Source organism: Empedobacter brevis NBRC 14943 = ATCC 43319, assembly GCF_000382425.1.
In the GTDB taxonomy this organism is placed as follows: Bacteria; Bacteroidota; Bacteroidia; order Flavobacteriales; family Weeksellaceae; genus Empedobacter; species Empedobacter brevis.
On the sequence record NZ_KB908292.1, the window covers coordinates 288358 to 460332 of the forward strand.

The following is a 171975-nucleotide window of genomic DNA, read 5'->3' on the forward strand; positions in this document are numbered from 1 at the left end:
TCGTATAATTCAATCCTAAAGTAGCTTTTGTTTTAGGACTTAATGATTCGATAATGTTCACTTGATCCGGTCCAAAAAATTCATTCGTCGGAATAGTTAATGCTTTTGGAAAATGATAACCTACAATCTTCGTTTCATTAATGTTTCCTGATAAACTCGCATTCAGTTTCCCTTTACCTAAACGGGTATCATATGAAATAACCAAATCTACACCTTTTGTCTCGGTATCTATCGCATTGGTAAAAATACGTGCAGTCGCGACATTGTATTTTTCTAATGCAGGATCTGTTATATCAGATGTCAAAACAATACGGTCATCAACTTTTATAAAATACCCATCCAATGTGATGAATAATTTTGAAGTCGGACGAAAAGTTAAACCAAGGCTAGCATTGATTGACTTTTCTTCTTTCAGCTTATCCAAGCCTATCTCTCTTGAAAGTTCAGATTCATTTCTGATAATTCCTTTTGTAACCAAAACCTGGTCGCCATTATCATTCAAGAATAAATCTGTGTAAGAATTGCTGAAGTATTTTTGCTGTAACGAAGGCGCTCTAAATCCTGTAGAAATAGCTCCACGAATAGAATATCCTTTAGCATATTCATACCTCATCGCCAATTTCCCATTAACTGTACTTCCAAAATCAGAGTAATTTTCGAAACGTCCCGCTAAATCTGCTGTAAAATGACCAAATTTTAATTCTCCGTCAATATATGCCGCAACGGAATGACGGTCTCCTTTTACAGCATTCAATGGAGAAAATCCTACAAAAGACTCTGATCCTGATCCGATATAAGACGCTTCATCTCCTGCTTCAATTTTATATTGTTCAAAACGATATTCACCACCAAAAGCTAAACTGATGTTTTCATTGATTCGTTTCGAAAAATCTAAATTAACTGTGTTTTGTAAAAATTGATGTTTACCTGCGTAAAAATCTGTTGGAGAATTTAATCCTAACGATTGATTGATCGAATTTTCTAAATCATATTTGAATGAATTCAATCCAAACGTATTGCTCAAATCAACTTTCCATCCATCATACGAATAGCGTAATCCAGTTGAATTTGAATAATCATTTACATTTGATTTTAAAACTGCTTGAAAACCATTTGGGTAAACTTTCAACGCATCTTCTGACAATTCACTTGGAAGTCTTCTAAATCCAAAACCATTTCCTTGACGCAGGGAAACTCCTCCGAATGAATAAAAATCCAGTTGATCATTAATAGCTGTTTCTGCGTTGATAAAAAATTGTTGATTTTTTATCGCTGCGTCTCCAATTTGAAACCTAAAATCTTTTCTGAAAAGCCCTAATGCAGAAATCTTAGCATCATCAGCTGCTCTTGCTGCATCCGGATTATCAGCAAAATCGTACGCAAAATTATCTCCGAAAATATCTAAATTATGATCTTTTGAACGATTCGTTTTCTTGCGCTCACTTACAACCGCTGAAAAAACAATCGAACCCGATTGTCCTAATTTTGTTCCGTAACTTCCGTTAAAATTATACGTTTCACCATCATTACGTGAAGTTTGACCATATGTTAGCGAAGCATCTCCTCCCGGTTTAGATTTCAACACAATATTTACCACTCCCGCAATTGCATCAGAACCATATTGCGCAGCCGCACCATCACGTAAAACTTCAATTTTATCAATTGCTGAAATCGGAATTGCTCCTAAATCTGTTCCAACAGAACCATTCCCAACCGTATTTTGATAATTCACCAACGAGGTTGTGTGACGACGTTTTCCATTAATTAAAACCAAAACCTGATCTGGTCCCATTCCGCGCAATGTCACAGGATCGATATGCTCAGTTCCATCGGCAGATGATTGACGAACCGAATTAAAAGAAGGAATAACCACGTTTAAAATATCATTCACACTCAATTGGGGTGAAGATGTTTTCAATTTTTCAACATCGATAATATCGACAGGAACTGATGAATTAACCACCGTTCTTTCTGATGTACGACCACCGATTAAAATAACTTCGTTAAGATTTGTTTCCTCTTTTTCAACCTCTTGAGCGAAAAGTGTCGATGCGCAAATAAATGCGAATGAAGCAAGTAAAAATTTGTTTCTTTTCATTTTTAATTTTCATAAAACTTTCAAGAAACCAACAGATAAAAGTGAAATACTTTTACTCATCTTTCCCTCTAATAGGTTGGATTTAGCACCTTAGATTATAAGTCATCTGGTTGCTAAGGTTTCATAGGGCCAATCCCTCCACCTTTCTTGATAAGTGATGCAAAGATAATGTTAAAAAATGAATCAGCAAATAATACTCTATTAATTTTATAGAGTTATTTTATAAGTAGAGAAATATCCAATTCCTGACTTTCTTCCAAATCCATCATTGCATTCACTCGCTTGAATGATTTGAAATTCGATAAATCTGACACTTTAATATTTTTCTGAATAATCTGACCTGATTGTAATAAAGCTTCTCTCATTGTTCCTTTTAATAGAAAAGTTCGTGGTGTGATCCATTGAGAACCGTCAAAAAAAACGATATTCGAATAAATACAATCGGTAATATAATTTGATTTTACCAAGACCAAATCATCTGTTTTTGATTCTTTTAAATATTCATCAAAAAACCAACGATCTAAATATTTGTATGAATAATCAATTTTATTTTCAATCTCAAAGAGCTTAATTGAATGAATAGGCTGAATATGATAAGGCTGAAATTCTATGGACTGAATTTCGCGATCATAGACAATTCTCACCTTATATTTTTCAGGGGTTATATCATTTGGAAACTTGATCATTTCATGCAATAAAATAGGTTCTATTTCATTAAAATGGTCATTTCTTGTCCGGTTAAATCTCGCTTGATGAAACTCTAAATTTCGAAGTTGTTTGTCAACACAACAAATCGATTCAATAAATTGGAACATATACTTTCTGAATTAATTCTTCGTATTCTGCTTTTGCTTTACTTTTTGCGGTAATTCCTCCTCCACTCTTAAAAAATAACTCTCCTTGTTTATTTTCAATAAAACGAATCATCACTGCACTGTCAAGATTTTCACCATCAAAAACACCGAAAACACCTGTGTAGAAATTCCGATTGTACTTTTCGGCTTCTAAAATAATTTCGACGGTTTTCTTTTTTGGCGCACCGCAAATAGAACCTGCAGGTAAAAGTTGATCGAAAATCGTTCCTAAATTTTTATAATACTCATCGTTTAACTCTCCTTTTATTTCGGAACTAACTTGCAGCAAGGTGTTGTCATTTGTTTTTACTTCGTCAATATATCGGTAATTTATCACCTCTACATTTTCGGAAACAAGACTCAAATCATTTCTGATTAAATCAACAATCGTCGCATGTTCAGCAGCTTCTTTTTCATCATCCAAAATCAGTTTTCTTGCATTTGGAATCGATGCATCAATTGTTCCTTTCATAGGATTTGAGAAAATTTTTTGATGTTTAATTTTCACGAAACGTTCAGGAGAAAAACAAACAAATTCATCTTTATATTTCAACTTGTATTTTGCTTGAGAAAATTTAAAAATCTCCTCCAAAGTCAAATCGGTTTCAATCTTAGTTGGAAGTGTTAAATTCGTTAAATACGAATTCCCAACTAAAATATTGTCATGAACATTGTTGAATTTTGGCAAATATTCATCGAAAGTTATTGGACATTTCTTCAGTTCAAAATCCCTCTCAATTGATTCTTTTTGAAGAAAATTAATCTCAAACTTTATTTCTTGGGTTAATTCTTTTAATGGAATAACCTCTCCGTTTTCCTTCAAAAAGTCAATCATAAAAAAAAAGGGAACTTTTTCAGCTCCCAATTCATTCATTTTTGTAAAAATCGAATGCTTTGCTAACATTCGATAAAATTAATATTATTCTTGATTTGTTCCAAGCAGATCAATTTCTGTTTTTTCATCATCCGTTAAAATCATCTCTTTTAACATAAAATAGACCATCATATATCCAATCGGATAAGTTGCAAGTGCTCCTACATAACATGCAATTGTACCAATTGAAGCGACTAAACTTACAACTAAAGCCATTAAAACCATCCACCAAAAATTCTTTTTTACGATTGCATAAGACGTTTTTATTGCTTCGACAGCACCCATATTTCCATAATGAATAAAATATGGCGCTAAGAAAATACAGGCTTGTAAAAAAAGTAAAAAAATTGTTGCTACAAACAGGTACATTATTCCAAAAAGTGATGAACCTAAAACAAATGCCGGGCTCACATTTTCAGGATCATTGAGCATAAGCGGTAAGAAGGAAAAGATGATATAAGGTGACATCACAGCTAATGAAACTCCGATAATGATAAGAGTAAAAAGAAAATAACTTCCTATATTTTTGAATCCTCCAAAAAAGTCTCCTACTTCTAACGTCGTTTTATTTTCAGCACGTTCTGCTCCTATCATAAATCCCATCAAAAGTGGATACATGACAAAAAGCAAACCTATAACAGTAAAAGAAGTAAAGACATATATAATTGCAGCAACTAAGGCATAGATCACAAAAGGCTGCCAATTATTTTGAAAAAGCTCCAAAGATTGATTAAAGTACTTACCTATATCAAACTTAAATTTATTGTTTTTGTAATACTCAATTTTGTTGTAATCTAATGTTTTCATCTTAACGTTGGTTTAATTGAAATTAATGTAAATTTGTCTGATTAGTAGAGTAAAATTAATAATTGTTACAACATGAATGCAAGCGATTTATTATCAATCATAAAAAACAGACGTTCTATATTTCCTCCTCAATACAACCAGGAAGAAATCACACGCGAAGAATTAAATCAAATTTTTGAAGCAGCCAATTGGGCTCCCTCACATAAAAAAACAGAACCTTGGCGTTTCATCGTTTTAGAAGGTCCTGTGAAAGATCGTTTTCGCGAGTATGTAAAACGTATTTATGTACAAGGAACTCCTCCTGATCAGTTAAGCGACCGAAAAATAAATGCTTTAATTGAGAAATGTGATAAATCGAATAAAATTGTTTTAATTAACTTTTTAGACACAGAAAAAAATCCTGAATGGGAAGAATTAGCTGCAACATCCATGGCTGTACAAAATATGTGGTTAATGGCAAGTACACTAAATATCGGGGCATATTGGTCTTCTCCAACAAATGTAATTGCAAATGTTGACGAGTTCACAACCATGGAAGAAGGTGAGAAATGTGTTGGTGTTTTCTATATGGGAAAATATGATGGTGAGACACCTGAAGCTGTCCGTCAGCCTATCGAAAATAAGGTGAAATTTTTAGCATATTAAATTAAAAAAGGTTGTCAAAATTGACAACCTTTTTTAATTTAATATGCTAATCTGATTATCTTTCATTGTTTTCATTGATTAAAACTCAGCATATTTCGGATTTATTATCTGACGAAAAAAGCAGAAATTTGATTTATAAAAACATGTTCAAATGGAAACGATTATGCATCTAAATTACAAACGTATTGCCAACGCAATTGAGTTTATTCAGGAGAATTTCCAAAAACAACCTCAACTACACGAAATTGCTGCACATGTCAATATGAGTCCGGCACATTTTCAACGCATGTTTACAGAATGGGCAGGAACAAGTCCGAAGAAATTTCTCCAGTACATTAGTATTGAACATGCTAAAGAAATGTTGAAAAATCCGGAGAATTCTATATTTGAGACAACCTATGAAACAGGTTTATCAAGCACCAGCCGCCTTCATGACCTATTCATCACGATAGAAGGAATGACGCCTGCAGAATACAAGAACGGCGGAGCTGATTTAAAGATCAATTATACTTATATTGAAAGTCCATTTGGAATGCTATTGATTGCCTCAACACAAAAAGGAATTTGTCATATGGCTTTTGAAGATAATTTTGATGAAGGCTATTTGCATTTAACAAAAAAATTTTCCAATGCTGATTTTGAATCTCGTTCAGATGTGATCCAAACAAATGCCCTAAAAATATTCGACCACAATCAAACTAATCTCAAGCATATCAAGCTACATCTAAAAGGAACGGATTTTCAATTAAAAGTATGGGAAAGTCTCTTGAAAATCCCTAACGGTAATGTATCGACATATGGAAAAGTTGCAGAACAAATCGGCAACTCTAAAGCATCCAGGGCAGTAGGAACCGCAATTGGTCAAAATCCAATCGCCTATTTAATACCATGCCACAGAGTCATTCAGTCTACAGGTAAAATAGGCAATTATATGTGGGGAAAAACAAGAAAAGCAATGATACTTGGCTGGGAAGCAAGTCATGATGAAAAATTGATTTAATTATACAGCTTATATTTAATTCATTAATTTTAATCGTATCAAAAAAAGAGCTATGATCAAACATACACAATTGAAGCCCGAAGAATTGAAACATAAGATTCGCCATCGAGAAATTCTTTTCGGAGGCAATCAAAAATTAAAAATCTATGGCCGGTTAAACTGTACTTCGGGTAAAAGAATGAAAATTGAAAACCGAGTCTTTTTCACTTCTGAGCAGGATGCTATTGCACATCATTTCCGTCCTTGCGGACATTGTATGAAAGTTGAATATTTAAAGTGGAAAAATGGACTTATTTAACCAAGAAACAGAATCAACTGAAAATCATCTTCCATATGATGGTACAGTGAATTACTACGGACAAGTTTTTACAAAAACGGAAGCTGATTATTATTACACACTGTTGATGGAAAACATCGAGTGGCGCAATGATGAAGCTGTTATTTTTGGGAAAAAGATTATAACAAAAAGAAAAGTAGCCTGGTACGGCGATAAAAAATTCGAATATTCTTATTCGAATATAACAAAGCATGCATTGGAGTGGACAAAAGAATTATTAGCATTAAAAACGATTGTTGAAGAAAAAACAGGAGAAACCTATAATTCCTGTTTATTAAATCTTTATCATTCCGGAGATGAAGGGATGGCATGGCACAGTGATGGAGAAACAGACTTAAAGAAAGATGGTGCAATTGCTTCCTTAACATTTGGTGCTGTACGCAAATTTTTGTTTAAACATAAAGAAACCAAAGCAAAAGTTGAGTTCATTTTAGATCACGGAAGTCTTTTGGTTATGAAAGATACAACCCAAACGTATTGGTTGCATCGCTTACCTCCAACTAAAAAAGTAAAAACTCCACGAATTAATCTCACTTTCCGAACCATCATCGATTAAATGTTTTCATTTCCCTTTTACTATTGTATGATTCAATCGTAAAAAACTGTATTTTTGATTGATAAAAAATGAAACCACATTTATGAAAGCAATTTTTAAACTAGTCGTCGCTATACTTTTACCTCTTTTCTTATGGAATTGTAAAACTACAGCTTATCCCGAATACAATGATCCAATTCCAGCTCATGACACATTTACGATTCAATCTAAAAGTGTAGATGAGTTACGTACAATTAATGTATGGATTCCTGAAGACTATAAAAACTCAACCGAAGGAGTTGATGTTCTTTACATGCCGGACGGAGGAACCAAAGAAGATTTTCCGCATATTGCCAATACTTTAGATGAATTAATTAAAGCTAAAAAAATAAAACCTATTTTACTGGTTGGAATCGAAAATACGCAAAGAAGAAGAGATTTGACAGGAAAAACGGACAATGAAGAAGATAAAAAAATTGCACCGACAGTTGGAGGGTCTTCCGAATTCAGAGCATTTATTAAAGATGAACTATTTAATGAGATTCAAAAACGCTACCGCATTACTGATAAAAAAGGAATTATTGGTGAATCATTAGCAGGTTTATTTATTGTTGAAACTTTTCTGAAGCAACCTGACATGTTTGATTACTATATTGCAATGGATCCGTCTTTATGGTGGAATAATCATAAAATGGTACAAAATGCTAAAAATGATTTACTAAACTTTACAGCATCCAATAAAAAAATATGGTTTGCCAGTTCAAAAGCAACAGATATCGTACCTTACAGTCAAGAACTATCAAGAACATTAAAAGAAACAAACAGCAAAAACATTCAGTGGCAATATTCAAATGAACCTAAAGAAGATCATAGCACAATCTATAGAGCAACAAAAGAGAAAGCCCTAATCTGGTCATTGAATTAAATAAAAAAACCTTCGAAATAATTTACTTCGAAGGTTTTTTTATGTTTCTCATTGTTCACTTAATTCTTTTAATTTAGACAAACCTTCTCCATACGATTTTTCCATTTGCGAATCCATTAATAATTTCATCAAATTCATTGGATAATCAAATTTACAATCCATGCTCCAAGTCACTTTTGTCGCATTCCCTTCTTTTGTTAATACCACATCAGAAGTCGCGTCACTTTCAAAAGGTTTTTTGAACAACATTTTTGTTGCAACTTTTTCATTCGGTTCTAAAGCGGTGATGATATGACAACCTTGTCCTACTTCATCATTTCCATCCCAACAATATTCATCTCCAACTTCGCCTTGATTTCCTGAATAAGTTAATTTCAGATTTGGATCTAATTTCATCCACGGATTCCATTCATTAAATTTCTTCGACGAACTAACTTGTTCATACACCTTTTCTATTGGCGCATTAATAACTATAGAGGTTTCGAAATGATATTGTTTACCCAAAGCAAACATTAATATTGTGAGTACTATAAGCAAGCCTACAATAAAAAGTAGAATTTTTTTAAGAATTTTCATATCGTGTATTTTGAAATAATTATTTGAATACTAATATATTAATTCTTATTCTCAAAGTAACGGAATTAAAAAAATAATTCTAAATTCTCCTAAAAAGGAATATTCTTTTTCATTGAAAACATATACCCTAAATGCATTGCTTCATGAATATTATTGTATAAGATTGCATCTTCAATAGATTCCAAACTCATTCCAAAACTTGTTTTATACGAACGATAATAGGATAGTTTTTCTGAACGATAATCTTTAAACAGTTGCATCGGTGTACTTTCAAGCATTTCTTTCAACTCTTGCACCTCATTTTCTGTTACCTCCGTATTTCCTAAAGTTCCTTTCTTATATTTTTGAATAAACTGAATATCCACCAGCATCCTATTATCCGTCAAATAATAATGAATCAGTTGTTGGGTTGCAAGAACATGAGCCGCATTCCAAAACAAATTATTCTTATACCCTACAGGGATATAAAGTAATTGCTTTAACGAATGTTGTTCAAGCTCATCAATGATCTGTTTTCTAATATTTGTCAGATAAATAATATGCTCTTCCATAGTGAGATTTAAAGGTTAAAGATACATTAAATTACTACTTTTTATCAAATAATAGACTAAAACAATTAAAATCACATTTATAGATTATTTAAAGTCTTTGATTCTTTGTAATTTTGTCTCATTAAAATCAAAAGATGGCTTACACAAGAGATCAGATATATCAAGTATTAGAAGAATTGGGTATTCGCAATTGGATGCGTAATGCTCAAGTAATGGGAAATGATATTATTTTAGATATTGTTTCTCCTTCTCCTGCAATGCATGAACGCAAGCGTTTGGAAATTGCTTTAAAAAATGCTTTTAAAGAAAATTTACCTGAAGCAAATCTTAAATTAAATATTTCGGTTGAAGTAGAAGAAAAAAATACAAACGAAATAAAAGGTTCTGAATTACCGGGCGTTAAAAATATTATCGCAGTAGCATCAGGAAAAGGTGGTGTTGGAAAATCTACCGTTTCATCAAATCTGGCAATAAGTTTAGCAAACATGGGCTTTAAAGTTGGTTTATTAGATGCCGATATTTATGGGCCTTCTATGCCAATTATGTTCGATTGTCAGGATGCACGTCCATATTCTGTTGAAGTAAACGGTAAAACAAAAATAAAACCCGTAGAAGCTTATGGAATCAAATTATTATCAATTGGATTCTTTGCAGATACAGATCAAGCAATTGTTTGGAGAGGGCCGATGGCAGCAAAAGCTTTGAATCAAATGATTCGTGATGCACATTGGGGAGAACTAGATTTCTTATTAATCGATTTACCTCCGGGAACAGGTGATATTCATTTATCTATTGTTCAGCAAGTTCCTATCACAGGTGCTGTTGTCGTTTCTACGCCTCAAAATATCGCTTTAGCAGATGCTCGTAAAGGAGTTGGAATGTTCCAAATGGAAGCAATCAATGTTCCTGTATTAGGAATTGTAGAAAATATGGCGTATTTTACACCGGAAGAATTGCCAACTAATAAATATTATATCTTTGGACAAAATGGTGCTAAAGATTTGGCTGAACAAATTGGTGTTCCTTTCTTAGGTGAAATTCCAATTGTTCAATCAATTCGAGAAGCTGCTGATGTTGGACGTCCGGCTGCAATGCAAGAAGACACTCTTGTAGCAGAGGTATATAAAAACATTGCACGCAACACTGTTCAAAGTTTAGTAGAACGTAATAACACATTGCCTCCAACAGAAGCTGTTCGTATTACGACAATGGCAGGGTGTTCGGCAAAAAATTAAAAAAGAAAAGATCATGACTCCAGAAGAAAAATATTCAGAAGTTGAAAAGGCCTTAACTGAAATTAGACCATTCTTAAATTCAGACGGAGGCGATATCGAATTAATATCTGTAGAAGATAATATTGTAAAAGTTCGCCTAACAGGTGCATGTATTGCATGTTCAGTTAACCAGATGACATTAAAGTCAGGGGTTGAAATGACAATTAAAAAATATGTACCTGAAATCGTTTCAGTTATTAATGTTTCAGATTTTGAAACTCCTACTGAAGCTGATCAAGTCTCTTCGGTTAAAGAAGAAAATTAGAATATCGTTTTATTCAAATAAATTAAAACGCCTTTATATCAATTTATAAAGGCGTTTTATTATTTTTGGCAAACAATTTGAATCTTAACCACAAAACGAAAAATCGAAAATGAAAAAATATATTTTATTTTTTACTTTTATTGTCCTTTCATTCGCTTTACCATTACATGCCCAAACCAATTATAAAGTCGGAGAAAATCTTAAATTTAGGGTTCATTATTCCGGGCTAAATGCCGGCTTTGCGAGTATAGATGTCCGCGAAGCTACATTGAATGGAAAAAGTCATTACCATATTGTAGGAAAAGGAAATTCAACCGGAGCCGTACGCGCTTTTTTTAAAGTAGATGATAATTATGAATCGTATATTGATAAAACCGATCTGAAACCGACCAAATTTGTCCGAAATATTGTTGAAGGAAGTTATAAACGTCATCAAATTTATTATTTTGACCATGCTAACAGAAAAGCAAAAGTTGAAAATAAAAGAGATGGAAAAATAACGACAGAGACAATTCCTTATGATGCACAGGATTTATTATCTGCTTTTTACAGTCTACGAAATGCTGATTCTTCTAAATTGAAAACAGGGGATTTCCTGAATGAAAATATTTTTTTGGGAGACGAGACTTTAAAATTTAGGTTGAAAGTTTTGGGGCGCGAAACCTTGAAAACAAAATTTGGTAAGATTTCGGCCATCAAAATTCGTCCTTATGTGCAATCAGGCCGCATTTTCAAAGAATCTGAGTCTGTTACCATGTGGATTTCTGACGATGCAAACCTGGTTCCGCTTAAAATAAAAGCGGGCTTATTGGTAGGATCTTTAAACGCTGATCTTAACGAATATAAAAATCTAAAATATCCACTAAATTTCACAAAGTAATTTCTTATAAATTCTATCAAAAATCCCTCACTTAATGAGGGATTTCTTCTTTTAAAATAACAATTCCTTTTGCATCATAATAGATACAAGAATAATCTTCTAGCGAAACGACCCATTTTTCTATTCCAGTATTAGCACAATGCATACAAAAAGTATAATAATCTGTTTCTCCTTGTTGATGAATTTTCAAGTAATTTTGAAATTGTTCTCTGTTCACTTCTTTCGAAATTGAGAGTTCTTCGTATTTCGGTAAAGAAGAAATTTTGTAATTATCTGTCCCCAAATAATTCGTATGGCTATCCGAAACCCAGGTTTCGAAAGATTTAACACCTAATTCATTTATTTTTTTAATAAAAATACAAAATAAAGTTCTCTATGTAGACAAACCCCGACATAAAGAGGAAAGTGTCAACATATTGAAGATTTTAACAGAGTAAATTTAAACAACAAAAGCCATAAATTAGCCTTAGATCGACAAAGATGCCGCTCTAAATCGTACCCCCTTATTATGCAGACAAAAGGGAGACAAAAAAAGAGTTAAAAAGGCTGTTTTTGACCAATAACTGACTACTATTGTCCACCCTGGAAGCCACTCATTTTTAAAGGTTGAATTTAATTTTACAACATAAAAATGAAGCGTATGAGAAGTACATTCAAAGTCCTTTTCTTTCTGAAAAGAGACAAACAAAAAAAAGACGGAAGTGTACCTGTTTATTGCAGGATTACCATTGATGGAAAAGAAGCCCGTTTCGGAATGAAAAAGGATATTGATCCTAAACTTTGGAAGGTGAAAGAAGGAAAGGCAACGGGAAAAAGTGCCGAATCATCTGAAATAAATGCACTGCTTGAAACAACAAAAGCCGCAATCCATAAAATTTATCGTGATGTTCAAGAGCGAGAAAATGCCGTTACAGCCGAAAAAGTAAAAAACATTTTTCTCGGAATCGACAGCAAACAATATATGTTGTTGAAAGCATTTGACGAACACGTTGAAGAAAATTTTAATCTGATAGGTAAAAGGATTGTAAAATCTACCTATACTAGATATTACTATCTACGAATCAGGTTATCGGAATTTCTTTTAGAAAAATACAACCTTTCTGACATTCCACTTCGGGAAATCAACTATCAGTTTATCCGTGATTTTGAAATGTATCTACTGACAGTTCGTGGAAATAAGCAAAGTACCATTGCCCAATATTTAATCAGTTTAAAGAAAATAGTCGAGTTGGCTTACAAAAATGAATGGATTTTCCGGAATCCGTTTATCAATTATAAAATAGAAGACGAAAAATCTGAAAGAGGCTATCTTACCCAAAGAGAAATCGAAATTTTGATGAATTGGAAATTGGATAAAAGACTGGAGAGAACAAGAGATGTTTTTATTTTCTGCTGCTTTACGGGTTTATCCTATATTGATGTATTCAAATTTACCAAAGAAAAAATTCAATTATCTATTGACGGGCAACAGTGGATTATGGGGAAACGAGAGAAAACCGATATGGATTATTTTATTCCAATGATGGAAATACCAAAGAAAATTCTGGATAAATATAAAAACCAAACTTTCAAAGACGGGAAACTACTTCCTGTAAAAACGAGTAGAACAGTGAATCCACATTTAAAAGAAATTGCGGAAATATGTGGAATTAAAAAGCATCTGACTTTTCACTTATCACGCCATACTTTTGCCACTTTAGCCATGTCAAAAGGCGTTTCATTGGAAAGCGTGAGTAAAATGTTGGGACATAAAGATATAAAAACTACCCAGATTTATGCAAAAATGACGACTGAAAAAGTTAGCAGAGATATGGCAATTTTCAAAGAAAGCATCAAAGAAACTGAAAGAAAATTTGCAATGAATTTTTGAAAAAAAAACCGAATATAAACATACAAACGGAAATGGTTTTTTATAGCTGTTTTCGTTTTTTGTATTCACTCATAAATAAAGAACCTACTAGTTATAATACCTATAAAAATAATACAGGGTACAAATTATCCACCTATAAAAAATACTGCAAGTCTCAACCACTGACCTGTGATAAGTAAGAGCTATTGGTATCTAATTTTTCAGCAAGTAATTATAGCAAAAGTCCTTTTTCGTTAAATTCATTGTTGTTTTCAAACTTTTCAAGTTTGCATCGTAGGTCTGTAAAAACCTCTTTGCTTTGTATGATGTTTTTTTATGTCTTCAGCATTTATACTTTTGACATATTCGAGCAAATCTCTTCCTGTCAATTGAAGTAGTTTATCATTAATCATTACCGCAACTCCACTTTTTCCGATGATTGAAATTTGATTGTTGAACCTTAAGATTGGGTGTAATTCTTAGTATATCTATTGCTGTTCCTCCAGAACCAGCTACGGAATTTTCAACATTAAAAACTAATTTGAATGAGCTTCGCATTAATTATATTACTTATGAATTGTATCATAATCCCAATTTTGGAGTATACTGTTGAAGGTTTAGCTTTGAATTGTGGTGTCTTCTCCCGACAGAATTTCTCTGATCTTTTTCAGGAAATTAACGGTATTCGTCCAACAGATTTTATAAAGTAAAGAAAAGCTGAATTAAAGGAAAAAGAAACTAAAAAGGAGGGATGTTAAAAATTATTTTTTAAGAGAACTCCTTCAATAATCAGGAGTTTACAGCTAGTTTTGTATTATTTTGGAATAATCTAAAAACAAATGGAAAATAGAAAATAAAGAACAATCCTTTTTCTTATGTTCTGATAAATACGATGCATCAAAACCATTTTTAATCATTAGATTTTCTAGCTGTTTAATAGTTTCAATATCCGAATTTGAAGAAAGTTTTTGATTTATTTTTCCGGATAGCATTATATGAGTTAAAGACGGATTTTCTATAAAAGCTAATTGTCCCTCAAAAGGCAATCTTAATTTTGTATAATTCCTCTCAGTAATTTTTTTTGTGTCTGTAACATATTCCGTAACTGATGAAGATGTTAATCTTTTGCATTCAATTGCAAAATATGGCTTGGTGTTTTTACCCCACGAATTTTTTTGTGCTTTATCTACGATATGAATATCAATAGGATCATTATGTAATTTATCATCTACCAAACCTCTGTACTCCTCAGAAACTTCCTTATTAACTGTAAAACGATCTGTTCCATCTTCAAACAAACAAAGCTCATTTTCAAGATAATCATCAACTAAACGGTTTCGTAAATAATCCTCTTTTTTTATTTTTCCAATTGTTTTTTCAGAAAGATCATAAACTATTTTATCTGTGATAATTTTTTCGTAACTACTAATTACACAAGTCAAAATATCTTTAATCTGTTTTTTAGTTAAGGATATTTTTTCTCGTCTTTTTTTAACAAAGTTTGAAGCATTTGAATTCATTCAGCAGACTTGTTTAATTCGTTTAACTCTGCTTCTTGGATAATCTCTTTAAATTCTGCTACATCATACCAAGCCATTGCTCTGTGCCAACATTTATATTCATTGGGTTTAATGATGTAAAAAGCATTATCTTCAAAACCTTTTATATCTTTTTGAATAAATAAGTTCTTTTCTATGTTATCTGTACTTACGATTTCAGAAACACTTAATGTATTTGCCAAACTTTTTAGTACGCTTTGTATATTTTTATTTTCTGAATAAATAATCGGATTATCTGGTTTTTCTTCTTTCATTATAAAATTCATTGCAATGAAATGATTTAAGGTATATACTTCAACTTGAATATATTCATCAACATAAATCTTTGAAAATTCATTAAGATAGATTTCTGCATATCTTTTCAAAAGCTCAATGTCATCATCTACCTTATGAGTAAATAAATCTTGTTTGCTTTCTTGAAACTGATATCTTGAGACATTTAAGACATAATCAATAAGATCTTTTTCATATTCTTTTATATCGTATAGTTCATAAATGATATTGTTTATTCTATCTAAAGCATTATTGTCGATTGGTGGCTCTGGATTTTTATGGTTGGCTGATTTTAATTCAAATTTAGTATCATCCTTTTTAATATTGTTTAGATAGAATTCCTTTATAGGAGTCAATAATGAATCGAATAACTGTGTTATTTTCGTTTTTATTTCTTCGTTTGCAATTACAATAGGAAAATTTAGATATTCATCATCAAATCTAATTGCAGGTCTTGTTCCAATTCCCCATGCGCCTGTAATATAAAATAAATAATAATTGTATAAATCACTAATTAATAGTGTATAAAGAAATTTCAGGAAGTTTTTATCATTGGAAGAAATAGAAAAAGTTCCTTTTCTAAAAACACTATCACTTTCTACGTATGAAATTACAGGTTTATTCCAATTTTTACTTTGTTCTTTTAATAAAATTTTTTCACCTAAAAATATATCTTTATTTCTTCCTCTTGATAGATAAACATCACTCTCTGAAAGTATTTTCGATTTACTAGTAAGAGTATAGTATTCATTAATATCATTATTCTCAATTATCGGAAGACCAATTAATCCTTCAAATTTTTTGCAATCTTTTCCTCTTTCAATACCTGCTCCTTTAAGGAGTTTACCTTTTTTTACAAAATCAAAAATTTTATCTTTATTATAATTAACTTTATTTATGAAATGAAAATCTAAAGTATTCCCGTATAAAGCTACTTTAAACATCCAATCATTTTCTATAAAATGTTTTTGAAGAATTTCTTTTTGATCAAATTTTTCAATGACAAGCATTCTGAAGTTTTTCAAAAAAGAATTTACTTTTAAACTATGGTGTTTTACAGTATTATTGAAATGTTCATTGTTATTCGATAACCGAAAGAATATTATAGACGTAGGACTTTCTTGGGTATCAAAAAGAGATTGTTTCACTGCTGATAAATCAAAAAACTTATCAATACAATATGTATTTAATACATCTTTTTTGAATTTTCTTGTAGTCTTTGAAACATTATAAAACATTGTACTTGTTAATATTAATGCACTTTTTGTATCAAAAGTCATAAAATCCTTAACTCGTAATAAGAAAGATTGTGCAATCTCGAAGTTTCCAACAGTTTTGTTATTTGTTGTTAGCCATTTAGTGTGTATTACATCATCTTTTTTACTCTTCCACGGCGGATTTCCAAGAATGAATTTCGGTTGTATATTTTTTATTGTTTCCTCAAAATCAGCAGATTCTAAATTATTTTCATTATTTAGTTTTCCAAAAAAGTTAGATTCAAAAAGGTTCTTACCTATTAACTTAGGAAATTGGTATATATTAATATCCGCAGGGTCTAAATAGTCTAACAATGCAATATAAATCGAAAAGCAAGTAACTTTCAAAGCCTGTGAGTTAATATCAATACCATAAAGGTTATTTTCTGCAAAACTTTTTATTTTTTCACTAAATAGAATTTTATCATCATTTCCATTTAATTCAATCTCTTTCTCGATGATTCTACGAAGAGATTGAACAAGAAATATCCCTGAACCTACTGCTACCTCAAAAATAGTACAGTCTTCGGGTTTATTGTTTTTTAGAAACTCATCAACAGTATCTTTTAATATATAGTCTACTAAAAATGAAGGCGTATAGACTGCGGAATCTAGTTTTCTTTTCTCCTCATCAATTAGAGACTCGTAAATTCCCGAAATAACTTCTACAGGAATAATTGAAAAGTCAAATATTTCAAAAAAGAAATTTTTAAATAATGAATCATCTCCATCCAATTCTCCGGCAAAAACTGCAGATAAATAATCGGCTTGGTTATTTGTTAGTACAAACTCTGTTTCTTTAAATAAAACTCCATTAAAACGTTTATTAAGTTTAATAAACAGTTGATTGAGATTTTCCGGATCTTTTATAAGCTGAATAAAGTTTTTACGTCTTTCATTCAAGTTCTCGACATCACCAGGAATTAATTCGTTATCTATATTGATTTTTCTATCAATCAGATAACGAATAAATATTAGTCTTAAAATCAAAGAATTTGCCTCATTTTCATTCAATGAAGAATCGCTAGTTAAATGATTTCTAACCTCTTTTATATTACTGAATAAACGTTCGTTTACTCTTTTTCTATGGGTTTTACCTTTCTGTTTTTCAATATATTCTTTCTGGAACCAATCCCAAGTATTTCCACTTTCTAATTCCCAAAGATTAAATAATCTTTTTATTTCATCCTCAGATAAATCTATTTTTTCAAGAGTGTTTTGCTTTTTGTCCTTAATATAATTTAGGGCATTAAAAACCTCAATACCTGTATCTTTGAGAATAAAAATAATTGAGGTGTTATCAAAAGACCATACCTTTTTATACAAATCACTTAACTCTCGATTATCTTTTGTAAGGTCGAAAAACAGAATTAAAGGTTGCGAATTAAAAATATAAACAGCATCAGGTAAAATTGATTCTATCTTTTGTTGGATATCCTTATGAAACTGTACATCATAATTGTTGTTGCTTTTATTTCTAAAAACAACACTTTGGTCGAGATCAAGACTCTTCAGTACTTTATTTAAGCTATAATTATCCACAATATTCCTCAATATGCAAATCTAAATATAAAAAATAATATTAAGACTATAATTTGTTCTCCATTGTCAAAACAAATAAACTGTTAAAATATTTTAACTGGGACTGACTGTTAATTAGCGTTCAATCACCAGCCTATAAAGAATAATGTAAGGTTCTATAGCTGACCTGTAAGAAATAATACAGGGTTCAATCACTGACCTATAAAAAATAGTGTAAGGTTCAACATTCAACCTGTAAAATATAATACAGGGTGCAAATCACTCACCTATAAAAATACTACAAGGTTCAACGCTTTAACCTGTAAAAAATAATGTAAGGTTTAGCATTTCAACCTGTAAAGAATACTGCAAGGTCCAGCCACTGACCTATAAAAAATAGTGTAAGGTTCAACATTCAACCTGTAAAATATAATACAGGGTTCAACATCCAACCTATAAAAAATAACATAGGGTTTAGTACCCCAGCTATAAAGAATAATGTAGAGTACGAATCACCCGCCTATAAAAAATACTACAACGTCCAATGCTCTAACCTATAAAAAATACTACAAGGTTCAGCCACTGACCTGTAAAAAATAAAGTAATGTTTAATACTTCAACCTGTAAAAAATAGCACAAGGTATTCTTTTTAGATTTTTAAAAACTTTAAATATTGATAATCATAAGTTTAACAAATAAAACACCCATTTTTTCAGAACTCTCAAAAAATCAGCCTTATTAATGAGCAAGATGTGTCTTTGTATATACAAATTTTAGCAAATTTCTATATCTAAAAGACCTCTTGCCTTTTTTGCAAAAAGGGGAAAAAACGACGGAACTTGTTTTTTAAAATTTCAATGAAAATAGGTTTAATTATCCAAAAAAATCCATTTTACTCTTTTTTAATCTTTTCCTATTCCAGACTAATCTAAAGTAGTCTTACTCCGTCCAAGTCGCGTGAATACTATTGTTTTCATGGTTTTGATGTGCCAATTTTGTAAAGGAAATATCCATGAAAAAATGAAAAATGGAAAAGAAGACGTGATTATTATAAGAGTTCAAAAATTAAGAAAGAAAAACTGGAAGCAACTCTGTTTAGAAAAAAATATTTCTCTGACCAATTTAATCATTGATTCTGTAGAAAACAGGATTCTGGATGATGAGAGAAGAAAAATAGTAACGTTCATTGAAAAGCAGGACAACATCTTTGTTAAAATTGAAACCAACATTAATCAGATTGCCAAAACGGTAAACGGTCAAAAGTTCATTTCGGACTGTCAATTACAAAAGTTCTCTGAGCAGCTTGCTGAAATTATAGCACTAAAAAAGCAACAGAATGACCTTTTTCTAAAAATCTATTCAATGCTTGGGAAATGATTGTAAAGATTATGGAATCCGCAGGACCTTCCTTCCCCGGAGTAAAATACAACGATAAAAAGGTAGGTAATGGAAAAGGCGAATTAATGCTGATGAAAAATTTTCCGTCGTTCATTAACGAATCAAGCAACCGGGAAGAAGTAAAATCCTATTTGGCTTGCATTTCCAAAAACGAGAAAGTAAAGAAACCGCAATTCCACGCCATGATTTCAACCAAGTTTCAAGAACATTCCAAAGAAGAGCTCAGCCAAATTGCTGAAAAGTTTATGGAAGAAATGGGCTACGGAAACCAGCCTTTTCTCATCGTTTTTCACAACGATACTGAAAGCAGCCATGTGCATATTGTTTCGACAAGGGTAGATAAACAAACCGGAAAAAAGATAAACGACAGCTATGAAAAGCTGAAAGCGCAAAGAGCTTTGGCAAATGTAATGGAAAAGATGTACGGAATAAACAATGTAGAAAATATCAATAAGCTTCTGAGTTACCGGACCGGCTCTTTAAAACAATTGGAACTTTTACTGGAAAGACATGGATTCCGGTTAGCTCAGAACAAAGAAGACCAAATTAAATGGGATATTCTGAAAAATGGTGTTTGTGAAAAAACAATTTACGGGAATCAGTTTGTTTTTGACAACAGAAAGAATGATGCCAGAACGAAACAAATAAGGGCTATTCTAAGCAAATACAAAGAGCTCTGCTCCAATAAGGTGTTTAAAGTGGAAGACAGAAGAAAACAAGATTCAATGCTTCCGAAAGAAAAACAGGATGAAGATTGGAAACCTAAAATCGAGTTTGAAAGTGAGCTTCAGAAAAAACTCAGAGAGGTTTTCGGGATTGATATTGTATTTCATCATAAAGACACGAAGAACCCTTTCGGTTATACAGTGGTTGACCATAAAACAAAAGCGGTTTACAAAGGAAGCGAGATCATGAAAATGAATGACTTGTTTGAGTTCACTTCCGAAACAATGGACAAACGGCTTTTTGAACGGTTGAAAGATTTTAACATTCCGGATAAAGAAATAAAAACAGTGCTTTTGAATTTTTTGAAAACAAAGCATCCGGAAAGTGATCTGTATGACTTTATGCTTTTTGAAAACAGAAAAAGAAAGGATAAGGAAACTTTTAATGCAATAAGAAATGATGTAAAAGAGCATCTTACGGCACAGAATCACCATGATGTTCACCTTATAAAATCGGAACACGGAAAATATTACACCATCCATTCCAAATTCCATTACATCGGAAAACTGGAACAATTGATTGGAGAAAAAGAGTATCAGAAATTTATACATCCAAATGAAAATCACTCAGGCAATCTAACCACCAAAGAACTAACAAAAGCAGTCAATCAAATGCTGTTCGAATGGACGAAAACTTCAACAACAGGAAAAGATCCTGCACAAGATGAATTCAAGAAAAGACGTAAAAACAAAAAAAAATCATAATATGATTATCACATTCGCCACACAAAAAGGAGGAGCAGGCAAAACCACGCTGGCTATTGCTTTTGCCAATTATATTTCGGCACTATCCGACAGAAAAATCAATGTTTTTGACTTTGACTATCAGAAGTCCTTCTATAATAAATGGAAAGAAGATGAACTTTCCGAATTGCCGAAACGCTATGAAGTCAAAGTAGCAGGAGATGGAGAGAACCCTTTTTCAGATTTAGAGCAGCTGATTGGTTTAAAGGAAAGCAGAGATATAAATGTCTTTGATTTAGCCGGAACACTTGATGAAAAATACAGCGACCTGTTGATTTACAGTGATGTGATTATCATTCCTTTCGAATATTCCGATGTATCGGTAAAGTCCACACTGGTTTTCAAAAATGTTCTCGGAATGCTGGAAAGCGAAGCAGAACGCATTTTCATCCGCTCTAAATACGATAAGGGATATAAATACCTCAATCAAAAGGAAATGGATGTTGAGATTTCGAAATACGGAATTCTGATTGAAAGCCCTGTCTTCAAAAGAAACTGCCTGCAAACCATTGATACCAGAAAATTAACCTATGAACAGAAATATGCTGTAAAGAATCCTTTTAATGAAATCATAGCACACATTAACGAAGCACTTCAAACCACTATTTAGAAAAGAATTGAGAACCTAAAAAAATCTAAAACAATGATCAAATATTCACTTCTACTTATAACAGCTTATGTTATTTATTATGCCGGAAACATTATCTACGATCTTTTTCTTAAAAAAGAAACTGCTGTAAACCGGGAAGAATCAGAAGTCTTTTCTTTTTCTGATTATGCTTTAGATAAAGAAGAACCGGAAGCTGTAGGAATTGAAGATGTCGAGAACCTCAATCTGCCGCAATCGTTCACTCAAAAAGAAATCATCCCGAAACTTTCCCCGGAGCATGAAGAAAGACTGAGTCTGGATGAATTAAGACAGCGTTTTGAGTCCGAACAGGATTTGGATGACGTTTTGGAAAACGAGCCTGAAAGAACAAAAGAAGAATCGAAAAACAAAGATAACGGATGGCATCAAATCCTTAACCTTTCAGAAACTATGGTTCAGCTGGTTTCCAATATCGACGGGCACAAGGTGTATCATTCAACAATGTAAATCAAATTCAACTCTTATTTAACCTAAATTTTAATTTTTTATTACGATGAAAAAGAATTTCAAAAAAAACGTGACAACAAAAAAGGCTCTAACCCTTGCTTTAGTACTGTTGGCAACGGTTCCGATGTTTGCCCAGGGCGGAGCAACCGCAATCTCCAATGCAGCAAGTGACATCAGGGACTATTGGGACCCCATTAAGCTGATTCTGAAAGCAGTTGGCGGATTGGTCGGATTTATCGGTGGCCTGCGGGTTTATAACAAATGGACCAACGGAGATCAGGATGTGAACAAGGAAATTCTTGGTTATGGAGGAGCCATGATCTTTTTGCTTGTAGTTCCGGAATTTGTCACTGCATTCTTTGCCTAATATGGGGTTTTATCTCTACAAGGGGCTGAAAAAGCCTCTTGTATTTTTCGGATTGAAAGGAAAGTACATTTTTTATGCTGTGGGTATTATCGCAGGTGGTGTCGTAAGCTCCCTTATCTTATCCAAATTCGGATTGTTAGGTTCTTTGCTTGGACTTGGTGTAACCGCAGGGTGTGTTTATCTCATTTTTAAAAGGCAGGACAAATACGGATTGTATGACAAAACCAAAAACTTCAATCAGATTTTAATTTTTCCCAAAAGGATAAGCAACAAAACACGATTAAAACGAAATGAAAACAAAAAAGCAAGCATTTGATATTCCTTTTATCGGCTACGATTATGGCAAAGATATGGGATGGGATTTTGATGTTCTTTTTGGACAATATGGAAATCCGGTTATCGGTATCAGTATCAAGAATAGTGTAGAACAGTACTCGGCAGACCCCGATAATTATCTCCATTTTCATACAGTTCTCAATCAGGTCGTAGCCATTATCGGAGAAGGACGAATTGTTCAAAAGCTCGACCTGTTTTCAAAAAAGAAATACACAGCTGAACCATTCAATCAATTTTTACAGCAAAAATATTCAGAACATTTTGATGGGCGACTTTTTAAAACAATTGAAACGGTACTTCTCTTCACAGATATTATAGATGACAAGCTGAAAAAGAAAAACAAACAGTACGACTTTTCTGATAAAAGTTACAAAGAACTTCGGGACAAATGCCAAAAAGTATTTATGCTTCTAAAGCAGAGCGATTGTGAGCCGGAATTCTTATTTGAAAAAGACTTTGAATACTATATTTCCGGGGCATTGTCAATGCAATTTACAAATACACCATCTTTTGATAATATTAAAAGTACAAATGAGTATTTGCGAATCGGAAACCGATACGTTAAAAATATTTCCTACGTTGATGTTGAAAATATTGATCTACCCTCTGAGATTGAACCTTATTCTATCTTGGGAGGTAACGGAGCAGCAGCAGAAACAGCAGTCGATAATTTTACGTTCATCAATGAGTTGGAAGATTACGAAACGATTATTTACAATCAGGTTATTACCATTCCACCACAGGCACAGCAGCAAAGGGAACTCGACAAAAAAAAGAAAAAGCATGAAGGAGCAGCCAATAATTCACCATCCAATGCCATTATCGCAGAAGAGATTGGGACGCTTTTACATCATATCGCCATTGATGGACAACTCGTTGTCAATGCTCATTTTTCTATTCTGTTTTCAGCAGAAACACTGGAAAAAATGGAAAATATCCAGTCAATGATTGAGAATAAGCTTTTCACCAAAGGTATCAAAGTTTCGCAAAATGCCTACAATCAATTGGAGCTTTTTCGTGCTGCAATTCCGGGCAATGCGACGGAACTTAGGGAATACGATTTATTTATGACAACAAGCGAAGCAGCCTTGTGTTTTTTTTTTAAAGAGTGTTACCCCGTGAATGAAGAATCGAACTTTTATTTAAGGTTTACAGACCGACAAGGTGTTCCTCTAAAAATAGACCCGGCAGATTTACCGATGAAAACAGGAAGAATCAACAACAGAAATAAGTTTGTTCTCGGTCCTTCAGGTAGTGGAAAATCTTTCCTGATGAATAATATCATCGAACAATATTTGACCTACAATTATGACGTGGTGATTGTTGATACCGGAGATTCTTATTCGGGAACCTGTAAATACAAAGGCGGAAGATATATTCAATATACAGAGGAAAAACCCATTACGATGAATCCATTTCTGATGGACAAGAAAGAATTCAATATTGAAAAAATCGAATTTTTAACCAATTTGATTTTTTTGATCTGGCAAGGTCCCGACGCATCTGTATCTGCTGCACAGAAATCCATCCTGGATAATGTATTGATGTCATATTATCACCAGTATTTCAACAAAGGAACGCAGTGGTATGAGAATAAGAGTTCGGAAGATCTGATTCTTTATTTGAATAAATACAACATTTATGAAGAAGATATTTATGAAGAATTTGAGAATGAAGTAAACAAGCAAAATAGCTATTACGATATTTTGGGAATCGCTTTTGATGCAGATGCACAAGAAATTAAAGAAGCCGGAAGAAAACTTTTGAAACGTTATCATCCCGATAAAAACCTTCATAATCCCGATTATGACAGCGAGAAATTTTATAAGGTTTTTGAAGCCTACGAAATACTGAATGATGAAAACCGAAGAAAAATCTACAATGAAACCCGGTTAGCTCTCATTACATCCGATGAAATTATTAAAAGACCTGAAACAGCTGAAGAGTGGAATGAATCATTCAGAAAAGCCATTATCAAAAAAATCAAGGAACTTGAAGAAAAATTAGAATCAAAAGAACTTTCTTTCAATGGATTCTATGATTATTGTGATAAATTCCTTCCACTTTATCTGAATAATAAAAAGCATACGATCACAGAAAAAGAATTTAATCTGAGAACTTTTTTGTTTGTACTGAAAGATTTTTACAAAGGAGGACGATACGGAACCACTTTGAATGAATCAGCCGATAATACACTGTTTGATGAATCGTTCATCGTGTTTGAAATCGATAATGTAAAGGATAATCCAAAATTGTTTCCGATTGTAACGCTGATCATTATGGATACATTTATCCAGAAAATGCGATTGAGAAAAGACCGCCGAAAAGCCCTTATCATTGAAGAAGCGTGGAAAGCGATAGCGAGTAAATTAATGGGTGGTTATATTCTTTACTTGTATAAAACGGTTCGAAAATTCTGGGGAGAGGCAGTTGTGGTCACACAAGAATTAGACGATATTATCGGAAATGCCGTGGTAAAAGACAGTATCATCAACAATTCCGATACCTTCATTTTACTTGACCAGACCAAATTCAAAGATAATTTTGACCGTATTGCGGCTTTACTTTCATTGAATAAAGTGGAGCAAAATAAGATTTTCACCATTAACAATCTGAACAATAAATCCGGACGAAGCCGATTTAAAGAATTTTATCTCAAGCGAGGTTCTAAAGGAGAAGTCTATGGAAACGAAGTTGCCCTTGAGCAGTACTTGACCTACACGACAGAAAAACCTGAAAAATCCGCAGTTGAATACTATGTGCAAAAATATGGCAACTATGATGAAGCCTTGGTTAGAATGGTAGATGATTTGAAAAGTTTCGGAGACAGCCTTGAAAACCTGGTGTCTTTAGTTAATCTGTACCAGAAGCCTTTAGACAAAAAAATTATTTCGTATTACAAGATGATGAAGAATACCTATAAAGGGGAAAATATTTTCAAAATCATTTCACAGGAATTGGAAGACCAAAATATCAGTTTTTCTGAATTAATTAATCAAAAAGAATATGAAAAAGTTTAGCATTTTATTTTTAGGAATTGGAAGTTTAGGCTTTGCTCAAAACACTTACATCGACCCGACTGTAACAGCGGCGATGATCCTATATTCGGAAAACCTGAAAGCCAAGCAGAATGATGTCGTAGAAGAAACCTCTAAATTGAAAGATGCCCAAACATGGGTAGGCACTCAAATGGTTGCAGCCAATGACATTCAGAATAAACTACTGAAAGGGTTGAAAGAAGTTTCGGGAACCTTACAGAACGGGATTCAGTTAAAGGAAATCAATTCCGAACTTAATAAATGTTACACGTATTCTTATGAGGTTGTTAAGTTAGCATCAAAGCATCCCCAGTATGCCATTTTTGGAACGAAAGCTTCACAAAAAACATATGAGCAGAGTATAAAAATCGTAACCGATGTATCAGATATTTTGGCTTCAGGAGAGCTTAATCTTGCTACGGCAGGAGATCGGTATAAAATACTTCATAACATTTCCGGAAATGTAAAAAACCTGAAGCTTTGGCTTCTGGCGATAAAATTAAGACTGGAAAAAGCCAATCGGTTGGGATTCTGGAATTCCATCAATCCGTTTGCAGGATACATCAATACCGATAAAGCTATTGTAGAGGATATCATGCACCGATACAAACGAAACTTTTAAAAATCATACGATGAAAGTGAAAATCAAACTTCACCGATTTATCAGAAGTAGCATTTTTCTGAGTTTACTGATTCCTGTACTATTTGTCGTGTTGACTTCTATGGGAGGTGGATCTACACCACCGTGGCAAAAAGAAAACGTTTCTTTTCCGATGATGAATATTCAAATCAATGCAGCGATGAAAGAACACGACAGGCAAAAGGAAATGAGGCAAAAACAAACCCTAAACGCAACTGTGGAAACAGCAAACCAATCAGAGTGGAAAGGTTTTAAAGAAAAGGTTACGAAAATTCAGGACCGATTGCGGATTGTTTCATTTGCTATTCAGGCAATACCTACCGGAATTGCGATAAATAGGGAAATAACGAAAATAAAGAATAACCAGACAGCAATCATGAACGAGATCGGCACAGCACCTTATTCCATCATTTCTGTATTGCCTTCCCAGGTGCAGTTTGTCGATGAGCTACAAATGGTAACACGCCTGATAACCGGAATTGTTTTGTCTTACGGAGCAATCAACCAAATGGAAAAATCAGAACGTAAAATTTTACTGGATTATGCACTAAGCGAAGTCAAAACATTAAGCAGGAATTCTACCCATATGCTTTTAAAAATAAGAGACATTAAAGCCAAGGTTTTACGCAATAAAAGGGCATTCCAATTTTACGTCAACCGTGATAAACAAGTAGTTGAAAACATTATGAAAAACATTAAATCTTTTTAGGCATGAAGAAAAAATTAACTATTGGGTTATTTGCACTCTTAGGAATCTCTCTCTATAGTCAGCAAATCGTGATCAATGACAAACTATTAACTCAAATAACAAAGGATCATGCGGTACGATTGACAAGTGAACAGCTATTTCTGAATTCCTACGAAAAACAAAATGAGCTGTATAATAACATCAAAAATAAAACAGCCCAGGTAATTGCTATTCAGGAGTACATCTACCAGCAGTTGAAAAATGTTAATTCAGCCCTTACACAGAGTAAAAAGCTGATCTATCTCTATGAGTATCTGGGGAAAATAGTAACGAACTCTAATAAAATGCGAAAATTATCGGCACAGCATCCGCAGCATGCCGTATTGGTTTCAAAATATTACGCAGCAATCGGTAGGCAGGTAACAAAGCTTCAGCAGGAAATATCACAGGATATTTTAAACGAAAACAAAGATTTTTTGATGGATGCGATGGACAGGGAAATGCTGATTGAAAAGATTTTTACGCGTGTCAGAAATATCAACGGAAATATTCTCTATATCATTTTGCGATTGGAAAATGCCAAGAAAATCCCTTACCTGTATCAGGTTCCTGTACTAAGAAACTATATCAATGTAGACAAAGCCATTGTAGGAAACATTATTCAAAAATATAAATACCTATTCAATTAATATTATGGAAAAGCTATTCAAAAAAATAAGTCTCTTACCGTTATTGCTCCTTACAGTTTCAATGTACGGACAGGTAAGTGTAAAACGATTAAATGACCCTGCTATTGTCGCCCAGCATAAGAGAATGACCTTTGAAAGATGGGGAGATTGGCGGCCTTATCCTAAGTATTTTTTAGGCATTCAGAGAAATGTTGCCTACGCTACAGTTTGGGGAATGTGGGCACCGAAGATTAACAGGGATTATAAAAAAGGAGATGATATAAGACCTTTAAAACCAACGGGAATACAAAACCAACGGTTTGCTGAGCTTAAATTCCAGGAAGAAGAAGCAAAGAAAATCAAGGCAGCATCCGACACTATTTATAAAAGAAGTGTTCAGGATTTTGCCCACTGGACTTCTACTACGGTTGACGCAGACCCCCTTTGGCTCTTGTATTACAAACGGATGTTAAAACCCATTACAGAGTTTCCCGATGCACCACAGAATTTTATCCAATGGCGGTTGAAAGGCCAAGTAATTTACGAAATACTTAAAACCACAGGCACTTTAAAAAGGCTTCAGGAAGAACTGGATTTAATAAAAGAAAAATACGAGATGTCCCGATCTATGGATATGCCCAGAGGAAAACGTTTCGTCATGTATCATGAAACCCTTATCAGGTGGCGAAAATTTGAACAGGAATTAAAAAGGTATAGCAATAAGACGACACTTCTTTTAGATTACAAAATGCTTTTAAAAAACCATTCTTCTACCACCATACCACAGGGATTTACACCTCAAACGGATAAAGAGATTATACATAACAAAATGCAACACTACAAACACCGATATTAGATGATAAATAAAAAACTCACGCTATTTTGCTGCATTCTGGCAATTTTATTACCGGTAATCGGCTTTGCTCAAACTGATGCTGATTATAACAATCTGCTTCAGTTTTTGAAGGGAGACGGAGCTTTCGAGAAATGGTTTATGGAGGTCTTTACAAAACTAGACAACAAAGTACAGGATGAAGCAGTAGGATCTGCACTTGTCGGAAGAGCCATTGGTGGTCTGGGAGCTTTAATGTATCTCGGATATATGGGCTGGCAAATGGCAGCCGGAGACCGTGAATGGGAAATAACGCCTATGCTGAAACCTATCCTGATAGGATTTACACTGGTGTATTGGAGTGGATTTGTCAATTTGATACAAGCTCCTTTTGAAGCTATTGCCGAGCCCGGAATTGCCATTTTCAGCGACATTGAATCCGAAGTGAATGATTTGCGTGTTCAACGATTTAAAAAACAACAGCAGTTGCTGGATGCCGTGATCAAACTAAAAGCAGAAGAAGATGCCAAGCAAGACGTTATTAACAATACGGGCAAAGATGCCGATGATTCGTGGTTTGATATCAGCGAAGGATTGGACAAATTAATTCAGCCCATTAAAGAATGGCAGATTAGAATGCAGTTTCAGATGCAGAAACTGGTAGCCGAACTCATTGAGTTTGTCTGCCTATCCATTCTTCGGGTTTGCGTGTATCTTATTTTCTTCATCCAAAAGATCTGGGCGTATATACTCATTATTCTTGGCCCTATTGCTGTTGGAATGTCTCTTGTTCCGGGATTTGAAAACTCGTTATACAGCTGGGTATCCAAGTTTATCAACATCAATCTGTACACTTTTGTTGCGTACACCATTATCAATATCGGACAGCAACTCATCGCTTCCGGTTATATGATGGAAATTGAGCGGTACGACACCCTGTTAACAAATGGAACGATCTCCAATTTAGATGCTTTGCTGGTGTATGTAAGTAATTCCGGAATGATTTATAACCAGCTTTTTACGTGCGTTGCCTATATCGTAACGGGAATAGGTGTCTTAATGACCCCGACCATAGCCGATACTATCGTAACAGCAGGCGGTGCCGGTGCAATGACCAAGATGAAAAGTGCAGCAGGAAAAATGGTAAGCGGTGCCAAAACAGCCGTATTGGCAGCTAAAACAGGAGGTGCTTCCACAGTTGTAGCAGCTAAGACAGCTTCAAAAGCTGCTGAGCTAAGTTCCGCTTTCGGAAGAGTTCAGAACGCAATGAAAAATGGAAAATAATAAAACGTAGTCCTAACAATTAATCCCTAAAAAATGCTTATCAGAAACATAGAACAACGAATTAAAATCAATAAAGTTGTTTCATTATCAGCCATTGTATTTGCTGTTTTTATCGTCATCAGTGGTTTTGTCTTTGCGTATAAAATGATCCAGGATTCCCGAAAATCCATTTATATTTTGGACAATGGCGTTCCGGTTTTAGCCAAACAAACCGATGTTTTACTAAACAGGCCAGTGGAATACAAAGCGCAGATTGAATTATTTCATCGTTTGTTTTTCACATTAGCTCCGGATGACGCCTATATTAAAGAAAATATTCAAAAATCATTGTATCTCATAGACGACAGTGGAAAAAAAGAATATACCAACTTACGGGAAAAAGGGTTTTACAATCAGATTGTTGCCTCGAGTTCAATGGTTAGCATCCATACCGATTCGATAGCAGTCAATATGGAACAACAGAAATTCTCTTTTTTTGGAAAACAAATGATAACAAGAAAATCGTCTGTCATTACCCGAAAATTGATTACTGAAGGATTTTTTGAAGACATTATCCGAAGTCCTCATAATCCGCATGGTGTACTTCTCAAAAGCTGGCGAATCCTTAATAACGAAGAAATCTCAAATCAAACCAAAAATTCGTATTAAAAATGAATGCTTTTTTCAAACAAACCGGAAGAAAATGGCTGGATTGGGCTGTTACAAATCCCAAAAAGTTTTTTACCTATTCCATGCTTTTTTTATCGGTCTCATTCGTCATCTCCATGATACAGGGAATTTTCTTTCCCTCTGAAGCCGCATTTAAAATAAAGCCCCCAATGCTGTATTCCAAAAGCAATACAAGTCAAAACACAATTGTAAAGAATGAAAAGGAAATGGAAAAAATAGTCAATGAGCTTAAAACCCTGAAAGTAAAAAGAGATCAGAATGCTTTACAAAGAGAAGACAGTCTGAGAATTGAATATTTGTTTAACCACTATCAAAAATTAAAAAATGCCGGTAGCACCGGAAGCAATTTATCTAAAAATCAAAAAGAATGAAAAAAATTGATTTCAAACAAAAAAAATACATTTTGCCTCTTCTGGCGCTGCCATTTTTGCTCCTTTTTGTGTATGTAGGTACTCAGTTTGCAAAAGAGGATACTTCAGAAAAAGATAAAACCAAGGAGCTTTCCATTTCTTTAGGCGAATCCAAAGATTCCATTATGACAAAAGATGATGCCTATGATGCGTTTTTTAAAAAAGACGACAACAGAACCATGCTGGAAGGGCTGAATAAAGAAGAGGACAGCTTGTTAAGCTATGAGGATCAGCTTTCATTAGACCAAAAAAGGAAGATCGATTCGTTAAAAGATGTCAGGGGAAGGCAACAAACTTATCAGGCAAAAGTAAATCCGTCATCGTATTATAATCCTAAAAATCAGCAAGACGACGATTACAAACGATCTTCGGATATTATCAGAATGCTCAATGATAAATCTTACGGAAAAACGGAAGATCATGACGTAGCAGAACAACCGAAAGCAAACAATCAGAATGACCCTGTCAACTATTTGAAACAACAAATGCTGGTCATGGATTCGTTGGAAAAAGCAAGAGATCCCGAGTATCAAAAAGAACTTTTAGTAGAACAGAAATTAAAAGCCAATAAAGAAAAAATGGATGCATTTCTTAATTCTACATTCAATGTCAGCAAATCCGGGATAAATAACGGATTCAATGCTTTCTACAAAGAAAAGGAAAACAGTTTTATAAAAGCTGTGATTGATGAAGACAACAAAGGTTTTTTGGGAAGCAGAATCCGATTTCGATTACTGGAAGACATTTTTGTGGGAAACCGGAAAATAGAAAAAGGCACTATATTATATGGGCTAATCTCCGGATTTTCAATGCAAAGGGTCAATCTTACGATTGTATCCGTATTTACTAGAGGAGAGATTTATCCTGTTAATCTTTCGATTTATGACATTGACGGTATGAAAGGATTGTATGTTCCTGAGAGTGTCTTTAGGGATATGCTTCGGGAAATGGGGAGTAATTCCGTTCAGGGAACCCAAATGGATATGGGCGGAGAAGGATTTTTTACCAGTCTTGGCGCTAAATTATTTACATCGACCTCAAAATCCATTGCCAATCTGATTAAAACGAACAAAGCCAAACTGAAATACAATTCGTATGTCTTTCTGATTGATGAAAAACAACTAAAAAATTCACAAAACCAACAAAATAAATAAGAAAATGAGAACGATGATCTATACGCTGTTTCTGTTTACAGCCAACTTTTTAACGGCACAAACGGCAACGAAAGAACAAGTTATTTCGGATTTACCGGAAATAGAAATTACCAAAGGAATCAACCTGCATATTATTTCACCTGAACCCATTCAATATGTGGATTTATCAACAGAAAAACTAACGGGAGATTTACCGGCTTCCACGATCGGTAGAATTAAAATTACAGATCATTCGGAAGAAGAAAAGGAAAAGACCAAACAATCAGCTCCTTTTTTTATTGGAGAAAATATCGGAATTATTACCGTAGTAGGTCAGTCTTTTATTGCGCAATACAAGGCGGTCTACAGAAATCCTAAAGATGTGAATACGGTTACCAATATTCATATTCAGCCCGAAGATATGCAACCTATTGAGTTTGATAAAATGACTTTTTCTCATCTGGAACTGAGAAAATTTGCATGGAACATTATTCAGAATAAATCAGATAAAAATCCGATTAGAGAAGAAAAAAATCTAAAATTAAATGTAAGACTCAACAATGTATACGTGATGAGTGATTATATCTTTTTGGATATGACTTTTCAGAATAACACCAATTTAAGCTATGATATGGAAGATTTAAAGTTTTCCATAGAAGATAAAAAAATCCACAAAGCAACAAACAATCAAAGCGTTGAAATGATGCCGATTTTTCGACTGAATCAGCAAAAACATTTTAGAAAGAATTTCCGAAATATTTATGTGTTCAAAAAATTCACTTATCCAAATTCTAAAGTGATGATGATCCGCCTGATTGAAGAACAGCTTTCAGGAAGAACCATTGAAATGAAAATCAACTATTCTGATATTCTTAAAGCAGATACATTTTAATAGACCGTGCTTACGTCAATTTTTAATCAAAGAAAATGCAAGAACAACAACATCAGATTAAAATTTACGGATTCCTGCAAAAAGTAGTGTATGCTGTTGTCGCATTGGATTGTGCATCGCTTTTTTATCTCAATGCTGATATTCCGGTTGTGTCCAATCTTTTAAAGAATTTTTCTAAACTGAGTTTTATTTCACCACCAATCAATGCCAAGTTTGCGACACTCATTTTGATTGGTTTAGTTTCAGTGGGTACAAAAGCAAAGAAAAAGAAAGACTTACATGTTGGGATTGAGATTGTGCTGCCAATGGTCTTAGGATTGGTCATGATTTTTTCATCACTGATTTGGCAGGGCGAAGCCGGAAATACCGAGCTTCCTAAACTATTTCCGGGGATGAATCTCTATCAGGTCATTTATACTGTTTTATCCTTTTTAGGAGCGGTTATTCTTCAGATGGGAGCAGATTCTATCTCGAAATACATGCGTCAGAAAATGGGAAAAGACCGTTGGAATGTAGAAGAAGAAAGTTTCGACCAAAATAAAGAGCTGATCGATACAGATACAAGCATCAATATTCCGTACCTGTTTCGGTACAATGGAAAAAATAATAAAGGTTGGATGAACATTAATCCGTTTCGCGGAACAATGGTCATTGGAACACCAGGTTCCGGTAAATCTTTTGGCATCATTAATCCGGCCATCCGTCAAATGATTGCGAAAGGCTTCTGTCTATGTATCTACGACTTTAAATTTCCTGACTTGGCACAGATTGCCTATTATCATTATTTATTGAAAAAAAGCAAAGATTCGGGTTATCATTACAGCTTTCATGTGGTTAATCTGAATGAAGTCGAAAAATCAAAAAGAGTCAATCCGTTCAAAAAAGACTATGTAAAAACCTTAGCAGAAGCGCAAGAAATGGCGGAAGCAATGGTTTCATCCCTTCAAAAAGGTGGTGCAAGCGCCGGAGGTGGTTCAGATCAGTTCTTTACACAATCTGCTATTAATTTTCTTTCGTCTTGTATTTATTTCTTTGCTACGCACGAAAATGGAAAATATTCGGATTTACCTCATATTCTTTCCTTTATGAACCGTAGTTATAAAGAAATTTTCGATACGCTTTTTCATCATGAAGAATTGTATTCGCTTCTTTCACCTTTCAAAACGGCTTATGATAACAAGGCATTTGATCAATTGGAAGGACAGATAGGAACGCTTAAAATTTTTCTTTCACGATTAGCAACCAAAGAAAGTTTCTGGGTGTTTTCAGGTGATGAAGTAGAATTAAAAATTACAGATAGAGATAATCCGTCCATTATTATTCTGGCTTCTGACCCGGGTACACAGGATATTAATTCCGCCTTGTATTCCGCCGTTTTAAACAGAACATTACGTTTGATAAACTCTAAGAAAAATTTACCCGGAGGAATTATCGCCGATGAGTTTCCAACGATTTACATTCATAAAATTGACAATGTAGTAGCTACGGCAAGAAGCAACAGAGTGGCTGTTTTGTTGGGACTTCAGGAAATACCACAACTTCGACAGTTTTACAAAAAAGAAGTTGCAGACACCATTTCTGCTATTGTCGGAAATATCATTTCCGGTTCAGCGAGGGATAAGAATACGTTGGACTGGTTGGAGAAACTTTTTGGGAAAATAAAGCAAAAAACATATTCCCAATCCATATCACAGCAGGGAACTACAACAAGCATTAATGAAAAAATGGATAATATGATTCCTGCCGGAAAAATTGCAGCCTTAAAAACCGGTGAAATGGTCGGAATGATTGCGCAGGGTGAAGAAGTTACACAAGAGTATAAAACATCAGCAATAAGTGGGAAAATCAATCTCAATATGAATGCGATTAAAAAAGAAGAAAACAGTTATCCTAAAATGCCCTCCTACTATTCTTTTGTGGATAAAGCAGGAAACAGTCGTAAAGAAGATGTTTTAATGACCAATTTCAGAAAAATAAATAAAGAAGTCGAACTAATTGTAAACGAACTTATAAGAGCGTAATGATGAAAAAATACATGTATAAATTAATGATTTTGGGAATTTTCTTTTCAACTTCATTGGTTTTCGGGCAGTTTAATACGCTTAAACCGATGATACCGAAAAAGTCGGAAACGAAGATTTCCGAAAAGCTGAAAAAGGATAAAAAAACTGAAATCCAAGAAGAAAATAAGGAAAAGAAATCGCTTAAAAAAATACTCGGAATTACCACCAAATCTGATCTAAGAAATGAAATCGATTCTTTGAAAACCTGGATAAAAGAATTTAATTCTTCCCATCATCAAAAAAGGAATGACCAAAATTTGAAGGATTCCTTGATTTGGCAATCACAACCGGAAAAAGTTAACATTCAAAAAAGAAAAACTACTGTCTCAAAATATGATTTTGTAGAAGAACCGGAAGATTATTTTCCTAAAATAGTCATGCCATTGAATCGAAAAATAGCAGTTACATCTCCTTATGGAATGAGAATACATCCGATTTCCGGGATATCGAAATTTCATAACGGAATTGATTTGGCAGCCCATTACGAAAATGTATATGCTGTAATGGACGGAATTATCACCGAAGCGAGCTGGGATAATAAAGGAGGTGGCAATTATATCAAAATCAATCATTTTAACCGATTTGAAACCGCTTATCTACATCTTTCTGAAATTTATTATCGTGTCGGAGAACGTGTAAATGCAGGATTCATCATTGCTAAGAGTGGCAATACCGGAAATTCTACGGGACCGCATCTGCATTTTGCAGTAAAAGAATTTGGACAACGAATTAACCCATCTCATTTTTTAAATGACCTAATCAAAGTAAACAATTTAATCGCAACTTATTATGCAAAATGAACATTTACCGACTGATGATCTGAAAAAATTCGGAATCATCAACGAAGACTTATCATTCTCTAAAAAATTGAATGAAAACGATATTCAAAAATTTCTGCAAGGCTATACGATCGTTGCGGACAATGACAAAAACAGAGCTACTTTTCAATTGGTAGAAAACAATACCAGACTGAAAGTTCACTTTTTGGAACGGGATAAAACGATTTCTGAGATTCTTGAAAACAGTAAAAATAAAACCCAATATACCGATACTTTTTCAAGATACAATGTAAACAATGATGGAAATTCAGCGCAACTCAGTTGGTCAAAAACGGCTTTTATCTATGATAAAGAAAGTGAAAAAACTGTCGAATTCGATTTAATTAGAAATAAGACTGAACTAACGGCAATCATTGCCGATACAAAAGATATAACGGAAATAAACCGCTATAAGAACGAATTGCAAAAACTGCAAAGTTTCTTGCAAGATAAGATAGATCAGTATCCGGAAATAGCAAAAGACATAATCAATGACATGAATATTGTTTCGAACGAAATCAATACCGTAAACAGTATTGCAGCTGACGAAAAGCAATTATCTAAAGCAGATAATACTGAAATTTATTTGAATGTGAACGATAAAGATTTATATGAAGATGCAAACAGAATGAGAGAAGAACAAGAAGAGGAAGAAGAAATACATAAACGCAAAGCAAGAGGAAGATAATTGTGGAAAGGGTCATTTTAAATGACATCTAAACCAAACTTTGACTGTTGCATTCATTTGCAGCAGTCTTTTTTTATACTATTTGTTCTTAGAGTAGTTTTTAGCCTCATTTGGTAGTTTTTAGTGTTCAACAAGTTGATTTTCTTTTGTTTATTGTTTTTAATCAGCAAATTAGCAGGATACATTTTGATAAATAATGAATGGGTAAAGATGGAAAATAAACTATCCTTGTTTGATAAGTACGTTACAATAAGAACAAAAGCTTACAAAGATTTTGTAAAAGCAATGGAAAACACATCTCCCAAACATTTTTTTCGAGATGACGAGAAACAATTTACAGAGAAAGAGAAAAAGTTTCTTCACATATATCGGAGTAGGGAGGGAGAACTTATAGAGGATTCAAATTTTAGTGTGAAAATACAAGTTGATCTGAAACAAGATTTACTGGCAGTTACACGCCATTTTAATAAAGCATCTGAAATGGTACACTTCATAGATGAACAACAATTAGGAAGTAAGAAGATGATGATTGTTCAAAACAATATAAAATTTACTGAAGCTACTTTTGACAATGAAGCATCAAAACAGAAATACCTGTCTGATCTGTGGGCAAAAGAATTTACAACACCAACGGAATTAAGTAAAGGATTGACCACTACACAAATTGACGAAAAACAAGCCTATCATTACCGAAAATATGAAGCAGAAGCTAAAAAATCAGGTTTTGAAATTACGTCGCTTATTTGGGAGGAAAGCATGATCAATCATTCACAACACCCAACAAATTTTTCCTTTCGCTATGACGAAGAAATGGAAGCCACTTCTTCAGGTTTTCAATTAGAAAATGTGATAGATTACGAGAGAGAAGATTTGCTGAAAAAAAATAAAGACCGGGAAATAATAGAAAAACTTCAAAAAGAAACAAGTGATAAACTTAAAAACAGATGTAGACCGTTCAGCTCCTCTGACAATGATTTCAAAGTTATGGAGCAATTTTCAAAAGTAAATATAGAATCTTTTAACAATTTTTTTGCAGATAGCTCATCTACTGTTGAACATAAAAAATACTCTAATCTAAAACAGGATTTAATTCGTAATAATTATCCTCCTGATAGAATTAAAGAAGTAGAAAATCTGGTAAAAGAAAGCACTTACACACAACAAGCTGAACCAAATAAAGTTCATGTTGACCATTTTATTAAAATACTAAATGATTTAAAAGAAGAAAATTCAAAGGGAATTGAAGTTGTTCACCAAAATCCTGTAAATGATGCTCTAAAACAAATTTCTGAAAAAATACAGGCTTTACACAGAGAACGTGATTATGAATTATTAGCGGACAATTTTTCTACAGCAAAACAAATAGAACACGAAATAAATGATTTAGAAGAACAAATAAAAAATAGTAACAATAAAAACCTCAATAGTATGACAACACAAGATTTTAACCAGGTACAGTATTTAAAAGACCAGATGAAGTACCTTGGTTTCGGAGAAGATGAGAAACTTCACAAAGACCTGGAAAATGGAATTAAATCGAAGAAACAACAATTTGACATCAAAACCACATCCGACAAAACCTTACCGGGAAACAAAGTTGATTTTACGTTGAATTACAGTAAAACGGAAAAAGGTGGCGTTTTTCTGAATTCTTACGATGCAAACTTAACCAATGAAAAAGGAGAATCCGTTGCCCAGAACTTTAGGATTTCAAGAGAGGATTCTTTCACGGCAAAAGAAGCGATCAACCTTTTAGAAGGACGAAGCGTTAAAATCGAATTCGACAATCCGAAAACCAATGAGAGAGAACCCGCTTTTGTCAAACTGAATTTTAACGAAGAAAAAAATCAATACGGCAACTACAACTTCCAGACGTTCTACAAAAATTATGGAGTAGATGCCGCAGAAATTGTAGAAAAATCCAACTTGATTTTCGATAAACCGGAATATAAAGCCGATACCGTTAAATCTTTGGAAAAAGGAAATGCAGTCAAAGTAAAATTTAATCACGCAGATCAAATAATGGAAGGGAAAGCCGTTTTGAATCCGCAATACAAAAACCTTTCGCTGTATGATAATTCCATGAACCGTATCAATACCAATAAACCTTTGGAAGGCCTCGATCAAGACAATAAACATGAAAAAAACAATGTGAAAGAACAAAGTATGAAACGCTAATTTTTAATCGACATTATCTCAAAACGGTAAGTCAGCGAATGATTTGCCGTTTTTTTTAAACTTAAACATTATGAAACCAATAATACCATTCTTTTATCTGTTTCTTCTTTTCATAAGCAGTTCCTGCCATAAAAAAGAAATTCAATCCGAAAAAGGCGGAATCGATATGATTTCCAATATCTATTTCGATGCATCTAAAGGCTTGGAGAAACTTCAAAGTTTTCATTTGTCTAAAATAAATTATTCAGGAGACACCATTATAGAGTTGGTTCCCGATTTTACCTTTCCTGAAATCAATCAAAGCTTACATTACATCAAAGATTCGATTTATTATTCTCTTGATCCGCAAAACAATGCCGTTATTCTCTCCGAAATGACCAAAACCCAAAATCCATTGTCCATTTGGAATAAAAAAGAAGGAGCCGTCTTTTCAATGGAAGAAATTCCGAATTACCAAAACAGAAGAAATTTATCAGACACCATTTTATTTAAGAAAAAATACAAACGTTTTGAAATCAATTCTCCGTGGAGTTATACCCGTTTTTATATTTATCAGACCGACACGATTCTACCGTATTCACTGTACAAGCACGCCGAAAATGATTATGGAGGACGACTGGAACGTATTGATTCCTACAATAAAAAAGAAGACATTTTTGTAACACTTCAACTCATTCCCAGAAAAAGCTGGGATGATACAGCAAAAGAATTATTTGAATTTAATCACTTTGTAAAAAACAGAAAAAATGAGTAATCAAGACACTTTACCTGTTTTTTCTGATGATATTTCCGAAATGATAGGAAGTAAAAACGAAATCATTGTATTTGAAAACAATAAGGATATGCTTTCCTTTTTAGAACTTCTAAAACTGAACAATCAAACCAATAACAGAACACTTATTACGCTTAATTCTGTGTTAAATTCTAAGAAATTTCTAAACAGATACCAGAATTTTGAAGGTAAAATATTTCTATGTTTAAGCAGAAATAAAGCCGCAGATGCGGCAACCGGAAAAATTCTGAAGGAGTTTAAGCATAAAGACATCAAAGATGTACGTACATTATATGACATTTGTGAAACGGGACATGAAAACCTAAGTGAATATTTAGAAAAGAAACTCAATCTTCAAAATAAAAATCCTATTTTAGTAGAACCTAAAAATCCAAAAGATGCAAATCGTATTAGATCCGAAGGAATTTCCAAAACTCAGCAAGTGGAATCCGGAACATCTCGACAAAACGCTGGACAATCTATCGAGAAAAGCAAATCCGAACAAAACGAAAATCACACAGGAAGACAAAATGTGGGCAGCAACCATGCTGGAAATGGACTTGCAGGCACAGAGCGGAGCGATTCGGGAAGAACCCGAGGAAGACCCAATGACAACACACAACAAAATGATGCTGGAAAAAATGCAACAAGAGAACATTCCCTGGGCGGAATCTTATCCGGGGGAATTATACCCGATAGATCAGGAAGAGGATTAAATTCATCGGTTCAAAATGAAGGGAATTTAGAAGTTCTCCTTTCAAAATACAAAGGTCAGAAGCTGACAAATGAACAAGTTGCAGAAGTCGTTTTTGCAGCTTGTTTTGTTTCTAATGACAATCAAATTCTTCTAAAAGAAAATCTTAACATTACCGAAGATTTAAAAGCCATCTGCAATCAGTACAAATCTGGTGGAACAGCAAAAGAAGGTCGGGGTATTCTTGATGAATATTACACCGATCAAAAAATAATTGATGCTGTTAAAAATCTTATTAAAGATAATTTCAAGGATAAAAAATCCATTTCGGTTCTGGAGCCAAGTGTTGGTACCGGAAACTTTATCAATCTTACAAAAGAGTTAAATAGTCCAACTTCGATAACAGGATTTGAAATAAACGAAACAACCGCTAAAATTACCAAAATACTTCATCCCGAAGCGGCTATTCATCTTCGTTCTTTTGAAACGGAATTTATTAATGAAAATGGCGGTAAAAAGGATTTTGCACAAGCGTACGATTTGGTGATCGGCAATCCGCCTTATGGGGAACACAGAGGTTATTACAAAGGATTGGGTGAAGAACCCAAAGTATCTAAATACGAGGACTATTTTGTTAAACGGAGTTTAGATGTTTTAAAAGACGGAGGAACTTTGGCAATGTTACTCCCATCGGGATGGCTGAATAGACAAAAAAGTTTGAAAAATGCTGAGATTTCTGAAGGTTTCCGATTGCCCAATGGCGCTTTTTCCGGAACACAAATCGGAACCGATATTATTATCCTCAAAAAGAATTCTTTAAAGCAAACACAGGATATTTCGAATTATTTTAAAGGAAATCCTGAAAGGATTTTAGGGAAGATCAAAGAAAAAAGCAACCGTTTCGGGCGAATGGAAGAATATGTTTCGGGAAATTTAGACGAAGCACTTCTAAAAATCGAACAGATTCGAAATAAAAAGCATACGACAGCAATACAAATGAGTTTGTTTGATATTCCTGAAGAAGATGAACCATTTCTAGTGCAGAAAGAAGAACTGAATCAAGTTCCCGATTTAGTTTCAAAAGATATTCAAGAAAATACAAAGAAAAATATCGAAAATGTGCTGTTACATCTAAACAACATCAAATTCAAAACACCGGCAATAAAATCTGAAATCAAAAAATATGAGAAATACCGAGATAATTCAGACGCTTTATCTTCAAAAGAATTAGAAAAAATTTCTACCGCTTCAGCAAAAATTTTAGAAAGATATTCGGGGAACGGAAATTCAGAATATAAAGTTCAGACACAACCGACTATTCAAAAAAAGATTCTCAAATATCAATTTAAAAAAGAAGATACGATCGTTCCTACTTCTTTGCAAAACAGTCCTGATATTTCTCCTGACGAATTAGAAGCTTTCCGGGATACCAATTACGAGGGAGTTTTGAATAAAAACGGTAAATTCCGTCAATATGCCAATTATATTGATGGGAAATGGATTCACGATTTTTATTACGCAGAAGGAAATATTTATAAAAAGTTAAAGCAATTAGAAATTGATTTTAAATCTTCTTTTTCGGAAGGATATTCTGAGGTGCAATATGCAAAACAAAAAGCATTATTGGAAAAAGTCCTTCCTAAAGCCAAAACGTTGGATGAGATTTCAATCAGTCCAAACCATGAATTTGTACATCAATTTGATTTAGGTACCATTGAAAAGGAAAGATGGAACAGTAATTCCCGAACAACGGAAACCGTAACAGAACAATATAATTTAGCAGAAAAGTTTAAAGATTTTGTAAGCAATTTACCGTCTGAAGCTTTTCAAGGTTCTTCGTCTTGGGAAGTTCGTCAATTTGTCGATAATGAAACAGTAACAGGAAGCGACAAAGAACGAAATGCTTTAGTGCGTGAAAGACGAAAAGAAGCTGCAAATGATTTGTTTGGAAAATTTATCCATGAAGAACTTTCTGATGATTTACGGGAACGATTTGTCAAAGATTTTAATCGAAATTACAATAATATCCACGTTCCGGATTATTCAAAGTTTCCGTTGTTTTCAAAAATTTACCAAAATTTCAAAGGAAAACCACTGCAATTAACCGAAGTTCAGAAAGGTGGAATCGGAAGAATGACCACGAAAGGCGTCGGACTTTTGGCGCACGAAGTTGGTTTTGGAAAAACACTTTCAGGTATTCTCTCGATGCATGAAGCAATGGAGAGAGGAAATGCACAAAAACCACTTATAGTCGTTCCTAATGACAGTATTTTAAAACAATGGGTTGATACTATTTTTGAAACCATCCCAAATGCGAAAGTGAATGTTTTAGGGAATCTTGGGAAAGATTATGATCTTTCAAAATTTGATAATAAGGACGGAGAAATTACGCTTGTCACGTATGAAGGATTTAATAATATCGGTTTCTCGCAGGAAATTACGGAAAGACTAGCTTCCCGATTTAGTTATATTTCTGCAAGTGAACTCAAAGGGATAACGAATTCCGAAAGAGATTTTCAGAAGGAACTGGAAAAAGATAAAGAAATTCAAGGCAAAATGAAGCGTGGAAAAGTCTACGATTGGGAAGACTTCGGTTTTGACCATTTGACTTTTGATGAAGTTCATAATGCGAATCATATTGTAGGTAAAGTGAGGATTGAAGACAGAAAATTTGCTTCTGATTTCAGAAGCCAGAACCAGCAAACCTCAAAATTAGGAATCAATACCTGGATGGCAGCTCAGTACATTCAGGAAAATTATGACGGTAGAAACGTTACGCTGCTTTCTGCTACGCCTTTTACCAACAAACCGTTGGAATATTATTCCATTCTTTCGCTGATTGCCAATAACCGTTTGGAAGAATCCGGCTATTTCAATGTCAACACGTTTTTTGAAACCTTTATGGAAGCGGATAACGATATGGAAATTGATGCCAAAGGCGATGTGAAGTTCAAGACCAATGTCCGCAGATTTAAAAATAATACGCTGTTTCAACAGCTGTTATCGGAATTTATCGATATTAAAGGAGAGGAAGATAATCCGGAATTGATGCGTCCTGCAAAAATTAATAAGGAATATAAAATTGAACAAAACGATCTAACGAAAGAACAATACAATTTACTCCATGATAATTTTGATTATGAACAGAAAGGTGCAATACTCACTCATATTCTTAATGCACGGTTAATTGCCATTTCACCGTATTTATCACCATATTATGATGGAGAAGAACCTTCCTTTAAAGAATTTACAGAAAATTCTTCAAAGCTAAAGCAAACAATGGATTTAATCCGACAGAATAAAAAAGACATTCCGGATTCGGGACAGATTATATATTCTGAATTGGCTGTCTCCGAATTTTCAAAGTTAAAGGAATACCTTGTACGTGAAGTTGGTTACAAACCCGAAGAAATTGGTATTATTACAGGAACAACAAGCAAACCAAACCGTTTAAAAATTCAGAATGATTTCAACTCCGGGAAAATAAAAGTAGTCATTGGGAGTGAGGCCATTCAGGAAGGAATGAACCTTCAGGAAAATACGACAGATATTTATATGCTTTCATTGCCGTATAATTTCACTTCTTTACGACAGGTGGAAGGTCGTGCATGGCGACAGGGAAATAAAAATGAACATGTACGAATTAATTTTATGCTGACCAATGATAGTATTGACGTGTTTATGCTTCAGAAGTTGCAATCCAAACAAGCCCGATATTTGGAAGCAATGAAAAACGGAGCGGATGTTTTAGATATTTCGGATATCAGCACACAGGAACTGAAAACGGCAATTATTACAGACCCGATCACTAGAGCGAACATCGAAATTGAGTTGATGAAAAAACGATTTGAAGATGAAAAGAATAAGTTTCTTGCCGATAGTGCTTTTGTCCTGAGAAAGTATGAAGCTTTCATCAAGGTACAGGAAGAAGTGACTAAAGCTCAGCATAGTTACAATAGAGTTTTAGGCCATTCTAAAGACGAAAATGGAGATTACTGGAAAAACCAGCTGCCGTACTATCAAAAAGGAATTGATTCAGCCAAAGAATTGGTTTTGGAAGCTATTGAAAATCTATCAAAAAAAGGGGTTAATGTAACAGAGATTGAACAGCAAACCAAAGCTACCGAACATAAAATAGAGGAACTTGACAAAAAAATAGAAAATCTTCCGGAAGTGAGAAAGGAATTAGTCGTGCAATACAAATTAGAGAAAGAAGAATCGCTGAAAATCGCTGAAATCCAGAATTATGTAAAAGAAAGAGAAACCGAAAATTCCGAGTTATTTATAACTAAAGAATCTTACAAAACTTTAAACAATAATCACCCGGTAGAAAAAGAGAATGATTTGGAAGAAGAAACAGAAATATATGTAGGAAGAAAAAGGTAAAAGCTTTACTAAAACTCATAAAATAACCAAAGGTAGACGTACGTCTACCTTTGGTGTTATTGTGAATGTTTAATTAATATATTGTGATACAATAATCAGAATACATCTGACTACCCAATTAAGGAAAGTCTCTATTAAATAAGTTTCTATCTGCTTCTAACCATATGCATGGTACTTTATTATAAAATAAGTTGCGCTAAAATAACATATCTCTATGAAATTTTTCTAAAACGGTCTCCCAAAATAAAAAATATTACAATTATAAGTATAATAATAATCCAACTGATGATAATAAATAATGAAGCCTTTTTTTTAGGTAGTGCTTCGAATTCGATTAAATAAATTTTCCATTTTTCTGAGAAATCAAATATAATAATGTTTAATAAAATTATTACTCCACAAGGAATAAATACAATGGGCTCTGTTAAACTTAAGGTAGGCCTAGTTTTGTTAATTATAGAGTAACTAAAAATAATACAATAATAGATTAGTATTTTTATAATGATAAGAGAAAGCTCTGCTTTAAATTTAGAAAAAATTTTGGGAGCAGATATTTTCTCCCAAAATAATAATAACGTATAAAAGATAAAAAAATAAATTCTTTCCATTTATTATAGTTTTTGAGCTCCCCAAGGAGCTATATAAAAATGAGTACGGTTATTTCCTGTGTTCATTATAGCATCTACTTCTTTTTGAAATTTCACGTTATCATTCATAGCATTTACTGCTCCTCCAGGATAAAAAGCTTCTAAGGTTCCATAAAGAAGTGATGCAGGAGTACCCCAACCAGTAAGCCCTAGAGCTCCCATTCCAATATTAGTACCAAGTTTACCGCCAGAAATTTCATTATTAGAAAATTTATTCACATCCATGATAGCCCCTACAGCGAATAATGATTTACCCATTACACTTCCTATTCCATTTAAAGTATTACTTTTTAAGTATGTCTTACCATTGCCATAAAATCTATTCCCTAAAAAATTTACAGGTGAGTTCGGTCTGGCTGTTCCTATATATAATTTTGAAGAAGTATTAGATAGACCTGAAGCGGCATAACCTAAAGTCCAATTAGATTGATCGAAAAAGCTACCACTCTGATAATTACCGGCCATTACTAAATGACCACTTGCAAAACCAAAGTCAGCTGTATTATTTTCTAATAATTGAGTTGTATTACCCATTGTTAGAGATGCTGTACCATTTTCATTAAGATTTAATGAACCTGTTTCTCCTGTAGCCTTGTTATCAACATTTATAGATGCAGAGGGGCCTAAATATGTTTCACCTTCTGCTAATTTTGTAGAAGCATTTTCTTTTGTTAATGAAGCATCATAAACATAATTCCCAAGTCTATCTTGTTTCCAATCTTCAGCAGCCATCCCATCAGGGTCAATAAAATAAACAGGATTATTTAACGCATAAGTATAAGGAGAGAAGCGTCTTGATTTTTCAGCTAACGGGTCAACATTAAACCAACGACCTATTGTTGGATCGTAGTTTCGTGCACCGTAATCATACAAATTAATATTAAAATCGTCTTGTAACTCTTTACCATTGTATTTGTACTTATAGTTAGCATTCGCAACATTTGTATTGTTGTATCCCTTATGTTTTAAGCCAAACGGATAGTAATTGTTTTCTTCTAATACTTTTAGAGTGCCATTACTTTCCTTTTGGTAGCTAAGACGAACATTCCCTAAATGATCAGTGTAATTGTACACATAATTAAAAGCTGTACCACCAGTTACATTTACATAACCTTCTGCTGTTGGAAAAAATTGTAAAACTGATTGATTTCCTTTTCCTGCTTCTTGAGAATACTGAAAACCATTCATATAATAAGTTGCTTCAGAATTTGATAGCAGATTCTTCTGTACATACTTTGCTAACTTTGTCCCGGTAGCATCATATGCATAGCTGATCTTATCTCCATTTCCCCAAAGAACTTCTGTAGGTAAATTTAAGGAATTATACGAAATCTTCGTAATTCCTTTGTTTAAATCTTGAATTAAATTTCCATTAGCATCGTAGGCATAGTCGTTACCCGAAGTATTTCCATCTATAAAACCTACATCTTTGTACCCGGGACTATCTGTTACAGCCAGCAATTTATTTGAGTTGGCTTGATAGGTATAATTCGTATCATCTATCCAAATCATATTGTTAGAGATATCTTGCTCACCCGAACGAGTTATTCCAATAATATTCCCATTCTTATCGTACCCCTTGATAATTTCATTATAAGCATTAACTATCTGATTAGCACCTTTGATATAAGTACCTTCTCTTAATCGATTGAGATTATCATATTGATAATTATAACTTCTGATAATATTGTCAGAGACTTTCCAAATAGCTTCATTAATATTCCCATTGTACAAAGGTTTGAATCTTTGAGGTTCCCATGTCAAACGAGTTACTTTATCATAATTTAAACGAAATGAAAACAAATCTTTATACGTTCCGGTTTCCGTTACATCAATATTATTGATATCTGTTAACCATCCACGGATATTATACTTATAATCCACTTTTTGTAAAGGTGTAGACGAATTGGTGTTTCCAACTTTTTTCGAAGTCAATTGATTAATCTCGTTGTAAGAGTTCTGAACAATATATTCCTTTGGATTATTGTTGACCTGATGGGTTTGATACTTCAACAATTCATTGGGATAATAATCAAATTCTTCTTTTACTGTCATCTCATTACCTTCGGATTCTGACAGTTTGTGTTTGGTCATCGTATTTTTAACCTTCCCTCTAAAATCTAAAACAGAAGCTGTTGTTTGGTAACCATCTAAATAATTCACCAAATGTGAAGCGACCGGACGAAGGTATTCTTCGTCGTAAAATGTATAGGCTTTGTTCCATGTTGTTTCACCCAAAACGTTGGTATAACTTGCAACAGCCAAACCTTTGGTTCTTGTATCATTAATTCCAATAACATTCTGTCCATCTATAATAGAAAAAGGAGTAACTCCTAAATTTTGATAATGATCGTAATACTGAACAGATTGAACGGTTAAACTTCCGTTAGGAAATTGATTGTTGGTATAAAAAAGACCTGTACCATTATTTCCCAACCCTACACTTGTTCTTTCTTCGTTATTAGGCGTTCTTTTATTATTCAGCGCTGTTTGCATTGAACCTCGTGTGGCTGAATTTTTAAAGAAACCTGAATACACCATTCGTCCAAATTTATCGTATTTGAAGAAAGTCCATCCTTTATTTGTTCCTGTTCGTTGATTGATATCTTGTTGTAGTGTTAAACGATCTTGAGTGTCATACACCATAAATTCTCTTCCTTTACCCGGAAGTTGTTTTTCAACCAACCTGTTCTTTTCATCATAGACATACTGATAACCTAGTTCATCCATCAACTTTTGCCAATCGGCTCTCAGTGGATTCGAACCGTAATATAAATCTAGAAGTTTAGGAGGCAGCACATAGGCTAAGTTTCCGTAAATATCGTATACGTAATAGGTATCGTGTCGGCCATCGCTTGTATCAATTCGTTTTAGGATCACCTGCCCTTCTTTATTTTTGAATTCAACAATAGGCTGTCTATTCTCATCAGTCGTCACCGTTTTATACAATGTCCCATTTGCATAATATACCGGAGAAATTCGCCTCGTTAATTCTATGTCATATACTTTTGTAGTGGCATTATAAGTTGTCTTTACCTCAAAAATAATGACTTCATCACTTGATTTATTGGCTTGATAACTAAATTTAATTTCATGTCCGCTTCCGGGAGCCCATGATTTTCCGGGAGCTGCTTGTGCCAATACACGATTCAATGGTGAATTTTCAAATGTTTTCTCAGAGAATGGAGTTGTATCACCTGTTAAAGTTGAATAAAATGTCGTTCCTGTTGAAATCGTATCTATCTGATTACTAGAGTTTGAAATAGGAAATGGCAAATATTCCCGTGCCTGTCTTCCGAATTCGTCGTATTCGATAGGGGTTACGATCGTTTTTCCTAATGGAGAAGCGCCTACTTGCAGCACTTGTTTTTCACGCCCTAATCCATCATAATAAACAACGGTTTCCTTTTTCTCTGTACAATCTGCTTTTAAACATTCTGTGGTTTTAATGTAATTTTCTCCTAACGACGGCATAAACTGCTCTTGGTAATCAGAAATACCGTTCCCATTTGCATCAATAAAGGCAATAAAAGTTGAACCTGAACTTGCTTTTACATTAAATCCAGGCTGCATAGAAACAGTTCTTTTATCACTTACTGAGGTATTGGCAGAAGTAGGAGTATTAAGTATCTTCTGAGCAAAACTAAACCCAAAAAGATGAATGAGAAAAATGATATAGATTTTTTTCATATTGTTTAGTTTTTGTAATTGTATTTAAATGTTTTGATCACTTCTTTTTTGTCGTTTCTGATTTCTTCTAAACGATTGGAAGCATCATATTTATAATATTCTGTTTGACCATTTGGAGTTGTGATACTCGTTACACCAACAAGTGGTTGGTAAACATATGTCGTGATCATTGCATGAGGGAATGCTGTACGTAAAGTATTAAAAGATTCTTTCGTCAGAGAACCATCATTACTTTTCGTTTCTAAATCACTGATATAAGCAGATACTTCACTATAAGCAGCTCCTTCAATTTTAGCGATAGGGTACTGCCCGTTATATCCCCAAATAATGGCTACTGAAATGCCATTCTGGAGAGCGTATTGAGTCAGATTCCCTTTGTTATCATAACTACTATAAATGACTTTACGATCATCCGTTTTATTTATGTCTATACCACTTCCTTTCTTTTGATGAACAACAGACTTTTGAATAATTCCGTTGAATTCTGCATATTGATTGTGGATTTCAGAAATATACGTGTTTCCAACTTTTTGTTTTGTAATGACCGGTTCTGAAATACGGTTTTGAAGAACCAATTGTGACATCTTATTACTGTCTGTATAACCACTTGTCAAATCCGGTGGATACTGATATTCTGTCGTGATGATTTCGCCTTTAGAGGTTGTAGTAACTTCACTAATAGGTTTAATTTGGTTATAATTGTAATTAAATGTTTTAATTTTTTCTATAAATTGTTTATTTTCAAAAAAATCTACTTCTTTGGTTTCTTTTAGTTTTATCCATGTACTTGGATAATAATAAGCATTCACATCGAAAGTAAATACTTCACTTCTTAAGGGACCTGCATAAGATGAACGAATACTTATATCCATTGCAGGATAAAGGTATTCAGGATAAGCACTATCATATTTTGAAGAAAATTGATTGAAATAATTATCAAATTCGTAAATATTAGTGATTGTCCTAACAATACTTCCTTTATCATCTTTGTATGTTTCATTTTTCAATAACCCTCCCATATAACCATTATAAGGGCCTTGGGAATAAGGTAATTGATACTGAGAATATCCTTTTCTATAAGGGATATAAAACTCTTTTTCAATTGTGTAATAAGAGCTATCTTTTAAATTAATTATTTTCTCTGTCACGTTAGGATAAACAATGGATTTATTTTCTAAAGCATATAAGTTAAAGTAGTTTTGACTTGATACGTTTAAATATTCACAAAAGTTATCAGGATCTGTATTATATGTAGGCTGTTTAGTTCTGGTATAATAATTCATATTCATATCTCGACCAAGAAAAAATCCGCTAGGTTCATCCGGTTGATCAAACTTTTTGTAGATGTACTGTTTTTTATAAGTTTCTGTATTTGCATCCTCTTTTAAAACCAATTCTTGTACACGAAGATTACCGGCTGTTCTATATACAAAGGGAATCTCCCTTTCTTTCTTAATAAAATAAGAGAGACCAATAGTAGCAGGAACATTGAAATTTAATGAAGGAGTACTTCCTAAACCACGTACAAATACATATGTAAATTTAAAAGAAAGGATATCTCCTTTTTCCAAATTAACGGAATTAGCAACAGTAGGATCCCGATAAATATCATGAGGACCTTTGTCATATAACTTTTTCCAAGGTTTATTATTTATAAAAACTTCTACATAATAATGGCTAACTGTAGGAAGAGATTGAGGTAAAGTAGTAGGATCATAATCTACTTTTTCCATTCCTTCATAAGAGAAAGTTAATTTAGGAGAAGTAAAATTGGAATCCTCTACTACAAAAGACTTAGTGACTGATTGTTGTACTTCAGATGCAGAAGCAAAAGTTCCAATATTTTTTTGTTCCTCATAATATTCTTTATACCCTTCATCATAAAAATCATCTAATTCATATTTTATCTGTTGAAATCCACCTGTCGGAAGTTGAATAGATTTCATAGAGCCGATAATAGCATCATTTAATCTCGGATTCTTATTGGCTCCTTCGTAAGAAGTTAAAATTCCTGATTTATCTACATATTTGTTAGAAGAAGGAAGAAAATCTCCTGCACTGCTATAATTCCCCCAATAATCTTCTTTTCCGGAGAAACGTGAAGGAAAGTCTGTTTTTAGTGATCTTTTATCAACACCATAATAATTAAATGAATAATTGGTATTCGTTAAACTTTCATTCACTTTAAACAAGAATAAGCGTTTATTCAAATTCTCTTGATTATTTTGAGGAATAATTTGAGAAGGGGTTGTAGAAGTTGTAAAATCTGATTCTAAATTATAGTTCTTATATAATTCATTGTTTTGATAAAATTTTATTGATTTTAAAACCTTTCCACCTATCACTTCTTGATTATTTGAAACATAATCAAATGTAATTTGACCATTTGGATAAATCACTTCCTTTATGACCTGATCTGTAACGTGTTGATGATTTCTACTAACAGAGAATGCTTTTCCATAATCAGGACATGGCATCATTCTATCTTTGTCTGTACCATCGGTTTTTAAGTCTAAACTTTTATCGTAAGAAGCCGTAAAGTTATAACTATCAGATTCATATTTAAACTGAATGATTTCATTGGTTGGTAGCTTTATAGAGTCTAGACGATATGAAAAGCCCACTTTTTCTGAATTGGTATAAGTGTTGTCCGTAGGAGTTGCGTGTAAATTACTATTGGTTATACTTCTATATTCAGAAAAAAAGTAGGTATTTCCTTGGTCATCTATTAGCGTAGTGATGTTTGAAATTTTTATATCATCTTTTGGAATCGTATGAAAATTTCCTTTACTATCTTGGATAAATCTCCCTGATTTTGAAGGAAGTGAATAAATAAAATAATCTTTATTTGCATCTAAAACAGGCAGTTTCCCTGGTAAATTATTTACACCAGTCAATCTTAGAGCCTTCATATAATCATTGTCTCCGGACGTCAGAGGCTTATCTTCATTTGGTTGAAATTCATAATATTTTTTATCCAATTTAAGTTCTTCAACCACATTATCAGACACTCCTCTCACATCTCTATTCAATGAAATATTTCCTACATTCAGGACCCAGCCTGTTCCAACTCGTCCACTTATGTTATTCACTCTGATACCTGTAGTAGAATAATCCAATGAGATAGGTAAATTCAATTTTTTTAAAGAAATACTTCCCAAGTCAACTTTGTAACCATAAGTTCCGGTGTAAGTACCGGGAGGTAAATCGATATTTTTAATCAAAGCTGCATTTTCAGGAGTTTTAGGATATATTTCAGGAATATATGAATAGCTTTTTTGCTGTGCTTGTGAATATGTTAAAAATAATAGAGCGAGCAAAACTATATTTTTCTTCATGTGTTACTTTTTGATAATTTTAATGGATTCGGTTTGGTTGTTGGTTTTGATTTTCAAGATGTAAACGCCGGCCGGATACTTTCCTAAAGAAACAGGCGTAGAACGGTATTTCACTTCTTTCGACTGTAAATGCTGCCCTGTTAAATTGTACACTTCAATAGTCGCTTTTTGAAAGTCTTTGTTGATCAATACATTCACAATATCCGGGGTTGGATTTGGATAGACTTCGATATCATCCCGTTTTGCTGCAACAGATTTATCGCCTAACTTCACCAAATAAAAATCCGATTGTCCTTTATTTCCTTTTGATTCCTGAGTAGAATTTCCAAATAGAATCAAGGAACCATCGCGTGTCGTAATGGCTTTTTCAAGGTAATTGAATCCTTTTTCACCAAACTGTTTTTTCCAGATTTCCGAACCATTTTGATCAAAAGATTTGGCCACGTAATAACTTTCAATTGAATGATCATTACCACTTGTTCGTTTATTGGCTGTAAGAATAAAAGAATGGTCAATTGATTTGATTTCTGTAATTGCGACATCCTCATTTATTTCCAACGCAGTCATTCTTTGAGTTTGAAAATTAAAATCGGTCTGAATAACTTTGGGTTTTAATTGATTCTTCTCTTTTTCCAAAATAGAAAACAAATACCCTTTTTCATTTTCCTGAAAAGAAATCAACTGATGATCAGAAGTCAAATCGAACGCATATTCCGAAACCAGCTCTCCTTTTTGATCAACCTGTACAATCCATGTTGCATTTGAAGTTTGATCAATCGATTTATTTCCACTTGCAGGTGAATTTGAATTGCCAACTAAAACAAAACCATCTTTTGTTTCCACAACCGATTTGATTTGATCGTCAAATGCCCCTCCAAATGTTTTTTCCCAAAGGAGTTCACCTTTCTCATTCAGTTTGATGATGTAATAATCGTTTCCACCAAAATTTTCACTTTTTTTCAAGGAAGAAGAAGTTGAATTAGAGTTCGCAGCAATTAAATACCCTTTATCTTCTGTTCTGATGATGTCAACCGGAATATCATTTCCATTTCCGCCAAAAGATTGTTGCCATTGTAACTGGCCTTTCGCATCAATTTTAATGATCCAAACATCTTCATTCCCTTGATTTTCACTTATTTTATCACCGGATTTCGAAGAAGTAGAAGCGCCTGCTAAAATATAACCTCCATCGGCTGTCGATTTCGCTGCGTAAAGAAAATCAGCTCCATTCCCACCAAAAGAATTCTGCCATTCCTGTTTGCCGTTCTCATTCATTTTCCAGATAAAATAATCCAGACTGCCCTGGTTTTTCTTTTGAATATCACCTGTCGCATCAGAAGCAGAACTTCCCAAAATCAAGAAGCCATAATCAGGTGTAGGAATTGCATTGTAAAGATATTCTGCAAATTCTCCCCCGATAGATTTTTCCCACAAAACTTCTTGTTGGGAAAAAGCAAGCATAGATGCCATCAAAGAAAAGATAGAAAGTAGTTTTTTTCTCATATTACTTTTGTTTAAGTTGCTGGATTTGGTGAGTTAATTCTTCAATTTTCTCATTCTGTTCAATTAAATGAAGCGTTAATTCTTCAATTTTTTGAAGAAGAAGATTATTCATTTCACCCACTTTTAATCCATTTTCTTGAATCTCTTTTGCCGATGGCAAATCAGGTAGATGATGATTTTTTACCGTAAACGCTTTTATTTCTTCTAAAGATTTGAACTGATAAGAAGGATTTAATAATGAATTTCCGGTATAATATTTTTGAAAAACATAATCCGCAGGAACAGCCAAATCTACTTTAACCTCCTGTGCATGGATATTTCCTTTAACAGCCAACTTAGCATCAGGATTTAAAGTTCCTATTCCTATGTTTCCATTCCCTAAAATAATCATTCGATTTGCAGCTGCTGTCAAAAAATTAATTGTTGTAACACCTCCTGAGCTAAATGTCGACTGAATATTTGCACCATTCTCATTGGCAAATAAAATGATTCGGTTATTCCTTCCTTCAGCATTATCAAATAATGTTAGCTTCGCTCCGGACCCAAGGGTATTCTTTATTTCACCATTCGTAGTAAGTCCTGAAACGACACCATTCGCATCTCCTAAAAGAACTTTTTGCCAAGCTCCCCATTCAGCATTAAGCGGTAAAGCATTTCTATAATACATTCCCTCTCGATTAAAATTAAGTTGATAATTTTCTCCTCCTGAGTTATCCCTACTTGTCCAGGGAGAAATAGTCAAATTTGCAGAATAATTTCCCGAGCCAGGAACCCCAATAGTAGCTCTTTTTTTAAATTCAACTTGTAAACCACTTGCTTTTGCATTAGGCAAATCATTCACATCACGAGTATCAAGCGCTTTTAATTTAGTAGCATCTTGTGCATAAACTATTCCTATTGGAAAAAGTAGGAATGGAAGTAGATTTTTTTTCATCTGTTTATTTTTGTTTAAGTAATTCTATTTCCTGTTTTAATTCTTCGATATTTTGTGCTTGTACTTTATTTTGCTCATTCAGCTCAATTAAATGAAGTGTTAATTCCTCAATTTTTTGAAGAAGAAGATTATTCATTTCACCTACTTTTAATCCATTTTCTTGAATTTCTTTTGCCGATGGCAAATCAGGTAGATGATGATTTTTTGCCGTAAACACTTTTATTTCTTCTAAAGATTTGAATTGATAAGAAGGATTTAATAATGAATTTCCGGTATAATATTTTTGAAAAACATAATCCGCAGGAACGGCTAAATCTACTTTAACCTCCTGTGCATGAATATTTCCTTTAACGGCTAACTTAGCATCAGGATTATTTGTTCCAATCCCCACATTTCCTTGAAAGGAAGAAATTTTTGACTCAGGATAAATTCTTATCGTTGTATTGTTATAAGCAAGTCCAAGGTATAAATAATTTAACCCATTAGCCGGTCCAAATCCGCCAAATCCGCCAAAATTCAATGTAGGATCAGCTTTAGATGCAAAACTATAAGACCTGGCCCATCCCCCTGCATTTGCAGATGTTGATAATATTTTAATACCAGAAGCCGGAGCATTCCAATCTAATAAAATTTGATTTTGTATATCCAAAGCTACCTGAGGAGTAGAAGTTTTTATTCCCACATTCTGATTAAATATTTGTTGAGCATGTACAGAATAAATTGATAGGGTACAAAATAAAGAAAGTAGTTTTTTTTTCATATTACTTATATTTCTATTGTTGTTTTAATTTTGATTTTTTTTGATAAAGAAGAGAACTCATCTTATAACCTGTTACCTGTTTACGGAATTTGACTTCTATAAAAATAATTGGCATTCTATCCTATGAAAGATTCTTTTAAAGATTTAGAACATAAACAAAAAAACATGGTTTACCTCCACAGATTTTGTTTTTAATATGCACAGTAGATAACTGAAAGTATTTTCAAGTGGAAAAGTTCTGTATAGTTTGATTTTAGTTACAGAAACGCTCTTAAAGTTGGAAGGTATAACCTGAATATATTCAGAAAATCTATTCTTATTGTTAAACAAAGTCAGAATATTCAGGAGTAGATGATTTATCATATTTTCTAGATCAGTAAAAAATGATTACAAATCTAAACAAAATGTTAAAAGAAAAATAAATAAAAAACACAACTTTTATCATGTCAAGCATTTATTTAAGAAACAACAGTGGTAAATTATACACCGCAACTCTTATTAATAATTACCGTAATTGTTTTCTAAGAGTTTAAAATAAAATTTTCATACAATCACAATAAACAAATTCCCTAACCTCAATTTTGAAGAGGTTAGGGAATTTTATCATTTGAAATTTTGATTAAACAGTCAAGGCTTGTTCTACTGATTGACTTTTCAGTTTATATGCCGTTTTAATCATATCAGCAGCTTTTTCTCCTACCATAATAGCAGGTGCATTTGTATTCCCGGAAGGAACATCTGGCATAATTGAGGCATCGGCAACCCTTAAACCTTCAATGCCATAAACCCGTAGCTCAGGATCGACAACCGCCGTCTTATCAATTCCCATTTTACAAGTTCCTGTCATATGATGATACGTACTGGATGCTTTTCGAATATAAGCAAGTACTTCTTCTTTTGTTTTATCTTTTCCCGGATATATTTCTTCTTTCATCCAATCTTTCAACGCATCAGTATATCCCAGTTTTCGACAAAGTTGTACTGCTTCGTATAAAGCATCTATATCAGCCTGTTCTGCCAAATAGTTCGGATCTATTAACGGAGAATCTTTTGGATCATTCGATTTTAATTTAATGAAGCCCTTCGATACTGGTCGAATAATTCCGGCACAAAATGTAAAAGCATTTTCAGGCCCCTCAAAACCAGGTGCGTAATAAGGTAGTGCCATAAATAAAGGCTGCATATCGGGTACAGTCAATTCAGGTCTGCTTTTCCAAAAAATCTGTGCTTCCAATAAATTTGCTTTTGGTGGAACGATTTCCTGTTTTGCTTCAAAAATAACACTGCACAACAAATGATCTTGTAAATTTTTTCCTACGCCCGGTAAATGATGAACAACATGGATTCCAACTTCTCTTAATTCTTCCTGATCCCCAATTCCGGAAAGCATTAAAATTTGTGCCGAACCAATAGTTCCGGCAGATAATACTACTTCGTGTCTGACTTTTGCCTGAACCAATTCTCCTCCTTTTTCAAACTCTACTCCTACACACGTTTTATCTTTTATAAGCAATTTAGAAACTGTTGCTTCTGTAAGAACAGTTAAATTCTCCTTACCTAAATATGGTGTTAAAAAAGCCGCTGCTGTTGAACAGCGAATACCATCTTTTGTAACAGATAAATCATTTAATCCTGCCCCCCAAATCGTTTTATTAAAATCATCCGTTGTTGGATACCCCAATTCTTTACATCCTTTAATAGCCGCAATTGAAATAGGATTAGGTTCTTTAATTTTAGTCACAGCCATAGGACCTTCTCCTCCATGCACTTCATCCGCTCCTAGCTCATACGTTTCCGATTTTTTGAAATAAGGTAATACACTTTCATAATCCCAACCATAACATCCTTTGTACGCCCAATGATCATAATCTTCTTTAGCTCCACGAATGTAAATCATTCCGTTGATTGCACTGGATCCTCCTAGGGTTTTACCACGAGGCCAATATTTAGTTGTGTTTCCTGCATTTTCCTGTGGTACAGTATGGTAAGCCCAATCACGTGTTGTATTCCAAATCAAAGGCCATTTGGCAGGCGACTGTATTTCATCTGCTAAATCAGAAGGTCCTGCTTCTAAAAGCAAAACATGAATATTCGGATTTTCAGCTAAGCGGGAAGCCACTACTGCTCCTGCAGAACCGGCTCCAATCACAATATAATCGTATGTATTATTCATTTTTATGTGGTTTTTTAATGTTATTATTTTTTGTAACTAATTACTTTCGGTAGTGTAACAGCTTTAAGTCCTTCAATTCCAAACTCAACGCCATAGCCAGACTGTTTTACCCCTCCAAAAGGAACAAACGGATGAATTGCACCATGCTGATTCTGCCAAACTGTACCTGCTTCCAATTGTAAAGCAATTTCTTCTAATTGATCCGAATCAGTTCCCCAAACAGAAGCTCCTAAACCAATTTCCAACGCATTTGCTTTTTCAATTGCTTCCTCTATCGTTTGATATGTAATGATTGGTAAAACCGGACCAAACTGTTCTTCGTCCACTATAGGATCTCCGTTCTTCACTCCTGTCACATAAGTAATCGGAATAAAATAACCTTCGGTTGGAACATCCGCTATCGGAATATAAAGGTTAGCATGAGGGTTATTCTGTACTGTCGCAATCAAATCATTTACTTTATCAAATTGCATTTTATTTTGGATCGGACCTAATAAACTTTCTTCATTTAATCCATCTCCCATTTTAAACTTTTTTGTTACCTCAGTTAAGACATGAACTGCAGCATCCAAATCGTCTTCATGCACATACAAACGTTTTAAAGCGGCACAAGTTTGCCCCATATTCAAGAAACTTCCCCAAAATAAGCCTTCAGCAATTTGATCAAAATCAGTATTTGGCAATACAATTCCCGCATCATTTCCTCCGCATTCCAATGTTAATCGAGCCATATTATGTGTTGAAGCTTCAATAATTCTTTTTCCTGTTGTAATAGAACCGGTAAACATAATTTTTCCAATCATCTTGTGAGATGTAAGATGAGCTCCTATTTTACCATCTCCTGTCACGCAGTTCAATACACCTTCCGGCAAGACAGTATTAATCAATCTAAACATTTCCAAAGATGCAATCGTGGTATATTCGGAAGGTTTGATTACTACTGTGTTTCCCATTTTTAAAGAGGGAATAATTTGCCAAATCGCAATCATCAATGGCCAATTCCATGGTGTTATTGCTGCAACTACTCCAATCGGAACTCTCTTTAAAATATCTTTTCTCGTCTCATCTTCAAAAATTAATTCATCTTCTAATTGAAGAGAAGCAGGCACCTGTGTCCATCCGATGCAGGCATCCATCTCAAAATTAGACCCTGGACCATTCAAAGGTTTTCCCTGCTCTTTTGTAATTAATTCTGCCAGGTACGCCTTATTTTCTGTTAAAACATCCGCTATTTTCAACATGTAATGATCTCTTTCTTCTTGTGATAAGAGCCTCCATTTAATTTGCGCTTTCTTTGCCGTATCAACTGCTTCCTCAACATCATCTATTGTCGACACGTAATAAGAACCTATTGTTTCGCCATTCGCGGGATTTTTTACTTCCGCTAATTGATTTGATGTTTTTTGTACACCATTAATTATATAAGAATATTTTTTCATCATGAGTTATTTTTATTAATTTCAATTATTCAAATTTTGAAATATTTAATTGAAATAAATTGACCTATCCTGTAAAATGATTGATTTATTCTACAATCTCATAAAACAAAACTCGCCAAATGGAAAAAATAGAACATAAAACAGTGTACAGCATACCCTATGGTGAAATATGCTTATATGAAACAAATGTTCCTTTTAAAGGACTTGATTTTAATTTTGACAGCCCTTCAATTTCCATGATGCTGCAAGGAGAAAAACATATAAAATGGAAGAATGAAAGTTTTGAATTTGGCACAAAAAAAATATTAATCCCAGAAAAGAAACAAACATTGACCGTAGATGTTGAAACAGCGTCTCGGGAAAGACCTTTAAAATGTGCTATTTTATCGATTGACGAAAATTTTGTGACCGAGTTTTATGACGAGTTGACTTCCATTCAAAACAAAGATTGGTTAGATGTGATTGGTGTAGACGAAAATGAAATCTTAAACTATTTTGTGTCTGAAGAAGATCTACTCATCAATAGTTTTTTTAATTTATTAAATGATCGTACTTCTTTAAAAGAAAAGGTCAATCGGTTGGATTATATTTTTCAATTAAAGATGAAAGAACTGACCTACCTCATCTTACAATCAAAGGCAAGAAAATTGCTAATTGACCAGTCTATTTCTCAAAACAATCCTCTTTTTGACGTCATTAATTACATTCATTCAAATTTTAAATCAAAGATTAAAATTGAAGAATTGGCAAAGTTAGCGTGTATGAGCGAATCGAAATTATTTTTAAAATTTAAAGAAAATTTTGGCTGCTCTCCCAATCATTTTATTATCCATAAAAGATTGGAATATGCGTATTCAATATTATCATCTAATCAACACAACCTTACAATTTCTGAAATCAGCTATAGATGCGGTTTTAATAATGTTGAACATTTTAACCGAAAATTTAAAGAAGTTTTTGCTGTAACCCCCGGAAAAATTAAACAATTGAACCATAATTAATTGAATAAAATCTGACAATATGAATAAACCGTCTAACAGTTTTCTTTTTAAATTCACAAAAAAATCAAGAAATTTTTCTAAATGAAACAATACATCAAAAAATTCATTTTTCCGTTCATCAAAGAAATGCTACCTGTTATTGCAGGAATATTAATTGCGCTATTTATTGACAATTGGAACGAAAACAGAAAAGACAATCAATATATCAACCAAGCATTTTTATCCATCCATAGCGAATTGGATGAAACCAAAAAAAATATCAATGAGATTATTCCTCTTCAAAAATTATTAATTGATTCTCTCGATTTTTATACTGACGACAAAAAAATTGACATTGCAGATATCTTACTAAAAAAATCGAAAGGAATTCATATTGCAACCATTAAAACAAACGCATGGAAGACGCTTTCTAATTCAAAAATAGAACTCATTGATTACAAAAAAGTAACAACTTTAACCGATATTGAAGAACAAAAAGATATTTTAAAAACAAAAAGTGACTATTTAGGGCAATTTGTATACTCAAATCTGAATGAAACAGATAAAAACAAGAAAGAGGTTTTAAAAATTATTTTATTGGATATTATTCAGACTGAAAAAACAACATTATCGTATATTGAATACTTTGAAAAAAAATAATTTAATTCCATCTTCTCAAAATATAATTATTTTTTGATTCAATTTTCACCTAACTTTAATCAATCATGTAAACACAAATAAATATGGATTTACATTCGGGTTTACCTTATTGGATTGTAAAAAATGAATTTTATGATGCATATAATCCACTTCGAAAAAATCATAAAATTGATGTCGCCATTATTGGTTCAGGTATTACCGGGGCTTTAGTTGCTCACGAATTATGTGAAGCCGGAATTCCATGTGCATTGATTGATAAACGTACCATTGCAACAGGAAGCTCTGCAGCCAGTACTGCTCAACTTCAATATGAAATTGATACACCTTTATCTGAATTGGTTAAACTTGTTCCTGAAGAACTTGCTATTGACGCCTACTTCAATTGCTTACAAGCCATCACAGATCTTGAAAATATTTTCAAAAAAACAAACATTGATGCAGATTTCAAACGAGTACCAACCATCTTGTTAGCAAGTAATAAAGCAGGTGTCGAATTGCTGGATAAAGAATATGCAATCAGAACCGAAGTGGGGTTACCGGTAACCTATCTGAATGCACAAGAATTGAAAGCCTATCAAAATATAGATGGAATTGCAGCATTACAAAATGATACTTCAGCCCAGATGGATGCCTACAAAGCGGCTATAAATTTATTAAAATATCATCAAGAAACACATCAACTTGAAATATACACGCATACCAAAGTCGAAAAAATTCAGGAAAATAAACATGGATGCGAATTACTAACAGAACATGGTTATACGGTTACATGCAAATATGTGATAGTTGCAACCGGCTTTGAAGCCGGACAGTTTCTTCCTGAAAAAGTAATGAATTTACTGTCTACCTATGCGATCATCTCAGCTCCGGTTGACAAGAAAATGGTTTGGCCTCATCGAAGTCTCATCTGGGAAACGGCAGAACCATATCTGTATATGCGCACAACCAATGACAACCGTCTTATCGTAGGCGGTGAAGACGAAGACTTTCAGAATCCTGAAAAAAGAGATGATTTACTTCGTCAAAAAATTCAAATTTTAGAAAAAAAATTCAAAAATCTGTATCCGGAAATTGAATTTAAAACCGAAATGGCATGGTGTGGAACATTCAGCTCTACAAATGATGGTTTACCTTATATCGGACCTTGGAAACAAGGAGACCGTACATTATTTGCATTAGGTTATGGCGGAAATGGAATTACCTTTTCTATGGTCGCCGCCCAAGTTTTGAAAAATATTATTTTAAATCAAAAAGATAATCGTTTAAAAACATTTGGTTTTGACCGTGCAAGAAGATAAAATATAACCTGAATCAATTTGCATAAAAAATCATCGAAAAAGGAAATTGCGTGGTATAAAAAGAAAATACTATATTTGTTCACAATCAAAAGATTTTTATCTTAATTTCCCTCTGTATCAAAAAAATGTCTACTTTTTTACAATTCAGGTTTTGGGAATTTTAATAAAGGTTTATCCTCATCCGATTACAGCTGTTTTTGTTGCCTAATAATTTAATAAAAAATTAGCAATCAATACACCTGATCTATCCAAATAATCGGATAGAATTTTGTAAATTTGTAACCAATACATTAGAAAATTTAATGGAATATAATACACTTCGTACGCAATTGATTATTCCTGAATATGGACGACATATTCAAGAAATGGTAAATCATTGTAAAACAATAACAGATGAAACAGAACGCAATGGGTTCGCAGAAATTATAATTGAAGTAATGGGCGAATTAAATCCTCACTTGCGCGATGTACCGGATTTTCAACACAAACTTTGGGATCAGCTTTTTATAATGGCAGAATTTGATTTGGATGTAAAATCCCCTTATCCTATTCCAACCCAAAAAGATACTGTAAATAGTAAGCCGAATAAAGTTGACTATCCGCAAAGCATTTACAAATACCGATATTATGGGAATAATATTCGAAAAATGATTGATGTTGCAGTAACATGGGAAGAGGGTGAGAAACGTGAAGGATTGTACTTTGCAATTGCAAATCACATGAAAAAATGTTACTTACTTTGGAACAAAGATACAGTTGATGATCAGGTCATCTTCAATCATTTGTATGAATTATCTGATGGAAAAATTGACTTAAGAAAAGTGGATGACCAATTGGTTTCTCCTGAACGTTTGAATAACAATAACACCCATTCAAGCAACAATCAAAACAATAGAAGTCACCAAAATAACAGAAATCATCAAAATAACAACAACCGAAACCAAAATAACCGAAACAACAACCAAAATTCGAATAATCGAACGAATCAAAATAATAACAACCGAAACCAAAACAACCGAAACAATAAAGGTTAAATCAAAACTATTTAATACAACTAAATGGCTACATTTCAAATAAAGGGAGGGAAACCTTTGAAAGGAGAAATTACTCCGCAAGGTGCAAAAAATGAAGTACTACAAATTTTATGTGCGGTTTTATTAACCAATGAACAAGTTCGTGTTAAAAATATTCCGGATATCCGTGACGTCAATCGTTTGATTGAGATTTTAGGAGATTTAGGCGTTAAAACACAAAAAAATGGAAAAGGAGATTTCACTTTCCAAGCCGACGAATTACGATTAGATTATTTAAAAGGAAAACAATTTCGCAAAGACGGTGCTGCCTTACGTGGATCAATCATGTTAATGGGACCTCTTTTAGCTCGTTTCGGGGAAGCTTTCATGCCAAAACCAGGAGGAGATAAAATTGGACGCCGTCGTCTGGATACACACTTCGAAGGATTTTTTGCCTTAGGAGCAAAATACCGTTTCAATCCTGATGAGGATTTCTACGGTGTAGAAGTGGACGAAAACGGATTACAAGGTTCTTACATGTTATTGGAAGAAGCTTCTGTAACCGGTACTGCCAATATCATTATGGCAGCTGTTTTAGCAAAAGGAACAACAACCATTTATAATGCAGCCTGCGAACCATATATTCAACAATTATGCAAAATGTTGAATCGTATGGGCGCTAAAATTTCCGGAATATCTTCTAACCTTTTAACCATAGAAGGTGTGGAAAAATTAGACGGAACAGAACATACTTGTTTACCGGATATGATCGAAATTGGATCATGGATCGGTTTAGCTGCAATGACAAAATCTGAATTGACCATCAAAAATGTTTCATGGGAAAACTTAGGTGTCATTCCGGATGTTTTTAGAAAATTGGGAATCAAATTAGAAAAAGTTAACGACGATATTTATATTCCTGCTCAGGAAAATTATGAGATTGAACGTTTTATTGACGGCTCAATTCTGACTATTTCTGATGCGCCTTGGCCGGGATTCACTCCTGATTTATTATCTATTATTTTAGTCATTGCCACACAAGCAAAAGGAAGTGTATTAATTCACCAAAAAATGTTTGAATCTCGTTTATTCTTCGTTGATAAACTAATTGAAATGGGCGCACAAATTATTTTATGCGACCCTCATCGTGCAACTGTAATTGGTCTTAACCACGAAACACCGTTAAAAGGAGCAGAACTGACTTCTCCGGATATTCGTGCCGGTATGTCTTTGTTAATTGCTGCCCTTTCTGCGAAAGGCAAAACTGTTATCCATAACATTGATCAAATTGATCGCGGATACGAAGACATCGATGTACGTTTGCGTGCAATAGGCGCTGATATTATAAGAGCTTAAACAAAACAACATGCAATCTATTATTGAATTTATCACCAATTTTGTTCAACGTCCGGATAAGGTATTAATGGACATCATCAATACATATGGCTATTGGATATATGCCATTTTATTCTTGATTATTTTTGCAGAAACAGGTTTAATCATCATGTCATTTCTGATGCCTTTTTTACCCGGAGATGCCTTAATTTTTTCGGTTGGAATGATTGCTGCAAGTGATGAACAAAACCATTTACATATCGAATACATTATTCCTTTGTTAATGGTTGCAGCGATTCTTGGTGATAATGTAAATTATTATGTTGGTCGCAAATTCGGCGGATGGATCTTAGGACGAAAAGATTCCTGGTTTCTCAAAAAGAAACACATCGAAAAAGCAACAGAATTCTTTGAAGAGCATGGAAAAAAAGCAATTATCATTGCTCGTTTTATGCCTGTTGTTCGTACCATTATTCCATTTATTTGTGGTGTTACCAATTTAAACTACAAAACGTTTATTACCTATAGTTTTATCGGTGCGGTGCTTTGGGTTGGTGCTATTTCATTATTGGGACATACATTAGGCCAATTTGATGTAGTAAAAAATAATTTAGAAAAATTCATTTTCGGAATAATTTTATTGGCCAACATGCCATTGATTATTCGAATAGTAAAAGCTCAATTTAATAAAAACAAAACAGAAGAATGAGACAATTTGGATTAATCGGAAGAAATATTTCTTATTCATTTTCGAAATCTTATTTTGCTGAAAAATTTAAAAACGAAAACATTGTGGACGCTGTCTACAATGTTTTTGATTTAAAGCATATTGATGAAATAGAAAATATATTCAAAACGAAAGATTTGGTAGGCTTTAATGTCACCATTCCATACAAACAAGAAATTATACCGTTTTTAGACGAATTATCTGATGAAGCAAAAGCAATTGGTGCAGTAAATACTGTATTGATTAAAGATGGAAAGAGGATCGGACACAATACAGATTGCTATGGCTTTCATCATTCATTAGAACCGCTTTTAACACCGGATCACAAAAAAGCATTGGTTCTTGGAAATGGAGGTGCTGCAAAAGCCGTTTATTATATTCTTGATTTGCTGAAAATTGAGTATAAAATTGTGTCGAGAACAAAAATGGAGCATCATTTGACCTACGATGAACTGAATGAAAAAATCTTGAATGAGCATCAAATTATTGTAAACTGCTCACCGGTTGGTACCTTTCCAAATATAGAAAACGCTCCACTACTTCCCTACCAATTTACCAACGAAAGACATTTATTGTACGACTTAATTTACAATCCACCTTTGACGAAATTTCTAGAAAATGGTCAAAATCATGGAGCCAAAATAAAAAACGGTCACGAAATGTTGGTTTTACAGGCTGAAAAAGCTTGGAAAATTTGGAACAATCTCACTAAATAGACTTGATATTGTCCTCAAATTTTATTAGATTTGAGAAACAAAACTTATTTTCTTATGAATACTGAAATGGATAACCTGCAAAATGCAGATGGAGAACAATTACCTAAATCTGCACCCACAAACGACTCTAACACGGAAACATACAAAACAGAAGAGTCATCGAATCAAGAAAAAATAAATGATATTTCTTTCAAAGATTACGAGACATTTAGTTTTGATGTATTGATAAATGAAGCAAAAAATCTTTTGAGCAAATATGATGTTCAGGATATTCGCGAACATTTTAATCAAATCCGTGAAGCATTCAAAACTAAATTAGAGGAAGACGAAGCTGCTAAAAAAGAAGCTTTTTTGAATGATGGTGGTGATGAATTAGATTTTAAATACGAAACTTCTTTTCGTGCTAAATTTAATGCTGTTTACAATGATTTCAAAAATCAACTGGCCATTTTTCATAAGGAAAACGAAAAAAAGGAATCTGATAACCTGAAAGAGCGCTCAGAAATTATTGACGAGCTAAAAGCGTTGTATCAAGAACCAAGTGATTCATCAGCCGCAATGTTCAAAAAATTCCGTGAATTGAAAACGCGTTGGCATAATGCGGGAAGAGTTCCAAGTAAAAATGCGGAAAATATTTTCAAAAATTACTTCTTTCATCTGGACAATTTCTACACTTATTTGGACATGAACAAAGAATTGCAAACACTTGATTATGCTCATAATCTAGAAGTTCGTTATTCAATCATCAAACGTGCAGAAGAATTAGTACAAGAAAATAATGTACAAAAAGCATTGAACGAATTACAATATCTTCACCGCTTGTGGAAAGAAGAAGCTGTTCCTGTACAAGAAGATTTACGTGAACCAACATGGTTAAAGTTTAAAGAATTAACCAATAAAATTCACGACCGTAAAGGAGAATTGAATGAAAAAATAAAACAAGAGCAAAAAGATAATTTAGAGAAGAAAAATCAAATAATAGCTCGTATCAAAGAAATAGCGTCTAATTCAACGAACAAATTACATAGCGACTGGCAAAAAGCAATCAAAGAAGTCAATACATTACGCGAACAATTTATCACGTTAGGACGTGTTCCGAAAGAAAAAAATTCTGCTACGTGGGAAGCTTTTAAGGAAGTTACAAGAGAATTCAATCATATTAAAAATGATTTCTATAAAGATTTAAAATCTGAACAACAGGTGAATCTTGAAAAGAAATTGGCATTACTTGAAATTGCAAAGCAACACACAGATAGTACTGATTGGAATAAATCGGTTCAAGTGATTAAAAAAATCCAAAATGATTGGAAAAAAATAGGCCATGTACCTAGAAAAAATTCTGATAAAATCTGGAAAGAATTTAAAGATACATGTAATCAATTCTTCGACCGTTATAAAAAACGACACGAACAAGCGAATGAAAAATTTGAACAGAATTTTGTAAACAAACAAGCTTTCTTAGAAAATTTCAAAAATCAGACAATTTCCGAAGACAAAGAAGAAGCGTTAAAGCAATTGGAAGAAATTCAAAACAGTTGGACCAATTTAGGAAAAGTACCGTCTGACAAAACATCAATTAACCAAGAATTTACAGATGTTTACCACAAAAAGCTAGATGCTTTGAATCTTTCTAAAAATGAGCTGAACGACTATAAGCTACAATCTTTTGTCAATAAAGTAAAATCCGGTAATAATGGAAATTTATTAGACGATGAAATTAGAAAAACACGTAAAGCAATTGAAGATTTAGAAAAAGAAATCAATCAATTGGATAATAACGTACATTTCTTTTCGAATGCGGATAAAAACAGTCCTTTGTTGAAAGATGTTTACAGACAAATTGACGAAAAACGTAAAAAATTAACTGAAGCAGAAATCAAATTGAAAACATTATTCAATATTGATTTTAATGCATAATTTTTAAACATGACACAACAATCTATCGATGAGCATTATATGGCTCGTTGTATACAAATTGCTGCAAACGGGTTAGGAACAACGTATCCTAATCCGTTTGTTGGTTCTGTAATTGTACATAACAACCAAATTATTGGAGAAGGGTTTACATCTGAATATGGTGGTCCACATGCTGAAGTGAACGCCATAAATGCTGTTAAAAATCCTGAACTATTAAAAGAAAGTACCTTGTATGTTACATTGGAACCTTGTTCACATCATGGGAAAACACCGCCTTGTGCTGACCTGATTATTAAAAACGAAATTCCAAAAGTAGTCATCGGAACTTTAGATCCTTTTGCAAAAGTAAATGGCCAAGGTTATTTGCGTTTATTAAAAAACGGCGTTGATGTTACCTTAGGTATTTTAGAAAAAGAATGCCTTGAACTGAATAAACGATTTATCACTTTTCACCAGAAAAAACGTCCGTATATTATCCTGAAATGGGCACAAACAGAAGACGGTTACATGGGGCGTGATGATGTACAGTTGTGGATTACAAACCAATACACAAAACAATTGGTGCATAAATGGCGAACGGAAGAACAAGCGATTTTAGTTGGAAAAAATACGTCTTTGATTGATAATCCTCAACTCAATTCGAGATTATGGACAGGGCATAATCCGGTGAGAATAGCCATTGATAAAAATTTAGCCATTCCAAGAAGTTTTCATTTGTTTGATCAATCACAACCGACCATCATATTCAATTCGCTTGAACATGTTGTCGAAGAAAATTTAAGTCTGATCCAATTAGACTTTACACAGAAAATACTTCCCCAGGTCATGCAATATTTATATGAAAATAGTATTCAATCCCTGATTGTGGAAGGCGGAAGTGATACGATTCAGCATTTTATCGATGTAAATTTATGGGATGAAGCAAGAATTTTGAGTTCGGATACAATTTGGAATGAAGGGATTTTAGCGCCTCGCCTGAGAGGAACCCGTATCGCAAAACATCGCTTTTTAAACGATGAATTAAACATCTTCGAAAATAGAATAGAACCTGAAGAACCTTAAATTTAAGGTTCTTTTTTATTTTATCATTTTCATATTTTTTCTAAATCTAAAAACCTTTTTCTTAAAACTACTATTTAAACTATCTTTGCGGTACTTTTCAATACAACATGACGGACAATTATCGTACAATCGAGAAACCTGTAGAAGATGTAATTTTCAAAGAATTGGGCAGCAAATTTATTAATTTTGCTTATCCGATTGAAACCGAAGAAGATATTAAAATCTACTTGGAACAATTACGCGAAATTTATCCGGATGCTAATCATCATTGTTATGCCTACGCGCTTGGAATTGATGGTAAAAATCATCGTGCAAATGACGATGGAGAACCAAGTGGATCTGCTGGTTTACCAATCTATAATCAAATTCTCTCAAGCGAAATAACAAATATTTTAATTGTTTCAGTGCGTTATTTTGGGGGGACTAAATTGGGGATTCCCGGTTTGGTAAAAGCCTATAAGTATGGTGCACAACTTGTATTAGAAGAAGCAAAAATTATTGAGAAGTTTGTTTCAAAACGCGTAAGAATGATTTTTAATTACGACCAACAAGGAATTGTTGAACGGAATGTAGATCGTATGAATGGTGAAATTAAAGACAAACATTTTACGGATAAATGCATGTTTACAATCTCGGTCCGCGAAAGTAAACTGGAGGAGTTTATACACATGTTTGATGAATATTACCAAATGGAAATTAAAATTATGGATAAATGCTAAATAGCTTAACTTCTTTACGTTTTTTCTTCGCTTTTTCCGTTTTCTTAAGTCATTTAACATTTGTAAAAACAGATTTAGCTTGGTACAATTGGTTGAAAAACAATGTTTTTTTTGAGGGGTATCTTGGAGTTGGATTCTTTTTTATTTTGAGTGGATTTGTTTTGGCCTTGAACTATGAACATAAAATTCTAGCACAACCAAACTTTGATAAAAAGAAATTTTATATTGCTCGAATTGCTCGAATTTACCCGTTGCATGTCCTTACATTCTGTATTATGATGCCTTTTATTTTGCTTCATGTCTGGCAAGGCTATTTTCATTGGGATATTGTTGCTTCAAATTTATTTTTACTTCAATCTTATGTTCCAATAAAAGATTTTTATTTTTCTATTAATAACGTTTCGTGGAGTATTTCTACCGAATTATTCTTCTATCTCATGTTTCCTTTTTATGTTATTTGGCTTTATAAATTTCCAAAACTGAACTATATTTTATTAGCAGCCATTCCAATTATCATTTTTGCAGAACCCTATTTCAGAACAAATCTGAAACTTGAAAAAGCTATTTTCTATATTAATCCATTCGTAAGAAGTTTAGATTTTATTTTAGGCATTATAACTTGTCAATTTTACAAAAAAATCAAAGATTCGAATATCAATTTTTCGAAAGGAACGTTCATGGAATTATCAGCGATTCTCCTCTTAATTCTATTTTTTTATTTTCACCATGACATCGCAAGAGCTTTTCGTTATGGAATTTATTATTGGGTACCAATGGTTGGAATCGTTTTAGTTTTCGCTTTACAAAAAGGATTTTTCTCTCGACTACTTCAACACAAAAGCCTTGTCTATTTAGGTGAAATCAGCTTTGCCTTTTATATGATTCATATGATTGTAATCAAATATGGCAATCAATATCTGCCTCCTATTAACGATTTTACTAAAATTGGAATCTATTTTATTGTTGCATTAATCCTAAGCGCTTTAACTTTTGAATATTTTGAAAAACCTGTCGCAAAATGGATAAAAGAGAAAAGTAAGTAGTATAGAGTTTTTTGGCTATAATCAATTTAAATAATTTATTATCAACGAGATTGTAACAATACTAATTACGACTACAATCAATATATCTAGATAGCTTATTTTTTTTGAACCAAAATTTGTAGTTCTTTTTCTTTTTTTTGAAAACACTATTTCTTTTTTCATTTTCATAAACAAAATAAGCCGCAATAATTATCGCGACTTATCCATCAAATAATTAATAGTACATTATATAGTTTAAATAGTGTAATCCACTTTTATTGGTACTTGTAACAGCTACCTGTCTTCTTTGCTGATTTTCCTGTCATTTTATCAGATAGTAGTAAGATAAACGGACATCTTACTTCGGCAGCTTGCTGTTTAAGTACTTTTTCAGCACGTTCGTCTTTTCCATTTCCTGTTCTAAAATTTATCATTCCGGTTTTAGACTTTAAATCATCTCCTTTTTTTAAGCCTGCTACTAAAGATTTATCTTCTAAAATAACAACCTTATGCCAATCCTTATCGTCTGTAATTTCAATCTTATCAGAGACATCTTCAATACGAGTGCTTTTTCCGTAAAATACTTTATTGACAGAATAACGACTAAGAGACTGTATCGCGTCTTCCCCATCGTATGTAAATTCTACTGTAAATTCTCCAACTCTTTTTATCTGTCCTTCAACAATTTCCCCAGAATGTTTGTAGATTTTATCTACCTGTCCAAAAGAAACAGAAGCCATAAGGCTTAAACCAAGAATAAAAATGTTTTTCATTGTTAATTTAATTTTTAATTATATAATTTAGTTTATTGTCAAAATACATGATGTATGATCTATAGTAATTGTAGCATTGAGTGAATTGGCTTCTAAAAGTCCATGATTTTGAGAAAGATCAGTTGTTGGTTTTTTCAATAATTCTACCAATTGATTTATTGATTCTTGGTACATTTTCTTCTTAGTAGAATTCTTAACCAAAGAAATATAATATGTTTTATAGTTTTTCTTAACCGGAGAAGCTAGTTGTATTTCTTCCGCAAAGTTTTGAAAGAAACTCGTTCTATTCTTAGAATTAATTACAGTAATTTTTTTTATGTTTTTTCCTTCAGTTTCAACGACCATATTAATTTCATAAGGAGCTATCTCTATATCGGAATAAGATACTTTTTGATTTCCAAAATTATCTTCAATGGAAGATGATTGTATTCCATAATATTCTTCCAATTCTACTACTCTATTTCCTATAAAAGATTTTAATGTTTTGTAATCTAATTTTTGAGCATAATTACAAATAGACAACAGCACTAATGATAAAGTAAAAAATGATTTCATGGGATGATTTAATTGATTAATAATCTGTATAAAAATTAAGATTAATTCTTAGGCAAATTTTATAATTCCATGTTAAAAAGCCTATTTTTGCAAGTATAGTTAAAGGGTAGTTTATCAATTACTACCTATGGGTAGTAATGTTAACAAATTGATAATCAATAAAAAAATGAGTTTATCCAAAAAATACTTATTCATTTTCTTTTTAATTCTATTTACACAAATAGGAGTTTGTAATGTTATAAATTCCGAAATGTTAAAGAATGAGATTGCCAAGAATAATGAAATTGGAAATTATAATCAATCGATTCTTAAACTTGATGAAATAATTCATCATCCCAAAGCAACGAATTATGATTTATACAATGCCTATTTATTAAAATATCTTACTTATAAAACTTTATTGAATTATCCCGAAGCAGAAATAAATTTGAATGTTGCTGAAAAATATGGCATAAAGGATAAACATCATAAAAATGAAATAGAAATAAGAATTTTAGTTGAAAGAGTTTTTATAGAATATGATTATTTACGATTTGAAAATGTAAATAAATTTATAAAAAATGTGAATCAAGAAAATCTAAAATATTTAGATGCTGAAACGCATTCTTTTTTTATTTCTGTCTTAGCTACGATTGAAATAATGAATAAAAATTATGACAAAGCCGAAACTACTCTTTTTGAAGCGGTAAAAATCCTGGAAAAGAAATCGCCGAAGCATTTACCAAATATATACCGAAAATTACTTCATTTTTATACCGATACAAAGGAGAGTGACAAAGCAATTAACGCTTTTGACAAAGGTATTTTTTATGCTAAAAAATACCAAATGAGACTCTATACGTTGAATATGTACGAATCGCTTACTTGGCATTATGCACAAAATGAAAACTGGGAAAAGGCATACAAAACCCGAATCATTGTAAATCAACTGGCTACGGATTATGACGCCGGAAATCAAAGTGGAAAAATTCAAAGTTTAGAAAGAGAAATTCTTAACAAACGAAACGATTTAGAACTTAGAAATCAAAAAAACATCAAATTCTTTTTAGGAACAACTTCTGTTATATTTATTATTTTACTGCTTGTTTTGTTTAAATTATACAAAACAAATCAAGAAAAAAGAAAACTTGTAGAAAATGAAAATAACCGAATTCGAGCTAAATTATCGGATTTGATGAATAAAGTAAATGATAAAGAAATAACGCTAAGTAATTATCAATTATCTGATAGACAATTAGAAATTATAGACCTGGTAAAAAAAGGACTTACAAACAAAGAAATTGCAACCCAACTTTATATATCAGAAAACACAGTCAAATATCATTTAAAAATTATTTACAATACATTAGGAATTGATAATCGAAATTCTTTATAAAAAATAAGCCGCTTTACAGCGGCTTATAATTAACTTTTCAATATTCTAAACGTTATGATATTTAAAACTCTGGTCATTTTTGATGGATTTAACCGATTCGTAAATCAATTCGATTACATTTTTCACATCAGATTGATGAACCATCTCCACTGTCGTATGCATATAACGCAAAGGTAATGATATTAAAGCAGAAGGAACCCCTCCATTACTATACGCAAAAGCATCTGTATCTGTTCCTGTAACACGAGAACTTGCCGCTCTTTGGAAAGGAATATTATTTTTTTCAGCCGTCTCTATAATCAGCTCACGGACATTATTCTGTACAGCGGGCGCATAATAAACAACCGGTCCATCTCCACATTTTTGTTCTCCTTCTTTTGATTTTGTAATCATAGGTGTGGTTGTATCATGCGTTACATCTGTAATAATTGCTACATTTGGTTTGATTGTTTGCGTAATCATTTCCGCTCCGCGCAACCCTACTTCTTCCTGTACAGCGTTCACAACATATAACCCAAAATCTAACTGATCTTTATTTTCTGCAAGTTTACGTGCCACTTCAGCAATCATAAACCCTCCCATTCTATTGTCAATTGCCCGGCAAACAAAATAGCGATCATTCAATGTAAAAAATTCATCAGGATATGTAATCACACAGCCTACATGGATTCCAAGCTCTAGGACTTCTTCTTTAGAGGTGCAGCCTGTATCAATCCAAATTTTATCCGGTGTTGGAGCTTCGTCTTTTCCAGCTTGACGCAAATGAATTGCAGGCCAGCCAAAAACGCCTTTTACAATTCCTTTTTTTGTATGAATATTTACAACTTTAGAAGGTGCTATCATATGATCTGAACCTCCATTTCTAATGACATAAATTAACCCATCTTCTGAAATATAATTTACAAACCACGAAATCTCATCTGCATGTGCTTCTATGACAACTTTATATTTTGCATCAGGATTAATCACGCCGTAAGCAGATCCATAATTATCTGTCTTTACTTCATCTACGTATGGTTTGATGTAATCCATCCAGACTTTTTGCCCTTCGCTTTCAAAACCTGTTGGCGAAGCTGTATTTAAATAGTTCGTCAAAAAATCCAACGATTGTTGATCAAACAAATTATTTGTACTCATTTTTAGTTTATTTATCTAACAAATGTACTAATTTTAGGAACAATTTTTGAGCATATTCGAACATGAAATATTACATCTATCATATCACTTTAATTCTCTCATTACTTGGTTTGTCAAATCTAAAAGCCCAAATCTTTGGTTTGGATTTAGGCGGTAAAAATCCTTCTCAAGAAATTAAAAATGATTCAATAGATATAGACGAACTATCTTTCAATCCGTTAGATACCATCCATCTAAATGAATCGAATTTTTATGCTGTTCACTTAAAATCTGATTTAGAAAAAAAATATTATTTATGGTTGAGAAAGCGAGTACGTGATGTTTGGCCTTATGTCCGAACTGCAGTAAGAGAGTACAACTATGTCTCGGATACCATTCAATATATGGATAAAAGACGTGACAAAAAACGTTTTATAAAATCTCGTCAAAAAGAATTAGCAGATCAGTTTGAAAATCAATTGAAAAATATGTCCAGCTCTCGTGGTCAAATTTTAACGAAATTGATTTATAAAGAAACTGATAAAACAACATACGATATTATTAAAGAACTTCGAGGCGGACTAAATGCTTTTCTTTATCAAGCTGCAAGTGGTGCATTTAATATAGACCTGAAACAAACTTTTGATCCAAAACGCACCCGAGAAGATTTGTATATTGCAGTTATTCTTCAGCGGGACTTTGCCGATGGAACATTAAAACCTATTGACGAAGATTAATCTATCTTTAATCCTACCTCTTATAATAATATCCTGTTTTTTTATTATATTTGATTTAATAAAGGGAAAAACGTGGGAAATAATATAAAAAGAATTGGTGTATTAACCTCCGGAGGTGATGCACCGGGAATGAATGCGGCCTTACGCGCCGTAGTTAGAGCTTGTAAGTACTACGATATACAATCAGTCGGAATTCGTCAAGGTTACGAAGGCTTGATCAATAATGATATGATAGAGCTTGGTCCTCGTTCAGTAAAAAACATTATAAATCAAGGCGGTACAATTCTTAAAACAGCTCGTTCTTCGGAATTCAGAACCCCTGAAGGACGTCAAAAAGCTTACAACCATCTAAAAGAAAATAAAATCGATGCATTAGTGGTTATCGGTGGTGACGGTTCGTTTACTGGAGCAAATATCTTCCATAAAGAATTTGGCGTTCCATTTATAGGAATTCCCGGAACCATTGACAACGATATTTTTGGAACAGATTTTACAATTGGGTATGACACAGCTTTAAATACTGTGGTTGAAGCAATTGATAAATTAAGAGACACTGCAACTTCTCACGACCGTGTATTCTTTGTAGAAGTAATGGGACGTGATGCCGGTTTTATTGCTTTAAATAGCGGTATCGCCTCAGGGGCTCAAGATATTTTAATTCCTGAACAGCGTGACAGCGTAGAAGAATTATGTTCTTCTTTAGAACGTTCGGAGAAATCTGGTAAAAAATCAAGTATTGTTGTCGTTGCCGAGGGCGAAAAATTAGGCGGTGTGTTCGAATTGGCAAAGCAAGTTCAACAACGTCATCCTGAATATGATATTCGTGTAACAGTTTTAGGTCATATTCAACGTGGAGGATCTCCATCTTGCCATGATCGTGTATTGGCTAGCCGTTTAGGTATTTCTGCTGTGGAAGGTTTATTAGAAGGAAAAACAAACTTAATGGCAGGAATTCGTTCAAACAAAGTCGTTTTTACACCTATAGACGAAGCTATTAAAAAACACAACGAAATCGATTCAGAATTAATAAAGGTTGCTAATATTTTAGCTATCTAAAACAAAAATTAAAATATAAAGGGAAATTATATATATTATGTCAAAAATTAAAATTGGAATCAATGGATTCGGAAGAATTGGTAGCCTTGTATTTGGGGTTGCTATTGAGAGAGAAGATATTGAAATCGTAGGTATTAACGATTTAGTAGAAGTCGATTATCTAGCTTATATGCTAAAATATGACTCTGTTCATGGAAAATTTAACGGAGAGATTAAAGTAGAAGATGGACACTTAATTGTCAATGGACAAAAAATTAGAGTTACCGCAGAAAAGGATCCTGCGAATTTGAAATGGGATGAAGTTGGAGCAGATATTATCATTGAAGCAACAGGTTTATTCTTAACAAAAGAAACTGCTGGTAAACACATTGAAGCAGGTGCTAAAAAAGTTGTTTTAACAGGACCTTCGAAAGATGATACTCCAATGTTTGTAATGGGAGTTAATCACGAATCTGTAACAGCTGAAGATACTATTGTTTCTAATGCATCTTGTACAACAAACTGTTTAGCTCCGTTGGCAAAAGTCATTCACGAAAAATTCGGAATTGTAGAAGCTTTAATGACAACAGTTCACGCAACGACTGCGACACAAAAAACTGTAGACGGACCTTCTAAGAAAGATTGGAGAGGTGGTAGAAGTGCAATGGTAAATATTATTCCTTCTTCAACAGGAGCTGCTAAAGCGGTTGGAAAAGTCATTCCTGAGTTGAATGGAAAATTAACAGGAATGTCTTTCCGTGTTCCAACAGTCGATGTTTCTGTTGTTGATTTAACAGTGAAGTTAGCTAAAGAAACTAACTATGATGAAATCAAAAAAGTAATGCGCGATGCTGCTGAAGGTGAATTGAAAGGAATTATGGGTTACACAGAAGATGCTGTTGTTTCACAAGATTTCGTAGGTGATACACGAACAAGTATCTTCGATGCTGAAGCTGGTATTATGTTAAACCCTACTTTTGTTAAATTAGTAGCTTGGTACGATAACGAAATTGGTTATTCAAATAAAGTTGTTGACTTAGTTCAACACATTGCAAAAATTTAAGCGTAATATAACTTCGTTTATTTTAAAAGTCTTTCCAAAATGGAAAGACTTTTATTTTTTAATACTTTTTTAATATTTTATGGACTAATATTTGATTTGGTCTTGAAAACACTTCAAGATGAGAAAAAACAGACAAATTATTGAGCCGAAAAAATCTACAATTGACAAAATACTAGCTTTTTCTAAATCGCTCTCACATGTTAAAAATCCAAAACTAAATTCAAAAATTAATTATCATTTGAATTAATTTAACTTTATCTCTTCTATTTATAAAATTCGTAGTAATGTTAATTTAATATTATTAATAAGTATAAAATTTAACATTTATTTATTTTTTTAAGAACTTTTTAAAAAATTTTTAGATTTTTTATGTTAAAATACTTGTAACAAATTTTTGTTTAACTATATTTGGGTAAACAAAAAACACAGCCTATAGATTAAATTCTACTTTATAATTAACAATTTACTATTATGAACTATGAAGATGACTCTTTATTAATCCAAGATTATTTAAGAGGTAATGAAAATGCTTTAGAAACATTGATAGAGAAATACAAAGGAAGAATCTATAGTTTTATATACTCTAAAGTCTTAGATAAAGATGTAACTGAAGATATTTTTCAGGATACTTTTATCAAGGTTATCCTTACACTGAAAGGTGGACGATATAACGAAGAAGGCAAATTTTTGCCTTGGGTTATGCGTATTGCTCACAATTTGACTATTGACTATTTTCGATCAAACAAAAGAATGCCTACTGTCAGTGAAACAGTTGGGTACAACGAAGATTTTAATATTTTTGATTTTATCGGAATTTGTGACGAATGTTCCGAGACTAAAATTATTAAATCACAAATTGAACATGATTTAAGGAATCTTGTGACACAATTGCCTGATGATCAACGAGAAGTTCTGGAGTTAAGAATTTTTAAAGAATTAAGTTTCAAAGAAATTGCAGAAGAAACAGATGTAAGTATAAACACTGCACTAGGAAGAATGCGTTATGCCATTATTAACCTTAGAAAAGTAATTGAAAATAATAACATTATTTTAACATTCGATTAAAAAATAAACTTATCTATTTAGCGTTTTCACAATAAATAAGTTTAAATGATAGAATTTTACTCTGAAAATTTACAACCACAACAATTTACAATTGATAAAATATTATATTTTTCAAAATCAGTTAGGTTTATTAAGTCAACACTATTACATGAGGATTTTATCATAAATATGAACTAAATTTGTTTTGAATTTTCAATAAAAAAGGTCTAAAATGTTAAACATTTTAGACCTTTTTGTATGATGTGATTCTTCTTATAAATTATTTTGATGTAAAAGTAGAAGCTATAAATAACTCATCCATTTGAGTCTGATCAATCGGAGCCGGAGCATCAATCATCACATCGCGTCCTGAATTATTTTTCGGAAATGCAATGTAATCACGAATTGTCTCAGAACCATCTAAAATTGATACAAAACGATCAAAACCGAATGCCAGTCCTCCATGAGGTGGGGCTCCATATTTGAATGCATTCATTAAGAAACCAAATTGTGCTTCTGCCTGTTCAGGTGTAAATCCTAATAATTCGAACATTCTTGCTTGAATATTTTTATCAAAAATACGAATAGAACCTCCTCCGATTTCATTTCCATTCAACACTAAATCATAAGCATTGGCACGAACTTCTCCGGGATTCGAATCAATCAAATCCATATCTTCAGGTTTTGGAGAGGTGAACGGATGATGCATCGCATGGTATCGCTCAGATTCGTCATCCCATTCTAATAATGGGAAATCTACAACCCATAATGGAGCAAAAATTTCAGGATTACGTAATCCTAAACGTTCTGCAATTTCCATACGTAAAGCAGACAATTGAGAACGAACCTTATTTGTATTACCAGACATCACTAACAATAAATCTCCAGCCTTAGCATTCATACGTTCTGCCCAAGCCGCTAAATCTTCCTGAGAATAAAATTTATCCACAGAAGATTTGTAAGTTCCATCTTCATTGCAACGCACCCAAACCAAACCAGTTGCACCGATTTGCGGACGTTGTACCCATTCAATTAATTTATCAATTTCCTTACGCGTATAAGAATTACATCCCTCTGCAGCAATTCCTACAATTAGTTCTTGCTCATCAAATATTTTGAAATCATGACCTTTTGCTAAATCAGTAATTTCGCCGAATTCCATTCCGAAACGGATATCCGGTTTATCATTTCCATAACGGCGCATTGCATCTGCAAATGTCATTCGAGGAAATTGTTCAAAATCTAATCCTTTGAATGTTTTTAATAAATGTTTTGCCAGACCTTCGAAAACATTCATGATATCCTCTTGTTCAACAAACGACATTTCACAGTCAATTTGTGTAAATTCTGGTTGACGATCCGCACGTAAATCTTCATCACGGAAACATTTTACAATTTGGAAATAACGATCTAATCCTCCTACCATTAACAATTGTTTGAATGTCTGAGGAGATTGTGGTAATGCATAGAATTCTCCCGGATTCATGCGAGATGGAACCACAAAATCACGTGCACCTTCTGGAGTAGATTTAATTAAAACAGGTGTTTCAACTTCTACAAATTCTTGTGCATCTAAATATTTACGAACCTCTTGCGCTACTTTAGAACGGAAGATTAATTTTTCTTTTACCGGGTTACGACGAATATCTAAATAACGATATTTCATACGAATATCTTCTCCCCCGTCCGTATTATCTTCGATAGTAAAAGGAGGTAAAGCTGATTCATTCAAGATAGTGATGTTTTCAGCTAAAATTTCGATATCTCCTGTCGGAATATTTGGGTTTTTTGAAGCTCTTTCAATCACAGTACCTGTAACTTGAATAACAAACTCGCGTCCTAAGTGACGAGCTGTTTCAAATAATTCTTTGGAAGAGCGTTCTTCGTCTAAGATAATTTGTGTGATTCCATAACGGTCACGTAAATCGATCCACATCATAAAACCTTTATCACGTAACGTTGATACCCAACCGCTTAACGTAACTTTTTCATTAATGTTGGCTTGTGTTAGTTCACCACAAGTATGAGTTCTAAACATTTGTCGTCAAATTTATAGGGCAAAGGTAAAGTTTTGGTGTGAAATAAAGAAGTTATCTCATTCTTTTGAGTAAATAAATTTTACTCAAAAAAGCGATTCAAATTTGAATCGCTTTTTTAGTATTATGAATTTTGATTTCTCAATTTACTATGTTTATACCCATATGTAAAATATATGGTTAAACCGATCGCAATCCAAACCAAGAAAATCATCCAGTTTTTAAGTCCTAATTGTGCCATCATATAAAAACAGCACAGCATACCTGCTAACGGAATAATAGAAGTTCGTTTAAAAAATGTTCTAATGACCATAAAAACATAGATCATTAAAAAGATAATCATCGGAATTTTGTGTTTAAAAACATCCCATCCTTTTTCCATTTTTTTATCTTCATAAACAGGTAATTTACTTAGAGTTGATTCATATTGTTCTGCTGTCAGTCCAGTCAAATAATCATCTAAATGTTCTACTTCATCTCCTGTCAAATTATTGATCGTTGCATAAGAATCTTTCAGCTCTTTTGGAGTTAACGAACCAACAAATTGTTCCACAGGCATTACTTGTGGTTTATTTGTAAAGAAAGTAATCGAATCATCTTTGAAAGTTGTTGCGCATAAAAATACAATTGCAGCCGTCACAATTGGCATGATAAATTTTGCATCAATAAAAGGTGTTTTAAAATTTCCTCGCTTGGCATTCGGGTCAGCATCCATTTTAAGAACAGCTGCACAAACCAATACAAAGGCGAACAAAGTTCCGATAGAACAAGCGTCTACAACCAGTTCCAAATCAGTAAATAAAATTGGCACACCTACTACAAATCCGGTAAACACTGTCGCAAAAGATGGGGTTTTAAATTTGGGATGTATTTTTGAGAATTTCTTAGGCAGCAAACCATCACGCGACATTGTCATCCAAATACGAGGTTGTCCAATCTGAAATACAATAAAAACACTGGCCATGGCAACTACAGCTGAAAAAGCAATAATTCCGGCAAGCCATTTCAAATCTTTTATTTTATCAAAAACATAAGCCAAAGGATCGCCCACATTCAATTCAGAATAATGCACCATTCCTGTAATAACCAAAGCAATTAAAACATACAAAATGGTACAAATAATGATTGATGCAAAAATACCACGTGGCAAATCTCGTTTTGGATCTTTACATTCTTCTGCTGTTGTACTAATCGCATCAAACCCTATGTAGGCATAAAATACAGAAGAAACACCAGCCAAAACCCCTCCTATTCCATTCGGAGCAAAAGGATCCCAGTTATCAGGATTCACATAAAAAGCTCCTACAATTATCACTAAAAATACAACCGCTAATTTCAAAACAACCATTGCATTACTTGCCTTCCTCGATTCGTTAATCCCACGATAAACCAAAGCTGTAATCAAGAATGTAATGATTAAAGCTGGGATATCCACAACCAAATTAAATCCCACATAAGGTGCATCTTTAAATGCCAAATACTTTGGAATCTCTTGTGCATAGGGTGAATTTGCAATACCTTCTAATGTCTTACCTTTTGCTAATTCATTCGACACAAATTCAAATCCTTCTTTTGCCGTAAAATAATCCATGGTCATCCATTCCGGAAGATGAATTCCAAGCCCGGAGAGCAGTGTCGTGAAATAATCGCTCCACGAAATAGCCAGTACTATATTTCCAATTGCATATTCCATAATCAATGCCCAACCAATAACCCAAGCAAACAATTCGCCGAAAGCAACATAGCTGTACGTGTAAGCACTACCGGAAACCGGCACTAATGAAGCAAATTCGGCATAAGCAAAAGCAGTAAATCCACATGCAATTGCGGTAAATATAAATAAGAAGATAACTGCTGGACCACCTTCAAAACTCGCTCGGCCAATGGTACTAAAAATACCTGCTCCAACAATTGCGGCAATACCAAAACCTGTTAAATCTCGAACACCTAGAGTTCTTTCCATTTTAGCCGAATTTTTGGCTGATTCTGCTAAAATAGATTCGACAGATTTTTTTCTGAATAATTGTGACATAATTTATTTAAAAACGGGCAAATATAAAAAAGTCAATTCCAAAATCGGATAGATTTCGCATAAATATTGGTTTTTTATGCAAATTTTCTTTTTTCTTTTGCGGGGTTAGATTAATTTTAAATTTAAATCAAAAAATTAACATGAAACAATTTTTATTTGCAATTGTGATAGCGGCAACGTTGGTAAGTTGCGATTCCACAAGATCAATCTCTCAGGAGAAGTACCAGAAAAGTCTTGTAAAATACTCAGACAAAATTTCTGAAGCTGAGTTGAAAAAGAATCTATATATCATTGCTGGAAATGAAATGGAAGGTAGAAACGCCGGAAGTGAAGGCGAAATAAAGGCTGGTAATTACATTGCCAATTATTACAAAGAATTAGGGATAAATGGTCCTAACAATAATTATTTCCAAATTATTCCTGCTCAAACATTCAATCGTGTAAAAGGGGAAATGCGCAACGTTATGGGATTTATCAAAGGTTCTGAAAAACCTGATGAAATAGTTGTCATTTCTGCTCATTATGACCACGAAGGCATTAAAAATGGAAAATTATATGCAGGTGCTGATGATGATGGTTCAGGGACTGTTGCTGTGATGGAAATTGGCCGTATTTTCCGTGAAGCCGAAAAAAAAGGAATTCATCCAAAACGCTCTGTTTTATTATTACATGTTTCGGGTGAGGAAAAAGGTTTATTAGGTTCTAAATATTATTCAGATCACCCAATTTTTCCATTAGTAAATACTGTTGCAAATGTAAATATAGATATGATTGGACGTGTTGATTACGAACATAACGAACAAACACGGGATTTTGTTTATGTAATTGGGTCTGAAATGTTATCTTCTGATTTACATAAAGCTGTATTAGCGGCCAACGAAGGTTTAGGAATTGATTTAGACATGCGTTATAACACACCAGATGATCCAAATCGTTTCTATTACCGCTCTGATCATTATAACTTTGCAAAACATAATATTCCTTCTGTTTTCTTTTTTAATGGTGTTCACGATGATTACCATCAACCGGGAGATACGCCAGATAAAATTGAATATGATTTGTTAACACGTAGAACAAAGTTGGCATTCAATACAATTTGGTTATTAGCAAATGCAGAAAGCAGACCTGTTGTAGATAAAAATTCTCCGATGCCTTCGACAAGATAGTTGAGAGAATATACATAAAAAATCCCTTCTGATTTTATTAAAGTTCCAAAAACAGAAATAATTAATACTTTTTACATTAAAGAATTAAAAAGCCTTAATTTATTTATAACTTATGGAACGATTCAATGATAATACATAACATAAAAATGAAATTTAAAATATTAAAATTCACCCTTATATCTATTTTATTTATTTGTACAACTATATTAATTCAAAGTTGTGCGTTATCTGCAATTTCAAGTGAACTAATGCATTTCAAAAAAGAAACTGCACAAAATGGATTAATTGTTGGTTCAATAACATTTCCCTCAGAAAAAGCGAGATATACTGGATACTTTATTAGAATAACTTCAATAGATTCTGATGAAAAAGTTGCTAAAAAAAATTCTACTGAAATTCATATAAGTCCTGATCAAATATTTAAAATGAAACACACAGGCCAATTAGACAATCAAAAAACTTATTTATTCGCAATTGAAAGACCAGAAGGAAATTATGAAATACCAAGTATACGTTTGTTTACAAATAGTGGAGTTCCATCACTACAACGAACTAATTACGTTGGTGGTTTTTCAATCCCATTCAATGTTAAAAAAGGAGAAATTACTTATGTAGGAAATATTGTATTTGATGAGTATGCTAATAAAGATATTATTCCAGTTAACTATAGAAATAATTTTCAAAAAGATATAAATGCTATAAAAATAATTCAACCTTATGTTGATTGGGACACAGCTATTAATGATACAAATAGAAATATTGATTACAATAATAAAAAAGTAAAAAAATAAAAAGGTTGGTTGAGAATCAAAAAAAATTAAAACTCCTTTCTTTTAACTATTCCGGCAATTCCGTAACTTTGAGGAACAAAAAATACAAACAATGAATAATGATATTCTAAACTTGGAGCCTAAAGCAATCTGGAAAAATTTTTCAGCATTGAACTCAGTTCCAAGGCCTTCGAAAAAAGAAGAAAAAGTACGTCAGTTTATCATCAAATTTGGTGAAGACTTAGGATTACCTGTCGAAACTGATGAAGTCGGAAATGTATTAATTAAAAAAGCCGCATTTCCGGGTATGGAAGACCGTAAAAAAGTTGTGATGCAATCGCATTTGGATATGGTTTGTCAAAAAAATAATGATGTAGAATTCGATTTTGATACTCAAGGAATTGAAATGTACATTGAAGATGATAAATTTGTAACTGCAAATGGAACAACCTTAGGTGCTGACAATGGAATCGGAGTTGCAACAATTATGTCTATTTTAGAATCGAAAGACATTCCTCATCCTGCTATTGAAGCTTTCTTTACAATTGATGAAGAAACTGGAATGACAGGTGCTTTGGGATTAAAAGCTGGTTTCTTATCTGGTAAAATTCTTTTGAATTTAGATACAGAAGAAGATGATGAATTGGACATTGGTTGTGCCGGTGGTGTTGATGTTACAGCTACAAAAGCTTATACTGCAGAAGCTACAAATGGAACTGCTTTTACATTAACATTAAAAGGCCTAAACGGAGGTCACTCTGGGGTACAAATTCATGAAGGTTTAGGGAATTCGAATAAATTAATCGCTCGTTTGTTAAACGCCGGAACTGAATTTGGGTTGAAAATCGCTCATATGGAAGGTGGAAGTTTGCGTAATGCAATTCCTCGCGAATCTTGGGCTAAAATTATAATTCCTACGGATAAAGTAGATGCTTTCAAAGCGGCTTATGAAACTTTACGTTCAGAAATTATTGAAGAATACGAAACGAAAGAACCTAAAATGGTGATTACTTTAGAGGCTGCCGAAGCAACTTCTGCAATATCAGCACAAGACTCTAAAGTTTTTGTTCAAACTATAATGGCTGCTTTTAATGGTGTTTATAGAATGAGTCCAGATGTTGAAGGTTTAGTAGAAACGTCTAATAATGTAGCGCGCGTAGAAGTTATCAACGGCAACGCTCGTGTTTTATGTTTGACACGTTCTTCTATAGAATCAGGTAAAGAGGCATTAGCACAGACGTTAAAATCTGGATTCGAGTTAGGTGGTTTTGAGGTTAAATTTTCTGGTTCATACCCTGGTTGGAAAGCAAATACACATTCAGAAATTTTAGAATTGATGAAAGGTATTTATGTTTCAAAATTCGGAGAAGAACCAAAAGTTGTAGCCTGTCATGCCGGATTAGAGTGTGGAATCATCGGAACAAATTATCCTGGTTTGGATATGATTTCTTTTGGACCTAATATTTCTGGTGCTCACTCTCCTGACGAAAGAGTTGAAATTGCTTCAGTTCAAAAGTTTTGGGATTATTTATTAGATATTTTAAAAGATATTCCAAATGACGGACCGGTTGATTATAGCTGTGCAAATTCTAAAAATATCTAATTTCTTTTTTGAAATATTTTCTAAGGACCACTGGAAGTGGTCCTTTTTATTTATTCAATACCACATCAGGGTTTCTCCACTTAAAATCTTTTGATAAAATTAAGTACCGTTTTTCTTTAATCATCAATCTATATTCATATTTATTCAAAAAAACACAATAAAAATTCATTAAATCCCTAAACATTAGGAGAACTTCAAAGAATCAATTATTTTAGCGTTTCGTAAAATTGAAGACAAACAAATAATGAAAAGAATTTTATTATCCACGCTTTTAGTGGTTATGCTTTTTCCTTTTAAAGTGAAAGCTGACGAAGGAATGTGGTTTTTGATGTTCATTGAACGTCTGAATCACCGTGATATGCAAAAACAGGGATTACAATTAACTTCAGAAGAAATTTATAGCATCAACAATAACTCTTTAAAAGATGCTATTGTACAATTTGGAGGTGGATGTACTGCCGAAATGGTTTCTGGTCAAGGGTTAGTTTTGACAAATCACCACTGTGGTTATGGTGCAATTGCCGAATTATCTGCTCCAGAACATGATTACTTGAAAGATGGTTTTTGGGCAAAAGATAAAGCAGCCGAATTAAAACCAAAAAGCTTAAAAGTACGTTTCTTCGTTCGTATGGACGATGTTTCAAAACGTATTTTAGGTGTTGTAAATGATAAAATGTCTGAGTTAGATCGTGAGAAAGCGATTAATCAAGAGATTGCTAAAATTGAAAAAGAAAACAGCGAAAATGGAAAATATGTTGTTTCTGTTCGCTCTTTCTTCCAAGGAAATGAGTATTATTACTTCGTTTACCAAGATTATGAAGACGTTCGCTTAGTAGGAACTCCTCCTAGCTCTATTGGTAAATACGGTGGAGATACAGATAACTGGGAATGGCCTCGTCATACAGGAGATTTCTCTATGTTCCGTGTATATGGTGACAAAGATGGAAATCCTGCGGCTTATTCTACAAACAACGTTCCATTACAACCAAAACATCATTTGCCTGTTTCATTGAAAGGTTACCAAATGGATGATTTTGCAATGATTTTAGGATATCCTGGACGTACAAATCGTTGGATGCCGGCACAAGGTGTCGCTCAAAATGTAGAATATGCTTATCCTGCATGGGTAGAAGCTTCTAAAGTAACGATGGATCAAATGAAAAAATATATGGAACAAAATCAAAAAGTAAACATTGATTATGCTTCTAAATATGCCGGAGTTGCAAACTATTGGAAAAATCGTGATGGAATGATTGAAGCGTTGAAACTTCACGGAACGGTTGCTAAAAAAACAAAAGAAGAAGAAAAATTCAATAAATGGGCCCAAAAGTCTAAAAACAAAACGGAATATGGGAATGTTGTAAAGAATTTGAATGACTATTATGCAAAAACAAATTTGGATGCCCGTCACAATAATTACATCAATATCTTATTGCGTTATTCAACTTTAGCAAGTGCGCCTTATTCTATTGGTAAAGCTTTAGAAAATTATGCTGCGGCAAATGATGCGAAACGTAATGAAATGCGTCCAAAAATTCAGAATGCCATCAATGCGTATTACGAAAAAATGTATTTGCCTTTAGAAAAAGACTTATTGGCGGCTCAATTGAATCTTTACGCTTCTAAAGCTAACGAGGCTGGTTTAGCACCTTATGTTGCTGATTTAGCGAAACAAAATAACAAGAACTTTACATCTTTTGTAAATGATGCAGTTGAAAGAAGTTTCTTTGCTGACCAAAAACAAGTTGAGAATTTTTTAATTTCTCCGGATGTAGAAGTATTAAAAAAAGATCCCTTGTATGTTTTATCTAATGCTTTAGTAGAAAGAGCTTCTAAGCAAACAGATGAACAAGCAAAATTAAGCGACGTGTACTCTAAAAACTTCCGTTTATTAGTAAAAGGTTTACGTGAATCTAAAATCGGAAATATTTTGTATCCAGATGCAAACTCTACATTGCGTTTAACTTACGGTTCAGTTCAGAATTTACCAAAAAGTACAAATCCAAAACGTCAACCGGATGTTGCTTCTAATTACTTTACAACGTTAGAAGGAACTGTTGCAAAACACATTGCCGGTGATGAAGAATTCGAGAATCCACAACGTTTATTAGATTTAGCAAAAACGAAAGATTACGGGCAATATGCTGATAAAGATGGTTATTTACACGTGAATTTCTTATCTAATAATGATATTACAGGAGGAAATTCAGGTTCTCCGGTTATGAATGGTAAAGGAGAATTAATCGGTATTGCATTTGACGGAAATATTGAAGCTATGGCTGGTGATGTTATCTTCGATCCTAAATTGCAACGTACGATATCTGTTGACATTCGTTATGTTCTATGGGTAGTTGATAAATTTGCCGGTGCAAAACATATCGTTGATGAAATGACGATTGTTCGCTAAAATAAAGCATTTGTAATAAAACATATAAAGCCTTATATATACTTAATTATCAGTGTATATAAGGCTTTTTTTTGCAAAATATTTGTAAAAGTTTATATTGCCACAACTTTTCTTAATTCAATAAACCTTCAAAATTAAATTACAATTCACCAAACTTAATTTGCCTGCCGTAGACTTCAAGATTTTTTTAGAGGATTAAACGTATTCTATCAGAAAATAAATACTCATTCTTTTAAACCCGTATCAGAAAAAATGAGATAAAATTTCTTATTTCGACAACCACAATTCTTCATACATTAAAACATACCGGTTTTTATTTTTCAAATCGTCCGGTTCCTGATAAGGAATTAGATTTAATTATATAAAATAGTTAAAATCAAATTTTTAAAAACAAAACCAATAGAAAAATATCCTTCAATCTGTGTAGTAATCACCTCTCAAAATATTCTTTAAAAAATATTTCTAATAAAAATCGAATTTTTATTTTTGCAAAAAATTACATTTATGAAATACTTTTTTACTATTTTAATTGCCATCAGTAGTTTATTAAGCGAAGAATTAAAAGCTTCCATACCTAATGACCTTGTACATATTCCGGATGCAGCTTTCAAAACTTTTTTATTAAATTATAAATATGAAGATGGAGATTATGTTAGAAATTTGGATAGAAATCAGGACGGAGAAATTCAAGAAAGTGAAGCTCTTTTACTAAAAAAGCTGACAGCATTAGGTTCTACAACTACCTTAAGTGCTATAAAATCATTTAGAGGAATAGAATATTTTAAAAACCTGAGTCATATAGAAATTCCAAATTGTCTTCAACTGGAAGATATTGATTTATCTCAAAACGAAGCATTAACACTTTTATATTTAGGAGGTAAATTTACCCACCTTGATTTAAGAAATAATTTAAAATTAAGAAGTTTGGATATTAACAATTCAAAATTAGAGCATATCCTATTTAACCCGAACAACATCATTAGAAGTGTCACTTTAACCTCTGATGTAATGGAAAATTTTAATTATCCTACACTGAAAAATCTTTCATCTTTACATTTAATTTTTATGGACGCCTTGAAAGAATTGGATATTAAAATTTATCCTGAATTAAAAAATCTTTCTTTAGGTTCGAAAACCCTTAAATCCTTAGATTTTAAGGATTTAAAAAAATTAAATTCTCTTTATTTAGATGATTTGACAATTGATTTAAGAACATTCACATTATTAGATTTCAAGTATTTAAATAGTTTTGGGTTAAGAAATATAGCAACGGTAGAACAAATTGATTTAAAAGACAATCACAGTACTCATTTTGAGTATATCTATTTAGATGCTTTGCCTCAATTAAAAAAAGTGTGTGTGGATGATGAAGTTGAAAAAGATTCATTCATAAAAGCACTGGAACCAAAAAATTCATGGAAAAATTTAACTTATTTAGTAGGAAAAAGTTGTGAGGAAAATTTATCTATAGCTCAAATTCATTCAATAAAAAAACTTCAAATTTCTCCTAATCCCGTAAAAACATCGTTTACAGTAAAAGGAATTGATGTAAAATATCTCGAATTAATCAATTATGCGGGGCAAATAATAAAAACGTGGAATCCACAATCCAATTATAGTACAGAAGATTTACCAAAAGGTTCTTATATCTTGATCATACATGGTTTTGATTCTACAAAATCAGCTAAACTTTTAATTGAATAACAATAACATTTTGAAGGTTTCCACAATTGGAAGCCTTTTTTTGTGGAAACAAATTATCTTTGATAAAAAATTTTAATAATGAAAATTATTCCGTTGTTAGAGGGTGTTTACCATGTGGATGAAAAAAAGGATTTTCATTTCAAAAGCCAAGAGCTACTAGATGGAAAACCTGATACCGGTTATTATCTCATCGTTCGTCCATTTTTGATTCAAGTTGGAGAGGAAAATATTCTAATCGATACAGGTTATGGAGGAGAAATAGATTGTGAGCCAATTATTTTGAGAGAATTAAGAAGACATGGTATTGCGCCTAATCAAATTACAAAAGTATTGATTTCTCATTTACACAAAGATCACATCAACGGAATAGGGAATTGGGTTGGCGAACAGTTTGTTTGTAATTTTCCTGAGGCTCAAATTTACATTCAGCAGCGTGAATATGATTATGCCATTGCGCAAACAAATAATTCTTACAATTATGAACGTTTAGAAAAATTAAAATCATTCAATAATATTATTTGGATGGATAATAAAAATTCAGGAGCTATTTCTGAACATATTCAATTTGATGTTACAGGAGGTCACGTTCCGTTTCAACAAGTCTTTTGGCTAAAAGAAAATAAGGAAATCATTTTTTATGGGGCTGATAATTTACCTCAGCTTAATTATCTCAAGTATCATGCAGCTTTCAAAAATGATATTGATGGTGTAAAAGCCATGGAAGATCGTTTACAATGGGAAAAACAAGCAAAAGCTGAACATTGGGAAATACTTTTCTATCATGGAAAAAGAACTGCCACAAAAGTATTCTAAAAAAAATATGTGATCATTTTTTAATAAAGAAGATAAATGCCGATTTCAATTGATTAATTCTAAATCATATAAAGTAATTGAATTTGTACACTTATATTTATAAAAAAAATAATGTCATCAACACGATATCCTCAACGCATTATTTGCTTAACAGAAGAAGGAACAGAAATTTTATATAAAATCAACGAGCAACATCGCTTGGTTGGAATCAGCGGTTTTACTTATCGTCCTCCACAAGCACGAAAAGAAAAACCTAAAGTTTCTACTTTTTTAGATGCGAAGTTTGAAGAAATTATCGAGTTGAAACCCGATTTAGTTGTTGGCTATTCAGATTTACAGGCAGATATTGCTGCTGAATTAATCAAAAGAGGAATCAATGTTTTTATTTTCAATCATCATACAGTAGAAGAAATTTTAAACATGGTTCTTCAATTTACTTCTTTAATTGGCTGTCAAGGTAAAGGGTTAAAATTAGTCGAATCGTATGAAAAAAGGATTGAAACAATAAAGCAACAAGCCTCACTTCTACCCCATCAGCCTACTGTTTTCTTCGAAGAATGGGACGAACCCATTATTTCTGGAAGTGCTTGGGTAAATGATTTGATTGAAATTGCAGGAGGAAAATTGGCCTTTCCTGAATTAAAAAATAAAACTTTAGCAAAAGATAGAATTTTATTGAATGAACAAGTTATTCAACGAAATCCCGAAATTATCATTGGTTCGTGGTGTGGTAAAATGTTCAAACCTGAAAAAGTAAAACAACGCGTTGGTTTCGAAAATGTAAAAGCTGTACAAAACAACCATTTATACGAAATAAAATCTGAATTGATTTTGCAACCCGGTCCGGCAGCGCTAACCGATGGATTAGATAAAATTGTGGAGATTATTGAACGCTATGAATAAACTACAAACTTGGAAAAATCAAAATGTACATTCAACAAATTTCACTTGATATAAACACGACTATTGATAAGAATAATCTTATTGATAAATTTGGATTGCTTATGTCTTTCTATCGTGGAAGTGGACAAACTCAAGGATATAGGGAATCACACTATCTTGACGGAAATAAAATCATTTGTTTCCCTTTTACATTAGAAAAAGACAGTCTTCATTCATATTATAATAATTATTACGTCAATCGTCAAATTCAAAAAATTGAAGAACTTTGTAATTCTAAAATTAATTTTAAAACAGTAGGAAAATCTTATGAAGGTTATAACGGAGGTTGCCAATGTAAACAATCAGAATTTTATATTTTAATTACAAATTATTCAACTATTCAATCTCCGATAACTTGTGGAAGCTGTAATAAATCTGTTCCGTTATACAAACTTCCTGCTTATTACGACTATGGATATTTACCAATTCTAAGTTGGGAAACGAATTACCAATCTTGTGATAATTTGCAGATGAATTGTGAAGTTGGAGAACGTTGGGCAACCAATCAAATGCAGAATATAAACTCGCAATTATCTAAACAAGGATTTAAAATTTGCAGAGAAATAGAAACTTTGACTAATACGCCAATCTATTATTTTATCTACAATTATAGGAAAAATAAAAATGATTTTACAGAGAAGTGTCCAACTTGTAACAAGAAATGGAAATTAAAAAATCAATTATTGAATTTTTATGATTACAAATGTGATCATTGTAAGATTATCTCAATTAAAACTTTAAATTCATAAAAAATCCCGCTAAACGTTTTTTTGTTATTCATTTTCTAAACGTTTCCTTTCATCAATAATAGATTTTAAATTATTGTATAAATTTTTCCCTTCAGTAGAATTTAATTTATTTAAAACAAATCGTTGTCCATTAAAAAGTACAGCCCCTTGATTATGACGATAAGTAGATGCATTAATAAAATATTCCTTCCCTTTTTCAATATCTAGCTCTAAATATCTTTTTTTTGATAATTCATCACTTGAAAAAATTAATTTTCCATTTTTTTTAATAGGAATACTAATCATCTGATTTTCTTTTATACGAATGGTTTTATCTCCCAAAATAATCTTATGTTCTGAAGAAAGTCTATTTTCCCCATCGAATGTTACCGCCTTTCCTTCTATAAATGTACAAAGAATATGAACAAGTGCATAATCAGCTGTTTCATCAAATGTGTTTTCAGATTCTTGATGAAATTTTTTCATTTTTGAAGTTGTATTGTAATAGATATTTGCCTTAAGTCTATAACAAGAACTTGAATAACTCGGTTCTTTTATTTCATCTATTAGAAGTATGTTTCCATTATTTTTTTTTACTTGTTGAATAGCATTATTCATAACTTCTCCTTTTGAACATTCAGTAGAAAAACCTGTGTCTCCTATTTTAATACGTCCTAATAAAACTGATTTTGAAGGTAAATCTTCTTTATTATAAATCACCAAGACCTCTTTATTTTCTAATTCATTTATATTTTGGTTCACTAATTTTGTACTAATAGATGAGCCACAACTAGAAAACAATAAAAATAATACACAATAAAATATATACCTCATCATTTTTTTTATCAAATATAAACAAAAAAATCCCGCTTTCAGCGGGATTTAAATTATTGAATAATATTGACTTCTCTGACCAATGTTACATCATATTTGGTTTTCACATCTTCTATAATTCGTTCAGACAACTCATAAATTTCACGTCCTGTTGCGTTTCCATAATTCACCAAAACCAATGCTTGTTTATCGTGAACACCGGCATCTCCAAAACGTTTTCCTTTCCAACCAGCATGTTCTATTAACCAACCAGCGGCTAATTTTACACCTGAATCAGTTTTAAAATGAGAAATTTCCGGATGAAGCTTTTCAATCTCAGCAAACTCTTCGTTCGAAATCACAGGATTTTTAAAGAAACTTCCCGAATTCCCGATTTGCGAAGGATCCGGTAATTTACTTTGACGTATTTTGATGACAGCTGCACTAATTTCTTGAATCGAAGGCTCAAAAATTTGTTCTTTTTCCAATTCAGCTTTTATTGCACCATAATCCACATGAAGCTGATGATTTTTCTTTGTCAACTTAAACGTAACTGCCACCAAGACAAATTGACCTCTCAATTCATTTTTGAAAACAGATTCGCGGTAACCAAACTGACATTCTTCATTTGTAAACGTACGCTCGTCCCCCGTTTCTAATTCTAATGTTTGAACTTCTTCAATATAATCTTTTACTTCAACGCCATACGCTCCGATATTTTGCATCGGCGCGGTTCCTACATTTCCAGGAATCAACGAAAGATTTTCTAATCCTCCAAAATCATTTTGCAACGTCCATTCAACGAAATTGTGCCAATTTTCGCTCCCTTGCGTTTTTACGTACACAAAATCTTCATCTTCGTTGATAATTTCGATTCCTTTCAAATTTAATTTTAACACAATTCCCGGAAAATCGTCTACAAAAAGCATATTGCTTCCTCCACCTATGAATAAAATTGGTAGATTTTTTTGACGACGAAAAACCAAAACTTTTCGTAAATCTTGAATAGTTGCAACATCTGCAAAATATTTTGCTTTCGCTTCTATTCCGAAAGTGTTGTATAATTTTAATGAATAATTCTCGATGATTTCCATCTTCGTATTTTCTTATGATCTAATTGTTCCAGGATATTGTTCTAAAGCTTCTTTTAATAATTCGACAGAACGAACTAAATCTTCTTCTTTCAGAACATATGCCAAACGTACTTCTTGTGTTCCTGAGTTTGGAGTTGAATAAAATCCTGCTCCCGGTGCTAACATAACAGTCTCTCCATTTGAAGAGAAAGATTCTAACAACCAAATTGCAAACTTTTCTGCATTGTCTACAGGCAACTGGATCATACAATAAAAAGCTCCTTTTGGATTAGGACATACTACTCCAGGAATTTGCTGTAAACCTTCTACTAATGTATCACGGCGTTTTAAGTATTCTGTACGGCAATCTTCAAAGTAAGTTCCTACATTCCTGTGTGCCAATGTTGCAATGTATTGAGAAATTTCAACTGGACTCAAACGTGCTTGCGCATATAGCATAGCAGCTTTTAAGAACTTTTCATTGCGTGTAATTAAAGCTCCAGAACGTGCTCCACATAAAGAAAAACGTTTCGATTCCGAATCAATTACAATTGCATTCTCTTTTAATTCCGGGAAACTTAATACAGATGTAAATTCTTCTTCTGTATACAAATACTCTGCATAAACTTCATCCGAAATTAAATAAATATCATGCTCCAGAACTAACTCTTTTAATTGGTTTAATTCTTCTTTTGAATACACATAACCTGTTGGGTTTCCAGGATTACAAATTAAAATTGCACGTGTTTTGTCTGTAATTCTTTTTGCAAACTCTTCCACAGATGGCAAAGCAAAATTATTTTCAATTGTAGAAGGTACCGGAACGATGTTGACATCATTTTCGCATGTAAATCCGTTATAGTTTGCATAAAAAGGTTCTGGAATAATAACTTCATCCCCTGGATTTGCTATAATTCCAAAAATAAACAACAATGCTTCAGACCCACCTAAAGTTGCGATAAAGTTCTCCGCAGTTAATTCAATTCCACGATTTGTAAAATAATCTGCCAGTGCCTGGCGATATTCTAAAGTACCTTCAGAATGTGTATAAGAAATAATATTTGAAGGAAAATTTTTCAACCCTTCTAAAACAGCTTCCGGCGATTCGATATCCGGCTGACCAATATTTAAATGGTAAACTTTAGTTCCTCTTTTTTTAGCTGCATCTGCGTATGGCACCAGCTTTCTGATTGGAGAAGCCGGCATATCTTGTGATTTTTGAGATAATATTAACATTTATTGTAATTTTTTAAAATTGATTTCAATTCTTTGGTATTGTTTTTGTATTTTTAAGGTGTAAATATAAAAAACGTTTAATCTCAAAAAAAACTTTATTATGAGTAAATTAAATAATGCAACTAAATTATTGGCAGGTTTAGCAATCGGAACAGCAATCGGAGCAGTAGTAGGTTTATTATATGCACCGGAGTCAGGAAAAGATACGCGTAAAAAATTAAAAAAGGAAGCTGACAAATACAAAAAAGAGTTAGATAAGTACGCAAATGATTTTTCTGATAAAGCGAAAAAAACGAAAAAAGAATTAGAAGCTAAATTAGAAGAAGTAAAAGCTAAATTAGCTGAGCAAAAAGATGAATTTGTTGCGAAAGCAAAAGAAGCTGGAAAAGATTTGAAATCTAAAGCAAACCAAACAAAAGAAGATTTAAAAGACGAATTTCAAGAAAACGTAGGAGTTTAATTCAGCTTTAACAATAATCCTTTAAAAAATTATCGTTAAATTTGTTTAAAACAATCTAAATCTTATGTTCAACGAACTGAAAACCTACATCAATAATAGAATCACATTAACCAAATATGATTTAATAGATTCCGTAAGCAATATGTTAGCAAGTGGAATTTATATTCTCATTCTTGCAGTGTTTGCATTATTTTTATTATTGTTAGGTAGTTTAGCATTAGGATTTATTTTAGGCAGTTATTTTAATGATACAGGATTAGGGTTTTTAACTGTTACTGGAATTTATTTTATCGTAATGATAATGTGCCTTTTGTTCAGAAAAAAATTAAAATTATTCTTAACAAATATTGCCATAGAAAATGCGATGGAAGCAATGTCTAACCAAGATGATGACGAAGATGAAGAATAAAGAAAAACCGGTGATTAAAAATTTAGAAGATTTACGTCTTGCGAAAAAAATGCTTCGCATTGAAATGAAAGCTTCTGAGCAAAAACACGACAATTCTTTAGTCAATAAAGCAGTTGGTCTTATTACAAATTTAAAGACGGACAGTAGCTTTACTTCATCAAAAGTTGAAAATGCTTTGCATTGGGCCGGAGATAAAGCTTCAAAAAAATATCCGATGAAAGGAATTACCAAAATTGTAATTTCCGGATTAATCATGATAGCCGTTCCTATTATTACAAGTAAAATTCAGGAATATATTGAAGAAAAACTTTAAAAAATATTTTCATAAAAAAGCCTTACATCATGTAAGGCTTTTTTTATGTGTTAATCTTAAGCTCGATTAATATTTCTCATGGAAATATTCGTTTAATATTTTAATTTTATCTTGTTTATCCTTTGCTTCCTGATGACGCAATTCTACACGACGAATTTTACCTGAAATTGTTTTTGGCAATGATTCTACAAACTGTACGATTCGAGGAATTTTATAACGCGCCAAATGTGCTTCCGTGTATCTAAAAATATCTTTTGCTAATCTTTCAGAAGCCTCGTATCCGGGAGCCAAAATAACGAAAGCTTTTATCGCATTACTTCGTAATTGATGAGGGCTAGCTACAACAGCTGCTTCCATTATTGCTTCATGCTCTAACAAAGCACTTTCAACTTCAAATGGCCCAACTCTAAAATCAGATGCTTTTATGACATCATCATCACGTCCGACAAACCAGATATAACCGTCTTCATCCTTATAAGCCTTGTCTCCAGTATAATATAAACCATGTTTAAAAACTTTTGACATCTTATCTTTCTGAATCAAATAAGTTTTGAAAATCCCATTGATTGTTTCTTCATCGTAAACAACACAGATATTTCCTTCTTCTCCTTCTTGTACAACTTTACCATTATCATCAGCAATGACAATATCATATAAAAAAGTCGATTTCCCCATCGAACCATATTTTATTTTCATATTTGGTAAATTAACTATCATAGCTGTCGATTCAGATTGACCATAACCATCACGAATAATAACTCCTGTTCCTTCTTTCCAGACATCAATAATTTCAGGATTAAGAGGCTCTCCGGCAGCAACACATTGTCGAAGCTTGAAATGATAATTTTTTAAATCTTCTAAAATCAATACACGTAATGCTGTTGGCGGTGCACAAAAAGTTGTTACACCTAAATCCTGGATTGTTTGTAATTGTTCTTTTGAATCAAATTTATCTGCATGATAACCCAAGATGGTTGCACCCATATTCCAGGGAGCAAAAAAACTACTCCAAAAAAACTTTGCCCAACCCGGTTGCGAAATATTATAATGCAAATCTCCCTGCTTCATTCCAACCCACGAAGAAGTGGTAAAACCACCAAGCGGATAAGTATAATGTGTATGCACAACAACTTTAGGCATCCCTGTAGTTCCGGAGGTAAAAAAATAAAACAAGTCATCATCTGGTTTTGTATCAGCAGCCTTTGCTTCTGACGACTCATTCCATAATTCATTGAGGTTTGTCCAACCTTCCCGTTCTCCTTCTGTAATTAATTTGATTTTAATCTTTCTATCAAACTTTGCTTCTGCTTCATCAATTTTTGACGCATTCTCCAGATCCGCCAAAACAACTTCTGGAAAAGAAGATTCGAATCGAAAGGCTAAATCACGCACTCCTAAAGTTGTTGCCGCCGGAATAATAACCAACCCTCCTTTGATCGCTGCTAAGTAACCAATCCAGGTAATTGGTAATAACGGAACTTGGGAAAACATTTTGTCTCCTTCTTTAATTCCTTTACCTCGTAAATAATTTAAAAATTGATTGTATTTATTCGATAAATCTTGAAATGTATAATCTTCTCGTTGATCATTATACTTCCAAATCAAACCCTTCTGCTCTCCTAGTTGAGCAACATTATAAGGTTCAAAAACATCTCTTACCCAATTAAATTTTTCCGGTTTAAAAATTTTAATTTCTTTTAATTGTGCATAATCTTCTTCTTCGATCGATGATCGAATAGAGTTAAACAATTCTTGTACTGTCATTTATTTGTGGTTTTGAATAAATATAGAAAAATTATTTATTCAAACATCCCTTTTAAGAATAAAAAAAGGATGGTTTTATTAAACCATCCTTTCTTATATCTAATTATTGAGAATACATTAATCTCTACCTCTTCTAGAGTTTCCCGTTCTGTTACGGTCTCCACCGCGGTATCCACCACGATCTCCTCCTCTACTATCACGGCTATCGCGGTCACGATCACCTCCACGGTAACCACCTCTGTCACGATCACGGTCTCCACCTCTGTAACCTCCGCTTCTTTCACGGTCATTATCACGACGGCTGTTGTAACCACGTCCACGAGAATCACCACCGCTACGACGGCGATCTCCTCCACGACGGTCTCCATCACCACGTCTTGGTTCCGGTTTAGAAATTTGAACATCTAAATCTACTCCATCACGTTGCGCATCTTTGAAAGATTCTAATACCAATGATTCGAATTGTGTATCCACTTCGAAGAAAGAGAAATTACGTAAAATTTCAATTTTTCCGATTTCGATGTTGCGGTTACGTGTTTGCTCGTTAATCAATCCAATTAAATTTGGAACACGTAAGTTGTGTTTTTGACCAATGTTAATAAAGAATCTTGAGAAATCACGACCACCACGACGATTAGAAGAACGATCTCCTCTATCACCGCGGTCACCTTCAGCAGTAATATCTTTTGTATTTTTGTAATATTCTAAGAAAGAATTAAACTCCACCGTTAAGAATCGTTTTAACAATGTATCACGATCAATATTTGCTAATTTTTCGTTAACCGTTTCCATGTATGGTTCGATTAATTCTTCATCAACTTCAATATTTTCGATTTTCTCGATTAAAGAAATTAAACGTTTCTCACAAATCTCAGCTCCTGTCGGAACATTTTTAGGTTCAATTTTAGATGCAATTAATTTTTCTAAATCTCTAATTTTACGAGCCTCACGACCACCAGAAATGATAATAGAAATTCCTTTGTTCCCTGCACGACCTGTACGACCAGAACGGTGAACATAAACTTCCGGATCATCTGGTAAGTTAAAGTTGATTACGTGTGTTAATTCGTTAACATCAATACCACGAGCAGCAACATCAGTCGCAACTAAGATTTGAATGTTTTGGTTACGGAATTTATCCATCACATGGTCACGTTGAGATTGAGATAAATCTCCGTGCAATGCATCTGCATTATAACCATCTTGCATTAATTTATCTGCTACATCTTTCGCTTCGCGACGAGTTCTACAGAAAACAATACCATAAATATTTGGGTAATAATCGGCTAAACGTTTTAAAGCTAAGTAACGATCAGAAGAACGTACTAAATAAACGTGGTGCTCGATATTTTTAGATGCAGTATTTACTTTACTTACAGCAATCTCTACCGGATTGTGCATATATTCTGAAGCGATACGACGAACCTCTGAAGGCATCGTTGCTGAGAATAATAATGTTTGTTTTTCTTCTGGAGTAGTTTCTAAAATTGAATCGATTTCGTCACGGAATCCCATGTTCAACATCTCATCAGCTTCATCTAAAACTGTCCAAGTAATGTCATTAATTTTTAATGCATTACGTTTTATTAAATCCATTGTACGACCTGGTGTTCCTACAACGATTTGCGGATTATCTTTTAATCCTCTAATTTGTTTTACAATGTCAGCTCCACCGTAAACTGCTTGTACACGCACTCCGCGCATATCTGCTGAAAAAGATTCTAATTCTTTTGCAATTTGTAAACATAACTCACGTGTCGGGCATAAGATAATTGCCTGAACCGATTTTGAATCTGTTGCTAAATTGTTTAAGATTGGAAGCCCGAATGCTGCTGTTTTTCCAGTACCTGTTTGCGCCAATGCAATAACATCTTGATCTGATGAAAGGATTTGAGGAATAGCTTTTTCTTGGATTGGAGATGGACTAACGAATCCCATCTTCTCAATTGCAGTTAGGATATCATCTTGAAGTCCTAATTCTTTGAATGTAATCATGTTAGATACGACACCGAGATAATGAAATTCATTTATGTTTCATATCACGGTTTTATTTTTAAATTATTTAACCAACAGATATGAAAGAATAAAATTAAATGGCTGAGCAGCCTAAAAAATCCCTAAATGAATATTCTTTAACATCCGTACCTTAACTCTAAAAGGCTGTGCAAATGTAAGGATTATTTTTGAAACACACAACACACTTTCATAATCCTTACAAAACACGCACAATTATTTATTTTACTGAATGTAAGCACATTACTAACAATCTGCTATATTTACTGCAACTGCCAGACCTCCTTCTGAAGTTTCTTTGTATTTATTATTCATATCTTTTGCCGTTTCCCACATGGTATTGACAACTTTATCCAATGGAACTTTTGCATTCAAAGGATCTGTGTCCAATGCTAATTCCGCAGCGTTAATTGCTTTAATTGCTCCCATTGTATTGCGCTCAATACATGGAATTTGAACTAACCCTCCAATTGGATCACACGTTAGCCCCAAATGATGTTCCATTGCAATTTCTGCAGCTATTGTTACCTGAGCAGGAGTTCCGCCCATTAATTCACATAAAGCTGCCGCAGCCATTGCAGATGATACGCCAATTTCTGCTTGACAACCTCCCATTGCAGCTGAAATAGTTGCTCCTTTCTTAAAGATAGAACCAATTACTCCGGCTGTCGTTAAGAATTGTTCAATTTCTTTTTGTCCAGCTTTATGATTTTCGATAACCAAATAGTACATCAAAACAGCTGGAATTACACCTGCGCTTCCATTTGTTGGAGCTGTTACAACTCTACCTAAAGAAGCATTGACTTCATTTACAGCCAGAGCAAAACAACTTACCCATTTTAAAATCTGTCGAAAATATACCTTGGTTTTTCGAATAGATGTTATCCATTCATTTGGATTAGAATATGGTGTTGTTCCTACCAAATTTTTATGCATATCATATGCACGTCGTTTTACATTTAACCCTCCTGGTAATATACCTTCTGTATGACAGCCAATGTACATACATTCTAACATGGTATTCCAAACACGCATTAATTCGTGGTGAATTTCATCTTCAGTTCGAAGTGTTTTTTCATTCTCGAACATAATTTCAGAAATCGACTTATTTTCTTTGTTACAAAATTCTAATAATTCTGTTGAGGTATTAAATAAGTGAGGAAATGCACATGTTACATCTGCATTTATAGTATCATCACCTTCTTTTGTAATGAATCCTCCTCCGATTGAATAAAATGTTGAAGTAAACTTTTCGTTACCATAGAAAGCTGTAAACATCATTCCGTTTGCATGAAAATCTAAAAATTCTCTGTTGAAAACGATATCTGTTTTAGGATTAAATTCAATTAAAAATTTATTTCCAAAATTTAATTTTTTCTCATTATTTATCGCATTGATAGTAGTTGAGATATCATCAATAGGAATATACTCAGGATCGGCACCACTTAATCCTAACATTACAGCATAATCTGTAGCGTGCCCTTTTCCTGTTAAAGATAAAGACCCGTATAAATCTACACGAACTTGCGTAATTTTATCAAAAATAGATGCAGCCTCTAATTCTTTCAGAAAAGCTTCTGCAGCACGCCATGGGCCTAAAGTATGAGAACTTGAAGGGCCAACGCCAATTTTGAGCATATCAAATACTGAAATACAATCCATTTTGCACTTTTAATTTACATTTTTCCACACAAGACAAATATAACCGTTAATTCACATATTCACTTTATTTTTGGATAATTTTTATCAATTCAAACAATTATAGAGCTTAAAACATTCATATTGAAAATTTTAATAAAAATAATTCAAAATAAAAAAGAGGCAACATAATCATGCAACCTCTTATTATATATATTATTATATTTTACTTACTTGAATTTATACCAATACGGATAAATAATTGCTAAACCGTAACCTATAAACACAAATAATGAGAACATCGTAAACAGCGTTCCATCAGCCATAAATTCAGGTTGTATCACTGCTGATGCAAATAATGAAACAACAACCATGTACACCCCTATTCTTTTGTATGCATTCACTAAGAAAATTCCTGCTAAAGCAATTATTCCTAAAACAATTGTAACAATTGGGTACCATTCTGGCATTTTCGGAGCATCTTCATTTAGCATCTGTCTGAACAAATAATCATTTGTCACCAATAACTGATATCCACGATAAAGAATACTTAAAACCAAGAAAACCATTATAAAGATCATTGACTTGAATAAGAAAGACTTTTTATTTCCTTCGTGTTTCAAATCTTTATTTTTTGTCTGATCAGTCATCAAGACTTTTGTGTCAAAAATATCATCACGTTCTTGATTGGTATCTAATTTTTGATCTGTCATAGCTTCATTTTAAAATAAAAAATCATAACCTTTTAAACTCAATTTTTCATATTTTTCTTCATCAAAACGATACAATTTAGATACTTTACGATGTTGTTTAGGATCTGTTGTATTACCTGTTTCAATAATCAAATTTGAATTAAAAATTTTCTTTCTAAAGTTACGTTTATCCAATTCTCTGTTCAACGCTTTTTCATATAAACTTTGTAATTGTGCAATGGTAAACTCATCTCCTAATAAGTTAAATCCTACCGGACGGCGCTTGACACGGCGTTTCACGCGCTCTTTTGCATATTTTACAATCTCATTATGATCAAAAGCTAAATCGGGAACACGATCGTAAGGATACCATTCCCCTCCTTGCGCTTTTACTTTTTCTTCTATTTGAGGTGTTAACTTCACCAATGCATAGTAGGCAACATTTACAACTCGTCCTAATGGATTACGGAAAACTTTTGTAAAAGCTTTCAACTGTTCTATATAAGTTTGGTGCTCATCGTACGCAATTTTTTCGATAAGCAATTCATGAATTGCCTGATCATTGCTTACGGTTGGTGCGATATATTTACCTGGTAAAACCAAAGCTCCTCTAAAAGGATCGTTTAGTTTTTTATAAACTAATATTTTAAGATCTTCTCCATCAAACCCGAAAAGTACGAGACTTGAACATAGAGCGACCTGAAAAAACTTTTCCTTTTCTTCGTCTGTCATTTTGTGGGATGATTTAAAAAGTTGAACTTTTCTTAATGAAAGATCGAGTGCATCAATCTATTTTTATCATTAAAAGATTCTTCTAACGAAATCATAGATTCTGTTCTCAAAACATCATCAATCTGATCAATTTTGTAGATAACTTCTTTCGCATCAGAAGTGTCTCTTGCGCGAATTTTACAGAAGATATTATATTTTCCGGAAACAACATGAACAACTGTTACATTAGGAATTTTATATAATTCGTCTATGACTTTTTGAGTTTTGTTTGTTTTTGTAAGCAATAAACCTACATAAGCTACAAATTGATAACCCATTTTATCATAATCTGTAATTAGTGTAGTTCCTTTGATGATTCCAGCCTCCTCTAATTTCTTGACACGTACGTGAATCGTACCAGCAGAAACATTCATTTTCTTCGCTATTTCTGTAAATGGCATTCTTGTATTGTCAATCAAATACATCAAAATTTTCTTATCAACATCATCAATTATGTAATTCATTTTCCTAATTTTTGATTATTATTATTGTTTTAATAAAAAATCGAATTAATTTTTAGCAAAATTATAAATAAAACAAACAAACTTCAAAATATTTTTTAATGATTTATTTAATCTTTTACTTTTGTTACAATAATAGTTCAAAAAAGAAAGAACTAATCACTTTTGTTTGTTTGCGCGAGTTTATTGTCTAACCACAATAAACTCATTTTTTTTTATTTAATTTTAACTAACCCGCGACGTTTCTGCTGAACTTTGGGAGGTGACGTTTTTTGATAAGTAACTTTTATAGAATCTTTAGTATTTTGACGAACTGAATCTATTTTTCTTTCTTCAGCTTTCTGTAATTTAGGAACTACTATTGAGTCAAATTTCTCCTGTCTTTCTTCTACAGTTTTCGTTTTGGATTTCTTTTTGTTATCATCCAACCCAAGGAAACCTCTGAATGTATCAAAATTCTTGTTGTACTGAATTCCTACTCCAAAACTTTGATTCAAGTTATTTTCCATTCCCGGCAATAAACCAAAAGTTGTTGGTTTGGTAAATGCTCTTAATAATAAACCGCCATTATTCAACTTAGAAATATCGTATGTGATGTCAAAATTTCCATCAAAATTCTCCTGAACATTTCGATTATTTGTTACAGCTATTCCATAGGAACCTCTTAAACTCAACCTATTGTTTACACGATAGGAAACTGATGTTCTAATTTTATCATTTGTATCAGACTGCGCGCTCCCTCCTACATACTCCATTTGTATGTCTACATTGTTCGCTATAGACGACAACATACCTGCAATAGTAGACAGACCGATATCAGCAGCTGTACTTGTCACTCCGGACTGAACCGCAGAAGCATCTCCAAATTTTCCTGTTAATAAGATATAACTAAATTGAAGCATCTGTTCTTCTGTATTGGAGCGGAATTTTGATTGCAACTGCGAATTAATATCAGATCCTGCATTTGGAATTGTTAAACCAAAATCAATAATTGGTTTTTTCAGCGTTTCAGAAATATTAATTGATAAGAGAGCATCATGAATCTGAGAACGTCCAACTCCTAAATAATCTCCCACATTCGAAACTGAGCGTTCGTATTCCGCAGTGATATTAAGTGTCGCATCAAGCGGATTTCCTGCAAACTGAACCGAAGATCCTTTCTTAATTTTAAAATCTTTCGGGATCAAAGGAAACTGTCTGAATTCATAAGTTCCACTTTCTATATTATATACACCTGTAATACTTAATCCTGCTTTATTCATTAAGAATCGAAGATTTTCTGCTGTACCGCGAGCAGTTGCTTTGTCATTTGTGGCTGCATCAAAAATTAGATTGACCATTGAATTAGGGTAGGCATTAATATTCACATCTATCGACATTCCTTTCGGCGTGCGATGTTCGTTATTCTTTTCTTTGTCTTCGATATGTTGATGAGGAACAAAACGAACCAAATTATTTTCAGATTCTATCGTTGTACTACCTGTATTAATGGTTAATTCAGAATTTCCCACAACAGTTGCATCACCGGCAATCTCTAGCTCCTCGACCGCACCAAACATGGTCACATTTCCTTTTGCAAATACCTTCCCATAAAAAAGCTCATTGTCTTTTATAGATGTATTCATCACCAATAAATTATCTGTATCAAAATCTAAATTGAGACCCCATTTACTTAAGCTTTTAAAAAGAATCGCCCCATCAACTTTTCCTTTTGTATTGTACGCTGTTTCTTTAAAGGCAACATCATTTAACATAATAATCCCCTGTCCGGCTCCTTGCTTCGAAACTAATAATTCATTTTCTCCTTCAAACAAATAGTCTGTTCCCAAGAAATTTACTTTCAGACCAAGATCTTTTGCAATCATGTTTCCATTAAGATTTGGTAAATCGACAGGTCCATCAATTTTTAAATCCCCTGATAATGTACCACGCATATTAGAGAAAACCGATTTCAAGAACCCTTCTAAGAAATCTACATGAAATTCGTCAAAATTAGCTAAAACATCAAGCTCAGGTCCGGTTGGTTTATTGATGATATTTCCTCTCGCCATCAACGATTCAATTTGTTCTTTTTGTAAACTAAGTCCAAAATTGAATGTTTTTTCGGCTACATCATAACCACCTTGTAAGGTTAGATTACCAAGTTCAAAATCATTCAAGCCTAAGCTATCAATTTTTGCTTCAAGCGTAGGTTCTAACTTTTCTTTTGTTCGTACAACATCTACTTTTCCATTTGCTACACCGACAATTTTTAAATTATTCAAAAATGTTTTAGGAATAATTTTTTGGAGATGTAAATCTTTAAAATCAGCATTAAAATTGTAATCAATGTTGTTGTTAAACAATCCACTCACTTTTAAATATTGTGCCTCCGATTCTAATGACAAATCCTCTACTTTTAACGATTTATTGATTCGATTAAAAAGAATACGATTTGAATTTGCATCATTCAAGTGATTAATTGTCCATTGTGTCGAATCGATTTGAATAGTCGAAGGCGAAAATCCGAAAATTAAATCGTTTTTATTTTGTACCGTATGGAAAAGATTTAAATTGAATAAGATTGGACTTTTTCTACCGATATTAAAATCCGTCTTCACAATCATCGTATCGTTTTTCGGAACCGAATTAACATTAATTGCATTGATCGTTACTCCACTCACTTTCAAACTATCAATTTTTGCATTTAAAGTTGGTAGTTCAGCAATTGTATTCAAGTTCACATTCGATTGAAACAATTGAATTCCTGCATATTTTATCCCAGGTGTATTTAAGGTCGCTTCCAGTTGGTTCTCTGTTCCGTCAATATAACCTTTAATATGTGTATCCGGTTCTATCACAATTGATGGATCAATATATTTCAGCAAGTTTTCCTGTACATAGACATCAAAAGAAAAAGCCTGGTTCGGAGAAACTTTTTTAAGACGGAAAGATGGTACCAAATCAACAAGAGAATTATTCATCACATCTGCAACTTCTGCAATATTAAATTTCCCATCAACAGTCGCACGCATATATTCAGGAACATCTAATGTCATGATTTTATGAGAGCCGTTAATTTCTGAATTCAAAATAACATGAGCCAATTCCAATGTATCTTTTTTAGAGCGGAAATAAAGATTTTTCACATCAATATTTCCGCTTAAATCATTTATATTCGTCAGCTTAAAATTCCCTGTAACATTCCCGCGAACAACTGCATTTAAGTTTTTTGTTAAACCGATAAAATCTAAATTAACCTGTCGGATATTCGAGGTAAAATCAAAATCGTAAGGTTTTCCGCTGAAGTTAATTTTTCCATTCAGCTGTGCATTTAAATTGGGGTCTTTGATATCAAATAAACCATTAAACTGATAATTTTTAACCAAACCATCAACTGTAATATTTTGATAACGTTTTCCCATCAAATCCATATAACGAAGTGTTCCGTCCACATCTAAATTGATATTTTTCAGATCTGTTCCTCGTCCATCAAATCTAAACTTACCGCTTACATAGCCCAAATCTTTCGCATTTGTTAATTGACGAAGATTTAAATTTTTGGCATCTAATGTTCCTTTATAAATTAATGATTTTACATCTTTATAATTTCTTATTTGTGCATTCAAATCTGCATCCCCCAATCCAGAAACAGCATATCCGTTTGCATTAATTTCATTCGGATTAAGCGAAATATCTCCTCGGTAATTCAAATTTCCAAAACGCGTCAATATATCCGGAATCTTTTTGGAAATAAATGTTGGAAGTAATTTTGTAATGCTTTGATAAGAAGTAGTAACTTTTGCATTTCTGGTCGAAAACCTCAGCGAAGATCCATGCAATACATCTTGAAGTTGTAAACGAGAGGCACCTACATAATTGTCACCACCTTTCAGCTCAAAATCAGAGAAAGTTAAATTATTCAACGTTCCGTCTACTTTTCCATACACATCAACCGATGAGTTCTTATCAAATTGTTCTGTAAAATATCGGATTTCTTTAAAATTTATTTTAGAACCCCGGTCAAAAAAAACATCCCAACGAACTTTATCTGCAAAATCAGACATATCAGAAGGCTCCTCATAGCTCAGCAATAAATTTCCGTTAAGTACAGAGGTATCTGTCCGTAAATTTAAATTTCCTATTCGGATTTCCTTTTTCGAATAATGAACTTTCCCTGTAAAATTCTGAACGTTATAAATTTCTTTATTTTTGACCGCTGTAAAACAAAAATTCTCCAGATCTGCCGTAATATCTGAATCGACTAAACGAAAGTTTTTGACTGTCATATTCAGTTGCTTCGAATCTAACCAAACGTTTCCAGAATTTCTATTGACAATTGAAACTTTTCCGTCTGCTAAAATAAAATTTCCATCAAGCTTAAAAATCTTTTTCGGGTCTTTTGGTTTATCCGAACTAAAACCATTTACAAATTTGATAAAGTTTGAAACAGAATCACCTTTATATGTTATTACACGAATTTCGGGCTGAATCAATTTTACTTCATTCAAATCAATATGATCTTTTTTGATTCCAGGTAGAAGAGTCCAAAGATTAATGGTTGTTTCCATGGTTTTTGACTTCATAAAATCATATTTATGGTCGTCTTTTATTTTCACGCCATGGAAATATATTCGCCCAAAAAAATCAATATCCACCGAATCTACAAAAATCTGCGTATTCAATGATTGATTTAATTTCTCTAAAGCAAAATGGGCTATTTTTGTCTGTACCGCAGGGATTTGTATGGCGATTGCTACTGTTAAAACTAAGGTTAGAACAAGTATAATCAACGACAATAAAAATCTTCCTATTCGTCTGACTATTTTCAATGGTTTAAATTTACGATATTTGCAGGGTAAAAATAAGTTATAAATTTTATTCTACAAGGAATTATGAGCGATAAAAACTACATTTTAGCCATAGAATCTTCTTGTGATGATACAGGCGCTGCGATAATTGATGGAAACAGAATTATTTCTAATGTTGTGGCAAGTCAAAAAATTCACGAAATATATGGTGGCGTAGTACCGGAATTAGCTTCGAGAGCACATCAACAAAATATTGTTCCCGTCGTAGATCAGGCCCTTAAACAGGCAGATATTACCAAAGAAGAACTTAAAGCAATTGCTTATACACGTGGTCCCGGATTAATGGGATCGCTTCTGGTTGGCGGAAGTTTTGCAAAATCGTTCAGCCAATCACTGAACATTCCATTGATTGAAGTCAATCACATGCAAGCCCATATTTTGGCCAACTTTATTGAAGATGCCAATGATGAAAAACCGACTTTCCCGTTTTTATGTTTGACAGTGAGTGGCGGGCATACGCAAATTGTCAAAATCAATAATTATTTTGACATGGAAATTTTAGGTGAAACGATTGATGATGCTGCCGGAGAAGCATTTGATAAAGCGGGTAAAATTTTAAATTTACCTTATCCTGCAGGACCTATTATTGATCAAAAATCAAAAGTAGGAAATCCTTTAAAATTCAAATTTGCCAAACCAAAAATTGAGGGTTTAAATTTTAGTTTCAGTGGTTTCAAAACGTCAATTTTATACTTTATCCAAAAAGAAGTAAAAGCAAATCCTGATTTTATCGAAGAAAACATTGACGATTTGTGTGCTTCAATCCAGCGTTCAATTGTTGATATTCTGATGGAAAAAGTAAAAAAAGCTTCTGACACAACGGGAATTAAACAAATTGCAATTGCCGGTGGTGTTTCTGCAAACTCTGAAATACGTCAACGTTTAAAAGATGGTGAAACTGAATTTGATTGGAAAACCTTCATTCCAAAGTTTGCTTACACTACTGACAACGCCGCCATGATCGCAATGGTTGGAAGTTTAAAATTTGATCAAGAAATATTTACAGAAAACACCGCTAAATCAGTAGCAAAATATCACATCTAATGAAATTATTTTTTGGAAAAATACACCAAGATATTGCTGTTTTAAACGAAGAAGAAAGCCACCATTTCGCAAAAGTTCTGCGAGGAAATGAAGGTGATCTGGTTCATGTAACAGATGGAAAAGGAAACTTAGCAAAAGTAGAAATTACATCTATTTCGAAAAAAGTTGTAGAAGGAAAAATCATTGAATTAAAAACGGATTTCGAAAAGAAAAACTATTATCTTCATGTTGCTATTGCACCTACCAAAACAATGGAAAGATTAGAGTTTTTCTTAGAAAAAGCGACAGAAATTGGCATTGATGAAATTACCTTTTTACAAACCTTTCATTCGGAACGAAAAAATATTAAAGTTGAACGAATCGAAAAAATCATTCAAGCTGCAACCAAACAATCGCTAAAAGCTTATTTACCTAAAGTAAATGATTTAACTAAATTCAATGATTTTATTAAATCAGATTTTGAGGGTTTCGTCAAATGCATCGCTCATTGCGAATCGGATATTGAACGTACACCATTGAGAACCGTTTTAGAAAATAATCCTCAGAAAATATTGCTTTTAATTGGTCCGGAAGGAGATTTTTCGAGAGAGGAAATTATTTCTGCTGAAGAACATAATTTTACCGGAATCAGTCTTGGTCACCAACGTTTCCGTACAGAAACTGCTGCTTTACAAGCTGTTTTTGCAGTAGATTGGGGTTTAAAATAATCATAGTTTACACGATAAAAAAACTTCAACCTTGTTTTTGGATTGAAGTTTTTTTTGTTTAATTACTTTGTTCTTTTATAAAATCATTGATGGTAACATTTAAACGTTTGTTACGAATATCTTTCTCAAAACGAATTGGTTCCACTGCTCTTTCATTGCAATCTTTCATTCCGCAATTTTCACAAGTAACTGCCACTTCTTTTACAGGAATTGAGGGGTCATTCATAAATTTTATTTTACGCTGAGCCGATTTATACAATACACCTATCGTTACACTGCGCAAATAATTCGGGTTAAACGGATCTTTCGTTGCAGAAGAGATAACATAATATTTCTGATTATTATTGAATGGATACAATGAAATCTGAGCTGAAATCTCGTGATAATCTCCCTGATGCTTTTCTAGTTCTTTCAACACATTCAACGAAACCCAGCGGCGGCAATAATGCTCATCTGTCTCATTTGCCTGAGGAGATTGTTGTTGATTCAGGTGCAATTCTTTTGTCAATTTAAAAGAATTTGACCCAACTTTCGTTGATAATCTTAAGAAAAATAAATCCCGAATATTGAAATGTTTTGGCAACAAATTTGTCATGCGCTGATAAACCGTTTCCGGTGATTCAGTATATTTTCCTAAAATTTCTTGAAACTTGGATAAATCATGCTGTTCCACTGCAAACAAATCCTGCATATCTTTCAGCAATTTATCTTCCGGTAACAACAATGCTCCCGCAAAATAGGAAGCATAAAAATTATTCAGCAACTGATCAAAGTTTTCAAAACTCGCCCATGAAAAAGTATATAAACGTTCCTTCAGTTCAAGGTAATTATATCCTAATTCTTTCGCCAGAATGAAACGTTTTTGATCATTATCAGAAATCGAGTTGATATAAAGTAGTTTTTTTTCTTTGATATAAATTGAACGTAACTTAGCCAAGTCCTTTGCTCCTAACTTACTGAAATCTTCATAAATGATTAAATAATTGTATTCTTCTTTTAAAATTTCTTCCATTGCTTCATTCGAAACAAAACCGTCTGAATCCACTAAATATTCTTTTAAAAAACTCTTCGCTGCCCCCTCTATTTCAGGAAAATAATTATCATTTGCCTCTTGAAAAGAACGCAATGAAGCCAAGAAAAAACTTTCGCGTGTAAGGTTATAATTATTACCAATTTCAATCAGAGTAGAAATGAAAGCATTAACTTTCATCGGAGCATTAGAAATAATTTCGATTAAATCTCTTTCTTCAATTCCAAATAATTCTAACGGAATTTCCTGCAATAGATTTGATTGTAAAATTTCTGCAATCGGTGCCAAATTTTTATCCAATTTCAACGAAACTATCTCATCGTAAGGAATTTCCAATGCTTCTGCAAGTGCTACAATTTTATCAGTTTTTGGGTATTTTTTACCTTTTTCGATTTCATTCAAGTATGATTTAGAAAGCCCTGTCAACTTAGATAACTTAAACAATGACAAGTCTTTAGAATTTCTAACCTGCTTCAATTTTAATCCAAAAATTAATTTAATGTATTCTTCTTGCATAATTTTTTCAAAAAATATTTGGTAAATGTAAACGAATTTTTATAATTTAGCGAACGTTCGCTGGAAGTAAAATTCCGCTCGAATAACCAAAACCAAAATTACAACAAAAACACAAAAAAATGGATACTATTACGAGTGAATTAAAATTATCGCAGAATAAACTGGATAGTTATCCGGATATCCTGACAAAAGAAGCAGTGAAATTTTTAACTGCCTTACACAAGAATTTCAATGAAAGACGTTTGGAACTTTTGGCAAACCGGCAAGAAAGACAAATCTTTTTTGATTTGGGAAATTTCCCAACCTTTTTGTCGGAAACAAAAGACATCAGAAATAGTGATTGGACAGCCGATTCTATTCCTGATGATTTGAAAGACAGACGTGTTGAAATTACAGGTCCGGTTGATCGAAAAATGGTAATAAACGCATTAAATTCTGGTGCTAAAACATTTATGGCCGATTTTGAAGATAGCAATTCTCCTACATGGAATAACAATCTTCAAGGACAACAAAATTTAAGAGATGCAGTAAACGGGACAATTTCATTTGAAAAAAATGGTAAAACATACAAATTAAATGAAGAAACTGCAGTCTTAATTGTAAGACCGAGAGGTTTACATTTGAATGAAAAACATATCATAATAGAAAAACAAGAAATATCAGGCTCACTATTTGACTTTGGTTTATATTTTTTCCATAATGCACACACGTTACTTTCCAAGCAAAGTGGGCCTTATTTCTATCTTCCTAAATTAGAACATCATTTAGAAGCCCGTTGGTGGAACGATGTTTTTGTGTTTGCACAAAACTATATAGGTTTACCGCAAGCAACAATTAAAGCGACTGTTTTAATCGAAACAATTACAGCTTCTTTTCAACTGGATGAAATTATTTATGAATTAAAAAACCACATTGCAGGTTTAAACTGCGGTCGTTGGGATTATATATTTTCTTACATCAAAAAATTTAAGAAACATCCGAATTTTATTGTTCCGGATCGTTCACAGGTAACAATGACTTCTCCTTTTATGGCGGCTTACTCTCAATTAGTCATTCAGCGTTGTCACAAAAGAAATATCCATGCAATTGGAGGGATGGCAGCTCAAATTCCGATTAAGAATAATGAGCAGGCGAATCAAGTTGCTTTCGATAAAGTAAAAAATGACAAATTGCGTGAAGTAAAAAACGGACACGATGGAACTTGGGTTGCACATCCTGCTTTGGTAAAAGTAGCAAAAGATATTTTTGATGAATTTATGCCTCAAGCAAATCAAATTGATAACAAACGCGAAGATGTTCTGACAACTGCCGAAGCCTTATTAGAACTTCCGAAAGGAACAGTGACCGAAAATGGAATCAGAGAAAATATTAATGTTGGAATTCTATACATCGAAAGTTGGTTATCCGGTAAAGGAGCTGCTGCATTATACAATTTGATGGAAGATGCTGCAACTGCAGAAATTTCGCGTACACAACTTTGGCAATGGTTGAATCAACGTATCATTTTAGAGGATGGAGCTGAATTCAATAGTGATAAATATAAAAAATTAAGAGCTGAAGAGGTTCAAAAAATAAAACAATTCGTTGGTGAGAAAAGCTATCAAAACGGAAGATTTGATGAAGCAGTCAAAATCTTTGACGAGTTAGTTTTAGCTCACAAATTTACAGAATTTTTAACATTAGAAGCCTATAAGTATATTGATTAACCCCTATAACACAGGAAACACACAACACACACATAAACAAAACACAAAAACACAATTATGAGCAATCAAGAAAGAATTCAGAAAATTCAACAGGATTGGGATACAAATCCTCGTTGGAAAGAAGTCATTCGTCCTTATTCAGCAGCAGATGTTATTCGACTGAGAGGTTCTTTGGACATCGATTACACTTTAGCAAAATTAGGTGCAGAGAAACTTTGGAAAGGATTAAATTCGAAACCTTTCATGGCCGGTTTAGGTGCTTTAAACGGTAACCAAGCCATCCAAGAGGTGCAAGCCGGATTAGATGCGATTTATCTTTCGGGATGGCAGGTTGCAGCAGATGCTAATCTATCAGCAGAAATGTATCCGGATCAATCGTTGTATCCTGCAAATTCTGTTCCGATGGTGGTTAAACGTATCAACAATGCATTACGCCGCCGTGATGAAATTCAGTCTGTAACAGAACAAGGAAATATCGAGTATATGGTTCCGATTGTGGCTGATGCTGAGGCTGGTTTCGGAGGAAATCTGAATGCCTATGAATTGATGAAACAAATGATTGAAGCAGGTGTAGCCGGTGTTCATTTTGAAGATCAATTGTCATCAGCAAAAAAATGCGGTCATCTTGGCGGTAAAGTTTTAGTTCCGACACAAGAAGCGATTAACAAATTGGTAGCAGCACGTTTGGCAGCAGATGTTTGTGGGACTCCTACGCTATTAGTTGCGCGTACAGATGCAGAAGCCGCAAATTTAATTACATCGGATATTGATGAAAGAGATTTGCGTTTTATTCTTCCCGGAAGTAGAACTTCTGAAGGATTTTACAATGTTAAAAATGGTTTGGAACAAGGAATTGATCGCGGATTAAGTTATGCACCTTATGCAGATTTAATTTGGATGGAAACCTCTAATCCTGATTTAGGAATGGCAAGAGAATTTGCACAAGCAATCCGAGAAAAATATCCAAATCAATTGCTGGCTTACAATTGTTCACCATCGTTTAATTGGGCAAAACATTTGACTGCTGCCCAAATGGAAACTTTCCGAGAAGATTTGGCTGAAATGGGATACAAATTCCAATTCATCACTTTAGCTGGTTTTCATGCGATGAACACTTCTATGTTCGAATTATCAAAGGCATACAAAGCCAAAGGAATGGCAGGTTATTCGGAATTACAAGAAAGAGAATTCACTTTACAAGAAGATGGTTTTGCAGCAGTAAAACACCAATCTTTCGTCGGAACTCAATATTTCGATTACGTACAAAATACCGTGCAACAAGGTGCTTCCTCTACTACAGCGATGGCTGAAAGTACGGAAGCTGCACAATTCTAATACATACTTTTCAATTAAAAAGGACGTACCGCAACTACGTCCTTTTTTATTTTAAAGTTTTCAGGAAAAAGCCCTTTTAGTTGAATATAAGGCTCTTATGGGGATAATCAAAGAAGTCAGGTAACGATTTGGTAACGGTGCTTGTTGCTTTGTATTTCAACGTGTTTCCGTTCGCTCATTGCAAATATACATTTTTTTTGTCCAAACTTTACCTACAACGCAATAGAAAAAACAGTTGAGTTAGACTGTTTCTTTGTTGCTGAAATATTCCTGTGCAATTGTTATTATTTCTGCACTAAAATATCTTTTGCCATTGCAAGCACCTATGATTGCTTTCTTAAAATCGTCTGCATCACTACCGATGACCAGATAACCGCTAACTCCGATTTTTAAAAGAGATATTACAGCTTCCTCGCTATCATCGTCACTATGGGCAATAAGATTTAAGTTTGGATATTTTGCTTTTAGTTCGTGGAGCTGTGTCAATACCTTGCTATCGAAAAAATCAAGGTCAACGATACAAACTTGGGGCAATTCTTCTAATGCTGATAATTGAGATAGTCCGTTCTCAATACTTTCCGAACGGAACAGTATATCAATTCCTGAAGCTACAAGGTTGTTGCAGATTATATCTATAATCGGGCTTTTATCATTGATAAACGCAATGCTGATTTGTTCGATAGTGTTTGCCATAACTATTTCTATTACTTAGTTATACAAACTTACACAAATATTTCAAGGGTGTCTATTTATTGCCTATGGCAATTTAATGGTTGGTTTGCGAAGTAGTCCTCTATAAATCTTTGTCCATATATTCTTCCAAAGAAGATTTCAATTGGTCTAAAAATGACGTTCGGGAGCCGGCTCGATATTTCATTCGATGAAAAGAATTGTGTAAATCCCCTAAGGTAATCTGAAACAGTCTTTCTAAAGCCAAACTGACTTTTCGTATTCCTATTTTACCGTAGGAAAGTGAGCCATTCGCATACAGCGCATAAATCAGCTCTATTAAGGCATTTTTGGTATCCGTCCAAAGGATACCGTCAGATGAGATACTGTTTGTAGAAAGAGAGCCTGCTATTTCATCATTGTTGATTTTTTGGAGTATGTAGGTATAGAGTAGCTCATTTGCTATTATCCGAGCCACTTTGTTATCATAGTAGGTTGAAAACAACGGGTCAATTTCAAAGACAAAACTATTTAGCCCATCGTGGAAATTGATGTTGCCCAATCTAAAGTAGGTTTCATCACGGTCGGTTCTTCCTGAACGATAATATCTGTAAAAATCTGAATTGTAGATATGCTCCCTGTATTCCTGTTTTAATTCCTGCAATTGTTCTGAAAAATAACTGGCATACATCTTTCCTCCGTCAACGGGACAAGCGGTCTGTATTCGAAATATCTTATTGTGGTAAATGAGTTTGGAGAGGATATATGGCTTAATGTTGCGAAAAAAATTGATTTCCTCCCATTGGTTTTTAAAGCCCTGTTTCGTAACATCCTCTCTTATAGACCATAAATATTCTTTCAGGTATATGGTCATTTGGTATGCTTCATCAATCTCATTGGGGGAAGTGAGCGAAATAGCTTTTTCTTTTCGCTGTATCTCCGAGATAATATGATTTAATGATGATGCCATTCAGATTAGTTTTTTTATTGCTTATTAAACAGAAATATCTAAAGGTCATTCATCGGAATAACCTTTAGATTTCTTTAATTTATATGATTTGTACAGAATATATTTCTTACTTCCCCTGCTCCACACGCTTTAGTGCTTCATTGTCTTTGGTGTCAAATTTGAAATTCTGAAAGTCTTTATCTGTCGGTATTTCCAATTCAAAGCTTTTCACTTCTGCAATCTCAATTTTTAGGTCTTTCCCTGTAAAATCCAAAACGTGTCCGCCTTGTGATTTGTCCGATGAAAGAAAATGAAAATGAAAACCTTTACTGTTGATACCGTTAAGATATTCGGGCAGATGATAACCGATTAATGTGCCTTGTGTATTTGAAAATTCAAAAAACTTTTGGGTGTTAAAAATTGAAGTAATAACGGGAAATGGCTCATCCTTTATAGGGGGAAACGCCCTTGTTTTTATATGGTCGAACTTTCCTGTTATTTTAATGGCATACATCGCATTTTTATTTTTCAGTTCTTTGCTTATCTGCTCCCAAAGGGCTTTTTCTCCAATGGGATTTTCAATAGTGATTACGGTATCGGCTTTAAAGAATGTGGTAAACAACATTGACGTTTTAAAGTTATCGTCCGGTTCAACGGTTTCGCCTGTGGCTTTGGTCTGATATACTTTCCCGTCCAACATCGTCAATTCGCCATCCAGCATATCGGGAGCTCCCAAACCGAAATCTCCTTTAAATTTCAGTTCTTTCAATGGCAAAGTCCCTTTGTACAGACCGCCTACAAAAGCATCTGCCACACCGTATTGATATAGTTTGTTGTATTGTTGCTTATGGTTCATTTCCAATTCTTTTTTATCTGTGATGATTACTTTGTTTTTCAGCATTTGGGGCATATAGATTTTTTGCGTGGCAGGATTATAAAAAATATCTGCTATGCTTTCTTCGGTCAGCAACATTTCAGCTTGCTGATTTTTTAAATCGTAAATCCACAATTTGCCATAACCTTTGGTGGGAAATGTTACCCAATCCGAAATCAATAAATGGGTATCATCTATCCATTCGATGCCATCAAAAAAGCCATTGGAAATATTAGGCAATTGCCGAAAATCTTCGTTGCCTGTTTTGATGTAAACCGAACCCTCGCCCAGCATTTTCCCATTGGTGCAAACCGCAATCTGGTTGGTGCTTTTATTGAACGAAATGCCGTTTACGGCAGAGATATTTCCAATGATTTCAAACGACTTTGTTCGGGTATTCACTTTGTAAATATTGCCCGAATAGGTGTCCGTAATACCGATAAATCCATTTTCCAAACGGCAAATATCATTCAGTACGGTAGCCTGTGGAATAACGAGTTCAAAAACTGTTTTTCGGGTACTGATGTCAAAGCCTACTACACGTTCCAAGTCTGCTACGTATAAGATGCCGTTTTCAATCGTCATCCCTTTGGGAGCGTGTAATACGCCTTTGGTCGGGGCAAACTTCAATTCTATCAGCTTACCGTCTGGAGAAATTTCGCTGATAAATCCGTCACTATCCCTGCTACTGAAATCCTGTCCCTGATTGGAAACAAAAAAACGCTTGCCGTCTGATGTTACGCTTTCAGGCGTTGCAAAGCCGTTGATAATTTGTTGCGAAAAGCTGCTTAATCCGATGCAGATAAAGACTACCGTTAATATATTCCTTACTTTCATTGCCTTAAAATTTGATGACTACTTTACCGAAAACCTTTCCCGATTTCAATTTTTGAAATGCTTCCTGTGTTTGCTCTATGCTATAAACACTATCAATGGCAGGTTTAAGGTTATTCTTTTCAATGGCATTTACCAAATCGCCCAATTCTTGTGCATTGCCTACGGAATAGCCTTGTAGGCGGATATAGTTCATAATGAGCGGGAACACATCAAAAGACAGTTTACTGCCCGACATAAAACCAACCAAGCCTATAAAACCGTGTTCCTTAACGGAAAGAATACTTTGCTCAATGGTTTCGTTTCCTGCCACATCGAGCGTAATATCTACGCCTGTGCCGTTGTTCAGCCGTTTTACTTCATTGCTCCACTGGGGAAAGTCTTTATAATTGATGACTTCATCAGCTCCCAAATCTTTTAGCTTTTGCTCTTTTTCCTTGCTTCCTGTGGTGGCGATGACTTTCAGTCCCGACATCTTCGCGATTTGCAGGGCAGATAAGGAAACACCACCGCTTCCCTGTACCAAAATGGTCTGCCCTGCTTTAATATCAGCTTGTGTTACGAGCATTGCCCAAGCGGTCAAACCTGCAACAGATAGCGATGTAGCTTCTTCATCGGTAAGGTTTTGAGGGGTACGTACCAATGTATTTTCGGGCTGTACGGTAAACTCTGCCAATGTTCCCGAAGTCTGTACACCTGTTCTCAAAGCATTGTGATAAGGCGTTGTTCTCCCTGCTTCCCAATGGGTAACGAAAGGAATAAGCACACGGTCGCCTTTTTTCCACCGTGTTACATTCTTCCCAACGCTTTCTACCACGCCCACACCCTCTGAAACAGGAATGAACGGAAGCGGAATATTTAAGCCATTGCTGTTTTCTACTGTAAGTAAGTCAAGGTATTGGAGCGAAACGGCGGTAGTTCTTACCAAAACCTCATTTTCGCCAACTTCGGGAGTTGGAACTTCGGTTAATTTCAGATTTTCTATGCCGTAGTTTTCTAATTGTATTGCTTGCATAATCTTTTGAATGGAATTTGAAATTAATAACGTTGTCCTCCGATAGTCAATCCACCGTCTACCAAAATACTTTCTCCTGTAACAAAGGAGGCAGACGGACTACTCAACCAGACCACCAATTCGGCAACTTCTTCAGGGTTTCCAAAACGACCCATTGGAGCGTGCCTTTTTGTTGGTTCTTTTAGTCTATCAGCTTCTTCTTTAGGAAAAGGATAAAAACGGTCAAACATCGGGGTTTGAATGTAGCCAGGCTGAATACTGTTAATTCTTATCCCTGATTGTGCAGCTTCAACAGCCAAAACCCGAACCAATCCGTCCACGGCGGCTTTACTTGCTGAGTACACTCCTGAACCTCCAAAAGCTCCTCTTGAAAGCCAAGATGAAGTGTTTACGATTGTTCCGCCAGTGCCTTGTTTTTTGAACTGTTCAATTTCGTATTTGCAGGATAGCCAAGTGCCTTTGACATTGATGCCTACAACATTATCAAATTCTTCTTCGGGTGTTTCATCAATCGGTGCAAAATGTCCCTCAACACCTGCATTGTTAAAAGCAATATCGAGCCTGCCAAAGATGCGAACAGTTTCAGTGATAAGATGTTTTACTTCCTCGCTTTTGGAAACATCAGTTTTTACGAAATGGATATCGGAACTTATTTTTTGCAATTCAGTAAGAGCAGTTTCACCAAGTTCCTGCCTGCGTCCCGCAATAACAACTTTTGCACCTTTTTGTAAAAACAGTTTTGCAGAAGCCAAGCCTATGCCCGTTGCACCACCTGTGATTAGGGCAACTTTTCCTTTTAAATTTTCCTGAACCATAATTCTTAATTTTTATTACGGTACAAAGTTCGCTCCGATGCTTTTTAAAAAGTTATGCAAATCAAACAAATGGTTATGAGATAAGTATAGACAATCAGAACTCTTGCACTGTTATAAAGAATTTAAAAAATCCAAATAAGGAGATACACTTTTCTCAATCCATTCCTCTGTGCTGTTCAGCTCAATTCCATAATAGGCAAAGAACGGTTTGTAATCGGCTTTTACATACTCAAAAGTCAGTTCAAAAGGTCGGGTCAGTTCAGCCATAGTATATTTGTATTTCCCCGTTGTGTTATACTCGTGTTCATCTATTCCAACAGACATCGCCAAAGCGATTTTCTTGCCCGAAACCTTATAACCGCTCTTGCTTCCATACGCCCACCCATAGGTAAGCACATCATCCAGCCATTTCTTTAAGAATGGCGGGCAATTGAACCAATAAAAAGGAAACTGAAATACAATTTTATCGTATTGCTCTATCAGTTTTTGTTCTGCCAATACATCAATTTGATCATCGGGATAAACCTTGTGCAATTGATGAACATCATATTTATCGGGATGCTTGCTTAATTCTTCAATCCACCTCTTATTAATTACCGAACGCTCTATATCGGGGTGAACAATGATTATCAATGTTTTCATATTGTAATGATTTTCAACTATCTGTTTTTTTAATAAAAGTCGGATGTATCCATATTTGCATACACCACATTTTTATACAATGTACCCAAATCATTATGATTGGGGCGGAAATACTCCTGTGTAAAGACCAATCCAATGATATTTTCTTTGGGATCTGCCCAGTAGTGTGTACTGAAAGCTCCACTCCAAGAAAAAGTACCGATACTTGGGGATTTAGAAAATTTGTTTTCTTCAGTAACCAATTCAAAACCTAATCCGAAACGGAAATCGGGGTCGCCTTTTAAAATTACTTGATTTGAAAGTTGGTTGGTAGTCATCAGTTCAACGGTTTTTGCACCTAAAATCCGTTTTCCATTGTAAGTGCCTTTGTTCAACAGCATCTGTAAGAATTTTGCATAGTCGGCAGTCGTAGAAGACAAACCTGCTCCACCAGACAAGTATATTCCGTCTTCCAGTGGATAATCAGGGCTACTATTTTCATAAATCGTATGATTAACTTTTGCAAAATCTTTATCCGTTTTCTCCGAGACGGAAACCAAACGGTCAGCCTTATCCTGTGGGATTTTAAACTGTGTATCGGTCATCTGTAACGGTTCAAATATGTAAGTTTGGAAAAATTTGTCTAATGGAACTCCGCTGACAACTTCTACCAAATACCCTAAAACGTCTGTATTCAGACCGTAAGTGAAAGCTGTATTAGGGTGGTGTCGCAATGGCTGTTTGGCAAGCAATTCCATTTTTTCTTTCAACGTACCTTTGCTTCCAATACCCGTTACCGCTCCTGCCTTGGCGTATATTGCCTGCATTCTTGTATCATCGGAAATTAGCGGATAATCAATACCCGAAGTATGGCGTAACAAATCTCTAATAGTAACTTCCCTTTGTGCAGGAACAGTTGTATAACTGCTGTCGGTAGGATTAAATTTGTCAAGCACCTGCGGATTTTTGAATTGAGGAATATATTTTGAAATCGGGTCGTCCAACAGGATTTTTCCTTTTTCGTAAAGCATCATAACCGCTATGCTCGTTATCGCTTTGGTCTGAGAAGCAATGCGAAAAATGTTATCGGTTTTTAAAGGTTGTTTTGTGCTAACATCGGCATAGCCAAAGGCTTTGTTATAAATCACTTCGCCGTCTTTGAGCAATAATACATTCACTCCCGAAACTTCTTTTGCGTTTACCAATCGGGCAGATAAATCATCAATACTCTTTTCAAGTTTAGTATTTTGTGCGAGGCTGTTTAACGCTATTACGCAAGCTATAGTTGATAAGATTTGTTTTAACATTTTTTATTTGATTTTAAAATTACACCACAAAATTACATAGGCTACATTCGATTTCGTGCCTTTGCAACTTATTGTATGGTACTAACAAAAATGTAAGTATTGATTTGGATGTTTCCTGGTGTATGTTTTAATTTGTTTATTTCATTTCCTCGTTCAATCGGTAGCTGTCTTCCATAAAATGGTATTTTACGATTTTACCGTTGCGGATTTTAAAAATATTGACAAATTGAGCATTAAATACTTTATTGTATTTTAGAATAACTGATGATAATTGACCGACTGCTACTGCATTTTCGCCATTTATGGCGATATACTCCACATCAAATTTTAAGGATTTGATGTTTTGATATAAAACTTTGAAATAATCCTCAACTTCTTTTTTGGTTTGTCGTTTTCCAGTCCACGGAAACTTTTCTTTATTTCCTGGCAAATCAAAATCTACCATATCGGCAAACAAATCTGCTAAACTTCCCTGTTTTTTACCCGATTGAATTTCGTAAAATTCATCAACAACTTTTTTGGTTTCGGCTTCAATTGTTTTATGCTCTATTTCTATTAAATTTTTGTTTTCACTTTTCAACAAATCCACAACTTCTTTATCCTGTCCTGCGTGGTCTGGGTCAACGTAGCAATACATTCTTTTAATACGGTTTCCCTCAAATTCAAAGACCGTGCAAAATTTTCCAAATGAAATCTCATTGTCGGGAAAAACCGCTCCTGTGTGGATTGCACCTATCTCTACGCCCTCCACTACAATAGTGTTATCGGTTACGATAAAGTTGAATTTGTCCAACTCAAAAGTCAAGTTATTGAACAGATTTCGCACCTGTTGTCCGAATTTCTTAACTCCCAATTTTCCCTCCGCAAAACCAAATTTCGGATAGAAAATTTTCACATCTTCCGTAAAAAGGTCAAAATAACTGTCGTCATTAAAATCTCCGCTATTGATTTTCTCGTAATAAGATTTTGCAACCCGAAGTTGCTCGTTTTGCTCTGAATTATTTGTCATAATTTTTTCTTTATTGTTGCTTATTTTTTGTGCAAAGACTTCTCCGCTTGTCATCAAGATCGCAAAAGCTAAAATCGTTCTTGCTTGTTTTCTCATATTGTTTTTGTATTTAATTTATTTTAAACCAATCGTTCCAAAATAGAACAAAAAAAATTTTTACCGTTTTATTTGTTCCGTCAAAAAGTCCACCATTTCCAATACTTCCTGCTTATTTTGGTTCAAAATATAATGGCTCCAATAACTACTGAACGAAGCGAGAATATATCGGGCAATCACTAAGGCAGAAGTTTGGCTTTTAATATCTCCGTCTTTTTTTGCTTGTGCAATCAGGTTTTCCAAAATGGATTGCAAGGCATTTCCGCTTTTTTGGAGGAGGTTTTTCACTTCCTTGTCCGCAGGAGCAACCTCAAAAATGGTGTTCACAATCAGACACGCCTTGTCATCTGCCAAAGTCTGATTAACTACATCTCGGATAACGTATTCCAATGCTTCAATGGCTTTTCCCTTTACTTTTGAGGCTTCCAAATATTGCCTTTCTTTGAAAGAAGCGTAATTGGATAGGCATTTCAGAAACAAATCGTGTTTGTTGCCGTAAGTATCGTAAATACTACTTCTGTTCAAATTCATCGTAGCGACTATATCGTGCATAGAAGTAGCATTGTATCCCTTTTTCCAAAAAAGGTTACGCACAGTTTCTAATTTTTCGTTATAGTCAAACTCTTTATTTCTCGGCATATCGGATGCAAAGATATAATATTAAACCGAATGTTCCAAAATAGATTTATGTTTTCTGCATATTATCTGTATTGAAATTTTACAGTGTTAATCCACATACGCAACTGTCCATTTTGTATCTTTGCAACAAATTGTATAGTACTAACAAAAATGTAAGTATGAGTAAAGTAAAAGAGAGTTCTGTCAACTATGAGAACAGGCAACAGTTAGGTTCAGAATGTTCTCAAATTTATGCTACGAACCTTATTGGCGGACAATGGACATTGGCTATCTGTTGCCATTTGGCAAAGGGAAAACTACGTTTTGGTGAACTGAAAAAACGTATCCCTAATATAACCGAACGTATGCTAACGTTACAGCTCCGAAAAATGGAAGAAAATAAATTGATAACCCGAACAGTTTATGCGGAAGTTCCGCCACGTGTGGAATACGAACTAACCAAAAGTGCAATTCAACTTATACCGATATTGGAACAGTTGGAAGTATGGGGAGAGAAACATAAGAAGATGATTTAAAGTTTGCTGCATTACAGGAACTTTATCCAAGTTCTTGTAATGCTTCAATCAGTCTTTTTGTGTGGTCTTTTGCCCTGTTCTTTACTTCTTCCTCTGTATAACCTGCAACCAAAGAAGTTCCGTGAAAATAAATCGGGTCGATATAATTCATCTGTGTATGGTAAGCGGTCTGTTCCAAATGTTTGCAAAATTCATATACTCTGAAATGCTGAAAGCCCAATGTTTTATAACTGCTTTCCGATGAACCCACGGTAAAACTCGGTACAAAATTTTTGTCTTTCAACTTGTCGCCTTTCGAGCCGTAAGCAAACTGATGTAAAAACACTTCGTCAAACCAATGTTTCAAAATGGCAGGCATACTATACCAATAAAAGGGATATTGGAAAACGATTGTCTGATGTCGCAATAACGCTTCCTGTTCAGCTTCCACATCGATTTTATAATCGGGATAGAGGTCGTGAATGTTTCGGATTTCCAATTCCAAATCACTTTTTTGTAGTTCTTCAATAATCGTTTTGTTAGCAAAAGACTTATCGAAATTCGGGTGTGCTAAAATAACTAATGCCATACTATAATAATTTTAGTTGCAAAACTAATTTTAGTAAATTACATTTGCAATAACTATCGAAATGGATAGACTGAAAAAAAAATAGTAAAATGAAAACAGAATGTATAGGCGATTTCGTGAAATTGAATGGTAAAACTTATCCTTGCACGGTAAGCCTGACAATGGATTTAGTAGGTGGTAAATGGAAAGCTGTAATCCTTTATCATTTAAAAGATGAAGCAAAGAGATATAACGAACTTCGTAAAGAAATACCGTCTGTTACCGAAATGACTTTAAGTTTACAGTTGAAACAATTAGAAAAAGATGGTCTTGTTTTAAGAAAAGTTCACGGCAAAAAACCGCCTGTAAAAGTCATTTACAGTTTAACCGATTTCGGCAAAAGTATTGTTCCTGTTTTGGAAGCAATCACAAAATGGGGAAATAGAGTTGTGAAAGAAAAGGGAGAATTTATTTCTGCTGAACGTCCTATGTAATAAAATTCAAAATCTCCTGTCTAAACAACATTTGCTCCTATTTCTTTCCTAAACTGCAAAGGCGTTACCTCCGTTTGCTTCTTAAAAAAGATGATAAAGTTTGACGAATGCTCAAAGCCTAAGCTAAACGCTATTTCTGCAATATCCCAATTGCTGAATTGTAATAATGCTTTAGCTTCTTTAGTTATTCTTTCGGCAATCCATTCTGTTGTAGTTTTGCCCGTGCTTTCTTTCAAAGCCCTGTTTAATGTATTGGTATGAACGTTGAGCTGTCCGGCAAACTCGTTTGCTGTTTTAAGTTGCAGCGTTTGGCTTGGGGCATCAATGGGAAATTGTCGCTCCAACAATTCTAAAAACAATGTGGTGATACGCTCCGAAGCATTGACGGGCTGATAAAAAGTTTCGGGCGGTTGCATCTTCATAGCTTCGTGCATAATGATTTGCACATAGCTTCTCAATAAGTCGTACTTATTGGCGTATTCCGAGCGTATTTCACGCATCATATTTTCAAAAACACTTTCCAAAAGTTTTAAACTTTCTTTACCGGGGAAAAATATGTGATTGCCCCCAACTTTGAACAATGCCGATTGCGAAAGATTTTCATTTTTCAGGGTCGGGCTTACAAAGTCTTCAGTGAAAAGGCAGAAATATCCTGCTTGGTTTTCCGAAGTCGGTTGCCACGAATAGGGAATAAGCGGATTAAGAAACGTAATAGAGGGCTTGTCTATCTGTATGGATTTGTCGGCATAGCTCAAAATACCTGTTCCTTTTGTAGTCATCGAGATTTTATAAAAATCCCTGCGGTTAGGCGGTAGCGATGTACTGTCGCACGCAAATTCCTCCCTGCGGTATATGTTGAATTGTCCTGTTTTTGAATACTCCTGTCCGTGATTGGTGTGAAATTCCTTTATTGTTTCCTTGCGTTTCATTTTACAAAGTTATGAAATTCAAACGGACAGATGCGAGCTATAACAGATATTTTCACAACCTCCTGCCTTTCTTCTTTTTCTTCTTCATTCGGTTGGCAAACTGTTCTTCTTCGTAGTCCTCGCCCTGTGCATTGGGTAACAGGCTGAATAATCCCAAATCGAAATTAGGCGAATGTTCCTGTGAAAGAAACTCAAAAAGGTCTTTTGTTGGCAAATCGTCCAATGTATCTGTTTTGGAAACAGGGCTGTCCTGTACCTTTAATTCGGGTTTGTTTCCGTTGTTCCACCAATCGTTGAAAACATTTGCAGACAGGTTTCTATCCAATGCCGAACCGTTCCAAACACTACGGCTTTCGTGGTCGATGAATGTTATACCGTAAATCCTCCCGCTGTCGTTCCTGCGGACAAGGGTATTAATACCCTGCTCGGTCAATTGCTTTTTAAAATCCGTTTCGTTGCTTGTCGTGTGCATAGCCAATTCAACGGTATTCTTTAAAATTGACCTTGCAGGATTGGTCTTCATTTTCTCTTTAGACTGTTCCAAGTGTTTTTGCAGTTGTGCTACGCCTGCATCTTTTCCGAATAGCGATGCCTTGAACGGATTGCTTGCCTTGTTTCCGTTCTCGTCCAATGCCACATAGACCAATCCGTTTACGGTCTGACCGTTCCTCTCGCCTTTGACTTCTTCTGCTGTGATGTTGAAAAGAGAAAGTAACGCATTGTAGCTACCCATAGTTGAAAAGTTGTAATACTTTGGCAAATGGCGGACTACCGAAGCAATCTGACTTTTTATGTCGCCTTTATGGTAATCCACAGGTCTGAAAACCTTGTTGGCTTGTTTCTGCTCCTGCTCGGTTGCTTTGTGCAGGTTGTATTTCTGTTCCAAATCCCGACAGATTGCCATTGAACGAGGGTGGTCGTAATCATCGGGGATTTTCTTTCCGTCAATGCCTACACAGGTCGAAACGATATGGATATGCGTCCGGTCAATGTCCGTATGTTTGAAAACAATATAGGGCTGATTGCCGTAGCCCATACGTTCCATATACACGCGAGCCATTTCGGTAAACTGCTCATCGTTTACCTTGTCTTTCGGGTCTGGGTTCAATGAAATATGGCGTACCGTCTTTTCCGTTTTGATGTTTGCTGACAGGTACGGCTCAAAGCACTTATTGAAATACGCTACGGAATACCTGCCGTCCACCGTATCGGGTATCTTGTTCAGCAATAAAACCGCTCCGTTTTCATTGTCCACTTTATGCTGATTGTACAAAATCGCTCCGTACATATTGCTTCCCTTTCCGATTTTTGCAATCATTTCTTTACTCTTTTTTCAGATACTTTGCTTCAAATTCCTGTGTCAGACGGATGACTTCCTTAGTGACTTTTACCAATTCAATGGTTTCTTTTTCCAGTTTAAAGAGGTATGCGGATGCTTTTTTCTCTGAAAAATTGCGGTACAATAGCTTTACAACCTGATTGTAATTTGTTCCGATTGCCCTGAACTGACTAAAAAATCGGGTCAGCTTTTCGTGATATTCTATTGCATTCATATCAATTTTGACGGTCTTTACCGTCTTCTGAAAGATGCAAGCCGTGATGAAATGTGCCACTGCTTTCATTCCCGATTGGTCAAAGAGGGCAAGGAACTTGGCGTTGTCCTCTGCATTCAGGTTAATGGAATACCGATTGACCGCAGGGTCGTTCTTCGGTTTTCTCCCTGTTTTCCTAACCTGTTTACTGTTCTTTTCTTCCATAATAAATCCATTTTAAATCTTAAACAAACGGGCGACTTCGGAGCCGTTTCCAGCCGCTGCAAGGGCAAGTGCTTTTGAGGTACGGAAATTCATTTCGAGTACCTCAAAAGATAACTTGCTCTGAACAGGAGTTCAGAAAATCCGTCTTGGGGACAGATCAGGTTAATTAGAGATAACCCACAGCTTATATTACAAATTTCGCTAAGATCAATTGAATAACAGTTATTTGAAAGCAGGATAATGGATGCAAAACACCGCCAGTTAGAGCCACCTTTTCTTTATTTTGTACATACATCCTGTTATTTGTCAGAGCAGTTAACTGTTCAGCTGTACAAACGGAAAGTTGTAGCCACAGTTACATATAACTCCTATCAGCTGAAAATACAGACAATTTTGCAGGTGGACTTTCTGTTGGAAGGAATTACTTATTTACAGAGTCGCAATTAAAATAAATTATAGCTGTATCGTAATATTTCAAATCACATAGTATAATTTATAACAATCAATAAAATTAAAATCATGGATGACAATAACAAAAAAGTAAAATCGGATATAGACGAGGCAAAAATGATGAACCTGATGGTTGACGGGGTAAGAAAAGAAGGATTTGATATTTCCGCAGAAGAAATACTGGAAAAGAAAAAAAATGAGGGACAGGAACAGGAACAGCCATTTAAAAAAGGGAACACCCGTCCAAAAAGCTACAGCCGACCCGATTATGAAGAAATATTTTTCAAAGATGTAAAAAGTACGGCACGGCATGTAAAATCAGTGCACATCGATCCCGATCATCACAAAAAACTTTCGCGAATTGTTCAGGTAATAGGAGATAATAATACCACCATTTATGCCTATCTGTATAACCTACTGGATCATCACTTCGGGGAGTTTGAAGAGTCTATCACGACCAGTTTCAATGAAAAAAACAGACCTATTTTCTGACTTCTTTAAGTAGTGTTATCAAGAGCAGGAAATATTAACAAAATACAAGTAAACGATATAAGGCACCACCCATTGAGACGTTGAAATAAATAATGCAAAGCTGAAAAACCGAATAGTTAGAGTATAGAATCAAGCGTAAAAAACAATGAAGTTCCAAATCTCGAACGTGTCTTTTTTTTGGATTTTCGATTTCGACATTGATGCAATGGACTTTATGAAAGCCTATAGACTATTATTTCCCGAATTTCAGAACGTACTGGTCAGCAGGAAATTAATGAGCTCATCTGTTTTTATAGATATGAATAATTGGTCACGGTTATCCGTGACAAAATTTACTTTCTGCCCAACTATACCATCGAAAAAGCCCTGAAATTATTTCCAGAACTTAAAAAAAGTAGAAATGTACTGCTTGAATCGCAAGGACAAGCCATATCAATAGATTTATAAAGGTATAAGCCTAATTAATCGTGTTCTTTTCGCTTTTTTTTCCGCAACATCTAGCTAAGAAGACAGTCAAGGCAAATCTATCAAATACGTCAAAATTGTTTTTATCTACAAATATTGTAAATGACGGTAAATTCTCTAAAAATATTTCCAAAAGAAAAAAAGAAGAAAAAAAGAAAGCAGATACATGGGAAGGGCAATGATGAGACAAAAGGAAACGGAATAAGTCCCGAAGGGTGAAAAAGAAAAAATTTTTCGGAGCTTTTTTCTTTTTCATTATGCCGTAAGCTTTTGACTGGCTTTTGCGTGGGATGTCCTTCCCAACTTAGCTGTCTTTTTATCTGTTTTATTCTGGAAACCATCTTTCCCCAATGTTCCGCTTCTAAAAAGCGGATGAGATTCCATTAATATTTTATATGGCTTTGAAAGCCACTGAAAGGATAACGAAAAATACTCTTTGGTGTTCAGATCGGATATTTTTGTTATTCTTTCTACAATATCTGTTCAAAACTTTTTAATTTACCTAAGGAAAAGCACAGGCAAATTAAAGTGTTTTAGGATCAAGTTTGTTTGTAATGTCAATGCGAGCCAAATAATTCTATTGAGTGTCAAGGTGGATAATACAAAACGTTCCCAATCATATGAAGCCAATCCAAAGAAATAAAATATTTATAGGGGAAGGATGTTCAGTAGAATATTCCTTGAAAACCAGAAGCAATCCGTCCAAACTGAAAGTACCATTGGTACACATTAATGGCTATATGTTATGACTTAAAAAACATTGAAAATATTCAGCTATTATAGATTAGTAAAAAGCCTGTAATTATTGCACAAAGACAATCCAATTACAACAACACACTCTTAGAATATAAACTTTAGATTGATACTACAGCCTACTATTTTTGCAGTAGTCCGACAAATAATGCCAGCGAATACAACATTGGAAAGTACTTTAAAATTAGATTTTATTTTCGAGTCTTAAATACTTAAGACATGGAAATAACGATTCTAAATATTCAGATTTTAGAAGCAGTGAATAGAGAAGTAAAGGAAGTTACGAATTTGGTAGCGGAAATTACGGCTCCCTACAAATCACTACAACAGGCAACTAAATGGTTAGATGGACAGGAAGTCTGCCAATTGCTAAACATTAGTAAAAGAACTTTGCAGACTTATAGAGTGAAAGGAATTCTCGGAGCTACGCAGGTCAATCGCAAAAATTACTTCAAGATGACAGATGTTGAATTTCTGATGCAGTCAGGTCAAATATTAAAAAGCAGAAAAAATGGAACAGATTGAAAATTCGAATGAAGATATGCTTGCCCTGCTTGAAGCTGTGGTTGGCATCAAAAACGAACTACTTTATATCAGGGAATATTTTCACCCACTTCTAAAGGGGGAAATCTACCTGTCAGGCGAACAGGTCTGCAAGATGCTTCACATCAGCAAACGGACTTTACAACAATACAGAGATGACGGACTGATTCCTTTTATCAAGCTCGAACGGAAAATACTTTTTAGAGAATCGGACATTATCAGATTATTGGAAAATAATTATCGACGTTCGCTGAATAATGAGAAAAATATTTAAAATTTGTAGCTGTTTAAGACAACTAAAAGCCCATTGTTCAAACAATGGGCTATCTTGCAAAAGCATTTTTTTAATCTACGTTTCAGATTATTACAATACGTATTTCAAGTTGTCCCTTCGTTTCCTAATTGATACCGACCTCCTCTTACTATTTTAAAAAATGTATCCACTATTATTAAATAAGCTGACTTGATGCAACGTACTTGAGTAGTAATTTCCACTAAAAGAATATTATTCCTGATCATTATCGAAATACTTTTTGATAACTATAAGTGTCAGGCTATACAGAAATTCCATAATCTTTTCCGCTTCTTCCTGCGTTACTTCCATACCTTCGCTTTTAAAGAATTCCATTACCTCTTCTATCGGGATTCTTGATTTCTTTTGTACGAGTCATGGATTTGTATTTATAATTAAACCATCAGTTTTTTCAAATATAAATCCCATCTCTGCACCGTCCAATAATTGACCTTCAATTATGGTTTTTTTAAGTTGTACCATCAACTTGTCTACAATCATTTTCATCTGATCTGCTTTCTCAGTATTAACTTTTGCTATACTGTGATGTACGCTCATATTATAATCAGTAAAAGAAAAAATGTTGGACGAGAATTGATCAAAGAGATAATGGTATTTATGTATGTCCTTATCTGCGTAGATACATAGTTGCCAAAGGGCTTCGGTCGTCATATAATTTGGCAGATAGTAGGTTTTTGCATAGATGTATGTTCTACAAAAGGACAAGAGAAATAAAGCAAAGATATTATCTACCCCTTGATAATTTTCTTTTTCTCCATCAATCAGTTTATAAAACTGCAATGAACTTCCCAATGTGCTTTTGTAATAAAAATAAAGGTCATTGTGCTGTGGATGATGGGGCGTTTCCCAATGTGGTTCCGGATGATACTGATCTGAGGAATAGATGAGATTTTTACCTTGCATAATGAAAACAAAGAAACTCTGGAACTCTCGGAGATTCTTTTGAATCCAGTAACGATCGTGACCCACCAATAAAAACCTGTATTGAGTTCCAAAAAGGCTCATCAAAGAATGCGTGATGGCTTTGATTTTTTCATTGTTTACATTCAGACCAATTAGCAGTAAATAGTAAGTTTTTACTTCTCCATAGGTTGTTTGATGAAAAAAATAGATTTGTTCCAATTCTGCAAAAGTCAGGATTCTGTCAATAGCTCTTTCAAGTATTTCATCTTTTGACGATCCCTCGATTGGACATAGGTCTTCATCACCATTACATATCTTCTCGTATTGCTTTTTTATAAGATGCTTTAAATTGTAGAATCGAACTGAGATGAATGTATATAACGAATCCGAAATAATGCGCAATGAATCAAACAATTCTGAATTGTAGATTAAATCATCCCCTTCAATTGATTTCTTTGTTTCGTCAAAAATTTCACTGATAAAATATTGGTGCTGATTCTTTTTGACAAAATATTGCTTAAGTTCCGGAATGTAGATCAGCAGTTTATTTATCCTTATATTCAGATCAATGTCGAATGTCCTGTTTCCGGTAAATAATTCTTCTAGATATTCAAGATCATATTCGATCAGTTTTTTATAGGAAGTAAAGACACTATTATAGGAATTCTCAGCGATCAGCCTTTCGACCTGCAACTGATGGATCTCGTGGTCGTGGTGGAAAGTATCCTCGTACCGATTGAACTTTTTGTGATATTTTTTCCAGTTTCTGTTTATCAATAGTGAAGGTAGTGAGTCTTCATTTTGATAGATCATTGATGACTGTTGGCAGTAGTATTCTATGAATGGGTGACCTTTTGAAAATTGGTATTCGATTCTGGAATAATCAATGAAATAAATATAGACCTGATACTGTTCTCTAACTTCGGCAACCCATCTTTTTGACTGCAATTTTACAGCATCTGAATTTTTGGAGACAGAGATAAGCAGGTGTGATTTCGCTGAGGTCTTTTCCTGCTTGTAGAATATCTGAATAATTAAATGGTCGTGTACAAGCTGATTCAATGTATTTTCCAAGAACTCACTGGTGAGGATGAAAAACGGAGATTTCTTTGGGGTTGTCATAGCTGATCGTTTTTAGTTTCATAATCACTATCGTAGTGTATAAAGATAGCCTCAATAAATAAATGAAGCAAGGCAAACCAGACCATCAGATCGATATGAAGATCCATCTCGGGGTCGTTATCATATCCGATAGTCTGGTTGAAAACAAAATCATGGTCTTTCATCTTTTCCTGATACTTCTCAAAATAATCAATTCCAACAATTGACAAAATAAGAAGAAATAATTCATTGATGCACTTCTCAGAAGTAGTTGCATTGATGATGTATTGCGCGCTGTTAAAATTATCCAATTTATCAGTTTCGGATTTGGATTCGACCGAACTATTTGATTTGCCCTCAAAGTAAAAATGAATGAGTAATAATATGCAGGACAGCAGACCTGCCGTCTTGACATCTTGTGAGCTTGCATTCTTGAAATCGATATTCCCTGCTAGCAATTCCTCCAATTTATATTCTTGAATCAGATCGGGATAGTTATCAAGCAGTTCTGTAAGTTTCGGATTATGCAGTTGGTCACGCAGGCTGAATATCCCAGTTTCAAGGTCTTCTCCCCGAGAATTTTGAACGAGAATACCCAGTGCGATCTCAGCCTGCTCTCTGGTTTTTACAAGCTGATTGTCTTTGCTAAAGTGTTTGTTATTTTTCATATCAATAATTTTATCTTTTGTAAAGTTGAAAAAGGACTGAGGGATATCCTATTCCGGAAAGGGATATATTATTCGGGATCGTCTATCTTTTTATTTTTGATCTTTTCGATTCCACGCTCTCGCATCAACTGTGCTGCATCAAGCATTTTGACCATATGGATATACGGTGTTATTAAATCTATGTCAACAAACTCTTCTACGAAAGGAGATGCTGACAGATGCAGGATCTCGCAAAGAAAGAAATCAAATTCGGCAATGGTCTTTTCAGTAAATGCTCTTTGGAAAACAAGGAAAGGATTAAGATATTCGTCCTGTAATAAAGAAGCTTGATGCAGATAAGACCAGCTTTCGGGTGTGTCTTTTATTTTCCACTTTTTGTCTTTGTGCTGTAACCGTATGCAGGCTTTCAGGAAAGAGCGAAAAGCCGTGTAAAAAACAAATAGCTGTCCCGGATAATCACTACTGTAGACCTCTTTCTTTTGGACAAACAGCATTGCGCCTGTCAAGATTTGCTTGTGTGAATCCAGATCTGCATAATCAAAAAATGAATCGATCAATGCAAAAGGATTTTCAATCTCTTCTGCTGACCAGAAAAAAGATTCCAAGGATATTTTAGACTTTTTCATAGGAATAGGTTTTAAAATGTGAGAACTAAGATCTGTTGTTGCCACAGAGTAATCTATTCTTTTAGTGAATAAAATATACGTTGGAGGGGATATTTTACAGGATAATTTTTTAACTTTACAATTCAGACGAATTAATAGAAATGGCTTTATCTTTAAGCCTTTAAAATTTTGATAACCGCTATGGAACAGAAAATACATCAAGGGAGAAATGTGAAACGCTTTAGAGAAATGCTTGGAATTAAGCAGGAAGCTTTGGCATTTGACTTAGGAGAGGAATGGAATCAAAAGAAAATTTCTATGTTGGAGCAGAAAGATGTGATCGAGGATGATTTATTGAAAGCAATATCAAATGCTCTTAAAATTCCTGTAGAGGCTTTTCAGAATTTTGATGACGAGCAAGCAGTTAATATTATTGCAAATACAGTTACAACTGTAAACGATAATGCAACTGGACAATTATTTCAAATAAATCCTACAATTAATACTTCCGAAAAGTGGATTGAAGCCTTAGAAGAAATCAGAACACTTAATAATGAAAAAACTGCATTATATGAAAGAATGCTAAAGGAAAAGGACGAAATGCTGGATAGGCTTACTAAACTGATTGGCAAATAAATATAAGTAATTCGGGATAATTACTTTTTCATAGGAAAGGCTCAACTTTTAGTTGAGCCTTTTTCTTGCTTAAAATGTTATGAATTTTTAATTGAATTATTATCATTCAATATTTTTCGTTAATTTTAGAAATTACCATTAAAAAACTAGTATCAAAAAACCATCGAAGACTTAGACTATGAAAATTTCAAAACTCAGCATTACTAATTTTAGACTTTTAGATGATATCGAAATCAATATTGAAGACGATATAACATTAATTGTTGGTAAGAACAATTCAGGTAAGACCTCTCTATTTGAGATCATAAATTTATTTTTTAATGATAAAAATCGAATTTCATTTCACGATTTCTCCCTAAATAGCCACGAAGCTTTTAATGATTGTTATATAAAATACAGCGAAGAATTATTGGAAATCGTTGATGATGAACAAAAAGAAGAAATCGAAAAAAAATTAATAGAAGAAATTCCAAGAATAACTTTAGGTGTTCAAATAGAATATGATAAGATAAAAGATTCGTTGATTAATCTTAGTGAGTTTATATCTGATTTAGATGAGAATCGATCCGATGCAACATTATTCTTCAAATACGAGCCTAAAGATACTATTGGTATTTTTAAATCATTCGATAGTCGTCCAAAAAAAGAAGTTCAACTAATTGAGTGGCTAAATGAAAACATTTCGAGTCATTACGCAATACGTGTATTCGGTGGAGAAAATTTGATTGATGACAATATTTTTAGTAAGATACAGTCTATCATCAATTTCGAAACAATTCAAGCTTCAAGAAAGTTGGATGATATGAAAATGGACAACAATAGGTCTTTAGCTTTAGGTTTTTCTGATTATTATAAGACAGTGAGCTCTGATAACAATAATGATGTTGAAGAATTAAAAATTACTTTAGCCGGCACCTCCAAAGATCTTGATAAGAGATATGCGAAAGTTTTAGATACGATTCTAACTAAACTTAGTTCATTTGGTGTTGACAAAGATATCAATATTCCAGAGATTATATTAAAATCAAAATTTGATCCTGAGACCATAATAAAGAATAATATTAAATATTTTTATAAAAGTGGTAGTATAGAATTGCCGGAAAATTACAATGGATTAGGTTACAGCAATTTAATATATTTAGTATTGAAGATTGTATCATTTATTGAGGATTTTAAAAAGAAGAAGGCAAACAATATTACTCAAATTTTAACGATTTTAATAGAAGAACCAGAGGCTCATCTTCATCCACAAATGCAGCAAGTTTTTATTGAACAGATTCGAGAAACTATAGCACATACATTATCTCACGATAAAATTCAAGTTCAGGTTATGATAAGTACGCACTCATCTCATATGGTTGCTGAAGCTGGGCTAAATATCAATCGAAGTTTTGAAAGAATACGTTACTTCAGTAAATATCTAAATGAAGGAAAATCAATTGTTGAAGTTAAGGATTTTAATGAATTCAAGCACAAAGAAACTGTTCCAGATACTTTTAGATTCTTAAAACAATATTTGAACTTAAATAAATGCGATTTGTTTTTTGCTGATAAAGTAATTATGGTTGAAGGAATTACCGAAAAACTTTTAATGCCACTATTTATAAAAAAGATTGTTCCACAGTTGGAAAATGAATATGTATCAATAATTGAAGTAGGTGGTGCCTACACACATAAATTCCAAGAATTTTTTAAGTTTTTAAATACCAAAGTTCTAATTGTTACTGATATAGATTCCGTTGATCCTGCAAATAGCAGAAAAGCTTGTAAAGTTGATACTCCCAATTCTGTAACTTCAAATTCTACATTAAAATCTTGGATACCTAATAAAGAAAGTATTAAGGATTTATTAGAAGCAACGGTAGAAGCAAAAATGGATTCCGATATTATCAGAGTGGCTTATCAAATTAGCGAGGATAGTCATAACTACACATCTCGAAGTCTCGAAGAGTCAATTATAAATTGTAATAAAGATTTCTTTTCTCAAACAAAAGATGAGAAAACAGTGAAGGAATTTTTCTCGCTTCTTGTAGGAAAAAATTTAGAAAGTGAGCCTTACGATTTAGCTCCAACTTCAAAGAAAAAAACAGAATTTTCTTTCGATTTAATGACTTTTGAAGAATCCGAAACTTTAAAATGGAATGTGCCAAAATATGTGAAAGAAGGATTAGAATGGCTGGCTAAGAATGATCATTTAAAAACTGAAATTACAGAATAATATGGGAGCAATTGAAGAAATAGTATCTTGTATAGATTCTAAACAAAGTTATGTCTTAGAAGCCGGTGCAGGCTCCGGAAAAACATATTCACTTATTCAAACATTACGATATGTAATAGAGAAACGAGGTGCTGAATTAGAATTAAACGGACAGAAAATAATTTGCATTACCTATACCAATGTTGCTAAGAATGAAATTATAAAACGTATTGAATATAATGATTTAGTAAATGTATATACAATTCACGAATTTTTATGGCAATCAATAAAGCAATTTCAAAAACAATTGAAAGTTGAACTTTGCAAATTAAATGAAGTAAGATTGGCAAGTGACAAATCTAATAGCAAAGATTCTAAGTACTTAGAGAATTTATCTGCTCGTGTTGAAAATATCGATAATGTGATTTATGACGATTCATCTTTTAGAGATTTTGAGAAAGGCGAACTTCATCACGATGATGTAATTGATTTAGCGAAAATGATATTTGAGAACTACAATTTGATTACCTCAATTACTGCCCAAAAATATCCATATATATTTATAGATGAATATCAAGATACATCGGAAGAAACAATTAAATTACTAATTGACGATTTGTTAATTCCTAATAGTAGTAGAATTGTTCTTGGCTTTTATGGAGATTCACATCAAAAGATCTATGATAACGGTATAGGTGATTTAGAAGAATATTATGAGAGAGAACTACCAATTTTACAATTAATTAAAAAAGAAGAAAATTATCGCTCTTCAAAATCAGTTGTTCATCTGTTAAATAATTTCAGAACTAATATACAGCAAGTCTCAAAAAAAGAAATTGATGGAACTGTAAGATTTTTATATTGGGCTAATCATCCGGAAAAACCCAAAAAAGGTATAACAGAATTTAATAATGGTTTAAAAGCGATCAAAAATAAATATTATGATGATGCTATAATAAAATTAAAATTAGAAAATTGGAATTTCGAATCGAATAGCAAGGATAAAATTTTAGTTTTAGCTAATAGCAGAATAGCTGATAGAGGTGGGTTTTCAAATTTATATAGTATTTTTTCAAAGAGAAGTAGCTTAGCAGTAAAAGAAAATTTATTAGATCGAAATCATATTTTAATAAAATTATTCTGCGGATATGTTGATAAAAAATCATCACAAGAAAGAAAAGTAGGTTTAGAACATCTTTTAAATTATTGGACAGAAGGAAATCAGAACGAAGTGATTCGATTCATTAAAAAAAATGGGCTATTTCTTAATGAATTTAAACACAACAAAAAGAAAGAAGTTTCTGATTTCCTGAATGATTTGGCAATTAATAGAGATAAGAAAACAGTAAAAGATATATTAGACAGCTTACTAGAAAAAGAAATAATTTTTTCCAAAAATTACAATGATTTTGTAATTAGAACTAATCAAGAATTGGAAGGTTTGGATGAAGAAAAAACTAATAGAATTGAAAAAGATAAAACCTTATTTAACTCATTTTTAGCATTACCGTACAAAGAGATACTCAACTTTTGGAAGCATATTCAAAATCAGACCGTTTTTTCTACTAAGCACGGTACAAAAGGCGATGAATATAGAAATGTTTTAACTGTAATTGATGATACTGAATGGGTAGCAAAATATAATTTTAATAACTTCTTTAGTGATGTGGATCAAAATGAAGATAGAAAAACATTAACTCGAAATCTTTTTTATGTGGAATGTTCTAGAGCGAAAGAAAATCTAGTCGTTTTAATGCTGTCAAAATTGACAGATGAATCGCTTGCAGTTATTCAAAATTGGTTTGGAGAAGAAAATGTGAATGATATTGAACAGTATTTAGAAAATTAAAATATAAAGTCGTTCGCTAGTTAAAATAATTTATTTTAACTAGCGAACTAAATATTCTCTGCGGTATTAGGCTTCTTATATGATATTACTATTGATTATGAAAGATCAATCATCATATGATTCATTTCTAAATTTGTACTATGTATGGTCTTTGCAATTTTAATGTTTCTTACATTTTCAAACTCATTTGTTATATCTCTAAAACCAATGTTTAAATCAAGTTTGAAGTTTGATGGATAATGAATCGCCAACACGTCTGACTGGTAATCACGCCATTTTTCATCAAATTCATTAGAATTACCTAAAAAATAAATCACAACATAGTATCTATTTATTGTAGAAATGTAAATTGGACACTTTAAAATATGAGTTTCTGTATATTTTTTATCTCTTAAGATAAAAGCTTCAATTAAAGCAATATTTTCACCACCACCAGACTGAACAACTAAGTCTGCATTACCAGCATCAGCACCACCAGTAGAAGTCCCCATTCTAGGTTGGTCTTGGATTGCCCATCCCCAAAAAGGAAAACGAAATCGGAGAATTGCCTCCAAAAAATCATTGTATCTATTTTCGTGCGTAATTTGTTTTATTGCTTCTCGTTTTTCAATAATTATTTTCAATGACTGCACAAGTTCATTTAGAATAAATGTACTCAAATCTCTTTTATCATTTATAATTTCAGGTGTAATACTTGGAATTTTTGAAGGTGTAAGGTTTCTAATTCTTTCAAGACTGATTTTATATTTCTGTAAAAGTTGAACTGATTCAGCGTTGTCAAGGATTTTTTTGATATTTAAAGGTATAGTATTGACACTATTGTTTAGCAAATAATCTTTTGCATTTTGTATATATTCAAATGCCAATTCTTGTAAATCTCGTTCAACATAATATTTATAAATAGTTGGGATTATTTCAACGTCATACAAGAAACTTTTTGAAAGCACATTTATTGTTTGGTCAAATCTTTTCGCATCATTAATTGCTGCCAAAAAATATAATTGATTGATTGCTATTGATTCATTTAATTCTGATAAACCTTTCTTTTCTTCGTCACTAAGACTACTGACAAAGCTCTCCCAATTCTGATTTGCTTGGTTCAATAATTCTATATTCATTCTATTTCAATGGCTTTTAAAGTTTCTGCGCGGTATAGATGAAAAGCATATCTAATATTTTTTGTATCCTCTGACAGAAGTGACCTGAATAATTTAATTGCCTCATCATAGCTTTTGTCATTATATAATTTGAATAATGCAATATAAAACTGCTTCATCTTTTGCATTTTTTTGTCAGCTTCGGAATGCATATACTGCTTTTTAGGAATTTCAATACCATTCAGCTTTCTATAATCTTTCTCTTTGAAGGCCAGTAATAAATTTACTTGGAAAAGAAGATTTTCTCTATTTTCATCGTGGTGCTTAATTTTTTCGAAATGTTCTTGAATTCTATCTATAAGAGGTTTTGCTAACTCCCAATGGCTTTCAGAATTTACAGATTCAATCAAAGCATATTGAAGTTCTGTTGTTGTAAACACTTCGTCAATAAAAGCTTCAATTTTAACTTCTGAAATTCGCTGCGATATAATATCCCGTTGCCCTTTTGAATCCAAAATATTAATTGCTGTTAGCATTCTTCCGATATCATTGCTTGTCGTAAAAAACGTCTTTACGAATTCGTTTGGATTTTTATCGTTAAAATAATTAATGCATTTATAAAGTAATGCTGTCAAATGTTGATTATAAATATTATAACCAAAATCACTAAACATCTCATTAAATATGTCAATTCTCTTATTAGACAAATCATCAAGAGAATAGAGCAAAGAGAAATCTTTTATCCATTTTTCAAGTTGAACCAATGTCTTATTGACAGGCAACCCATCAATCTCATATAAATTTTTGTTTTGATTAATTGATATGAAACTAATCATCAAAGATTTTAAGTATAGTTTGATTTTTTCAAATTGTTCTTGATTTTGTTTTTCGTATTTATCTCCATCGGCATTAAAATTCAAGTATAAAACAAAATTATTATGGAAAGCTTCTAAAATATTATTTTTCTCAAAAAGCAGAAATAAGTATCCCCAATCCATTATTTCAAAACCAAATTCATTTATACCTCTTTCAGCTTTTTGTTTCTCTATCCCTTTGTTGTACGTCTGGACTTCAATATCGATTTGTGAATAAAATTCTGATAAATATTTTTCTAAAGTATAAACTAATTCTTTTGTACTTTCTACAAGTTTTTGTTGCTCACTCTTTGAAATTTCATCCTCTGAAAATCGAATATTACCCAATCGTAATATTTCTACTGATAAATCCAAAAGAGGAGATTTTAATTTTAAAAATTGATTATACTGCGCAAAAACCTTGGTTATATTATTTCTAATATGATCGATAATACTTGGCAATAATGCAATAATTATTCTTGGATTAATAAATGGTTTTGGGTATATATTTATATCTTTTATCCTTTTAATGCTTAATTTTTTTAATGCTTCATCATAGCGTTTTCTAAAAGCATTGTGGCTAATAATATTGTTTGAATTATTATTGTATCTAAAAACTTCTTCTGTTAAATCAAATAAAATTCTCGAAATTACTTCTCCTTTATTTTCATTGTCAGAAGTAGTGGAACAAAATTCATCTAATGTAAAGTCGAATACTTCAAGCCATAAATTATTCATTAATTCATATCGCTCTTCATCTTTTCTCTCCCTATTTGATTGTTCACTTAAAAAATTATCATCGATTCCCATCTTATCAATCATTTTAAATGCGATTGGGATTAACTCAGAATCGGTTAAAAGATAAGGAATGACAAAAGGAAATTCACTAGGAATCTCATGATATAAAGACCATACTAAAAATGGTTTAGAAGTATCTTTTAAAATCTCTAATCCATTTTTATAAGGTCGAGAATCTTTAGATTCATTATGAACAATAATTCTAAGAAGTGAATAGCAAAAGCTTCGTGTTTTCTGATAATCAAAGAATTCATGATAGTACCTTTTGTGAAAATTTACACTCTCAATAAAATCCCAAGATGTTTTATAATTGAATTTAACATTTGGAATTTGAGCTTTAATATCAATGTGTTGATAACGATTCGCATCAAGCCATATTTTTCTAAATTCATCATCAGATTTTAACAAATCATTTTCTGAACTTAAATATTCTACTGCAAGTTCACTAACTTTTGTTGTGTTTTCTTGAGCAAGAAATCCATCTAAATTTCCAACGCATATTTGAGTTCCCCAGATAATCTTAAAATATTTTTCAAATTGTTTTATTGTAGCATTTTCTCCACCAATCAACAACCAAAGTGTCGAAGCAATTTCATTTTTCAAGTATCTTGAGTAATCATTTTGTCCTTTCCAATAGAATACATTGCCCTCTATATTGTAGTCAATTATGTTTTTTTCCTTAAGAAAATTTATAGTTATTTGTTTTGGAGCATACTTTTTTAAAATGTCATTTAATTCGATTCCAGTAATACTTGGTTGCTCATTTTCGAAACAATTTTGAAAATAAATCTGTAAACATCGAACAAAATGCATTTTATCGGATGGAATTTCTATAGGCTTATTTTCTTCTTCGTAATAACCAACTTGCCAAATGAAATTTCGGACTAATTCGGGCACAATCACATCTCCGTTAACTGTTCTAATCCAATGTATTTTATAAAAATCACCAAATGTTAAAGTGGTACCTTGAGTTTTATTATACTCTTCAATTATGGATTCAAATACAGATTTGCTTCTATCAATAAATTTTAATTTAATAAGTATATGAGAAATAATTAAAGAAAGATTAAATAGGAGATTTTCAGATTTTATATTTTGGTCAATATGAGCCGAATAAGCATTTTTATTACGTGCCAAATATTTAAGCCGTTCGCTTAATGATTTAAGTTTTTCTTTTGCGGCGTATGAATAAAAGAATTGCATAATTATTATTTATTTCTAAAATTATTCTGAAAATTAATCTTTATTTTCTTTAAAAAGTTTTTCCATATCACTTCTAAGTAATTTGTATATCCAATTTCTAATAACACAAAAATCATCAACTTTAGGTGTTTTTATTCCATAAATCGTTTGAACCCGATCCCGATCGTATTCGTAATGGATAATACTATTAAGTGAAAAATGTCTTAAAATTTTAACACCATCTTCTTCAAAAGCTTTCTCCGATGACTTATTATTATAATAAATTTTTACATTTTCACCATTAGAAGGGCGGTATCCGAATAACCCCCATTTGAGAACATCAGAGTCTTTCATATAGAAAAAGTATTCGTGTGGGCAATTTGTATAGAATGATAATTCACTTTTTAAAGTTGGAAAATTATCTTCTACAAAAGCTCTATAACAGGATTCTAAATGTTTAAAAAAACTTTCTATGTATAATTTTGCTTGACTCGAAGTATATTGAGAAATTCTTACTTGATTTAAATTCTGTCTTCTATCTTGTTCGTGAAATTGTTTAACTTCAGCAACTGATTTATTTGGATATGGTAAATGATAATTTTTAATTTCTTTATATCCTCTTTCTAATAGAATGTTTACGATTTTAAATAACTCTTCGTAAATTGCAGCATCTCCTCCAAAATGAAGTTCAGGTATCTCTAAATTCGTACTTATTGCTTCTTCAACTTTTTCATCAAGCGTAGGTGAAGAAAAACCTTTTCTGTGGGTAAAGTGATAAGATACTCTAAACCTGTAAACTCTATCTCGTAAATCCGTTAAATCAATTGGATAAATTACTTCGAATCTTGGGAGATAGTAATCATTTACCTTTAAGTCATAACCTAATTTTTTATGATAATAGTAAAGTATCAAGGATATTTGTTCGAAAAGTAAAACATCAGAATTATATGTGGTAAGTCTTCCTTTTTGAATAATATCTTTTAGCTGTTTAAATAGATTTTGTTTGATAATCTTATTTTGGTCGGGAACCAAAAGCGATGTATTAGTTCCGTAAACAGAATTAACTCCCATCTTTAAAAAATCACATCTATCCAAATCTGAAAAAGGGTCTTTTAAATCTTTTAATTGAACTTTTTTTGCATTGGGTTCTAAATGAAACAAAGCATAACCGTCTTTATTTATAAGGTCGTTTGGAAGTATAATTCCAATTTCACCATCCGTTCTTGGGTCAAATAATTTTTTAAAATTTTTAAAATTTTCATCTAAATACAAATTATAATCTGTTACATATTGGAGAGCTTTATCCTTTTTAAACCTCGCAAGAGTAAACATATGTGAATGACTTGCATTTTCAACATAAAAATCAATAGCACTCTGACCAATATAATTTTGATAAAATTTCTCAAGTATATTATAGAATTCAGTATCACTTAGTTTGTCTAAATTGTAACTATGGAAACATATTATGTAATCTCGAATTTTGGAATAGTAAAATGATATATTATAAGAATCTTCTTTGTTAGATTTAATAAGGATATTTCTTGTAAATAAATCTTCAGGCAGATTCTCTTTAATTGAAAAATTTAATTTTCTAAGCAAATTATCCACATCCAATCCCTCATCTTTAAAAGCTTCTAATGATGTATAATCATAATTCAGTAATATTTTTCCGATTTCTGATAAAATTCTAATTCCCTTTTCTGCACCTAAACTTAGTTCCGTTTTTTCAAGTGATTGTCTGATGTATATTTTTATTAACTCTTTATCATTAATTTTATCTGGTATCTGTTTATGGCTATAAACTTCACTAAATATTCTCAAGAAGAATCCATTTCTTAATTCTTTTAATAATTCCTTTGAAATATTGCCTTGAAAGCCAAAAACACTTTTATATACTGGAATAATATTTTCCATTTCTTCATCAGTAAAATCTTCTAATAAGAATCCCATATTACCAGAAGGCTTATTAGTTATCTCTGGAAATTTATTCAGTTCTTCATATAAATGTGATGGAGTTCCATTTATTTTTAAAATACTATCCCAAATATTCGATTTACAGCTAATACATAACTTTACGTTACTTAAATTCCTACAAGCAAGAGCAATCTCACTCAATTCGAGTGAAATATTTGGATTAATACTTTCATCTATCGCATCAATAAATAGTAGAACTTGTTTATTTACAAATCTTCCTAATTCATCAAGTTTCTTTAAAACTAAATCACTATCACTTTTACTGGAAAAAACACCATTCAAATCTTGCGCAATATGTTCTAATGGTGATCTATTAATTATTGAAGCATTGTAAAAAAAAACAAATTTATCTTCTAAGTTTTGGAGAGCTAATGAACAAATTACATTTGTTTTTCCAACACCAGCAGAACCTACCACACTGAAAATTTTTGCATCAGAATTGAGAAAACGATTAAATGCAAAAAGTAAATCTTGTCTTTGACAATAAAGATCTTTGACAAATTTAGAAGTGGGAGTGTTGATAGCTCCTATAATTGGTCCCATTCTATCTTGAACCTGGTTTTCACAAAATAACATTAAATTTTCAGTAGAGAATGAAACAAATTTTTTAAGTGCTTCATACCTTATTCTTAACTCTTCATCCGTAGAAAGAGTATATCCATTTCTCCAAAAAGATGATTGCTCAGAAATTTTTTGACCCGTTAATTCAATTCTTGATACTGAATCAAAAATTCTCGTTGTATGTCCATTAGTGATTATTGTAAATGGAGCAATATCGTCTAGTAGAGACCTCGCATATGAAATTCCTTGGTCTATATCATTTTGAGTTATGGAAATTGAATCATTTTTTAATTCGATAATGAATAAATTTCTTCCATTTCCTTTACATAAAATGTCTGACCTACCTTTAATAGTGTGTTGTGATTTTCCGAGTCTTATAGTAAATGAATATTCTAATTTGATTTCAGAAACATTGAAGCCTAAATCATTTAAAAATGGTAAAAGCAATTTCCCTCTAACTTCTTCTTCGTTCATTAATAATAGTTATATAAGATTTCATTTTTTCACAAAATGCTCAAAATCAAATATACAAATATGCCTTATTAGGAAAAATACTTTTAGTTGAGAATTTATAAAAAGTAACTTACTAAATAAAAACAGAAGATAAAGCTAATTCGCCTGCTCTATCAGCAATTATATTTATCAAGACATAGCGCTTTTTGCAAATACCACATTAAAGGTCTTGCACAAGGTGCAACCTCGAAAAGCTTATCAATAAAAGGACGAGAAAAAGTTACAAAAATCCTCATGTAAATGTTATAATTATAAATATTTTAGAATTTCGTTTAGTTCAATTCTAATTAGATTTAAGAAATAAAATAACTTTCCATCCCTTTAAAATTTTCGGCTACCTTCTCCATATCTTTTCCTACTTTCTCGTTTAATATTTTTGCATAGATTTGTGTAGTTGCGATATTTTTATGTCCCATCATTTTGCTCAGACTTTCAAGCGGAACACCTTCACTGAGAAATAAGGTAGCAAAAGTATGGCGTGCCAAATGGAATGTTACTTTTTTGTTTTCAAGACAGGCAATCAATTGGGATATTTTATTAAGGCTCTCATTGCAGTTATTATTGGCAGGTACGGGGAATACGAGTCCATTTTTGGAAAAACCTTCATACTTATGGATAATCATTTTTGGAATATCTAAAAGCATCACATTGGATGAGGTCGATGTTTTTCTCCTGCGAATGATAATCCATTCCTTGCCATCAAAAAACTCTTGAATATTGCTTTTTTTCAATCCTTTTATATCAGAATAAGAAAGCCCAGTAAAACAGCTGAAAACAAAAAGGTCTTTTACCAATTCATCTTTCTTTTTAATACACTCAAAAATAACAAGTTGTTCCAATTCACTTCGTAGCAGATATCCACGATCTCTATCTTTCTTAGTATTCTTATATTCACTGAATGGATTGCTGGAAAGATGTCTCCTGCTTAGTGCCAGTCGGCACAAAGTTGTTAGCCCAATCATATAAACCCAGATTGTATTGTGTTCCAGACTTTGGTCATTACGAAGATAGTAATCGAATTCCTGAATAAATTCACAATTAATTGTTTTGAAAGGAATATCAGAAGTTTTATATTTCGAAAGAGCAAAACTTCTGAGGTGAATCAAAAGACTCTTGTATTTTCCTAGAGTACCGTATGCTCTAAGTCCACTATCTACTTTTTTCTCAAAGTCCAGTAAAAATTTATCGTAGAATTTAAAAAATGTCAGCTCTCCACTGTCCATACCAAGAAAAACATCTTTCAGCTTATTGCTGTTCACACTTCCATCACTATCCATAATTTTTGAGTGGCACCTTTCAATACCCAAACGTATGCTGTCAAGTCTAGTGTTGAGACTCTGTGCCTCTTTGCTTTTGCCTGAAACCCTTCCGTATTTCAAGTCCCACGCAGAAGCAGAAATATCTAGTTTTGCACTGAATGTGGATTGCTTGCCGTTGACAGTTATCCTGCACATAATTGGCACCAGTCCGTTTTTTTTTGGTGCATTCTTTTTAAGGTAGAATAATACCTTGAACGTTGATCTTTTTTTAGTTTCCATAACTGAAGATTTCTTAATATTAAAATTAAAAATTATTGAGCTTGGAAACAACATGAAACACAATGCAATAAACTGAAAAACAGCAATTTAAAAATTATTTAGAGATTTTATAAAGTAACGATTTGGTAACCTAACTTTTGTAATCTCGTGCATTTTATTGCTTTCTATTGCAATACCAAAAAGTGTAAAACAGTCACAAATCCTTTATTTGCAAATGTTTTACCTGTTTTTTATCTTTGATGTTTTTTATCTAAAACTTTATTTTATACTTGATTATTTATTTTTATCTTGTTGTATAACCTCCATTTGCAAATATCGTTTGCCCTGTAATCCACCAACCATCAGTTACTAAAAATTCAACCAAAGGAGCAATATCTTTTATATCTGTTAATCCTCCAAGCGCAGAAGCAGATGTATGATAAGCTACAGCTTCCGGTTCCTCTTGTCCATAAAAAAATGGTGTATCCATTGGTCCTGGTGCAACTCCTGTAACAGAAATTCCCCGATTCCCGAATTCTTTAGAAGCCATTCTCGTAAAATGCTCCACAGGCGCTTTTGAACCAGCATAAGTAGAATACAATCCTGTATAAGCTGCTAAAAGTGATGTTACAATCGTGCATATTTTTCCATTGTCATTAAGATGTTTTCCTGCTTCTTGAATAAAGAAATAGGCCACTTTCGAATTAATATCAAACATAGTATCATATTCTTCTTCAGTTGTCTCAAGGTATGTTTTTTTCAAAACCATTCCTACTGTATTAATCGCAATATCAACTTTTCCAAATCTATTTTTTGTTTCTTCAAAAAGCTTTTTAATATTTTCTACTTTTGTTAAATCTGCCTGAAATAGAAATGCCTGTCCGTCTGAATTTATTATTTCTGTCAATGTCTTTTCAGCCTCAACTTTTGTCTGATCGCTATTATAGTGAATTGCGACTTTAGCTCCTTTTGCAGCAAAATCTCGGCTTAATAAACCTCCTAAATTTTTTGCACCACCAGCTATTAATACGACTTTTCCGTCTAAATTGTTTCTTTTCATTTTATTTTGTTTTCAATACTTTACGATTCATAAGATTTAATGAAAACAAAAATAGTCATGACAAAAAAATATAATATGGTGAACTTTTCGGATTTTTTAAGTGCTAAATTCAGAAGTAGTCTTATTACTGCATTTTTTATTTTATGTATATTTGAATATGTTGACGACGAAAGACAAAATAAAACTCATTTATCAACCTTGGTTAATTAGCTCATTCATTTTTACGATTGGTTTCACCTTCTGTTTCACTTTTCTAAAAAGTATATTTCTTGACCATATTGATTTATTTAGTATAGACTTTATCTTTCCTATAATATTCGGATTCATTTTTGTATTTGTCTATTTATATAAATTTCCTTTTAGCAGTCTTATCATAGAGAATAAATTTAATTTTACTCGTTCGATACTTTTCTATACCATAACACCTTTATATATGCTTCAACATGTCATCTCAAAATATTTATTGAAAGAGCAATATATTCAACCTTTGATTTTATTTGTAGTTTTAGAAGTTTTTATTCTCCTTGTATTCTTGAGTACGCTTAAATTTGTCAAAGTAAAACACACTACTCAACTTTAAAAATCTGAAACGTCTTTTTATTCATTTCGAATGAGTCACTCTCTGTTTTACCCATTATTTTTTTAGCCAAAGGCGTTTGTGAAGAAAGGATAAAAATCTTTTTGTTTTCAAACATAATTTCACCAAAGCTGCAAGCAATACAAAAATTCCCCATCGAAGTTTCAATATAACTGCCCAAACCAATCGTCTTATTTTCGAGAATTTTTATTTTTAAAAAAAATTCTTGCTGAACCAGTATTTCATTCAATTGATTTTGAATTCTTGTAATTTCTTGCTGCATCATTTCGCGAGACGTTTCGTACTTATCGCCCATACTGCTTTTTGTATCGCTATTGGAAGCTCGTAAATCCTCAATCAAATGATTCAAATAATTTATTTTATCTTCTATTTGATTTTCAATAAACTGATATAATTCTGTTTTCATACTCTTTCGTTAAACTGTTTGTGGTCTATTCTTAAATTTAAGCATATAGAATGTTCCCAAAAGACAAATAAATGCTGAGATATAAATGACCATTGGAATACGATCGATATAATCTTGAAAATACCAACCCGCACATAAAGCACCAAGCCCTATTCCGGCTTCCATTGCAATATACATCGTCGCCATTGCTTTTCCTCTTTCGTCTGCTTTACTAAAATCAATCGTCCAGGCATTGAGTGCCGGGGAAAGAATTCCGGTTGAAATTCCATACATCAAACCACCTAAAATTAATCCTATTTTCGAATCAATTGAAGCTAATATAACCAAAGCTGAAATCAACAGCACCAACCCTATTTTTATAACCAAAACACGCCCTCTTTGATCTGAAATTTTTCCCGCAAAAAACCGAACCATCATCGATGCAATAGTAAAAACAATAAAGAAAACACCTTTGTTCTTAAACCCTAAGTGCTCTGTCCAATCTGGTATTAATGTCAAAATTGAACCGTAGGCCATATAAGAAAGAAACGTAATCAATGCTGCCGGTAATGCTTCTTTTGCTAATACATCGTGCCTTGATATTTTCAATAATCCAAACGAGAATTTCTGCTTATTCTGCAAGGTTTCTTTCATATTGAACAAGATCAATATTGATAACAACGCAAAAAATGAAGAGGTAAAAAACATGACATTAATCGACGAATACAATGTAATTGTACTTCCCAATGCCGGACCGATTGCCATTCCGATACTGAAACAAATTCCGTGCAAACCCAATGCTTCGCCCCAACGTTCGCGCGGAATAATATCAGCAATGTAAGCTGCTGTAGCCGTTGGTTTAAAACCTGTCGAAAAACCATGTACCAATCGTAAAAACAAAAATCCAGAAACGGTTGTCAAAACAGGATATAAAATTCCACAGACAAAACAGACGATAGAACCGACCGCCATAATGGGAACACGCCCGATTTTGTCCGTTAATTTTCCGCTAAAAGGTCTCGAAATTCCGGCTGTTAACGTAAACAATGCAATGATAAACCCTTTGTATTCCGCTCCTCCCATACGACTTAAATAAGCGGGCAATTCCGGAATCATCATGTTGAAACTCGCTGAAAATAAAAGCGAACTGAAACACATTAAAATAAATTGGAGGTTGTAAACGGGATCGGAGCTTAATTTCTTTTTAATGGCAGAAAACATATACGGATTTTTTGCAAAGGTAATTTATCTGAGCGTAAACAAACTACCCAATTATAAAAGTTAAAAAGAAAACAATTGTTTATTTTCACAACAATAGTTATGATATTATTTCTTTTTTAGAGTTAAGAACAAAATAATTAATTAGAGTAAAACAGAATAATAGTAAAACGATTTTTTGATATCAAAACTGAATACTACAAATTATCAGGGTTAAGAGGAATACAAAATTTGTCATTTAAGCACTCAAAGTGAAACGTATGAATAGCTATACTTATACAAAAATGGAAAGAAGATTATTAAAATCTCACAATTCTATCATAAAAACTATTTTGAAATCAAGAATCAAATTCAAACTATGATAAACTACCTTGGGTACGAAAAATTATCTTCTATAGATGAGCTTTACTGAGATATTCAAATAACAAAAAACTATATATAAGTGTATTTTTAAAATAAACCTACAGGACAAATTTAAAAAAGCTCCCGAGAGAGGGAGCTTTCTATTTATGCGACATTATTGATGAATTCTTTTTCGAGAATGCCGTCTACTATTTTTTCAACTTCATCGATGTTGGCTTTCAATAATTCGTTGTCTTCTATTTGTTCTATTTCGTGAAACTGCACATGCTTGTTAAACTCTTGCAATTTTGCATAATATCTTTTCAATTCCGCTTTATTAAAAACGTTTCCGTTCTTCACATAAATCACATGTATTTTTGATTTTATGTATTGCGAAACTTCCAAAATATCACCTCTGTTTCTTGAAATATCAATCGAATAAAAAATTGATTTTAAATACTCACTTTTTGCCGTTGGTTCTTTCACCAACCAATCTGTTGTTTTCGGACTCGCTGCTATCGGAATAATGTTCAACACTTTATTCGGGAACAAGCACGCCATTTCCCATGCTAATCCTCCTCCTAAATCTGCACCAATCACTGCAAAAACCTCTTGTACTTCCAATTCAAATAACGTCAACCAAAACAACACCGCCACATCACGCGCTGTGATATGATCGCGCGGAATGTAATCATATTTTATGGTTTCAGAAACGCCATTTCCAGGAATATCAATACTGATTACCGTATATTCATTCAAATCAATTGCTTTGTTTTTTCCCATGACACCATCCCAATGATAGGTACAATCAGAATCCCCGTGTAAGGAGTGATTAATCAAAATGACTGGAGCAGTTCCTAAAGGAAGTCCAAAAATTTGAAATGTTACCGAAACATTATTTAAAATTGTATTGTCCTCTAAAGGCCAAACCGGAATAGTTAATTGTTGTAAACTTTGCATTGTTTTTAATTTTATATTGGTAATTGTTGTTTTCGTTTATTCAAAAAAAATCCCCATCGAAGCTCGACAGGGAAATTTAAAATATATTAAAAAATAAAATCTCTTTTTAGTATACATAATCTTCCCACGTCCGGATATTCCAAACCTGTTTGCGAATCGACATATATATGCATGTAAACTTCATTTTTTAATTACTTTGTTTCTCAAATTTATAAAATATTTTTCTCTAAACAATTAATTAATTCTTAATTTTTTGTAAAATTTTCTGCGTTATTTTTCACATTACAAATCGTAAAAAATAAGAGGAGTATTAAACAAAGTAATAAAACCTTTTGTCATCGAAATACATTTATTTATAAAATCAGAAGCTTTTAAGAATTAAAAAAAAATCAGATTAAAGTAAACTTTAATCTGATTTCAGGTATTTTTTAAAAATGAAAGTCCATTTTCTAGTTAAAAAAATGACTTGTTTTTACTTCTTTATAAATTTAGTTTGAGTTTGCTTTCCGTTTGAATCAAGTGCCAAGAAATAGACTCCCGATGTCAATTTTGCTGCCTGAATTTTTCCATTGGTTAATTCTCCTGAAAGGACAAGCTGTCCTGTTGTGTTATACACTTTATACGTTGTTTTTGCAGAAGCATTTGCAACATGAATTTCATTTATGACAGGATTAGGGTAAACTTTAATCGTGGATTTTACCGTATTTTCATCTATTCCTAAATTTCCTTTTGAAGAGTTCATACTGACATTATCTATTTTCACCACCGGAAATTCTGTTGCTAAGCCTTCTTCTTCGTGCTTGTAGTTCTGAACCAGAAAAGCAGAAGGCGTTGTCGCAATTAAATCATAATCTCCCGTCTCTTTTATACTGACTTCTGCATTATATTGCGGAATACTAAAATGAATTGTCTTAGTTGTTTTGTCATATTCTACTTTAAGACGTATCCATTCGTTGTCGTTGATGTATAGTGACTCCCGATTAGCATCTCCAGCCCCCTTTTTATTTCCCAAAGCAACAACGTATTCACTAAAGCCTGCAAATCCATTTAAATAAAAAAGTCCTTTTACTTCTTTTGTTTTCGTATTATAAGTAAAACCTCCTAAATTTCTTGCTACTATTCCAACCATCGCATTTGAATTAGAAGAAGAACTTGGTTTAAAATCCAACTCAAAACGCAGAATGTTTTCTGTAGCATCCCAAAAATCAATATACTTGCGTAAATCTACAGGAAGATAACCATTGGAAGGTGTCGCCCGGTTTACAAGTATTTTCCCTCTTCCTTCTTCTTCCTGAAACTGAAAGTTACTCACATCGTAATTAGCTTCAATTTGATCAAGAATCATTAAATAATTTCCTTGTCCGTGCCATTCGGAATACCCTTCATACTCTTGTTTTGAATTTAAGACATTTCCGACTTCATAACTATCAAAGTTATCTTCGAAAATAGTTTGCGCACTTAGTAAAGAGGTCATGCAAACGGCAATTAGTGAAAGTTTTCTCATGTTAATTTTAATTGTGTTTTAACAAATGTAGCAATATCATAGAAAACTAAACTAAATTTTAATAATATTTTTGAAAAATTTTCTATAATAAATCAATTTATAAGATATTTATTCATAATTCAACTCATAAAAGCAATTCGAGTATTAAACAAAGTAAGAAAACCTTTTGTCATCGAAATACATTTATTTATAAAATCAGAGGCTTTTAAGAATTAAAAAAATCAGATTAAAGTAAACTTTAATCTGATTTTAGGTATTTTTTTAAATAACTTGTTTTACTTCTTTATAAATTTAGTTTGAGTTTGCTTTCCGTTTGAGTCAAATACCAAGAAATAAACTCCCGATGTTAATTTTGCTGCCTGAATTTTTCCATTGGTTAATTCTCCTGAAAGAACAAGCTGGCCTGTTGTGTTATACACTTTATACGTTGTTTTTGCAGAAGCATTTGCAACGTGAATTTCATTTATGACAGGATTAGGGTAAACTTTAATTGTGGATTTTACCGTATTTTCATCTGTTCCTAAACTTCCTGAAGATGAATTCATGCTTACATTATCTATTTTCACCAAAGGAAACTCTGTACTTGTTCCTTCGTTTTCATATTTATAATTTTGAACCAAGAAAGCAGAAGGCGTTATTGCAATCAAATCATAATCTCCTGTTTGAGAAATACTGACTTCTGCATTATATTGTGGTATACTAAAACGGATTGTTTGAGCTGTTTTGTCATATTCTACCTTAACACGTACCCATTCGTTATCATTGACATACAGTGGTTCTCTATTTTGTCCTTCTCCATTTTTATTTCCCAAAGCAACCACGTATTCCCCAAAACCTGCAAATGGAGTGTTCAAATAAAAGAGTCCTTTCATTTCTTTCGTTTTCGTATTATAAGTAAAACCTCCTAAATTTCTTGCTACTATTCCAACCATCGCATTTGAATTAGCAGAAGAACTTGGTTTAAAATCTAATTCAAAACGCAGAATGTTTTCTGTAGCATCCCAAAACTCAATATATTTTCTTAAGTCAATTGGAAAAGTATTCTTGGAAGGTGTTGCCCGGTTAACAAGTACTTTCCCTCTTCCTTCTTCTTCTTGAAATTGGAAATTACTTATTTCATAATCTGCTTCATCAGCATTAAGAAGCATTAAATAGTCGCCTTGTCCATACCATTCGCTATACCCTTGATAATCCTGTTTTGAATGTAAGACGTTTCCGACTTCATAACTATCAAAGTTATCTTCGAAAATAGTTTGTGCACTTAGTAGAGAGGTCATGCAAACGGCAATTAGTGAAATTTTTTTCATATTATTTTAATTTGTGTTTTAATAAAGATAATAAATTCTCAAAAAATAGAGCTATTATGATTCAATAAAGTTTTTTCAAAATTTTTTAGTTTCAATTTTTTGTGTAGATTTACATTGTATTTCGAATCGTAAAAAAGCGATACCAACCGAGAGAAGTCTCCACGGTGGTAAAACAATACGGGAATCCATCCCAAAAAAACGAAAAATCCCCTATTATCGAAATACAATAATGTTTTATTATTAAATATTTATTGTATGTCTCAAAACATTTCTGAGTTAAATTTGGCTCCAATTTCTAATGAAAAACTGGTTGAATTTATTAACCAACAATTACCAATTACTGTCCCTGCTTTAAAAGAACACATTATGGAAGAATTTAAGAAAAGAGCATTGGATTATCGCCATCTTTATAATTCCAAAACAGATGAATTAACGATTAAACTTCCTTTGAGTTTGATTGACGGTTGTTTATTCGAACGAAATATTCCAAAACCTCCATTGGTTGGGAATTTTTATGCAATCGTTCACCGCCTTCGAAACTTTTTGCAGCATTCTAAAGAATTGAATGGAAAAAGACTGAAAACATTTCATTATATCTACGATCAACTTTATTTACCTTACGGTTTGGTGGATATTATTTCGGAAGATGAAATAAAAAATCTGACTGAAAATGATGTTTTCATCACCTTCAAAAATTCTAAGCAGCATTTTCCTAATCATAAAATCCTTCAAAAGATATCAAAAGACCATTTATTGCTAACGGTAGACAAAGGAAATTTTTACCGAGGATTGAACAAAGTAACACTTTCTCTTGATCATAAAATAATCCGAGAAGAAAGCTTAAATAACATAACCGCTTAATCGTAAAATGCTTTTAACAAATTTCTATATTTGTTAAAAGCATTTTTTACATGACACCCGAAAAAAAAGAACTTATCGTCGCTAGTTTTAATCGCTCCGAAACTTTAAAATTTTATAACGCATCGCTTGTCGAATGTAAAACAGATTTTATCTCGATCAAAATTCCGAAACAACAAATGATGACACGCAAACATGGCATGTTCAATGGTGCTATGATTGCTTCTTTGGTTGATGTTTCTTCTGGATATGCTGCCGTTTCTCACTATGATGACGATTGTTATGTTGTGACTGTCGAGTTAAAAGTAAACTATTTACGTCCGGCTTTGGGCGACTATTTATTATCAAAAGCTTATGTTATAAAAGGTGGAAAAAAAATCAGTACAATACGAACAGAAATTTTTACAGTAGACGAAAAAACATCAAAAGAAACACATGTCGCCACTTCTTTGGTAACCATGATGAGAATAAAATGATTCCAGATTTTCTAAATATAATTTATCTGAAGACCGGAAATGATGTTCAGCGAAAAGTATATCATCTGTTGAATAAACATCAACTTCTAGAAATATTAGCTGTTTACAATCCTGTTTTTGTTGGCACAATTCCTATTGAAATAAACATCGACAATAGCGATATCGATATTATTTGCGAAACAAACGATTTTGTGAAAGCTAAGATGTATTTAACCGAACACTTTTCTCATTATCCGACATTTGAAATCAAATCATTAAATATCAATCATGAAGATTGTTTGACTTGTAATTTTATAATCGACTCTTTCGAAGTGGAAATTTATTTAGAAAATAAAAATTCGTTACAACAGAATGCCTATCGTCATCTGTTAATTGAAGCTGCCTTATTGGAAAAGTTTGGAGAATCTTTCAGAAATGAAATTATTCGATTGAAGAAAAATGGTTACAAAACTGAACCTGCTTTTGCAAAACTTTTAGGTTTAAAAGGAAATCCCTATGAAGCATTATTAAATTACAAAATCGTGTAATGGTTTTTATTATTGAATGATTAGTTTAATCAATCATTATACTTCTCTTCTTATATAAGGTTGAATTATTTTTATGTAAAAATACATCTTATGAGAATACGAGAATTACACTTATTTACAAATGATTTAGAAAAAACGAAATCATTTTATAAAACTATTTTTTCTTTTGATATAATAGATGAAAAGGACGATCAGTTTAGTGTGCAAATAGGCTGGACGAAATTATTGTTCATAAAATCAACTCAAAATTCCATTTATCATTTTAGTTTTCTTGTTCCAAAAAATCAATTTGAACGTGCTTTTAATTGGATGAAAGACAAGGTTGAAATCTTATATACCGAACCTAAACATCAATTTGCGACATTTGAAAACTGGAATGCAAAATCGTTCTATTTTTATGACGGAGCAGGAAATCTGGCTGAAATCATTGCGCATTACAACTTAGATTATGAAGCGAATGCTGAATTTAATCACACTTCAATTTTAGGCATTTCTGAAATCGGCTTACCCACTACATCCATCAAAACAATCAATGAAATCTTAGAAGAAAAAACAACTTCTAAATTTTGGAAAGGTGATAAAGAGATATTTGGAACAAATGGTTCGGATGAAGGAAAAATTTTATTACCCAATTATTTCATTAAAAAAACGTGGTTTCCTACCGATTTAATGATTCATCCAACACCATTTACCACTATTATTGAGAATGATCATCTTTACTCAAAAATCATTTTTGATAATAATAAATTAAATATATCTAATCTCGCCATTTTATAAGAAATAAGCATGGAATAAAAAGTGATATCTTAAGGGTAGAAAAAAAACGGGTTGTAAATTTGCGCTCTAAATCGTCACCAAAATGGTAAATTTTATTTTAATCGCAGTCTGCATAATTGCCGGAATGGTATTTAAAGCAACAAAATCTATCCATCCCGATGCGCACAAAGGAATTAACACGTGGATTTTATATTTAGCTTTACCGGCAGTCTCGTTCAAATATTTACCAAAGGTAGAATGGTCTCAAGAGATGCTTTTCCCTATTTTTTCTACCGTCATAATTGCTGTAGGGAGTTTGTTTTTCATGCAATTTTACAGCAAAGCAAAAGGGTATTCAGAAAGATCTCGGCGTTCATTAGAATTAGCAAGTGGATACAGCAACACCTCATTTATTGGTTTTCCTCTGATTTCTGCTTTCTATGGTGAAAAATACCTTAGTATTGCCATCATTTGTGATCAAACGATGTTTTTATGTTTATCTACGATCGGAATTATCTCGGCTTTAAAAGGCGGGAGCAACGGATCGGGTACTATAAGTTCTAAATTTATTTTAAAAAGATTATTCACGTTTCCTCCTTTTTTGGGATGTATAAGTGCTTTAATCTTATCTCAATTCATTGATTTATCTCCGGCAGAACCATTCTTCGATAAATTAGCTGCTACCGTTGGTCCTTTGGCTTTATTTTCTGTTGGATTACAATTAAAATTCAATGGGTGGCGAAAACTATGGTCTCAAATCTCAATGTCAATGGTTTACAAATTAATGATTGCCCCTGCTGTTGTTATGCTTTTAGCATTGGTTGTTGGTATTAAGGGAGATGTTGCCAGAATCTCTATTTTCGAAGCTGCAATGCCTACTTTAGTTACATCGAGCATTATCGCAGAACAATTCAAACTCAATACAAAACTGACCAATTTAATTATTGGAATTAGTATTATTGTTGGATTTTTCACTTCTGCTTTTTGGTACGAAATGATTAAAATTTTTATTTCATAAATTAATTTAAAATTTCTTTCAAAAACAACAATGTATGTTGCCAAGCTCTATCTGCCATTGTTTTGTTGTAATCCGGGGATTCAGGATTTGTAAACGTATGTTTGGAATTTGCATAGGTAATCATTTGCCAATCCGTATTTCCTTCTTTCATTTCAATGATTAAATTTGAAATATCTTCAGGTTTTACAGATTCATCTTCCGACGGATGTTCTATTAAAACTTTTGTTTTTAAAGGGTTATTCTTTCGTGCAGCATCTTTTGCTAATCCACCATGAATAGACACAACACCTACAACAGATAATTGTGCTCGTGCCGCTTCTAAAGCTCCGGTCCCTCCAAAACAATATCCTATAACAGCTATTCTATTCGGATCAGCTCCGGCTTTTATTAATTCTTTCAGTGCCAAGTCAATTCGTTTTTGATACGCCGTGTGATCAGCTTTATATTTTCCTGCAATTTTGGCTGCTTCTGAATTATCTTTCGGGTTATTGCCTTCTCCATATATATCTGCTATAAATGCCACATACCCTTCTTTTGATAAATCGATTGCGGCTTGTTTTGCTTCATTATCTGCACCTTTCCAAGCAGGAAGAATTAACACTCCAGGTAGAGATTTAGTTGTTTGATCAGTAACCAATCCGTTCAACTTCTGAGCACCGTCTTTATAGACAATTTGTTTTAAACTTTGTGCATTTAGGTTTGACATCATTAATACAATTAAAACGAAACATTTGATTATACTCTTCATTTTCTAAAAATTTTAGACAATTAAGTTAAAAAGAACTAATTTTATAACTGATATATCTTCGAAGATTTAACATATTCATCATGGAACTTATTACTTTAAAAGTATTTGACAGCGCTATAGAAGCCCATATTCTACGAACAAAATTAGAAAGTGAACAAATTGATGCTTTTGTTTTTGATGAACATTCTGTCGGAATGAATCCTCTTTATGGACAAGCCCTTGGAGGAGTTAAAGTAAAAATAAAGAAAGAAGATTCTATACGAGCAAATGAAGTTTTAGAAGAAATTGATCAACTTGATTACACAAACGATTTGGATGAGATCATTGCTTGTCCTAAGTGCGGAAGTAAAGAATATTATAGTAATTATAAATCAATGAAAGGTACAAAAGGCTTACTTTCTATCTTAGCCTCTGTATTTTTTTGGGTATACCCTATTTATTACAAAACAGTTTTTAAGTGTAAAAAATGTGACGAAGAATTTAACGTTTAAAAACATAAAAAAAGAGCAACAATTTCTCGTCGCTCTTCTTGAACAAAAATATATGATTTCTATTGATTAAATTGTCCAGCGTAATAAACTAGCTCCCCAAGAGAAACCAGCTCCAAATGCTGTCAACATCAATAAATCTCCTTTTTTTAATTTCGATGTATTCTCCCAAATACATAATGGAATTGTCGCTGCAATTGTATTTCCGTAATTCTCTATATTGATTAATGTTTTACCTTCTTCAATATTTATTTCGTTTCCAACAGCATCAATTATTCGTTTATTTGCCTGGTGTGGAACTAACCAATTTACATCTTCCACTGTAAAATCATTTCGTTTCAAAACATTTAAACACGTATCGCTCATGGATTGAATTGCATTTTTGAATACAATTTTTCCATCTTGCTTAATGAAACGTTTTTCATCTACTAATAACTGAGAACTCGCAGGATATAAAGATCCTCCTCCTTCAATATTCAAAAATTCTTTTCCGGTTCCGTTACTTAATAATAAGGCGTCTAAAATTCCTTCTTCATTTGTTGGTTCAAGCCAAACTACACCTGCCCCATCTCCAAATAAAATATTCGTTGAACGATCTTTTATATCTACATACGCACTGATTTTATCAGCTCCAATCACTAATACATTTTTGTAACGTTTACTTTCTATCAAAGAAGCCCCCATATCTAACGCATATAAAAAGCCCGAACATGCAGCATTCATATCAAATGCCCAAACATTCTCTATTCCTAATTTCTCACAAATAATATTTGCTGTAGCAGGCATTAACATGTCAGGCGTAGAAGTTGCAACAATAAGCGCATCTACATCTTTTATATTCTTGCTATATGTTTCAAGTAAGTTTTGAACAGCTCTTACAGCCATGTCAGAAGTCGCTAAACCTTCTTCTAAAATTCGACGTTCTTTAATCCCTGTTCTTTTTACAATCCATTCGTCCGAAGTGTCTGTGATTTTTTCCAGATCTGAGTTTGTTCGTTTATTTTCAGGTACATAACCACCAATAGCAGCTATCTGAGCATATATTTTTTTTGTTAAATCTACCTCCATAAAATTCTTTTCAATCAAATTTCACGAATTAACAGTCTACCAAAAGACGCATTAAGAAAAATTTGAGCAACAAAGGTCTATCCAATTTAACAAATTAGTTAGGATAATAAACGTAATAATATGTCAAAAAGACGTATTTACAACAATTTTTAATTTACATTGATTTACATCAATTATTAAGTAGATGTGATGAAACTTGTAGGAGAAAAACCTGTATAATTTTTAAAAAATTTACTAAAAACAGAAGTATCGACAAAGTTTAAATCCGTCACGACATCCGAGACACTATACTTAGGGTTTTTAAGTAAAACTTTAGCTTCTAACACAATAGCTTCAGCAATAATTTGTTTTGGTGATTTATTAAAAACTTCAACGATAATCTTGGTCAAATGTTTTCGGCTGATAAACATTTCGTCCGCATAAAACTGAACATTACGTTGACGTCTGAAGTGCGTTGAAACCAAATATAAAAATTGTTTGGCTAATTCCTCTTTTCTGACCTCTTTCGTTGTACTTTTAGCTTTCACAGCCTTGTTGTAATAATTTCCCATCTCATACATCAACACAGAAAAATGATGCAATACTAAATCCTTTGCAAAGATATTTTCGTTTTTGATGGTATACTTGCTAATCTTATTCAGGTTGTAACGCATATCTCGAACAATCTTTTTATCCAAGGAAATTATTTTAGGATATTTAGATGATAAAAATTCGACCAAATTATTTGATTTCACATGGAAGCCTGCTTCTATAATTAAGTCCGAATCAATAAAAATTGCTTGTACTGCAAAATCAGCAGAATGTTCTATAATTTCGAACAATTGTCCTGGCAATACAACAATAATGTCATCACGCTTGATTAAAGTAGGTTCCAAATTAACTGTGATCTCACATGTTCCGGCTGTTATTAAAATCAACCCAAGTGACGTAAACTTATAGGGTTTACGTTTAACAAAATAATAGCTATTCTCAGGACCCACATCAAAAATTGCCAATCGCCTATCTGTTGCTTCTTCTTTGTAAGTCCTTAGAATATTATCAATTGAATATAATTGAATGTAATCACTCATTTTTGCGTATTAATTTTTCAAATACAATTTTAAAAGATTTTTTTGACAAGTAAAAACATCAATACGTCTTTTTAACAAAATATTACGTCATTTTGAAAAAATCAATATCCTTTATTCAATGAAACTTCATTCAATAAAGAATCATTGTTTTTCATCTTTCTATAATTCTCAGCAACTTGTTGTAAAGCTGTTGTTGCATTTGTTACACTTGCTATATGAGGTGTTACATAAATGTATTCATTTACCCAAAACGGATGATTTTCCGGTAAAGGCTCTTCCCTAAAAACATCTAAATACGCCTCTTTAATCTGTTTTTTATCAATTGCTTCTACTAAATCTTCTTCTATTAAATGTGCACCACGGCCAACATTAACTAAAACTGTATTTACTGAACATTGATCAAAGAAATTTTTATTTAATATTCCTTCTGTATCTTCAGTGAGAGGTAAGATATTTACAATAAAATTAGTATCGGAAATAACAGATTTCAATTCTTCTGCTCCGGAAAATGATGTGACACCATTAATATTTTTTGGTGAATTTGACCAACCTTTCACTTTAAAACCCAAATTTACAAATTGTTCTGCGACTAGCTTTCCTATTTCACCTAATCCTAATATTGTAATTGTTGTTTCATGGATAGATTGATAATTTTCAGGTATCCATTCCTTATTAAGCTGATCTTTATAATACGTCAATAAATTTTTCATCGAAGTCATTACGCAAGCCAAAACATGCTCAAACATTTCTTGTTTCAACGCAGGATCTACAATACGTGTCACTTTTATTGACTCCGGTATTTTTGTATGCAGTAAATGATCTATTCCTGCTCCAACTGATTGAACCACTTTTAAATTTGGAAATTCAGTAATATAGTTTTCATGCGGTTTCCAAGTCGCAATAAACTCAACTTCATTTGGATTTGAAATCGTTGGATAAATTTCAACCTTAGTTTCCGGCAATAATTCTTGCAAATTTCTTTGCCATTCTTCTGTTGGTTTCTGATTAAATAATAATACGACACTCATAATAATTGCTTTTAAAACAAATGTAAATAACTCCAAATTAATTGCGCATTAAATTTGACGATTTGTCAGATTCCTAACGTTTGGATTAGATTTTGAGAGACAAGCAGTCGATAAGTATACGAACAAAAAAATACAACATACATGAACAATCCTTTATTAGAAAAATTTGATACACCTTTTGAAAGTGCTCCTTTTTCTAAAATAAAAAATGAAAATTATAAGCCTGCTTTTATTAAAGCAATAGAAGAAGCGAAAGCAGAAATAGAGGCAATTACTCAAAATCCCGAGTCACCTACTTTTTCGAATACGATAGAAGCAATGGAACTTTCGGGGGAAAAGTTAGGACGAATTTCTTCTATTTTCTTCAATTTAAATTCGGCTGAGACAAATGATGAAATTCAACAAATCGCACAAGAAGTTTCGCCTTTACTATCAGAATTTGGAAATGATGTTCGCTTAAATCAAGATTTATTTGAACGAATAAAAACAGTTTATAATCAGAAAGATGCATTCGATTTAACAGAAGAGCAAACCTATTTGTTAGAAAAAAAATACAAAGGCTTTTCTAGAAACGGGGCTAATTTGAATGAAGAAGATAAAAATAAATTACGTGAAATTGACAAGCAATTGGCCATGCTTTCATTGCAGTTCGGACAAAATGTTTTGGCTGAAACAAATGCGTACGAATTGATTATTACAAATGAAAATGACTTGAAAGGGTTACCTCAATACGCAATTGATCAAGCGAAAGCTGATGCAGAGCAAAAAAATCACGAAGGTTGGTTGATTACATTACAAGCACCAAGCTATATTCCTTTTATGCAATATGCTGATAATCGTGAATTAAGAGAAAAATTATTCCGAGCAAATGGTGTAAAAGCATATCAAGACAACGAATATAACAACGAAGAAAATGTCAAAAACATTGTGAAACTTCGTCACGAACGTGCTAAAATATTGGGGTATAAAACACATGCCGACTATGTTTTGGAAGAACGTATGGCAAAAACACCAGTGACAGTTTTAGATTTCTTACATGATTTATTAACGAAAGCAAAACCATTTGCAGAAAAAGAAATTAAAGAGTTGGCTGATTTTGCTAAAATTACAGATAGGATAGAAATACTTCAACGTTGGGATCACGCGTATTATGCTGAAAAATTGAAACAGAAAAAATTTAGTCTTTCTGATGAAGAATTAAAACCTTATTTTCAATTAGACAATGTTGTTCAAGGGGCATTTGTAGTTGCAACTAAATTGTATGGAATTACATTTAAAGAAACTGATTATATCGACAAATACAATGATGATGTGACAACATACGAAGTTTTAGATCAGGATAATAATTTCTTAAGTTTATTGTATACCGACTTTTTTCCCCGCGCAGGAAAACGTCCCGGTGCATGGATGACAAGTTTCAGAGAAGCTTCGAATGTAAATGGTCATAACAAACGTCCACAGGTTTCGATTGTTTGTAATTTTACGAAACCGACAAAAGACACCCCTTCTTTATTAACTTTTCAGGAAGTTACTACTTTGTTCCACGAATTTGGACATGCTCTACATGGAATGTTACCAAATACGACTTACGAAAGTCTTTCCGGTACAAATGTATATTGGGATTTTGTTGAATTACCTTCTCAATTTTATGAAAACTTCTGTTATGAACCGGAAGCATTAAAATTATTTGCAAAGCATTATCAAACTGGAAAAATTATTCCGCAAGAATTAATTGAGAAAGTAAGAGCCTCCTCAAGTTTTATGGAAGGTTATCAAACTGTTCGTCAATTGAGTTTTGGCTTGTTAGATATGGCTTATCATGGAAATGATTTAATAGAAATTGAAGATTTACAGGCTTTTGAAAAGGAAACTTTCAAACAAACAGAATTATATCCGGAAGTTGATAAAACTATGATGAGTACATCATTTTCCCATATTTTTCAAGGAGGATATTCTTCAGGATACTATTCATATAAATGGGCTGAAGTTTTGGATGCCGATGCGTTTTCTTTCTTCCAGGAGACTGGAATTTTTAATAAAGATACTGCCAATAAATTTTATAAATTATTAGCATCAGGTGGCACAATTGAACCAATGAAACTGTACGAAGAGTTTCGAGGACATCAACCTACTTCAGCTGCTTTGCTAAAGCGTGCTGGATTAGTATAAATTCAAAAGCCAACTACTTTTTGTAGTTGGCTTTTTTTAAAAAAAAACCGGGAATTCTACCCATTTATTGTTTCCTTATGCTGAGAGAGGTCTAATCCATCAAATTCAGCTCTATCGCTTACACGCAAATGAATCATTTTATTTGTGAGGTAAAATAATGTTATAGCTCCAAAAAAAGTGAAAACGGACACAAAGAATAACGCAATTATATGATGTATAAAACTATTTAAGCCTCCATGCAATAAGCTGGCATTTTCTCCATGAGCAAAAATAGCTGTCAATATCATTCCCATAATTCCTCCTACTCCGTGACATGCAAAAACATCCAGTGTATCATCTATACGTTTTAAACCTTTCCAATACATCGCCATATTTGAAATTATCGCAGTTATAAATCCAAAAAATATACTTTCCGGAACTGTAACAAACCCACAAGCTGGAGTGATCGCTACTAATCCTACTACCGCTCCTATGCATGCTCCCATAGCAGAAACGCTACGTCCGTTAATTCTATCAAAAAGTATCCACGTCATCATTCCAGAAGCAGAAGCAATTGTTGTTGTTCCAAAAGCTAGAGCAGCAGTGGTATTTGCTCCTAAAGCTGAACCAGCATTAAAACCAAACCATCCGAACCATAACATTCCAGTTCCAAGCATAACAAATGGAATATTTGCAGGTTTGTGTTCTCTATTTTTTCGTTTTCCTATGACCAAAGCTCCTGCCAATGCAGCAAATCCAGCGCTCATATGAACAACAGTTCCTCCGGCAAAATCTTTTACTCCAAAATATTTGTTCAATAAACCTTCTGGATGCCAAACCATGTGACAAAGCGGTGTATAAATGATTAAACTAAATAAAATCATAAATAACAAATACGAAATAAAACGTACTCTTTCAGCAAAAGAACCTGTTACAAGAGCTGGTGTAATTACCGCAAATTTCATTTGAAACAATGCAAATAGAACAAACGGTATTGTAGATGCCATATCTTTATGTGGAAATGCTCCGACATGATTAAAAAATGGATAACTTAATGGATTCCCGATAATTCCGTAATGTTCTCCATTTATTTTAAAACCAAGTGATTCCCCAAAAGACAGTGAAAACCCAACTACAACCCACAAAATCGAAATAACGCCTAATGCAATAAAACTTTGCAGCATTGTAGAAATAACATTTCTTTTTCCAACCATTCCTCCATAAAAAAAAGATAAACCTGGCGTCATCAATAGCACTAAACCTGCAGCAGCCAAAATCCAAGCGACATCTGAATTTACAATATTCTCTTCACTAAGGAATTCTCCTGTATTTGGAATATCTACAACTGGTTTCCAAAATAATCCAGCCAATGCAATCAGTGTTATAATTGCAAAAGCTACTTTCCATTTCAATCCGACTTTCATAAGTTTTTAATTTTAACCCTATTAAAATTATGTTATTTATCAAATAAAACTATACAATTTAAACTAATACCATACAAAATCAGAGGGTAATATGTCATTTTAATATTTTAAACATAATTATCCTATATAAATTCATAAAAAAAGATTCCAAAAATGGAATCTTTTTATCAATTTGATTATTTAGTTTTTCTATTATTGGCTATAAAAATAGCTTAAGGCCAACATTTGCTCCAAATGTATTTACTGAATTTTGTATGTATTTTTCCTTTTTATATTTAACTTGATCATAAGATAAGCCTAAATCTAAAGCAATAGAAGGAGTTATGAAATATGAAACACCTCCTTTAACTTTCCAAGTAAAGGCATCGTTTTTACTACTACTATCATAATTAGCATCACTATAGTATTTATATTTTGAACTATTGAAGCCTAGTCCTCCACTTAAATATGGATAAAACTTAGAATCATTTGCAAAATAATAAGAAACAAAAGGCATCATAGAAATTGAATTTCCTTTCGATTTTTGTTTATGATTAATTGAGTTTCCCATAAAATCAAAATGGTATGAATCCAGTGTACTTACAGAATTTCTATAAGATATATCTAAACCAACCGCTAAATTATTAATTACAAAATATCCTCCCGTTACATTAACATCAAACTGGTTAATTTTATGTTTTGTTTCTTTCCCATAATCATTATTATAGTCATATTGGCTAGAATTAAAACCTAATGCAGAAGAAGCTCCAACCACCCAATTGTTTTTCTGAGTTTGAGCAAAAGAGTTTATGCTAAATGCTAAAATAATAAGTAAGTAATTTTTTTTCATTTATTGATAATTTAAAATCAAACAAATATACAATAACAGTAATAAAGAAATCACTACTTTATCAATTTTTGAAAAGCTTTTCTTGGACTCCCATCAAAATAAACCTCTCCACAATAGTGATATCCTAACTTATTAAAAATACGCAACATACCTACGTTATCAAAATTCGTATCAACTTTTATAGAATGAATATTTTTAGAAATTGTAATATTCTCAATTTCTTCCATCGCCCAAGTTCCCAAACCTTTCATCTTAATATCTTGTGCAACAGCCAATCGATGAATGACAATATATGGTTCTTCATTCAACCATTTTCCTTCGATTTGTGTATAAGCAGGTTCTATTTCATTAATAATTGCAACATATCCAATGATTAAATTATTATCGTTTTCAATTACATAACCAAAACCTTTTGAAATATCATTTATAACGACATCTAGATTTGGATAACCATTTTGCCATTGCTCGCTTCCTTCCTCTTTTCTTTTCGCAATTGCTTGCTGCAAAATATTCCAAGTTCTATCTGTATCATTCAAAGTCGCTTGACGTAAATTTAATCCAACTATCCTCACTTATTTTTATTTTCAATATAAGTTATTTTTAAACAAATCATAAGTTTTGATATTTAATTTTTTAATAAATTGAAGTGATAAAACTAACTATTCCAGCATGAAGTTCCAAAAATCTATAAAATATAGAGAAATCCCTTGGCAACAGGTTTTAGCGGTACTTATCTTATTGCTTGCATTTGTATTTTTTAGAAGCGAACGCAAAGAAATGATGCAGATAATCCCAAGTATCAAAAATGCAAAACCTATTTGGTTATTAATCGGTTTTGGAATTACGCTTCTCTATATTTCCTTACAAGCTGCAATGTATATCACAAGTTTTAAAGCTATTGGGTTATCTCTTAAGTTTTGGGATGCTGTAAATTTATTTCTCAAACGGAATTTTATTAGTGTTTTTCTACCAGCGGGAGGAATTAGTTCATTGGCTTATTTACCCAAACAAATCAAAAAGCAACAACTTGAAACAAATGAGGTCATTCAAGCAAGTTCTGTTTATGGTTTTATTGGATTATTAACGGTTTTCATCATTGGTGTTCCCATCATTTTTTATAGTATTTACACCAATAAATATTTTAATGACTCGTGGATTTCATTGATTATATTAGGCATAATTTTAATTCTGGTTTACTTCATCTTTAATTCATTCAAAACCAAAAATAAATTCTATCAAATTATAGAGAATAAATTTCCAAAGATTACGGAAGAAATCAATCCAATTTTTGAAACTTCTTTGAACAGAAAAAATATTAATCTCACGATTTTAATCTCAATAATCATTGAAATTACAGGAATTTTACACGTTTATATTGCTATGCTAGCTTTAGGTATTCAACCTACTTTTGATGTAGCTGCTTTGGCTTATACGATTTCTGTCTTATTGATGATTATTTCACCTTTTTTGAGAGGTCTGGGTGCAGTAGAATTTACAATGGTGTATATTTTAACGCAATTCGGCTATTCTCATAATCAAAGTTTAGCTACAACTTTATTGTACCGAGTTTTCGAATTTTGGTTGCCTTTAGGTTTTGGATGTTTAAGTTTTATGTGGCACGGAAGAAAATTATTTGCACGAATTTTTCCTGCTGTTTTGATCTTTACATTAGGAATGATAAATATTATTTCAGTCATCACTCCTCCTCTTGCAGAACGTTTACATCTTGAAAAATTGTATTTACCGACTGAATTGATGCATCTTTCAAAATTGATGATTCTATTTATCGGAATTGCTTTATTGATTACATCATCTTATCTCATCAAAGGATTAAAATCAGCTTGGATTTTTGCCTTAATATTTTCTATACTTTCATTCTTCGGAAATATATTAAAAGCATTAGATTACGAAGAAGCTGGATTTGCATTTTTGTCAATTGTAATGTTAATTTACAGTAGAAATCAATACCCATTGAAAACAAATCTGAAACGATTAAGACAAGGTTTTTCGATTTTCTTGCTTGCTTTTTTTTCAATTTTTATTTTTAATGTTTTAAGTTTCTATTTTATAGATAAAAGACACTTTGGTGTTGATTTCTCTTGGAATCAAGCTTTTTATTATACTTTTCAAAACTTCTTATTGTTCAGTGAAAATAATTTAGTTCCGAGAACAACCTTTGCTCAAGATTTCAAAGACATCAATATATTTTTTGGATTTAGCTCATGGATATTATTGATTTTAACTTTTTTTAGAGCTAAAAATTATAACACAAAAGATGTTCAGGATTATAAAGAAGCAGAAGAAATTATCGAAAAATATGGAAATTCAGCATTAGATTATTTTAAAGTAATGGATGATAAAACACTTTATTTTTCTTCAACAATCGATGGTTTTGTCTCTTATAAAATCGGTATAAATTTCGCTATTGTTTTGGATAATGTTGTTTGTGATACAAAGTATAAATCAAATTTAATTTCAGAATTCGAAAATTATTGTAAAACAAGAGGTTTAAAAACTGCTTACTATAGAGTTTCTGAAGATGATTTAATTGATTTCAAAAGATTGGAAAAACAACATTTATTAATTGGACAAGAAGGAATTATTGAAGTTGATTCTTTCAATCTTCAAGGAAAAGAACATAAATCGATGCGTAATGCATTGAACACTTTAGAGAAAAAAGCATTTAAAACTGACGTTATTTTGCCTCCTTTGACAGAAGAATTTTTAAATGAAATTGAAGCTGTATCAAATGAATGGTTAAAAGAATTTGATAAAAAAGAAATTGTATTTGCAGAAGGAAAATTTGAACGTAAAACATTAAAAAATCAAACCATTATTACGTTAAAAAATGAAGAAAATAAAGTGGTTACATTTCTGAATGTTATTCCAGATTATACAAAAGATGAAATGACTTACGATTTGTTTCGGAGAACTGCCGATTCACCAAATGGTAGTATAGATGCTGTTATAATTGCATTAATTAATCATGCCAAAAACAATCAAAAAAAATACATCAATATTGGTTTAACACCTTTAGCTGGTTTAGATAAACCGAACAATATTGCCGAGCAGCTAATGAAATTTGCCTATCAACGTATCGGAACGTTTAAACAATATCAAACGATGCGCGATTTTAAAGAAAAATATGCTAGTTATTGGATCAATAAATATATAGTTTATGGAAATGATGTGGAACTTATTCAACTTCCGCAAGCACTAAATAAAGTAATGAAACCTGAAGATGAAAACTAAAAACTTTATACTATTTGGATTGATTATTATCACTGTCGGTTTGTACATCTTGCGTACAAAAGGAGATGATGTCGATATTAAAGATCCATTGCCTCTTAAAGTTTGGGAACATAACAACAATACAAAGCCTATTTTATTTTATTTAAGTGGTGATGCTGGATTAGGACCTTTTTCACAATCAATATGTAAGAATCTTCATCAGAAAGGCTATGATATCTACGCTTTAAATTCTAAAGTTTATTTTTGGAATGAAAGAGATCCTAAAAAAACGGCTGAGATATTAGCAAAATTTTTAGAAGAGAAATTCACACACCATCAAAATCAAGAAATTATATTTATAGGCTATTCCTTTGGAGCTGATGCGATTCCATTTATTATTAATCAACTTCCAACAAAAACTAAAGAAAAAATCCATCAACTTATTCTTTTAGATCCTTACGAAACAGCTGATCTTGAAATTCATTATAAAAATTTAATTTTTGAAAATGTAAGTGGAGAATGGAATACAATTCCAGAAATCAACAATCTTCCTAAGTTACATTTATCTATTATTTTAAGTGATTACGGAATAAACTATCCTTACAAAAAAATCACTTTAACCAATAAAAAAGTTATTTATTTAGGTGGTAATCATCACTTTAATCGAAATTATAAAAAGATAACTGAAACAATTTTAAAACAAATTAATTCTTAATAATTCAAAAACAAATAATGTAAATCCTCGGTCAGGCTCTCCGTTTCAATCTTTTGTAGAAGAAAAAAAATAAACTAGCTTTCAGGATTCCTTATCCTAAAACCTTTATTTTATTCCATAAAAAAAGCCTCAAGTAAATTACTTGAGGCTTTTGATTAAAAACTGGCGACGACCTACTCTCCCGTAAGTAACAGTACCATCGGCGCAGGCAGGCTTAACTTCTCTGTTCGGAATGGGAAGAGGTGAGCCCTGCAGCTATAGTCACCCTAATATTTTTAAATAGGTTTTAGTTCCTATTATTTCTTTGACATTATTGTTTTATTTATTCACACAACCGGTATACTACCATAATCCAAATAAGATTAACTAACCTTCTCTATGACGATTAAATCAATATTAGTATTTAATCTTTTTA

Annotated in this window: 146 protein-coding genes, 1 rRNA gene and 2 riboswitches (1 of these 149 only partly in view); of the genes, 80 read left to right on the forward strand and 67 right to left on the reverse strand. The window is 32.9% G+C overall.

The genetic code is table 11. From position 1 onward, the window contains the following. The 4 genes from H277_RS0104620 to H277_RS0104635 form a co-directional block, all read right to left on the reverse strand. Nucleotides 1-2098, reverse strand: partial view of a TonB-dependent receptor plug domain-containing protein gene (locus H277_RS0104620; RefSeq protein ID WP_019974411.1) — the 5' portion only. It extends 290 nt beyond the left edge of the window; only the first 2098 of its 2388 coding nucleotides appear in the window; it begins with the start codon at nucleotides 2096-2098; its stop codon lies beyond the left edge, outside the window. Nucleotides 2099-2151: 53 nt separating this feature from the next. Then, nucleotides 2152-2255: riboswitch (SAM riboswitch) on the reverse strand. 58 nt (nucleotides 2256-2313) lie between these two features. Continuing rightward, nucleotides 2314-2913, reverse strand: coding sequence for an aminotransferase class IV (locus H277_RS0104625; RefSeq protein WP_019974412.1), 600 nt, complete (start codon nucleotides 2911-2913; stop codon nucleotides 2314-2316). Next, on the reverse strand, nucleotides 2897-3856 hold the full coding sequence (locus H277_RS0104630) for an aminodeoxychorismate synthase component I (RefSeq protein WP_019974413.1): 960 nt from the start codon (nucleotides 3854-3856) through the stop codon (nucleotides 2897-2899). Before H277_RS0104630 ends, H277_RS0104625 begins: the two co-directional genes overlap by 17 nt. Before the next feature lie 15 nt (nucleotides 3857-3871). Further along, nucleotides 3872-4633 carry a DUF2189 domain-containing protein gene (locus tag H277_RS0104635; protein ID WP_019974414.1) on the reverse strand — a complete coding sequence of 254 codons (762 nt, stop codon included), beginning with the start codon at nucleotides 4631-4633 and terminating at the stop codon, nucleotides 3872-3874. A 72-nt stretch (nucleotides 4634-4705) separates the two neighbouring features. Between H277_RS0104635 and H277_RS0104640 the strand changes: the two genes are divergently transcribed. From H277_RS0104640 to H277_RS0104660, 5 genes are all read left to right on the forward strand, one after another. Then, complete coding sequence (locus tag H277_RS0104640; RefSeq protein ID WP_019974415.1) at nucleotides 4706-5278, forward strand: nitroreductase family protein; 573 nt, start codon at nucleotides 4706-4708, stop codon at nucleotides 5276-5278. Nucleotides 5279-5429: 151 nt separating this feature from the next. Then, nucleotides 5430-6278, forward strand: coding sequence for a methylated-DNA--[protein]-cysteine S-methyltransferase (locus H277_RS0104645; protein WP_019974416.1), 849 nt, complete (start codon nucleotides 5430-5432; stop codon nucleotides 6276-6278). Between the two features lie 52 nt (nucleotides 6279-6330). Continuing rightward, entirely contained in the window at nucleotides 6331-6576 is a 246-nt protein-coding gene (locus H277_RS0104650; RefSeq protein WP_019974417.1) for an Ada metal-binding domain-containing protein, read from the forward strand. After that, nucleotides 6563-7171, forward strand: coding sequence for an alpha-ketoglutarate-dependent dioxygenase AlkB family protein (locus tag H277_RS0104655; protein ID WP_019974418.1), 609 nt, complete (start codon nucleotides 6563-6565; stop codon nucleotides 7169-7171). Before H277_RS0104650 ends, H277_RS0104655 begins: the two co-directional genes overlap by 14 nt. Nucleotides 7172-7253: 82 nt before the next feature. Then, nucleotides 7254-8075 carry an alpha/beta hydrolase gene (locus tag H277_RS0104660; RefSeq protein WP_019974419.1) on the forward strand — a complete coding sequence of 274 codons (822 nt, stop codon included), beginning with the start codon at nucleotides 7254-7256 and terminating at the stop codon, nucleotides 8073-8075. Nucleotides 8076-8123: 48 nt separating this feature from the next. Here H277_RS0104660 and H277_RS0104665 read toward each other — a convergent pair whose 3' ends face one another. Together H277_RS0104665 and H277_RS0104670 are read right to left on the reverse strand one after the other, a co-directional pair. Continuing rightward, nucleotides 8124-8651, reverse strand: a complete 528-nt coding sequence (locus tag H277_RS0104665) for an SRPBCC family protein (RefSeq protein ID WP_026357409.1) — start codon at nucleotides 8649-8651, stop codon at nucleotides 8124-8126. A gap of 89 nt (nucleotides 8652-8740) precedes the next feature. Beyond that, nucleotides 8741-9202, reverse strand: coding sequence for a DinB family protein (locus H277_RS0104670; protein ID WP_019974421.1), 462 nt, complete (start codon nucleotides 9200-9202; stop codon nucleotides 8741-8743). Nucleotides 9203-9336: 134 nt separating this feature from the next. Between H277_RS0104670 and H277_RS0104675 the strand changes: the two genes are divergently transcribed. The 3 genes from H277_RS0104675 to H277_RS0104685 all read left to right on the forward strand — a co-directional run bounded on the left by H277_RS0104675 (nucleotide 9337) and on the right by H277_RS0104685 (nucleotide 11621). After that, nucleotides 9337-10437, forward strand: coding sequence for an Mrp/NBP35 family ATP-binding protein (locus H277_RS0104675; protein WP_019974422.1), 1101 nt, complete (start codon nucleotides 9337-9339; stop codon nucleotides 10435-10437). A gap of 13 nt (nucleotides 10438-10450) precedes the next feature. Continuing rightward, complete coding sequence (locus tag H277_RS0104680; RefSeq protein WP_019974423.1) at nucleotides 10451-10741, forward strand: NifU family protein; 291 nt, start codon at nucleotides 10451-10453, stop codon at nucleotides 10739-10741. A 109-nt stretch (nucleotides 10742-10850) separates the two neighbouring features. Next, nucleotides 10851-11621: a DUF3108 domain-containing protein gene (locus tag H277_RS0104685; RefSeq protein ID WP_019974424.1), complete on the forward strand. Its 771-nt coding sequence runs from the start codon at nucleotides 10851-10853 to the stop codon at nucleotides 11619-11621. 31 nt (nucleotides 11622-11652) lie between these two features. On the opposite strand, the gene H277_RS19460 is transcribed toward H277_RS0104685, so the two are convergent. After that, complete coding sequence (locus tag H277_RS19460) at nucleotides 11653-11979, reverse strand: DUF1398 domain-containing protein (RefSeq protein ID WP_146810751.1); 327 nt, start codon at nucleotides 11977-11979, stop codon at nucleotides 11653-11655. A gap of 282 nt (nucleotides 11980-12261) precedes the next feature. On the opposite strand from H277_RS19460, the gene H277_RS0104695 reads away from it, so the two are divergent. Further along, entirely contained in the window at nucleotides 12262-13491 is a 1230-nt protein-coding gene (locus H277_RS0104695; protein WP_026357410.1) for a site-specific integrase, read from the forward strand. A 551-nt stretch (nucleotides 13492-14042) separates the two neighbouring features. Further along, on the forward strand, nucleotides 14043-14180 hold the full coding sequence (locus H277_RS20160; protein WP_146810753.1) for a helix-turn-helix transcriptional regulator: 138 nt from the start codon (nucleotides 14043-14045) through the stop codon (nucleotides 14178-14180). Nucleotides 14181-14273: 93 nt separating this feature from the next. Here H277_RS20160 and H277_RS0104710 read toward each other — a convergent pair whose 3' ends face one another. Both H277_RS0104710 and H277_RS0104715 read right to left on the reverse strand, forming a co-directional pair. Continuing rightward, nucleotides 14274-14990 carry a hypothetical protein gene (locus H277_RS0104710; RefSeq protein WP_019974429.1) on the reverse strand — a complete coding sequence of 239 codons (717 nt, stop codon included), beginning with the start codon at nucleotides 14988-14990 and terminating at the stop codon, nucleotides 14274-14276. Next, nucleotides 14987-18112 carry an Eco57I restriction-modification methylase domain-containing protein gene (locus tag H277_RS0104715; RefSeq protein WP_244874876.1) on the reverse strand — a complete coding sequence of 1042 codons (3126 nt, stop codon included), beginning with the start codon at nucleotides 18110-18112 and terminating at the stop codon, nucleotides 14987-14989. The genes H277_RS0104710 and H277_RS0104715 overlap by 4 nt, the downstream gene beginning before the upstream one ends. 987 nt (nucleotides 18113-19099) lie before the next feature. Here H277_RS0104715 and mobC point away from each other — a divergent pair. The 22 genes from mobC (at nucleotide 19100) to H277_RS0104825 (ending at nucleotide 44598) form a co-directional block, all read left to right on the forward strand. Beyond that, nucleotides 19100-19456 (forward strand): plasmid mobilization relaxosome protein MobC, encoded by a 357-nt coding sequence (mobC, locus tag H277_RS0104720; RefSeq protein ID WP_019974431.1) that lies wholly within the window; start codon nucleotides 19100-19102, stop codon nucleotides 19454-19456. Then, a complete protein-coding gene (locus tag H277_RS0104725; RefSeq protein ID WP_019974432.1) occupies nucleotides 19453-20907 on the forward strand; it encodes a relaxase/mobilization nuclease domain-containing protein in 1455 nt (484 codons plus the stop codon). The genes mobC and H277_RS0104725 overlap by 4 nt, the downstream gene beginning before the upstream one ends. A gap of 1 nt (nucleotide 20908) precedes the next feature. After that, nucleotides 20909-21556: a ParA family protein gene (locus H277_RS0104730; protein ID WP_026357411.1), complete on the forward strand. Its 648-nt coding sequence runs from the start codon at nucleotides 20909-20911 to the stop codon at nucleotides 21554-21556. Between the two features lie 33 nt (nucleotides 21557-21589). Further along, nucleotides 21590-22042, forward strand: a complete 453-nt coding sequence (locus H277_RS0104735; protein WP_019974434.1) for a hypothetical protein — start codon at nucleotides 21590-21592, stop codon at nucleotides 22040-22042. A 46-nt stretch (nucleotides 22043-22088) separates the two neighbouring features. Then, a complete protein-coding gene (locus H277_RS0104740) occupies nucleotides 22089-22409 on the forward strand; it encodes a DUF4134 domain-containing protein (protein ID WP_019974435.1) in 321 nt (106 codons plus the stop codon). A 1-nt stretch (nucleotide 22410) separates the two neighbouring features. Continuing rightward, entirely contained in the window at nucleotides 22411-22725 is a 315-nt protein-coding gene (locus H277_RS0104745; RefSeq protein ID WP_019974436.1) for a DUF4133 domain-containing protein, read from the forward strand. Beyond that, the gene (locus tag H277_RS0104750) at nucleotides 22700-25765 is read left to right on the forward strand and encodes a TraG family conjugative transposon ATPase (protein WP_019974437.1); all 3066 of its coding nucleotides are present in this window, start codon (nucleotides 22700-22702) and stop codon (nucleotides 25763-25765) included. Before H277_RS0104745 ends, H277_RS0104750 begins: the two co-directional genes overlap by 26 nt. Then, nucleotides 25752-26405 (forward strand): hypothetical protein, encoded by a 654-nt coding sequence (locus tag H277_RS0104755; RefSeq protein ID WP_019974438.1) that lies wholly within the window; start codon nucleotides 25752-25754, stop codon nucleotides 26403-26405. Before H277_RS0104750 ends, H277_RS0104755 begins: the two co-directional genes overlap by 14 nt. A 10-nt stretch (nucleotides 26406-26415) precedes the next feature. After that, nucleotides 26416-27132, forward strand: a complete 717-nt coding sequence (locus H277_RS0104760; protein ID WP_244874877.1) for a hypothetical protein — start codon at nucleotides 26416-26418, stop codon at nucleotides 27130-27132. 2 nt (nucleotides 27133-27134) lie between these two features. Next, a complete protein-coding gene (locus H277_RS0104765; protein ID WP_019974440.1) occupies nucleotides 27135-27800 on the forward strand; it encodes a hypothetical protein in 666 nt (221 codons plus the stop codon). Between the two features lie 124 nt (nucleotides 27801-27924). Next, nucleotides 27925-28635: a hypothetical protein gene (locus H277_RS0104770; RefSeq protein ID WP_244874878.1), complete on the forward strand. Its 711-nt coding sequence runs from the start codon at nucleotides 27925-27927 to the stop codon at nucleotides 28633-28635. Next, complete coding sequence (locus H277_RS0104775; protein WP_019974442.1) at nucleotides 28636-29895, forward strand: TraJ family protein; 1260 nt, start codon at nucleotides 28636-28638, stop codon at nucleotides 29893-29895. Between the two features lie 33 nt (nucleotides 29896-29928). After that, entirely contained in the window at nucleotides 29929-30543 is a 615-nt protein-coding gene (gene traK / locus H277_RS0104780; RefSeq protein WP_019974443.1) for a conjugative transposon protein TraK, read from the forward strand. A gap of 2 nt (nucleotides 30544-30545) precedes the next feature. Beyond that, complete coding sequence (locus H277_RS18625) at nucleotides 30546-30935, forward strand: hypothetical protein (protein WP_019974444.1); 390 nt, start codon at nucleotides 30546-30548, stop codon at nucleotides 30933-30935. Further along, nucleotides 30932-32128 carry a conjugative transposon protein TraM gene (traM, locus tag H277_RS0104790; RefSeq protein WP_019974445.1) on the forward strand — a complete coding sequence of 399 codons (1197 nt, stop codon included), beginning with the start codon at nucleotides 30932-30934 and terminating at the stop codon, nucleotides 32126-32128. Before H277_RS18625 ends, traM begins: the two co-directional genes overlap by 4 nt. Nucleotides 32129-32132: 4 nt before the next feature. Beyond that, entirely contained in the window at nucleotides 32133-32999 is an 867-nt protein-coding gene (locus H277_RS0104795; RefSeq protein WP_019974446.1) for a DUF4138 domain-containing protein, read from the forward strand. Between the two features lie 35 nt (nucleotides 33000-33034). Further along, on the forward strand, nucleotides 33035-35020 hold the full coding sequence (locus tag H277_RS0104800) for a type IV secretion system DNA-binding domain-containing protein (RefSeq protein ID WP_019974447.1): 1986 nt from the start codon (nucleotides 33035-33037) through the stop codon (nucleotides 35018-35020). Nucleotides 35021-35022: 2 nt separating this feature from the next. Next, nucleotides 35023-35862: a M23 family metallopeptidase gene (locus H277_RS0104805; RefSeq protein WP_244874879.1), complete on the forward strand. Its 840-nt coding sequence runs from the start codon at nucleotides 35023-35025 to the stop codon at nucleotides 35860-35862. Continuing rightward, the gene (locus H277_RS0104810) at nucleotides 35852-36568 is read left to right on the forward strand and encodes a hypothetical protein (protein WP_019974449.1); all 717 of its coding nucleotides are present in this window, start codon (nucleotides 35852-35854) and stop codon (nucleotides 36566-36568) included. Before H277_RS0104805 ends, H277_RS0104810 begins: the two co-directional genes overlap by 11 nt. A 210-nt stretch (nucleotides 36569-36778) precedes the next feature. Next, nucleotides 36779-38746, forward strand: coding sequence for a hypothetical protein (locus H277_RS20375; RefSeq protein WP_185093386.1), 1968 nt, complete (start codon nucleotides 36779-36781; stop codon nucleotides 38744-38746). A 70-nt stretch (nucleotides 38747-38816) separates the two neighbouring features. Beyond that, complete coding sequence (locus tag H277_RS0104820; protein WP_019974451.1) at nucleotides 38817-39500, forward strand: hypothetical protein; 684 nt, start codon at nucleotides 38817-38819, stop codon at nucleotides 39498-39500. Then, a complete protein-coding gene (locus tag H277_RS0104825; protein WP_019974452.1) occupies nucleotides 39493-44598 on the forward strand; it encodes a helicase-related protein in 5106 nt (1701 codons plus the stop codon). Before H277_RS0104820 ends, H277_RS0104825 begins: the two co-directional genes overlap by 8 nt. 212 nt (nucleotides 44599-44810) lie before the next feature. On the opposite strand, the gene H277_RS0104830 is transcribed toward H277_RS0104825, so the two are convergent. The 8 genes from H277_RS0104830 to H277_RS0104865 all read right to left on the reverse strand — a co-directional run bounded on the left by H277_RS0104830 (nucleotide 44811) and on the right by H277_RS0104865 (nucleotide 59082). Beyond that, nucleotides 44811-45206, reverse strand: a complete 396-nt coding sequence (locus H277_RS0104830; RefSeq protein WP_019974453.1) for a hypothetical protein — start codon at nucleotides 45204-45206, stop codon at nucleotides 44811-44813. A gap of 3 nt (nucleotides 45207-45209) precedes the next feature. Continuing rightward, the gene (locus tag H277_RS18635; RefSeq protein WP_019974454.1) at nucleotides 45210-48935 is read right to left on the reverse strand and encodes a DUF6443 domain-containing protein; all 3726 of its coding nucleotides are present in this window, start codon (nucleotides 48933-48935) and stop codon (nucleotides 45210-45212) included. A 5-nt stretch (nucleotides 48936-48940) separates the two neighbouring features. Further along, the gene (locus tag H277_RS0104840; RefSeq protein ID WP_019974455.1) at nucleotides 48941-52273 is read right to left on the reverse strand and encodes a hypothetical protein; all 3333 of its coding nucleotides are present in this window, start codon (nucleotides 52271-52273) and stop codon (nucleotides 48941-48943) included. Between the two features lie 3 nt (nucleotides 52274-52276). Next, nucleotides 52277-53776, reverse strand: a complete 1500-nt coding sequence (locus H277_RS0104845) for a T9SS type A sorting domain-containing protein (protein ID WP_026357414.1) — start codon at nucleotides 53774-53776, stop codon at nucleotides 52277-52279. A gap of 1 nt (nucleotide 53777) precedes the next feature. After that, on the reverse strand, nucleotides 53778-54710 hold the full coding sequence (locus tag H277_RS20480; protein ID WP_019974457.1) for a hypothetical protein: 933 nt from the start codon (nucleotides 54708-54710) through the stop codon (nucleotides 53778-53780). A gap of 4 nt (nucleotides 54711-54714) precedes the next feature. Then, a complete protein-coding gene (locus H277_RS19645) occupies nucleotides 54715-55470 on the reverse strand; it encodes a hypothetical protein (protein ID WP_081623189.1) in 756 nt (251 codons plus the stop codon). Between the two features lie 619 nt (nucleotides 55471-56089). Further along, complete coding sequence (locus H277_RS0104860; RefSeq protein ID WP_019974459.1) at nucleotides 56090-57643, reverse strand: GMC family oxidoreductase; 1554 nt, start codon at nucleotides 57641-57643, stop codon at nucleotides 56090-56092. A 23-nt stretch (nucleotides 57644-57666) separates the two neighbouring features. Then, complete coding sequence (locus H277_RS0104865; protein ID WP_026357415.1) at nucleotides 57667-59082, reverse strand: aldehyde dehydrogenase family protein; 1416 nt, start codon at nucleotides 59080-59082, stop codon at nucleotides 57667-57669. A gap of 119 nt (nucleotides 59083-59201) precedes the next feature. On the opposite strand from H277_RS0104865, the gene H277_RS0104870 reads away from it, so the two are divergent. The 11 genes from H277_RS0104870 to H277_RS0104925 all read left to right on the forward strand — a co-directional run bounded on the left by H277_RS0104870 (nucleotide 59202) and on the right by H277_RS0104925 (nucleotide 70552). Then, nucleotides 59202-60083 carry a helix-turn-helix domain-containing protein gene (locus tag H277_RS0104870; protein WP_019974461.1) on the forward strand — a complete coding sequence of 294 codons (882 nt, stop codon included), beginning with the start codon at nucleotides 59202-59204 and terminating at the stop codon, nucleotides 60081-60083. A gap of 81 nt (nucleotides 60084-60164) precedes the next feature. Further along, nucleotides 60165-60722, forward strand: a complete 558-nt coding sequence (locus tag H277_RS0104875; RefSeq protein ID WP_019974462.1) for a hypothetical protein — start codon at nucleotides 60165-60167, stop codon at nucleotides 60720-60722. An 83-nt stretch (nucleotides 60723-60805) separates the two neighbouring features. Continuing rightward, the gene (locus H277_RS0104880) at nucleotides 60806-62020 is read left to right on the forward strand and encodes an NAD(P)/FAD-dependent oxidoreductase (RefSeq protein WP_019974463.1); all 1215 of its coding nucleotides are present in this window, start codon (nucleotides 60806-60808) and stop codon (nucleotides 62018-62020) included. Between the two features lie 302 nt (nucleotides 62021-62322). Further along, nucleotides 62323-63054 (forward strand): DUF4290 domain-containing protein, encoded by a 732-nt coding sequence (locus H277_RS18650; RefSeq protein WP_019974465.1) that lies wholly within the window; start codon nucleotides 62323-62325, stop codon nucleotides 63052-63054. Nucleotides 63055-63078: 24 nt separating this feature from the next. Continuing rightward, entirely contained in the window at nucleotides 63079-64389 is a 1311-nt protein-coding gene (gene murA, locus H277_RS0104895) for a UDP-N-acetylglucosamine 1-carboxyvinyltransferase (RefSeq protein WP_019974466.1), read from the forward strand. Nucleotides 64390-64399: 10 nt separating this feature from the next. Continuing rightward, complete coding sequence (locus tag H277_RS0104900; RefSeq protein WP_019974467.1) at nucleotides 64400-65077, forward strand: VTT domain-containing protein; 678 nt, start codon at nucleotides 64400-64402, stop codon at nucleotides 65075-65077. Next, nucleotides 65074-65811, forward strand: a complete 738-nt coding sequence (locus tag H277_RS0104905; RefSeq protein ID WP_019974468.1) for a shikimate dehydrogenase family protein — start codon at nucleotides 65074-65076, stop codon at nucleotides 65809-65811. The genes H277_RS0104900 and H277_RS0104905 overlap by 4 nt, the downstream gene beginning before the upstream one ends. 54 nt (nucleotides 65812-65865) lie before the next feature. Next, a complete protein-coding gene (locus H277_RS18655) occupies nucleotides 65866-67728 on the forward strand; it encodes a DUF349 domain-containing protein (protein WP_019974469.1) in 1863 nt (620 codons plus the stop codon). A gap of 9 nt (nucleotides 67729-67737) precedes the next feature. Next, nucleotides 67738-68790, forward strand: a complete 1053-nt coding sequence (gene ribD / locus H277_RS0104915) for a bifunctional diaminohydroxyphosphoribosylaminopyrimidine deaminase/5-amino-6-(5-phosphoribosylamino)uracil reductase RibD (RefSeq protein WP_019974470.1) — start codon at nucleotides 67738-67740, stop codon at nucleotides 68788-68790. 107 nt (nucleotides 68791-68897) lie between these two features. Next, complete coding sequence (locus tag H277_RS0104920) at nucleotides 68898-69509, forward strand: IMPACT family protein (RefSeq protein WP_019974471.1); 612 nt, start codon at nucleotides 68898-68900, stop codon at nucleotides 69507-69509. Next, entirely contained in the window at nucleotides 69503-70552 is a 1050-nt protein-coding gene (locus H277_RS0104925; protein ID WP_019974472.1) for an acyltransferase family protein, read from the forward strand. Before H277_RS0104920 ends, H277_RS0104925 begins: the two co-directional genes overlap by 7 nt. 254 nt (nucleotides 70553-70806) lie before the next feature. Here H277_RS0104925 and H277_RS0104935 read toward each other — a convergent pair whose 3' ends face one another. Together H277_RS0104935 and H277_RS0104940 are read right to left on the reverse strand one after the other, a co-directional pair. Then, the gene (locus H277_RS0104935; RefSeq protein WP_146810452.1) at nucleotides 70807-71304 is read right to left on the reverse strand and encodes a hypothetical protein; all 498 of its coding nucleotides are present in this window, start codon (nucleotides 71302-71304) and stop codon (nucleotides 70807-70809) included. Between the two features lie 27 nt (nucleotides 71305-71331). Beyond that, on the reverse strand, nucleotides 71332-71859 hold the full coding sequence (locus H277_RS0104940; protein ID WP_019974475.1) for a hypothetical protein: 528 nt from the start codon (nucleotides 71857-71859) through the stop codon (nucleotides 71332-71334). Nucleotides 71860-72109: 250 nt separating this feature from the next. Here H277_RS0104940 and H277_RS20400 point away from each other — a divergent pair, with 250 nt between their 5' ends. Then, complete coding sequence (locus tag H277_RS20400) at nucleotides 72110-73234, forward strand: response regulator transcription factor (protein WP_019974476.1); 1125 nt, start codon at nucleotides 72110-72112, stop codon at nucleotides 73232-73234. A gap of 45 nt (nucleotides 73235-73279) precedes the next feature. Here H277_RS20400 and H277_RS0104950 read toward each other — a convergent pair whose 3' ends face one another. Beyond that, nucleotides 73280-74371, reverse strand: coding sequence for a M42 family metallopeptidase (locus H277_RS0104950; RefSeq protein WP_019974477.1), 1092 nt, complete (start codon nucleotides 74369-74371; stop codon nucleotides 73280-73282). A gap of 62 nt (nucleotides 74372-74433) precedes the next feature. On the opposite strand from H277_RS0104950, the gene H277_RS0104955 reads away from it, so the two are divergent. From H277_RS0104955 to H277_RS0104975, 4 genes are all read left to right on the forward strand, one after another. Continuing rightward, entirely contained in the window at nucleotides 74434-75087 is a 654-nt protein-coding gene (locus H277_RS0104955; RefSeq protein WP_019974478.1) for a DUF4294 domain-containing protein, read from the forward strand. Nucleotides 75088-75159: 72 nt separating this feature from the next. After that, the gene (pfkA, locus tag H277_RS0104960; RefSeq protein ID WP_019974479.1) at nucleotides 75160-76143 is read left to right on the forward strand and encodes a 6-phosphofructokinase; all 984 of its coding nucleotides are present in this window, start codon (nucleotides 75160-75162) and stop codon (nucleotides 76141-76143) included. Between the two features lie 37 nt (nucleotides 76144-76180). Beyond that, nucleotides 76181-77185 (forward strand): type I glyceraldehyde-3-phosphate dehydrogenase, encoded by a 1005-nt coding sequence (gene gap, locus H277_RS0104965; protein WP_019974480.1) that lies wholly within the window; start codon nucleotides 76181-76183, stop codon nucleotides 77183-77185. Between the two features lie 471 nt (nucleotides 77186-77656). After that, nucleotides 77657-78250: an RNA polymerase sigma factor gene (locus H277_RS0104975; protein ID WP_019974482.1), complete on the forward strand. Its 594-nt coding sequence runs from the start codon at nucleotides 77657-77659 to the stop codon at nucleotides 78248-78250. 259 nt (nucleotides 78251-78509) lie between these two features. Here H277_RS0104975 and aspS read toward each other — a convergent pair whose 3' ends face one another. Together aspS and H277_RS0104985 are read right to left on the reverse strand one after the other, a co-directional pair. Beyond that, nucleotides 78510-80267 (reverse strand): aspartate--tRNA ligase, encoded by a 1758-nt coding sequence (gene aspS, locus H277_RS0104980; RefSeq protein ID WP_019974483.1) that lies wholly within the window; start codon nucleotides 80265-80267, stop codon nucleotides 78510-78512. Nucleotides 80268-80389: 122 nt separating this feature from the next. Next, the gene (locus tag H277_RS0104985) at nucleotides 80390-82297 is read right to left on the reverse strand and encodes an amino acid permease (protein WP_019974484.1); all 1908 of its coding nucleotides are present in this window, start codon (nucleotides 82295-82297) and stop codon (nucleotides 80390-80392) included. Between the two features lie 140 nt (nucleotides 82298-82437). On the opposite strand from H277_RS0104985, the gene H277_RS0104990 reads away from it, so the two are divergent. The 8 genes from H277_RS0104990 (at nucleotide 82438) to H277_RS0105030 (ending at nucleotide 92451) form a co-directional block, all read left to right on the forward strand. Then, the gene (locus tag H277_RS0104990; protein WP_019974485.1) at nucleotides 82438-83463 is read left to right on the forward strand and encodes a M28 family peptidase; all 1026 of its coding nucleotides are present in this window, start codon (nucleotides 82438-82440) and stop codon (nucleotides 83461-83463) included. Nucleotides 83464-83609: 146 nt separating this feature from the next. Beyond that, nucleotides 83610-84254, forward strand: coding sequence for a hypothetical protein (locus tag H277_RS0104995; RefSeq protein ID WP_146810455.1), 645 nt, complete (start codon nucleotides 83610-83612; stop codon nucleotides 84252-84254). Nucleotides 84255-84345: 91 nt separating this feature from the next. Then, nucleotides 84346-85836, forward strand: a complete 1491-nt coding sequence (locus tag H277_RS0105000) for an aminoacyl-histidine dipeptidase (protein WP_019974487.1) — start codon at nucleotides 84346-84348, stop codon at nucleotides 85834-85836. Nucleotides 85837-86080: 244 nt separating this feature from the next. Next, nucleotides 86081-88243, forward strand: a complete 2163-nt coding sequence (locus tag H277_RS0105010) for a S46 family peptidase (protein ID WP_019974489.1) — start codon at nucleotides 86081-86083, stop codon at nucleotides 88241-88243. A gap of 504 nt (nucleotides 88244-88747) precedes the next feature. After that, nucleotides 88748-89947: a T9SS type A sorting domain-containing protein gene (locus H277_RS0105015; protein WP_019974490.1), complete on the forward strand. Its 1200-nt coding sequence runs from the start codon at nucleotides 88748-88750 to the stop codon at nucleotides 89945-89947. 78 nt (nucleotides 89948-90025) lie between these two features. Next, nucleotides 90026-90760 carry an MBL fold metallo-hydrolase gene (locus tag H277_RS0105020; protein WP_019974491.1) on the forward strand — a complete coding sequence of 245 codons (735 nt, stop codon included), beginning with the start codon at nucleotides 90026-90028 and terminating at the stop codon, nucleotides 90758-90760. Between the two features lie 111 nt (nucleotides 90761-90871). Further along, nucleotides 90872-91663 carry a cobalamin-binding protein gene (locus tag H277_RS0105025; RefSeq protein ID WP_019974492.1) on the forward strand — a complete coding sequence of 264 codons (792 nt, stop codon included), beginning with the start codon at nucleotides 90872-90874 and terminating at the stop codon, nucleotides 91661-91663. Between the two features lie 23 nt (nucleotides 91664-91686). Continuing rightward, on the forward strand, nucleotides 91687-92451 hold the full coding sequence (locus H277_RS0105030) for a DUF2310 family Zn-ribbon-containing protein (protein ID WP_026357417.1): 765 nt from the start codon (nucleotides 91687-91689) through the stop codon (nucleotides 92449-92451). Between the two features lie 24 nt (nucleotides 92452-92475). On the opposite strand, the gene H277_RS0105035 is transcribed toward H277_RS0105030, so the two are convergent. The 3 genes from H277_RS0105035 to H277_RS0105045 all read right to left on the reverse strand — a co-directional run bounded on the left by H277_RS0105035 (nucleotide 92476) and on the right by H277_RS0105045 (nucleotide 95552). Then, nucleotides 92476-93192, reverse strand: coding sequence for a hypothetical protein (locus tag H277_RS0105035; RefSeq protein WP_019974494.1), 717 nt, complete (start codon nucleotides 93190-93192; stop codon nucleotides 92476-92478). Between the two features lie 125 nt (nucleotides 93193-93317). After that, a complete protein-coding gene (gene murB / locus H277_RS0105040; RefSeq protein WP_019974495.1) occupies nucleotides 93318-94337 on the reverse strand; it encodes a UDP-N-acetylmuramate dehydrogenase in 1020 nt (339 codons plus the stop codon). A 12-nt stretch (nucleotides 94338-94349) separates the two neighbouring features. Continuing rightward, nucleotides 94350-95552: a pyridoxal phosphate-dependent aminotransferase gene (locus tag H277_RS0105045; protein ID WP_019974496.1), complete on the reverse strand. Its 1203-nt coding sequence runs from the start codon at nucleotides 95550-95552 to the stop codon at nucleotides 94350-94352. A 100-nt stretch (nucleotides 95553-95652) separates the two neighbouring features. Between H277_RS0105045 and H277_RS0105050 the strand changes: the two genes are divergently transcribed. The 3 genes from H277_RS0105050 to H277_RS0105060 all read left to right on the forward strand — a co-directional run bounded on the left by H277_RS0105050 (nucleotide 95653) and on the right by H277_RS0105060 (nucleotide 96734). After that, on the forward strand, nucleotides 95653-96012 hold the full coding sequence (locus H277_RS0105050; RefSeq protein WP_019974497.1) for a YtxH domain-containing protein: 360 nt from the start codon (nucleotides 95653-95655) through the stop codon (nucleotides 96010-96012). 64 nt (nucleotides 96013-96076) lie between these two features. Continuing rightward, the gene (locus tag H277_RS0105055; RefSeq protein WP_019974498.1) at nucleotides 96077-96421 is read left to right on the forward strand and encodes a phage holin family protein; all 345 of its coding nucleotides are present in this window, start codon (nucleotides 96077-96079) and stop codon (nucleotides 96419-96421) included. Continuing rightward, entirely contained in the window at nucleotides 96411-96734 is a 324-nt protein-coding gene (locus tag H277_RS0105060) for a hypothetical protein (RefSeq protein WP_019974499.1), read from the forward strand. Before H277_RS0105055 ends, H277_RS0105060 begins: the two co-directional genes overlap by 11 nt. A gap of 66 nt (nucleotides 96735-96800) precedes the next feature. Here H277_RS0105060 and H277_RS0105065 read toward each other — a convergent pair whose 3' ends face one another. From H277_RS0105065 to H277_RS0105095, 7 genes are all read right to left on the reverse strand, one after another. Further along, nucleotides 96801-98498, reverse strand: coding sequence for an AMP-binding protein (locus tag H277_RS0105065; protein WP_019974500.1), 1698 nt, complete (start codon nucleotides 98496-98498; stop codon nucleotides 96801-96803). A gap of 117 nt (nucleotides 98499-98615) precedes the next feature. Further along, nucleotides 98616-100493, reverse strand: coding sequence for a DEAD/DEAH box helicase (locus H277_RS0105070; RefSeq protein WP_019974501.1), 1878 nt, complete (start codon nucleotides 100491-100493; stop codon nucleotides 98616-98618). Nucleotides 100494-100757: 264 nt separating this feature from the next. Further along, nucleotides 100758-102173, reverse strand: a complete 1416-nt coding sequence (locus H277_RS0105075; protein WP_019974502.1) for an L-serine ammonia-lyase — start codon at nucleotides 102171-102173, stop codon at nucleotides 100758-100760. Nucleotides 102174-102379: 206 nt separating this feature from the next. Next, nucleotides 102380-102862 (reverse strand): hypothetical protein, encoded by a 483-nt coding sequence (locus H277_RS0105080; RefSeq protein WP_019974503.1) that lies wholly within the window; start codon nucleotides 102860-102862, stop codon nucleotides 102380-102382. A 9-nt stretch (nucleotides 102863-102871) separates the two neighbouring features. Further along, complete coding sequence (locus H277_RS0105085; RefSeq protein ID WP_019974504.1) at nucleotides 102872-103573, reverse strand: NUDIX hydrolase; 702 nt, start codon at nucleotides 103571-103573, stop codon at nucleotides 102872-102874. Between the two features lie 32 nt (nucleotides 103574-103605). Beyond that, nucleotides 103606-104076: an Lrp/AsnC family transcriptional regulator gene (locus H277_RS0105090; protein ID WP_019974505.1), complete on the reverse strand. Its 471-nt coding sequence runs from the start codon at nucleotides 104074-104076 to the stop codon at nucleotides 103606-103608. A 212-nt stretch (nucleotides 104077-104288) separates the two neighbouring features. Further along, nucleotides 104289-108884 (reverse strand): translocation/assembly module TamB domain-containing protein, encoded by a 4596-nt coding sequence (locus tag H277_RS0105095; protein ID WP_146810457.1) that lies wholly within the window; start codon nucleotides 108882-108884, stop codon nucleotides 104289-104291. A gap of 63 nt (nucleotides 108885-108947) precedes the next feature. On the opposite strand from H277_RS0105095, the gene tsaD reads away from it, so the two are divergent. Beyond that, nucleotides 108948-109967, forward strand: a complete 1020-nt coding sequence (tsaD, locus tag H277_RS0105100; protein WP_019974507.1) for a tRNA (adenosine(37)-N6)-threonylcarbamoyltransferase complex transferase subunit TsaD — start codon at nucleotides 108948-108950, stop codon at nucleotides 109965-109967. Next, complete coding sequence (locus H277_RS0105105; RefSeq protein ID WP_019974508.1) at nucleotides 109967-110674, forward strand: RsmE family RNA methyltransferase; 708 nt, start codon at nucleotides 109967-109969, stop codon at nucleotides 110672-110674. Before tsaD ends, H277_RS0105105 begins: the two co-directional genes overlap by 1 nt. Before the next feature lie 58 nt (nucleotides 110675-110732). On the opposite strand, the gene H277_RS0105110 is transcribed toward H277_RS0105105, so the two are convergent. Further along, nucleotides 110733-112220, reverse strand: a complete 1488-nt coding sequence (locus H277_RS0105110) for a helix-turn-helix domain-containing protein (protein ID WP_019974509.1) — start codon at nucleotides 112218-112220, stop codon at nucleotides 110733-110735. Nucleotides 112221-112339: 119 nt separating this feature from the next. On the opposite strand from H277_RS0105110, the gene aceB reads away from it, so the two are divergent. Together aceB and aceA are read left to right on the forward strand one after the other, a co-directional pair. Next, a complete protein-coding gene (gene aceB, locus H277_RS0105115) occupies nucleotides 112340-113926 on the forward strand; it encodes a malate synthase A (protein WP_019974510.1) in 1587 nt (528 codons plus the stop codon). A 57-nt stretch (nucleotides 113927-113983) separates the two neighbouring features. Further along, nucleotides 113984-115261 carry an isocitrate lyase gene (gene aceA / locus H277_RS0105120; protein ID WP_019974511.1) on the forward strand — a complete coding sequence of 426 codons (1278 nt, stop codon included), beginning with the start codon at nucleotides 113984-113986 and terminating at the stop codon, nucleotides 115259-115261. A 240-nt stretch (nucleotides 115262-115501) separates the two neighbouring features. Here the strand turns inward: aceA and H277_RS0105125 are convergent, their stop codons facing one another. From H277_RS0105125 to H277_RS0105165, 9 genes are all read right to left on the reverse strand, one after another. Continuing rightward, complete coding sequence (locus H277_RS0105125) at nucleotides 115502-115954, reverse strand: response regulator (RefSeq protein WP_019974512.1); 453 nt, start codon at nucleotides 115952-115954, stop codon at nucleotides 115502-115504. 100 nt (nucleotides 115955-116054) lie between these two features. Beyond that, entirely contained in the window at nucleotides 116055-116900 is an 846-nt protein-coding gene (locus H277_RS0105130; RefSeq protein WP_019974513.1) for an RteC domain-containing protein, read from the reverse strand. A 106-nt stretch (nucleotides 116901-117006) separates the two neighbouring features. After that, nucleotides 117007-118383 carry an acetolactate decarboxylase gene (budA, locus tag H277_RS20485; protein ID WP_244874880.1) on the reverse strand — a complete coding sequence of 459 codons (1377 nt, stop codon included), beginning with the start codon at nucleotides 118381-118383 and terminating at the stop codon, nucleotides 117007-117009. Nucleotides 118384-118594: 211 nt separating this feature from the next. Next, entirely contained in the window at nucleotides 118595-119602 is a 1008-nt protein-coding gene (locus H277_RS0105140) for a zinc-dependent alcohol dehydrogenase family protein (RefSeq protein WP_019974515.1), read from the reverse strand. A gap of 23 nt (nucleotides 119603-119625) precedes the next feature. Beyond that, the gene (locus H277_RS0105145; RefSeq protein ID WP_019974516.1) at nucleotides 119626-120417 is read right to left on the reverse strand and encodes an SDR family NAD(P)-dependent oxidoreductase; all 792 of its coding nucleotides are present in this window, start codon (nucleotides 120415-120417) and stop codon (nucleotides 119626-119628) included. 111 nt (nucleotides 120418-120528) lie between these two features. Continuing rightward, on the reverse strand, nucleotides 120529-121059 hold the full coding sequence (locus tag H277_RS0105150) for an NAD(P)H-dependent oxidoreductase (protein ID WP_019974517.1): 531 nt from the start codon (nucleotides 121057-121059) through the stop codon (nucleotides 120529-120531). A 29-nt stretch (nucleotides 121060-121088) separates the two neighbouring features. Then, a complete protein-coding gene (locus H277_RS0105155) occupies nucleotides 121089-122345 on the reverse strand; it encodes a serine hydrolase domain-containing protein (protein WP_019974518.1) in 1257 nt (418 codons plus the stop codon). 136 nt (nucleotides 122346-122481) lie between these two features. Further along, nucleotides 122482-123450, reverse strand: a complete 969-nt coding sequence (locus tag H277_RS19655) for a nuclear transport factor 2 family protein (RefSeq protein WP_019974519.1) — start codon at nucleotides 123448-123450, stop codon at nucleotides 122482-122484. Between the two features lie 60 nt (nucleotides 123451-123510). Next, nucleotides 123511-124089, reverse strand: coding sequence for a TetR/AcrR family transcriptional regulator (locus H277_RS0105165; protein ID WP_019974520.1), 579 nt, complete (start codon nucleotides 124087-124089; stop codon nucleotides 123511-123513). Nucleotides 124090-124247: 158 nt separating this feature from the next. On the opposite strand from H277_RS0105165, the gene H277_RS0105170 reads away from it, so the two are divergent. Continuing rightward, the gene (locus H277_RS0105170; protein ID WP_019974521.1) at nucleotides 124248-124604 is read left to right on the forward strand and encodes a winged helix-turn-helix transcriptional regulator; all 357 of its coding nucleotides are present in this window, start codon (nucleotides 124248-124250) and stop codon (nucleotides 124602-124604) included. A 22-nt stretch (nucleotides 124605-124626) separates the two neighbouring features. Here the strand turns inward: H277_RS0105170 and H277_RS0105175 are convergent, their stop codons facing one another. Then, nucleotides 124627-125172, reverse strand: coding sequence for an NAD(P)H-dependent oxidoreductase (locus tag H277_RS0105175; RefSeq protein ID WP_019974522.1), 546 nt, complete (start codon nucleotides 125170-125172; stop codon nucleotides 124627-124629). 89 nt (nucleotides 125173-125261) lie between these two features. Between H277_RS0105175 and H277_RS0105180 the strand changes: the two genes are divergently transcribed. After that, a complete protein-coding gene (locus tag H277_RS0105180; protein WP_019974523.1) occupies nucleotides 125262-125645 on the forward strand; it encodes a winged helix-turn-helix transcriptional regulator in 384 nt (127 codons plus the stop codon). A 20-nt stretch (nucleotides 125646-125665) separates the two neighbouring features. On the opposite strand, the gene H277_RS0105185 is transcribed toward H277_RS0105180, so the two are convergent. The 3 genes from H277_RS0105185 to mobA are packed head-to-tail and all read right to left on the reverse strand — an operon-like array spanning nucleotide 125666 to nucleotide 128331. Then, complete coding sequence (locus H277_RS0105185; protein WP_019974524.1) at nucleotides 125666-126574, reverse strand: AraC family transcriptional regulator; 909 nt, start codon at nucleotides 126572-126574, stop codon at nucleotides 125666-125668. A 52-nt stretch (nucleotides 126575-126626) separates the two neighbouring features. Continuing rightward, complete coding sequence (mobB, locus tag H277_RS0105190) at nucleotides 126627-127892, reverse strand: conjugal transfer protein MobB (protein ID WP_019974525.1); 1266 nt, start codon at nucleotides 127890-127892, stop codon at nucleotides 126627-126629. Nucleotides 127893-127896: 4 nt separating this feature from the next. Next, on the reverse strand, nucleotides 127897-128331 hold the full coding sequence (mobA, locus tag H277_RS0105195) for a conjugal transfer protein MobA (RefSeq protein WP_019974526.1): 435 nt from the start codon (nucleotides 128329-128331) through the stop codon (nucleotides 127897-127899). 519 nt (nucleotides 128332-128850) lie between these two features. Between mobA and H277_RS0105200 the strand changes: the two genes are divergently transcribed. The 3 genes from H277_RS0105200 (at nucleotide 128851) to H277_RS0105215 (ending at nucleotide 131308) form a co-directional block, all read left to right on the forward strand. Then, nucleotides 128851-129273, forward strand: a complete 423-nt coding sequence (locus tag H277_RS0105200; protein ID WP_019974527.1) for a DUF3408 domain-containing protein — start codon at nucleotides 128851-128853, stop codon at nucleotides 129271-129273. A 1437-nt stretch (nucleotides 129274-130710) separates the two neighbouring features. Further along, the gene (locus H277_RS0105210; protein WP_019974529.1) at nucleotides 130711-131016 is read left to right on the forward strand and encodes a helix-turn-helix domain-containing protein; all 306 of its coding nucleotides are present in this window, start codon (nucleotides 130711-130713) and stop codon (nucleotides 131014-131016) included. Beyond that, on the forward strand, nucleotides 131003-131308 hold the full coding sequence (locus tag H277_RS0105215; protein ID WP_019974530.1) for a helix-turn-helix domain-containing protein: 306 nt from the start codon (nucleotides 131003-131005) through the stop codon (nucleotides 131306-131308). Before H277_RS0105210 ends, H277_RS0105215 begins: the two co-directional genes overlap by 14 nt. A 393-nt stretch (nucleotides 131309-131701) precedes the next feature. On the opposite strand, the gene H277_RS0105220 is transcribed toward H277_RS0105215, so the two are convergent. From H277_RS0105220 to H277_RS18670, 3 genes are all read right to left on the reverse strand, one after another. Next, the gene (locus H277_RS0105220; protein WP_019974531.1) at nucleotides 131702-133372 is read right to left on the reverse strand and encodes a hypothetical protein; all 1671 of its coding nucleotides are present in this window, start codon (nucleotides 133370-133372) and stop codon (nucleotides 131702-131704) included. Then, nucleotides 133369-134019 carry a hypothetical protein gene (locus H277_RS0105225; RefSeq protein ID WP_019974532.1) on the reverse strand — a complete coding sequence of 217 codons (651 nt, stop codon included), beginning with the start codon at nucleotides 134017-134019 and terminating at the stop codon, nucleotides 133369-133371. The genes H277_RS0105220 and H277_RS0105225 overlap by 4 nt, the downstream gene beginning before the upstream one ends. Nucleotides 134020-134087: 68 nt before the next feature. After that, on the reverse strand, nucleotides 134088-134645 hold the full coding sequence (locus H277_RS18670) for a hypothetical protein (RefSeq protein ID WP_033422586.1): 558 nt from the start codon (nucleotides 134643-134645) through the stop codon (nucleotides 134088-134090). 180 nt (nucleotides 134646-134825) lie between these two features. Between H277_RS18670 and H277_RS0105235 the strand changes: the two genes are divergently transcribed. The 3 genes from H277_RS0105235 to H277_RS0105245 all read left to right on the forward strand — a co-directional run bounded on the left by H277_RS0105235 (nucleotide 134826) and on the right by H277_RS0105245 (nucleotide 139306). Then, entirely contained in the window at nucleotides 134826-135260 is a 435-nt protein-coding gene (locus H277_RS0105235) for a helix-turn-helix domain-containing protein (RefSeq protein ID WP_019974534.1), read from the forward strand. A 178-nt stretch (nucleotides 135261-135438) separates the two neighbouring features. Continuing rightward, a complete protein-coding gene (locus H277_RS0105240; protein WP_019974535.1) occupies nucleotides 135439-137478 on the forward strand; it encodes an ATP-dependent nuclease in 2040 nt (679 codons plus the stop codon). Nucleotide 137479: 1 nt separating this feature from the next. Beyond that, on the forward strand, nucleotides 137480-139306 hold the full coding sequence (locus tag H277_RS0105245) for an ATP-dependent helicase (RefSeq protein WP_019974536.1): 1827 nt from the start codon (nucleotides 137480-137482) through the stop codon (nucleotides 139304-139306). Between the two features lie 95 nt (nucleotides 139307-139401). On the opposite strand, the gene H277_RS0105250 is transcribed toward H277_RS0105245, so the two are convergent. From H277_RS0105250 to H277_RS0105305, 10 genes are all read right to left on the reverse strand, one after another. Further along, a complete protein-coding gene (locus H277_RS0105250) occupies nucleotides 139402-140424 on the reverse strand; it encodes a hypothetical protein (protein ID WP_019974537.1) in 1023 nt (340 codons plus the stop codon). Next, nucleotides 140421-143258, reverse strand: coding sequence for a hypothetical protein (locus H277_RS0105255; protein ID WP_019974538.1), 2838 nt, complete (start codon nucleotides 143256-143258; stop codon nucleotides 140421-140423). Before H277_RS0105255 ends, H277_RS0105250 begins: the two co-directional genes overlap by 4 nt. Nucleotides 143259-143291: 33 nt before the next feature. After that, nucleotides 143292-146246: a type I restriction enzyme HsdR N-terminal domain-containing protein gene (locus H277_RS0105260; RefSeq protein ID WP_019974539.1), complete on the reverse strand. Its 2955-nt coding sequence runs from the start codon at nucleotides 146244-146246 to the stop codon at nucleotides 143292-143294. A 332-nt stretch (nucleotides 146247-146578) separates the two neighbouring features. Then, a complete protein-coding gene (locus H277_RS0105265; protein ID WP_019974540.1) occupies nucleotides 146579-147823 on the reverse strand; it encodes a site-specific integrase in 1245 nt (414 codons plus the stop codon). Nucleotides 147824-148106: 283 nt separating this feature from the next. Continuing rightward, nucleotides 148107-148862 (reverse strand): SDR family oxidoreductase, encoded by a 756-nt coding sequence (locus H277_RS0105270; RefSeq protein WP_019974541.1) that lies wholly within the window; start codon nucleotides 148860-148862, stop codon nucleotides 148107-148109. Between the two features lie 566 nt (nucleotides 148863-149428). Next, a complete protein-coding gene (locus H277_RS0105285; RefSeq protein ID WP_019974544.1) occupies nucleotides 149429-149866 on the reverse strand; it encodes a hypothetical protein in 438 nt (145 codons plus the stop codon). Nucleotides 149867-149875: 9 nt separating this feature from the next. After that, a complete protein-coding gene (locus tag H277_RS0105290) occupies nucleotides 149876-151066 on the reverse strand; it encodes an MFS transporter (protein WP_019974545.1) in 1191 nt (396 codons plus the stop codon). Nucleotides 151067-151570: 504 nt separating this feature from the next. After that, a complete protein-coding gene (locus tag H277_RS19660; protein ID WP_019974546.1) occupies nucleotides 151571-152365 on the reverse strand; it encodes an alpha/beta fold hydrolase in 795 nt (264 codons plus the stop codon). Nucleotides 152366-152837: 472 nt separating this feature from the next. Beyond that, a complete protein-coding gene (locus H277_RS0105300; protein ID WP_019974547.1) occupies nucleotides 152838-153869 on the reverse strand; it encodes a T9SS type A sorting domain-containing protein in 1032 nt (343 codons plus the stop codon). Between the two features lie 275 nt (nucleotides 153870-154144). Then, nucleotides 154145-155176: a T9SS type A sorting domain-containing protein gene (locus H277_RS0105305; RefSeq protein ID WP_019974548.1), complete on the reverse strand. Its 1032-nt coding sequence runs from the start codon at nucleotides 155174-155176 to the stop codon at nucleotides 154145-154147. A 111-nt stretch (nucleotides 155177-155287) separates the two neighbouring features. After that, nucleotides 155288-155384, forward strand: a riboswitch (SAM-I-IV-variant riboswitch). A 47-nt stretch (nucleotides 155385-155431) separates the two neighbouring features. Here H277_RS0105305 and H277_RS0105310 point away from each other — a divergent pair. The 5 genes from H277_RS0105310 to H277_RS0105330 all read left to right on the forward strand — a co-directional run bounded on the left by H277_RS0105310 (nucleotide 155432) and on the right by H277_RS0105330 (nucleotide 158811). Beyond that, entirely contained in the window at nucleotides 155432-156037 is a 606-nt protein-coding gene (locus H277_RS0105310; RefSeq protein WP_019974549.1) for a hypothetical protein, read from the forward strand. A gap of 50 nt (nucleotides 156038-156087) precedes the next feature. Continuing rightward, nucleotides 156088-156510 carry a PaaI family thioesterase gene (locus tag H277_RS0105315; protein WP_019974550.1) on the forward strand — a complete coding sequence of 141 codons (423 nt, stop codon included), beginning with the start codon at nucleotides 156088-156090 and terminating at the stop codon, nucleotides 156508-156510. Beyond that, a complete protein-coding gene (locus tag H277_RS0105320; RefSeq protein WP_019974551.1) occupies nucleotides 156507-157037 on the forward strand; it encodes a DUF4269 domain-containing protein in 531 nt (176 codons plus the stop codon). The genes H277_RS0105315 and H277_RS0105320 overlap by 4 nt, the downstream gene beginning before the upstream one ends. A 90-nt stretch (nucleotides 157038-157127) precedes the next feature. After that, on the forward strand, nucleotides 157128-157814 hold the full coding sequence (locus H277_RS18680) for a VOC family protein (protein ID WP_019974552.1): 687 nt from the start codon (nucleotides 157128-157130) through the stop codon (nucleotides 157812-157814). Between the two features lie 82 nt (nucleotides 157815-157896). Further along, nucleotides 157897-158811, forward strand: a complete 915-nt coding sequence (locus tag H277_RS0105330) for an AEC family transporter (RefSeq protein WP_019974553.1) — start codon at nucleotides 157897-157899, stop codon at nucleotides 158809-158811. A 1-nt stretch (nucleotide 158812) separates the two neighbouring features. On the opposite strand, the gene H277_RS0105335 is transcribed toward H277_RS0105330, so the two are convergent. After that, nucleotides 158813-159559: a dienelactone hydrolase family protein gene (locus H277_RS0105335; RefSeq protein WP_026357423.1), complete on the reverse strand. Its 747-nt coding sequence runs from the start codon at nucleotides 159557-159559 to the stop codon at nucleotides 158813-158815. 80 nt (nucleotides 159560-159639) lie between these two features. Between H277_RS0105335 and H277_RS0105340 the strand changes: the two genes are divergently transcribed. Next, on the forward strand, nucleotides 159640-160050 hold the full coding sequence (locus tag H277_RS0105340) for a putative signal transducing protein (RefSeq protein ID WP_019974555.1): 411 nt from the start codon (nucleotides 159640-159642) through the stop codon (nucleotides 160048-160050). Between the two features lie 66 nt (nucleotides 160051-160116). On the opposite strand, the gene H277_RS0105345 is transcribed toward H277_RS0105340, so the two are convergent. From H277_RS0105345 to H277_RS0105355, 3 genes are all read right to left on the reverse strand, one after another. Then, on the reverse strand, nucleotides 160117-161115 hold the full coding sequence (locus H277_RS0105345) for a beta-ketoacyl-ACP synthase III (protein ID WP_019974556.1): 999 nt from the start codon (nucleotides 161113-161115) through the stop codon (nucleotides 160117-160119). 176 nt (nucleotides 161116-161291) lie between these two features. Continuing rightward, the gene (locus H277_RS0105350; protein WP_019974557.1) at nucleotides 161292-162185 is read right to left on the reverse strand and encodes a helix-turn-helix domain-containing protein; all 894 of its coding nucleotides are present in this window, start codon (nucleotides 162183-162185) and stop codon (nucleotides 161292-161294) included. A 101-nt stretch (nucleotides 162186-162286) separates the two neighbouring features. After that, nucleotides 162287-163213 (reverse strand): 2-hydroxyacid dehydrogenase, encoded by a 927-nt coding sequence (locus H277_RS0105355; protein ID WP_019974558.1) that lies wholly within the window; start codon nucleotides 163211-163213, stop codon nucleotides 162287-162289. Nucleotides 163214-163354: 141 nt separating this feature from the next. Here H277_RS0105355 and H277_RS0105360 point away from each other — a divergent pair, with 141 nt between their 5' ends. Further along, nucleotides 163355-165382 carry a M3 family metallopeptidase gene (locus H277_RS0105360; RefSeq protein WP_019974559.1) on the forward strand — a complete coding sequence of 676 codons (2028 nt, stop codon included), beginning with the start codon at nucleotides 163355-163357 and terminating at the stop codon, nucleotides 165380-165382. 56 nt (nucleotides 165383-165438) lie between these two features. Here H277_RS0105360 and H277_RS0105365 read toward each other — a convergent pair whose 3' ends face one another. The 3 genes from H277_RS0105365 to H277_RS0105375 form a co-directional block, all read right to left on the reverse strand. Continuing rightward, a complete protein-coding gene (locus H277_RS0105365; protein ID WP_019974560.1) occupies nucleotides 165439-166785 on the reverse strand; it encodes an ammonium transporter in 1347 nt (448 codons plus the stop codon). Between the two features lie 199 nt (nucleotides 166786-166984). Next, on the reverse strand, nucleotides 166985-167614 hold the full coding sequence (locus H277_RS0105370; RefSeq protein ID WP_019974561.1) for an outer membrane protein: 630 nt from the start codon (nucleotides 167612-167614) through the stop codon (nucleotides 166985-166987). 53 nt (nucleotides 167615-167667) lie between these two features. Next, nucleotides 167668-168186 (reverse strand): GNAT family N-acetyltransferase, encoded by a 519-nt coding sequence (locus H277_RS0105375; RefSeq protein WP_019974562.1) that lies wholly within the window; start codon nucleotides 168184-168186, stop codon nucleotides 167668-167670. A gap of 97 nt (nucleotides 168187-168283) precedes the next feature. On the opposite strand from H277_RS0105375, the gene H277_RS0105380 reads away from it, so the two are divergent. Both H277_RS0105380 and H277_RS0105385 read left to right on the forward strand, forming a co-directional pair. Continuing rightward, nucleotides 168284-170866 (forward strand): flippase-like domain-containing protein, encoded by a 2583-nt coding sequence (locus H277_RS0105380; RefSeq protein WP_019974563.1) that lies wholly within the window; start codon nucleotides 168284-168286, stop codon nucleotides 170864-170866. After that, nucleotides 170856-171560 carry an AcvB/VirJ family lysyl-phosphatidylglycerol hydrolase gene (locus tag H277_RS0105385; RefSeq protein WP_026357424.1) on the forward strand — a complete coding sequence of 235 codons (705 nt, stop codon included), beginning with the start codon at nucleotides 170856-170858 and terminating at the stop codon, nucleotides 171558-171560. Before H277_RS0105380 ends, H277_RS0105385 begins: the two co-directional genes overlap by 11 nt. 160 nt (nucleotides 171561-171720) lie before the next feature. On the opposite strand, the gene rrf is transcribed toward H277_RS0105385, so the two are convergent. Beyond that, nucleotides 171721-171829: ribosomal RNA gene (gene rrf, locus H277_RS0105390) — 5S ribosomal RNA — on the reverse strand. Nucleotides 171830-171975: the final 146 nt, after the last annotated feature.

What these genes read in the sequence shown, in the direction of transcription:
- H277_RS0104625 (WP_019974412.1), bottom strand. Translation starts at nt 2,913, where the DNA reads ATGTTCCAATTTATTGAATCGATTTGTTGTGTTGACAAACAACTTCGA.
- H277_RS0104630 (WP_019974413.1), bottom strand. Translation starts at nt 3,856, where the DNA reads ATGTTAGCAAAGCATTCGATTTTTACAAAAATGAATGAATTGGGAGCT.
- H277_RS0104635 (WP_019974414.1), bottom strand. Translation starts at nt 4,633, where the DNA reads ATGAAAACATTAGATTACAACAAAATTGAGTATTACAAAAACAATAAA.
- H277_RS0104640 (WP_019974415.1), top strand. Translation starts at nt 4,706, where the DNA reads ATGAATGCAAGCGATTTATTATCAATCATAAAAAACAGACGTTCTATA.
- H277_RS0104645 (WP_019974416.1), top strand. Translation starts at nt 5,430, where the DNA reads ATGGAAACGATTATGCATCTAAATTACAAACGTATTGCCAACGCAATT.
- H277_RS0104650 (WP_019974417.1), top strand. Translation starts at nt 6,331, where the DNA reads ATGATCAAACATACACAATTGAAGCCCGAAGAATTGAAACATAAGATT.
- H277_RS0104655 (WP_019974418.1), top strand. Translation starts at nt 6,563, where the DNA reads ATGGACTTATTTAACCAAGAAACAGAATCAACTGAAAATCATCTTCCA.
- H277_RS0104660 (WP_019974419.1), top strand. Translation starts at nt 7,254, where the DNA reads ATGAAAGCAATTTTTAAACTAGTCGTCGCTATACTTTTACCTCTTTTC.
- H277_RS0104665 (WP_026357409.1), bottom strand. Translation starts at nt 8,651, where the DNA reads ATGAAAATTCTTAAAAAAATTCTACTTTTTATTGTAGGCTTGCTTATA.
- H277_RS0104670 (WP_019974421.1), bottom strand. Translation starts at nt 9,202, where the DNA reads ATGGAAGAGCATATTATTTATCTGACAAATATTAGAAAACAGATCATT.
- H277_RS0104675 (WP_019974422.1), top strand. Translation starts at nt 9,337, where the DNA reads ATGGCTTACACAAGAGATCAGATATATCAAGTATTAGAAGAATTGGGT.
- H277_RS0104680 (WP_019974423.1), top strand. Translation starts at nt 10,451, where the DNA reads ATGACTCCAGAAGAAAAATATTCAGAAGTTGAAAAGGCCTTAACTGAA.
- H277_RS0104685 (WP_019974424.1), top strand. Translation starts at nt 10,851, where the DNA reads ATGAAAAAATATATTTTATTTTTTACTTTTATTGTCCTTTCATTCGCT.
- H277_RS0104695 (WP_026357410.1), top strand. Translation starts at nt 12,262, where the DNA reads ATGAGAAGTACATTCAAAGTCCTTTTCTTTCTGAAAAGAGACAAACAA.
- H277_RS20160 (WP_146810753.1), top strand. Translation starts at nt 14,043, where the DNA reads ATGAATTGTATCATAATCCCAATTTTGGAGTATACTGTTGAAGGTTTA.
- H277_RS0104710 (WP_019974429.1), bottom strand. Translation starts at nt 14,990, where the DNA reads ATGAATTCAAATGCTTCAAACTTTGTTAAAAAAAGACGAGAAAAAATA.
- mobC (WP_019974431.1), top strand. Translation starts at nt 19,100, where the DNA reads ATGAAAAATGGAAAAGAAGACGTGATTATTATAAGAGTTCAAAAATTA.
- H277_RS0104725 (WP_019974432.1), top strand. Translation starts at nt 19,453, where the DNA reads ATGATTGTAAAGATTATGGAATCCGCAGGACCTTCCTTCCCCGGAGTA.
- H277_RS0104730 (WP_026357411.1), top strand. Translation starts at nt 20,909, where the DNA reads ATGATTATCACATTCGCCACACAAAAAGGAGGAGCAGGCAAAACCACG.
- H277_RS0104735 (WP_019974434.1), top strand. Translation starts at nt 21,590, where the DNA reads ATGATCAAATATTCACTTCTACTTATAACAGCTTATGTTATTTATTAT.
- H277_RS0104740 (WP_019974435.1), top strand. Translation starts at nt 22,089, where the DNA reads ATGAAAAAGAATTTCAAAAAAAACGTGACAACAAAAAAGGCTCTAACC.
- H277_RS0104745 (WP_019974436.1), top strand. Translation starts at nt 22,411, where the DNA reads ATGGGGTTTTATCTCTACAAGGGGCTGAAAAAGCCTCTTGTATTTTTC.
- H277_RS0104750 (WP_019974437.1), top strand. Translation starts at nt 22,700, where the DNA reads ATGAAAACAAAAAAGCAAGCATTTGATATTCCTTTTATCGGCTACGAT.
- H277_RS0104755 (WP_019974438.1), top strand. Translation starts at nt 25,752, where the DNA reads ATGAAAAAGTTTAGCATTTTATTTTTAGGAATTGGAAGTTTAGGCTTT.
- H277_RS0104760 (WP_244874877.1), top strand. Translation starts at nt 26,416, where the DNA reads ATGAAAGTGAAAATCAAACTTCACCGATTTATCAGAAGTAGCATTTTT.
- H277_RS0104765 (WP_019974440.1), top strand. Translation starts at nt 27,135, where the DNA reads ATGAAGAAAAAATTAACTATTGGGTTATTTGCACTCTTAGGAATCTCT.
- H277_RS0104770 (WP_244874878.1), top strand. Translation starts at nt 27,925, where the DNA reads ATGACCTTTGAAAGATGGGGAGATTGGCGGCCTTATCCTAAGTATTTT.
- H277_RS0104775 (WP_019974442.1), top strand. Translation starts at nt 28,636, where the DNA reads ATGATAAATAAAAAACTCACGCTATTTTGCTGCATTCTGGCAATTTTA.
- traK (WP_019974443.1), top strand. Translation starts at nt 29,929, where the DNA reads ATGCTTATCAGAAACATAGAACAACGAATTAAAATCAATAAAGTTGTT.
- H277_RS18625 (WP_019974444.1), top strand. Translation starts at nt 30,546, where the DNA reads ATGAATGCTTTTTTCAAACAAACCGGAAGAAAATGGCTGGATTGGGCT.
- traM (WP_019974445.1), top strand. Translation starts at nt 30,932, where the DNA reads ATGAAAAAAATTGATTTCAAACAAAAAAAATACATTTTGCCTCTTCTG.
- H277_RS0104795 (WP_019974446.1), top strand. Translation starts at nt 32,133, where the DNA reads ATGAGAACGATGATCTATACGCTGTTTCTGTTTACAGCCAACTTTTTA.
- H277_RS0104800 (WP_019974447.1), top strand. Translation starts at nt 33,035, where the DNA reads ATGCAAGAACAACAACATCAGATTAAAATTTACGGATTCCTGCAAAAA.
- H277_RS0104805 (WP_244874879.1), top strand. Translation starts at nt 35,023, where the DNA reads ATGAAAAAATACATGTATAAATTAATGATTTTGGGAATTTTCTTTTCA.
- H277_RS0104810 (WP_019974449.1), top strand. Translation starts at nt 35,852, where the DNA reads ATGCAAAATGAACATTTACCGACTGATGATCTGAAAAAATTCGGAATC.
- H277_RS20375 (WP_185093386.1), top strand. Translation starts at nt 36,779, where the DNA reads ATGGAAAATAAACTATCCTTGTTTGATAAGTACGTTACAATAAGAACA.
- H277_RS0104820 (WP_019974451.1), top strand. Translation starts at nt 38,817, where the DNA reads ATGAAACCAATAATACCATTCTTTTATCTGTTTCTTCTTTTCATAAGC.
- H277_RS0104825 (WP_019974452.1), top strand. Translation starts at nt 39,493, where the DNA reads ATGAGTAATCAAGACACTTTACCTGTTTTTTCTGATGATATTTCCGAA.
- H277_RS0104830 (WP_019974453.1), bottom strand. Translation starts at nt 45,206, where the DNA reads ATGGAAAGAATTTATTTTTTTATCTTTTATACGTTATTATTATTTTGG.
- H277_RS18635 (WP_019974454.1), bottom strand. Translation starts at nt 48,935, where the DNA reads ATGAAAAAAATCTATATCATTTTTCTCATTCATCTTTTTGGGTTTAGT.
- H277_RS0104840 (WP_019974455.1), bottom strand. Translation starts at nt 52,273, where the DNA reads ATGAAGAAAAATATAGTTTTGCTCGCTCTATTATTTTTAACATATTCA.
- H277_RS0104845 (WP_026357414.1), bottom strand. Translation starts at nt 53,776, where the DNA reads ATGAGAAAAAAACTACTTTCTATCTTTTCTTTGATGGCATCTATGCTT.
- H277_RS20480 (WP_019974457.1), bottom strand. Translation starts at nt 54,710, where the DNA reads ATGAAAAAAAATCTACTTCCATTCCTACTTTTTCCAATAGGAATAGTT.
- H277_RS19645 (WP_081623189.1), bottom strand. Translation starts at nt 55,470, where the DNA reads ATGAAAAAAAAACTACTTTCTTTATTTTGTACCCTATCAATTTATTCT.
- H277_RS0104860 (WP_019974459.1), bottom strand. Translation starts at nt 57,643, where the DNA reads ATGAATAATACATACGATTATATTGTGATTGGAGCCGGTTCTGCAGGA.
- H277_RS0104865 (WP_026357415.1), bottom strand. Translation starts at nt 59,082, where the DNA reads ATGAAAAAATATTCTTATATAATTAATGGTGTACAAAAAACATCAAAT.
- H277_RS0104870 (WP_019974461.1), top strand. Translation starts at nt 59,202, where the DNA reads ATGGAAAAAATAGAACATAAAACAGTGTACAGCATACCCTATGGTGAA.
- H277_RS0104875 (WP_019974462.1), top strand. Translation starts at nt 60,165, where the DNA reads ATGAAACAATACATCAAAAAATTCATTTTTCCGTTCATCAAAGAAATG.
- H277_RS0104880 (WP_019974463.1), top strand. Translation starts at nt 60,806, where the DNA reads ATGGATTTACATTCGGGTTTACCTTATTGGATTGTAAAAAATGAATTT.
- H277_RS18650 (WP_019974465.1), top strand. Translation starts at nt 62,323, where the DNA reads ATGGAATATAATACACTTCGTACGCAATTGATTATTCCTGAATATGGA.
- murA (WP_019974466.1), top strand. Translation starts at nt 63,079, where the DNA reads ATGGCTACATTTCAAATAAAGGGAGGGAAACCTTTGAAAGGAGAAATT.
- H277_RS0104900 (WP_019974467.1), top strand. Translation starts at nt 64,400, where the DNA reads ATGCAATCTATTATTGAATTTATCACCAATTTTGTTCAACGTCCGGAT.
- H277_RS0104905 (WP_019974468.1), top strand. Translation starts at nt 65,074, where the DNA reads ATGAGACAATTTGGATTAATCGGAAGAAATATTTCTTATTCATTTTCG.
- H277_RS18655 (WP_019974469.1), top strand. Translation starts at nt 65,866, where the DNA reads ATGAATACTGAAATGGATAACCTGCAAAATGCAGATGGAGAACAATTA.
- ribD (WP_019974470.1), top strand. Translation starts at nt 67,738, where the DNA reads ATGACACAACAATCTATCGATGAGCATTATATGGCTCGTTGTATACAA.
- H277_RS0104920 (WP_019974471.1), top strand. Translation starts at nt 68,898, where the DNA reads ATGACGGACAATTATCGTACAATCGAGAAACCTGTAGAAGATGTAATT.
- H277_RS0104925 (WP_019974472.1), top strand. Translation starts at nt 69,503, where the DNA reads ATGCTAAATAGCTTAACTTCTTTACGTTTTTTCTTCGCTTTTTCCGTT.
- H277_RS0104935 (WP_146810452.1), bottom strand. Translation starts at nt 71,304, where the DNA reads ATGAAAAACATTTTTATTCTTGGTTTAAGCCTTATGGCTTCTGTTTCT.
- H277_RS0104940 (WP_019974475.1), bottom strand. Translation starts at nt 71,859, where the DNA reads ATGAAATCATTTTTTACTTTATCATTAGTGCTGTTGTCTATTTGTAAT.
- H277_RS20400 (WP_019974476.1), top strand. Translation starts at nt 72,110, where the DNA reads ATGTTAAAGAATGAGATTGCCAAGAATAATGAAATTGGAAATTATAAT.
- H277_RS0104950 (WP_019974477.1), bottom strand. Translation starts at nt 74,371, where the DNA reads ATGAGTACAAATAATTTGTTTGATCAACAATCGTTGGATTTTTTGACG.
- H277_RS0104955 (WP_019974478.1), top strand. Translation starts at nt 74,434, where the DNA reads ATGAAATATTACATCTATCATATCACTTTAATTCTCTCATTACTTGGT.
- gap (WP_019974480.1), top strand. Translation starts at nt 76,181, where the DNA reads ATGTCAAAAATTAAAATTGGAATCAATGGATTCGGAAGAATTGGTAGC.
- H277_RS0104975 (WP_019974482.1), top strand. Translation starts at nt 77,657, where the DNA reads ATGAACTATGAAGATGACTCTTTATTAATCCAAGATTATTTAAGAGGT.
- aspS (WP_019974483.1), bottom strand. Translation starts at nt 80,267, where the DNA reads ATGTTTAGAACTCATACTTGTGGTGAACTAACACAAGCCAACATTAAT.
- H277_RS0104985 (WP_019974484.1), bottom strand. Translation starts at nt 82,297, where the DNA reads ATGTCACAATTATTCAGAAAAAAATCTGTCGAATCTATTTTAGCAGAA.
- H277_RS0104990 (WP_019974485.1), top strand. Translation starts at nt 82,438, where the DNA reads ATGAAACAATTTTTATTTGCAATTGTGATAGCGGCAACGTTGGTAAGT.
- H277_RS0104995 (WP_146810455.1), top strand. Translation starts at nt 83,610, where the DNA reads ATGAAATTTAAAATATTAAAATTCACCCTTATATCTATTTTATTTATT.
- H277_RS0105000 (WP_019974487.1), top strand. Translation starts at nt 84,346, where the DNA reads ATGAATAATGATATTCTAAACTTGGAGCCTAAAGCAATCTGGAAAAAT.
- H277_RS0105010 (WP_019974489.1), top strand. Translation starts at nt 86,081, where the DNA reads ATGAAAAGAATTTTATTATCCACGCTTTTAGTGGTTATGCTTTTTCCT.
- H277_RS0105015 (WP_019974490.1), top strand. Translation starts at nt 88,748, where the DNA reads ATGAAATACTTTTTTACTATTTTAATTGCCATCAGTAGTTTATTAAGC.
- H277_RS0105020 (WP_019974491.1), top strand. Translation starts at nt 90,026, where the DNA reads ATGAAAATTATTCCGTTGTTAGAGGGTGTTTACCATGTGGATGAAAAA.
- H277_RS0105025 (WP_019974492.1), top strand. Translation starts at nt 90,872, where the DNA reads ATGTCATCAACACGATATCCTCAACGCATTATTTGCTTAACAGAAGAA.
- H277_RS0105030 (WP_026357417.1), top strand. Translation starts at nt 91,687, where the DNA reads ATGTACATTCAACAAATTTCACTTGATATAAACACGACTATTGATAAG.
- murB (WP_019974495.1), bottom strand. Translation starts at nt 94,337, where the DNA reads ATGGAAATCATCGAGAATTATTCATTAAAATTATACAACACTTTCGGA.
- H277_RS0105045 (WP_019974496.1), bottom strand. Translation starts at nt 95,552, where the DNA reads ATGTTAATATTATCTCAAAAATCACAAGATATGCCGGCTTCTCCAATC.
- H277_RS0105050 (WP_019974497.1), top strand. Translation starts at nt 95,653, where the DNA reads ATGAGTAAATTAAATAATGCAACTAAATTATTGGCAGGTTTAGCAATC.
- H277_RS0105055 (WP_019974498.1), top strand. Translation starts at nt 96,077, where the DNA reads ATGTTCAACGAACTGAAAACCTACATCAATAATAGAATCACATTAACC.
- H277_RS0105060 (WP_019974499.1), top strand. Translation starts at nt 96,411, where the DNA reads ATGAAGAATAAAGAAAAACCGGTGATTAAAAATTTAGAAGATTTACGT.
- H277_RS0105065 (WP_019974500.1), bottom strand. Translation starts at nt 98,498, where the DNA reads ATGACAGTACAAGAATTGTTTAACTCTATTCGATCATCGATCGAAGAA.
- H277_RS0105070 (WP_019974501.1), bottom strand. Translation starts at nt 100,493, where the DNA reads ATGATTACATTCAAAGAATTAGGACTTCAAGATGATATCCTAACTGCA.
- H277_RS0105075 (WP_019974502.1), bottom strand. Translation starts at nt 102,173, where the DNA reads ATGGATTGTATTTCAGTATTTGATATGCTCAAAATTGGCGTTGGCCCT.
- H277_RS0105080 (WP_019974503.1), bottom strand. Translation starts at nt 102,862, where the DNA reads ATGACAGATCAAAAATTAGATACCAATCAAGAACGTGATGATATTTTT.
- H277_RS0105085 (WP_019974504.1), bottom strand. Translation starts at nt 103,573, where the DNA reads ATGACAGACGAAGAAAAGGAAAAGTTTTTTCAGGTCGCTCTATGTTCA.
- H277_RS0105090 (WP_019974505.1), bottom strand. Translation starts at nt 104,076, where the DNA reads ATGAATTACATAATTGATGATGTTGATAAGAAAATTTTGATGTATTTG.
- tsaD (WP_019974507.1), top strand. Translation starts at nt 108,948, where the DNA reads ATGAGCGATAAAAACTACATTTTAGCCATAGAATCTTCTTGTGATGAT.
- H277_RS0105105 (WP_019974508.1), top strand. Translation starts at nt 109,967, where the DNA reads ATGAAATTATTTTTTGGAAAAATACACCAAGATATTGCTGTTTTAAAC.
- H277_RS0105110 (WP_019974509.1), bottom strand. Translation starts at nt 112,220, where the DNA reads ATGCAAGAAGAATACATTAAATTAATTTTTGGATTAAAATTGAAGCAG.
- aceB (WP_019974510.1), top strand. Translation starts at nt 112,340, where the DNA reads ATGGATACTATTACGAGTGAATTAAAATTATCGCAGAATAAACTGGAT.
- aceA (WP_019974511.1), top strand. Translation starts at nt 113,984, where the DNA reads ATGAGCAATCAAGAAAGAATTCAGAAAATTCAACAGGATTGGGATACA.
- H277_RS0105125 (WP_019974512.1), bottom strand. Translation starts at nt 115,954, where the DNA reads ATGGCAAACACTATCGAACAAATCAGCATTGCGTTTATCAATGATAAA.
- H277_RS0105130 (WP_019974513.1), bottom strand. Translation starts at nt 116,900, where the DNA reads ATGGCATCATCATTAAATCATATTATCTCGGAGATACAGCGAAAAGAA.
- H277_RS0105140 (WP_019974515.1), bottom strand. Translation starts at nt 119,602, where the DNA reads ATGCAAGCAATACAATTAGAAAACTACGGCATAGAAAATCTGAAATTA.
- H277_RS0105145 (WP_019974516.1), bottom strand. Translation starts at nt 120,417, where the DNA reads ATGGTTCAGGAAAATTTAAAAGGAAAAGTTGCCCTAATCACAGGTGGT.
- H277_RS0105150 (WP_019974517.1), bottom strand. Translation starts at nt 121,059, where the DNA reads ATGAAAACATTGATAATCATTGTTCACCCCGATATAGAGCGTTCGGTA.
- H277_RS0105155 (WP_019974518.1), bottom strand. Translation starts at nt 122,345, where the DNA reads ATGTTAAAACAAATCTTATCAACTATAGCTTGCGTAATAGCGTTAAAC.
- H277_RS19655 (WP_019974519.1), bottom strand. Translation starts at nt 123,450, where the DNA reads ATGAGAAAACAAGCAAGAACGATTTTAGCTTTTGCGATCTTGATGACA.
- H277_RS0105165 (WP_019974520.1), bottom strand. Translation starts at nt 124,089, where the DNA reads ATGCCGAGAAATAAAGAGTTTGACTATAACGAAAAATTAGAAACTGTG.
- H277_RS0105170 (WP_019974521.1), top strand. Translation starts at nt 124,248, where the DNA reads ATGAGTAAAGTAAAAGAGAGTTCTGTCAACTATGAGAACAGGCAACAG.
- H277_RS0105175 (WP_019974522.1), bottom strand. Translation starts at nt 125,172, where the DNA reads ATGGCATTAGTTATTTTAGCACACCCGAATTTCGATAAGTCTTTTGCT.
- H277_RS0105180 (WP_019974523.1), top strand. Translation starts at nt 125,262, where the DNA reads ATGAAAACAGAATGTATAGGCGATTTCGTGAAATTGAATGGTAAAACT.
- H277_RS0105185 (WP_019974524.1), bottom strand. Translation starts at nt 126,574, where the DNA reads ATGAAACGCAAGGAAACAATAAAGGAATTTCACACCAATCACGGACAG.
- mobB (WP_019974525.1), bottom strand. Translation starts at nt 127,892, where the DNA reads ATGATTGCAAAAATCGGAAAGGGAAGCAATATGTACGGAGCGATTTTG.
- mobA (WP_019974526.1), bottom strand. Translation starts at nt 128,331, where the DNA reads ATGGAAGAAAAGAACAGTAAACAGGTTAGGAAAACAGGGAGAAAACCG.
- H277_RS0105200 (WP_019974527.1), top strand. Translation starts at nt 128,851, where the DNA reads ATGGATGACAATAACAAAAAAGTAAAATCGGATATAGACGAGGCAAAA.
- H277_RS0105210 (WP_019974529.1), top strand. Translation starts at nt 130,711, where the DNA reads ATGGAAATAACGATTCTAAATATTCAGATTTTAGAAGCAGTGAATAGA.
- H277_RS0105215 (WP_019974530.1), top strand. Translation starts at nt 131,003, where the DNA reads ATGGAACAGATTGAAAATTCGAATGAAGATATGCTTGCCCTGCTTGAA.
- H277_RS0105220 (WP_019974531.1), bottom strand. Translation starts at nt 133,372, where the DNA reads ATGACAACCCCAAAGAAATCTCCGTTTTTCATCCTCACCAGTGAGTTC.
- H277_RS0105225 (WP_019974532.1), bottom strand. Translation starts at nt 134,019, where the DNA reads ATGAAAAATAACAAACACTTTAGCAAAGACAATCAGCTTGTAAAAACC.
- H277_RS18670 (WP_033422586.1), bottom strand. Translation starts at nt 134,645, where the DNA reads ATGAAAAAGTCTAAAATATCCTTGGAATCTTTTTTCTGGTCAGCAGAA.
- H277_RS0105235 (WP_019974534.1), top strand. Translation starts at nt 134,826, where the DNA reads ATGGAACAGAAAATACATCAAGGGAGAAATGTGAAACGCTTTAGAGAA.
- H277_RS0105240 (WP_019974535.1), top strand. Translation starts at nt 135,439, where the DNA reads ATGAAAATTTCAAAACTCAGCATTACTAATTTTAGACTTTTAGATGAT.
- H277_RS0105245 (WP_019974536.1), top strand. Translation starts at nt 137,480, where the DNA reads ATGGGAGCAATTGAAGAAATAGTATCTTGTATAGATTCTAAACAAAGT.
- H277_RS0105250 (WP_019974537.1), bottom strand. Translation starts at nt 140,424, where the DNA reads ATGAATATAGAATTATTGAACCAAGCAAATCAGAATTGGGAGAGCTTT.
- H277_RS0105255 (WP_019974538.1), bottom strand. Translation starts at nt 143,258, where the DNA reads ATGCAATTCTTTTATTCATACGCCGCAAAAGAAAAACTTAAATCATTA.
- H277_RS0105260 (WP_019974539.1), bottom strand. Translation starts at nt 146,246, where the DNA reads ATGAACGAAGAAGAAGTTAGAGGGAAATTGCTTTTACCATTTTTAAAT.
- H277_RS0105265 (WP_019974540.1), bottom strand. Translation starts at nt 147,823, where the DNA reads ATGGAAACTAAAAAAAGATCAACGTTCAAGGTATTATTCTACCTTAAA.
- H277_RS0105270 (WP_019974541.1), bottom strand. Translation starts at nt 148,862, where the DNA reads ATGAAAAGAAACAATTTAGACGGAAAAGTCGTATTAATAGCTGGTGGT.
- H277_RS0105285 (WP_019974544.1), bottom strand. Translation starts at nt 149,866, where the DNA reads ATGAAAACAGAATTATATCAGTTTATTGAAAATCAAATAGAAGATAAA.
- H277_RS0105290 (WP_019974545.1), bottom strand. Translation starts at nt 151,066, where the DNA reads ATGTTTTCTGCCATTAAAAAGAAATTAAGCTCCGATCCCGTTTACAAC.
- H277_RS19660 (WP_019974546.1), bottom strand. Translation starts at nt 152,365, where the DNA reads ATGCAAAGTTTACAACAATTAACTATTCCGGTTTGGCCTTTAGAGGAC.
- H277_RS0105300 (WP_019974547.1), bottom strand. Translation starts at nt 153,869, where the DNA reads ATGAGAAAACTTTCACTAATTGCCGTTTGCATGACCTCTTTACTAAGT.
- H277_RS0105305 (WP_019974548.1), bottom strand. Translation starts at nt 155,176, where the DNA reads ATGAAAAAAATTTCACTAATTGCCGTTTGCATGACCTCTCTACTAAGT.
- H277_RS0105310 (WP_019974549.1), top strand. Translation starts at nt 155,432, where the DNA reads ATGTCTCAAAACATTTCTGAGTTAAATTTGGCTCCAATTTCTAATGAA.
- H277_RS0105315 (WP_019974550.1), top strand. Translation starts at nt 156,088, where the DNA reads ATGACACCCGAAAAAAAAGAACTTATCGTCGCTAGTTTTAATCGCTCC.
- H277_RS0105320 (WP_019974551.1), top strand. Translation starts at nt 156,507, where the DNA reads ATGATTCCAGATTTTCTAAATATAATTTATCTGAAGACCGGAAATGAT.
- H277_RS18680 (WP_019974552.1), top strand. Translation starts at nt 157,128, where the DNA reads ATGAGAATACGAGAATTACACTTATTTACAAATGATTTAGAAAAAACG.
- H277_RS0105330 (WP_019974553.1), top strand. Translation starts at nt 157,897, where the DNA reads ATGGTAAATTTTATTTTAATCGCAGTCTGCATAATTGCCGGAATGGTA.
- H277_RS0105335 (WP_026357423.1), bottom strand. Translation starts at nt 159,559, where the DNA reads ATGAAGAGTATAATCAAATGTTTCGTTTTAATTGTATTAATGATGTCA.
- H277_RS0105340 (WP_019974555.1), top strand. Translation starts at nt 159,640, where the DNA reads ATGGAACTTATTACTTTAAAAGTATTTGACAGCGCTATAGAAGCCCAT.
- H277_RS0105345 (WP_019974556.1), bottom strand. Translation starts at nt 161,115, where the DNA reads ATGGAGGTAGATTTAACAAAAAAAATATATGCTCAGATAGCTGCTATT.
- H277_RS0105350 (WP_019974557.1), bottom strand. Translation starts at nt 162,185, where the DNA reads ATGAGTGATTACATTCAATTATATTCAATTGATAATATTCTAAGGACT.
- H277_RS0105355 (WP_019974558.1), bottom strand. Translation starts at nt 163,213, where the DNA reads ATGAGTGTCGTATTATTATTTAATCAGAAACCAACAGAAGAATGGCAA.
- H277_RS0105360 (WP_019974559.1), top strand. Translation starts at nt 163,355, where the DNA reads ATGAACAATCCTTTATTAGAAAAATTTGATACACCTTTTGAAAGTGCT.
- H277_RS0105365 (WP_019974560.1), bottom strand. Translation starts at nt 166,785, where the DNA reads ATGAAAGTCGGATTGAAATGGAAAGTAGCTTTTGCAATTATAACACTG.
- H277_RS0105370 (WP_019974561.1), bottom strand. Translation starts at nt 167,614, where the DNA reads ATGAAAAAAAATTACTTACTTATTATTTTAGCATTTAGCATAAACTCT.
- H277_RS0105380 (WP_019974563.1), top strand. Translation starts at nt 168,284, where the DNA reads ATGAAGTTCCAAAAATCTATAAAATATAGAGAAATCCCTTGGCAACAG.
- H277_RS0105385 (WP_026357424.1), top strand. Translation starts at nt 170,856, where the DNA reads ATGAAAACTAAAAACTTTATACTATTTGGATTGATTATTATCACTGTC.